Source organism: Paenibacillus andongensis (assembly GCF_025369935.1).
Classification (GTDB): domain Bacteria; phylum Bacillota; class Bacilli; order Paenibacillales; family NBRC-103111; genus Paenibacillus_E; species Paenibacillus_E andongensis.
In genome coordinates this window covers 2,879,115-3,109,800 of the sequence record NZ_CP104467.1, presented here as the reverse complement: position 1 = coordinate 3,109,800, position 230,686 = coordinate 2,879,115, and the positions used below count along the sequence as shown (strand labels likewise).

The window sequence follows — 230,686 nt, the reverse complement described above, 5'->3', positions numbered from 1 at the left end:
ATAATTACTGACATATGAACATATACATGAAAAAGCATCCGAATGGCATGGCATTTAAAACGAGCCCCGTTCAATAAACTATGAAAGAAAGTGACTGATTTATTCGGGAGGGATTACTGGATGAAAGCAGGATTCATCGGTACTGGGAGTATGGGAAGTATTCTGATTGAAGCGTTCATTCATTCTGGAGCATTCAATCCGGAGCAAATTATTGCGGGAAATCGAACGATACGTAAAGTTGAGCTGCTTGCGGAGACATATCCTGGACTACATGTTGCCGGGTCGAATAGAGAAGTCGTACTGGGGAGCGATCTCATCTTTCTATGTGTGAAGCCGTCTGAATTCAAGAAGGTTATTGATGAAATCAAAGAGGACGTGCTTCCCTCTCAATTCATCGTATCCATTACTAGTCCTGTCCTGCTCAAACATTTGGAAGGTCTTCTGCCTGCGAAAATCAGCAAAATTATCCCAAGTATCACGAACTACGTGTTAAGTGGTGCTACACTATGTATTCATGGAAATCGAATGCAGCCCGAGGACAAAGAATGGCTTGAGAATCTATTTGCGCATATTTCCTCACCAATTCGTGTTTCCGAAAATTTTACGCGGATCTCTTCGGACATATCCAGCTGCGGTCCCGCATTTCTTGCCAAATTTCTGCAATCTTTTATTGATGCAGCTGTTGAGGCAACTGGTATTTCGGTTGAGGAAGCTACCTTACTTGCCAGTGAAATGACGCTAGGCACAGGAAAGCTGCTGACGACCGGAGGATTCAACCCTGCTACTCTACAAAAACGTGTATCTGTCCCCGGTGGAGTTACAGAGGAAGGTTTACGGATTTTGGACGACGAGCTTGCGGGGATATTCTCAAGTGTCATCTCTGCTACACATGCCAAATATGAAGAAGACGTTGAGAAGGCTGAGCTGCTCTTTAATTTGTAGCAGCAGCCTTCCCAAATTGCCAACTTCCCTTGCTATCCTACAACAATATTAACTAATTTGCCTTTTACAACAATCAATTTGCGAACGGCCTTTCCGGCGGTCGCTTCTTTAACTTTATCGAGTTCAAATGCGATTTTCTCCATCGCTGCTTCATCTGTATCTTTGGAAATTAGCACACGATCAACAATTTTACCATTAACCTGTACAACAATCTCTATTTCATTATCGACAGTCCACGCTTCGTCATAGGTTGGCCAAGGCTGATAGGTAATTGATTCTGTGCCGCCAAGCTTCTCCCAAAGTTCTTCAGCCAAATGAGGAGCAATTGGAGATAACATCTGCACGAAATTTTTCATTGCTTCAAGCGGTAAACGTTCTGTTTTATAGGCTTCGTTAACGAAAATCATCATTTGACTGATCGCCGTATTAAACCTAAGAGCTTCGAAGTCCTCGGTTATTTTTTTGATCGACCGGTGCCAAGTACGTTTGAACGTATCACTGCCCAATGTTTCGTCGGCGCTGATTTTAGCGTTAATTTGACCATTCTCGTCAATGAACAGCCTCCAGACACGATTCAAGTAACGATGAATACCATCCACACCTGTTGTATTCCATGGTTTTGTAGCTTCAAGCGGTCCCATGAACATTTCATAAATACGCAGCGTATCAGCCCCTTGATCGCTGACGATATCGTCCGGATTGACAACGTTACCGCGAGATTTACTCATTTTCTCCATGTTTTCACCAAGAATCATCCCTTGGTTTACGAGCTTATGGAAAGGCTCTTTGGTATGAACAAAACCAAGATCATAAAGTACCTTATGCCAGAAACGCGCATACAGCAAGTGAAGTACAGCATGTTCCGCTCCGCCGATGTAAAGATCTACAGGCAGCCACTGCTGCTGAAGCTCATGCGAGCAAAACTCTTTATCATTACGCGGATCGATAAAACGCAGATAGTACCAGCAGCTGCCGGCCCATTGCGGCATGGTATTCGTTTCACGGCGAGCTTTCATGCCGGTTTCCGGATCAATCGTGTTTACCCATTCGGATACGTTCGCAAGCGGTGATTCTCCTGTACCAGATGGTTTAATTTCATCGACTTGCGGAAGTAAGAGCGGCAGTTGATCCACGGGAACAGGCTTCATTGTGCCATCTTCAAGATGAAGAATTGGAATCGGTTCTCCCCAATATCTTTGACGGCTGAAGAGCCAATCTCTCAAACGATAGGTTACTTTGCCGCGGCCTTTGTCGTTTTGCTCTAACCAACTGATCATATGGCTGATCCCTTGTTCGATGTTCATACCATTAATCGGACCGGAATTGACGTGTTCACCATCCCCCGCATAAGCTTCCTTCTCAACATTTCCGCCTTGAACGACTTCGATAATCGGCAAATCAAACTGTTTCGCGAACTCCCAGTCACGTTGATCGTGTCCAGGAACAGCCATGATTGCCCCCGTACCGTAGCCGCCAAGCACGTAATCAGCAATCCAAATTGGCACTTTCGCGCCATTTACCGGATTAACAGCATACGCCCCTGTGAAAACACCTGTTTTGTCTTTGGCCAAATCCGTACGCTCAAGATCGCTTTTACGTGACGCCTTCTCTTGGTATTCCTTAATGGCAGCGGCTTGATCATCTGTAGTAATTTGCGCAACAAGCTCATGCTCAGGTGCCAGAACACAATACGTAGCGCCAAACAATGTATCTGGACGAGTTGTAAACACGGTCAGACTCTTCTCATCGTGTCCATCAATTGCAAATTGAACTTCTGCGCCTGTTGATTTACCAATCCAGTTGCGCTGCATATCTTTAATACTTTCGGACCAATCCAGCTCCTCAAGATCTTCAAGAAGACGTTCAGCGTACTCAGTAATCTTCAGAATCCATTGACGCATTGGCTTACGAATAACGGGATGGTTACCGCGCTCGCTCAGACCGTCAATCACTTCTTCATTTGCAAGAACAGTCCCCAACGCAGGACACCAGTTTACGGGTACTTCATCCACATAAGCGAGTCCTTTATTGTACAACTGGATGAAAATCCATTGTGTCCATTTGTAATACTCAGGATCTGTTGTACTAATTTCACGATCCCAATCGTACGAGAAGCCTAGTGACTTAATTTGACGACGGAATGTATCAATGTTCTTCTTGGTGAATTCTCGCGGATCATTTCCCGTATCCAGTGCGTACTGTTCAGCAGGAAGTCCAAAAGCGTCCCATCCCATTGGATGAAGGACGTTAAAGCCTCTCATCCGTTTGAAACGTGAAACGATATCTGTTGCTGTGTAGCCTTCTGGATGTCCTACATGCAGACCAGCTCCAGATGGGTAAGGGAACATATCCAGCGCATAAAACTTCGGTTTATCCGAATTTTCAAGCACTTTAAATGTTTTCTTCGCATCCCAATAAGCTTGCCATTTCGGCTCAATAGCTTGTGGATTATAGCCTTGCTGCTCTTTTGTTTCTCTGGTTTCTTTCGTTTCCTGTGTCATGTGTAAAATCCTCCCTGTGTACAGCTATCCTATCCATGGTTCTAAGCGCTGTAAGCGCCAAAAAACCCCTCATCGCTAGCGGATATCGCTAGGGACGAGAGGTTAGATTCCCGTGGTACCACCCTAGTTAACACAAGGCATTCTTTGCCCGTGTTCACTCTTCCCCTTAACGCGGGTGAGACGATCCGGCTAGCACTATTTATAGGGATCTTTAAGTGTAACTCAAAGTCTCTCCGCTTTAAATGGCGATTCACCTTCTAGCTCCAAGGCGAGTTCACAAGACTGACATCTACCGGCTTCCACCCTACATCCGGCTCTCTGAGAGATGCTGTACAAGTTACTAATCCTCTTCTAAGCTTTAACAATCTAATTAGCTTTGATTATATGTAAAATAATGCCGCACTGTCAAGCCGCAATGGACTTCATTGACGTTATTTCTTTGCAATAAAGAAAGCTCGCTCTGTCATAGAGGTAGGTTCATCCCAAGTAAAATCAGAAGCCATATGCACCTCTGTGAAACCGACAGTAAGCAGCGTGTCCTTAAGCCATTGCAAAGAATAAGCTCGCTGCTGATGAGTTTCATCGATGCGTCGGAACGTATTCAAGCCGCTATCTTTGACAAATATGGTCAACTCGTGCTCAATCTGCACTCTTTCTTCATTCAACTCGCTTGTCCATATGTAGGCAACATCGTCTTCATTCAAGAAAAAGGGCTGAGAGTCTGCATAAGCGAACAACTGCTCAGGTGTATGCACATCAAAAAGGAAAAGACCGCCTGGCTTAAGCCCCTCAAAGGTTTGACGGAAAGCGTCCACGATATCTTCTTCTTCTAACAAATAGTTGAGACTATCACAGATCGAAAGCGCGACATCCACTTGTTCACCGAGGTCCCACTCACGTAGATCCTGTTGTACCCAATGAATGGCTCCACCGCGCAGTTGACTTTTGTACTCTCCCGTTTTTTGCTCGGCAACTGCCAGCATATCTTCAGATAAATCAATACCTGTCAGCTGGTACCCTTCCTTGGCTAAAGGAATCGTCAAATTCCCGGTACCACAGCCCAGATCAACAATCGTAGATGGTTGCATACCAAATCGTTCGAAGCTTTCTTTCACGAAACGAAGCCAATCTTCATATGGCATGCTATTCATCAAGCGATCATAGGTGTACGCGAATTTTTCGTAACTCATGTTAACCTTGCGTCTCCTCTTGCTTCAGATAGGTCCAATCATCCTCTTGATAAATGAGCCCGTCCTTCATAAGCTTGCCTAATGCGCGTTTGAAAGCCGCTTTACTGAGGCCAAATCGATCTTTGATAATATCAGCCGACGTTTTATCCGAAAATGGCATCGCATTCCCCGGCCGTTCTTGGAGGACACTCAAAATGCGCTCCGAATCTTCATCGATCCCTTTTTCTTTCCGGAGTCGCATCGATAGATTGACCCGTCCATCCTCTTCACGCACGAATGCGACCCGTACTTCAACCAACTCACCTACACGCAGCAAGCGTGTCCGTTCAGGAGCAGCAATAAGTCCAATAACACCATAGCCAAGGACTCCGGCTTCGCAAATGACAAAGGTACCAATTTGCAGCGGTCTGTACACACGTGCTTTGACCCACTGATTACTCCAACTCGAGGGTGCACGAACGCAAAGAGGAGCCAGGTCCTCCTCCAGAGCCAGCTTAGCAATTAAACGTCCTTGCCGATCGTGAGCTAATATGGCAAATACCTTATCCCCTACTTGAGGACGCAGTTCCTCAAGCTCCGGTACATGTCGGTAGGGAAGCAATAGGTTGCGACCCAGGCCCATTTCCAGGAAATATCCAAATCTAGGATGAATATCTACGACTTCCAGGAGTCCTACTTCGCCCATGAGAAGAAGAGGACGTTTCATCGTAGCCATCAATCGGTCCTGCGTATCGTGGAACAAGAAGGCTTCAACACGTTCACCGGGCGCAATCTTGCCTACGATTTCCGCATAAGGCAGAAGTACATCCTGCTGGCCGTCAGTTAAGAAATAACCGTTAGGAGGAACTTCCCTCGCTACTTCTAGGGTAACAAGGGATCCTGCTTCCATTCTCATACGCGCTCCACAACTTTGGCATCGGACCAAAGTCTTTCGATATTATAGTATTCACGATCATCGCGGTGGAAAACATGTAGAACAACGTCCCCTAGATCAAGCAGAACCCATCTTGCTGTATCAATACCTTCGTAGCCTCTGATAGTAACGCCGTGCTCATGCGCTTTCTTTCTAGCTTCGCCGGCAATCGCTTGCACTTGTGTTTCGGAATTCCCGTGACAAATAACGAAATAATCGGCGATTAAAGATACGCCTTTCAAGTTCAGGGTTACCACATCTGCCGCTTTTTTATCTTCAGCAGCCTCAACAACAAAAGCCAAAATTTCTTCTGGGTTTTTACTCATTCAATCATCCTCCAAGATTTAAGTGTTTATTTGTGTAATCAAATCGTTTCGAGTCAAAATAGTAAGTGGATAAATCCGTTTTCCTTTGGCAATTAAAAAGCTAATTGTAGAATCAAAACCGGCGACCAGCGCCTTCTCTAGGCTTCGCTCAGCGAGTTCGCGAATGAGATCAACACCCGGAAAATCACGTCCAGGCTCCATATAATCCGCTAAGCATACGATTTTGTCCATTAAAGTCATCTGAACACGGCCGGAGGTGTGATATCGGATGGCATCTAGGATCTCCTCATCCTGGATGCCAAATTGCTCCTTAGCGATATAAGCTCCAGCATGCGAATGCCACAGCTCCTTCTCATAGTCCAGTAAGTCCTGGGGCAATCCGTTATCGCGGATAATCTTAGCTTGCTCCTGAACGGGCCAATACTTGCAATAATCGTGCAAAATAGCCGCAAGGTCGGCTTTGATCGGGTCTCCACCAAAGCGCTTCGCCAAAATGACGCTAGTTTCCATGACACCGAGTGTATGCAGCCAGCGGCGTTCAGGCATTTGTTCCTTTACCGCCGTTATCAGTTCTTCACGATTCATACAACCGGTTCACCTCCATATAACGATTCACCGAGTCTGGGACAAGGTAACGGACAGAACCTTTCATTAGCCGTTCCTTTCGAATAGCTGTTGACGAAATTTCAACAAGCGGCATCGGTACAATTGTTACACGATTACGAATATTAATAGGCATTTGAGACAAATCAAGTTCATAACCAGGTCTAGCTAATCCGATAAAGCGAATATGCCGCACGATGTCATCAATGCGATGCCACTGCGGCAAATATTGAACCATATCCGCACCTATAATATAAGCAAATTCCGTACCTGGATATTCTTTGCAGAGCAGCTCAATCGTATCGATACTATAAGATACGCCGCCTTTGCTGATTTCGATATCAACTGGACGAAAAAAAGGGTTGCCTTCCGCAGCAAGGCAAACCATCTCCCATCGCTGCTTCGTCGTTGCTTTCGGTGCATTTGGCTTATGCGGCGGCACATTTGCCGGCATCAACCACACTTCCGCGAGATCTGCTTCCACCCTCGCTCTTTCCGCCGCGATCAGATGACCGCTGTGAATAGGATCGAAGGTGCCACCCATTATTCCGACAAGCATACTTCCACCTCTTTAGCGCGGCAGTTCAATCTTCTTCTTGTCACGCGATTCTTTGTAAAGCACGACGATTTTACCAATAACCTGCACGAGCTCTGCACCAGACTTTTCGGATAATTCAGTACCGACCTCGTCGCGGTCTTCTCCACTGTTGTTGAGCACAGTAATTTTAATTAATTCACGAACTTCCAAAGCTTCTTGAATATGACGGATTAAATGATCGTTTACGCCGCCTTTTCCTACTTGGAAAATCGGATCTAAATGGTGCGCCATTGAGCGCAAATAACGTTTCTGTTTGCCTGTTAACATGGATGTCCCTCTATTCATTCTTATTCAGCTAACGACTGTTCTACCACCTGTCTCATCGCCGCAACGGGCGCAGGGGTGCCAGTCCAATATTCAAAGGCAAAAGCACCTTGATAAATAAACATACCGAGTCCGCCATGTATGCGGGCTCCTCTTGCTTCCGCTTCACGAAGAAATCTTGTAATTCGCGGATTATAAATGAGATCGCTGACCAGATGATGCGAACGTAGAAGTTCAATCGGTAATGGCACTTCATCTACATGAGGATGCATACCGGCCGAAGTAGTATTCAGAACGAATTGGACCTCATCTACAACAGGTCCTAACTCGTCCATGCCAAGTCCAATCGCCTCCGTGTAAGCATTGATTGTGTTGGCAAGCTCCAAGGCGCGTTCTTTGGTACGATTCGCGATGTAGATACGGCGAGCTCCTTCTTTGGCAAGCGCATAGGCAACGCCTCTGGCAGCTCCACCAGCCCCAAGGAGAAGAACGCTTTTCCCTTTCAGTTCAATACCTGTCTCTTCCTTGAGTGATCGCACATAGCCAATACCGTCCGTATTGTAACCGATGAGCTTGCCAGCTTCATGAACGATGGTATTCACCGCCCCAACGATCCTAGCCCCTTCATCGATTTCATCCAAGTACTGCATAACCTCCACTTTATGCGGAATCGTTACGTTGATACCTCGATATCCCAATGCCCTTATCCCGCGAACTGCATCCCCAAGTTCTTCAGGACGAACGTGGAAAGCAGCATAAACTGCGTTAATACCTGCTTCCTGAAAAGCCCGATTCAACATAATCGGGGAACGGGAATGCCGTATTGGATCTCCGAAAACCCCAAATAGAATGGTATGACTGTCGATGCTCGTCACCAGTTTCTCCATGTTCTCCTCTTGTCCCCCTAAATCAACGACTCACGCGTGATAACCTTAATCCCCTTCGGCGCATGAACGGCAAGCTGAGCTCCAGCTAAGCTGTTCACTTTAATCCAGCCTAAACCAGAGATCAGCACATCCATCTGCTTCCCCTTCGGAATATGCAGCGGATGCTTCACAAGCTTAGGCAGCTCGTCCAAGTCCGCAAGATTAGGTGGCACAAGCATGACACCTCTATGTTCTTCATATAAATCATCAGCCTTTTCCAGCTTTGTACGATGAATTTGAATGGCATTAGACGTGTAGCAAGTGAATGATTGATGTTCTCCGCTAATAAAATCAAATCGAGCTAGGGCGCCAAAAAATAACGTTTGCGCTGCATTTAATTGAAACACCATCGGCTTCAGCGGTTTGTCCGGCATGATTCTAGCTAAATCACGCTTTTTCACAACTTCAGTTAAACGATGCGTGTGCACGATTCCTGGTGTATCCACAATAAACCGACCATCATCCAGCGGGATTTTGACCAGATCCAGCGTTGTACCAGGGTATTGTGATGTCGTAAGCTCCGACTCCAGATCACTATAATCACTGATTAACCGATTAATGAGCGTTGATTTACCGACATTCGTTGCACCAACTACATAAACATCCATGTTGCCGCGATATTCCTGTACAGCTGTAATAACACGATCGAAGCCGATGTTTTTCTTCGCGCTGCAAAGGACGATATCAACAACCTTGAGGTTCTCCTCTTTGGCTCTGCGCTGTACCCAGTTAATGATCTTGTTTGCGTTCGTCACTTTAGGCAACAAATCAATCTTGTTTACGACTAACAGAACAGGATTCGTACCCACAAAGCGTGCAAGACCGCTAATCATACTGCCTTCAAAGTCAAAAATATCTACGATTTTCACAACTAGCGCTTTTGTTTGACCGACATGCCCTAGTAATTTAAGGAAGTCGTCCTGCTGCAGTGTGATACTCGAAGATTCATTATAATGCTTAATGCGATAGCAGCGTTGACAAATAATCGGTTCCTTCTGCATCGCTTCAGCCGGGATATAGCCCAGCTTGCCCTTTTTTTCCGTTTGCAGCAATACGCCGCATCCCGCACAATGATTAATCGTTTCTGTACTCATGAATCCTCCTATTTCTTCATCCTTGCTAAAGCCCATTTCTCAATACGGCGATTGATCTTCGTGAAAAAACCCTCATCCTTAATTGAAATGGGTTGAACAAGGATCGTGTATAGCCCCATCCGATTGCCTCCGAGAACGTCTGTTAACATTTGATCACCAATGACAGCTGTTTGTCTAGCATTCGTACCAAGCAGCTTCATGGCTCTATGGAATGAAACGTTCGTTGGTTTCTTGGCTCGGTGAATGAAAGGAATACCAAGCGGCTCAGCAAAGGCTGAAACCCGTCCATGATTATTATTGGACACGATGACGACCTTGAACCCCATTTTTTGCAAACGATTCAACCACTCTATTAACTCTGGAGTCGCATGAGGATCTCGTGCGCCTACGAGTGTATTATCGAGATCTGTTATAATACCACGAACACCAAATCCCCATAGGTGATTGGCATCAATATCATAGATCGTATGTACAGACTGTCTGGGCACTAGCTTTTTCAGCAAACAAATTACCTCCAACTGCTTCCTCGCAAAGTGGAGAGACCTAGAACTACGAGCTACGTTCAAAGATCCCTATATTATATACGTGACTATACCATAGTGATCCACTTGTTGCAAAAAGAAAAGAACATATTTTCCCACTAGGAACGGGCTGGAAGCGGCAGCCAATTCAATACGTTTTGAATTTTACGATCCCAATAGCCCCACTCATGTTCGCCTGGCTCTTCTTCGTAGGTCAGATCCAAGCCCAATTCGCGGCAGTAATCTCGGAAACGAATATTATCTTCATAAAGGAAGTCTTCCGTACCGCAGCATTGATAGAGCCTAGGGGAATGTTTAGTCGCGCCTGACATCTGCTCTGCCAAATAAAACAAATCATTCTCGCTGCCTTTAATCTTGGACACATCTTCATAAATCAGTTTGAAATCGTCAGGGAAATTCGTTGCCCGATACGATATATCTAATGCCCCAGATAAGCTTGCCGCTGCTGCAAACCGATCCGGATGTGAAAGTGCAAGTTTCATTGCGCCATAGCCACCCATGGACAAGCCTGCCACATAATTCATTTCTCTTTCCTCAGCTAGCGGGAAAAATGATCTTGCTAAAGCAGGCAATTCTTCACTAATAAACGTCCAGTATTTCGGCCCGAACGCCATATCGGTATAAAAGCTGCGATTGACGGCAGGCATGACTACTGCTATCCCCAACTGCGAAGCATACCGTTCAATCGAGGTTCTTCGCATCCAAATGGTATGATCATCAGATAAGCCATGCAGCAGATATAGCGTAGGATGCTTACTCCCATAAACCGCAGATGCCAACCCGATTTGATTTTGAGCCGCTTGCGGCAAAATGACATACGTAGATGCTGAAACACCAAGGGAATCTGAATAAAAATGACAGTCGATAAAAGCCATAAAATAATAATCTCCTCTCATAGGAAAACCACCACCTCGAAAGGTGAGTGGCTTCTTTGTCCTATTTCATTTGTTCTTTTAATCGAATAATAGATTGACTAACAGTCTGATAGTCGACTTCAGTGGAATTCTGCTGACTGTACTTCGCGCGCTCAAACAGTTCGAGTACTGTTTCCAGCTCTTTTTTCATCCACTTGCTTTGGTTCGACCACCTTGTCGTCGCTTCTCGCACGGTTTCGTGCTCATGTCTCGTGTAGCCCTTGCGACGGCTTAGCCGCAGCAGTTTTTCGAATTCAACGATGATTTTCTGATTAAAATTAACGGCTTGCTTTTTCTTCCTGTTTGTTCGCCATGCTCTCCAGTAGTCGCTTTTTAAAATAAAGAATAGTACGAATGCAACTAGCGCGGCAGCTACTATACCACTTAATGTCAACCACAACCAAGTAAAGCTCGGAGCTGCTTTCGTTTCGTCAGGCAAAGTAACAGGGTCACTTCCCGTTGATAGGTCAACAGGTGGCGGTGTTTGCTCCGGGAACACAGTCGGCAGTTTGAAGCCTGAGGTCGGTTCAAAGGGGATCCAGCCAAAGCCTTCAAAGTACACTTCAACCCAAGAATGCGCGTCCGAATTTCTAACTGTATAGGTACCTGCGCCATTCACATCGATTTCAGAACCCAATTGACTCAGAATCCCTAAATCCCTAATTTCCGCGGGAATCGGTGAGGTTCCCGATGAATAACCTTTCACCCAACGAGTTGGAAGCCCAATAGAACGAGCGAGTACAGCCATAGACGATGAGTAATAATCACAATACCCTTGCTTCACTTCAAATAAGAAGCGGTCTACGAAATCCTTGCTCTTGCCCTTGCTTTCATCTGGCGTATTCGTATACGGATAATGATCGGATAAATACTTCTCGATGGCTTTCGCTTTGTCATAAGGATTCGTCGCTGCCTTGGTAATTTCAACAGCTAGCTGCTTCACACGTTCAGGAAGGTCGGCAGGCACTTGTAGATACTCTGCCCACTCCAATTTATTCGTATAGTCTGATTTGACTTCTCGCAATAATGCTTCTTCCAGGATAGGTTCCTGGGTAACGATTGTGTAATCTTTAGGATAATTATTTCTTCCTACATAACGCAGTTCGGACTGTCGCGGAGACCATATCAAGCGTTGAAACGGATTCTCACCTTTATTCACTTCAACAATCTTCTGGATGGCGAATCCCCCAAATAAAACGGGAAATACTTCCTCTCTATCCATGACAATCGTTTGGGTCACTTCTTTGGTTTTCAAAAGTGACAAATCAAATCGCGGATCTAGCGGCAGCGGATTACCATTCACACGATTAACTGGCAATTTACGCTCCACGGGGCTAAGCTCCCAGCCTTTTCCGTTATATAGCGATCTCGTTTCGCCTCGGAAATAGGTCCTCTTACTCGTTTCAACGGTCATAACCGGCGTGTAATCATACCGAAAACCGCCGCCAAGCCGGCTGTCATCCCGACTATAGCCGGAAGAAGCATCGGCGTTCGAAGATGACGTGACGCTGATTCCTTTACCAAGTAGAGGAACAGCTTCACCACGGCTTACTTTCCAAGCCGTGTAAGGATCCGTTAATATGGGATTCACAGTTGGGGCTAATAGTCCAACTAGAAAAGTGATACCAACAATCAATAGAACGGGAACAACAAGGGTTGAAGGGTAATCCGTAATCGTTTCCCAAATGACCGGAGCACGCCTCTTCAGTTGACTAAAATGCTGCACCATCAATAGTGAGAATCCGCAAAATATGATCATAGCAACTTGCGGCCATAAAAAGATCACACTGAATGAATCACGAATAGCAAAAAATAAAATACTGACAAAAATAAGGACAAATACGCGCATTCTCGATTGGATAGACCACATCGCAAATAAATAAGTAATCCACGCAATTAAACTAAACCAAATGTACGGTTCCAGCTGCCCTGCATTCAGAGCAATCCATTTCACCGCATCTTGCCAAGCGGTCACTTTAACCGCCACAAAATGATAGTTCATGCCAATGCCGTGCAGCCATATAATCAAACCGAATTGAATCAAGGAACGCCAGCTGCGATGCAAGTGCGGTATGAGGTAAGTAATCGCTACAATTATGAGGGTTCCTGTCACAAAGGCGACCGTTTCAGGCAACCAAAGCCCATCCTCTTTCATGATCCAGATGACAAATTGATAGAGGTAAATACCAGTAAGCATTGCGGAGACACGCTGTGACCAATCTGTCAGTAAAATCCTTTTCCATAATACGTTAGGCATAACGTTTCGCCCCTCCCAACAGGTTAGGCAAGTCCGTCAACTGACTAACCTCATAACCCATATAACCTTGCGAGCGAATCGCCTTTATCCAATCATCATGATTGCCTTCCATGTCCGCTCCTTGCGGTTTGAATGTATGGTTTGACTTTGTATGAACCCAGATATGGCATGGATTCATCTGAAGATGTTCCAGGTGATGAATCACCTGTATCATCGCTGAGCCCTTTTGCGGAGAAATAAGTACAAAGAAGCAGCCTGCCGGCCATTCCCTTGAGCGTTCCTTGATGATTTGGTGAAGAGAGTGATAACCATCTGCCTCTACACCGACCAAATGCTGTATGATTTGCTTGTGATGATTCTGACTTTGCTTCGGCTCAAAGTAAGAGGATTCCTTCCCAATCGAGAGTAATCCAAGCGCCAAGTCACGACTTGCTCCATAGCGAAATAAGGAAGCCGCAACAGATACCGCCAATTCAAATTCCGCAGCGTCGCGATAAGCACGGGCATTCCGATCCAATAAAATAATCGTCTTGGGAAGGGATTCTCGCTCGAATTCTTTGGATTTCCATGTACCTGTCTTTGCCGTAGCATTCCAATGTATACGTGATAAGCGGTCCCCATAAATATATTCACGGACACCATTAATTTGCGTCGTTTCACGATGTGCTCGCGTCGTTGTAGAGTGATGCTGCATGCCTTTAAGCATTTGATGAAATTGTGCCCATTCCCGTATAGCTACCGTTTGTGGATACACAGTGATTGGCTGTTGAAGCTCTAATCGTCCTTTATGCTGAAAGAAGCCAAAAATATCCTCGGTTAGGCACTCCGTTGTCCCAAAGCGATAATACCCTCTTCTTAATGGAGGTGTACTGTAAAGCAATTCGCCTCTACGTTTCCAATCCGGAACTATGGAGCCTTCGAAAATCGTCTCTTCCCCATTCTGTCGAATAAGCTGATCTTTAATCATCATATAAGGAATAGGCCAGAATCCCGGAATCTGCACCCCAATACCGATCTGCAGCGATTGCCCAGCTTCTATTTGCGTTTCTTGCCCTACATTTGTAAGCTTGCGTGAACCTTGCGCACGTTTAATTCCACTCCAGTTGCCAGAAAGTAAATAGGCCGACAATAAAGTGATAATGATAAAAAGCATAGAGGCCAGCTTCCCACCTTGAAATAGCAGGAACAATAAACTAGCGGTGAAACAAGAAATAAGTAGCCATAAAGCTGCCGGAAACCGGGGAAGTTCCCCGAATCGTTTGAATACCGGTCGATTCATAGGCTCACTTCTCCAATCGTACCGGCACGCGTACTTGCTCGAAAATCGCGCCGAGAACTGAAGAAACCGTGGCTCCGTCCATACGGGCTTCGGAATGAAGAATCATTCGATGACCAAGAACATATGGAGCAAGGTATTTAATATCATCAGGAATCACATAGTCTCTTCCATGGAGGAATGCAAAGGATTTGGAAGCTAAAACCAAGGAAAGCGTTGCCCTAGGACTAGCTCCGAGGAATACGGCCTGATGATCACGTGTTTTTCTTGTTATGTTCACTAAATAATCGGCTACTGCTTCATCCAAGTGGACATGACGAACCTGTTCCTGGATGGCTAGCACCTGAGATGTATCCATGATCGCCTGCAGTGCCTCCATCGGATGCACTTTGCTTTGGGACGTAATCATCTGCTTCTCGGCGGCTTCACTTGGATAACCAAGACTAAGCTTCATCATGAATCGATCAAGCTGCGCTTCAGGCAAAATATATGTACCTTCGAAGTCAATCGGGTTCTGGGTTGCCAGCATCATAAATGGTGAAGGAAGCTCGTGTATATCACCATCGACGGTGATATGTTGTTCTTCCATTGCTTCCAGCAAAGCTGATTGTGTCTTGGTTGTTGCCCGATTAATTTCATCGACAAGCAAAATGTTCGTCATAATCGGTCCTGAACGGAACAGGAACTTCTCTTCTTTGGGATGATATATAGAAACACCTGTTATATCGGAAGGTAATAGATCCGGATTGCATTGAATGCGGCGAAATTGACCATCTATGGATCGAGCTAGCGCTTTAATCAACACAGTCTTGCCTGTACCCGGCACATCTTCAAGTAAAACATGCCCACCAGCCAGCATCGCAGTTAGCAGCAATTCAATCTCAGAGCTCTTGCCAAGAATGCATGATTCCAAATTCGCTTTCAATCTAGCTAGAACTTCTAAATGATGATGGGTGGCAGTTTCCATGTGTGATCCTCCTTAGAGTTTTCGTAAGAAAACTTACGCCGTAAGCATATGATAAGTTTCAGAAAGTTTACGACTTAAGCATTCGCTGCATTTTTCTTAACAAATTGCGTTTGCGTTGCCATTTATGATGAAAATACTTCCATAAGTCCGTATTCCTCAAAAATGATAGGAAAAGAGCGTAAATCTAGTTTACAGTAAAGTTTTTCGTCCGTATACTTGTAATTCCTCTAAATTTATTTGTTAAATTTAACCATCCAAAGTGCTATACGATGAAAATCAAAAAAAAGAGACCCGCAGCAGCCTGCTGTGGATCTCAAATTAATATATTCTATTGCTGCGTATTATATTGCAAAAGTCATAGTAATAATAACCAACAAAATAAAGAGAACCAATACTGCTGCTGAACTGCTACCGCCATATCCTGCTCCTGTTGCGTATCCCATATAGTCGTCACTCCTTTCAAGCAATTTCAGTCTCGGAACTACCAAAAGAAAAACGGAGACCTACGGAAGAAAAACGGGGACTCCTCAATAGCTAACAAATCAAAAAGTACAAGTGGAGTGACTGGGTTGAAGAATGGGCTGAACGGTATAAATGCACTTGTGCTTACGGAATTGGCATTTGAACGAAGATAGATTTTGTCACGCGTGCTCTTATCCAAAATTCCCTCTAAAACTTGCCCTTGGCGTGTCATAACATAAACATGTTTGCCCTTAAGGGATTTTAGCCGATTATTGTCAATGGACATTCCTATAACCTCCACTTATTACCGTTTCTTAAAAAGCTTGAGGTGTGTTATGAATTACCATACAAATGTACTGGTAATAATAACCAAAAGAATGAAAAGAACCAAGACAACAGCCGTACTAGTACCCAAACCACCGCTATAACAGCCCCCAGCAGCATAACCCATTCCACTTCACTCCCTTCTGCATTAAGATAGACTATTGTATTTCAATGACGTTTGAAATGCATGGACAAATGTCAGATAGTAGAAGCCTGTTTTAAGTTTTAGTGTAAATGTTGTTTCTATGGTCTATGCTTCTTCCGGCGGCAGAATGATCCTGACCAGTTGAAGAAACATTGTAATGCAACAGAAAAAAAGATGATCCCCCAACGAATACAGGAGCCATCTTTAAACTGCATAATCTAGGTTCATCTATAAAAACAGCGAATTAACGCCTCTACTTAGGTATAACTTCCTATATGTCTTTAAGACAACCCTTGATAAGCTTCATCTCATCCTTTGGGTTTGACAAATACGGCAGCTATGAAGGAGAAAATGATCGCTGCGGATATCCCCGCGCTGGTCACTTTAAAAATACCGGTGATAATCCCAATATAGCCGTCCTTATGAAGTTCTTCTAACGCCCCATGAACCAAGGCATTGCCGAAGCTGGTAATCGGAACCGTTGCACCTGCACCAGCAAATTCAATGAAAGGATCATACAAATTACAGCCGTCTGCAATAGCGCCCAGCACGACAAGTGTGCTCATGGTATGAGCGGGCGTCAGCTTGCCCACATCCATCAAAAGTTGGCCCAATACACAGATGGCTCCGCCTATCAGAAAAGCCCAAAAAAAGTTCATGCGTACAACCCTCCAGACTCAATTGAAACAGCATGTGCAATGCAAGGAATACTTTCCCCTTGTTGGAAAGTAAGCGGTGAAAGCAAAGCTCCAGTCGCCACGACTAAGATTCGCTTCAATTCGCCACTCTTTATGCGCTTAAGGAGATGAGCATAAGTGACGGTGGCCGAGCAGCCACAACCGCTCCCTCCAGATTGGACAGACTGCTTCTCGCGATCATAAATGATCAACCCGCAGTCATCATATGTCGTTTGATCAATTGGAAAATTGTGCTTATGAAATAATTCACGCGCAATGTTCACACCCACGGTTGCCAAATCACCGGTGACGATTAGGTCGTAGTAACTAGGCTCAATATTCAATTCTCGGAAGTGAGTTTGAATGGTGTCTACTGCTGCCGGCGCCATCGCAGCGCCCATATTAAACGGATCGGTGATGCCCATATCGACAATCCGTCCGATTGTGGCCGAGGTAACGACCGGACCCTCACCGGTCTTGCCAAGTACAGCGACCCCAGCGCCGGTGACTGTGTACTGAGCTGTCGGCGGCTTCTGCGATCCGTATTCCGTCGGATAACGGAACTGCTTCTCCGCCGTACAGTTATGGCTGCAGGTGCCGGCCATCACGTAGTTGGCGGCTCCCGAGTTCACCAGCTGCGCGGCTAGCGCGAGCCCTTCCATCGATGTGGAGCAAGCGCCGAATATGCCGAGAAACGGCATATTCAGCGTGCGCACAGCGAAGGTATTGGAGATAATCTGATTCATCAGATCGCCTCCAATATAGAACTGTATGCTGCCGCCAACCAGCCCAGCCTTATCAAGTGCTCGCTGTGCAGCTTCCTCTAGCAGCGCCTTTTCGGCTTTTTCCCACGTCTTTTGACCTACGGTCAAATCACCGTGGACGATATCGAAATCTTCACTAATAGGCCCTTGACCTTCATCAGGTCCTACCACAGTCCCCGTTGATAATATCACGGGCCGATTCTCAAAGACCCAGCTTTGATGTCCCTTCAGCATAAGGTCAACCCCCACCCGAAATGATAAGATGCACGATACCTACAAAAAAGGCTGCAACGGTTCCGAATACAATGACGGAGCCAGCTAACTTGAACATATTACCGCCTACCCCAAGCACGAGCCCTTCCGCCCGGTGCTCAATAGCTGCTGAGCAAAGCGAATTAGCGAATCCAGTTACAGGAACGGCGCTTCCCGCTCCGGCCCATTGGGCAATTTTATCGTACACACCAAAGCTCGTCAGGATGACGGAAATGATAATCATCACGGCAACTGTTGGATTGCCTGCCGTTTTTTCGGTAAAACCAAACCAATTAACGAACATCTCCATGAAACATTCACCGATTAAACAGATTGTCCCACCAACGAGAAAGGCTCGAAGGCAATTGATTAGAACGGGTCTTTTTGGTTCTTGCTTCTTCGCTAATTTCTGATATTCTTGCTGCGTCATTGTCAAATTCTTCTTCTTGTTGTTAGCCATGTTTTCCCTCCTGGTTCCTCAAACGCTCTAAGTTCTTAGAATCAAACGCAGATCCTGAATGACCTTGGTTAACTGCACTGAGCATGCCTCGAACATCTTCTTCGCTTGCGGATGACAAGTCGTCAGTGAAAATAGTTCAAGATCCGCCTCACACTTCTTCAATGTGGCTAATAATGCAGGCCTTTCACTCAGTTGAGGCACTTTTAATTTATCATCGTACAGATCGACCGTTAATTCGCCATGCGTGTCTACTTGTGCGAGGAACACATTCTCTTTCGTTACACCTAGCTTATCCAGTTCTTTATGTAGCCATCCTCTTCCTCGACCCGCCGCGGCCAATGGTTCATCTTGAATAACACCGTCCAAGATGACGGATTGCGTAGGCTTCTCAATATTCAGCTTCATACCCAAATGATTAGGTGTCAGAGGCTGGAGATCACTTTTGAGCAGAACACTTAAATCCCCACTAGCCTCAAGCATAGCGAATTCAACATCTGCCATACGAAAAACACTTTTGGTTCGCAGCTGCGCCAACAGCTCGTCACCCGTGTAACGTTCTTTTTTTAAATTGTCTTCAAGAATTTTGCCATCTTTTATCACAACCGTTCCTTCACCTTCAAACCAAAGCCGTAGCGTCTTACTTCTGAGCGTTAGAATTTCCAATGTCAAAGGGATGAGAACCCAGACGAGAATAGCAATGACCCCATGCCAGAATCTGAAATCCACATCTGTGGAAATAGTCCCAGCCAAGTCCCCAATCGTTATTCCGAGAACATATTCAAAAAAAGTAAGTTGAGATATTTGTTTTTTACCAAGAATTCGCGTCAGTACAAACAAAAAGACTAGTGCGAAAAACGATCTGATTACGATACTCACCCAATCTGCCACAAGCTTTCCCTCCGCTCCCTAAAGCTCGAAACAACCTCATTATGTGCTATTTAGGCAGCAAGTATGATCAGTCTTAATTGGATTAAATTGTTATATGTGCAGGTGAAAAGTTAGGGCATATTAAAGATCGCAATCAATTGAAAACGATCAATTTGTTTGCTATCCTACACAAATCTTAAAGAAGAGGTGCACAACATGACAGTAGCTTCTCAAGTAAAAACAACATTGGCCTCGCTTAAAAGTGCGCAAGCAAGCTTAGAAACATTTGCGCTAGGCACGCAGAATCAAGAAGCCAAACAGTTGTATGAAACGGCGGCCCTTACTACGCAAGACATCGTAAATCAAGTCGCCTCCCGTGTGCAGCAATTAGAAAATGAAGAACCTCAGTACAAAGGCTTCTAGTTAATAAAACAAAAAAGAGGTCGACTGCAGAACTTATGCAGCCGGCCTCTTCTTCAATTAGAATACGCAGATGAAAATCAGAGTAAGTAAAACAAACAGAATTAATATGAGCAGTATCAACTTTTCTTTTGGCATTTAAGCCGCCCTCGTTTCGGATGAGATTCCAATTTACTCCAATGGTTGACCGGATGATTTCCTTAGCTCGTTAGCCAATCGATGAAATTCTTCTCTTGCCTCTGCATCCTCGGTTGCCAAATAAGCGGCAGACAAGAACGCAATGATTTTATTTGCATCTTCCACACTTAACATAGATTCAGCACCTCCCTGATGTCGATTATTTACCGGTCCAATAATCAAACGTCATCACGTTGTTTTTGAAAAAGGAATAGGGCATGTAACAATAGCCATGATCTCCCCATGCTTTTCCCCATGAATTCCGCACGATGACTACTCCCTGACCCTTCTGCTTACCATCCTTATAACCGACGGCCAATAAGGCATGACCGCCTAACATTTGCTCTTTTTTTCGATTCGGGTAAGGAATCCTCCCTGTTTTTGCCACCAGTGGGCTTTCGAAGGATTGATACAACCAGATTCCGAAAACAACAGGCTGGCCATCCGCTAATGCCGCTTTGATCCCTGCCAAATCATGAATTCGATGATACCCTTCGATACGGTAGGCTCCTGCATTAGCTTCCGCCTCAGCATCAGGCTTTTGTTTAAATTTGGCTGTACGATAAGGCCATTCGGCTTCCGGACATACCCCTATTTTATGCAGCACCTTCATGCCATCACGTACAGTTGCTCCAGAGTCCCAATTCGTCGTACCTTCTAATTTACGCTCATGCCAATAATGAAAAAGGCGAGAAAGCCGTATCGTTGAATCTCTTTCTTGACGAAGCCAATACTCACGCAGCCCGCTTACTATGGCATTCGATGTGCAAGAGCCTAAATTTCCCTGATTCACGATAGGAGACAGCTCCTTGCGCAAATCAACTTTGCGGGGCAATTGCGATTCATTAATATAATTTATGCTTCGGTAAAAATAATCCCGAAAATCGCGTTGGTCCCGTTTAACCGTGTATTTACGCATCCCGTAGCCTCCCACGGTGTTAACAGAATTTGTAATGCAGTATATTCAACCATAGGCAACAGCGTGCAAAAAGCACGCATCCCTTTGGAATGCGTGCTGGTTGTTGCTGATTACTTTTTCATTACTTTTTGATATATTTTCAAGTATTTGGTTGTCATTCGGTACGTTGTAAATCTACGAATGACATAACGACGAAGTACGGCCGGAGGCGGATATTTTCCTGCTTTTACCTTAGCAACCATCTCATTAACAGAACGACAGACGAATTGCGGAAACCCCGCCATAACTTCAGGTACCGCGCCACGTTTCAGAGCGATTACAGGTGTGCCGCAGGCCATAGCCTCAATCATGACTAGACCGAAAGGCTCTTCCCACAGCGTCGGAAATAGCAAACAACTTGCATATTTGAGCAGCTTCTGTTTCTTTTTTCCTCCAATAGGACCTACAAAACGGATATTAGGATTTCTTTTGATACGAGGTGCTATTTCATTACGAAAAAATGCATGATTTTTTATCGGTCCAGCAATAATAAGTTTTTTTTTCGTTCTCTCCGCAATCTCAATGGCTTGGAGAACACCTTTCTCTCTCATAATACGTCCCATGAATAGCATGAAATTGCGCTTTTTATCACTAAATTCATACTCGCTTGGGTTAAGTCCGTTATAGACATAGTGCCCACGGTTTTTGCCCATCACCATTCTAGCTCGTTTGGAAACATACACAGGGTTCTTTACTCGCTGCTTTTCAGGGAGATGTACGGTACATACGATCGGAATACGGTGATTGAGCCTACCAAGTACAGATCTAAACGTATGATCATGAATAACATCAACATCTCGAGGCATCTTATTCAATACATACCTTGCTATTCCTTGGTTACGAAGACCCTTTGGGAACGGGACAAGCTTAGCTCTTGTTCGACTCCCTCTAGCTGCAAATAAGGTAACCCGATGACCTCTTCGCACGAGATTTTCCGTCAATTCATAGACAATCTTTTCTGTGCCTCCCTGATTCGTTGGCGGCAGCTTCTGTGCATTGGGGGAGTTAGAAATGACCTGCACAATGTTAAGACGCTTCATTTATCTATCACTCCGTTTCTCTTAACATTTTTTCTATGTGCTCGCGAAGCCATGGCCTTAGATGTGCTCTCTTGTTCGCTTCAGAAAGTATCGAAGTAATAAATCCTCTATGGTTTCCGATGTCATGCCATTGCCCCTTTATCTCACATGCAAAAATGGCTTCGATTTCGTTCAATGTAATCAGTGCGTCCGTCAATTGAATTTCTTTCCCTACGCCGGCCTTTTGAGTGGCTAATATATCGAAGATCTGAGGTGTCAAAATGTAACGACCCAGAATTGCCAAATTAGACGGCGACATGGGAAGAGCTGGTTTTTCTATTAGGTTTAATACACTATGAAAACCTTCCTGCAGGATTTTAGCCTCTATAATTCCGTAATTCGATACGAATTGATCCTCTACTTCCTGAACACCTATAATTGACCTCTGATATCGATCATAATATTGGATTAATTGTGCCAGTGCAGGCGTTTTTGCATCAAAAAATGTATCTCCTAATAACACGGCAAAGGGTTCATTTCCAACGAATGAACGAGCGCACCAAATAGCATGTCCTAGTCCGAGAGGCTCTTTCTGGCGAATGTAGTGAAGGTTTGCTAGCTGGGTTGGCTCCTGCACACGCCCAAGAAGATCAAACTTTTCACGCTCTTTAAGATAGCTCTCCAGTTCATAAGCGGTATCGAAATGATCTTCGATCGCTTTCTTCCCTTTCCCAGTCACAATGATGATATCTTCAATGCCTGAAGCTACCGCTTCTTCTACGATAAATTGAATGGTTGGTTTATCTATGATAGGCAGCATTTCCTTGGGTATAGCTTTGGTCACCGGTAGGAAACGCGTGCCCAGACCTGCAGCAGGTATGATCGCTTTTCGAATCTTCAAAAATATCACCATCTCTCAAGTAAAATCAATAGCTTTATGTTCAAAATATGCAAAACAGTTTGGAATGCCACGGACATGTATCTCTTTCTCTTAAAATATATTGGTTAAAACAGGTCATAGGCACTCAGATAACTTTCAGTTATGATGAAGGTGTGAACATGATCAACTGACAGAAAGGAACGACCACCATGACAATGACATCATTCACGAAAGTGTTGCTTGGTTGCGCCAGTCTCTTATTCATGCTGACCTTAGGGACTCAGACGACGGAAGCAAGGGAAAGTCAATTTACTAGAAATGGAACTGGGCCCCTCTATTGGAGCACTTATGAATATCAATACACACGGAATGCTCCAATGAACGAGGCAGAATGGAAGAAAAATATCGATTGGATTGCAAGCGATTACAAAACATCGGGCTATGACACGATAGCCTCCGACGGCTGGATTGAGGGTGCTCAACGCACAAATGAGAACGGTTACATTGTATCCCATAATGATAACTGGCAGCATGACTGGGCTTATTGGTCTTCCTACATTCAAAATAAAGGGATGAAACTCGGTGTTTACTATAACCCGTTGTGGGTAACGCGGAGCGCCGCGGCAGATCCTACGAAAACAATTGTCGGAACGAACTACAAAATTAGTGACATTGCCAGCTCCGCTGATAAATTTAATGATGATTTGTATTGGGTAGATGTTACGAAGCCCGGTGCGAAGGCGTATATTCAAGGGTATGTGAATTACTTCAAACAGCTAGGTGTTCATTACCTGCGAATTGATTTTCTGTCTTGGTATGAAACTGGAACAGATAAAGGTAAGACAATTGGGGTTAATCATGGATCCAAGAACTATCAGACGGCCTTAAAATGGATGCAGGAAGCCGCCGGCGATGAGATGGAATTAAGTCTCGTTATGCCTCATTTGAACAATCATGCAGCTGGCGAACTGCCGTATGGTGATATGGTCCGTATCAATGAGGATCTCGCCCGTGGCGGTTGGGAAAACTTAAGCGGTCAACGTCAACATTGGGTGAACGGCTGGTCGCAGTGGGCCAACCCTTTCCAAGGATTCACTGGATTTTCCGACATCGCTGGCCGCGGTTCTAATATGATTCTGGATGGGGATTTCATCCGTATGAATACTTTCAAAACGGATGAAGAGCGCAAAAGCATCATTCAATTATTCACCATGGCGGGTTCACCCATAGCAATCACGGATCAATATTCCACGATTGGCGATTCCGGCAGCTTTTACAAAAACAAGAACATGCTTGAGCTCCATAATCAAGGGTTCGTAGGCAAACCCTACTATAATAATGGGCATTCATTTAGCAGCGATCCAGGGGCAAGGAATTCAGAAAAATGGCTTGGACAATTACCAGATGGCAGCTGGGTTGTCGGGTTATTTAATCGATCCGATGGGAATGCTACTCGTTCGGTCAATTATCTGAAAGATTTGGGACTGACGGAATCAGCAAATACAACCGAGCTCTGGACAGGAAATAGCCTTGGCAAGTTAACTGCCTACAGCCCGAACCTTGTGAAACATGCATCAAAAGTTGTGAAAATTGAGCCTGAAGGCACGAAGGTGAATTATGCTGCTGAGGTTGCTACTTGGATTGGCGGTACGCATTTTAACAATAATTACGCGGGTTATCAGGGATTCGGTTTTGTGGATGGGTTGGATCGGACCGGGGCGAAAATCGTCTATGCCGTCCAAGCAGCTGAAGAAGGTGACTATGCGCTCTCCTATCGTTATGCGAATGCATCGGGAATAAGCAGCACTCTTCATGTAAGCGTAACCGATGATAAGGGTATTGCGGTTCAACCTTCGAGGAGCGTCACATTTGGTTCGACTTCAGCTTGGCAGTCATGGATGAACCAGAATGATCGCATTCATTTGAAAAAGGGTGTGAACCTAGTAACCATAGAGCGTACGGCATCAGATACGGGTGAGATTCACTTGGATAGTCTTGTGCTCGACAAGAATCGGTTAGCCGACATTGACGCTTCGCTCATACAAAATGGGGATTTTGAAAGCGGTGACATTCGAGGCTGGTCGGAGTGGCATCCAATAGGTCAAACAGCAAAGTACGGCGTTGATTCCTACGATGCGTATAAAGGTAACTACAAGCTCTATTTCTGGGACACCAAAGCCTATAAGCAAAGTATTCATCAGAAATTAACCGGAATTCCGAATGGATCTTATACTGTCAGCGCATGGGTCAAAGAGACGTTATATGGAAATAAGCCAACGACAGTCCGGATGGAGCTTAGTGATTATGGTGCAAAGACCCTATACAAGAACATTAGTCCAGCCAAAGGGTATCAACAAGTTCAAGCAACCGTTAGTGTAACGAATGGCAGCTTGGATATCGGATTTTATGTGGATTCACCGGGTTTAACTTCATTGCAAATCGATCAAGTTTCGATCAAGAAGTTAGACTGAAGAAGCAGAAAAAAAAGGAGCTCGCCAGCTGTACAACATGGCCTGAGCTCCTTTTTAATTTAGCATTTAGAAACATTCGTTTTATACGGGTTGTCCATGATAGGCTTTTACCTGTAAGGGAGCGATCAGGAAATTCCCAGCTTGACCAACAAAAGAAGTGAAATGATCACTAGCATTATGACTGGCAATTGCTGCTTGATCTTGCCAAACTTCAACCATGATAAACTTATTTTCTATTTCTGTATCTTTGAGCAAATCGTATGAAATATTGCCAACTTCAGCTCTCGACGCGGCTATTAATGGTTGAATCTCGTTTAGAAATGCTTCGTGTTTGCCTGGATCAACTTTGAATTCTGCATGAATAATAATCATTGTACGTTGGTCCTCCATTCTTCGATTAAGTAGTGACTAGCTCCATTGAGTGATGGTGTCGATTGGAAGACGTACAGATTTATGACCGCCATCAGCAGCTTTACCGATTGAAATAAGCATAACGGGAACATAACGATTTTTATCTAATCCAAAAGCTTCGGCAATTTTATCTTTTTCAAAACCACCGATTGGATTTGTATCATAACCATGCGCGCGTGCTACAAGCATCAGCTGCATAGATACAAGACCAGCATCAATAAGAACTGTTTCTTTATTTACAACCGGATCAAGAGCTGCGAAGTGTGGTTTTATTTTAGCTAGTGACATTTCTTTTACCTCTAAAGGCATATAGCCCAATTCGACCGCCTTGCCGAAAATTTCATCGGCGTAATCTGAATTGTTTAAATCACCAAATACAGCAATGACTGCGGATGATGTTTCGACTTGAACTTGGTTAAATTTAGCAAGCGGCGCGAGTGCTGCTTTACCTTCAGCGCTTTCGATAACAACGAATCGCCAAGGCTGCATATTTATGGAAGAAGGCGCGAGCGTTGCTTCTTTCAGGATGTCCGTCATCTCTTCACGACTAATTTTGACGGATGGGTCGTACTTTTTTATTGAACGTCGTCCTGTAATGATTTCTTTAAAATCGTTCGTTTTTGTGTAATTCATTTGTATTTTCCTCTCTGTATTGGCTAATATTCGTTAACATGCGTTGGAACATATCTGAGAGCCTATTGCGCTCTTCTTCGTTAAAATCTTTAAACATCTGAGCAATGAATTGTGCTTTTTCTTCCTTGAAAGAAATAATTTCTGTTCGTCCATGATCTGTAAGACGTACGAGAGTGACCCGATTATCGTCAGGATTCATACGCCGTGAAACTATTCCGCTTGCTTCCAGCTGTTTTAAATGACGCGTAACGGCTGCGCTGTCAATGTTAACCTCTTTTTGCAGCGTAGTTTGACTAATTTCATCAACCTGATAAAGCTGATGTAAGAGACGAAGCCGCGACGGACTAATGCCCGTACAACGTTCAAATTTAGTGCTTATTTGCTTATTGAGGCTCAGAAATTTATCAAATAAATCGGTTTCGTTGACATCGGAATGGGGCAAAATATACCTCCTTAAATCGTACCAGCAGCTTCTTGGGGGGATATCGACTATAGTGGGTATCAACGTTGTACTTTATACAACAATTTAGTCCAATTATTCCCGAAAAATTATTGATAAGTCAATTGTTGATTCATCAATCATTGATATATCAACTAATATAGAGGAACTTAGTTAAAACTTCAAGTGTTTCAAAAAATTAAGCCGTAGTAAATTATGGAATGCTGCACCACAACGACAAAAAGCCTACTCCGACAGTTGCAAACTGAACGGGATAGGCTTATATGAAGGTGGATCTTCTACCGATCTTATTTGAAATACAAACCCAAATGCTCCACTGCTTTAACGATACCTTCCTGCTCTTTCTCCAGTGTTCCCCAAAAGCGATGATCTTCAAGCTCAATGCTGACGGCGCCTTGATACCCCAGACGATCTAGTCTCACGGCGACCTTGCTCCATTCGACCGCACCGTGACCGGGAATCGTATACCGCCAAGATCCTTCGGAAAATCCGTATTTGGCGCCGAAGGTCGCCGGCAAGACGCCGCATTCATATAACTCGTCATGCAATATTTCGGTATCTTTGCCATGGCAATGGTTAATTCTTTCGCCGAATTCGGTCAATGCCCTCAAATAATCGATTCCAAGCCTTACCATATGGGACGGATCGTAATTGAGGCCGAAATGTTTGGATGGGATCGCCTCGAACATGGCGCGCCACATCTCCGGCGTACAGCCGATCGTCGGATAGTGAGGAGCCGGTCCCGGCCAGCCCTCAATAGCTATATAAACGCCTTGGCGCTCCGCGTGGCGAACAAGCTCCGGGAATGTGTCCTTCCAAATCGCGAAACTCTCATGACGCGGGATGGTATGATCCTCTGGCACAAGGCACATGAACATAATCTTCGCTCCAAGCGCAGCCATTTCCGTCATCTGCTGCTTGACCGCTCCCGCCGCGGCTTCCCGGCGGGCTTCATCTTTGCTTAACAGCGAGCTGGTCTGTACCGCATCCACGGAACCGATGCCGATTCCTGCCTTATCGCAGATTTGTTTGACTTCCCGATTCAATTGCGGAACGTCAAGTACGTCCAAGCCCGCTCCGGCAGCCCATACGGCAGCTCGCTCCAACCCTTCAGCGCCGATCTTGGGCGGAATGCGCATTCCAATTGGCATCTTCATGTTCGTCTCTCCCTCATATTTCCATTGGCTTAGTAAGGCTTATATCCGGACGCTTGATAGATCATCTCTGTAAACTTTACAACTTTCAAGGCAAAGGAACCCGGCACCTTCACTTCATGGCGCCCTAGGATGGCGTCAATAAAGCTCTTATCCTGATTCGTCTTTTCCTTCGGCAGCTCTGGCACGACAGGTTTCTGTCCGAGGCGGCGGATTGTAATATTGCCATTGTCGTAAAAAATGCCCCCATCTTCGCCGCAAAATACATAGGTTTCATGCCAGCAAGGGGCATAACCGACAATATTCAATCCGGCGACAGCGCCTTCAGCGAACCGGATCGATGTAAAGGAGTCGATCTCCACCGGCGCCCCCTGCAGATGCAGGCTTGGTTTAACTTCAACCGGCGTGAGGCCCGTAGTCCAGAGCAGCACATCGATGATATGGCTGCCGGAATCCATCAACATGCCGCCACCCGAAAGCTCCGGAACTTGTCTCCACAATCCAGTTGTTCCTTGTTTCCATTCCTGATACAAAGAAGCCGTAATCGACGTCAGCCTGCCGATTTCACCGTTTGCGATCGCGTTGCGAATGAATAGAAATTCCGGCTGAAAATGGCGTTGGTATGAGACCTGCATCACTTTACCCGCCTTCTCCGCAGTTGCGATCAATTGCTCTGCTTCCTCCGATGAGCAGGTCATCGGTTTCTCAATCAACACATGCAGCCCATTATTCAGCACATCGGTTGCTTGTTGAAAGTGCAGCGTATGAGGTGAGCAAATGACCACGGCATCCAATTCCGCCTGATTCAGCATCTCTCGATATTCAGTAAAATGCTGCACCTTGGCAAGGCCAAACTTGGCAGCAAACTTCTCCCGGTTCGCGGCACTCGTATCACAAAGCGCGGCAATTTCCACCTCCTCTAATTCCAACAGTTGACGTCCATGCAATTGAGAAATGCCGCCGGTTCCAATCATACCAATACGAATTTTGCTCATCGAATAACTAGCCTCCTCTTTCATTTAATACCTGAAAAAGTAATTCCGCGGATAAACGCTCTTTGCACGAGGAAGTACAACACAATAATCGGCAAAGTAATCATAACCAGCGTAGCCATCATCATCTGCCATTCCGCCCCGTGTTGAGACTTAAACGCCTGCATACCGAGCATCAGTGTATACTGGCTCTCATCCGACAAATAAATGAGCGGTCCCTGATAGTCCGTCCAACTGCCCATGAACTGGAATAGGGCAATTGTCAATAATGCGGGACGGCATAGCGGCAGCATAATTTGCCAATAAATCCGAGGCTCTGAAGCGCCGTCAATCCGAGCAGCGTCTTCCAGCTCCCTCGGTAATCCCATAAAAAACTGCCGGAGCAAGAAAATGAAAAAGGGTGCGCCGAAAAAGGCCGGCAGCCAAAGCGGGATATTAGTTCCTACCCAGCCGAAATTTTTGAATGCGATAAAAATAGGAATCATCGTTACTTGATAAGGCAGCATCATAACGATGAGCGTAATGGCAAAAAGCGGCTTCGCCCCCTTCCACGGAATTCTGGCCAAACTATAAGCGACCAGCGGGCAGGAAAATAAAACCGCAAAAGTCGATAGGCCTGCAATCGTAAGTGTGTTCGACAAATATTTAAAAAAGGGAATATAGTCTAGAGCGGCAGGATAATTGCTCCACGCCATAACGCTCGGAATCCACACTGGTGGCCACTGAAACAATTCATTGTTCGCTTTGAGCGAAGTGGAGACCATCCATAAAAACGGCGACAGAAAAAAGGCGCCAATCACAATTAATACGACGTGTGCGCATACTTTTTGAAAAGTTCCAAGTCCGGTGCTTCCCATGACAATCTCTCCCTTCCTATTCTTTTCCTTGATAATGGACCCAGCGCTTCTGAGAGACAAAGATTAGCGCTGTTAAAATGACCACGATTAAGAAAAGAATCCAGGCCATGGCAGAAGCATATCCCATCTTTAAATATCCGAAACCGTTCGTATATAAATACATCACGTAAAACATCATAGAATTGGCCGGTGTGCCCTGACCGTTCGTGAGCGTATAAGGCAGGACAAAATTTTGCAGAGCGCTGATCGTACCCATAATTAAATTGAAAAAAATGACGGGCGTTAACAGTGGCAGCGTAATCGTCTTCGTCCGCTGCCATGCACTGGCTCCGTCGACGTTGGCGGCATCGTAGTAATCTTGTGGGATGTCCTGCAGACCCGCCAGGTAAATAACAACCGCCTGCCCTGTTCCCCATAAACTCATCAGAATCAAAGATGGCTTAGACCAGGCCTCGCTACCAATCCATGGCGGGCCTTCGATGCCGAGTCTATCCAACCAATAGTTCACAAGCCCGAACTGCGGATTTAGCAGCCAAAGCCAAATAATCGTCGTCGCAACGGGCGGAACCAAACTAGGGATAAAAAATAGCGTTCTATATATCCCTTGACCACGTATTTTCAAATTCAGGAGGAGGGCTAGTCCTACGCCTACCGCCATGCTGAGCGGAACGAAAATGACCGTATAGTACAAGGTATTATACATACTAATCCAAAAGACCCTATCCTGAAAAAGAATTGCGTAATTATGGAATCCTACGAACTCTCCCGGCTCAAGGATGCTGTAGGTGGTTAGGCTGTAGTAAGCTGACATGACTAACGGGAAAGCGTGAAAGAGAAGCAGGCCGACAATCCAGGGCAGTGCGAAGATAAAGCCGAACATGGCAATCTTTTTTTCGAATCGCGTTTTCCTTTTTTTAACCAAATCTGTTGAAGCCATTATTTTCTTTTCGGAAGATTTTGTATCCATCACAGTCAATGCTATTCCCTCCTTTTCAACTAAAAAGATAGAGGGCAACGCTGTTCGCCCTGCCCTCTATCTTTAAAGCAACATTTAATTGCCCATCTTAGCCAATTCCCCATCTACATTCTTTTTCACTTCATCAAGGAGCGCTTGTGCGTCCCCTTTTCCATGAATCGCTAAATCCTGAACCCGCATCGCTTCGTTCCATAAGAAAGCGCCAACTGGTGTAACGGGTCTTGTGAAGGCTGTAGGCATTAAGTCCAGAAATACTTTCAGGTTCGCATTATCGGACAGTTTCAACTCCTCGTTAACGCTCGGCATAGCCGTAATATCATTACCGGCTTTCGGCCGTTTTGCCCAGAGCAATGTGCCTTCCTTATGCGCTACAAATTTTACGAATTCCCACGCTTCTTTCGGATGCTTGGAGCCTTTCGGAATGACATACGACCAACCGCCCGCCCATGTCACTGATTTATTGCCTTCAGCCGCCGGCATCGGAGCTACGCCCCAATCGAAGTTTAGCTTGTATTTTGCCAAATCGTTCAAAATCCAGTTTCCATCGAACTCAAATCCAACCTTTCCCGTCCAGAACGGGTTCATGCCCGTTTGTCCCATCGCGTCCGAGAAGCTGGTTAGGTTGCCGATATCATACTTTTTGGCGTAGTTGGCCATCCACGCAAGCGCCTTCACATTTTGCGGATCGTTCGGTGTCAAATTATGATTGCTATCCTCCCATTTACCTCCCCAGTTCCATGCTTGGGTATAGAGGAACCCTTGATTCATCCATGGAATGAAGCCAATTTGTGAGTATTTGTTGTTGCTGCCTTTTTTGAAAATTTTATCGGCCATTTGATCCAATTCTTGAATCGTTTGCGGCGGTTTATTCGGATCAAGTCCGGCTTCTTTCATTAACGTCTTGTTGTAAAACATACCTCGATTGTCAGTGCCCCAAGGCAAGGCATATACCTTATCTTTATAGACGGTTTCGGACCAAAGCCCTTTATAATAATCATTCGGAGAAATGCCGCTGCTCTTCACAAATTCCGATAAGTCCGTCAGAGAGCCTTTCGCCGCCCAGGAACCGATCAAGAATCGGTCGAACAGAGCGACGTCGGGCGGATTGCCGCCTGCGATGGCTGTAAGTAATTTATCGGAGGCCTGTGTTTGACCTGTCGTCTCGACGAATGTCATTTTCACTTTAATATCAGGATGCTGCTTTTCGAATACATCGACAACATTAGCTTTAAAATCCTTTTGATAGTCTCCGCCCCACGGAAACCAAAAATCGATCGTAACGGGTCCGCTCGAGCTTGCAGAAGCTTTAGGGCTGCTGCTTTCCGTACTTTTGACTTCTGTCCCTTTATTGTTTGGACTGCTGGATGTGGTGTTCGTCGAACTGCAACCAGCTATTGCCAAAGCCATCGTCATCGTTGCAGCCAAAGGCAGTGCAACTAACTTTTTGTTTTGCCAACCAATTCGTCCCTTTTCATTGTTCATATTTGTCCTCCTTTATGTTTGTCGCTCGCTTATGAGCTTATCCTTATTGTAGGCGCTTTCACTTCTTTCCTTTAACGAGGGGATTTTTGTTTTTAGTGTGTTATTTTTGTTTGTTATCGTAATGGGATGACTAAGGTGACTTTCGTGCCTACATTCGTTGTACTCTCAATGAAGAGCCCGAAGTCCTTGCCATAAGTTAATTTGATTTGCGAATTAATATTTCTCAGGGCAAAATTATGTTCTCCGACTACCTCTTCACTTGCCATCACTTCTGTTAGCTCCGCCATTTTATCAGGTTCGATCCCGATACCGTCGTCCTCAACTTCGAAATAAAGAATTTGGCCTTCCATTCTCCATCTGATGTCTAAGCGACCGCTTCCCCGCTTATTTTCTAAGCCGTGATAAATCGCGTTCTCCACTAGCGGTTGAAAGACGAATTTCAGGACCCGGTAGTGCAGTATCGACGGATCTATATTCATGCTCACCGTAAATTTGTCCTGATACCTCACCTTTTGTATCGACAAATAACTTTCTAGCAATTCGGAACTTTCCTTGACGGTGACAAAATCGTTCCCCTCGCTTAAACTGATCCTCAGATATTTGGACAAACCGAAGATCATCGTGCTGATCTCATCGACTTTATAAATACGGGAAATCCAATGAATGGAATCCAGCGTATTGTATACAAAATGAGCGTTAATTTGAGAGGCCATCATCTTCAATTGCGTTTCTTTTTTTAATAGTTTTTGAATATATACTTCATCGATTAAATCCTTGATTCTCGTAACCATCGTATTAAAACTATGAAATAACATGCCGAATTCGTCGCTTCGACCATTCGTAATTTGAACGTCGAAGTCGCCTTCTCTCGCCATGCGCATGGACCAGAGCAGCATCCTGACAGGCTTATGCATTTGCTTGGCGACTAAGAAAGCAAGCGCGATGGCCACAACGCTGAATCCAATGACCAGATACACCGTGTAGTAACCGATTTCTCTCGAATCGTTGACGAGATTTTGGATCGGCGCCATGCCGACAAGCTTCCAATCGGTTAGCTTCGATTGATCATAGACCACCATCACTTCCTTGTCATCGACCACCTCGGTTAAAAACCCACTGTCTTCATGCGGAAGCTTCAGCCCGGAAGGCCGCATAAGCCGGGAACCATCCGAATCAGCTACAACCGTGTCATTACCGTCGACGATAAACGTATGGCCTTGCGCCTGAAAATCAACCTCGGACAAAAATTGCTGGATGGGCTCAGGATCAAACTCCATGATCAGCACACCCAGAGATTGGTCGAGATTATCGAAGTTTTTGATGGATCTGCCGAGCACAAACACAGGTTTATTGTCTTCGTCGTTATTGGACTTAACAAGAGGCGAACGAATGCCATACCATACCACCTGACCGTTCGCAGCTCTGATTTGCTTGTACCAATCTTGTGTTTGTTCTTCACTACTCACCATTGGAATCTCGGCAAAGCCGTTGTTCGTAAACCGGTAGGAAGCGCTGCGTTCACCTAAAATATAAATGTTCAGCATATCGTTCTTTACGTTAACCAAATTGGACAAAAACTTGGCGATTTGCTGATTGTTGTAACTCTGATCATAGCTTTCCCGATATTCTCCGACGATGCCTTTCTGGATTTCCTTGTTAGCAAAAATGAGCAAAGACCGGTTATCATACTCGTTCATTAACAATTCGAGCCGCCTGTCGGCCTGCTGCACAGTTTGCCAAGCCACTTGTGACACTTTGGAACTAATGATATCGTTGGCTTTATGATAGGATAGATACCCCATCAACATGATGGAAACGGACATACTTGCAAAAAATAAAATGAATAATTTATAGCCTATCGAACGCCATTTTAAATGAGCATGAAGATTCAAACAGACTCCCCCTCAATCATCTTACTTGACGCCTAAATCCCGATACTGGGCAGGGGTCATCCCCTCTTGCTCTTTGAAAAGCTTTACAAAATGTCGAAAATCCTGATAACCTACCCGTTCGGCCACCTCATATATTTTAAGCGTCGAATCTTTGAGAAGGTCCTTTGCCTTGTCCATCCTTAGGCGAATTAGATATTTGCTGAACGTCTCGCCTGTATTCTCATGAAAAATTTTGCTGAAATAGGATGGATTTAGAAATAAATGTTCGGCTACCTGGTTCATCATGATCGCTTCCGTAAAATGCTGTTCCATATACTTGATAGCCATATCGATGAACCTTTTCCGATTTCCCAAGGTATTGTGGCCATATTGGAATTGGCGGACAACTGCGAGCAGCTCGTCTTTCATCTCCGGCAAAGCACAGTAAGGAATAATAAGTTTTTTTCTGACGGAGTGCTGCTCGGTGGAATAGCTTGACTCCAATTTCTTATCCATTTCACTGAACAACGTTGTTAAGCCGGTTCGCAATTGATACGGCGAATATTTCACCCGACTCATTTGTAAATGTGCAATCAGCTCATCAATCAATTCGCTGAGCGCGGCTTCATCGCCCAGTTTCACAGCATGCACGAACCGAATACCCCAACCATTTGGCCCTATATATGGCTGAACTTGTAGAGGTTTAAGCTGCTCTAACCGCTCTGTATCGTATACCTTTCCATAACCATCATAGAACGCATAAGCGCCAGCATACACAGCTGCTCGGAAAGATGCATGGATGTTAGTGTACTCGCATATTTGGCTGCTTCCAATATTGATCCCGATCCCCAAATACCGCCGGCATGCTTCAATGAGAGATTCCATAATGCTTCCGCTCCCTCGGTCATCTTCATTTATTGGAGACAGCAGAACGGCCAGATCCGTATCTTCATGATTATCCAAGGGGCATGTTATTATCTTCCCCCCCACTTTACCGATTTCTTTAGCGATATTGCCAATGGCATGTCGAAGTACATAATGCTCCTTCGGATTATTTTCATGCGGCCCCCAATCATACACTTTCACAATGCTCACCTTCAAACGATTGGGGTCCAAATGAATATTCAGCCGATCCCATAGCGTCCTCAGATATTGATTTGAAGCGCTTTCATTTATGAGAAGAGTTTCAAGGTAGCGCTGCCGGGCCAGAGGTAAGCTTTCACGAATACGTTCTGACATCTGGATAAATTCAAGATGATCTTCTTTCTCGCTCTTTATTTGACTAACACATTTGCGTACAACGTCCAGCATCTGCGTTTCCTCGATTGGTTTAAGCACGTAGTCAACTGCCCCGTATCGCATAGCCTTCTGGGCGTAACTGAAATCACTGTATCCGCTAATAATAATAATTTTCGAAGAGAGTTTGCGATTCTTGAGCGTTTCAATCAAAGCAAGACCGTCCATCCGCGGCATTTTGATATCCGTGATGATGATATCCGGTATCCGGCTTTGGATGATTCTTAACGCCTCTTCTCCGTCCTCCGCATCTCCAATCACTTCGACTCCTTCAGCTTGCCAATCAATGGTAGAACACAACCCTTGACGAACCCATCTTTCATCATCAACGATTAATAAAGAATACATAAGCAATCTCCTCACGTTTCATGGTAAGAGTAACATTCAATATGCATCACTTTATCTAGTTGTCTTTTCCCATACTTTACAATAATAAACGGATTATGAAAAGAATAACCCGCTTCTCATCGCCATCGGACAACTCGGTTATCACCAATACTTCAAAGGAAAAGAGCCCCTCTAATTTCACATTAGAAGGGGCCCTGGTATCTGTCACTTTCAGTTTCCGTACAAGTCAAACAAATAAACTTCACTGTGTGCTGACCAGTCCGACCAGCTAATCGAAGGTTTCATAGGTTATGCTTACATCCTTACTGCTCATTCAACCTTTGTACCTGGTCTATCCATTGCATAAACGATTGTACATAACGCTGCAGATACTTGCGGGTCGTTTCATCTGTGAGCTTGCGAGTATCTGAATCAATTTTATCCAAAACTTGAGATATATACATTTTTTGAGCCGGCAACACATAGGACTGGGTGGCATCCAACGTTTGCCTAATTTGCTGCTGCGACAGAATCGTTCCTTTTGCACCAGGCGTTCCACCTATCACACCTGCAGGTTTATGAATTAGGACGGCTGTTTTGGTTGGTGTCGATGCCCAGTCCAGTGCATTTTTCAGCACACCCGGAATTCCTGAGTTATACTCCGGGCTAACGATGATGATGCCATCTGTCTTTTGAATCGCTTCACGATACTGCATAACTGGGTCTGGCCCTTCTCCATGATCCAAATCCGCGTTATATAAGGGAAGATTCGCAATCGAGATGTATTCATATTCTGCTGAATCTACGAGTTCAGGAATCGTATTTGCAATCATTTGATTAAACGAATTTTCCCTTAAACTACCAACAATAATCCCTATTCTTTTCAACATCAGCCAACCTCCTGATAAATATTTAGAAACCATTCACTTTCAATCATATAATACTTTCCTCATTTTGTGTGGAATGGCTTTCGTTTATGGCATGATAAAAAGAAAAATGCCCGATTGCTCAGGCATTCTCTAACCGCTCATGATCAACCAATCTCCTCAAGCTCATACAGCGATGCTTCCCTGTTGCGTATGATTCGCCGCAGCAAGGATGCCATGTCACGCGTGATGTCTCCCCGCTCGAAAAACGCTTGTACAGCATCGCGCTCCGCTTGTATGGCGATCCAGTGGAGCTCGCGTCGGCAATCGTTGAACGACGCATCCTTGCGTCGCGAGCCGAAGGTGAACCTTCGTAGCCTATCCAGCATTTGCTGATAATAGTCCAGTACGCCTTCTGTTGCATCATCGCTTTGTAGGGCGCAGCGTTTGGAGAATTCATCGACGACGGCTTGGCTGCATTGCATTTTCAGCGTACGAATCGCAGTCATATCAGGTTCGATGTAACTAGTTACCAGTTTAGGCTGGGAGATGGACGTCATCAGCATTTTCAAGCGTCGCCAGATGTTCTTGACGATGACTTTGCCTAGATCCAGCTTATTGGCTAGAATGAGCTCTACTTGCTCCAGCATCTTCAAATAATAATTTGCCTGTTCGCGGCTAACTTGCCCGTTCACCAAACGCTCGTTCACATATTTGCGCTCTATATTCAGCGCCAGCAGGCGCATCCCTGCTTCTTCCTGCTGAAAACGCGGGTGTCGTTTCCATGTGCCATTCTTTTGTCCAAGCTGCTGCATCATGAGTTTATAGTCGCCAATCACAGTGTCTACAGCGACCTCGTTCTTCTCGGTACTCGTTTTCTGGAGTGTCCGCACAGCAGCAGTCATGACCTCGATTTGCCACTCGCGCTCCATCCGTTCCCTCTCAGCATCACCAGCTGTGCTTTTCTTCTTTGCAAGCAGCGGCAGAACGATACTCGCCGTCAACAGCGAGAATAAAATGACAGTCGCCGCAAGAAAAATAATGAGATCTCTCTGAGGAAAGGGAGCGCCATTTTGAAGGACAAGCGGAATGGAGAACGCACCGGCCAACGTCACCGCTCCACGCACACCTGAAATAGCTGTTAATGTCAGCATACGCAAGCTGGGCACCTCTTGATTCTTATTCCCAAACCAGCGCCCTCCTCTAGCGAACAGAAACGTCCACGCAAAACGCAGCAGTAACAACAGAACAAAAATGAGAATGGCATAACAGATGACTTTGACATTATCGAAATTCGGGTCGCTTAGAATCGTCCGGGATACGCCCGGGATTTGCAAACCCAGAAGGACAAAGACCAACCCATTTAAAACAAACAAAATGACAGACCATGTTGCATTAGATACATTTTGGAGAGTCGGCATCGTAAACGCCATACGTTCGTTCTCGATTGCATGCACCAGCCCCCCCGCGACAGCTGCCAAAATACCCGATACGCCAAGTTCCTCGGCAATCAAATAGAGCAGAAAAGGCGTCAAAATTTGCAGCAGCATGTGCATCGTCTCATCCTCAAGTCCTGCGCGACGCAGCAGCTGACGAATGCCAATAATAAGAAAAGCGACTAGAGCCCCGATCAGTAAGCCTCCTATGGAGATGACGAGAAAGCTTAGACTTGCCTTTGGTAGAGAAAAAACACCGGTGACCGCCGCGGCTATGGCGAACTTGAAGGCAACGAGACCCGATGCATCGTTCATCAAAGCTTCCCCTTCTAACAGCCGCTTCAAGCTTTTAGGCAAATGAATCCGCCCGGCTAAAGAGCTGACTGCTACGGCATCTGTTGGAGACAGGATAGCGGCTAACCCGAAAGCGGCAGCAAGAGGGATCGAAGGAATCAACCAGTGAACGACATATCCTACGACGCACACCGTTATGAAAACTAGGCCCACCGACAAAAGAAGAATCGGAGCGCGCAATTTCCAAAGCTCATCTCGCGGTGTATGCTTTCCATCGTTATACAACAACGGGGCAATAAACAAAAGGAAGAACAATTCCGGTTCCAGGTGCAAGTGAATGCCAAGAGGCATGATTACCAGTAAGGCGCCTAATGCAATCTGGATAAGGGGGACGGGAATGAACGGAACGAAGCGGTTTACGACATTCGATACACCAATCAGAACCAATAGGATGAGAATAATAATAAAAACGTTCAAGCGATTATCTCCTCCCCCGAATAGTTCAATAGATTTCTAAGGATCACTATGGACATATTTGCCATCCGACTACGACGTACTTTTGTAATATTTCAATATTTCCCAAAAGAATCCTTCCCCATCCATGCAAAAACGACAACCGATCATTAGACCGACTGCTGTTTTTTCGTATATTCGCTTATTAGTTTGTGGTCAGCATGACTGAATAGATATCGTCTCCCGTAAGTTGACTAGATATCTCCGGTCGGATTGATAAGGGCCAGGAGCTGATGATCCTCCCACACCCCGTTGATCTTCACGTTGCTTCGAGAGATACCTTCTTTGTGGAAGCCGGCATTCTCAAGCACGCGGATAGATCCGGGATTCCGGGGAGAGGCTTCCCCAACGATCCGGTGAAACTTCAGTTCCTCGAAAGCATAGCGTACCACCTGCTTCACTGCTTCCGTCATATAGCCCTTGCCGTTATATGCCTGGTCTAGGTTGTATCCGATCATGCAGCTCTGAAGCGGACCTCGTAACACAAAGGACAGTCCGATGTTGCCAATAATCCGGTCGTCCTCCTTGTGGCATATCACGAAGACATATTTTCGATCCTCCACCCTGTCGGCCTTACTCTTAATAATCGTTTGGAGCTGGTGCTCCTCCGTATAGTACTCTTCCGGGTTTCTTGGCGAAAACTTCTCAAAGAACTCCCGATTGCGCTTGTACATTGCTGTCATTTCTTCGGCGTCCGACTCCTCAGGGAACCGGACATACACTTGCTGCTCCGACATCTGCATCATCCCCGTAAACTAAGATATTGGATAATTATATCATAGGATGGAAGGTTCTGATATTGATAAGATGAGATGTTTATATGAGGTAATCTTAGCAAGAAAATAAATCGTTCCTTGTTCGACTAGCTTTAACATTTTTAAGTTGGGCTACGATGATGACGCTAATGATTACCAGAAGGAACCATGAGCTGATCTTACTGAAACTAACCATTTGCCAAGTTTGGTGCTGATCAGGGTATTTCCAAGCATCAAAAAATGTGGCTATATTTTCTGCCAACCAAATGAAAAAACCTACAATGAAAAAAGCGAGAGTTAAGGGCATTCGATAAATTATAGTCCGTACCCGATATATGATCTGTGTTTTCCTGAAGATAATAAACACAAGTGCCGTTAACCACCAACGAAAATCGGGAATAAAATGATGTGTGAAAAAGTTGAAATAGATGGCTCCTCCTAACAGGCCCGAAGACCTAAGACCAGGCCAGCCAGTCATGTCCATCCGCAGTCTCCACCACACCTGACACATAAAGCTTGCTACACTTGCATACATAAATCCGCTATAGAGTGGGACACCGAGCAACTTCGTATACCCAGGCTCAGGATATGACCATGATCCCATCCTCACCTTATATAACTCCAGCAACAATCCAATAAAATGAAATATACAGATTACTTTGATTTCATCAAGTGTCTCTAAACCGCTGCGGTACATGATGTATTGCACGCCAAGCAGTATAAGTAGAATGGCATCATAACGATGAATGAAAGGTACCGCTATTAGGCTAGAGAGAGCTAAAGTTCCAAAGATCGCAACAGGAAATATGCAGCTCATCATCTGATGATAGCCAAAATGCAGTAGTTGAATGATTGGTTTCAATTAATCTTATCTCCTCCCCATACCCATTTAATCGTACTGATGTGGAGCGCGGATTTGATATATTGGTTACTTATTATATTTCTTGCTCTTTTGTCTTAGATCAAGAATAAAGGCGAATTTCCTATAAAAAAAGAGAATTTTTTGGGTTTAATATTTCTTATTTTTGATTAATCCACATAGCCTAGAAATTTTTAAAAAAACGTTAGCAAAACAGGCCACCGATTTTATCGCTGGCAGCCTACTCGATCTTTGTTATGAAGCTGTCGAGGAGAACTATTATTCAAGCCCCACAATAACTGCGAAAGTGCAGGTATTTTATTAAAATCGCTGGAATAGAGAAAACGCCTGCTATTATGCAGGAATTTTTAGCTTTTCCATCCTGAAATAAAAAAAAACCGTAAAGCCTGCACGATTGCAGGCTTTTACGATTAGGAGCTATTCAAAGAAAAAAAAGCATGTAAAATTGCAGGCTTACCTCAACCGTAGTCACTTCTTCTCGTTAAGTTCGCTCCAACCCAAAACATCTATAAAAAAGGATGCTGGAATTAGTAACCAGACATCCTCTTCTGTTTATGAAATTAGGTACTCTTCAACGAAATCTAGCGTTTACTCCTCTTCAGTATCCGAACGCCGTAAGGCTGGAGCTGCAAGCTCGAACCGATCTTCACAGACAACGCTGAATCCGAGGCTAGCATGTCTGTATATGCCTGTTCATCTAGTGTAATGGCGTGTGTTTTACGGCTAAAATTCATGAGAAAGATGAACTCATTCACACCGTCCGTACGAATTTGAGCTGTTACCTCCGCAGGCAGGTCTGTTTGTAGAGCACCATCGATGCCCGCTTCTTTAAGGATCTGCTTATAGAAACTGCTCTGGAAAGTTTGATTCGTACGAGCAGCGATATAATAGGCTTTGCCTTTACCGACCGCATTGACTGTGAGCGCAGGTCGACCTGCGTAGAAGTCATCACCATAGACAGCAAGAGTCTGAGCACCTTCTGTATGAATCAGCTCGCACAGCTCACGAACCTCATATTCACCTGTGATTTGAAGCGCATTGCCCTCTGTGAAGAGAACACGATTCACTTCATGATCATGCAGTCCGTCGATCTCCTCAGACCAGATGCCCAGCGTTTTGCGAAGCGGTCCCGGGAAGCCACCTTGGAAGCAAAGGTCATTCTCATCCACGATTCCAGACCAGTAGGTAGTGACGAAGGTTCCCCCATTCGCGACAAACTGTTCGATCCGCTCACCGACGCCTGGACGTACCAAATATAGCATTGGCGCTACAATAAGCTTATATTTGCTGAAATCACAGTCCATATCGATAACATCGACAGGAACACCTTGTTCCCAAAAGGCACGATAGTGACTTAACACCGTTTGTTCGTATTTGATCCCCCTATTACGAGGACCTTGCGAATCCTTAACGGCCCAGCGATTTTCCCAGTCGAAAATAATGGCTGTTTGTGCGGGCACTCGTGTCCCGATGAGATCAGTCAGCTTCTCCAGAGCACCGCCAAGCTCAGCTACATCTTGAAATACACGCGTATGCTCATGACCCACGTGATCAATCACCGCTCCATGCAGCTTCTCGCTGGCTCCTCGGCTTTTGCGCCACTGGAAATACTGAACAGAGTCAGATCCATGTGCCACGGCTTGCAAAGAAGAAAGAAGATGCATGCCCGGCTTTTTCAGCTTAGAGACAGGCTGCCAATTCGTTAAGCTCGGTGTACTCTCCATTAGCAGGAAAGGCTTACCGCCCCCAAGCGAGCGAAACATATCATGATTGAGAGAGAACCATGCGGCTAGATTGCTCTGATCTGACGCATCATGCCAAGTTGGATAAGCATCCCAAGAGATGACATCCAGAACATTGGCGAACTTCCAATAATTAAGACCTTCGTAAGCGTCCATGAGATTCGTCGTTACGGGCAGCTCGGTATTAACTGCCTTCAGAGGCTCGATTTCATGACGGCAGAAATCAACCGTTTGATCCGTCACGAACCGTTTCCAATCCAAATTCATCGCATGGACCAAATTCTCGCCATGAGGTGCTGGAGATTCAATCTGAGACCAATTTGTATACGTATGGCTCCAAAATGAAGTCCACCACGCCATGTTCAGAGCATCCAGCGTTGCGTATTTACGCTTCAGCCATTCGCGGAAAGCTTCCTGACAATAGTCACAGTGGCATTCCCCTCCATATTCGTTGGAGATATGCCAACCCACTACGGCAGGATGCTGCGCATAGCGCTCAGCCAACAGCCTGTTCATGATCGAGACTTTCTCCCGATAGACCGGAGACGTATAGCAATGATTATGACGCGCACCGAATAAATTGCGCACCCGATTAGGACCTACCCGCAGCACTTCCGGGTATTGCTCCGCCATCCACGATGGTCTGGCGCCACTCGGGGTAGCCAACCACGCATAAATGCCGTTCGCTGCGAATGTGTCAAGCACTCGGTCAAGCCAATCGAAGGTGAACACACCTTCCTCCGGCTCAAGCGCTGACCAAGCAAAAATGCCGACAGCCATCACATTACATTTGGCCAGCTTCATCATGCGAATGTCTTCTTCCAACACATGCGGATCATGTTGCCACTGATCAGGATTATAATCGGCACCGTGCATGAAAACAGGTAATTTGGGGCTAATTGGCGGATATTTCTGTGACAAGCTGATCACCTCTAGGATAAATGTATGGACTCATATTACGTTCATTGCATCCAAGTTTAACAGGTTCACCAGCACAAAAATACCCGATAAATTATCGATTACCCGTTCATTCTATCGACCTAAATAAATACCCTCATAACCAATAATCGGAAACCGACTAAACTCAAAGAGCCTACCCGAAGGTAAGCTCCACATGAATTAAAACTTATTTATCTTCGTAAATCACGACGGACTTCGTTTCTTCTTCCCATTTAACCGTTGCTTTTAGAGCTTCGCTAATGAAACGAACCGGTACAACCGTGTTGCCTTCAACGATGGCCGCTGGAACTTCCAGTGTTACTTCTTTACCGTCTACAGTAGCTTTCGTGCTATCGATAAAGAGCTTCACTGTAATTCCGCCACGAGTAACTGTTACTGAACGCTCTTCCGCGTTCCATGTTACTTCAGCTTTTAGCGACTCAGAAATCGCACGGAATGGTACCAATGTGCTGCCGTCTTTAATGAAAGGGTTCACTTCCAAAGTAGGCTCCTCACCATTCACATACAAAAGCACGCCTTTTTTTCCTAGTTTTTCATAAAGTTTGCCCAGTTTCTTGTAGGAATTCAAGTTCTTTATGTTAACTTTTACGGCTTCTTTTTGAACATAAACCGCATCGGTTACACTTCCCTGCTCGTCCAAAACATCAGCAACAGCAGAAAGTGCAGCATCTCGGTCTTTAATCGCATCAAGCTCAGCCTTTAATTCGTCGCTAATGTGAGCACCGTAGTTCGTCAAAAGAAGATCGGCAATAACAGCTCCGGCCGGCTTATCTTTTACATTCTCAAGTGCATGAAGAAGGCCATGATAACCGTTCTTGCCTTGGTTACCAACATATGTATCGGAAGTTACGGTTGCATCCTTATCTACATTAACTTTCACATTCAGTTCTACTGCTGGTTTAGACGAATCCGCTTTATCAGCATTGTTGCCATTTTCGGATTTTGCAAAGGCAGATCCTGTCATAAGGCTAGTTACAACAATACATGTAGCTGTGATCATCCAGGGCTTGTTCATTTTCATAATAACGACTCCTCAGTTGTTGGGATTTATTAACTCCCCTAACATATTCGACATCTTTCCTATTTTTGGAGGGGTCGCTTTGAGTGAATTGAAAAAAACCGCCTCCTGACAACAGGAAGCGGACCTCTCTCCAACTTATTTTTTCGCAATCACCGGATTAGCTTGATTCTGCATTTCAGCAACAACTTTCTCAATGCCTGCTTGCTTCAGCTTATCATTAAAAACTTTCAGACCATGCTTATCATCGGTAGGATCAACCAAACCATAGAAGAGCGGTTTACCGTAAGTCTCCATCACGTTGCTTACAGCGGCAACTTCATTTTTCACTTTGGTATCATCAAACGTAAATGTCTCTAACGGATGGTTGACAGTCACTGTCTTTTTCCAGTTTTCTGTGAATTTTTGTGTTTCAGCAGCTACTGTGGAATCCAACCGTTCATGCAAGGAATTCCAACCCCATGGATCCGTACCGGATGGAGGGAAATCAGCAGAGGCAGGAAGGGGTTTGAACTGATCGTTACCTACAGGCTCGTAGTGTTTGCCTTTAATCCCATAATTCGTTAGGTCATGAATTTCAGGATCATAACGGAGTAAATCAATCGCCATTAAACCACGCTCGTAGTTTTTCGAACCAGCATGGATGGACATCCCATTATTGATGAACGGATTGGAGAGACGCTTTTTGTCTGGACTCAGATCATACAGCTCTACTTTCCAATCGGGATGTGTGGTTAGCATTTCGGATTTTGCACGCAATAATGTTCCTAAATTCCATTCCACGGAAGCTAGTTTACCGTCTTTGAACGCTTGTGTTTTGTCAACTTTATTGGCAATGGCATCTCGGGACCAAGCACCTGTTTTTTGGGTATCATTCATTTTCTTAGCAAAATCGGCGAACTCAGGTGTATCTACATAGTTAAATAATTTACCGGAACCATCCGTTACTTTATAAGCGACCGGCAGTTGAGGCACAACGAAGTTCCATTCATTCGGTTGAACCAATTCAATGGCATTAAACTCACTAACACCGATACTTGGTTTAAAATCCTTCTCTTTCTCCGCAACCGTTTTCAAATATGTCACATAGTCATCATACGTCTTCAGTTCCGGCAAATTGTATTTTTGACGCAAGTCTCCGCGGATACCGACCATATGGTAACTGTACTCGAAATTGTTTTGTGGAATCATATAAATTTTACCGTTGATTTTCGCTTGCTCCCATGCTACTTTTGGCTCTTCCGCCCATGTTTTCGGAGCAAACTTCTTAATCATATCTTCTGTCAATTCCATATAGCCGTTTTTCGTAGCTTGCTGTGCATAGTAGGACCATGTAGCGGAGAATACGAGATCGAAATCCTCGTTAGCTGCGAACATAAGCGGATATTTCTGTTGATACTCGCCCCAATCTAAGAAGCTAACATCAAGCGTCGCATTAATCTTTTCCTTCATGATTTTATTAACTTCACCATAAACCTCATCAAAAGCTTTTGGCTTGGAACCAAGCAGAACCATTTTCAGCTTTACTTCTTTACTTGTATCAATACCATTGCTAGAAGTTGCGGAAGCGCTTGCTTGAGGTGTCGCAGACGTACCAGGTGTCGGTGATGCATCCTTCGTGCCGCAAGCTGTCAATACAGTACCCATCACGAAAAGTGATGCTAGACTGAGCTTTGCTAATTTCTTGGTGTATGCCATTTTTTTCTCCCCTTATAAAAGATAGATAATTTATGATAACCGGGAATTTGAATTCCCGGGGTTACCCTTTTACAGCTCCAACGGTTAAGCCTTGCACGAAATAACGCTGTACGAACGGATATAAGAATATGATCGGTCCTGTAACCAGAATAGCGAGCGCCATTTTCAAACTTTCACCAGGCAACTCCGTAACCTGCATACCTGTAATGGCCATAACTTTGCGAATGCCCTCGAGATTGCCCAGCATTTTATAAAGTAAATATTGCAGGGTATACAGTTTCTCATTCTGTACAAACAGCAGCGAGTTAAACCAATCGTTCCAATAATTCAGTGCGGTGAACAGTCCAATCGTGGCCAGTCCCGGTTTGGCTAGCGGCAGAATTAATCGGATAAAAATCGTGAAATCCCCTGCTCCGTCAATCTTCGCAGATTCCGTAATAGCGTCCGGTATGCTCCGTAAAAACGTTCGTAAGATGATAATATAGAACACATTTAAAAGCGGCGGCAAGAGCAGCGACCAGAAGGTATTCTTCATGTGTAAGTAGTTAACCATTAAGATGTACCAAGGTACAAGTCCGCCATTAAATAGGGTTGTGAAGTAGAAAAAGAAGGAAAATCCGCCTCGCCACTCAAAATCCTGACGCTGCAGGACATACGCAGCCATCGCTGAGATGAACAGTCCTACAATCGTTCCCGTTACGGTTAATGCAATGGTCAGCAGGTAAGAACTAACAAATTGCTGTGGATGTTTGAGTGCAAAAGCATAGGCATCCCAAGAAAACTCCTTGGGCCATATTCGAAAGCCATCGCTCGTAATCGATGATTCGCTCGTTAACGAGCCGCTAATGATAAGTATAAAAGGAATTAAACAAGCCAAACTGATCAAACTGATCAACACATAGCCCATGACATCCAGTATCCGCTGATCGATATGACTCTTTTTAACACTCATCGTACTCATAGGTTCACCCCGCAAATTGCATTCTGTTTAAAATAAGGCATTCTCTTTATCCGATTTACGCACAAGGAAATTCGTTACCATAATGGTCGCAAAACAAAGGATGGATTGATAGAATCCAATTGCGGATGACATCCCGATTTCATTGTTGACCAATAGGGAACGATACACATACGTGTCAATGACATCCGTCGTTTGATACAGCAGACCATTGTTGCCCACAAGCTGATAAAATAGTCCGAAATCTCCTCTGAAAATACCGCCAATCGCTAGTAGAACAAGGATGGTTATGGTTGGACGCAAGGACGGAATTGTAATATATCGAATCCTTTGAAACACATTGGCGCCGTCAATTTCAGCAGCTTCATACGTTTCTCGATCAATACTCAGAATGGATGCCATGTAAAACACTGCCCCATAACCAACTGCTTTCCACGCTGAGAAAAAGACGAGAATATACTTCCAATATTCCGGAGTTGTATATATATCAAGCTCAGGAATTTGTAAGGAGCGAAGTAATGTATTCACAGTTCCATGCTCGTAATTGAATAGATTGTACGCTACAGCACCAACTACGACCCAGGATAAGAAATACGGTAGAAACATAAGGGTTTGCGCCGTTTTGCGAAACAGTTTCGAGCCGATTTCGGCCATCAGGATCGCCACCACAATTTGAAGCACATTATTAATAAGGATAAAAGCGGCATTGTAAAGCATCGTGTTCCGCGTGACTCTAAACGCATCACCCGTCATGAAGAAGAATTTGAAGTTATCAAATCCCACCCATGGTGAGTTCATAATGCCCAAATCATAGCGGTACTGCTTGAACGCAAGCACGATACCGGCCATCGGTACATAGCTGAAAAGCAAGAAGTAAAGGACTGCCGGTGCAATCATGAACAGCAGTGTTTTCTTCGACTTGAGTCGATACAGGAGTCCTGTTCTCATCTTTATTCGTTCCCCCATCCGGTTCTAGTTGTCTCTCCTGTTACTAAATTAACAGGTTCCAAGCAGCGTAGTAACCCGACAAAATATCGATTCCCTGTAACTTTTGCAGATAGCCCATAAGATAGTGGCTTTGCTTGCTAATATGCGCTAATCTTAACCTTACATCATAAGTTTCTTCAAAAATGCTTGGGGGCGATTTTAATTATGAAACTTCTTTTCGCAGAGGATGAAAAATTCACGAGAGAAGGTATTCGTAAATCGATTGCATGGGGAGAACTCGGGATTACCGAGCTTGTCGAAGCGGTCGATGGACTAGAAGCGGTTGCTATCGCTGAGCAATTTCAGCCCGATATTGTGCTGACGGATATTCGCATGCCGCGCATGGATGGTATTGAGCTGGCTACGCACCTTCGCCGGAAGTATCCTTTGTGTAAAATTGTTTTTATGAGCGGTTACGCGGATAAAGATTACTTAAAAGCAGCGATATCGTTGAAAGCGGTCAGCTATGTGGAGAAGCCGATTGATATCGAGGAGCTGGAAGAAGCGTTGCGAAGCGCAATAGCTATTTGCTTGGAAGAGCAGCGGCACTTGGCGAACGATGCGGTAGCCAGAGATAATAAGAGCTATATCAAGCAAGAAGCAGCTCTCCAGCTCATTCGCGGGGGATTTGACGAAAAATTGCTAGTTAAGCGACTGATGGCCGTTGGATTCGAGGCATCACTTCAGGCTCCTGCCGTTACGATCATGGCCAAGCTAATCACGCCGCAACCATCCAAAGAAATCATCAGTTCCACACTTGAATCAGCAATGACCACCTTCGAAAATCCCTACTTGTATGCGCTGAAAGATGACAATCATGTCATCCTTCATTTATTTTCGAGCGGCATAGAGCCTTTAGGAAGCAGTGGTTTGCATCACGTTTGTTACGAGCTCTCTTCTGCCTTAAAAAAGGAATTTCATTCCTTCTCCATTGCCGCAGGAAAAATAGTGCCAACGGTTAAACGGCTGCAGGAGTCGTACACAAGTGCTGTCCTTCGTCTTCAGGAATCATTTTTTCATAAACCATGTTCCGTCATTCTGCATGACAATTATGGCAGCGAAATGCATTCTGATCATTATCAAGTGCCGGCTGAGTTAGTCAACAGGTTTCAAGAAGCACTTATTGAGGAAAACTTTGAGGACATTTCCCGTATGTTGAGCACGGTCACCACAGACATTCACCAGCATCCTGGAACGCTAATCGTCAGCGTCAAAGAGCTTTATTATCGTTTTGCTTTGGAAATGGACAAATTTGCTCGCAGCCGAAATGTCATCCTGTTCGATGTCTCGGAAGAAAGTAATGTGCCGTGGAAGCTTATTCTGGAATGTCACTTCCTAGATGATATCCATCAGGTGATCACCCAGAAGCTGGATGAACTGAAGCAAGCCTTCAGGGAACGCGGGAACGGAAGCATGTCATCTGCCAGCTCGCGGATCATTCGTTACATTCATCAGCATTTTGCTGAGGATAACTTGTCTGTTCAAGATGTCAGTGATCATATGCAAATGACTGCCTCGCATCTCATCTCAATTTTCAAAGAAGCAACTGGCAAAACCATTAAGCAGTACGTCACCGAATACCGAATGGAAAAGGCGAAGGATTTGCTCCGAAATAATCGTTTGAAAGTGCTTGACGTCGCTTCACAGGTGGGGTTTAAAGACGGGGAGCATTTCGCGAAAATATTCCGCAAATCTACGGGGATGACACCTTCCGAGTACCGGGAGCGATGCCAATTATGATGTTTACTTTGATTCAAACGATACGCAAATGGCTGTACAACGCGAAATTGCGGCATAAAATCATGGTTACTTATTTGCTGCTGATCATGATTCCGCTTGGCTTCTATCAATTCATTGCTTCGGATAAAATGTCTGCCATCATCATTAATCATGTGACGTATTCGGCTAAGCAGGGCTTCGACCAAACGTATTCGTTCCTCAGTTACCGCGTACAGCGGATTGCCGAAACGACGAATATTCTGGTATCGAACACCACCATCTCTGATATCTTAATGGACACGAGTATCACGCAGAATATTAATCGTGAGCTGCAAGATTACAGTAATCTGAAGCAGCTCCTCCGATCCATGCAGGACAGTCTTGATATTTCACGGGTTATCCTCTATGTGCCGAAGGCGTTTATTTTCGCCAACGAATCGGAGAATTTCTTGCCTCTCGACCAGACGGTTGACAGCCCTTGCTTTGCTCGATTAAATGAACTGCATGCCAAATATTTATGGTGCTCGCCACCAGAGTTAGGTTCTCAAGCTACCCATGATAACTCTTCCCTCTATGTGGTTAGAAGCATTCTGGATCCAAATAATTATTCGGTGCCCATCGGTCAGCTGCGTGTGGATGTACAGGCGGAGACACTGCGCTCTATGCTTAAAAAAGCCAACGTGGTGAAGAAAAGCGCCACTTTCTTAGTCGACCAGAACCATCAGATCGTACTTGCATCTGAACCTATAACTCTTACCGACCTGGACTTTACCCTGCCGGATATTGCAAGCGACGCGGTCACGATGAATTGGCAAAGCAATAATAACTACTATTTATACCGGCAGCTCCCATCGAATTGGGGCATGGTGACGGTTATTCCACTAGATGAAGTCGTTCAACAGAGCCATGAGTTGCGCAATGACTTGCTTGTTATTTTGCTTATTGTAAGTGGAATTGCTTACCTGTTGGCCTATTTGTTCTCCTTCTCGGTCACACGGCGCATTTCACAATTAACAAGCCGTTTGCGAGATGTACAGAAAGGTAATTTAATCGCACTGGCTCAGACGCAAGGTAAAGATGAAATTGGAGAGCTGATTCAGACCTACAACTACATGATTGAACAAATTAGCTCTATGAATAAGGAGCATTATCGATTAGGACAAGAAGTGAAAAATGCGGAGCTGAAAGCACTTCAATCGCAAATCAATCCTCACTTCCTGTATAATACGCTCGATCTCATTAACTGGATGGCTGACAGCGGTCTTAACACGGACATCAAAAAGGTCGTCAAGGCCCTTGCCCGTTTCTACAAAGTAAGCTTAAGCAGCGGGAAAGATATTATTTCGCTCCGCGAGGAATTAAAGCATGTTTCTTTTTACGTACAGATTCAGAATATCCGATTTGAAAATAAGATCGATTTTCAGATCCATGTGCCTGAGGAGCTGTTAGATTGCGCGATTCCGAAGATTACGCTGCAGCCCATCGTAGAAAATGCGATCCTTCACGGTATTCTTGGCCGTACTCACCGTGAAGGTACGATTACGATTAGCGGCGCAAGGGTAAATGATAACATTCACCTTATTGTCAAAGACGACGGAGTCGGCATGCGCGCCACCCAGGTCGAGGACATTATGACGGGCACGAGCCGCAGCAAAATTAGCGGCAGCGGATACGGCGTCAAAAACGTTATCGAACGCATTCGCCACTATTTCGGCGAGCCTGCGAATTTAACGTATCGAAGCGTTCCCGGCGAGGGTACGGAAGTGGAAATTACGATTCCGGCAACATCGGGATCAGAGATACTTTGATAGATAGAAGAAGAGCCTTAGGAAGCAGCTGCTTCCTAAGGCTCTTCTTCTATCTATTTCAAATAAAACACTTCACGCATCGGTTGAATTGGCACTGCTTCACGGAAGTCGAAGGAACCAACGACCATCTTCGAAGTAATCGCATTCCATCGATTACAAACTTCGCTTTCTGCTAAATACACGAAAGCAGCTTCCACATCATCACACAAGAAGCAATAAAAAAATTGTGCGCCATTTTGAAAGATCGAGTAATCCCTAATCCCGGCTTTCGTGTGCTCTTCCATAATTTCCGGCCATGGAGCCAGATGCATAGTCACGTATTCCTCTAAATCTTCTTCACGAATGGTCCATGTCCATGCGAATTTCCCACTATTCGTCATATGGTCACCCTTCCCCCTTAACATGCAATTAATTGTACTTTACCGCGACAACTTCGTCCCGTCAATAAACTACATCGTCCAAGCTTATAAAACAGAAAAAGACGACAGCCAATAAGGGCCGCCGTCTCTTGCTTCATGGTGTTAATTATTCGATTTTACGGGATGCTCCAATGAACCAAACAAGAAAAGCATAACACAATAGCGCAATAAAACCATAGCCGCCGAATACGTCATATTTTGAGGCGAAGTAGCCGAAACCAAGACCTGCGAGAGTATGCACAAGATTCTCCCCTAACGATTGGAAAGAATCGATCGTTGCCCGCATAGAGGAATTAGTTCGGTGATGCAAGTAGCCAGAGGCGATTGGCTCCATCACCCCAGAGAACAAGCAAATGAAAAGCATCGCTGTTAGGCCGATGAAATCCTTGCTAATGGCAACATAAGTAAAGCCGACGGCGAATACAGCCATAATCATGAAAATCAGCGCTTTATAGCTGAACCAACGAATCAGCACGTGTGCCATCAGATTGCCAGGAAGCTGCAGCAGCATGATCGCGGCTGATAATACGCCGAAATATATAACCGGAATGCCCAGTCTGCTTACGTATAACTGCCAGAACTCATAAATATAGCCCAGCGCAGCGCCTGTCACCATGGCTGAAAGCAACACTATAGAGACACTAGGGTTTGTTCGAAAAAACCGCAGGGACATAGCCATATATGTCTTGAAAGGAATTGCTTCCTCGACAGAACTATCTTCTGAACCAGCAGCAGGCTCGATCAATAACAATGAGAGCGCAAAGGCGATTAGTGTGCTCCCGAGCGATATCCAGTAGTTCAGCTCGAGGCTGAATTTACTTGCAAGCAAGCTTCCGCACAGGGCGGCGAGTATGGCGGATGCGAAGTCGCAGGCATTCAATCTGCCCAGTTGTTTTTCGAACGTAGAAGCCTTCCCTTGCAGCTTTAAGGAATCGTAAAGCAAGGCATTTTCTGAGCCGCTGCTGGCCGATCTACTTACGCCCGCCAAGAAAACAACCAAGGCAAAGTGCCAGAATTCCGTCGCATAAAGTAGAATCAGAAACTCACTGCACCTTAGCATAGCGCTTAGTACTAGCATTCTTTTTCGGCCCCACTTGTCGGCCATAATGCCGGTCGGAATCTCCAGAAGGACGATGGTCAGGGCGTAAATAATTTCGGTAAACACGACCATCTGAATGGTCATACCCCGCTCCTCCCAGAATAGCCTCTCGATAACGTAGGCTGGGATAAGGCTGGAAAAGAAGCGGAGCGCAAATAGTTTGGTAAGATTGGCTGTGTAGTCCATGAAGGAGCTCCTCTCCTAAATCTGATTGGCTTATTGAGCTCAATCAAATCAGGGGGCGCTCGCGATGGACTAGCGGTTACGTCTTAGCAGGGAGGTCGTGCGAAAGCTATCATCGTGAGGTCTCTCCTTTCATTCAGATTATGGTTATCCCCATCATAAGTTGGGAAGCATGGCGCGTCAATGTGATTATTTGAGCTGATTTTCAATGCCTTTTTAACGGTTTATCATCATCAGTACGATGTCTATGATGAAACCAAGCAAGCATGCCCATTGAAATAATCGCTCCAATTAATCCAAGTCCCATATCTTTTTGAGTATCAAAGCAATCACCTTGCAGCCCGACATATGCTTCTCCCTTTTGACCAGCTACAAATGCAGCCACCATCTCTATGATTTCGAAGCAGGCACTGCAACTGAAAACGACTGCCGCGGGAATGGCATAAGACCAAAAACCACGCTGTGCGGCGGCCCGGGTTAGCAATTCACGGAATGGATACCCCCAGAACAAACCGAATGCGAAATGAACGACTCGATCGTAATAGCTTCTCTGGGTATGATACGAAGCTTTCAGCCACATGTCGAAAGGTGTGCCCTGGTACGTATAATGAGCCCCGTAGGTATGTAAGCAAAGAAAAATAAACATGAGTAAATAGGAAGTATTAGAGAACCGGAATACTTTATAAGTGAAAGCGAGAACAAACACGACGATAACAGGGAGTATGCTCTCCATGATCCATTGAATCCGATCAGTCGGTGAGATGGCCGTGAATCCCCAATACACAGCAAACACGACGATCATCAAGTGCAAAAGCCAGTTGCGGGAAAATGGTATGTTCGGGTTCGTCAGCATATTCGTCCATTTCTTAGAGATAGGATGCTAATCATGTAGTAGTCCACCTTTCCGCTTGTTTGTCTTTTATCTTTGATATAACAAAATCCCGTTAGCCATTTCGGCCAATGGGAGAATGAAATTTAACTTATTCGGTCTTAAGCTTAGTACTAATTGTCAAATCTATACCCCCAAAGAGATTTATGTTCTTTAGGCGAAGTTCCGATAGTTATTAGTCTTCAGGTGTACGATCCAAATATAATCGAGTCACTGAAGTCGCGTCGCCCTTTTCGATATCTTCTTCCGTTGCTTTTTTCTCAAGGGGATCATGCGTGTTCATACCCGGTGCAATTGTCGGCTCGTTATGGTTGGCTTGGGTCCTGTCTTTCAAATTGATCACCTCCATCAACCATAGTTTGGATAAATATGCCGATTCTATACTTGGACTATAAATTCTTTAAGTAATTACTAGACCTCCAATAAGCGGTTACGCGGAACGTCGATGCGTTATTTTGGGAAACCTGGAGCGACTCGTCTGGCGAGTAATCATGCATTTTCTACATCAAAATTAGGGGGCCGCAGTGAAAGCGAAGTTAACTTTACGAAGCAATCTCTGCCGTTTCACGGACGAGCGCGTCAAATAGGTCAATTGCCTTAGACAAATCAGAACGCTCAGCTGTTAAGATCTCCTTAGTTTTTAGTTAATTTTTCAAGAATCTTTTGCAGCGTAGTATTAATATTCAACAAGGCCATGAAAACGAATCCAAGCATAATAAACGTGATTATTTCTTGTGTGAACATCGATACTATCGCTAATATGACCGCATATATCCCATAAAAATTATTTTTTGAAAATATCAATTCAAACCTCTCCTCTTCTAATGAAATTCTCCCTATTATTTTACCATAATATGGTTGAAATTACGGGAGTCGCAGTTTCCCCAAATCGAGTTGCTTGATCTGATCTTCGGACAGATTTGTAATCTTATTTACACCTTTTACTCCACTTTTTGGAGGCTATAATAAAAAGCTTGGTGCGATGGCAAGTAGATAGAAATCTGGTCAGTTACTGATAAACAGCTGACCGAATCTATACTCTGTGGAGTGATTTCTAACATAAAAGCTGCTAATTTGAGGTTCACGGGGAACAAGAGGGCGCTATTTCGTTGATTATGCCGATGTAGGGCTGGCAAGCGGAACGAGGGTGCGCTATTTTGGTGTTTTACCTGCTTTTACACCCCAAAAGTGGGAAATAGAGGCTCCTCGTTCCGCAAAACCGTGATATACGCAGTTTTGAGCAAAATAAGGCTTCTACGTTCCGCAAACATCTGTTGATGCCAGGTGCGTGTCGAATTTGGGATATAGATAGAGGAACTAGGAGTACGGCTTGCCTAAGAGAGGCCATGATATTGACGTGCTCCGCTATTGCATGAGGGTATAGTAAAAAGTTGATGCGTGGGCAGGTAGATAATCAAGAATAGGTTCACAGGTTGGTGAACATTACATATTTGGCTACTTGGCAGAAGGAGCGGCTATACGGGAATCGACACGAAATGGACGGTTGAGCAGTTACTCACAATTCAATATTCCGCACTGGCAGGTCTTGCCGAGTATCTTCCTATGTATTTCGCCGCCTCTTTGATATTAGTTGTGCCTAGCTTGGCTAAGCGCGGTCTTATGTGGTCAAAAAAAGAGCCGCCGCGGCAGCTCCTTGATAATGTATAAACACAAATCCTTCATTACTACAAATGGTTTGACCAATACTGTCACAACTTTTGCAAGCTACAACCGCAAACTCGCCACGACTGGATAATGGTCTGACGGATAGCGACCGTTATACAGGCTTCGGTCTACGTTAATTGCATTCACTTCAATTTCAGGCGTCACGAAAATGTAATCTATCGGCTCTCCCGTATCGCCGCCGTTAAAGTCATGCCAGGTACGGCCTACATCTTTGTCCTCGCCAAATGCGTCACAAAGCCCCGCTTGTGTCAGAATTCCGATTACTTCGCTGCTCGGGCCGCAGTTAAAATCACCCGTCAACATTGCCGGAATCCCGTCTCGGCCGTTCATGGTGCGGATTCGTTCTACAATGAGTTGGATGCCGTTCGTTCTAGCTTCCTCACTCATATGATCCAAGTGAGTATTGAACACGAACAACTCCTGTCCGTCTTGCTGCTTCAGCCGTGCCCAGGTGCATATTCGCGGACAGCCGGCGTTCCAGCTCATGTACCCGAGCTGTTCAGGAAATTCGGATAGACCGAAGTTCCCGCACTCGACTGGGTTCAGCAGCCCACGATGATAGAAGATGGCGCAGTGCTCATCTTCATGCCCACCCTGACGGCCATCGCCTAGCCAGGCATAATCGGGAAGAAGCGCCTGCAGATCCAGCAGCATTGCGTGCGTTCCCTCCTGCGTACAAACAATCGCTGCCCCTGCTTTTTTGATCGCCTCAGCCGCTTCAGTGATCCGGTTCGGCCATGCATTGTCGCCATCCTGCTTGACATGAACCCGCAGGTTAAACGTCATCACGGTTATATCCATTGTTCTCCTCCAATAGTTACAAATAACCTGCCAACTTTTTAAGAATTCGCGCTTGTTCTAGCGTCATTTTTTTGCCGCTTTGGGCGTCCACTTCATTAAGGAAAGCGTGGAGCATGCCTTCCTTGGCCTTTAGATTTCCTCGCTTCTCCGCTTCCTGCGCATTCAAAAGCTTGCTGCAAAGACCATTTGCAATCCCCTGATCGTCCGCCATAAACTGACGAATGAGTTCACACATCCCGTCATAGGTCACGGAAACTTGGAACGTAAATGTCGCGTTAGTGGTGTTTCCTGCTAAATCTGTCGCTGACACCGAAATATCGTGGCTTCCAGGTTCAAACGTATAGGCAGGTTGCCCAACGAGTGAAGATGAACACGAATTCGTAACCAGTCCGGATAATGTGTCTGCAGCTGTGCAACCGATATAGACCGCTTGCTGTACAGTATACGAACGTTCGCCCGAGAATTCAATAACCGGCGCCGTTTTATCGATCCGGATGTCCATCGTTCGAGGAATCTCCTTGATACCCGAGAAATTCGTGGCGGCATACGTCACACTCGTAACCCCTTCCGCAGAAATCGGAAATTGAAGTGATGCTCCCTTTACGGTCGTTTGATTAATCGGCTGCGCCCCCGTTGCGGAATAGGTGATGGCGTAGGCACGGTTTGCTTCAATCGTTACAGCAGCATCCTTGTTAATCCAACCGCTCTCGTTCGGAGACGGGCTAATGCTTGCGACTGAGATCGGCGGGACGGAATCTTTGACGCTAATAAAAAAATCATCATAATATGCGGATGAAATATTATATCGGCTCGTCACAGCGATTAGACTAGCGTAGGCTGCATTGGCCGGCGCCTTTCCCTTGAGTGTCACCTTCTGCCATTGGGCCAATCTGGATTCGTCCAGATGGATTTCAAGTGTGGAGATCGTCGCGTTGTTCTTGTCAAAGAAGCGGAACATGAATCCCGGTTGACCTGATTCAATATACAGATTGACGCCCGCTTGGTATTCTTCACCAGGTTTGACCGGAATCTTATCGCTTTGTACGGCAACGGAAGCTGTTCGCAATTTATCCGTAACTTTCAGGCTTTTGGAGCCGGAGAAGCTGCGCTCGCCGCTGATTTCAAACCGATAATCGGTTCCTGTCGCGAACAAAGAAGTCCAGCCGGGAATGACGCCGTTATTCACATTATCTTCCAATCCGGCATTACGGACAGGAACGGGGATGCCCGGTGGCTCCTCCACGATTTCCCCATCTACTTTCATTCGGTATAAAATTGTATTAGTTGCCTGATCAGTTAAGTATAAGTTCCCATCCATTCCCAGATCAAATCTTGAAGTGTCCGCCAACGTGCGGAACTCTAATGTTTGCGGATCGATAACAGTCAGTTTGTTATTAAAAAGGACGTAGAGCAGTCCGTCCTCCGACCAGCGAAGCGGATGATGAGCCCATTGGCTGAAGCTCAGACTCGGATAGATTTTCTTGCTTTTTACAACGGTGTACGTATTCGGATCTATGGCAAAAATATATTCGTATGAGGCGCCCCAGATCAAGCCATCCGGTCCGACAGACAGATCGCCGATGAAGATCGGTTTCGTCAAGCCGGGAACCCGAAGTGGGAATTCAGCGATTTTTTGCTCCTTGTCGACATCCCAAACGAAGATTTTCGCTTCCTCTTCCGTCGGTTCCGAGCCAAGGCCATTTCTGATCGTGGTGGATCCGAATATTTTGCCGTTCAGGTAAGCTGAGCTGAGCACGCTTTGATTCTGGACAACGTTCCGGTGCACTTTCGTTTCCCCCGTAGCCGGATCATACACAGTTAATGATCCGCCTAGCGTCCCATAACCGGATATCGTGGAAATAAACAGTTTGCCTTGGCCGCCTGTGATATTTACAAGCCGCTCCTGATCATCCCCTAACACAGCTAAACGTTTCGGGTTTGAATCGCTCGGTTGGGCCGCCAAGTCGTATTCATACAGAGCGCCTTCCGGGTAAACCCCCATATATACTTTGTTTCCAACAGGGTATACACTATCAGCTTGACCGATGCTGAAGGGCTTGGCGGTGTTATCCGTCAGATTGACAAGCGATGATCGAGCCTGCGAACCAGTCGTGATCAGCTGTGTTTTCGTGACGCTCTGGAGTCGGTTCACAACCCCAGGCAGTCCAGGTATGACAGGCGGTTTGAGATAAACCTGTTTGGTCGCGATATTCATCAACGTTACGCCGCCGTCATAACGAACCGTCACCAAAGTTTTGCCGGGCAGCTCGGGGTTGTTCGGAATCTCCACCCAATCCGCCCCCCGCAAGCCTGAACCATACTCCATTCCTGTCAACGCGACTTCATGCGTCGCTAGATCGAAGGTCTTTAGCTTTTTATCGGACATATAGTACAGTTTTCCGTCCAGTGAGTCCGTGGCATGCAATCCCGTTACATTCTCCAATTGGACGTCCAGCCAAGCTTCAGTCTGCGTATCGTAGATGTAAGCTTCTCCAGGTACCCCGCTGCCGTCCGTATAACGGGCAAACAAATAACGATCGTCAATCGTGTCCAAGTCATACACCGTATCGTTCTTGACATTGAGGGAAGCGGCAATATTCGTTTTCGCCCCCGTGGCCAAATTCACCTTCACAATTTGTTTATGTGCGGTTCCCGCATAGACGTTCCCACCTTGGTACGCGATAGAACGTACATACTCTTGATCCAGTGCGCCGATGACACGGCCGTAATCCTTCGTCAACTTGGATGCAGGGTCATACTGATAAACCTTGCCGCCAGGATATGTCCCTACATAAACACGTCCCTGCTCATCCGTCGTAATACTATTCGGTACGGATTGCCCGTCGAATTGGGCTACCTGCGTTGGCGTATGCGTTACCGGCGAGTAGCTCCAAAGTCTAGCCCCTCCTCCATCAGCCGCAAGGTATAAAGTTCCGTCTGGGGCGACAGTATGCGCCCATGAACTTTCCGAAGGGCCGATTGGCATGCTTCGCAACAGCTTATAATCCTCCAGATCAATAACATTGAGATGTCCCGGTTTCCCTTTGCTCGTCGCGTAAAGCACATAATGCCCGTCTTCCCGGCCAACTGTGCCGTTGAATACCGCAACCGTATAATTATTCGGAATCAGAAGCTCCTCCGGAGTCCCGTAAGTTTTCTGTGAAAGCCGACTTCCCTCAGCCGAGGCTGACAAACCGCTCCAACTTGTCAAGGTTATCAAAATAATCATCATGAGCACGAAAACACGATACTTCCTGTTTAGCATTACAAAACCTCCTCAGAGTTTTCAGAGATAACTTCCCATTTTGAAATGTAAGCGTTTCCAATTTAACTCAATTCCCGAACATTTCTTCCTCCATCACAGTTTCAATGCTCCTCCAAGACCTTATTTTTCGTATTTCAAAAGCGTTCCCATCACACTGCCTGGCTGCTCATAATTTCGGTAAGCTTCTTCCGCCTGCTCCAAAGGAAAAATATCAGATATAAGCGGCTCTACTTTGATGCGATTCTCCGCCAGCAATCGAACATATTCGCCGATATTCCGGCCTTCAGTCCAGCGTACGAAGCCAATCGGATAATCGCGGTTTTCCAGCTCATATTGTGCATCGTAACGCCCGGGACCGCCAGCTCTGGAAATTAGAACTTCTGCTTCCTTGCCGAACATAAGCCCTCTAGAAAACTCAGTCGATAAATCTCCGACAATAACGATTTTACCTTTATCCCTGATCCATTTTAGAGAGCTGTTAATCAATGCTTCACCGGGTCCACTTGCACACAGGATCACGCTATCAGCCCCATGACCGCCAGTCAGTTGTCTCAGCTTATCTTCCAATTGTTCTTGATCGACAAATACGTGCCGGATCCCCTGCTGTCGAAGCAATTCAACACGACTGGCATTCAAATCTAGACCTGCTACTTGAAAACCCGCTGCGGAAGCAACTTGGGCGATCATCTGCCCCAATATCCCTAATCCAACGATAATCGCGGATTCCCCGAATCGTAGATCCGCTGTGCGCAGTGCATGGATGGCAATAGCGCCTAGCCCTGCAAATGCCGCATCTTCTGGGCGGACATGATCCGGCACAACAGCGGTTAAATTGGCAGGTACCGTTAACCAATCTGCATGTCGTACATAAGGGGCACCGTAGCATGCGACTCTCTGGCCCACTTGCAAACCGGTCACGTTGTCCCCGATATCTTCTATGACTCCGACGGCACTGTACCCAAGCAATCCCTGATGCTCGGAAGCGCGTTTGATATACGTCATTTCGGTTCCGGGACTAATCGCCGAGTACTCGGTCTGTATCCGCACATGACCTTCAGGAAGGACGCCAAGGTCAACGTCCGTAATCATAATCTTGCCTTTTACAGCTGCAACAGCCTTCATTCTGGTTCTCCTCTTCCCATCCGAACTCCTAGATTTAATCTACTGGTTTCTTGCGATATTCACTTGGAGAGATGCCGTAATATTTTTTGAAAGTGGTGGTAAACGTGGATGAATTCAGATACCCTGTCTTTTCCCCAATTTCCGCGATACTCAGTTCCGTATGTTTCAAATATTCACGTGCGTGCGACAATCTGACCTTATTGAAATATTCCACATAATTGACACCGAACGTTTTCTTAAAATAGTTCGAGAAATATTTGGGAGTCGTATTCAGCACCTCAGCCATATGATCAAGATACAAGTTCTCCATATAGTGCAGCTCAATATATTGGGAGATGAACTCTGGATTCAGTTTGCTCTTCTGTTCATGACTTCGTTTGTTGGCGATGAATCGGACCACCTCGATAAGCGCGCTCTGGATTTCGCCATAACCAAAAGCGTTATCCACTTTCCAGTAAAAGTCCGTTTCCAATTTGCAAAAATCCTTATTTCCGGAAGAGACATCCTCAATCTGCTTGGAAAGGTAGAAAAATATACACTTGGCAATATGCGCAAGCTGATGGTAATGGACATTCCGATCCTTATTTTCCTGAATAATCTCTTCAACAATTCGGATGCCTTCATCCACTTTTCCGCTTATCAACGTATGAGACAGCTTCTCGATCTTCTCGAAAGGAAAATATATATCCGAGACGTAGCGAATGGATTCCATATCGACAACTGTCCGAGGCATATTGACATTCCGGTAAAGCATGCCCTTCATAACGTCTTGATAGGCCTCATTACAATTGCTAACTTTAGAATCGTACAACTTGCTGACGCACCCCCAAACGGAGTAACCTTTCAGCTCTTCTTTCATAGCACGATTCACAATTGACTCCAGAGCATCCATAACCGTCTTCCGTTCCGAGGCCTGTTCGATTCCTATTAGAGCAAGAAACTGCCTACTGCCTGCATGAAATACAATAGCATGATCTACCTTGCTGCTCAATCCGCTGCTCAAGATATCTGTCATTTCCTCAATCTGCAGATGGGGTTGATCGTTCTCATCGTGACGCTTTACGTGCAGGGCAGCCATAACAAACTGACGCTTACGGAAAAAATCGGAATAATACTTTTGCATTTGTATGTCGTATTCCTGAGCGTGCGAAAAACCATCCAGCATTTGCAGAAAAATACCTCTGCGCATCTCAGAATCGACAAAGTCCATTTGTCTCTTGAGAGATTCATTTTCCGCCTGCACACTGACAATGCCGCTGTATATTTTCCGAAAATCATTCCCTTTTATATGCCCGCCACCAAGCAATTTGAGAATATCCTTGACCGGGCGGTACAAGTAGATGCTGAGAAAAGCGGAAAGCAGAACAGCACTGATGATCGCACTGATCATAATCATGTGATTAGCGGTTGCGACTGAATTAATATTTTGGAATTGATAAGGAACTTTATTGATATAAATGTAATCGTTATACTCCGACCTGTAGAAGTTATATTCGAAATTCTCGCGAGTTAAAGATCCTTCCTGAGACGGATTAAAATAAACATCGTTTAATACTTTATCCAGATTCCAATCTTTGTCCGTGCTGAAAATCATATTGCGGTTTGCATCGAGAACGATCAAGGAAGCTCCCGGAATCATCGCGCTGAGATCGATTTTCTTCAGCAGTTTGTCAGCATTCATCAGAACCATGACATTCTTATCGGACATTCGGACTTTATTGCCGTCCACAGCCACCATTAACCGTTGTTTTCTGTTCGTTAATCCGTCATTCGAAACAGAAAAGTCTTCCACCGGAAAAAACGTTAACGCATGCTTGGATTTGGTAAACGCCCGCCAATAATCATAATTCCAGCTCTCGTGTTTGTACTTTTTTTCGAAAAGAATCTTCAAATCACTGGTGCCTTTGGCGGTAACGGCCAACTCGAGATTATTGTAAAATACAATCACATCTTCGATATAATCCACGGAGGAAGCCAGCCTGGAGATGTTTTCCTGCATGGTGTAAGCCTTTGTCATATCAATGCGCTTATCTTCTGCCGATTCAAGATTGTCGTAGGGCAGTCCTTGGATGCTAAACATGAGATTGTTAACGTTCGTAAAGCTGCTGTCAAATGACTGAATAATATTCTTGATAGCTAACCGATTATTTTGCGTTACTTTCTCATAGATCCCGGAAATGGAATTTTTATAGACAACATAGTTGGATACAAACATGATCACAATGACTAGCAATAATGCGAAAAAGATTTGCAGCAAGCCTCTGTTAGCCATTAATCGGTTCATTGGTGTCACCTCATTACCTCTCACCTTTGTCTCCAACTAATATTCCACATTTGTCTATTTAACCCTTCTCGGAACCCAGCATCACCCCTTTCGCGAAATACTTTTGAGCAAATGGGTAGATCACTAAGACAGGAATCATGGACAATACAATCGTCGCGTTTTTCATCGCTTGCGGCGCCAATGCGGCCCGATCGACAAGAGCGGCATCATTTTCAGCATTGAAAATAAGCATATCCCTGAGTACAACCTGCAAGGGGTACATATCCTTATCGCTTAAATAAATCATCGGGAGGAAGAAGCTGTTCCAATGTCCCATAAAATAGAACAATCCGATGGAAGCAAGCGCTGGCTTGGATAGCGGAATGACAATACGGAACAAGATGCGGTATTCAGAAGCGCCGTCTATGACCGCAGCCTCCCGAATTTGGCTGGACATGTTCTCGTAAAAGCTTTTCAAAATAATCAATTCCATCGTCCATATCGCATTCGGCAGCACAATTGCCCATACTGAGTCCAAAAGTCCCAACTGCTGGACGACCATATAAGTAGGAATAATGCCAGCGTTAAAGAACATCGTCATCACAATGGCCAGCATAAAAAACTTTCGTCCAAAAAATGTTCGCTGCGAAAGCGGGTATGCGGCAACCGAAGTAAACAGCAAATTAATGAACGTCCCGAGCGCTGTATAATAAATCGAATTCAAATACGCTCTTGGAATTTTATCGTTTTTCAGCACTTCCATGTAGGCGCCTAGATTGATTCCCTTAGGAAGTAAAAAGACTTTTCCCTGTATAACAGAAGAGGTCTCACTTAAAGAGACTGCTATCATGTACAGAACAGGATACAGAGTCGCTATGGCCACACAGATCAAGAGGATCCCATTCACGATGCCGAAGACTGATAGTCTGCGTTGTCCTACCATAGACCGTTCCCCCCGATCCTTTTGCTCAAATAATTGGCTCCCAGCAGAATAATCATGGCTACCACCGCTTCGAACATACCAACCGCAGCCGCATAGCTGTAGTTGGATTCCAATAAACCTTTTCTGTATACATACGTGGAAAAAACATCGGCAACGTCATAGGTCATCGGATTGTATAAAAGCAATACTTTTTCATAACCGATTCGAATCATCGATCCCGTCTTCAAAATAAACATCACGAGTAAGGTCGGAAGCAGTCCAGGAATGGTAATATACCAGATCATGCCGAATCTGCTTGCTCCATCGACTCTCGCCGCCTCATACAGCGTCGGGCTTATACCTGCTATCGCCGCCAAATAGATGATCGCTTCATAGCCCATTGTGCCCCATATTTCAGATACGACATAGATAGGACGGAACCAATCGGGATCAATCAGAAAATACTTTTTTTCAAAGCCGACAGCGGACAATAGTTGATTGAATAACCCATTCGTAGGTGAGAGAAAATCGATGATCATGCTGCTGATAATGACGACGGATAAGAAAGCCGGAAGATAGCTTAACGTTTGAACCGATTTCTTGAACCACTGCAATCTGATTTCATTCAGCAAAATGGCTAATATAATTGGGAATGGGAAGCCGAATATCAACGTATAAAAGCCTAACAAAAGCGTGTTTCTGAACAGGATCCAGAAATCTTGATTGGTGAAAAATTGGATAAAATGCTTCAGCCCGACCCACTCGCTGCCTAGCACGCCAGAGAAGACGCTGTAATCCTTAAAAGCAATAATCAACCCGTATAAAGGTCCATAGCGGAATAAAACGTAGAAGATTATACATGGTATAAAGAGTATTAACAGTTGTCGATCCCGCCTCATATGCTTGAATGCGGCCGATATTCGGGATTGTGTCTTGGGGTGTTTTTTCGATGGTGCTGCTGAAGCATCTGCGATTGGTTGTTGCACGGTTCCATCCCCTCCTTTACCGATGAAGGACACCCAGAAACGACCTTCTGAGCGCCCGGCTCACCATCTCTAGGTGCTTGATCTCTTACTTGGCTGCATCATACCGTTTTTGGGCGTCGTTGTAGACTTTGATATACGCATCCAGTCCTTTTTTGACAATCGTCTTTTTCCATTCTTCCCACTGGCTATCCCCGTATTTTTTATCAAGGATGTACTTGGCGTTAAATTCTTCGGCTGCTTTTTGCAGCGTGGTTTGAAGTTGAGCAAGGGTCGATATTTCTTCATCTGTAAAGTTCAAAATAGGATCGACGGGCTCAAATTTTTTCCCTTTCAAAATTTTATCCTGAGCTTCGCGTTCTTTCTCAGAAAACTTGTAATAGACACTGCGTCGATCCGGCCGCAAGTAGGCTCCTTCCAGCCACATCGCATAACGGTCTTCCAACACGCTGATGTCAACCAGAGGCAAATCCTTCAGTTGCGGATAGACAGGGACACCCTCTTTGCCCCACTCAAAATTCACACCTTCAACACCAATCGTCATCAATTCGCCGCCGGACGGGCTCGTCAAGTAGTCAAGCAGTTTCAGAGCTGCTTCTTTGTTTTTATTGTTGGAGACTGTCACGCTAAAATCGGATACTTTAGGCAGTGTTCTTACATTGCCCGTCGGCCCGATCGGATTGGCATAACGCAGATTGTAGTCGGGATTTTTATCCTTAATCTGGTTATAAAATAAATCCAAACGACCAATCCAATCCCAAGTCACAAAAGATTTGCCGGTAGTCATCTTCGTCGTCCACGAATCTTGCGTATCCGTCAAAAACTCAGGGTCCATTAAGCCTTCGTTGTACAGCTTTTTCATGAAATCCAGCATATCCTTATGCTCGGGTTGAACGCTCGCATACTTCCAAGTTTTATCTTTCTCGTCATAATAGGAAGGATACGTATCTCCGTTGCCTAATCCCCAGCCGAACGACCAGTCTCTAAAAATATTGGCAAGACCTTTTGAGGCATATGGGTATGAGTCCGGATATGCTTCTTTCAGTTTTTTGAGCGCTTGATAAAACTCTTCCGTATTTGTCCATTCTTTTATGCCTAATTTATCAAAAACATCTTTTCTAAACATAAATCCGTGATTGACATCCCGATTCAGGTTGAATATTGGCCACGTGTACAGCTTACCGTTCTCATCGCCGTAAGATTTTATGACCCAATTATTTTCTTCTACATATAATTTTTTGAAATTTGGAAGCTGGTCCGTGTAATCATTGATGGCAACTACACCTTTTTGTTTACCGATTTTCTTTAATTCCGCCGGCTTAAGACCGCTGAAAATGTCTGGCAGCTTGCCTGATGCGACAACAACTTTTAGCTTATCTTGATAGGTTTGAGGCGAATATGTCTGGAACTCGACTTTAATGCCTGTGCGCTTTAAAATCTCCTGAACAACCAGCCGATCTTCTTTAATATTGGATGAATTGCTCGGCAGCATCCAAGTCAGCGTCGTTGGTTTGTCCACCAGGGGAAGCTTGAGTCCTCCGGTATCGCCGTAAGGATTGGCCGCAGCGCTTGGCGAGCTTACAGGTGTGCTCGTCGCATTGCCGACTGCACCTGCATCCTTGTTAACGTTTGCCTTCCCGCTGCAAGCAGCCAGAATCATAAGGGTGGTGGATAATACGGTAATGCTACGAATCAGCTTTCTTGTCATTTGCATTCCTCCCTTTTATTTGCGTTACGCTTTGAGTATTTATTTGTAAGCGTGTCAGCTTCCCTTTTTATATTAAAAGCGCTTCCAACATTCGTAAATAAAACGATTTCCACCAACTTGTTTTTTTCTCAGACTTACCTTGAAAAACAAAAAAAACCTTGTCATATCAAGGTTTTCCTGCGTGTAGAGAATGATAAAGAGGTAGAAATTCGTGAAGAATAAGGAATCGCAGCGCCTCTATCATCAGCCGATTGTGATCTTCCCCTCCGGGTAACGGTAGGGCTCTTTTTTCGGCAATGGCGACAAGGTGTAGGCCAATGTGACGGGACCAAGACGTCCGACAAACATTAAAATAATGATAAACACCTTACCGAATCCCGAGAGCTGCGACGTTAATCCAACTGACATTCCAGCGGTTGCATATGCCGAAGTAACCTCGAACAATATGCCTAAGAAATGGAAGTTCTCCGTGATAGAAAGGATCATTGTCGAAATTACGATTAAAATAAAAGAGAGCAATGCTAATGTAATAGCTTTATAAATCCGATCCTTTGAAATTCTACGATGGAATAATACAATTTCGTCCCTGCCTCGAACCATTGCATATACGGCTCCAACAAGAATTACGAAGGTAGTCACCTTAATACCTCCACCGGAGGAACCAGGTGCCGCACCTATAAACATCATGATAATGATAAAAAACTGCGTAGCCTGCCGCATCGAAGCGATATCGACCGTGTTTACACCCGCTGAACGTGATGACACGGATTGCAGCATCGCACTGAGCGTTTTGCCTATGGTGGACAAAGGCTGAAGTGTGAGGGAATTGGTGAACTCAAAAACAAAGACGACAAGTGTTCCTATCACTATCAGAGCGGCGGATGCAGTTAAGACAACCTTGCTGTGCAGCGTTAGTTTTCTATTCTTAGGGAATGTAAGCAAGTCAGAGATAACGATAAATCCGATTCCGCCTAAAATGATAAGTAACATCGAGACGATGTTAATGTACGGGTCCTCTACATAATGCATGAGACTTCCCATTCTATTAGGTATACCGCCAAACAGATCGAATCCCGCGTTGTTGAATATCGAGATGCTATGAAAAATGCCGAAGTACAACGCTTGACCGATTGGCATTTCAAATGACCAGCGAAGTGCGAATAACAGCGCACCTGCCAATTCAATATAAAGTGCATAGATCAACACCTTGCGAATAAGGCGAACTATACCTTCCGTTGAATCATGGTTCATCGCTTCCTGAAGGATGAGACGTTCCTGAAAAGAAATACGGCGGCGGAGCACAAGTGCAATTAGGGTGGACATCGTCATGAAGCCAAGACCGCCAATTTGGACTAGTAATATAAGAACAATCTCCCCAAAAGCCGATAAATGTGCTCCTGTATTGATCACAGATAGCCCAGTAACACAAGTAGCGGAGGTCGCCATAAATAAGGCATCAATAAATGTTAATCTGCCTATGCCAACGAAGGAGATAGGCAGCCATAATAATATCGCACCGACTAAGATCATCACGACGAATCCGATCGCCATTACTTGAGGCGGACCCCAGCGAAATTTCCCATTGAAATAATTTGACATGTGGAGGCTCCATAAGTATATGATTGTGCGATTATTGTATAATTTGACAGGTACAAAGTAAAGACAACCTAAACCAGATGACATGTTTACTTAAATAGTTTTATAGAATTTGTGAAAATTATTTCTTCTTTTCATTCGAAATATGGTAAGATATCGTACGATAAGTTGAAGAAGGGAGTTCCCACCGTGTCTCGTATAATTCAAGTAGATGAACGCCCCTCCATAGGCGAAAGTATTCCCCTTAGTTTGCAGCATTTATTTGCTATGTTTGGCTCCACCGTGCTGGTTCCTATCTTGTTTAAAGTCGATCCAGCTACTATTCTGTTGATGAACGGAATAGGCACCCTGCTTTATATTTTCATCACGAAAGGAAAGATCCCCGCTTTTTTGGGGTCAAGCTTCGCCTTCCTCTCCCCCGTGTTCGTCGTCCTCGCTTCCAAAGGATATAGTTCAGCATTAGGCGGATTTCTGGTCGTGGGATTGATTTTTACGATCATAGCGTTGTTGATTCGTGTCGTGGGGACACGCTGGATTGACGTCGTATTTCCACCTGCTGCGATGGGAGCGATCGTTGCCGTTATCGGTTTAGAGTTGGTGCCTACAGCCGCCAATATGGCAGGCCTTATTCCGCCCGCTAATTTAAAAGAAGCCTGGGTTCCAGATCCTATCGTTATCTCGGTCTCTATTTTTACACTTTTGGTAGGAGTAGTAGGCTCCATTGTCTTTCGCGGGCTTTTGAAGGTCATCCCGATTTTGGTAGCCATCGTTGTCGGTTACTTACTAGCAGCAATGCTTGGTTTGGTGCATATTGGAGAAACATTAGGAGCTGCACAGTGGTTCAGACTTCCTACATTCTACAGTCCTACATTCGATCTGGCGAGTATTCTAATCATCGCTCCTGCCGCTTTAGTTGTCATAGCCGAGCATATTGGCCACTTGATTGTTACCGGGAATATGGTTGGAAAAGATTTATCTAAAGACCCTGGACTTAGTAGATCCTTACTCGGAAATGGCATCTCTACCATGCTGTCATCCCTAGTAGGCTCAACACCCAATACAACTTACGGTGAAAACATCGGTGTCATGGCGATTAGCCGCGTATATTCGGTGTGGGTTATCGGAGGAGCCGCGATCCTAGCGATTGTGCTCTCCTTTGTCGGGAAAATCTCAGCGTTGATTCAAACCATTCCAACGCCTGTCATGGGCGGCGTCTCCTTGCTGCTGTTCGGTATCATCGCTGCTTCGGGGATCCGCATGCTGGTGGAAACGAAAGTCGATTATTCCAAACCGGTTAATCTGATTCTAACAACCGTTGTTCTTGTCATTGGACTTAGCGGAGCAACACTAAAATTGGGACATTTTGAACTAAAAGGGATGGCTCTGGCGACTATAGTTGCCATTCTGCTCAGCTTGTTCTTCAAGCTGCTGGAAGTTCTCAAGCTTTCTAACGACTAAAGCTCAAGTGCTAATAAAAAGGGCTCCCCTAAAGTCATAATGACCTGGGGTTGCCCTTTATTTATAAGTCTTCACTATCTCTGGTTCAAGCTCTTAAAAACATGAATAGCCTCAAAAAAAGGCTCGCTATACCTACCATCCTCTTGAACGGTCCAACAGGTTGCTAGAACAGAGTGTGCAAAACCCCACGATATCAATCTTTTTTTGTCTAAGTTCAACTCTTTTACAAAAATATCAATACGCTTCTCAATGACTTGAGTTGAATCTCCATTAGGCAATTTATTTAATAAATATTGAATGACATCGTATTCTCTGTCGCCAATCAACCCTTTAGGATCAATCGCTAACCAAGGTTCTCTAGCCGCCATCAAAATATTGTATTGATGTAAATCGCCGTGAAGTAAAAATGGCATATCCGGCATAGCGTTCATAGTTCTATAAGTGTCCACTGCTTCTTGCAGTATTTCCTTTGTTATAGGTCCGAGACCTTCTGTATTTCTCTTATAAATATTGATTAATTTCTCTTCCATATGCAATGTTGTTGGAATGCTAGATGAATTTGAATGTACAGGCATCCATAATTTCCTCATTACTTGCGAGGCTATATGTGCAGCTTCCTCCTCATTTTCTAATGAGGCAAGTGTTTGCCCAGGAATCAATCGTTCAAGAATAAGAATCCCTTTTGCGATATCTACATCAATGATTTTAACAATACCATTCCCATTAAAAAGTTTAAGGGCATCGACTTCAGATACAAATTCATCTCCTGGAATGACGAGTTTCACCACAACTTCAGTTCCGTCTTTCCGTTTGGCAGCAGCCACATAATTAAAAGATAAATCAAACGGAGACATCATTTTCATTTGCCAACGCTCTTCGCAATCATAAATAAGCCTGTCGAAATCTCTCAACCATCCATCGGCTTTGCCCTTATGTACGTCTCTTAATGTTTGAATGAATTGTTTTGGCAAGCTGCTCATTGTCTTTACCCCCACAATAGTCAGTACGATTGATCTAATTATAAGATATATCGTTCCGATTAGGTACTTATCTAACTATGAGAATGGTTTCATCTAATATAGGATTTGTTTTTACGTTCATTTTTTATTAAAATAAATAAATTCGCTAACCATTTTGCAAAGAAGGAACCCATATGCCTTTTCTCAGATTTAAAGGTTTTCAAAAGGATTTCATTTCTTCGATTTCAAGTACCGTCATTCAGCAATTTTCGAAGTTAACGGGCGTTGTGCAAGAAAAAATAAAAATTGAACTTCTTCTCGTGGAACAATTAAATAATTCTCCCCTATCCTTAGAAATATATATGTTCCCAAGGGATCAGGAATTGCATGATAGCATTGTTAAAGAACTTTATACGATTTTAAGTGAGCATGGCTTTCGCGATGTTCATATCTTTTTTATCCTGCTTTCTCCTCATCTGTATTATAAAGAAGGACAACCATTGGTATCCAATCATTCCGAACCATTCTTAATAACATGACGATATGGAGTGAAAAAAGAACATTAAAAACCGTCAGGGCCTCCTGACGTTTTTTTGTATTCTTACCCACGCCCCATTTGTAGTACTCTGGGTACATGGCTCCGCCACAACTTTCACCTGCGGGTTGCGGGGGAACTGTGGCATCCCCTGAATCCATTCGTTCGAATTCCCTCACAACATCAAGCGGTATCTTTTTCGGTTTCCGAACAAGTCAAACCAATAAACTTCACTTTCCGCTGACCAACCTGACCTGCCTCGACCTGCATCGACCTACCTCGACCTGCAAAAAGTACATCTTATTTTAAAGGCTTTGCCATTTCACGGTGCCTACCTGTAAAACCTGCATCTCATTTGCTCGAAAAGCGCCGACAGCGAATAAAGTGATCGATTTAGATGTATCTTTTGCAGGTCATCCTCTGTAATTCTACCTATTGTATGCTTTATCTTCTTAATTTGAACGCAACCATTGGATAATATCTCGTTGATTGTCCTCAGCTACTCCATGGTCTGTTGGATAGGTTCGGAACGTGAACAAAGGTGTAAGCTCCCGTATGTAGGCTGCTGTCTCATGTCCGATGCGAATGGGGAATACCGAATCGTATTCACCATGTGAAATAAACACCGATACGTCCTCAATACTTTGAAGCGAGTACTCTGTCTTGACAAAGTCGGGAATATAACCGTTTAATGCGACGATTCCCTTCAATTTATTACCCATCGTCAATGCAAGTGTCATGGAGATGATTGCCCCCTGGCTGAAGCCGAGTAAATAAAGTTGCTCCTCGTCGATAGGATATTTCTCTGTTGCGAATTGGATGAAGTCCTGAAGCTTCCGGATTGCCTCGTCAAACGACTCCCGAAGAGGCACGCCCAAGCTCTTTAGCTCGTAATATTGGAAACCCGCCCCTAATCGAAGATCGCCGCGGATACCGATCACAATAAACTTGTCTGCCGGAGGCTCAATTAAATCAAACATATTCTGCTCATTAGAGCCTCGGCCGTGCAGCGTGAAAATAACAGGATATTTCTTGCTTGGATCAAGATCAGCAGGTAAATGAACGGCAAAATCGTAAGGCGATTTATTCATGATCTTCCTCCTTCAGATAGTTAAGCAGCAGCTTTACCCTTGCCGAAAAGAACCTTGTCAATCGAAAACGAGCCTGGGCCGGCAAAAATGAAGTAAATCGTCAGCATGAGGTAAGCCAAATCCAGCTCATAGCCTGCCATTTGCCCGTTTCCAAGCAAACCGAGCGGAAGCTTCATCATTACGATCGCTCCAAGAAGCATAACTGTGAAGAGCATCGAAACATATCTTGTGAAAAGTCCAAGAATCAGCAGTATCCCGCCAATCAATTCAAGCCATCCTGCGATATAAGCCAGGAACCCCGGCGTTCCGGCACTTGCGAACCAAGCTGCCACATTGCCGAGTCCCATTTGGAACTTGCTGATTCCGTGCGCTAACAATAAAATACCTAAAACTACCCGCATAAGAGTAGCTACCCAAGATGTTTTGACCATAATGATTCATCCTCCAATAATATTAGTAATAAAGATAAAATATTTGTATTAATAATTTATAACATGCCCACTAGCTTGTCAACGGAAAAATTGATAATATTAAATTAAGTTCTGTATTAGTAATATTTTGAGAGGGGGAGATTATATGGACATCGGTTCCAACATCCGGATGATTCGCAAACGGAAAAATATCACAATCGCCCAAATCTGTGAAGAAACAGGCTTGTCTCAGGGATTTATGAGTCAAATCGAAACGAATAAGACGTCTCCCTCAATCACTACTTTGGAAAGTATCGCGGAAGCGCTGAAAGTTCCCCTTGCTTATTTGCTATTGAAAAAAGATGAACGCATGAGTGTGGTCCGAAAAGAGGAGCGGAATATTACAACCAGCGGTAGCGAGCAGCTAAAAGTAGAGCATCTGAGCGCTACAAAGAACATGAGGATGATGATTGTTCAGCTGCCTCCCGGAGCTTCCACTGGGCCAATACCGCATGCGCATGAAGGTGAGGAGGTACATGTCGTGCTCAAAGGAACGATTTATGCCGCACAGGGGGAAGATTCTTTCGAACTTCATGAAGGTGACTCTTTTAGTTGGAATGCTTGTACGCCTCACCTAGTGAAGAATAGTAGCGACGAGCCTGCCATTATTCTAATTTCCGTATATAGGGAGACGGATAAGGAAGGTCATTTTTTTTAAAGAACAAATAAGCGCGAAAACCGCGCTTACAGTGAGAGCTCTGCGAGCCATCAGATTCTAAGAAGCCGATAGAGTCTAAGAAGCCGAAAATTGAAGTTATGCATAATTTCCTATACTACAAAAAAATGAAGTCCAATTAGCAGCCGCTAATTGGACTTCATTCAAGTTCCATGAATCCGTTAAGATTCGAGCGAGCGTGGGCTCTTTGCATTTTGCATTCCGAATTAGAATTATTTATTCATCTTTAAACTCCATATGCTTTTTCTCCTGTTTGTAATAACTTAATCTATCCTCTAGAGTACCTGTATGAAATTCGAACTTATGACCATCTGGGTCGGTGAAGTAAATTGATCTCTTATCTTTCTCTTCCCTTGGACGACCTGGCAGGATGTTAACCTGCAATTTCTTAAGTTTCTCATACAGATCATCAAAGTCAGTTTCTTCTATTGAAAAAGCAATGTGCGTGTAGGAAAGGTTTATTTCATTACGTGGAATATCTTGTTCTACATTCAGGGCAATCCACATGCCATTCAGATCAAAATAGGCCGTACTTCTACCTTTAACTAACAGCTTTGCATCAAAAACCTGTTGATAAAACGAAATCGAATTCTCTAAATTCGAAACGGAAAATAATAAATGATTCAAACCTTTAATAGACACCCGATCACCTCGGAATTTATTTATTTTTTACTTACTATTACTAACTCTTTAATCATCTCTGCCAATTGCATAATCCCCCGTTCAAGCTCATGAAGCTTGGCATAGGCATAGGAAATACGCAAGTAACTTCCTGCATTTCTATCATAAATCGAACCAGGGTTCAGCAAAATCCCTGCTTTCACAGCACGCTCAAAAAGCATTTGCATAGATACATCCACAGTGAGGCGAACCCATATGTAAAACCCGCCTGCCGGTACTGACCATGAGGCAATCTCCGTAAAATTGCTCTTCAACAACTGAACGGTGAAATCCCGTCTTTTCTTAAGTTGTTCTCTAACATAGAGAAGATGCTCTTGATATAAGCCTCTTCCAAGCCATTCGGCTGCTGCCCACTGGGACACCGAGCTCGAGCCGTAATCGTTCTGCATTTTGATATCAGCTAACCGTTCAATAACAGGTTCCGGGGCGACCACCCAACCAATTCTTAGGCCTGGACTTAAGCTCTTCGACAAACTCCCCAGATAGAGGACCAATGCATTGGGATCCCTTGCCTTTAACGGCAGAGGCGGCGGACTTTCAAACCAAAGCTCCCTATAGGCATCGTCCTCAATAATTGGAAGTCCCTCATCCGCGCAAATTCTCATCAGCTCTTGACGTCTTGGCTCTGACATTAGCGTGCTTGTAGGATTATGAAAAGTAGGGATGGTATAAAGCAGCGAAGCGTTGTAGCCTTCTTTGTAACGGCTAATCTGATTCGTCTGAATACCCTCTTCATCCATGGGCAGCCCAACCAGCTTAATTGCACTAGATTGAAACACATGGACAGAATACAGATAGGATGGCTTTTCCAGAAGGATAGATGAGCCTCGCTGCAGCAACCCGATGGATATGAGCTGTAACGCTTGGAGCGAGCCAGATACGATCAGGATGTTAGAGGGCGAAGTTTGAACGCCAATTTCATGCAAATAAGCAGCTATTTGTTCCCGCAAGTACTGATTTCCCTTAGGTTCTTCATAGCCCATTGAAAAAGGATTCAATGAACTTTTTTCAAAAATCTGTTTCATTTGTTCAGAAGGAAGAAGCTCTGGAGAAAGCTCTCCAGTCCCCAAACGAATAATGCCATCTTGAAATTCGGCACGATTAATGTGCTGTATGGCAGGCTGGTTTGGATAATAAGTGCCGGCTTGTATATAAGAACTCCAGTCTGGGGGAGGCGAAGCAGCTAAAAGGTTCCAAGAGTTATTGACGACTCTAGTCCCCCCTTTGGTATTGCCCTCCAACAACCCCTCGGCAATCAAATCGCTCAGTGCGGTCACAATCGTACTTCGATTGACGTCAAAGCGTTCAGCCAGCGCACGCTGTGAAGGAATTTTGGTCCCAACCGCCCATTCGCCTAGCGATATTTTATTTTTAATAAAATCTTTAATCTGAATATATAGTGGGGTTTCCGACGATAAGTCCGGTTTCCAGTCCATGTTTTAATCCTCTCCTAACCCGTTCAAATATAACATTTGGTTGGGTGATTTGCCATCCATTTGGTGGGAGACAAAAGATAGGATTGTTCTATACTTGAGAGGAATTAGACATCGAGATGGGAGAGATTGTATTGCTAGAAACTGTTCTTCATGGGCTTATTTTGGGTTTTGGGCTCATACTGCCTGTAGGGGTACAAAATGTTTTCGTATTCAACCAAGGTGCCCGCGGCACATCTTACCTTAAAGCACTGCCTGTCATCCTCACGGCATCGGTTTGTGACACGATCCTTATTTTATTAGCAGTCTTAGGCGTTTCTTTCGTCGTATTAACCTTCGCTTGGCTTCAAGCAGCGCTCTATGGATTTGGATTCTTTTTCCTGTTATATATGGGATGGGTACTCTGGAAAAGTAAACCTGATTCGGTGACCTCACAACAGCAAAATGAACCAAAAAAACAAATCCTGTTTGCAGCATCCGTCTCGTTAATGAACCCCCACGCTATACTGGATACAATTGGTGTAATAGGCACAAATTCCTTACATTATGTTGGCGGAGAAAAATGGGTGTTCGCTGTCACCGTTATTCTTGTTTCCTGGCTCTGGTTCTTCGGTTTGGCGTTCGCAGGACGCCTTGTGGGTAAGCGTGATCCTAGGGGCCAATTTATTGCCAAATTAAACAAGGTTTCTGCTTGTATGATATGGGCTGTAGCTGTTTATATGGGTATGCAATTCTTATTAGAAGGAATGTAATTACAGAAACTATAGACCTTCATTCATCCCAACCAGTTCAACATAGAGGTGTCTTACATCGGAATCCATCGACATCTTTGCTGTCCTGGGTTGCAAGATGGGTGAGTCTCTATTATCGGTGGTGTGATGTTGCAGAAAGTGCAACAATTCTGCCTAAAACCCGCTTCACTCCCGTCATTGTTGCAGAATGTACAACAATTTAGCCCGATATAGGCAATTTCGCAGCAAATGGGCTCGAAATTTTGTACGAACTGCAACTTCAAGCTGAAAAATAGCCTTCGGCGTGCGAATTGTTGTACAAATTACAACATCGGTAACCACTTTAGCCCACTACCTTACAAAGCAGCTGAACGACTCTGAAATTAAAATATTGGAGTCAAACATCTAAAAAAACCACAAAAAAAACTAAAAACAATGGCATACCTGCCGCAAGAAAGGAGCGCTATACTTAAGGCACACAAATGAAAGCACTTACAAAGTTAGAGAGAGGAGGTCCGCTTTACGATGAGAATCCTTCGAAAAATTGCTCTCGGTATTGATACATGTATCGAGTCTGCCGCCCTCATCGGTTTGCTCAGTATGATCATCATCGTCACCGTACAGGTCATGACCCGCAAGTTGTTTGACTTCGTATTCTTTTGGTCGGAGGAAGTGACCATGCTTCTTCTTATCTGGTTTTCCTTCATGGGAATTGCGATTGGTTTTCGCGAGAAGCTGCATTTGGGCATCGATTCCTTCACCCACAAGCTTCCAGCCCCCATCAATAAAGCTCTTGATAAAATCATCGAGCTTGTCATTCTCGCCTTCGGTGCCTATCTCGTTTATTTCGGTTGGGATTTCACCGTCATAATGAACGAATCAGAATTACCGGCGACGGGCCTGCCTAACAGCACGCTGTATGTCATCATGCCGATAACCGGCGTCATGACTTGTGCCTATGCGCTCTTGCAGTTGTTTGGTATCGAAACGAAGCGGCATCAACACATCAAAGAAGGAGGCCCGGAATAATGGATCCGACCATCGCTATTCTCATACTTTGTATCACCTTTGTTGGTCTGATCGTCCTCCGCTTTCCGATCTCATTGGCTTTAGCAGGCTCTTCACTGCTCACCTTGCTTTACTTGAAAGTCCCGCTGGCCACTGTGGGCCAAACGATGATTCAGGGAATGAACTCTTACTCCCTCCTGACCATACCGTTCTTTATTCTTGCCGGGCAAATCATGAGTGAAGGCCAGATGGCACTTCGCCTCATCAATCTCGCTCAAGTTCTTGTCGGAGGCATACGCGGAGGCTTAGCCATGGTCAACTGTGTCGCCTGTATGTTCTTCGGTAACATCTCCGGCTCCGCCATTGCTGACGTCTCCTCCATCGGCTCTGTCATGATTCCGATGATGAAGAAAAAGGGTTATGATACCGATTACGCAGTTGGCGTTACGGTCTCAGCCGCTATTCAAGGCGTTGTTGTGCCGCCAAGCCACAACCTCGTCCTTTATTCCCTAGCGGCTGGCGGTGGAATCTCCATCGCATCGCTTTTCCTAGCGGGCATCGTCCCGGGCTTGATTCTATGTGTCTCGCTGATGATCACGAGTTATATCATCGCTATCAAGCGCGGCTATACGAAGAGTGAGGCAGTGCCAATGCGAGAAATTCCAAAGATTGTACGAGATGGTCTGCTATCCCTTCTGACAGCCGTCATCATTCTAGGCGGTATATTCACAGGCTGGTTTACGGCTACAGAAAGCGGCGCATTAGCTTGTTTATACGCCTTTATTCTCACTTTTCTAGTGTATCGAGATATTCCCATAAGCCGGATGTGGATCATTCTCCAACGTACATTTCGAACCGTAGCTATGGTGCTCTTCCTGATAGCTGCCTCTGCTACCTTCAGTTGGGTATTAGCCTTTCTCAAAGTTCCCGGCATGTTAACGGATTGGATGCTGGGCATCACAGACAGCCCCATTGTCATTTTGCTGATCATCAACGTCTTGCTGCTCTTACTGGGTGCTCCGATGGATATGGCTCCACTCATTTTAATCATGACGCCTATTTTACTTCCGGTCGTGACGGCCCTTGGCATGGATCCTGTTCACTTCGGCATCATTATGATGTTAAACTTAGGCATTGGACTGCTAACACCGCCTGTCGGAACCGTCCTCTTCGTAGGCTCTGCGATTGGAAATATTTCGATTTCGGAAGGCACCAAAGCCATGATGCCATTCTTTTATGTCATGTGCGTCGTGCTCATGATCCTTACCTATATCCCTGGGCTGGTCATGTGGCTTCCTAACTTAATGAAATAAGGAAACAACTCAATTATTACGATAAAAAGGGGAATATTCGATATGAAAATGAAAAGAAAATACATCACGGCTCTAAGTACAGTGATTGGTACTAGTCTTTTACTCGCTGCTTGCGGTGGCGGCAGTACACCGACGAATAGCGGTTCAACAACGACTCCTGGAGCCGCAAGCCCTGCAGCAGCAACGAAGAAAGCCGATGGTCCTAAATTAAATTTCCGTCTGGCTGAGACACACCCTGCTGACTACCCAACGACACTAGGCGATAAGAAATTCGCCGAACTCGTCAATCAAGCATCGGATGGACGCATCAAAATCGATGTATTCCCTGCCTCCCAACTCGGAGAGGAGAAAGCTGTAATCGAGCAAGTGCAGCTTGGCGCTATTGAATTCACTCGTGTTAGTACAGGAGCACTTGGCGGGTTCAACAAGCAGTATGAGGTGTTCAGTTTGCCCTACATTTTCGATAATGATAATCATCAATGGAAATTCTTAGAAAGCGAGCAAGGAACGAAGCTGCTCGATAGCTTAGAGTCTTCACGTATGAAAGGACTGGCGTATTACAGCTCAGGGGCTCGTCATTTCTATTCAAAGAAGCCGATTAAAAGCATCGCCGATCTGAAAGGACTCAAAATACGCGTTATCCAAAATAAGGTCAACATTGACCTCATGAACGCGCTTGGCGCGAATGCAACCCCAATGCCTTATGGAGACGTCTTCAATGCGTTGCAAACAGGTGTCATCGATGCCGCTGAGAATAACTATCCGAGCTACTTCTCATCCAACCATTTTCAACAAGCCAAAAATCTCATTCTTGACCAGCACCAACGAGTACCTGAAGTCCTTTTGATCTCTAAAGTAGCTTGGGATAAGCTGTCGGCCGACGATAAAGCACTTATTAAAAAGGCTGCTCTTGAATCCGTCAAAACGCAAAAAGCAGAATGGGATAAATTCGAGAAGGATTCCGAAGCCAAAGTGAAAGCGGCGGGAGTTACAATTACGGATGTATCCGACCTTAAGCCATGGCAAGATGCTGTAAAGCCTGTAATCGAGAAGTACCGCAACGACTATAAAGAAACGTTAGAAGCGATCGAGAAAGCTAGAAAATAGCCATTCAAAACAAAGCAAAAAAAAGGACATTCTAAGGGGTGCAATCTCCCCCTCAGGTGTCCTTTTCATTTGGCTTCATCCAGCCTCCCGCCACATTTCCTATATTCCAAAGGGGAGCAGCCTATCAGTTTTTTGAACGTACTGCTGAAGTAAGAAATATCCCCATAACCAAGCCGTTCCGAGATCTCAGAAACACGTAAAGACGTTTTTATAAGCAGCTTCTTCGCTTCCTCCATGCGCATTTCAATGACATAATCGACGAACTTGCCTCCCGTTTGCTGCTTAAAAAGTTGGCTCAAGTAGCTGGGATTCAAATGTACCAAAGCTGCGGCATCGGTTAAGCTAATATCTCTGGATAAGTTCGAGCTGATAAACTGCTGCACTTGTTCAATGGCTGACAGTTCGTCCGTACCGATTAGCGGGGAATCCGCCAACCGCCTCGCTGTATTCGTTGTCCTGTCTTGCATCCATCGGCCCAAACAGTCCGCCATCGCCTCCATTTCCACGGGTTTCAGTAAGTAATCTTTTACGCCATAACGTATCGCTTTCTGAGCTAACTGAAAATCGTCATACCCGCTCACTAGGATTAAATTAGCTGATACTTGCGTCATCTGTTCCGCCAAAGCAATGCCGTCCATGATCGGCATCTTTACATCCGAGATAACTAAATCGGCGCTATGCTCTAACAATGCATCCATAGCTTCCAAACCGTTCGCGCATTCCTGTACGATTTTGAAAGGCAGCCTTGTTTGTTCCACGGCTTTGCGAAGTACGACACGAACCCATCTTTCATCGTCCACGAGAATGACTTTGTACATGTTCTCCTACCTCCCTTCCTCTCCGTGAGTCTTCAGCGGCAGCTTGATTCTCACCAAAGTTCCTGCATTTGCGCCACTATCAAGCTCCAGACCATAAGCGTCACCAAACAGATAAGAGATACGCCGGTGTACGTTGACGATGCCGATCTGAGATACCGCCGTAATCATGTCCTTCTGCAGCAAATCGAGCTGTAAGGCGCGGAGTTTCGCAGCCGGAATTCCAACACCGCTATCCTGAATCTCAACAACGAATTGGTGGTCATTTATTTGAGTAGCTGAAATGACAATATGAACAGGTTGTGCACTCGTTTCAATGCCATGAACGACACAGTTTTCAACCAAGGGCTGTAAAGCGAACTTCGCGATGATTTGTCCTTCTGCCCATTCAGGGATTTGGAATTCATAGGTGAGTTTATCGTCAAACCGATATTTCTGAATCCGTAAATACATGTCGCATATCTGAATTTCCTGCTGCAAGGAGATCGTTGCCCCAGCATGATTCAAATTGTAACGCAGTAGACGAGCAAGGGAAGCAACTAGCACTGAGATATCGGTCATATCCTTTTCCAATGCCATCCCGCGCACCGTTTCCAAAGCGTTCATGAGAAAGTGTGGATTAACCTGCGATTGCAGCACTTTCAGCTCTGTCTCTTTTTGGCGCAGTTGAAGATCCTTCTCTCGGAGCTGAGAGTAGTAAATTTCATCGAGCAGCACCTGAAGCTTTTCGACCATTTTATTAAAATCGTTCGTTAACTGCCCAATCTCATCTTTGGATTCGATATCCACACGAGCCAGAAAGTCGCCCTCTTTCACTCTTTTCATGAAAAATTGCAGCGCCCTTACAGGTCGAACGATACTCGTAGCAAAACCAATCCCAATCAAATAGGCCATCATTAATGTGGCAAGGACCGTCCACCAAATCGTTCGCCGAATATACGCCGTTCCACGTGTCAATTCTTTTTCAGGGATCGTCGTCACCAACCGCCAATTTAAATAGGAGGACAGGCTGAAGGTGTAAAAAGGCTTATCGCCCGTTTGCGCTTGGTAAGATCCGCTTTCCTGCTGTAAAATCCATTCTAACTGATCCCAATTCGCCAAATGACCGATTTCCGTGTACTCCGGTGAATAAATATAACGCCCGTTGGGATCAAGAATAGATAAATACCCCGTACGTCCAATTGTAACCCGTTCAGCAATCTCTTGAATCCGTTTGAAGTTGACTTCCATAATTAACGTAGCAACGGGCTCTAAAGTGAGAGGACTCACTAAACGTTTCACGATGGAGAGAACAGGCACATATTCCAGCTCGTAACGCTGAGAAGGCGGTCGGATGATCAACATAATATCACTGTTAGAGGGTACACTGGTAAACCATGGCTCCTGTATAAATTGCAGCGCCGGGGTCACATTTTTGTTCATGCTTGTATCCAAGACCGTTTGATTTTCCATAACCAACATGATCCTAGAAATATCTGATCGGGAGTAAGCCGTGTCATTCAAAAGCTGCATCATGGGCTCGCGGATGCCTGAATTCTTCACTTCCTCTTCGCTTGTCATCCTTAGAAACTGCTGCATCGAAGGATGATTCTGCATGCGAATCGAGTCGATCTCAAAATCTCGAATATAGTATTCGATATGCAGCTTGACTTGCTCAATGATTTGCTTATTACTCAAATTGGCTTCCTCGCGCAGCACTTCGGATGATTTCTGATAAGAAATCATCCCAACCACAAGCAGCGGAATGACAACCAGCATACCCGAATAGACGAGCAGTTTAACTGTCAGTGGACGATCACGCAAAAACAAGTTTCTGTAGAACCAAATCCAAGCTCTACGACCTCTTCTACTCATATTCAGCCTCCTTTCCGTTGAGATTGCAAGCGCATTCAAAGTTTGGGAAAGAAAAACCAGCTGCAAGCGCAACTGGTTACCGTTTTACAAGATCTTCGCGAATCGGTGTGAAGACATCTAACAACGCGGATTCTTCTAATGCCGTAACACCATGCTTGGCATTACTTGGTATGTATATCGTCTGACCTTGCTCGATAACGGTCACCACACCATCTATGGTAAACTCAATTTTCCCTTTTAAGCAATAGGACATTTGTTCATGAACATGGCTGTGTTGGTAACCGATGGCTCCTGGCTCGAAATGAACCTCCATCATCATTAAGCCAACCTCAGCTTTCAGAATGCAGCGCTGAACGCCTGGCTCGGCTGCTTCCCATACGCCAATATTAGACATCTGGCTTTCCCCTTTCATAATGAAACGCTCTAATGAAAAAATAAAAGGACCGCAAGCGGTCCTTCACTTACTTTTTAATTATATCTGAAAAGCACCTAAATGAACACACTTGAATCCAAACGAACATTACGAGTTAACCGCTGCGCGATCCTTCCCTTTGTCCGCTTCACCTGCATTTTTATTCGCAGCTTCACGATCCTGCTGCATTTCTTCCACCGTCTTCACCTTCAAGCGTGCTGCACCTTCATAGCTGCGCGTTGGAACAAGGTTTCCAGCTGCGAGACGTTGCTTTGCTTCTGTAATCGCCGCGCCATACTGAGGCAGCCATGCCTCCTGTGCGACCAACATTTCATCAACCATCTGCCATATTTCTTTGGGATTGCAGACAGCTCCTACGAGTGGATCCATCATAAATGCTTGACGAAGCAGTTTATCATCACCATGCACGGCCGCTTCCACAGCAAGCCGCTGCACGGAAATACTCACATTGCATACCGCTGCGGGTCCGATCGGCAGGTCTCCAACATGCGGCATCGAGATGCCGTTGCGATCTACGTAGCCTGGTGCTTCGATAATCGCATCATCTGGCAAATTCGAGATAACGCCGTTATTGACTAAGTTGAAATGTCCGCGGTACACGCGTCCGGTTTCAAGACCTTCAATAATATAGGAGCCATGCTCTTCACTGCGTTTCTCCGCCGTGTAAACAATTGCTTTATCCTTCATCCAGTTCGGGAAATCCGTCTCGAACCAATTGCGTCCCTCCGTGCAAACACGCAGATAGCCGCCTGTTTCTCCATTAATCCAGCTGCCCATGTCGATCCAATCTTGGATTTCGCTAGCACGCTTTCGGTACCAAGGCACATACTCGCTAAGATGTCCGTTGGATTCTGTACTGTAGTAACCAAAGCGGCGCAGCATGTCGATACGCACTTTCTCCGTACGCGTGAACTCCGGATGATTCTCGAAGGCTTCAAGCAGACCGCCAGTCAAATCCTGACCGTTGTGACGAATCTGCACATACCAAGTTTGGTGATTGATGCCTGCGCAAATAATATCTACTTCCTTTTTCTCCAAGCCGTACACTTCCGCGATTTGTTGATGCCCATGCTGAACACCGTGACAGAGACCAATCGTCCGCACACCGCCGTACTTGTTGCAAGCCCAAGTCAGCATGGCCATCGGATTCGCATAATTCAACAGCAGCACATCAGGCGCCGCCACTTCACGAATATCTTGGCAAATGCGAAGCATTTCCGAGATGCCGCGCTGACCATACATAATACCGCCTGCACATAGCGTGTCGCCTACACATTGGTCAACACCGTATTTTAGGGGAATATCCACATCGGTGGCAAAAGCCTCCAGACCTCCCACACGAATCGTACATAAGACATACTTCGCATCTTTCAAAGCTTCTCTACGATCTGTACTAGCTTGAATCTCAATATTCAACCCATTTTCTCGAATATCCCTTTGACATAGCTCGGTGACCATCTCTAAATTATGTTGATTGATGTCCGTAAAAGCGACTTGAATATCGTGAAATTCAGGTACCGCTAACAAATCTCGTAGTAGTCCGCGTGTAAATCCAATACTCCCTGCTCCAATAAAAGCTACCTTAAATGACATATTTATCGTCCTCTCTATCGTTTATCTACAATTCACATTGTATCAAGAGCGAAAGAGAAAACGTTATCAAATTCCTAACTTCATCGTAGCAGTTTTGTCAAAAATCCTAACTTTTTTCTGGGTATTCCCTCTTCTCAGTTTCCATTGATTTACGATATTCCGTAGGGGTTAAGTCGGTATAGTCTTTGAAAAGCATATGAAAATACTGTCGGCTTCCAACCCCGATATAATCGCATATTTCTGAAATCGGTACATCTGTTTCCAGCAGCAGCATTTTGGCTTTTTCCATTCGAATCACGGTTAAATACGCCATTAGGGTTTGCCCTGTTAACGATTTGAAAATCCGCTGCAAATACCCGGGGTGTAAATTTACGGCTCCAGCAATATCCTTCACTTGAATGTCGCGGTCATAGTTCTGATGCAAAAAATCCATGCTTTGTTTCACATACCACTCAGTTTGCGCCAGCCCGCTGCTTGCTGCTTCTTGTCTAAGTCGCGCAATTCGTATGAGCAGCTGAGCGATGAGCAATTGCACCATCGTTTCACTTTTGGCGTCTGCTTTATCCAGTTCAAGCACCAAGCTTTTCATAATATGATAAACCTCATCGGGGTCGCGCAGTACCAAATAAGGAGATTTGACCTCAAGGAAAGAAGCCAATAGCTTGTCTTCTGCAGCCAGTTGATGAATAGATGGAAACACACCCTTTTGCTGGGTAAAACGGAACTCTACATTTAGCATTCTACAGGGGGCAGCCTCGTCAACGATCAATCGATGAGAGACATTGGCGTCCATAATAATGAACTCTCCCTTTTTGAGACTAACTCTCCCGGTTTGTGTAGGGAAAGTCTGGATTTCAACGTCGCAGTAACCTTGGATGGTATACATGATTTCTACCGCATCATGACGATGAAAGGGCATATTGAAGCCTTGCCATTGTTTATAATAATACGCCATCACTTGTGGATGGCAGTGATACTCAGTCAAGAATGAGGTGAAAAGGCTACCGCTTTTCTGCATGGGAATCTCCTTTCTTCCAAGAGGAAGTCCTTATCTCTGAAGGAGTTTTACCTGTTTGCTGCTTCACCAATCGCGCGAAGTGGTAACTGGTTTGGAACCCGCTTCGATGAGCGATTTCCGATATCGATAAACCTGTATGGGCTAGTAACTCCATAGCGCGCAGTACACGATAGTGCCACACATATTTAATCGGCGTCGTTTGCTCGTATTTACGGAAAAGCCGGACCAAGTGCTCATCCGAAACTCCCGCATGAGCAGCTATTAAGGGCAGACTCAAGTTTTCTTTAAATGTTTGATGAATGTATGATTTGGCAAGTAAAACAGAAGGATGGATGTCTTGCTGCAGCTGCGCTTTGGACAACTCGGATAGAAACAATTGAATCGCTGTGTGACCGAGACTTCTCATGACTGTTCCTGTATCTGCATGCTCGGATCGGATCGATAGCATAAGGTCAGTTATTCGATTCAAGTGTTCAGAAATCGGGAGGCTAAACGGAACCTGCTCTAACGCTTTCATTTCATCTTCTGATAACGGTTGGACGCTAATGGCCACCCAACGATGCCAACTGTCCTGCTCATTCGCAAATGTGAAATACTCGATGTGCCCAGGCTTCAGAAATGCCACATTGCCGGGCTCCAATCGGAAGAGATCGCCATCAATGGTCACTTCCATAGAACCCGTATGTAAGAGAACGAGCTGAATATCTTGTTGGATGCGAGGACCATACCGGCCACCCGGTGGATATACAATCGTACCGACTGTCGCGGAATCGATATGATGAAAACTAAAATGTTCCAATGGATTCGCCATATGCTTCATCTCCAGAAGAGCTGTGTCATTATTAAGCAATTGTAACCGCCTGCAGGTAAAAAGAAAATCCCTTCGATGGGAAGGGATTTTGTAATGGAAGGGATTCGGCACCATAATTATCGTTTAAACAAAACCGGAAAATACTCATTTGCAAAAGCCTGACCATGATAAGGGCGCGGTCCTAGCAAACGGGAATTGTCATGACGCTGCACGCCTGCGCGGTAGCTCGTGCCGCCTGGCATCAGATGCGCGACGACTGACATACGAGGCTCATTCGTCTTATTAGCTCCGGACCCGTGGAATGTAAGAGCGTGATGAAAGCTTGCCTGACCAGCCTTCAAAATGCAGGGCTCCTCGACCCATTCGCGACCAGCCGCATACTTGTTCCTTAGCTCCTCCATGTTCGGATCGAAGAACGTGTTGCTATCAGGTATTAGCCCCCACTTGTGGGAGCCGAGAATGGTCATCATCCCGCCGTTGGTTAGATCTGTATCCTGAAGCGCGATCCATACGGTGATCATATTCGGATTGCTAGAGCACTGCCAGTAGCCATAATCTTGGTGCCAGCCAACGTTGCCAGACTGTGTCTCCTTGTTGCCAACACCTGGTTTATAAATAACCTGATCGTGCCACAGTCGAACTTCATCCGTCTCCAGCAAATCAGCTGCAAGCTCACCGATAAACGGATCCGTAACGGTGCTTCGGATCTCGTCATTGATCCACCATCCATTATCTAGCTTGCGTAAGGAATCAGGATTCGAGTTCGCACGGTAATGGTTCATCGGAAGCCCATCGCCATCGTAATCGCTAGTCCAAACCCGTTCATGCGCATGTCGCAACCGCGCGATTTGATCGTCGTCCAGCAGTTTCGGAGATATCCAGTAACCGTCGCGATTGAATGTATCCTTATCCTGAGCCGTAATTTTGTACGTTCTCTCTACTTGCAAAGTCATCGTAAATTCCTCCTTATACGTCTTGCTTTCATCATACTTAATCCCAGGTTGATTGACGTTCATACAGCTACAAAGTAGTATGAGAAACATATCAGACAAATAAGAACATTCGAACATAGAGGAGGCCCTCCCCTTGCCTGCGAAACAAAGTCCACGCTGGACTTACGACATCCATACGGAAGATCGCATACCAGGCGTTCCGGAATTGCTCCTTTTCGGCTTCGATGAGATTAGATCGGCATTACCCCTCTCCTATCATAAGCATGCCGGGTATGAATTTGTTCTGGTCGAACGGGGTAAAGCCAGCTGGGAGCTGGACGGGCACGTCTATGAGACCAAAGCAGGCGACGTGTTTCACACAAGTCCAGGCGAGATTCACCGCGGCGGCTTCAACGTGATTGAGCCCAGCCGTTTCTGGTGGTTCATCGTTACACCACCGCATTCGGAAGACTGGTTGCGCTTGCCGCAAGACGAGCGTGAGTGCTTCAGACATGCACTAGAGGCATTACCGAGAGTTAGCCATTCTGGACTGCAGGCCGTTGACGACATTAGAAAGTTGCGAAGTGCGCTAAATTCCAACGGTCCATTACGAACCTCCTCTACCCGCCAAGCGCTGCTTGGGTTGCTGCTTCGCATTCTTCAGCCTAGTCAACAAATGGTCTCTCTCGCTGACGATCTATTACGTCAATTGGAAACACTGATAGGCCGGATCGAGAAAAAGCCGCAATGGCGCCCTACCATTGAAGAGATGGCTAATTTTGTCCGGATCAGTCCCTCCCATTTCTTCCGTACTTTTCAGGAATATACAGGGCTCCCGCCAATGGTATTTATTGAACGTGCACGAATTAAGAGAGCTTGCGGACTGCTGATTGATGGCTCGGATACTGTCACAGAGATCGCGAATGAATTGGATTACGCGTCCAGTCAACATTTTGCCACCGTGTTTAAACGCATTACAGGCATGACTCCGATCCAATGGAGAATGAATCAAACTGGCCGGAATGATGCACAACAAACAAAACGCTAGGAAAACATATATGACAAAAGGACCTTGTTATCTACACATGTAGACAATAAGGTCCTTTTTAGCACTCTCTCATCTTCAGGAGAAGCTACTCCACTTCCTAATCTCGATCATCAGGTTCACTGGTCGAGAACACTTTTTTCACATTATCCATGATTTCCTCGACTGCCTCACTGAGCATATCTGTCGGTGTTGTGGACTCTTCCTCAGGCAGAGTGGGAATCGTGTCGTTACATACGTGATCGAAATAATGACTTTTATCCATGCGCTAACCTCCTAGTTGTAACATAATCTCGTTTGCTTGTTGTTTACTTATTCCGTATCCTTTATTCACCTTTAGTGAAACTTTTGAAACATAGGTCCAAAAACCCTTGCCTAAACCCCATTAATGGAGTAAATTAAACCTATATGAACGTATATCAACATAAATAAACCAATTTTAAGGAGAGATTAACCGATGGATATCCGCTACGCATCACACCCGAATGAAGTTAAGCAATTTGACACGGAACGCCTGCAAGCTGAATTTCAAATTAACGCTTTGTTCTCACCTAACGAAATTAAATTAGTGTACTCCCATGTTGACCGTTTCATCATTGGCGGCGTGCTTCCTATTACAGGCGCACTTCAATTACAAGCTGACAAGAAAGAAATGGCTGCTGATTATTTCTTAGAGCGCCGCGAGATCGGTATTATTAATGTTGGCGGCAGAGGCACGATCACTGTTGATGGTACGATTTACAACATGGATTCCAAAGATTGCATTTATATTGGTCTTGGCGCGAAGGATATTACGTTTGCTAGTGATAACGCTGCCGAGCCTGCGAAATTCTACTTTAATTCAACACCTGCTCACCAAACCTATCCAACAGTGAAAGTGGCCATTAGCGAAGCTACTCCTACTCACTTAGGCAGCATCAATACTTCGAATGAGCGTACGATTTACAAATACATCCACACTGGCGGCGTAAAAAGCTGTCAACTCGTAATGGGGATGACACTTCTGAAACCAGGCAACATGTGGAACACTATGCCTTCTCATACACACAATCGCCGTTCCGAAGTTTATTTCTACTTTGACATGCCGGAAGATGCTGTTGTCTTCCACATGATGGGTGAGCCGCAGCAAACACGTCACGTCGTTATGCGCAATGAGCAAGCTGTCATCTCCCCAAGCTGGTCCATTCATAGCGGTGTTGGCACGAACAACTACACCTTCATTTGGGGCATGGCTGGCGAAAATCAAATGTTTGATGATATGGACGCCGTGGCCATGAAAGATTTAAAATAGTCGGTAACCTCTATTTAGAAACGGATGACAACCGATGAACCCTTTACGCAGATATGAAACTATTATGGAAATACTTCTGGCGCAGAAAGAAGTAACCGTGAACGAGCTTAGCGAACGGCTGGACGTTACAGGCAAAACGATTCGCGAAGATTTGGCCAAACTTGAAGAAAAAGGGCTGCTTGTCCGCATTCATGGCGGAGCGGTGCTCGCTCAAAGTGATCAGCTTGGCATCCTTTCAACAAAAGAGCCGATCATTAAGCATGCCGATCAGAAATCCGAAATCGCGACGATTGCTTTGCGATACATTCAACCACGGGATATTATTGCCCTCGATGGGGGCAGTACAACACTTGAAATTGCTAGGCGGCTGGATAATCAGCCGCTTACTGTTGTAACAAACGATTTATTTATTATCTCCGAGCTCTTGCATAAGGAAGAAATTCGGTTGGTTGTTCCAGGCGGCTACCGTCTGCGCAACACCCTCGCAGGTCCCGAAGCCGTGGAATATGTGAGTAAGCTCAACATTCAGAAATCGTTCATTTCTGCCACTGGTATTCATTTGCAGCATGGCTTTACCATCTACACAAGTGATCATGCCGATTATAAACGGGCATTGATTAGATCCAGCGCAACGGTTTACGGCGTTGCCGATCATTACAAATTCGGCCAATGTGCCTTACGAACGTTCGCTTCCTTGTCCGAAGTGGCCATGATCTTAACTGACAGTGCCCTTCCCGCTGATATTGCCAAGCAGTACCGTGATGCTGGTATCCAGATTGTAACTCAATAGTGAAAAGGAGTATCCTTCATGACACTTTTTAATTTAACAGGCAAAACAGCCTTCGTTACCGGCGCTTCCGGCGGTCTTGGTCAAGCGATGGCCATTGGCCTTGCTGAAGCAGGCGCAAACGTCATTGCTGTATCCTCTTCCGAAAGCGTTCAAACGGTGGAAGCCATCCGAGCATTAGGCGGCAAAGCCGAACTGATCGCAGCCGATCTTAGCAACGAAGACATCCTTGAGGATGTGGTAAACAAAGCCATCGGCATCTACGGCGGCGTCGATATTCTCGTGAATAATGCCGGAATCATCCGTCGTACACCGGCAGTCGACCATGCACGTCAAGATTGGCACGATGTCATTGACCTGAACTTGAACTCTGCGTTCTTCCTATGCCAACTGATTGGCCGCCATATGATTGAGCGCGGCAGCGGCAAAATCGTGAACATCGCTTCCATGTTGACCTACCAAGGTGGCATTAATGTTCCTGGCTACACAGCGAGTAAACATGCTATCGCTGGTGTTACCAAAGCATTAGCGAACGAGTGGGCTGGGAAAGGCATCCAGATCAATGCCATTGCTCCTGGATACATGACGACCAATAATACAGCTCCTATCCTCAAGGATGAGAAACGCACACAATCCATTACAGATCGAATTCCGGCAGGCCGTTGGGGCTCACCTGAGGATTTGAAAGGTCCCGTTGTTTTCTTATCATCACATGCATCAGATTATATGAACGGACACGTGCTGTGCGTGGACGGCGGATGGATGGCTAGATAGATGGGAATCGGAACGTTAGCCCATACTACTGGACATCTTCCATTGAAGGAATTAACAGAGAAGCTTAGCGGACGAGGCATTGACTTCGTTCAATTGGCACTCGGTAAAGCGATTAGTGATATTGACACCAGTCTCGGCAGACTCAGCCCTGCTCTGGCCAACCACATTGGTGAGCAATTCCACCGTGCTGGCATCCGGATTGGTGTTCTTGGCTGTTATATCAACCCAATTCATCCTGATCCGCAGCAGCGGCGTCATGAAATCAACCGGTTCAAGGAACATCTGCGTTTCGCCAGAGATTTTGGCACCTCAATCGTTGCGACGGAAACGGCTGACCTAACGACGTACTTTTCGCAAGATTCCGAGCGTTATGAGGCCATTGGTTGGGAGACCCTTAAGCAAACTATTGAAGAATTGGCAGAGGAAGCGGAACGTTGGGGTGTCTTCATCGGACTCGAGCCTGTAGTCACTCACACGTTATCTAACATTGATAAAATGGTTCGGATTTTGGATGAGGTTCCATCCAGTAATTTGGGGGTTGTGTTTGATCCAGTGAATCTACTGCCACCCGCTTCTGTTGAGTCACAAGAAGTATTTCTGGATCAGGCTTTTGCCGCTTTCGGTGACCGTATCGTCCTTGCCCATCTTAAGGATGTCGTCGTGCAAAACGGCAAGCTGGATCAAGTGCGATCCGGCAAGGGTATTTTCCAAACAAAAACATTCTTGGAGAAGCTGCATCGAGTAAAACCGGGGATCGATATCTCGTTAGAACAGCTAACGGATGATACGATTGACGAAACCGTTCAATATGTAAGAAGCCTTTTGAATTAACACACAGGCCCCCGTTCTCTCTTTCATTGGAGGGACTGGGGCTTTCGTATTTGAAATGGGCCTATTTCTTTATATCAGGCTCTGTCATGACATCATATATGTTACCCAAATAAGACTGCAGCGCCTTTAACGCCGCAACCCCCACCGCAATGTCATCATCACCATTCCCCCCACTTACACCCACTCCTTCAATGACACTCCCGTTCACCACAATTGGAAGCCCCCCGACGAAAATAGCAAATTTGCCAGGCATCATGGCATGAATCCCAAATGCCTCACCATGAATGGTCGCTGGACCACCGGGCTGATTAAACAAATGCGTAGAACGCCTGTGACCGCTAGCTGTAAAAGCTTTAGCTATGGCGATTTCCGGGCTCGTATTGCGAGCGCCATTCATTCTTTCTAACGCAATGAGATACCCGCCATCGTCTACGATACATATCGTTTCAGCTGCTTTCGCTTCATTTGCCGCTTGTATGCCTGCTGCGATCATGACTCTTGCTTCCTCTAATTCAAGCTTAAATACCGATTTCATGAGTAATTCCCTCCTTTTTTGTCAGCCATACTGACGTGCGCTACGAGCACCTCTTCCATTCATATGGGGACGCGAAAGGTTTAAGTCATAGTTGTCACTTGAAAAAAGATATTGAATTTCGGCGAGGGAAATTGTAAGATTATAGAAATTAACCGATGTGTGACTGGCGTAAACATGGATAACCATGAGGGAGCACATCGCAAACAGCCGTACGCCTGGGCAAAGTATTTGATCCATGATCAAATGCTTTTTTGTGCTTTTAAGACAATTGAAAGGTCAGGTGGCTGTTATGAAAATGGCATTCATATTATTCGATGGAATGACCACGCTAGACTTCGCCGGTTTCTATGAAGCCATCACATGGATGGGCATTTTGGGAGCTAAAGAGAACGTTACTTGGGATTTCTGCTCCAATAAATTTTCACCTGTACCTAGGCGAATGGATAGAAATTGTTGTACGCTGTACAACAATTTCCTCCCCTCTTTATTCCCCCACAAACCCACACTCTCACTCGAGCCGAGTCCTGTACCTCCCTCTTCCGAGCAATGCGTTAGCTCCACTCCAGCTTGACCGGAACGCATAAATAAGCCTACTCAGCACACATAAAGTGTCTGGATAGGCTAACCCGCACTACTTTTTAGGTTGTTCACGGTTAACACGAACGGGTCTCTCGACCCAATTCTCACGATTCATGCGTTGAACCTGATTTATCGGATTCTTAAGATCGATAACTTCGACAGACTTCCCCTCCGCTTGCATGGCGGCCGCGAGCTTTTCCTTATAACCCGTTCCAGGCGCTGGTCCGCCACCCCCGTTGCGTTTACCCTTATTCCAAACTCTGCCTTTACTCATTTCACCACTCCGTTTTTGTTTTAAGTGTAAAGGCATGAGTTGAAAAACGCAAATTTTTGCTGCCAATCTTTATCAACTTGATGTCAAAAAGGTGGTTACCCGCTCCAAACCAGTCACTTCACGGGCCCCATGCTTCCTATGATCACCTTAACGGAAACGTGAATATCTGCCTGCGACAGCGCTTCTCCCCAATGATCCTCCACTTTCTTGTATTGACTATATTCGTGGGCTCGTGCGAAGAGTCCAAGTCCGATCGGATCGATTTGATGCTTCTGTATGTTTTTTATGAGGTTCTCGAATTGCTTTTGCATATGTTCAGAAATCATTTTCTCTAACTCTTTTCCATTCTTTCGTACATCAAAAGGAAATAAGCGTTCTGTAAGACCGGCTGGCATTTTAATGTTGATATCGAACTGAAACTTGTTCTGCTTGTACGAGGTTTTTATTTTCGTTTTGATGCCTTGAACCGATATACTTAAATGGTCTGTTTGGAAAGGGCCGCTCTTCTTTTCACCAGGAATCGGAAGTGTAAAGCTAACAGGTTTCTTAGCATTTTTATTCAATATCTGAAGTAAACCAGTTTCCTCTATGTTCAGAGAGGTCTTATATTTCCCTTTATGATCCAGCAGCGATACGCCTGTCAGCCTGATCTGTTTGGCCTTGTCCAACTGAATTTCGGAAATATAAGGTGTCACCCCCTTCTCATACATTTGCCAATGCAGCTTCTGCAGCGTTGTTTTTGCCGTTTCCGATCTAGCACTCTTCGTATCGACCATCCCACGCAGAAATAAAGATAACATCGGCTGATCTTTCGGATGTAGGTTGACAATGTCGGAAATAGATCCATCGACAGCGATGATTCTGGGTGTTAATGGATTTTTCATATCACGAAAAAAGACGTCAAGTATCCGGAACCAGTCCTCATGTTCCAAGATACGTTTTCCGATAAGCATGACCTGAACCTTTCTGCCTGTAATAACTCCTGGCGCAAATTCATCTTGTTGCTCTCTCGATTGACGAATCGTGTGCGATTTCACTTCGACTTCTAGTGTTTTCTTCTTGATACCTCTGCCGTATGAGGGGCTATTCATGTATACAAGCAAGTTGTCTTCACTATCGAGATCCAAGCCAAGAGTGAGGTTGTTAGTGGAATCTTCCATATCCAAACGGTCACTGCACCCCGGAATGATAACGAAAATCATGATAATAATCAAAACGTACAGCGGCCGCTTGTTCATAAGTGCTTCCTCCACCCCAAACGATCATGTATCCATACATACAGGAGTAAACAACCGGGCACCAAGTACTCGACAATAAAACCGATCTGACCAAGAAACGTATTCATCTTTTCACTCTGAAAAAAAGTAGGCATAAAGAAATATGTGCCCACAGCGATGAATAGCCAAAGCAGCCGCAAATGATTACGGTGGTCCTGCTTTCCGATTAGCCAAGTTGTGCAAAAAACACTCATGTACATCGTGGGTACCCACGACAATGAAAAGATAAGTAAATAAAACGCGATAAATAGCACTTCGATTCGTGATATAATTTTAAACTCGATAGCTTTCAATACATTGATCGTCGGTTCGTTGTACGTGATAATTTCATCTTGACTGAAATAGACGAAACAGGTAATGGTAATGAACAAATACATGAGTAACGTAAGTGTATACGAGATAACGATTCCTGCTGAGGCCATCCGCTTGTTTTTGAGAAACGGATACAAAATAAACGTGGTTGAAAAACCTACATGATAATATAGAGTGCTAGGTAACGTTGCAAAAACAGGCTTCCATCCTTCTTTAAGAACAGGAAATAGACGGAGCCAATGAGCGTCCTTAAGCGGAATCAAATACACAAAGGGGATCCAAAGGGATAGAAATATAACCACTTCCACATATCTGCCAACTATGCGTGGGCCATTCCTCACAATAACATAAGTGGGTATGAGCAGCAGAAGCATAATGATATAAGCTGGAGTTTGCTGCAAAAGATATTGTTTTGTAATCAATACCGTATATACAAGACCTGTGTACCCGTAGTAAATGAGATAGAGGGCAAATAGGACGGCTCCCGCTTTGCCTGCCCATTTGCCCACATACACCGTCAATAGATCTAACAAAGTACCGTCTGGGTACCTCTTCATCACTTGTATAACGATCAGACTCGCCACTATGGAGAGAACCCAAACGATGATGAGCGCAATCCAACCAGCTGTGCCTGCCTGCTCGGCTAATACTCGCGGCAGCGACAAAAATCCGATGCTCACAACCATACCAAAGTTGAGAAAGATATACTGCATGAAAGTAATTTCATTCAAGGCATATTTTTTCACTTGTTGTCCCCCTAGAAGGCTGTTACTTCACTGACTTCACTGTTCCCATGGCTCCTATGATTGTTTTCACGGAAACATGAATGTCCGCATTGGCCAGCGTTTCACCCCAATGATCTTCCGCTTTTTTGAAATGGCTATATTCATGCGCCTGCGCATAGAGACCGAGCCCTATCGGATCGATTTTGTCCGTTTGTATTTTCTTTATAAGGTTTTCAAACAGCATTTGCACTTGTTCGGTAATCTTATTCTCCAACTCTTTTCCATGACTGCGTACGTCATATGGGAATAAGAGCTCCGATAATCCAACGCGCATGGTAATGTGCATATCGAACTGAAATTTTTCCTTGAGGAAAGCGGTCTTTATTTTCACCTTTATATCATCCACGTTTAAACTGACTTTATCTGTATGGAATGGTCCAATCTTCATTTCGCCGGCAATGGGAATTGTTAAGCTGACGCTCTTTTTTGTATTTTTTTGCATTATGCGCAGTAGAATAGTTTCCTGCATATTCAGAGAATCAGCATATTTCCCTTTATGATCCAACAATGTAGTTCCAGTCATCGCAATCTGCTTATCTTTTATTCGAACTTCAGAGATGATAGGAGTGACCCCCTTTTCACGTAATTGTTGGTTTAGCCCCTGTAAAGTCGTCTTTACCGTTTCCGATCGGGCATTCTTCGTTTCTACCATTTCCCGCAGCAATAAAGGCATCATCGGTTGATCTTTCGGGTTCAGATATATGATTTCTGAGAGAGGTCCATCGAAAGCAATGACCCTTGGCGTTAATGGATTTTTCGGATCGCGAAACCAAACATCCGTTAATCGGAACCAATTTTCTTGCTGCAATATCCGTTTAGAAACTAGTAGGACTTGAATACTTCTTCCTTGGAAAACACCCTGTGTATAGCTATCTTGTTTTTCTCTTGATTGACGATTCGTCTGTGATTTCACTTTAAGTTCGCGCGTTTTTTTCGCAACATTTTTGCTGAAAACTGAAGTTGTGCTATATAGAATAAACTCGTTTTCTTTATCAAGATCAAAACCTATTAATAAGGCATGAGCAGCGTCTTCCATATCTAACCTGTCACTGCAGCCCAGAGGGATGACGACAACAATGGCGATGAGTAGAACATGAAGGAGCCGCTTGCTCATAAGCGCTTCCCCCACTGAAAACGGTCATGCAGCCATAAATATACGAGTAAGCAACTGGGAAAAACATATTCGACTGCAATTCCAACCTGATTGAGTAAATCATTCATTCGATCGCTCTGATTAAAAGTTGGTAAGAAGAAAAACGAGCTAATCGCTGTAAAGAACCACAGTACCCGCAAATGATTGCGGTGATCCTGTTTTCCGAGGAGCCAGTTAGTGCAAAATACGCCCATGTATATAGCCGGTATCCACGCTAATGAAAAAATAAGCAAAAAAAACGCGATAAACAGCACTTCCATCCGTTCTACAAAATTAAATTCAATGGCTTCTAAGATATTAACCATAGGTTCGTTGTACTTCTGAATTTCGTTAGGGCTGTAATAGACAAAACAGATAACCGTAATGAACAAATATCCAAGCATCGTCAGTGTATTGGAGATCATGATAGCGCTAGAAGCCTTTTGTTTGTTCTTCAAAAACGGATACAAAATAAACGTGGTAGCAAATCCGATATATGAAAAGAAGGTTGTAGGTACCGCCGAAAATACAGGCTTCCATCCTTCCTTTAATAAGGGGACTAAATTTAGCCAATGGGCGTCCTTGAGCGGAAATAAATATACAAGAGGTATCCACATAGAGATAATAAAAACAAGTTCCGCGTATCTGCCCAAGACGCGAAGTCCATTACGTGCAATCACATAAGTGGGAATGAGCAATAGTAGCATGACGGTAGATGCCGAAGTTTGCGGCAATAACCATGCCTTCGTGAGCAAAACCGCCTCAATCAGCCCCGTATAAGCGTAGTAAAAGAGATAAAGGGCAAAAAAGATGACAACCACCCTGCCTGCCCATTTGCCCAAATATCGTTCGATTAGATCAAACAATGTTCCTTCGGGGTGCTTTTTCATCACCAGAATAACAATCAAGCTTGCTGCAACCGTAATAGCCCAGCCGATGATGAGTGCGATCCAGCCATCTGTGCCTGCCTTCTCAGCTAATTTTCGCGGCATAGCCAAAAAGAACACACTCACTTGAATACCGCTATTCAGAAAAATATATTGCATAGAGGTGATCTCATTGTAAGTATATTTCTTCATTTCCCATCACCTTTTGGACGATTTGTTCCTTGCCTCTTTGATTGGGTCGCTCTAGTGCCTAGAGGTCGCTTGCTCATTGTCCACAACGGTAAACGAAGGAACGTATCTTTCCAATCAGCCAATCGAACCGGCGCGAAAGGAGTACCGTACGGCGTTCCAAGCGATTCGAGCGCTATCAAATGCCCGATCATCGTCATCAAACCAATAATGATGCCAACTATGCCGAACATGGATGCCGCTATCATCATGCCGAAGCGGATAAGTCGGACGGCTGCGACCATATCATAATTGGGCAGGATGAACGATGCAATAGCCGTAGAAGCAACAACAATCACCATGATATTGCTGATGAGTCCTGCCTGAACGATGGCTTGTCCAATAACAATGCCCCCGACAATGCCAACGGTTTGCCCGACTGGTGCTGGGAGACGCACACCAGCCTCCCGCATCATTTCAAGAGTTACCTCCATGAAGATCGCTTCCACAAACGGCGGGAACGGCACTCGACCTCTGAACTCACCAATCGTGAGCAGTAATTTCACGGGTATGATCTCAAAGTTATAGGAAATGACAGCAATGTAGAAAGCCGGTAGAAAGATAGCGATGAAAAAAGCGAATATTCGCAGCAGTCGTATAAAAGTAGCGATCGACCAGCGCGTGCTATAGTCGTCGATGTTTTGAAAAAACGACATAAAGGCCACTGGTGCGATTAATACACTTGGTGAACGGTCTACGACAACAGCGAATCTTCCTTGCAAAATTTGTGAAGCCGCTGCATCCGGTCTTTCCGTCGTAATAAATTGCGGGAATGGGGAGTACGGATTATCCTCAATTAACTCTGCCAACTCACCTGTGTTAAGGATGACATCGATATCAAGCTGCTGAATCCGGTCTTCCAGTTCTATCAGCACCTCTGGATGTGCAACATCAGCTAAATATAAGATAGAAATTAAGGTGTTTCCTCTTCGCCCAACCACTAGTTCCTTAATTTTCAATTCACGGTTTTGAATGTAGCGACGGATTAAGGCAATATTCTGACTGCCTGTCTCAACAAAGCCTTGATGCGCTCCTTTCAAAGATGCCTCAATCTGTGGATCTTCAATCGCCCGCTGCGGCCACCCTTGCGTTCCTAAGGCATAAGCTTCCGTCCGACTGCCAACTAAAAGAACACTACTGCCTTGCAAAATAGCATTCTCGATTTGTGGCCAAGAAATCAACGGATTAATTTGGCCTACATTTATCGAAAAACCATAACTCGAATCGCTGCTTCCCGTTTCAAATTGAAGTGGGCGAAGTACATTGTTATTAATCGCACTTTTATCTACTAGTCCATATAGATAAACAAGTGCTGCTTGTTCCCCAGATTGCTTGATAATAAAATGCCGCACATTCAAATCAGGAGTTTGGCTGAACTGACTTTGCAAATAAGTTATATTTTGTGCCAACGACGCACTGATCGAGTCGCTAGGCGGCTGATTAATTTGTGCTGGAACCGAACGATACTTCTTCCTTCCGAACCAGTTTGAAAATAGCAACGAACTTCACCACCCTCCCCCTTATACTTTCTTTTATTATCCAAAATTATGTATGGATGACAAAGGCTGTACGCCAATGAATATGGCATGAGGCTGCACGAGGAATGAACAAACAAGCGCAAAAAACGCGCTTACAGTGAGGGCTCTGCGAGCCGAAGCCCGCCAACAGAGTCTGAGAAGCCGAAAATCGACTTCTCAGCAGACCATCCTGCGCGTTCGTTATTCACAGATCGGCATCTCGCATAATTTCCTTTACAAAGAAAAAAGCAGCCACCCCTAATCGGTGTGCTGCTTCTGATTTACAAGATTGAGCCCTATTTCCATACGGTCATACATTACACTAACATTATCCTTGCAGCTCAAACGCCTTGGCTAACAAACGATAAGAATGAATGCGCGCGTCCACTTCATGAATCGGCGAAACGACCATAAACTCGTCCGCTTGATACGCTTCGTTCAGTTTGAGAATCTCCGCTTTGACTTGCTGAGGCGTACCCACAATACGCTTGTGTTGGCGACCACGTATTAGGGCCAAATCAGCTTCTGTATACGGATAGTTCATTGCCGTTTCAACGGAAGGGAATGAAGGCAGCAGCGCGCCGCGGCCAAGGGAGAGGAAGAACAAATCCGTACTCGTTGCCAATCGCTTCGCCTCTTCTTCCGTATCGGCGCAAATAACTAAAACCGCTGCAAGCGAATGGGGCTTATCATTCAAAATAGACGGTTTGAATTCATCACGGTAAATCTGCAGCGCTTGTTCACAATCCGCATTGCCAAAAAACTGCGCAAAACCAAATGCAGCCCCTTGTTTAGCGGCAATACTGGCACTGTCGTAGGAAGAACCGAGCAGCCAAATTTCTGGTGCCGTTGGAATGATTGGAGACGCGTGCAGCGAAGCAAAGCGATGATTCGCAGGCAGCAAATCATATAAATACCCCGTCAAGTCAGCAACTTGCTGCGGGTATTGATCTACGCTCGTGTATTTCCCCTCTTGCAGCGCTCGCGTCGAGATGGGCATGCCGCCAGGCGCGCGGCCAAGACCAACATCAATCCTTCCCGGATGCAGCGCCTCCAACAAACGGAAATTCTCTGCTACTTTGTATGCACTGTAATGCGGCATCATGATACCGCCTGATCCTAAGCGGATCCGATTTGTTTTTGCAGCTAAATGAGCAATAAGTACTTCTGGGCTTGAGTGAGCAAGCGCCTGTGAAGCATGATGTTCCGATACCCAGTAACGCGTATAACCAAGTTTATCAGCCTCTTGCGCCAGCTCGGTCGTTTCAACCAGCGTTTGCGCGGCGTTGCGACCTTCTCCTATTTGTGATTGGTCCAAAATCCCCAATTTTAACATGCTCGATCACCTCCTTTTAACTGTAACATATTCAAGCACAGAATAGCAAAAAACAGCCAGATTAGCTCCCGACTGTTTTTACGCATCTATTTATTGGGCAAGTTGAACTTGATCGAATAATTTGCTCTAGTCGAGAACCTGGATAAAGCAAAGGGAGAGATATCTTGTTCGGTTGTGCCTTCGCTTGAAAGGTCTGATAATATTTCTCCCACTACACTCGCGAACTTAAAGCCATGGCCTGAGAAACCACAAGCCACTAGGACATGAGCATGTTCCGGATGGCGATCTATAATAAAATGTTCATCAGGAGTTAATTCATATTTACAAACGGCTCCCCGAAGCACTTGACCCGCAGCTTGTGGCAGAAAGGCTTCTAAAGCTTGCCGTAGATCCTTCTCATCTTCGGCGTAATGACCGAACGGTTCGAAGGGCTGCCCTGGCTTCCATAGCTGACCGGCATCATGCCGACCAATCTTGACGCCGGAACCGTCGATGCTAGGGAAGCCATAGAAACCGCCATTTTCCGCCCCAAATGTAAACCCTGGAAACCTTGCCGAATCGTACAAAGATTCATCTGATTTGAACCAAGCGACAGCTTTACGAATGGAACGAATTGGCAGCTCAATAATGGCATTTAACCTACTAAACCATGCCCCGGCAGATAAGATTAACTGATCTGCGTGATAGGCCCCATCTAGTGTTTGTACGGTAACACCGCTTTTACCAATTTTGATGCTTGTCACTGGTGTGTTGACCAGTAGTCTTGCACCTTCAGCTATGGCCTGTTGGCGATAGGCGCGTACGCAAGCTTCGCTGTACAGAAAACCTGCATCTTCTTCATACAAGCCTATGTAGGCATCTGGCGGATTTACACCAGGCCAACGTTTACGAATTTCATCCGCGTCCAGCTGATCAACCTTCAGTCCAAAGGCAGCTGTAGACTTTAATTTACTCCCCAAATTAAGGGACTCGGCAACTCCCATGTTCAGAACACCGCTGCGCACAAGCAGCCGCTGTCCGCTTGATTCCTCAAGCTCCTTCCACAGATGGTCCGCTCTAAGCGCCATTGCCGTGTAGGTGGAACTGCCCGCGTATGCATGACGGATAAGGCGAGTCTCTCCATGATGACTGCCTGCCGCATGAGGTGGATCAAATTTATCCATTAATAAAACTTTCACTTTGTTTTTGGCTAAGTGATATCCAGCGCTCATGCCCATCGAGCCGGCACCTATGACAATGACATCATATGAGGTTGACATAAGTCACATTCCTTTCTCAACGACTAGGAACTATGCGAATAGGCCTTCTGTACACAGTGATCCGCGCTTTGAAAGTACCCAGACACTTTTTCAAATGCTTCCTGAGCATCGACGCCATCTAATTGCAAGATAATAACCGACTGATTGCCGAGTGATAGGCTAAGAGAAACTATGCCTAGTAAACCCTTTGCATTCAACATTTTCCCGCTTACGCCAACATAAATATTGCACGAATACCGATTAGCTATGGTCACAAAATCCAATACAAGATCAATCGTCCAAGGTTTGTTCATTGCAAAAGTCCATTCGATTTTCATATCTATTCCTCCTGGATAGTGTTATAGAATAACTTGCATCGTAAGCATTTAGCATTTGGGGATTATGAATGAAAAAAGGAGACACATTCATCCCTTTGGGACGAAGTATCTCCAGCTGTCTGGTTGATTCATTTAATTCCGATAAAATCACTCGTATTTAGATTATAGTTAATCCAACCAGATTTTGTCAACGTTTTAAAAGAAGCAATTAACTATATTTACATGCCATTAGTCAAGAATAGACAATTTCTATCAATTTACACCTCTACCAAAATTGCTCGTTTGATGATAGTTTAAGATATACATCCAAGCGAGGGAGAGATCAGAATGAGAACTATTTATGAGAGTTACCGAGGCTTTAAAATTAGCAAACAAGAAAGCACCTATAATGCTATTTCTTCAGATCATGTTGTTTTTAGCCGCTGGCAGCTAAGCCAGGTTCTAGATACCGTCGATCATTATGTGGAAATTACGGATAATAACTCGAGTGTGGACGCTGAATCCGGTATGCCGCAAAACTAATCGTATAAATGTTACATGTACAAAATGGGAATTAATCTAATTTCTCCGATTGCCGGTGAGTGGACCCTTAGAGGAACGTGGATGCGCTATTTACTGAAATCAACCCGATTACATAAGAAAGAGGAACGACGATCGTTTATTTCGCCATTCTTCCCGCAGAGAGCATAGATTTCACCCAAATAGCGTTCTCCCGTTCCGTTCAATCAAATTTTAAGCCAATTTCCCCAATGTAGAGGATTGACGTTCCGTGTTCATTCGGAAGAAAAGGCAGCGCCCCAGATGATGGAGCTATTTCAATTCATTCTCGTCAAGTACTGCCGGGAGCTCAATCCAAGCTCGTACGCCTTGACCTTTTCTAAGACTATAATGTAAGCCGTATTTTTCGCCAAAATGCAGCTGAATCCGCTTCTGAACATTAATAATTCCGAAGCCTCGATTACTTTCCTTCCCCTGCAGGATACCATTCAGCATCTCGATATCCGCCTGCCGATAGCCATTATCTTCTACACTGATGATGACTTTATCATCGGCGCTTTTCACTGAAATCCACAATTCCCCATCCTGGCTCATGTTCTTAATACCGTGCAGAATCGCATTCTCAATAATCGGCTGAAGAACGACCTTCGGCACGACAAACCGCTTTGCTCCTTCTTCAATATCCCAATGGACTTGAAAGGCATATTCATAGCGGAATAGCTGCAAGCGAACATAAGCCTCCGCATGATTAATTTCCTCCATAACCGGAATTAACAGCTTCCCTTTGCTCAGCCCAATTCGCATAATAAGCGATAAATCCTTGATCATTTCAGCAGACTCCGCCGCCCCTTCCATTAACGTATGCCAATACACAGATTCCAAGGTGTTATAAAGTAAATGCGGATTAATTTGTGTATGAAGAATGGATAATTCAATTTCCTTATGTCTCAGTTCGAGTTCATATTGATCATAAATCGTTTGATTCAAACGATCGGTCATACGGATAAATTGATTATTGAGTAAAACAATCTCATTTTTGCTATCCGAGTGTAAGGAAATAGCCAAGGGTCTACCTGGATGATAGGAATTCGTGATGCGGGCTAACCGAGAGATTGGCTTCAAGATCGACTGAATAAAGTACATACTCGCCAAAATCAAGATACAGAAATAAATAACCATGATCCAATCAACCAACCGCTGCACACTAATATGATCGATAATAATCGACTGAACAGGAACTCGCATGAGCAATTTTGTTTTCGAATATTCACTTGTGTGAAGAACGCACATGAACTCAAGACCAGCCTCTTTCAGCTTATAAACACCCTCAACTTGATTAGCGGGAACATGTACCGAGGATCCGATCTGAAAATTGGACGTATTCGTCGCAAGCACCGTATTCTCTTGGTTTAACAGCATTAATTCCGCATCCGCATACTTATCAAAAGGTGAAAAATCCAGCTGCAGAGGTGTCTCGATGCCAGACACTACCAAATATCCAATCACACTTTCCCCGTTATAAATACTATTTAATTGGCGCATATACGCAACGGTTTGCAAATTATTAGGGTTGTATCCGAATTTATCAATAACCCGAATAACCCCTTTCCCTTTGGCCTGGCTTACTTCTTTATACCAAGAGAGCGCATTCAAATCTGTTGAATAAAAAATACCATTGTTCAGTATGTCCGAATTGGGAACGAATGAATACTGCTTATCTGTATCGGAAAAAAACAGCGAATATCGCACCGCATTCGTCGAATAATTGTTCAAATATTTATCCAGGGCTTTAAAGATTTCAAAACGTTCGTATTCCGACGAGGAAGGGATGCTTGCCAGCTGTTGTATTTCCTGAGAGATCATGATTTTCTCTGTCTTTTCCTCGAAATCACTGCTCTCTCTGTCTATTGTCAAATGACTTCCTCGCACTAACTGGAGCAGCGCGTTCCCCACTTGCTCTTCCGTAATGGACTCCAGCTTCTTAGCTACAAATAAATCCAATACCAATATCGGGATGACGACGAATAAGATGAGGAGTACGATCAACTTTTTCATCAAATTCATATTACGCAGCATTTTTCGCATGCCGACATTCCTTCCTTTCAAGCCGTATCCTCGGAGATGACTTCTCCTAACCGTCTCATGCACACTTAGCTTCGCTATAACGGCCGCATTCTCCTTTAAGCAAAAGAAAACGCCTTCAGAATAAGCATTCTGAGGGGCGCTCTTTGACCTAACCTTTGACACTGGAAACGGTTAACCCACGTATGATAAATTTTTGGAAAATGAGAAAAAACACAACCGGCGGCAGCATCGCCATCGTCAAGATAGCAAACCGCACACTCCATGGAATCACCGATGTTGAGTACACGACATACCGATAAATCCCTGTGGCCAGCGGATACATCTCCTTTTCGGTCAGCACAATACTAGGCCAGTAGAAATCGTTCCAAGTTGTTGAGAAGGATAGAATCAGCAGGGTCCCAATAATGGGTGTAGAGAGTGGAACAGCAATTTTAATGAAGGAATTGAACTCACTCGCTCCATCAATTCTCGCTGCTTCCAGAATTTCTTTGTGGATGCCATCGAAGAAGTTCTTGAGCAGAAGCATGAAATATGCATTCGCTGCAGCCGGCAGCCAGAAGGCCCAGTACGTATTAATCATGCCCAAGCTTTTCAGGTTCATAAAGTTAGGAACGATGTAAGTGGCAGGAGGTATCAACAGAGTAGCCAAGAAGAAGAGCGTCACCCATTTCTTGAACGGTACCCTCAAATGTGACAGCGCGTAGGCCGCTAAACCAATTAGCAGCAGCGAACACACGACATTGCCCATGTAGATGAATAGCGTATTCTTCAAGAACGTCAGTAAGGGCAAATCGAACCCGTTCCACGCATCATTGTAGTTGGTCCAAATCCAGCTTTTCGGAAAAAAGGTCGGTGGAAAGGAAAAGAATTCCTCCCGTGTTTTGAGTGAACCAAAAAAAGTATTGAAAAACGGATATAACGTCGTAATGCCAATGACGATCAGCAGCAGCACCATGAAGGTGTAACCGGCTTTCACAGTGCCTTTTTGCATATCATAGGGCGAAATAATGCCACGTTCATCTCGCTTCATGCCTTCTCACCTCTACGCTGCAACAGATGGTATAGTACGGACAGTAAAATTAAAACGAAAAACATTAAGCTGCCCATTGCACTCGCTTTCCCAAAATCAAGATCACGGAACGCCGTATGATTCATCCACAGCAGGTACGTAAGCGTCGCATTATTCGGTCCCCCGTCTGTCATCGATAATTGCGCTTGAAAGCCCTGTGAAGTCGTGATCAGCTGCAAGAGAAGCAGCAGCATCATCAATGTCTTGATACTTGGCAAGGTGATATGGCGAATGCGCTGCCACACACTGGCGCCATCGATCTCAGCCGCTTCGTAAATGTCCCTCGGAATACCCACGACGGCTGCGATATAGATGAGAGTGGCTGCGCCGAAGCTTTGCCACGTTTCAAGCAGAACGATCGAGGCCATGGCCATCTTCGGACTGAAGAATTCAACTTTGGGGATACCAAGTGTTTGTAATAGGCTGTTAATGGGGCCCACGGCATCAAAAAACCACTGCCACATCCCATAGAGAACGATGGCTGGAACGGCACTTGGCAAATAGCCAATAATTCGGGCTGCCCCTTGAAACCATTTCAATTCGGAGACAACGATTGCGATAAGCGGGGGTACCCAGAAACCAAGTAGGACGCCCAAGCCCATATAGTACAACGTATTTTTAATCGAAGTGAGCAGCAGTCCATCTTGAAAAATACTTACATAGTTAGCCAAGCCAATGAAATGATTGCCATCAACAAAATCAATATTGTAAAAGCTGTAGAAAATTCCTTTGAAAATCGGTACCCATAAAAAAATGATAAATAACACGATTTCCGGAAGAACAAACAGCGTCCCCCACAAATACCAGTTGATTTTCTTCTTCACCGTACTACTCGCTACGACAGGTCGAACACTCAGTTCTACATCCATGTTGAACACTCCTTAAAGCTTTCGTTATAACACTTACTTCGAAAGAAAAAACTATAAAATCGGACCTAAACCGTTTAACGGCTTAGATCCGATGTTCCGGAGCTATTCGACTTTCACTTTGTCAAATACTTCCGTTTGCACTTTATTCGATGCATCCGCCAACGTCTTTTTCAAATCAACATCTTTGGTTGTGAACACTTTTTGGATCACATTAGCCATCTCGGTATAATATTTCTGTGCTTCATACTGCGCTTCAGGCTTACCGTCCCATAGGCTCAGCAATTGTGGGTCGTATTTAAAAACGTTGTCATATTTGGCCAGTAAATCGGTATACTTTTTGCCGAAATCAGAGGAATCCTTCCAATAGTTAATCGGTTGTGGGATGTAGACTCGGTTTTTCCCTTTACGGTCTTCGATTTCTTTTTTCGTGGAATTAAGGAAGTCGTCTGTGAAGTACTCGTCCGTAATCCATTTGAAAGCAAGTTGCTGTTGTTCCTTGTCACTCTTCGGATTGATAACGCGATAGTTGCCGCCAAGAACGCCCGTATGCTTGCCTCCTTTCGTGATCGAAGGCATTGGATATACGACCATGTCCTCCTTGCTAATGCCGCCCTCATTGATCGCAGCATCCGCCGCATTGCCGCTTCCGCACATCACCATCGCGCCGCGTCCTTGGGAGAAAGCACTCAATGCATCGCCATAACCTAAGGCCCAGTTCTGAGGAATTAAATTCTCGTCTTTTAGCTTTTTATAAAACTCAAGCGCCTTCACACCAGCATCAGAATTGAACACGCTTACTACTTTACCGTTATCGAGTTTCTGCACATCGCCGCCAGCTGCATAAAGGAAATTCGTCCAGTTCCAGCCTGCTTCCGGTCCCTTCCCCATTGGAATAAAGCCTGCAATGCCTTTCGCTGGGTCATTTATTTTTCTCGCCGCCGTTAACAGATCGTCCCACGTCCAATCCATGGGTGGCAGCTCGACGCCTTTTTCTTTGAAAAGCTTTTTGTTCAGCGTAATAGTCATCACATAACCGTCAATGGGTACTCCATACGTTTTTCCGTTAACCACAAACGGTTTAGAAAGGAGATCATTCATATCCTTGGCATGCTCCCAAGCATTGATCGAATCGGTAATGTCAGCAACCCATTTCTTGTCGACGAGCACTTTGCCTTCTGTTGCATACGTCGTATATTCGGTTGGCGCACTATTGGAAGCCATCTTAACCCCGATTTCAAGCGGGCTGTACTGCCAGTCGTCTTTCTTGAAATCAACGTTCGGGAACTTCGCCTTAAAGCGGCTGATCCGCTGGTCAAGCTGATCATTCTTTTCCTTCTGGTCAGGCTTGAAGCCTTGGGCTGTAATTGTCACTTTTTTGGCTGCAGGCGTCGCGGTTGAAGCAGTCGCTGCTGTTTCTTTTGCTGGGGCGGGACTGCTTGTTGTTCCAGTCGTGGCGCTGTTCGTACCACATCCTGCGAGTAAAACGGTTAGTGCGATCGCACTGATGGCTGAAGCCTTTTTAGCTTTCATGTTTGGTTCCCCTTTCGAATCGTTTCGTCAAATGTTTGTTTCTACAATTTCGATTATAAAGGGAACAATCGCAAGCGACGATGTGTCCTATTACGCTAATCATGTCGCATGTTACGGACCCATATGTTTTAATTCCGAAATATTCAACCCGAAATGTTTTTTAAATATTTTACTGAAATGCTCCGGGGATTCGTTACCGATTTCTTCCGAAATTTCATACCTGCGTTTGTCCGTGGTCAGAATCAACTGCTTCCCTTTTTCCATACGAAGCTTGGTCACATAGTCCCAAATGTTGATGCCCATCACTTTTTTAAACAAATAGCTCAAATAATTAGGGCTTAAATGCACAGCATCTGCGATATCTTGCAGCTTCAGGCCTTTATCACAGAAGTGTCCTTCAATGTAAGTTTTCGTCTCATAAACAATGCGGTTATTAGCCTCGTCAACCTGCGTGTTTGTTAATTTTTGCTCGTTCGTTGTTTTACCGATATCCTCAATGTAGAACATGTGATGCCCTTTGTGTGTTTCACTCCAAGCCAAGCTCTCCAGAGCTTCTTGATAGATAACTGGCAGCTGTGTGATACCCTCCCGAATGCGGCTAATCCCGATCTGACATTTGACATTGACGTATTTTTGCAAATTCGTATGAATCATCTGCGCCACCATCAACAATTGATTAATGCTCTGAGAACCCCTGATCTCCTCTTCAGGAATTTGCAGCAGCAAGGAGAAGGTCGAATTATGCGTATTAAAAACGAGATGACACCACTGATTCGCGGTCTCCTCAATAATATTCAAAGCGGCGTACTTCAGAAGACTACGGTCCTTCAGTGTCGCTATTTCCTGATCATGAATACCGCCTCGATCTAGGGATAATTTGATCACTAACATGCTGTAATGTGTACCTTTCATTCGGGTTCCCAGCTTCTCCATAATGGCAGGTACCTCGGACTCATGAACCGTTCCTGTGACAAGCTCATTCAGGTAATAGTTCATCTCGAGCGACGTATGCTCCGACAGGGTTCGACTGCTCTCCCAATTCGAGAAATGCCGCTGCTTCTCTTCCTTCTCTCCCAGTAACTTAGCTGCTACCGAAATAAGATGAGGCGGCGTTATCGGCTTGACCAAATATTCTTTGGCTCCGAAACGGATCGCTTTCTGGGCGTACTCAAACTCGCCATGGGCGGATAAAATGACGATTGGAATCGTAGGATCTTCCATGAATATATTTTCAATCAATTCAATCCCATTCATCTTTTCCATCTGAATATCCGTAAAAACAAGATCGATTTTCTCCAAATGTATAAAATCCAATGCTTCAAAACCGTTATATGCGATAAACACCTCAGCGATGTCCAGGTCCGACTGTTTCAAAATGGCAGCCACGCCTTTACAAATCATCGGCTCGTCATCAACAACCAAAATATTAACCATGCGGCCACCTCGCTATCCTTATATGCATCAATTCCATTTTATTGTACAATAATTGGCTTTAACATGTGTTGTATTACGTTTATTGTGTCTTATGTTCCGAATATGAGGAGTAGCGGCTATGTACCTAAACCTTTCTAGCACCTGGGTGCGCGCATTGTTTGTATTTCATACAACAAAAAAAAGCCCCCATCGATTGCGATGAGAACGGTATGGGATTAATAGGAATTACGCCTTCAAACGGGTATGACTTAGAGTTATCGATAATCCAAACTACTCACTAATGACACCTTTTTTCAAAATAACATTCGCATATAAAGCTTTTTCACTCGTTGCCACGATCGCATAGGCTTTCTTCGCTCGCTCATAAAAAGCGAATCGTTCCACATACTCAATTTGTGGCGGCATTTGGGTACGAATGATATCTTCGTAAGTTGCCCAAATGGGTGTTTCCACGGTATCCCCTGGTACTTTGGCCATTAAAGCTACAGGTTGTTCACTGTAAGTATCCAGCGGGAATAACGATAAAACCGCTTCCAACAATTCCGGTACACCATGGCCGTCGCTGCGCAGCAAACGATTCGTATGACTGGCAGCAGGGAAATTACCATCTGCTAGAATAATTTCATCCCCATGCCCCATTTCCATCAGTACCTTCAAAAGCTCAGGCGACAGGATGGAAGGAATCCCTTTAAGCATATTCAAGACCTCCTCAAAAAATCAAGTGTTATCGATAACTCAAAATTATCAATTCTTAGCCTTGCTGTCAATCCTTAATTTCTATACAATAGACGAATAGGACGAGATGAAAAGGTGAATCAACGTGATTACAATTTATGATATCGCTGAAAAAGCCGGTGTTTCGGCAATGACCGTTTCACGGGTCATCAATAATACAGGTCGTATCAGCGAGGCAACGCGCAAACGGGTAAGGAAAGTCATGGAAGATCTTCACTATATTCCGAACTCGATGGCACGCAGTCTGGTACTTCAGAAGACGAAAATTCTTTCCCTGCTCATTACGGATATTACCAATCCGTTCTATACTACGCTTGCACGCGGCGCAGAGGATGCAGCTAAACGAGCTGGGTATCGGCTGCTTTTTGCGAATAGTGACGAGGATTACGCGAAAGAGAAAGACTACGTTGATATGATTTTATCAACCCGTGTGGATGGCGTTCTATTCGCCCCGACGGGCGATCATTCTGCCCAGAATCTCGGGCAACTGCAAAAGCACAATATCCCCTTCGTTGTTCTTGACCGTGAAATTCCGGGAATCGAGGCGGATGTGGTACTTGGGGACAGCAAGGAAGGCGCGCGGAAGCTTGTTGAGCATTTAATTGGCTTGGGGCACCGCCGTATCGCGATGATTAACGGTTCACAGGATGTTTCTACAGCCCGCTTGCGCTATAAGGGGTATTGCGAAGCGCATTTGCTTAGCGGATTATCTGTAGATGAATCGCTGGTTGCACATCTAAACTACCGTGATTTCCACGATGAATCCGCGTTAGATGCACTGCTCAATCTTGAAGATCCACCGACAGCCATCTTCGCGGCTAATAACATGCTCGCCGTTGGCGTCATACAATCATTGAGACAACGCGGCTTGCAGGTGCCAGATGATCTGTCCGTCGTCTGTTTTGACGATTTCGGCCACGCAGGTGCGATTAACCCGTTTCTAACCCTGGCTTCACAGCCTGCCTATCAATTCGGCTTATTAGGCATGCAGCTGTTGATCGAACGCATTGAAGGTGAAGCCGTTCATGAGAATCGGAAGATCATCCTGCCTTCGGAGATGATTATCCGAGCTTCAACGCAGGCGTTGAAGTGATGGTTGATTACACATGGAGTTGGCATTTCTACTCCACACTATTACCCGAGACGATGTTTTTCATAGTTAAATGCTGAGAAACGCGGGAGATTGCCATTTTAGCGATGTAAAACATGCTTAAGGTTCAGGAAGATGACCATTCTACCTTCACCTTATGCTTTTAGGAGATTACTAATGAACCCAAACGTAGAGCAAGCTTTACAAACCACACTAAAAAACTGGAATGCCATGTCGGCATCTGGCGATGAACAGGAAGCTGTTGCCGATCAATTCCAATCATCTTTCTATTTATTTATCGATGCTGTCCGTGAATGGGTTGATGAGTTAGAACCGCGGCCTCAAACCATCGATGTGTTATTAGAGATGGAGATGATGCAGGAAATCTTCGATGCACTGCCAGCACCTCTTCATTTGAACTTCGAGACGGAAGTTGAGCTCATCATGGATAATGTGGTTAGAATCGACGACGATAAATATGATTAAAATGTCCCATAGTTACAATTTATCGCCTCTCTAACTTAAAAGTCTAATCTTAGTTGGCTCATCATGCCCAAACAGCAAAAAAGCCCGATATCGAATCGGGCTTTTTCATCATATATGAACTTCAATGTCGCGCTAGTTGCACCTAAACCGTTTTATCCACAAACGTAATATGGTTTTGTTCAGCAAATTTTTTCAATCTAGCAGCCATAGCCGCAACGTCGAATCGATTTAGAGATTTGTTGTACACCCAACGGGGTGACTTCCCATTTAGGTCAATGACCACCTGACCCGGAGAGTATACGATTTCTTTAATTTTATCGGCATTTAGAATAAGCTCTCTGGCGAATCCTCTCTTCGAAAGACTCGTCTTACTAACCTTCAAGTACGGACGGCGAATAAAATAAACGAACAGTCCAACCGCCATGTAACTGAGTGTCGTATACCAGTACATCTTGTCCCCATCTGTTTTGGTCAAAGTAAACAATAAAAGAATAGAGATTAGAACAAAAAATAAAGCTAACATAATGCTTCTACCCTTAAATACTTCCGATCGATCCGGATCCGAAGAAATCGGCGCAATCCCTTGTTTAGAGCGATTCTTGTTTACTGTTTTCGTATTCTTACTTACCATTCTTTCCCACTTACGAGACATTCATTTCACTCCTTGGTTTATTCGTACTTATACAAGTACATCCCTCTTCATTTCAATAATCGATTCAAAACGCCTTCATACCATCTCCATGGCAAAAGACTTCTCGCCCACAGCCCCGCCCTTATACCGCGTCCCATTGGATAACGGAGCTTTGGCCGCGGGTTGTCTACAACTCGCACAATTTGGTTTGCTACTTCCTGCGGATCGGGTGCTGTCGCTGAGGCTTTCCTTGAGTAGTCAAGCATTTTGCTAAGCCGCTTCCAATAAGGAGACGCTTCCGCGGTATGGATTGCCTCGAACCCTTTTCGCCATATCTCTGTCTTATAGGCACCTGGCTCTACGAGCACGACACGCACACCTAAGGGCATCATCTCTAAACGAAGCGATTCACTGAAGCCCTCAATGGCAAACTTCGAAGTGCTGTATGGGGCATAGCCAGGAAAAGCGGATAGCCCGCTAACACTGCTAACATTAACGATACATCCAGATTGCTTAGCGCGCATGTGCGGCAGTACAGCCCTCGTTGTCGCAATGACGCCGAATACATTCGTTTCCAGCTGAGATCTCCACGCTTCCATCGGTACATCTTCCACATACCCCCCGACAGCAAAGCCGGCATTGTTAATGAGAACATCGATTCTGCCATACTTGTCCATCATATCAGAAACGACTTGTTCAATCGAGTCATGAATCGTTACGTCTAGAGTCATGGTTACGATGGCATTGGTTACACCAGCTTGTTCGGCATGCGCGAGCAAAGCTCCTCTTTTACCAAGGTCACGCATAGTTGCGATAACATGATATCCCTTTCGGGCCAAAGCTATTGACGTTAATAAGCCAAATCCGCTGGATGCTCCAGTCACCAATGCTGTCGGCTTTGTGAAACTCATCCAGGCTGCCCCCTATGTTCCAACTCACATTCCTACATAATCCCACACAAAAGGCATAATGTCGATATGTAAAAGAGGAGATTTGCTTCGCGCAGATGCTAACCTCCTAGTGAATGCCCATTTACGGCTGATTTTATCCTATCACACGTAAAAAACCTGAGGCTATGCCTCAGGTCGATCATATCGATTAGCCTTCTTTTGCGGCTCGATTTATAGTGATTTAGGTGAAAGAGTTCTTTCCTAACATCCACACTTGTACTTAATTTCAACGGCTATCCCTCCATATGAATTGTTTGGCAGCTACATTCGTAGCACAATTTACCACACCCTTTCTTGAAATGTTTGTGTAAATCCAAGGGTTTCCGGTGTTTTTTGCAGTTGTCATTTGTACAACAATTGGCTAGCGAATCAGCGTATCAACTTCCCAGATTCGCTGACCAAGTTCACGCAGTGGCAAGCTACATCTCCCCCAACCTCAAGCACAAAAAAAACCTGTATCCAGATGCTCTTTTCTTAAGAGAACAATCACAGATACAGGCTTTCGAACGTTCGTCTATACTTTCGCCTTCTCGAGCTGCTTATCAGCTGGCTCTACATGCTCGGGAACCTCTTTGCCCTCGGAAACGAGTTCCCGCGCAGAGTTTTTGAACTCGTGCAGGGTGCGCCCCACTGCGCGACCAAGCTCTGGAAGCTTGGATGGACCAAACAAGACTAAGACAACAACTAAGATTAACATGAGACCAGGAAAGCCAATATTTTGCAGCATAGGATCAACAACTCCATTTCATTAGTTTTGATTATGATGCTTCGGATATACCGCTACAGCTTCGATCTCTATAAGCCAATCGGAGCTTACGAGTCCTGCCACACCTACCGTAGAGCGTGCAGGCTTAACCGGATTCCCTTCATTACCAAAAAATTGCGAGTAAGCATCAAACCAGCCTTGATAGTCAAATTTGCCTTCTTTCGCCGCATCTGCTGTAAGATAGACGCGGAGATAAGTGACGTCAGCCAAAGTCAATCCCTTATCCTTCAATTGCTTCTCTATCTCTTTAAGAATTCCGGTGCCTTGCGTTTTGGTATCGCCATAACGCTCATAAATCGTTTTTCCCTCTTTATTTATAACAGGTGGTACCGTACCGCTTGTGAATAAGTAGGAGGAGCCAGCAGGTACGGACACTCCGGCAGAGATCGAGGAAGCTGGGTTTCCATAGAATTCCACTTCATTAATTGGCTCTGATGGGTATTTACTAGTTTTTTCCGTTCCGGCTGCATAGGCGCTGACACATATGAGGCATGAACCTAATGTGACGGCTGCCATGGTTTTCACTTTCTTCGTTATCATCATCGTTCATCGCTCCTCATCATCTACTCTTTCATTACACGCTCATGAATTTCAGTAACTACTTTCCTCGCAGATTCAATCGCCCCTGCCTGCCAAGCGGTAATATAGCTGATATGTTCCCCAGCCAAATAAATGCGACCGTCCGGCTTACACAAGGTAGGGTAATATGTTTTGCGGTCATCAGCCGTATACGAAGCCCATCCGCCTTGATTATATTTGATCTTCTTCCAATCTACAGAGAAAGAGGCCTCGAACTCTTTATAATATTGCGGATGAATTTTCGCCCCTTGGCTTAATGCGTAATCTTCCCTTTGTTCAGGTGTCATTTTACCAATCTTGTCAGCGTTACCCCCGAAGGCATAATAGCCTAAGAGAAGTCCCTTTTTGGCAAAATAATCAGTCGGCGGGTAATAAATACTAGAAATGTCCATATTAGTCAGCGAGCTACCGCCAAAAATAAACTCATCTTCTTCCCAGAATCTACGTTTAAACTGGAGCCCAATTTTACCTGCGGATGCGTAGTTAATTTTAGAAATAGCCGTCGACATGTCAGCGGAGAAATCAGCCTTAATATCCTTGAGGACAGACAAAGGAATCGTACAGATACAAAAGTCTCCTGCAGCCTCCTTGCTGGCGCCGCTATTCAAGTCCTTATACAGGATACGAACACCATCGGAGGATTGCTTAATTTCCTGAACCTCTGCATGGAATTCGATTCGGTCGCCCACACGCTTCTCAAACGCTTTAGCAATTTGGTCCATCCCGCCTACCGGATGAAACATCATCATTTGTTGATCATAACTGTATTCGCTGCTAAAGAATTGCCCAAAACCGGAATTTATGATCGCTTTTAAACTAAATGGATCTCTACGTACGCCCGCGTCGAATTTACCGCCTGGTTCCTCGTTATACCCCGCTCTCTCTGAACCTTTATAGAACAGATCTGCGTTCAAATCCCCTTCGGTTTTCAAATAAGTGACAAGCTTAGCTTTTTCTTCTGTTGTAAGAGGAAGATCCAGTGCTTTCTGATTCACCGCTTTAGCTAGCATTTCGGCGACATAGCCCCTAACATCTGCCTTCGCTTGGCGCTTCGGAATTTTCACACCCGACAATTCGCCCACATTTTCGTTATAATAGTAACCGCTCTCGTTCACATTGTTGAACGGTTCGATCGCGACACCAAATTTGCGCGCATATTCCAATGTCACATGAAACTGGGGAATCCGCATCGGTCCCGCATTCAAATACATCCCATTATCAAAGCGCGCAACCTGCTTGGTGCCTCCTAATTCCGTAACCGTCGTACCTCTGCGAACCGTCCAAGCTCTACCGCCGGAACGAGCTCTCGCTTCTAAAATTGTACACTGATATCCGGCCATTCCCAGCTCGTAGGCAGCCGTCATACCGGCTATCCCTGCGCCTAGAATGATCACCTTTTTCCCGTTGCGGTTCGTAGAAGTGAGATCCCTGCCTGAAGGCGGCGTGTAATCTGCCGCTTTCATCGTTTCTGGGGATAAGAGCCCCAGAGTCCCCATAACACTAAAGAGTGCGGCTGACCCTCCTATTTTGCCGACTGTAGTCAAAAATTGTCTACGTGTAATTTGATCTTCTTTGATCGGTGTCTTCTCCATGCTCCCATCTCCTCGTTCATGTTTGGATAAACCGCACAATAAACGTACCAGTAGATCAGGGTTCCGTCACTATTTTGTGTAAGATTACATTACATAAATATTGCTTATATCGGGATAAAAATAGGTTATTTGATCGGAAATGAGCATGGTGATAGAGTTAACTTGTAAATAATGTCATGTAAACGTTAATTTATCTAACACTTAAAGGAGGATGGATGATGTCGATGACGAAGAAGAAAGTAATTCAAATTGGAGTGGTAAGCGAATTAACCGGGTTAACAGAAAGGCAGATTCGTTATTACGAAGATCGCAAGCTTATTTTCCCGGAAAGAAGTAAAGGAGGCGTTCGTAAATATTCATTTGAGGATATTCAGACCATCATGGAGATCCACACGAAGCTGATGGACGGCTTCCACACCGTTGAGCTTAAGCGCATGCTAGCGGGATCTTAAGTCAATGACGATCATACATAGCTTTGGAGGTGTTTTCCATGCCAATAAAAGAAACGATGTCTCTCGTTGAACATCTTTCCGAACTGCGAACACGTATTATTCGAGTTCTAATCGTCATTGTCCTTACGATGATTGCCGGCTTTCTTGCCGCCCAGAAGCTCCTCCTGTACTTGAAGCAAACACCCCCGGCATCCGACATGACATGGCATGTATTTTCCCCCATGGATAGTATTCGCCTCTATATGATGATTGCTTTCGCGATATCCCTAACGGTCACTTTGCCTTTTATCCTCTATCAGATCTGGGGATTCGTTAAACAAGGCCTAACGAAGGAGGAGCAGTCAGCCACACTTCGTTATATTCCTTATACCGTCCTGTGTTTTATCATCGGTTTAACCTTTGCCTACTTCGTTGTTTTCCCCATGTGCATGGCATTCACTACCCAAATTTCCGATAACCTTGGATTAACCCCGACGTACGGTGTTGCCCAATATTTTAGTTTCATGCTGAACATCGTGCTGCCTTTGTCGATTGCCTTCGAACTCCCTATCGTCGTCATGTTTCTAACTAGACTAAAACTGCTGAATCCAAAACTCCTGAACAAATTTCGCAGATACGCTTATATCGTGCTAGTTATATTAGCTAGCCTAATTTCACCGCCTGATCTCATCTCACATCTGATGGTGGCCATCCCCTTATTCGCATTATATGAAATCAGCGTCGTGCTATCACGTTTCGTCTTCAACGGACAAATGAAGGAGCTAAGCAAACTGAATGTTGAGTACGGAGCCTCTTAAAATAGGGCTTCCCTATCATTGCCTATCGTCCGCTTTTGGGATATATTTACGACATAAATCGCTTCCCAAAAAAGGAGAACTATGCGGATTGAACAACTCCTCTATATTATTGAAATCAATCAAACCGGTTCGATCTCCCTAGCTGCCGAAAAGCTTCACGTCTCCCAACCGAATATCAGTCAGGCTATCGTGAGTCTGGAGGAAGAGCTTGGGGTGAAGCTATTTAAGCGTTCGCGCTTCGGAGCCGTTCCTACGGAAGACGGGAAATTAATTATAAGCAAAGCGGAAGAGATTATAAAAAAAGTAGAGGAACTTCGAGAGACGGCAGAATGTCAGTCCAATCAGCTCTCAGGGTTCCTTTCCATCGCTTCTGTGCCTAGCCTATGCTTGAGTGTTTTACCCTCAACCTTGGCGATTTTCAAAGCAAAACATGCTGGCGTAGAGCTCGAAATGGTGGAGCTTGATTATCCGCAGATTAAACAAGAAGTCCAAAGCGGTAATGTAGATATTGGTCTAATCGCCGTATCCCGGAATTATGAAGAGCCGAATAAACAATTGATCACCGAGACGTTAATGGACAGTAGAGTGATGGCATGTGTGGGGAAAAACTCCCCACTGGCTCATCGAAAAAGCATTTCCTTAGAAGAACTTGTCCATCAACCGATTCTCCTGAATTCTGAGTATCTTATTGGTAAATTAAAAAAATATGGAGAGCCGAATATTCTATTTAAGTTAGGGAATTCAGAGGCTGCCAAACGTGTAATTGCGGAAGGTATTGCCGTTGGATTTTATACGGAAATCGGCCTGAAATACGACCCTTATGTCCAAACAGGCAGCATTGTTGCCTTAGAAATCACTGGAGAGGATATGGATATTTCCTTCTGTTCCTTGCGTCTAAAGAATCGTCATCAGTCCCTGCCCTGCAAAGAGTTTACCAAAGAACTGAAAATGATTATTGCAACAATTTGATATCGCGACTATTGCTTGCAGCAGCGTTTGAAGCCTGTTTATTTATTCGGCGTTTGCCGACAATCTGCACATAAACGATAGATGCTGCGACAAGCACTATGTTGCCTACAATTAAAGGAGCCGACAATCGGCTGAGTAGTAAATAGCCTTGAAAGGCGAGTAAACCAACGGCTATGACGACAATGGTGTAAAGTAGACTTGGCTTCATAGTGAAAGGTGCATTGCGATAAAGCTCAGGGTATTTGCGTGGAAGCTGCACGGCAGAAAGTACGGGGAAAATGCTCGAAATGAGTAAAATGCCAACCCCTAGCTGTGAAATCGTGGTCAACGACACTCCTGTCACAATGGGCATGACACCAAGGAGATAGTAAAACGTGAGCAGCCAATGCGGTGTACCATACCTTCGATTAACGGCACCGAATGATGAAGGGAGCCAACCATCGCGACATGCCACCAGCATCCCCCTTGTCACCCAGGAAAACGTCACATTAAGTGTAGAAGCCAGTGCAAACATAGCCCCGCCTATGATAAAAAATAGGAACAATGGATTGGGCAATATCGTCCTCGCCACATCTGAAAGCGACTCTCCCGCAACTTCCGAAATCGGCAGAACGCCTGTTGCCACAATGCCAATGCCTATATAAAGTAAGGCAACTATGCCACTACTGATGAAAATGGTTAGCGGAATATCCCTTTGCGGCCGCTTCATTTCGCCTCCGAGCTCAACTACAGCATAAGCGCCACCAGATGCAAAGGACGTGATGCCAACTGCCGTAAGAAAGCTACCTATGCCCTGAGGAAAAATCTCTGCGGGATGAAACACCGAATAGTCGACCTCCGAAATTCCCCATACAATAAACACAAGAAGTGACAGCAGCTTAATCGCTACGAGCACCTTTCCTAATGATGACATAAACTTGATGCCAAACAGATTAATGAGATAGAAGAAAGTCAGCACTGTGAAGGCTACAAGCATGATCGGCGTATCCGGCATGATTCCCTGTAAATATTGTGCGAAGGAAATGGCATATACAGCGATGGTTAAATGACCGAATGTAAATAGGATTAAATAGACAAACCCTGCGTTCGGAGAAAGTAACCGACTCGTATATTTATACATGCCTCCAGTTGCAGGAAGAACTGAACCTAATACAGCAAGTGGAATCGTGATGATGAGCATAAAAACAGAGGAAAGCACGAAAGCAAGCGGTACTCCAGACCCCGTTAAGGCAATGGCGATGCCAGTGATTGACATGATTCCCGCTCCAATAATTTGACCGAGGGCGATACCAATCGAATCCCGTAAGCCTAACACCTTCTTTAATTTTCCTTCTTCATTCACCATATTCAGTAGCCCCTCCCTCTCAACTCCACCCTTACATATCTACACTCATTTTCTGCATAAACTAAGTATTCCCTTCTTCTTCATGAAAATAGAGGTATTTTTTTTATTGTAAATAGTCATAATCGATCAACATCCCACATAGAGTATATAGTTGCTTATTACTGAAAGCCGAATGAAAGTTTACTGAAATCCAATTTACACACTTGAAGGGATGCTGATTTCGTATTATTACATTAGAACAAATTCATTTTATCGAGACTCGCTGTATCAATCCGCAAGATGCCATCATCGTTCGTTTACTCACAGAGGGTATTGCCTCTCACGAAATTGTTTATTTGAAAAAGAACTCCTTAGATGCCAAAAATCAAATGCTTACTGTCACTGATGCTTTGGGAGCAAAGAGGCAAGTACAAATTTCACGAACATGTGCTGAACTCTATCTAAGTGCTCTTGCTCAAACGAAGTACATAGTCAACTACGGAGACCTTCCCAATAAACAACTGATAACCGATCTTCGAGATAGCGAGTATCTCATCAAGGTGAGCATGCGTGACTTTATTGCAAATCGCAGTATGATCACGGAGATGGATTCCGTTATTTTGCGAACGATATATATGAGACTTCGGCGATTAGCTGACTATTTCTCAACACCGGAACTCACGTATTTGACAACAGGAAAACTTGAACTGAAACAATTAGCACATGCCTAACAATTAAATTTGAATTGAAAAGAGACTGTCCCTCCGGTAATCACTACCCTACCGTTGGTGACAGCCTCTTCCTATGTATTACTCCAACAACTCGTCAAAGATCCCTCTGAACTGATCCGCTACAGCGGAAGAACCTTCCTCCAGCTCTTCACAGCTGAAAAAGTAGCGATGATGAGACTCATCCGTATCCAACATATCCGATAGAAATCCTCTGAAACCACGCGTTTTGCGATCGAACTCTAGGATGATCTCTACGCCGTCTTCATCTGGGTAGAAGATGAGTTCAAGTTCGTCCACTGAGCTGTGGTACTCACCATTTTTGTTGGGGACAAATTCAAACTTTTGAATAAAAGGTAAATGATAATTTCGTTGTAAATAAAACTCATTCTCCGCTTGATGCAAATGAAAACCGAGTTCTTCCAAAGCTTCAAAAACAACCACAGTATGCGGGTGTGCCTGAACTTCAATATCATCGCGATCCGAGGGATCAACTGCATTATCAATGTCTAAGCCTGTGCGCACCCAGATCGGGCTGACACCGATGGAGATTGGCGTCTCATGCGGCAAAATGAATTCAAAAGGAATTTCAATCGTTTCCCCCGGCTCAATAATGAGGCTTTCACCAAGCAAAATGTTGGCTATAACGATGGTTTCATTCTCCATACGAATTTCAGTGCGTCCATCGCGATTCGCATCTGTCTCTACAGGCTTCTTATATTCCGTCATGATTTGAAAGTAGATTTTATCCACCTTCTGCTCCACTTTTCCGCCTTTGGCAATAACGACGCCCTCAACCAGCTCTCCCGGAATAAAATCCTCCGTATGAAACTGTGTGTCGATATCGATGTTCCCAATCCCAACACTCGCTAACATTTTCTTGAAAAATGCCATTTTTGCTTCCCCCAGTTGATTAGTTGTTAATTGTCTATACGCGATCAGAACCGAGATTCCCGGTATGTTAATTCCCGTTGAATCCAATCAACAATGATTTGTCTCCCCCTATTCTCACTACTAGTACCATTAATAATAAGATCGGCATACCATTTTGTTGGTTCCACGTACTTATCATGACTGTGTCTAACAAGGTCCAAGTATTCAGCAACGATTTCATTTAAGTTACTTCCATCCTTCGAATCTCGCGCAATCCTTCTAACTAATCTCTCGTCAGATTCACAGTCGATATAAAACTTGTACGCTAGACGTTCTCTTACAACTTCAAAATGAAATATCAGAAATCCCTCAACGATTAATAGATTTAATTCGTTATTAAAAATTGCAGCATCAATATCGCCTATTAATCTTTCAACATCTACAGACTCCGGTTGATTAAAATCATCGTACTCTTTATTAGAGAAAGGTGCTCTAGTAACGGGCCTCATTTTCTTAAAGTATCTATCACTGTGTATGATTCGGACTTTGTAATGACTAAAATGTTCTAACAAGTACTGACTCCACGTCGTTTTTCCACTTCCTGAGCCTCCAGAGATACCTATGACAAGAGGTTTTTTCATGCTTGTTGTCCTTCACGATTTTTCTTGATGGATATTATACACCCGAGCATCCCTGAAAGAGCAATCCCAAAAACAAAACTGTATACATTGAAATAAATGGTGTTCGTATACTGATTGAACCATCCCCATCTATAAATAATTGAATTCGGATTGTTAGGTCCACCATTCAGTGTATCAAGATGCCATTTGACTTCGTTGATCTCTCCTAAAATACAAAAAATGAGGAGCAAGCTTATAAAAAAGATGATCAAACCTTTTTTTATCCTAGTTACTTTCTTAACGTTATAAAAAAACATCGAAATCATACCTAGTAACATCGCATATACGGGAATTGCAATAAACATGATGATGATCGCGGGATTACCATTCCCTGAAATTACGCCATTTGGCCTTGGTTCAAATGTCATTAGGTCTATTAAATAAAAACTTGAAGCACTAATGAACAACAAAATAAAAGCACCAATAATTCGAATTTTGATTACATCCACTCCCTTGAGACTTTACATAATATGGGTTGTCATCTTTAACTGTACACGATTAATAGCCATATCTCTACGAATTTATGCAATTTTAATGTTTGCAAAAATACAAAAGCTACCCCGCGTAGATTCATCTACATTGGGATAGCTTTTCTCTTAGACTAAAGATCGAATCAAAATATCTCTAACGGTTTCCCGCGTCATCATTTTGTATTGTCCCACTTTGTCCTTCATGAATGATTTATGGACTAATTCCTCAATTCTGGAATCATCAATCCCATAATCCCCTAATCGATTCGGCGCACCAAGGGAATTCCAGAAATTTCGCAGGGCCTCAATCCCTTCGAGTGCAATTTCATGATCTGTTTTATCCGATGGATCGATACCGAAAACAGCAATCGCCAGCTTCTTCATCCGCGAAGGATCTTCCTCCGCACAATGCTTCATCCAATTTGGGAAGACAATCCCAAGCCCTCCGCCATGCGGAATATCATAAACAGCGGACAGGCCATGTTCGATCTGATGAGATGCCCAGTCTCCGCCATCTGTGCCGCTGGACAGAAGCCCGTTAAAAGCTGTCGTTCCTGCATACATGATCGTTGCTCTATGCTCATAGCTGGTAAGATCTGCAAGCAGCTTCGGTGCAGCTTCAATGACTGTCAAAAGGACTGACTCCATGAAACGATCAATCATAGGTGTGTTCTCCGTCCGATGGAAGTACTGCTCCAGCACGTGCGACATCATATCCACGATGCCATAAACCGTCTGATCCTTAGGTACAGAGTACGTGTACGCAGGGTCTAAAATAGAGAAAGCCGGATAAGAAAAAGGGCTGCTCCAACCACGTTTTTCATTTTTCTCCCAATGGGTGATGACGGAAATATTATTCATCTCAGAACCTGTAGCCGCAAGTGTTAAAACCGTTCCGAAAGGAAGCGCTTTGTGAGGCACAGCTTTCCGAGTAATGATGTCCCAAACATCCCCGTCATAATATACCCCCACGGAAATCGCTTTGGCACAATCAATCACACTGCCCCCGCCAACGGCCAAAATGAGCTCGATTTGCTTATCGCGGCAAATTTCTATCCCTTTCCGTACAGTGCCCAGCCGCGGATTAGGCTCCACTCCAGACATTTCAAACACTTCTGCTTGCATATGTGTAAGCTGTTCCATAACAGCATCGTATACGCCATTTTTCTTAATGCTTCCTCCGCCATACACAAGCAATACTCGCTTGCCCGTCGTACCAAGTTCCTGCTGCAGCTGCTCTATTTGACCTTGGCCAAACCATAATTTTGTTGGATTAAACTGTAGAAATGTTTGCATGACTGTTTCTCCTTCAGTGACTGATATCTACAGCAGTATATCACAAGTAATTTCATTATCGAAATCGTTACAATTTACATAGAATAGCTTGAGGTGACAATCCTATGCCCAATTACCGAATTATTGTTGATCTTTCTGACTTTCAATTATATCTTTTGGATGCAAACATCGTTGTACGTGGATTCCCAGTTGGTATTGGTAAAATGCTAACCAACACACCGACGGGTGAATTTTTTATTATCAATAAGCAGCCAAATCCAGGCGGCCCTTTCGGCGTATTCTGGATGGGTTTAAGTAAACCACATTATGGTATCCATGGCACGAATGATCCTTCCTCCGTAGGCAAGAGAACATCTCACGGCTGTATTCGCATGTATAACGATGATGTGCTTGAGTTAGCTGCACTTGTGCCGATTCACACCAGAGTGACCATTCGACCTTAACCCAAAAAACCGTACACTGCACACAGAATCATGTGAAGTATACGGTTCTCGGTTCTAAATCCGATGCACAGGTAACGAGAACGAGATGCTGCAGCCTTTGCCAAGGCGGCTTTCCGCCCAAATTTGCCCGCCGTGATACTGCACGATCTCCTTAGCAATCGCGAGTCCCAGGCCGCTGCCGCCCGACGTGCTGCGGGATTTGGACACTTTGTAGAACCGTTCAAAGATATGCGGAAGATCCTCTTCGCTAATCCCCACGCCGGTATCGGTAACCCGAATCACTAACTCGCTCGGCTCATCCTTGATTTCCACGTGAACATCAATGAATCCGCCTCTAGTGGAAAACTTAATGGCATTGTACAAAATATTCGCATACACCTGTTCAATACGATCTGTATCTACCGTTAAGAGCAGTTCCTCGCCTTCTGAATGTGCCATGTTTAGCGTATAGGTAATTCCAGCATTCGCTGCATCCAGCTCATACTTCGCAAAAAGCTGGCGAACCATCGTTCCGCATGAGGTTGGGGCTAGCTGGAAATGGAACTGTTTAGTCTCAAGACGACTTAACTGATACAGATCCGTAATGAGCCGCTGAATGCCGACAATCCGCATGTGAACGACCGAAAGGTACTTTCTCTGTTCCTCAGGCTCTTGAATAACCCCATCTAGAATAGCCTCAACATAACCCTGAATGGACGTAAGCGGCGTGCCCAAATCATGGGAAATATTAGACAGCAGGTCGCGACGCGACGTCTCCATCAAGATCAATTCGTTCGTCCGTTCTTTGACTTTGGACTCCAAATCATTATAGAGTCTTGCATTCTCGATCGAAATTGCCGCCTGAGCAGACAACAGCTTGATAATATCAAGTCGGTCTGAAGTAAAGGCATTACGAATCAAATTATTTTCAAGATAAAAGACACCGACTAGATTGCCCTGATGCAGGATCGGCTCACAGAAGATCGATTTACTCTCCGTTGCCCGAATATATGGATCATGTGTAAAGAATCCCTTATTCTCGGCATCATCGAGTACAACGCCTTCCTTGGTTCTTGCCACGAATTGAATCACAGCCGTCGGGAGATCTTCTCTTGTTTCTAGTAGAACAGAGCTTACGGTACAGGAATCCTTGCCGTCAATGGCATGCATCTCAGCCTCCACGAATAAGCTGTCGCGCTCCTTCAAGACAAGGATGCTTCTCTCCGCGCCAGACGAATAGGTCACAATTTCCATTAACCGCTTGATCAATTGCTCCAAGTTCACTTCACTCGACAATGACCTAGACGTGTTCATAATCGTCATAAAATCAAGCGCCTGCAGTGAATAATCACTTATTTTGGTCGTGCCCCAATCCTTTGACTCCTTGAGTGATGTTAAATAGGCTGGATAACGCAGCATTAACTCCTCCGCCTTAGCCTTCGCACCCCAGCTTAGATAACCGTAATAAGCATCGACGAAATAGGTTTTGGCAATCTTTTCACGGCCAGCTTCCTTATACATCTTCCCTGCTAGCTCACAGGCAATCGCCTCATGTTGGATGAAACCCTGCTCCCTTGCTTGCCGGATTGACGTTTCGTATTCTTGCTCCGCTTTGTGAAAATGGCCTGTTACCCGGTTCCACTCCGCATGCATTAATAGGCTAATATGCAAAAAGTTTTCCGGACAATGGGCAGCCCATTTATCCATCTTGCGAAGCATCTTTTTCATCTGTTTGGCCATCATCTTCTGCTCTAACATTGCAGCCTCTTTATATTTTGCAGCTATAGACAAGGCATAGTAGAAATAGTTCTCAGGAATATGAAACAGCCCGAAAGAAACAGACTGCATAGGTTCCGCATCTTTACCAAACTTTAAAGCTTCCTCATATTGGCCAAATAAATAATACAGCATCATTTTTTTAACGGTATACTCATGAAAAATGACTTGGTTCGGGTGGATCTCCAGCTTTCGGACAAATTGATCTTCATCTTCCTCATCCTTGCCGACAATTAAGGGATTCTCAGACTTCCCTTCCAAATTATGAATGACCTTACCGAGCATTTCTAACATAAGAAGGGTGTCATGATGATTGGTCTGTTCCAATATCCGATAATTTTTAGCTAGATCTTCTTGCACTTCCGAAAGTACAACACCTTGAAAATCCTTCATCAAAACCTGATAAGTGAGGGCATATCCTGCGAAAACCAAGTCCCCATCTTCGATCCCGCTTCGGAACGACTCCTTTAAATGCTCCAAACAGAGCTGCAGAGGTTTAACCCAAGGTGTGACGAACAAACCAAAAGAGAAATGGCTTTTGCTGCGGAATTGATGGGATTGAAATCTGGCATTCATGCGATCACCAAGCTGCCCATATTGGTAGCCCAGCTGATAATCCCCGAAGCCTGAGCCCAGAATCAAGCCATAAGATCCATATACATATGCCATCATGGGCGTATTGCCATACTTCAAAGCATGCTTCGTCATGATGAACATGAACAAAACAAACAAATTCGTATTCACGAAATAGGCGGAAATGGCAATACTCATCATTAAATTCATCAGTTTGGTTCTGTATTCATCTTCCATTATCGGTAAATCGTACAGCTGCAGCGTATTCTTCCGTCCAATCATTGCTTTTAGCTTCATATATTCGAGAAAAATGTTCACGCCAGTAGGTTCTTTAGATATGCGGATACCTTGTTCAGCTAAGGCTTTCAATCCGACTTCCACACTTTTATGCTGCTTTCCGACGTTCGTGTACAGAATCACTTGTAAGTTATATATTTCTAACTTAAGTTCGTTCGTACGGGCATCTACAAGCAGTTCTTCATACGATATCTCGGCTTCATCCGCCTGACCATTCAGATAAAGCACTTCTGACTTCTCCAGTCGAATGGAAAAGCTAAGGTCATTTAACTCCGCACCCTCTACCAACTTCAGCAAGGCTAATGCTTTATTGTAATACTGCAATGCTGAACGATAGGCATTCGAGGATTTAGCTTTGCGGCCTGCAGCAAAATTAAATTCTAGAAGCTGGATAAGCTCCTTCCGCTCCGTTAGTAAGTTAGATCCAATATTCATATGGTTGACGATATCGAATAACCGGGGCTCGGCCTGATCTTCAGTTAAATGCTCCAACAGCTGATGTGCGATGTTCAAGTGCATCTCTGGCAGCATGGATTCCTCAATAGAACCATAGACGGCTTCTTGAATGGAATCATGCACAAACATAAAACGTATGTCCCGTGCAGTGGAGTTCCCTTGGATCTCGATAAAAAACTTATAATCCGTACCAACTGGTATCATCAAACCGTTTTGAATAGCTATTTCCAACTCGTGCAGAACATCAGTAAAGGACATCTTAGCAATAATACCAAGCGCTTCCAGGTCAAAAGAGGCCCCCAAACAAGCAGCTAGCCGCATTAAGTATTGCGTTCTTGGCGGCATGCGCTGCAGCTTCTCAGCGAGTAGGAACATAAGATTATCGGTAATTCTAAGCTTCTGAATTTCAACTATATCCCATATCCAACGATTAACTTCATAATTAAAGGTAAGTAAATTTTGTTCGTGTAAGGCTGTTAAAAATTGTTTGACGAAAAAAGGATTCCCTCCGGTTTTTTGCAGAACAAGCTGAGCCAGCTCAACTACCTGCTGCTCTTCCGTTTTCAACGACTCCGCAATCAACTGCTTGACATCCGCAATTTCCAGTGGCTGCAAAATAATCCGTTCCGTAACAAGGCGCTCTGGGAGCTTATCCAGCAATTGAACACGGGTAGACGATAACCAATTAGTGTCATACTCGCTTCGATAGGACCCTATGAAAAGGAAATACTTCATTTGTGAATCGTTCAATAGCAGGTCAAGAAAGTGCAAGGAGGCCGCATCTGCCCACTGCAAATCATCGAGAAACAACACGATGGGCCGGTCCTTCACACAGAAGATTAGCAGAAATTGCTGCAATAAGAAGTGCAATCGATTCTGTGTTTCTTGTGGGGGAAGCTGCTTCGCAATGGGCTGCTCACCGATTAGGAGCTCAAGGTCCGGAACGAGATCCGTCAGTACTTTGCCGCTCGTTCCCAGTACTTTCAGCAAACGTCCGCGATACTCTTCGATTTGATGATCTTTCTCCGTCAGAAGCTGACGGACTAACTGACGCAATGCCCTAGACAACGCATGATACGAGACATGTTGTTTGTTAGGCTCGAATCGGCCTGATAAGAACCATGCGTTGTCCTTCATGATCGTCTTCATCGTCTCGGCGATGAGAAACGATTTGCCATAACCAGATTCCCCCGTTACCCAAACGGCCTCCAGCGATCCATGCACCGCACGTCCATAAACATGCAGCAGATTTTCGATTTCTTGTGCTCGTCCGTACAGCCCTTGGGGTATCTGGAACATGTCCGTCATGTCATAGAGACCTACAGTAAAATCCGTCATTTCTTCCCCGGAATTGCTAAGCATCAAGACGTGCTCGAGATCCTGAATAATGCCGTAGGCGCTTTGGTATCGCTCTTCCGCATTTTTGGCCAGAAGCTTCATAACAATATCGGATAGCGGCTTCGGTATGCCCATCCGTAAGTTTTCGGGAGGAGTCGGTGTCACGGCAAAATGGCTATGAATCAGCTCCACCGGATCTTCCGTTTGAAATGGAAGACGTCCAGTGAGCATTTCATAGAATGTGACCCCTAAGGAATAATAGTCCGTTCGGTAATCGATAATACGATTCATACGACCTGTCTGCTCAGGCGACATATAGCTTAGCGTTCCTTCTAGCATTAACGGGTCCAGCATTTCTTGACGCTCTCTCGTAAAAGAGGAAATGCTGAAATCTGCCAGTTTCATGATCTGCTTATCGGGATTAATAATAATGTTGCTAGGCTTAATATCCTTATGTATGACGTACCGTTGATGAATATCCCCAACAATTTTGACCAATTGAATTGCAGCTACGAGAAAGGCTTGAATAGACTGACGAAACATAGGGAAATAAGCCGATAAGGTCTCACCGTCAAAGTCTTCCAAAATGAGAGCTAAGCTGTTTTGATACTTGGGTAGCGCGAGTGGCTTAACAATGCCGGGAAAGTCTAGCATGATGCCAATCTCATACTCACGTTTCAATCTCGCGATATCTGCTGATACTGGAAAGTCAGATCGCAAGGTTTTGATAATTACTTTTTCCATAGATGGCTTATGAACAGCACGATAAAGTACAGTCCGTTCGCCTTGATAGATTTGTCTGATCAACTCGTATTCAGGCAAAATTAGCATAAAATCCTCCTAGTAAAACTAGCTGCTAGGTATTCCTAAAAAAGCTTTCCATCCCAAGGAAGCCCCTTTTCAAACCGTCGCTTGTCATGATGATGAAAAGGTTTCAATAAATCAATATGCCCCAGCTCAAATGTGTACATCTCCCATATTTCGCAAGGCTCTTCCGCAGAATCATCTTGTTGTAGTATGGCATTAACTGCGCGTCTCGCCGCTTCATTAGCGCCTTCCATCGTCGCAAGGTTCGTATTCGTACGTACGTAATCAGCAGCAAGGAACAGATTCGGTATTGCGGTATACGCTTCAGGACGGTCATCCCAAGTACCCACACGATTAATAAGGAGGGGTTCCATATTCGTGCATGCATGTTCGGGATTCTCAAATTGAATATCCGTATCCAAGAACCAAGAATGCAGAACATCGTCTTCTAAGATAACGGCGCCATCCACGTTCAAACTTAATTTCATCTGTGCCCATACTTCGGCTTTGATCTCTTCAGCCGTGCAATGTGTAGCCGATTTACCGAATAATATCCCAGGAGAATCCCAGTCCGAAATATCGACGGATAAAACGCCCTTCACTGTGCCATCACCATACTGGCTAAGGTCGACGTCCGGCCAAAATTGCTTCTGGGATACCGAAGTCAGCGACCAAGGTGCATCTAAGTATATAACATGTCCATGTGTGATAGGCAGTTCTTCCTTCAAATAAAACTGAATGCCATTCATCCATGCGACGGAATCAACAAGCTTCTGCACACCTACAAGTGTAGGATCGGCTTGCACCATAGCGTCCGTAATGAATTTACCCATCACTTCAACGGGGAATGCAGCTATGTAATAATCAGCTTCTACATGGAAGGTCTTACCGTTCTCTGTCACCTTCGCACTGCGAATAACGCCATCCACACAATCGATGCTTTCAACTTTTGCCTCTAGATGGTAATCAACTCCCTGTTCTCGTAAAAATGTGAGCCAAGGGTTCACCCATTTGTCATTCGTAGGACCGTTCAAGAGACGAACGAAGCTCGTACCTGGTGTTGTGATGTCTAGTGTCATTTGAACAGCTACAGGGCCTACAGTTTGCGTATTTGCAATTTTGGATTGACAGGCAACGAGGGTTTTGGTGAATCCAGCGAATATTTTTTGAAATGCAGGGGATTGTTGATCCGCTTCAATGAAATTCCACCAATCGATGAGGTTATATTCCTCGCGAATGCGTTCATCACAGCTCGTCATAACTTGCCATAGCTTACGTCCGTATTGCTCCAGATCATCCATACTTAGACCTAAACCATTATCGAATAAATCTCTGATGACCACCATAAAATTGTCTAAGCTAAATTCAATTTTGGCGAGCAGCGGCAATAGCGGTGCAGTATAGGTGGCAATATCTAACCGAGTCACTTCTGTTAAGTTATCATATACGGTGCCATTCTCATAGGGAATTCGTTTCAAAGTATCGATGACATGTCTGTAAAAGCGAGGAAATAACCGGAAACCGTGTTCACCTGGTAGGTCCTTCCTCCCGCCAGTTCCGCTGCCTATGAAAGGCATACTTCTCGCTTTCCCGCCTGGAATACTTTTAAATTCGTAGACAGACACATCGTAGCCTCTTACAATCAATTCATGCGCGGCACTCATTCCGGCAACACCGCCGCCCAAAATAACGACTTTTTTCAACACAGTTCCCCCTCATATTGGATCAAATTGTAAAAATTTCTGTAAAACTATCATATCATCTAGGTCATTTGAATCATAGACTTTTAGCTATACCTTTCAACTCAATTTTCTCAAGCTTGTTCCAAAAAGGAGGAAAAAGGTGTACAGTAAATACCTAAATTCCTATATCCCGCCGAATCATATATAATAAAGGCAACTCCTAATGATGCCATCAAGAGAGAGGATGGATATTCCATGCATAAAAAGATGGGTACACGATATGTGCCAGATACACAGATCGTCGCATTACCTCATGGCACTCTGCGTTACGGCGATGATTTATTTCTAACTCGAAAGGTTCTCCTTTATCAAATAGAGCTTCAACCTGGACAGATCGGTGAAGATTACATTCGAACCCTTCATCATAAAGCAGCTTTCATACATGACGGATTTCAACATATCCTGGATACATCTGTAGAAGAAGATTCGGTTACGATCATTCTGCAAGCCAAGCCAGGCTCACTATTCTCCAACCATGTTAATAAGAAAAATATGTCTTTCCACACCATCATAGCCATGATTGCTGATCTAGGGGTTTCCTTGCTTGACGCGATGGAGGAACGTATAACAGGATTTTCAGTAGGCGCTGAAAACTTATGGTTAGATGATCACGGCAAACTTTCCGTCATTAACTATTGGGACAAATGCGATCCGCAGGCACAAGGTGCCATCGGGCTTTGTCGGTTGATGATTCAGCTCTTTACCGGCGCTGAGACGATTACCGGCGCTTTTGATGTGATGCATACACATCTGGAGCGCGCGCCTATTCCATCTGCGACATATGAGCAGAAATTAGCTTTAATTAAGCTGATTAAGCTCGTCTGCCAAGGTCACGCATCACTTTCTTCGTTGATTTTTGGATTGCGGAGTTTACCATCTTCCGGTCAAAAACAGGACGTGGGGCCTAGCCACAAACAAATTCATTACCAAAACCCGAGTAACATTCAAAACCACGGGGTGGATGAGGTTGATGTTGAGGATGAGGTAGAGGAAGTTGCACCCGCAGCTAAAAAGCGACATCAATCAATGAGCGCTTTAAGTAAGGCAGGGATAGGAGCAATTGCTATTTTGGTCGTCGTCTTGGTCACGGTTTGGGCACTTTGGCCATCTTCCAAAACAAAGACCGTAGTTGTGGTACCTATACCAACCTCCACACCTGTTGCGCCTACAAATACACCAGCCCCCTCTACCACGAAGCCACTCGGAGATTCCAACAAACAAACCGAGGAAGTCGCAATACCGAACTTGGTTGGTCTATCTCAAGCTGATGCCGAGGCGCAAGCTTTGGCTGCAGGTCTGCATTACAATTTTTTGATTGAAGCAAATGATAAGCCAAAGGGAACCGTCATTAAACAAGATCCAAAGTCAGGTACGAAAGGCTTGCAGGGCGACAATGTTACGTTTTGGGTTAGCAAAGGGAGTCAGTGATATGATTTTGGCGGTCGTGTTTTTCGCGATTGAGCCGTTTCTATATGTAGTGGGCTGTCCCAAAAGTCATATTTGGAATATTTCAGCTCCCTCATCGCGAATTTAGATGCCTCAATACGACTTCCATTGGAGTTAATCCAGTGAAAGTCGGAATTTGTCTGCGTGGAAGTCAATTCCATTGGATTTATTCCAATAAAATTACGAATTTCGAAGCCTTAGAGTCGATTCCATTGGAAAATTCCAATGGAAGTTTCGTGCTGAATACCATTTCGAGTGTCCCAAAAGGTCAAAAACGTTAAAGGGCTGTCCTCAAGTAGATTCATTACCTACTTTTGGGACAGCCCCATTCATTTTTACCTTTTAAAGATCAACTTAACAACTCTGCAATACGCAGCAGTCCTACCCTTTCACAGCAGAACCTACGGTTAACGCTTTCTCCACTTGCTCACTAAAAAGTACATACACAAGCACAGTTGGCAAGCTCGCAATCGTCATCGCCGCGCCCATCGCCCCCCAGTTGGTGGTGAACTGACCTTGGAAGAAGAGCAGTCCGAGCGGCAATGTTTTCAAGGATTCTTTGGTAATCAAAATTAATGCCATCGTAAATTCATTCCATGCCGACAAGAAGATGAAGATCACCATCGTTGCAATTGCTGGTTTAATAATCGGCAATATGATCGTATAGAAGGTCCGGTAAATACTGGCCCCATCCATACAAGCGGATTCTTCCAGCTCAACCGGAATACTGCGGAAAAAGCCGTAGAAAACCATGCTGGAGAATGAAATATTGAAGGCAATATAAGGCACGATCAGCGCCCAATACGTGTTCGCCAAATGGAATTCCCGTACAAGTATCGCTAGTGGAATCATAATAACTTGCACAGGGATGAACATCCCGATCACGACATAAATGCGAGCGGCTTCCTTCCAGCGCCACTGCATTCTGGCAACGGCATAGGAGAACGTAACAGAAAGTACAATCGTGCCTACAACGGTCGCCGCTGCTACAAGCAAGCTGTTGCTGAAGTAGACGGGAACATTAAACCTTGACCAAGCATCCACATAGTTCTCGAAACGTAGATGTGTCGGAAAACCGAATGGATTCGATACGAAGATTTCATTGTTATTTTTAAGCGAATAAAAGACCATCCACAGCAGTGGATACACCGACAACCCCGCATATACCCATAAGAAGATGCCCAGGAGCGGATTCTTTTTACGCAATTTGAGTATTCCGTTCATCTGTCATCCCCCTTAAAATGTAATCCGTTCTCTGGCGATCAGTCGGTTTATAGCCAAAGTCACAATTAAGCATTCGATGACCAAGAAAGCAGCCGCGGCGCTTCCATAGCCGAATTCACCAACGCGGAACGCCGAGCGGTACATGAGATAGGTCAATGTGTACGTGGAATTCCCTGGGCCCCCGCCCGTCATAATGAACATATTGGCGAAAGCATTCAACCCGCCTGTAATCGCCAGAACCAAACAAAACTTATATGTTTCAGCCAGCATTGGTATCGTAATCGCCATGTGTGCTTTGAACTTCGATGCTCCATCAATACGCGCAGCCTCTAGATATTGCTCCGGAACGGACTTTACTGCCGCCAGCAGCAACGCGAATTGGTAACCCATGTACTGCCAAGCATTCACGAAGGCAATGGCGAAAATCGCTGTTTTGTTGTTCGTCAGCCAATCCTGACGATACGAGATCCCGAGAGCTTCAAATATTTTATTAATCAAGCCGTACTCACTGTTATACATAGCTAACCACAGCTGACATACCACCGTAATAGAAAGAACCACAGGAATGAAGTAGCTAATTCTTAGAAACTTGCTTCCTCTGAACCCTTCTGCGACGGCAAAAGCAAGCACGGTGCCGATCCCGATTTGCACGATAGCCAAAATACCGGCAAAAACGAAACCATTGTAAAGCGAAGTGTAGAAAATACTGTCTTGAAACAAACGAATGTAGTTATCCAGAAAAATAAAAGTGCCTTCGCTTAACCCATCCCACTCGAATGTACTGCGATAGAAAGTTTGCAAAATCGGATAAAACACAATAACTGTATACAAAAGGAGTGCCGGCAGTGTGAAAAGCATAATAGCTGCCTTATTTCCCATGAATTTGCGCATGTCATCACTTCCCTTTTTTAGTAGAAAACTCACACCGGCTCAGAGCGATCCAGTGTGAGTCTCCTTTTCCATAGAAACTTCGTTTATTTCGCTGTTACTGCCGCTTTATTCAAATCTTTCACGAATTGATCCGCTGTATAATTACCAGTCATCAGGTTTTGCGTAGCATCTTCAAGCGCTGCTTTGAACTTCGGATTGGACAATCCCCAAGAGAACGCTGTTGTGCTTGTGATTTTCGGAATATCTTTGGAAAGCTGATCCATCATCGGTGGGAATGGCTTCACAATCGGTTTATCTACTTTTGTTGCTACAATTGGATTACTGCGGTTCGTGAATTTGTACTCCGCATATTTCAAGGAGAGGAAGGATGCCACTTTCGCTGCAAGCTCTTTATCCTTGGTGTTGGCAGATACCGCATATCCACCAGGACCGCCGCTGCCGCTGAATGCTGTTTTGCCTTTTTCATAAGCGGCTGCATCTGCAGCTGGAAGGTACATGTAGCCAGCCTTGTCACCAAGCGCTTTCGTCGCCGCTTCGATTTCCCACTGACCGTTAATGAACATCGCTGCTTTGCCTTCATGATAGAGCGCTGCTGCTTGATCGTAGTTCAAGTTCGTAGCGCCTTTTGGCAGCATGCCTGCTTTAACCAGCTCGATAAGTTTCTCAGCAGCTGTTTTGTAAGCTGTATCATCTGCTTTGGCAAGACCTTTATCAAGCTTCGTCACACCAGCGGGTTCAGCGCGTGAAACGAACATGTCATAAAGGGCTACGCAGGGCCATTTTTCTTTCGCAAAAATGGATAGTGGCGTAATGCCTTTCGCATTGAACGCTTTAACAGCCGTCATCATTTCATCATAAGTAGTCGGCACTTTCACACCATTTTGTTGGAACAAATCTTTGTTGTAGTAAAGAAGAGCTACTTCGTTACCAGCATAAGGGAAAGCATAAGTATGTCCATCATCTGTAACGAGCGTGTTCATTGCGCTTGGCTGCATTTTGTCTTTGAAGCCAAATTTCGTCACGTATTCATCCAGAACTAAAATATTATTGGATTTTTTAAACGTATCAATAATGTCTAGTCCTGCTTGGAAAATGTCAGGTAGATTGCCTGTTGCTGCATAAGTCTTCAGCTTTTGGCCATCATCTTGCGCTTGAATATCAAGTTCCAGCTCAACATTCGGCATTTCCTTCTTCAATTCCGCAACCGCATAGTCATAAGGTGTTTTCGTATCTTCATCGGCGTACTGGGCATAAATTCTAAGTTTGACCGGCTTTGCATCCGACTTCACGGGTGCTGCTGTTGCTGCAGCCGTTGGCGCGCTTGTTGCACCTGCATCTTTGGTTGTGTTTGTAGTTCCGCAAGCTGCAAGGCTAGTAGCCGCGAGCAAGCTTACGAGAGTGACTGCCATTTTTTTCATTTGTTGGACCTCCCAGGCATCATATGCTTTTCTCTTCTTTACAACCTGAGTATAAAAGGAAAAACCCCTTATGATAATGGAATAATCGAGGGGTTCTTGTAAAATCCGCACATTTAGGAAATTTCATTATAAGCGGTTATTTTCATACTCACTAGGGGAATAACCAAAAAATTTCTTGAAACTTTTACTAAAGTAACTAGGATCGTTAAAGCCGATTTGTTCAGCAATATCCGCAAGGCGTATGTTTCCTTTACCCAGTAAATCCTTCGCTTTATGCATACGAACATGCGTGACATAATCGGTCACCGTCATGCCGATTTCCTTCTTGAAAACAGCCCGCAGATAGCTGGGATTGATAAACACCTGCTGCGCAATTTGATCCAATTGCAGTTCGGGATCTCCATAATACAGCTCGATATATTCTTTGGCGGATTGGGCAATTTTCGACGATCGGGTCTTTCGGTGTTTACCCGTATAAAGGATCGCTTGATTGAACAATTCCTTGATCCATAGGGATGTAGCATCAATAGATTCCAACCGTTTGATTTCACTATAGGGAAAAAAGGCTTCTCCGAAGCAGTCTTCAATCGGGTGCCCCGTTTCCGTTACATAAGACAAACAAACAGAAATAAGTCCCATGCTAATGACATAGGTGTAATCTAAAGATAGCCGCTGATCACGAATCGATTGGAAAATTTCTTCCAACTTAGCATCTACCTTATCCCCGTTTTGCATACGTAATTGAACGAGCAGCTCTTCATTCACTTCTGTGGGATAAAAGGCTTGCGTCCCTGACTCCAAGGCTCCTGACCCGTAGGCAATAACACGATCATTCCCCAGCACAAACTTATTTTGCAACGCTTCAAGCGCCTCCAAATAGGAAGTACGGATCCCCCGATAACCGGATTGACTACGACCAACACCGACCGTAATCGTAAATTTCAAATATTTCTTGATCAGGAAACACAATTTTTCATAACCGCCTAACGCAGGAGTTTCATGCTCACCATTCCCTTGGTGCTCCACCAAACAAATAATGCGCCCCTCTGGCCCATTAAATATCAAATGATTCTCCGTTTCCTCCAGCGCCTCGTTCAGAATGTTCGTCACCGCATATTTCCAAAGCAATCGTTCACTCACTTTGTTCCATTTGAGATCCATGTTATCAATTTCTATACAAGCCACCACAAAACGGAGGGAGTCGAAGGATTCCCCAAATTGCTGAAGTCTTGAACTTGTTTCCTCATCGGAATGGTTGTAATCACTGCTTAACAAATAATTAAGAAAACTCTCCTTCATCAACAGCTGATTTTCCTTCAACGTGGACTTCTCTTCCTGAGCCCGCTGATGCTCCTTCTGAAGCTTAAGTAGCGTCAGCACCAATTCATCCTTCGAAAATGGCTTCAGAATGTAATCTTCAACACCAAGCTTAAGTGCCTTTCGAGCGTAATCAAATTCGTTATGGCCCGTAATCAGCACCACGCTTGTAGCTGGATATTGCTGCTTCAAGTGCTCGGTCAGCGTAAGTCCATCCATAAACGGCATGGTAATATCCACAAGGGCAATATCTGGACGATGCAAGTCGACTTGCTCCAACGCCTCGACCCCATTTTTGGCTTCCGCACATATTTCAAACCCATAAGCTTCCCAATCTAATGCCGTACGCAAGTATTCGCGGAAAATGGATTCATCATCAACAATTAATATTTTCTGCATATCTTAACCTTCCTCACTTTGAAAAGGGAGCCATAGTGTTACTTCTGTGCCCTGCCCCGGTTGACTTTCAATCTGTAGGCCATACTCATCGCCAAAATAAAGCTGTATACGATCATTCACGTTCCTTAACCCATAGCCGACAGCTTGCTCCGGAGATTCCGGCCTCTTCACAAGAGCCTCAAGCCGTTCCGGCATCATCCCAACCCCGTCATCGCTAACAACAATCTTGATTTTCCCCTCCACAATTTCACCTGTTACTCTAAGAAGACCCATGCTGCCCTTTGTTTTAAGTCCATGGTAGATCGCATTTTCAACAAGCGGTTGAATGGTTAATTTCGGTATAAGACCGCCGAGTACCTCGCCCCGGATATCAAATTCAAAGGTAAATACATCGGAATATCGGATACGCTGAATGGATAAATAATCCTTCACGTTGCGAACTTCTTCCTCAATCGTGATCGTCTCTCTACCTTTACTCAGAGCTGCGCGATAGAAATCGGCCAACGCTTTGGTTGTTCGCTGAACATCCCTTGCTCGTCCCATTTCTGACAAGGTATAAATAACATCCAAGGTGTTATACAGAAAGTGCGGCTTAATTTGCGCCTGAATAAGCGCCAGCTCGTATTCACGCTTCTTTTTTTGCTCAAAATTAATGTTCGTCAGCAGCTCTTGAACTCGCCTTATCATCGCATTAAAGCCTGAGGCCAATAAACCAATCTCATCCTCTGAATTTACCTGGAATTCGATGTCCAAACTGCCTTCTTTGACCTTCTTCATATGTTTGGTTAGCCCCATAATCGGTTTGGCGATTAACTGCGAAAGCATACCCGCTCCAAGCAAAGCAAAAAATAAACAGATCAACCCAATAAGCACAATAAGGACAGTGATTTTACGCGTATCCGCGGTTAAAGATTCCAGTGGAGCCATCGAGATAAGTTTCCACCCAAAGCTAGGAACATCGGAGCTTACTACTAGCGTTTTCTGATGTTGAAAAGAGGTTAGATCCGACGTATCCCTATTAGAAGTAATCCAGTTTTTCAGTGTTGGATCTGTTACTTCATGAAGCAAATCCTCCGAATGCTGCGATGAAATAACGACGCCTCCCTCATTCACGATAAAATAGCTGCCATCCTGGATGGAGCCGATTTTCTGATAAATCGCAGATAAGGAGCTTTCTTTGATATTCAGTACGAGCATACCGAGCTTTTGCCCTGTATAAATATTCACAATCCGCTTACCCAGCGTCATGACAATTTCTTGCGAATCAGGGGTCAAGTAATTACGCTGCTGCATGGGAAACCAAATATTATTGCCACTGGTGGCGTCAATCTGTTTCAGCATTTCACTGCTCGCGGTCAACTCCTGATTCCGTTCCATTAGGAGATTAGATCCAAATACCCGACCATTCGTATCTATATACGCAGCCGATTGGACATCGGGAAATACAAGCATGGCAAAGCTCAACTGATTCGTAATCTGCGTGTACATCTGTAGGCTCGTTTCCGATGCCCCCTGGGATTGCGGGTCTTCCACGATCAATTTGTTGAGATTGATCGTCAGCATATTGGCGCAGCTTTCTACATTCGTTAACATGCCCGTGATGCGCGTAATAATGAGGGACGAGTTATCCGAAACATTTTTTACCGTCTTTTTGACAATCGCATTCGTATATACTTGATTCGAGACAAAACCTAATACAAATAAAGGCACGAAGATGAGCGGAAAATAAATCATGATGATTTTATAACGAATGCGTTGATTACGAAACCAAGGCATGGTTGTATATTTTTGTAGAAACTGCATGGTCTGCCCCCTACTTATCAATAACTGAAAAAACCCTATACAATCTACCTCCAGGCAAGCCCTGTCGGTTATATTGTATAGGATTCGTCTACTCATTGAAACAAGTCGAATTTATATCCATTTTTATACATTAATTCGTTGAATCGACAATCGCATTTCATCCGTTAATCCGCTCAATGCCGTTGCTGAATCCGCTATTTCTTGAGCAATCTTAAGTTGATCCTGTGTGAGCCTGTGAATATCCAGCGTTCCGTCTGATGAAGCCTTGGCAATATTCGCTATGTCTATAACAGATGCTGTCACCTCTTCAGCTCCTGCTGTCATCTGCTCTGTTGCTGATGAGATATCATGAATTTGCTCCGACACATAACGGAACTGTTCCACGATATGGCTAAAGAACGCTTCCGCTTTCATCGTGAGGTCAGCCCCGGTCCGGATCTCCTTCATCCCCGATTCCATGGCCTCACCCATAAGCTGTGATTCCTTCTGAATATTTTGCAGCAATCCAGCAATTAAATGAGCTGATCCTGTCGCATTGTCCGCAAGTTTGCGCACTTCACCCGCTACTACAGCGAAGCCTGCACCGTGCTCACCCGCTCGCGCTGCCTCAATAGAGGCATTAAGCGCAAGCAGTTTCGTTTGTTCTGCGATATCCGAAATAGCCGATAAGGCTACCCCAATTTCCTGTGAGTGGCCGCGCAGCAAGGCAGCTCGATTAAGCGCTTCTTCTGTTGCGGAAGTAATGGTGATGAATTGACCGTTCATATTCTTTACGATCGTTTGTCCGGATTCCGCACTCTCCAGCGCATTCATCGATGCGTCAGATGCTGTTAAAGAAGCTTCCGAAATACGTTGGATGGCCGTGGCCATCTCCTCCATCGAATGTGCACTCTCATTGGTGCTTGACTGTTGCGTAGTAGCTCCTTCAGCGAGCATTTGTATCGATACGTTTACTTTTGTATTCATTTCCAGCAAATGATGAGCTTCCGTGTTGAACTTTTCCGTCGTCGCTACAAATTGATCCGAGGTGTGCGATACATTCGATACAATCGTTTTTAAAATGTCATTGATGTTGCCTGACATCTTGTTCATCGCCTGATACACGGCACCAATTTCATCTATCGAATGAACTGGATTTGCAGCTAATTGCTGCTGTGCAAGGAGAAGGTCTCCCTTTGCAATGCTTTCCGCACCTGCAACAATCCGTTGTAACGGACGCAGTGAACGGGAAATAAGCAGCATAACCGCGCCAAGTCCAAGTAAGGTGAGGAAGAGCATCAGCAGATAGACAGAGATGTTCCCTATGATCAAGCTGTTGGAAATACGTTCGATGACGCCCGCTTCCGTATCGATACCTAGGACTCCGATGGTTTTACCATCAGCGCTTTTCAAAGGTGCATAAGTCGAGACATATTTACCGTATTGCGGGTTTACGATCAAGGGTGAACTCGCCGAATTCCCTTTAAGCAATGCCTGAACAGCTTCTTCTGGAATATCTGTTACTTCATTGATTGGTGAAGCCGAACTTTCTCCTTTTGGTTGTCCGTCGATCATAAGGAGAGGCTGATTTTTCTCATCAATTCGAACAAGATACACATATAGCGCTCCTATTTGCGTACGGTATTGGTCTAGTTCCTGCCTGATATTCCAATACAACTCGTTCTCCTTAGGATCTTTTAAGAATTGTTCCCATTTTTTTGCATCGATGCCTTGGACGTAGCTCTCCGCTAATCGAATGCCATAGCTGGATATTGCCTCCATCCCTGCTTTCTTGGCATTTCTGATTTCAATGAAAATATTGCCTGCGGATAATGCCAAAATGACTATCATCACGGCCGCAATGATGCGCACGACCAATCGTTTTCTCATCCACATTACGAAACGAAACATCAAATTCCCTCTCTTCATTCAACATGATTCGATTATTTTCGACATGAAATTGGGAATTCCTTCTTCTAAAAAGAACTTATTTTGTTTTAAGGAAATCTTCAGATTGCTGTGATAGGTTACTAGATAAGGTTACACAATTTGAAGAAAAGTCAGGTGACATGATTGACAACGGCCGGTTTATTCGACTCCTTCCCCCTACTAACAACAGACCGTTTATGTTTGCGTCAAATGAACACGGAGGATGCGGAGGATCTTTACCTCTTCTATTCCGACTCTAAGGTCACCCAATATCTAGACTGGCATGGTCCTGTATCAGTACAAGATTCCAGAGACCTAATTCACTCATGGAATCAATATTTTCAAGATAAAAGGTTATTCCCTTGGGGGATATCCATGAAGTCCGATCCCACCTTAATTGGCACTGTCATGTTCATGCCGATTCGAGATACATTTGAAAAAAAGCCCCTTCTTCCTCTCAACGTAGGCTTCGAATTAAACCGACATTATTGGAATAAGGGCATCATGTCTGAAGCTCTGGAAGCAGTTCTTGCCTTTAGTCGGGAACATATTGGAGCACATCGCATTCAAGCGGAAGTATTCCCTGAGAATAAAGCCTCTTTGAAGGTTTTGGAGAAGCTGGGTTTTAAGCAAGAAGGACTGATGCATCAATATGTAATGCATGAAGTGACGCGAACATTTCTGGATGTGATCATGCTTGCTTTTATTAATAATACATAAATTCCGTCCCCAACTTCCTCATTATGTACTTTGCCTAACCATGAGCTTAGGTTCCAGAACCGTCAGTTTCTTTACCTTTTCCTTCTGAATAAGTCTCGATAAAATGGCTATCGCAAGGCTGCCGAGCTGTTCACTGTGCTGTGAAACGGTTGTGAGCTCGGGATTCATCGCATAGGACAATTGCGTGTCATCAAATCCTGCAATCGCGATGTCTTCGGGAATCCGCAGCCCGCGTGAAATAACAGCTTTCATAGCACCAATGGCCACGTAATCGTTAATACACAGAAAGGCCGTTGGACAATTCGGCAGGGTAAGGAACTGATCCATCAGCTTGTGTCCGCATTCCATAGAAAAATCTCCCAAGCGTACGATTTGTTTGCGAAAAGAAAGATCATTCGCTCCTAAAGTACTTTTGTAGGCTTGAAGCTTTTCCATTGTTGTTGTCGTATCAGCGCTTCCTCCCAAGAAGCCGATGCTTCGATGCCCGCGGTCAATGAGGTGCTGCATAATGAGCTGGGTGCCGAGATATTCGTCCGTTTTCACCCGATGACAGGGATGACCCGGAAGGCTGCCATTGATCAAGACAATTGGAATTTTCTTCTGAATATCCACGACTTCCTGGACGAGCTGTTCGGGACAATGACGCGAATTAATGCGTCCCCCCATGAAGATAAGTCCTTCCACCTGCCTTTCGCAAAGTAAATTCAGATATTCGGATTCTCTGCTGAAATTGCTGAATGTATTACATAGAAAGAGTGTAAACCCAAGCTTCTGCGCAGCTCTCTCTGCCCCTCCGAACACCTCAGGGAAAAACATGTTACTGCTATCTGGGAATAATACGCCAATCATGCCCGTTTTCTTATTCACTAGACTGCGTGCCAACGCATTGGGCTGAAACTTATGCTTTTCAATAATCGCCATAATTTTCTGCCTAGTCGAGGTTCGAACGGGTGCGGTATCATTGAGAACACGGGAAACTGTCGCGACGGAGACGTTCGCTTCTCGGGCAATATCATAGACGGTTATTGATTCCAAGTATACACTCTCCGTTACGTCAAAATGTAAAGATCGAAGGCCTGTTCAGAGACAGACCTTCGATAGCTTTATCCTTATTTGCTGCTTTCTACCGTGGTTTTGAAGGCATCCAATTGTTTTTGGACCTCAGCCATCAGCTTATCAAAACCTGCTGTTTTCAGCTTCGCGCGGAAATCATCAACCGCTTTAACCGGGTCTCCCGCTTTGCCATAAAGGATCGCAGGTCCCATTTGTCCAACAACTTGGGTAACCGCTGTCAACTCATTTGACACAGGTGCTTTATCGAAAACGAATCGGCCATATGGAAATGGCTTTTTGATTTTGTCATAGGACGCATAAAGCGCGCCTTTGCCTGACCAATCATTACCATCTGGGATTTCATTCTTATCGATGCGTCCCCCCCAGAAGTTGGAATAGAATTCGTCTCTTTGTACATCATAGCCATCTGGACGGTAACGTTTGCCATCTTTGATGACGTACTGTACGCCTTCCAAACCATAGTTCATCAAATGGTATACTTCCGGATCTTGGCGAATTAGCTCATAAACCATCAGGGCACGCTCTGGGTGCTTGCTTTTCGCACCAATGGAAGTACCGCCGTGTGTGATCGACATGGATACGAGATTGTTGCGTGTAGCCGAGAATGGGAAGAACTGAAGATCTGAGCCCGGCTGCAGCTTATCCATTTTGATACGCTCACCAAGGAAGGTTTGCGTGTGATGCTGATCAATGCTTGACTTACCAGCCTCAAGCTCAGAGCGGTTATCGCCCTTATAGTTCAGCACATCATCCCGCCAGAAGCCTTTGTCGCCCCAATCCTTCATGAGTTTGGCAAAATTCACGAAGGTATCATCGAGAACGGGGCTGTAGGCTTTATACTTCTCATCATAGGATTTACCGTAGATTAGTCCGAAGAGACCTGTGCTGATCGGAAGTTCAATCGCATCTGTGTAGGAATTGATGTACCCGCCAATATTACCAGCAGCTGTACCATTTGCATCCCAAGGAACGACGCCTGGCTTCTTATCCTTAACACCTTGGAGATAAGTCTCCATCGACTTCCAATCTGTAATCGGCGCCGTGATCCCAAACTCTTTGGCCCAATCACCACGATACAAGAAGCCGTGATTAACCCACTGCGTATAATGATCCTCAGGAATGAGCATGATTTGATTCTTGTACTTCGTCTCCGCCCAGTTTTCTGGCGGTACTTCCTTCCAAGTTAACGGCGCATACACAGGAAGCAGCTTATCCAGAGGCTGGAAAGCACCTTTTTGGGCATTCTGCCACGTATCCAACCAATCTGTTGCAACCGTGATTAAGTCAACAGGTTCTCCTGAAGCTAGCAATAGATTATATTTGGTTTGCCAATCGGCCCATTCCACCCATTTAATTTCCAGTTTCGCATTTGCTTTTTGTTTCAAAATAGCGTTGACCTTCTCCATCACCTTTTCAAATTGACCATTCTTCGGTTTATCCCCCAACATCACGTACGAAATCGTTTGGAACTCCGAAGTGTCAATTTTGCCGGCAGGTGCCGCTGTCCCTGTTGCTGCTGCAGTTGCTGTCCCTTTATCCGTTGAGCTAGTTCCTGTACTGCTAGGTGTAGAGCACGCCGTCAAGCTTACAGCTAGCGTCGCTGCCAGAGCTACACTAAGCGCTTTCTTTTTTCTCTTGAACATACGGATTTGCCTCCCCATAATTGTTTTGGTATATGTTTTTGCGTCAGCCTTTTACAGCACCAACGGTAATACCCTGGATGAAATATTTCTGCACCATCGGATAAAAGAGAATGACCGGTCCTGTTGCGACGACAGCGGTAGCCATTTTCATGGACTCCAGCGGCATATCCCTTGGCTGTACATTGGAGGAGACCGATGAGTTTTTGATAAAATCGGCACTTGTGACGACGTTATACAGAAACAATTGCAGCGGCCTATATTTTAAATCAGGTGATAGGAACAACATCGCATTGTACCATTCGTTCCAATACCCCAAAGCAATAAACAATCCAATGGTGGCCAGCGCCGGTGTTGTCATTGGCAAGATAAGTTTGGTGAAAATCTTGAAATCACCCGCCCCATCCATTTTGGCTGATTCCGTAATCGCATGAGGAATGGAGGTTACGAAGCTTTTCATCATAATAATGAGAAAAGGGCTCATCAGTCCGGGCAGCAGGACAGCCAAATAGTTATCCTTCAGATGCATCCACTGCGTCATGATTAAGTAAAAGGGGACAACTCCACCCTGAAACAATGTTGTAAAGTAAATGAAGAAGGATATCCGATTCCGATATGGAAAATCAGGACGCTGCAAGGAATAACCCGTCATGGCTACGATAAACAGCCCAATGGTAGTTCCAACTATCGTAATACCAAGCGTGACCCCATAAGAGCCGAGAATGACTCCCGGATTCTCAAACACAATTTTATAGGCAAAAGTACTGAACTCTTTGGGCCACAAATTGTAGCCGTGCAACGTGATCGATTTCTCTGCTGTGAACGACGTCCCAAGGACAAGAAGAAAGGGCAGTAAACAAAACAGAGCGAAAAGACCAATAAAGAAGTAGCCGAATGCCCGAATGGCCACGGAGGAGAAATCAGTTCCTCTTTGACGTGCGATGACTTGCTCCACTGGATGTCCCTCCTAACCGATTTAAAGTGGCGAACACTTGCCTGTTGATTTAGAACAGCGTATTTTCAGGCGAAACTTTCTTAACCAGCCAATTGGCTGTGATGACAATAAAGAAGCCAAACACGGACTGATAGAGACTGACAGCGCTTCCTAGAGAAAAGTTAAAGTTGTTCATCAAAGAGCGGAAGACGAACGTTTCAATAATATCTGTCGCGTCAAAAAGGGCTGTATTGTTGGCTCCGACCAAGTTATAGAACAATCCAAAGTTCCCTCGGAGAATACCGCCTAATGAAAAAAGCAGCAAAATAATGAACGTCGGCTTTAGCCATGGAAGCACGATATAGCGAATTCGCTGCAGGGCATTCGCCCCATCAATTTCTGCGGCTTCTACGATCTCCGAGTCCAATCCCATTATCGCAGCGAAATAGACGATGGAGCCGTACCCTGTCGACTGCCAAAGAAACGTAATAACGATGATAAATGGCCAGATCGTTGGATTCGAGTACGTCTTAACCGGCTCCCAACCGATCGATTTGAAAATCCCATTGAGCAGTCCAAAGTCATAACTGAGAATGTTATAAGCAATAAGGCCAACAAGCACGAAGGAGATGAAAAAGGGCAGGAACATCAGGGATTGTGAAAGCTTCTTAAACCACTTTTTACGAAGCTCGTTCAGCAAAATAGCAATTCCAATCTGTAAGATATTTCCAAATAAAATAAAAGCTAAATTGTAAGCAATCGTATTAAACGTTAATTTCCAAAGTGCCCCGGAGGTCACTAGAAATTTGAAGTTGTCAAACCCAACGAACTCACTGCCGAAGATCCCCGCCGTATAGTTATAATTAATGAATGCGAGATAAAGCCCTGGCATTGGAAGGTAAGACATGACTAAGAAAAATAAAATCGCAGGAACACACATAAGGACTAATGTTCGATACGTCCAAAATCTGCGAAGTGGGGTTGATCGCTTTTTGACAGCAATAGGCGCCCCTTCTAATGAGCTTGCTGAGATGGCAGCTTTCATACGTACTCTCCTTCCAAATTAAACTGCGGCTACGGGTATGAAGCGAAGAGGCTCTAACAAGGCATCTTCAGTGGCCGATACCGCCTCTAATAAGATGGCTATTTCATTGCTCAATTCGCCACCCTGAAACCATGGCCCCGGTAAATTAAAGGATTCATCGCTGCCGCCACGGAATATCGGTCTGTTGGTACCGCCTTGCGTCCACAGACGGCCAACGAGGTGCCCGTTGAAGAACACGGTCAACTTCATGTTGCTGCCTTTGACATAAACCCTCCAGCCTAATCCTTGGTTATCATCACGAAGGTCACCGTACAGCCATGACAGGGTACCCGGCATCAAGGAGACAGCTCCTTCTACGGGGAGAGCCCCTTCGCTTGATGCTTTGGCATGCTGCAGTAAGCCATTCTCTTGACAAGAGGATAATGTCCACTGTTTAGCTGCGGTTCCTTCGTAGAGATGAATACTGCCGCTTAGGGAACCATATGTTTTATCCAGAAATAGCGTAAACGTTGCCGTGTCTCCTGCCTTTACGTAGGGCGTGAGATTAAGATAAGGATTGAGCGGATTCAATTGTCCGAGTGCGTGCCCGTTCACGTAAGCATAGGCGTACGAGAAATTACCCGGCGTGTGGAGAATCCACGTATCCGCTTCTTTCGACAGCTTTACTTGTTTGCGGTAGCATTGATGGGCGGGCTGTTCAGCAGAGAGCCACCCTCCAACACTCACAATCGGCCATTGTCGATCGTCATAATCGGAAGCTGCGTAATTGTCCTTGTCTTCACCATATTGCATAAGCTTGAATCGCCAGTTTTGGTTTATTTCTCTAACCGACGTTACGCCAACTATGCCCGTTAGCCCTTTCAGAGCATTTAAGTGAAGGCCTGGCAAATTCGTATCGTGGAAATTGGTATGTCCCCAAATCTCGACACGAGCAACCAGATTTGACTCTACGCGCGAGCCAGATGGAATCGGAAGGAAGTGACTTCCTCCACCCGGTGCTGCTGTACCTAGGTACGTTTCACCGGTATAGACGGAAACGACATCACTTGCCTGCTGAACGAGAAGGCCTAAACAGCTGCTCTCCAGCGGTAGTGATAATTGCGAGGTGTACCAAGCGAAACCTCGATAAACACCATGCTTCTCCAGATAATCGGCAGTATCACCGATCGATAAGCTTTCATCCGCAAGGGTATCCAAGGGATTCACTATGCTTTGTGACCAGCTGAGTTCAACTTCGCGGCTTTCCGTATCTCGTTCTACGAAGTCACCAACATGCAGCACGCCATCATCATCCATATTTTCTAACAGCAAAGCACGTGAACGACTCATTCCGATTAATTCGATAACGTGACCGCTTAGTAAGCGAATCCGTGCTGATCTCTCTTGCTCGCCCGATTGAAAGGATACCGTTACCTGATCTTCTGCTTCGGCATCGTGTACCTTCATTGTGCCAGCCTCCGTCTGCACCTCCGTGTTAAAGATGAGACGAATTTCGCCTTCACCCTCCGTATGAAACACGAACAGCGTGCGCTGCTCAAGCTGCTTAACCAGCAGCAATTCTGCAGTTGCGTAGGCGAGCGTCCCCTCAGCGATCCCCCATGTCTGCAAAGGCACCTGCAAGGGAAGAATCGGACATCGGCTTGCTTTAGCCACAAGTGTGGTGTAACGGGGGACGATCTCTTCTGCTAAATGAAAGTAAGCGTCTTCATCTTGTTCGTTTACATTACATAAGAAGAGCAGCTCACCGCCTTGCTTTAAAGCTAACCGATAAGGGGATGAAGCATTACTCGTGAGCTCAGGCTTCGCCTCAGCCAAGGAAGAGCCATACGTGTGAATCACACGATGCAGCATTTTCCCTTCATAAGCTTCTTCTCGAATGTGTCCTTCCGGTGATATCATTCCACCGAAATCATAGTCCGAGGTAAGAAATGAAAGTGGATTTCCCCAATTGTTAGCCGCATTGGTGAAGCCAAAATTCGTCCCTGAAGCCTGCAAGTAGGGACCGAGCAGCTTCGCACCTGCCGATAACAATCTGCGAAGCAAGAAGTGCGAGCGATTCGTCTCCGTGACGAGTAAGGGCAGCCCGCGATGAGCCAACTCCTCTCTGTAGAAGAGCACCTTTTCTTCGAAAGCAGGGTCTTGGTCATTTGGATAGAAGTTGCATGTAGGCACCACGTCTTCAGCAAAACCAGAAGCCTCATACAAACCGCCTTGTCCGGCGCAAGCAATGAGCGGGACAGATATCCCATGCTGCAAAGCTAAATCCCTTAACGCCGAGATATACCCTTTGGGATCCGAACAAGGGTAGAAATCAAACTCATTGTCTAATTGGACAGCAATGATGGTGCCACCCCGACCCGTTTCATATTTCCTCAGTATGGGTAGAATCTGTTCGTACCACCTGGACACATGCCGCAAGAAGGCAGGATCGTTATCTCTTATGCGAAGATCTTCTTTCACGAAAAGATAAGCAGGAAGTGCTCCCCCATCCCATTCGGAGCAAATATACGGCCCTGGTCGTGCAATCACCCACAGTCCTGCATCTGCGGCATCCTGTAGAAACTGTGCGGCATCCTTCTCTCCAGTAAAATCCCAAGTTCCTTCCACGGTCTCATGATGATTCCAAGGAAAGTACACATCAATCGCGTTATATCCAAAAGCTTTAACTTTATTTAGTCTCTCTTTCCATAACCCGCGTGGTAATCGAAAATAAAATAAGGAAGCACAAAGTATAATTTCTGATTTTCCATTTATCCGCAGTGCATCTGACGATAACTGAATCACTGCTTCTTCACTTTTTGATAAATACAATGGCTAACCCCCTCGATCTGCTCTCATTTATTTATGAAACCCGTTTCATCCGCTAGGGATATTTAGCTTGCTGTTCTTTATGAAGTTAGTATAAGTTGTTTTAAAAGCGCTTACATTGAAAGAAACATCAAGTTATATAACAAAACTACGAAGATACAGCCTCACGTAAAACAAAAAAAGCTGCGAATTTTATCCAAATTCGCAGCCGCTTGCATTCTATATAACACTGATTTTTTATATAATTCACAGAATTTACGATTATTCATCTTGAATAATTAGCCATTGCGCCTAAATTCCTTGACCGTTTTCCCTTCCAACTCTTTAAATACCTTGCAAAAGTAGGATGTTTCTTGAAACCCTGTTTTTTCAGCGACTTCGTATACTTTCCATGCAGGGTCTTGAAGCAGCTGCTTCGCTTTCTGAATCCGGTATCGATTCATATATTCGACGATCCTCATCCCCGTCTCGCTTTTAAATAGATTGGACAGGTAATTCGCACTCAAATGGAGAACTTCTGCCAGCCTTGCCACCGTGATGTCTTCAGCGTAGTGCTCTTCCATATAGGCGATTGCTCCCTGGATTTCCTTGCGCATCAACGTGTGCTCAGCCTTATTCCCAGCGATTTGCTTATTCAAATTTAGAAATAACGGCTTCACTTGCTGCAGAGGCTGAAGGACTTCTATCGCTTGGCTTACTTGTTTGTACTCCTGCTCAAACGGATCTGTGAACTTATTCATCTCCATAGCCAACGTTTTCAGCTGCATGATTAACTCTGTCAGCAGGTTACGCAGATCTGATATTGGCGGCTTTCTTAGCATAAGGCTTTGAAACAAAAGCTCAGTTTGCGTCTCAATAGCAGTGAATAGACCGCTTTTCATCGCTGCAACCAGAGGCTGAATCGTGATGCCTGCCAGGGTTTCAGCCTTATCATTGATCTGAAGGGATGTATAGGCATAGAGTTGACCCGTTCCTTCATACACATATTGATCTAAGGCTGTTTCAGCTTGCTTATAAAGCACGGCCCAATCCTTCAATCCATAGCCGATCGAGCTAATTCCCATTGTTACTGAGCTTACTTTTTTCATTCGGGTGTATAGCTGCGATGCTTGTCTGCGTGTTTCCTCCAAACATTTGTGTTCACTCTTCTCATTCGGAAAATAGATAATGACTGCCGTTCTCTGCTCCGAAATCGGTATAATCATGCTGGAGTCCGCTGACTGATCTTCTTTAGAATCATCCGCAAGGACTTTATAGTTTGCATCAATCACTACAACTGCTGTAGGACCTCCATGAATTGGAAAATGTACAGCGTTCGCTTGTTCTTCGATGTCCTCTGCTCGCTTCAACTCGCCTAAGAGAAGCTTCCGCCCCAATAGGAAGCGAACCTCTTGAAAGCTGGCATCACGAATACTCGCTTGTTTTCTTCGCTTATGATCTTCCATAATCTTGCCGTTCATTTGTTGTAATAGCTGCTGTAACGCGTTAGGTTCGAGGTCATGTTTTAACAAATAATCCTCTGCCCCGAGTTTCAGGGCTTCCTTCACGAACCGAAAATCATCGAAGGAGCTGAGTGCCACAATTTTAATGGATTCATCCTTTTGCTTGACCTGCTGGATCAGATCAATGCCGTTCATTTCGGGCATCGAAATGTCCGTTACAATAAGATCAACCTGTTGTTGCTGCAGAAGATCAAGTGCATGCACACCATTAAGTGCTTCACATACAATTTGGAAACCATAATCTTCCCAACGAATGATCGTTTTAATCGCATACCGATATATCGCATTATCTTCAACGATCATGGCGTTCAACATGCTCATTCCCCCTTTGACGGTGCGTTCTATGCGGAATCCGAACAATAGCTTTCGTACCTAATCCGGGTGCACTTTCGTAGCTAAGCCCATATTTCTCCCCATAATACAGCTGAATGCGTTCATTCACATTATGAATACCGATACTCGTCACTCCTGGAACCGATTCTTTACGTGCTGCTGTGTTCAATAGATTAAGCGCTTGTTCAGCTTCCATACCTATTCCATTATCTTCGACAATGAGTATGAGCTGCTTCTCTTCTATGCGGGCATAAAGGGCAATACGTCCACTCCCCTTGGACATTTCGATGCCATGAAGAATTGCATTTTCGACCAGCGGCTGAAGAATGAAATACGGAACCTCGCTTTCCAGCAAGCGTTCATCCACTTCATAGTCCATGCGAAAGGCATCGCCATAACCAATTTTTTGAATATAAATATAGTTTTTCAATTGGTTAATCTCTTGCTCCAAGCTGTGAAATTCCCCAACACGCCGAACCGAAGATTTCAATAATTCAATAACAGAAGTGACCATTCGCTCAATCTCGGCTTGATGGTTCATGCGGGCGTACCATTTCACCGTACCTAGCGTGTTATAGAGGAAATGTGGATTAATCTGACTCATAAGGACGGTAAATTCGGCCTGTTGTTTGGCAATTTGCTCTTTATACACCGTGTTTATTAAATCGTTAATCCGTGACAGCATAAAATTGAACCGTATAGACAAACTCCCAATCTCATCTCGCCCAAGAGGAATAATACGAACATCGAAATTGCCATCTTCAACTCGGCGCATCGTTTGCTCCAAAATTTTGATATTTCGCGTCGTAGAATTCGAAAGTAATACGGCAATGCCGGTAGATATCAGTACGGCAAGCAGTGAAACGAGAGCAATCACAAGAACTAATACGCGTGTACTGGACAAAAGATCAGACATCGGAATAAAACAAAGCACCCGCCAGCCCAGCGTTGATGTTCGTTCTTGGACGAATAAATGACTGCCTCCCTCAGCATTATCGACAATGGCCATGGAGGTATCATTCTCGTTAAACGAATAACTTAAGCTTCTTGAGATGAGATTGTCCATACCAGGCGTTCCGCCACCCGCTAACAGTTCGTTCGAAGGGTTGAGAATCGCAACATTGTTTTGCTTAATGATCGAGCTATTGCTCCCAAGGGATAAGAAATAATCCGAGTCGATACTGATAACAATCGTGCCAAGACTACGATCTACTTGACTCAAATCAACGAAATCTCTGATCAGGAACACTTCTTTATGCTTTCTCAGAGAAGGCGACCAGCTCATGCTTAGTTCATGACTTTTCAAATAATCAGAAGATTTGCTTGTCATCATGGTGACATCTTCCTGATTTAGTGTATGACCCAAGCCTTTTTTATTTTCCCACCAGTACACCTGTCCCTTATTTGTTTGAATCATAATGGCATTCATATAAGGATTTCCATTCCCGTACTGAGCGAGCAAGAACTCCATGCGGCTGCGGAAAGCCGGATAGTTGTCAGCTGTAACTTGTTCACCTTGTTCAGCAGCAATTTGCCGAATATTACTGTCACTAAGGACGTAAACGGAGGAAGTGAATGCTTCCTTCGCCCTAATTTCAATATTGTCGGAAACTTGATGAATGACCTGCATCGAGAGGTCTCTCGTATTCGATTCAATGAATTTCGTAGAGGCGTAGATGGCAACTCCGCCAATCGCCGATGAAATGAACAATATAAGAATCATATTAGATAGAAATATTTTCGTTCGGATGCGAAAGTCCTTTACCCGATTTAAGTTCCACGGGGTGGCTGTCATACGCAGATCTCCTTGCTGTCATTTGGATGGTTTGCGAATCCGATCGAATGCTTGATCTAATTCTTGAATACAGATATCCACATTGTGGTTGCGATCAATAACGAATTTCGTGAGGGCATTTACAAACACTTTTTGCAGATCCTGATTCATAAAATCTGTCGGCAAACGCGACCAATCATACGTTTTGCCTGTTTGGATATACGTTTCATCCAGTTCCACATAAGTGGGATCAAAGTCATTCGGCAAGCCTTTAATCACAGACAATGCCTTCTTTTTCGTCTGAAAAATCGTTCCCATTTCCTTCGAAGCAAACAGTTCTAGTGTTTGAAGCGCCGCTTCCTTATGAGGTGATTGGGGATTGATCACAATCCCTCCTGTTGATTTTAGTCCAAACTTAGCATCTTGTGGATTATTCGAATAAGGGAAAGCGAACAATCCTAGATTGCTCGCAGGATTCTTGGATTTAACACCGTCAACCGTCCACGTGCCATTAATAATCATCCCGGCTTTCCCCTCAGCAAGGAGCTCTTGGGCTTGGTTCCAATCGGTTTCGAACGGCTTGTTGTTCACATAATTCAAGCGTTCTCCATATCGTTTCAAGATGTCTTTGAAGTGAATTTGATCCTCAGCGAACGACGTTCGACCAGCTTCTATATCCGCCATCCAGTTACGGCCGGCGGCATACTGATTAGCCAGAAGATCCGCTGCAATGTCCCAAGTCAGGGTCCAACTATCCTTGTAGCCTACTGCAATAGGAATAATGCCTGCCTCCTGCAGCGCCTCGCATGCAGCTAAGAACTGCGGCCATGTTGTTGGCGGACTTTGAATGCCTGCTTGGGCGAAAGCCACTTTATTATAAATGACTCCCGCCCCATTCACGTCAATCGGAAGCGCCCATATTTTCCCATCGGATGTCTTCACACCATTCAGAAACCTTTCGTCGATTTGCGATAAAAAGGGTTGACCCGTTAAGTCCATCGCATATCCTTTGTGTATCAGATCCTGAGCGGACTCCATATTATCCAGCATATAGATATCAGGCATGTTATTAGAAATCACACGCGTGCGAAGCAAGCTCATATAATTGCCACCATCTACGCCCGTCAGCGTAAATGCATAAGATGGATGCTGTTTCGTAAATAGCTGTGTCCCCGCCTCCAGCCATTTCCGTGCCCCCTCCTCATCAAAGTGATGTATCCACGAAAGCGTCTGCTCCTGAAGCTGCTGTTTAGGCACGACCGTTACTGTCTGGGGTTGACAAGCGGTAAGCATCAGAGTTACAGTCATGCCAATAGCTAATAACCGAGTCTTCATCGATCCCCCTCATTCCATGATAACGTTTACAATCAGTATAACGGACATGGCCGATTAAAAAAACAGCCTATTTCCTCTTCAGAGAAAATAGACTGTTGTCTGTTGTATATACAAGCGAAATATCGCTTATTGAATGCTAGTTATCCCTATCCTTCATTCGATGAATTCCAACGATCATTGGCTTCAATGAAATCCATCATTTTCTTCATCGAAAGCTGAATCTGTTCAGCGGAGGGCAAGGTTACGTTGCAGTACGTTTGCTTCACAACATCCGTTAACACAGAATCGAACATGCTATCAAATTGCTCCGTTTTCATTATGAATCCCCTCCTTATTTTCTTAATTTTGGAAAATCACCTATACTTATCATATATAGAAACGCTAACGATAACAGCGCAATATTTTCTTTCGCAAATCCACATTTTTTTCCAGAAACACGCAAATTTATTTGCGTTAACGAAAAAAGACGCAAAAATAGATAAATAAAATCTAATTTGCAATCTTTTTGTGAAATTTGGTAAAATCAAGGAATGACGATAACCAGCGACGTTGAACTCAACATTCGGATCCCCCTACCAAATCAGGAAGGAAGTATCATATGATTAAGAAATCGAAGATTCTGATCGTAGATGATCACCCCTTAATGGCGGAAGCGACATCGAATACGCTGCAGCAAATCGAGGGTATACAGATAATAGGGATAGCTGGTACTGGCAAACAGTGCTTGGAACTCGTAGATTTGCATGTACCGGATATTGTTTTTTTGGATTATAATCTTCCGGATCAATACGGCGATGAGATTGCCAAAATCATAAAAGGGAAATATCCCGGCATCCACCTTGTTATTTTTTCGGGCATCGAATTATCACATCTTTACAATTATTTGATCGGACTTAAGGTTAGTGCTGTAATATCTAAGGAATCTAGCGGTACGCTTATTAAAAGCTTAGCTACTCTTTTGATAGAGAATTTCACGGTAATCCCTGTTCCTGTTTTTCACAAAATGAAAGTGGACAGCGGTAATTTGCATCAGACGGATTCATTGGATGACGATGAAGTGCACATGATGACCATGATTGTCCAAGGCTTAACCAATGAGCAAATGGCCGAGGAAGTGCATATGAGTAAACGAACCGTAGATAATTATATACGCAAAATTTATGAGAAATTAGGCGTGAAATCAAGGGCGCAAGCCGTAGATAAATTTAATCAGTTCAAGCATATTTATGAAATTAACCGGCGGCCATAGATGGTCGATGTGATAAATGATGAAAAAAAGACTAGCCACTTCGTGATGAAGAGACCAGTCTTTTTAATTGCAGTTCTTATGGTTAGGATTCTTCTCGGTGATGCTGATGATGTTCCACAATATTAGCCGCTTCCATTAATTCTCGCATAACATCGGACTGCAGCTGTGGATTGATATATAAACCTTTCACAAATAACTGTCCTTTTTCACTGGAAGTATATCGCGGAGGGATTTTATTTAAAACCAAAGCAAGCACGTCTTCTCTGCAAGTAGTGCAATCGCATTTCATTTCATAGTTTTTTTGAAACTCATCAAATAAATTCATCACTATCGTTTCCATTGCATTGAAGACTGCCATTGTAAGGTACCCCTTCTTTGTTCAACTATATCTCTATTATAACTCATATCCTCCTAATGAAAAAGTTATCAAAAAGGACCTCCCCCTATTGGCGGAAGTCCTCATGAATACGTTTCTTCAAGGCAGATTCCCCTCCAGGTCTATAACCCTTTGGGACAGCCTCATCTAATATCCTCATTTCTCAACAAATAATGGTGTAAGTGCCCGATCCAAGTTCTAACCGCAGCTCTCCATCACATTCCTCTGCTGATAGAACTCCTGATGCTGCCTGGGCTGCTTGATCATTAACAGATGACATTGCTAATTTCGCCCCTCTCAAGGTTGCAAGGCCTGTCGTATTTGGAGGCAGCTCTAGCTCATAAACTATTTTGCCATCAGCCTCTTTCTTCCACTCACTACGTATCTTACCGTAGATAGATTGGAGCGATGCTTTCGCGTAGTCAAGGCCGGAATCTGGTCGCGGACGGAATTGAATCCTTTTGTATCCAGGCTGCTGATCATCGGAATCGAGCCCCGCCACTACGCGGTACAGCCAATCCCCGATGGATCCATACGCATAATGGTTATAGGAGTTCATATCATCACTCCAAAACGATCCATCCGGCTTGATGCCATCCCAGTGCTCCCAGATGGTCGTGGCTCCCTTGTGAATCGGGTACAGCCATGATGGGTAATCTTCCTGTTGAACTAACTGAACAGCCAGATCATGGTAGCCATTCTCGGACAATACATGGCACAGATAAGGCGTACCTACGAAACCGGTCGTTAGGTGATTCTTCTGCTCGCCTACATAATCTGCTAACGTCTTCGCTAATCGATCACGCGTACTTCCTTTCACGAGTCCAAACATCAGCGGGAGCACGTGTGCTGTTTGTGTATGCACGGCCAAACGCCCGCTTGCTGTAAGGAATTCTTGCGTGAAAGCTTCAACAATGCGCTCATAAAGCTCACTGTACGTAGCCACATCCTCGCTGCGTTCCAGCACTTCCGCAGCTTTCACGAAAAGTGACGTCGAATAAGCATAGAAGCATGTCGCGATTAAGTCTCTAGGGGTCGCTCCTACATAGCTGCCTTCTTTGGCATCAAGCCCCAGCCAATCACCAAAATGAAAGCCCGTATTCCAAAGATACTCATTCTCTCCTTGGCTTCGCATGTACGTAATCCACGCTTTCATGCTGTCATATTGCTGTTCCAGAATGCGCTTATCGCTGTATACCTGATATAACGTCCACGGGCATATGACTGCTGCATCCCCCCATGCAGAGGAAGAGTGGTCATTCGGACCAAGCACGTCCGGAATGACGAATGGAACGCCGCCATTCTCATGCTGATCCGCTTTTAAGTCGCGCAGCCATTTGGTGAAAAACAAAGCCACATCATAATTAAATGCTGCCGTGCGAATAAATACTTGCGCATCTCCTGTCCAACCGAGTCGCTCATCCCGCTGCGGGCAATCCGTCGGTACGTCCAGGAAGTTGCCTCTTTGTCCCCACACAATATTTTGCTGAAGTTTATTCAGTAACGGATGGGAACATTCAAAAGTACCGCTAGCTGCCATATCCGTATGAATGACATGTCCCGTGAAGCGCTCTGCCTCGAATGCTGCATCCTTGGGCCATCCTATTACTTTGACATATCGAAAGCCTTGGAATGAGAAATGGGGTTCATAATGTTCTTCCCCGCCACCTTTGCATATATAAGTAACTGTCTGCTTTGCGTTACGCAAGTTCCCTATATAGAAGTTCCCTTCTTGATCCAACACTTCTGCATGCAGCAGCTGAAGTCGAGTTCCGACCGGCAGCTCCAATCGCATGTGCACTTTTCCGACCATATTTTGCCCAAAATCAAGAACCGTTTCACCAGAAGGTGTTTCAATAACAGCTATCGGCTTCAAATGCTGGGTAACGCGCGATGGCTCATTCTCTTGCATGACTAGGATGTCTTTGGAATGATCAAGAACCGTTACCGAGTGCCATTTATCGTCCTGATACGCCGGCATGCTCCACCCGCTAAGCTCCAGGTTAGCATCGTAGGTTTCACCATGGTACAGCTCAGACATCCGAACCGGCCCTAATGAAGCACGCCAAGAATCATCACTAACAGTTATTTCTGAGCTTCCATCTAGGTATTCGATATGTAATTGGAGGAAAAGAGCTCTAACGTCCCCAAATATATTTCGTTGATTCTTCCAAGCCAAATTGCCTTTGTACCAACCGTTTGCCAGCACTGCGCCAAGGGTATGGTTTTCACCTTGCTGCAGCAGGCTCGTAACCTCATACGTCTGAACCTGCAGTCGGTGGCGGTAGCTGGTCCAGCCAGGTGTGAGCTCCCAATCTCCCACACGAGCTCCGTTGAGCTCAAGCTCATAAATGCCTAGACTCGTTGCATAAATAGTCGCTTTACGAATTCCCTTACGTGCTGTGAATGTCTTCCTCAAATAGAAAGCTTCTTCTGCGTCAGGATCAATGGAGGCTGCATCGGGTGTAATCCACATGGCAGACCAGTCATCTGGACTAAGCTGTCCCATTTCCCAGAAAGCGATTTCACTCCAAGGCGATGACAAGCCAGTATAATCCCATACTTTTACACGGTAAAAATAACGCATTCGCGGCAGCAGCTCTTGACCCTCATAAACGACATGCACCGATTGTTCCGATTGTACGTGACCGGAATCCCAGACCAATCGACTCGGTTCGAATGAATTTTCATCCATACTAACCTGGATCTGATAAGCTGATTGCATGGTATAATGATTGTCCGAAGCAAGCTGCCAAGTAAAGCGAGGCAAAGTCGTATCCAGTCCAATCGGGTTGACGCGGTATTCGCATGTTAAATTAGAAATATTGAGTGTCGTCATTCAAAAACGCCTCCTTCTATTATCAAAAATATCTGTGTCCTGTTCTTCAAGTAAGCATCCATACGACCTATTGTAGAGCATCAGATGATGTGATATGAAGGTGGATTCAGACAATCTTATAGGTGGAATACGACACGGCATATTTAATTTTGGGCCTTCCCCTCAATTCAGGATCCGCATGCGAATAGTATACAGTTAAAGTTAAATCACGTAAGGGTAGGAGTTTAAGATGTTACAAAAAACACACAGTATTGCCGGATTCATTTCCGCGGAAATCGTTCTCACGTATCAAGATATTAGTTTCTTCACCTGGGATGCCGCTGGGGCTCTTTTACTTGGATGTTTGGCAGGCACGTTAGCGGATGTCGACAAGCCAGGCTCTACCATGGCGAAGGTTCTCTTCCCTTTATCTGCTCTGCTGCGGCTGCTGAAGGTAAAGCATAGAACGGTTACTCATTCCCTGCTTTTTCTACTTCTCTTAGTCGTCATTGTAATGCCCTTATCCCCTTTATATTTCTGGGTATTCATCCTGTCTTACGCGTCGCACTCATTTATCGATTTATTCAATGATAGAGGAGTTCAACTCTTCTGGCCTATTCCCTTCAAGATTCGTTTACTCCCTAAATGGATAGCCATTGACACGGGTTCAGTGAGCGAGACCGTCTTCCGCTCTCTACTTCTGGTTTTGAGTCTAATCATCCCTTTTTGGACTTATGTACTTCCGCAAATCTTGAGTCATACCGCTATGTTTTAATGTGTTGCAACAATATAATCCCCATTGCTATTTAGCAGAAATTGCGCATGATAAGCTCCTTGAGCATCGGGCTCAGCTAAGCTCTGCACGATCTCGCCAACAGCAGGAACTCCTAAGAAGTCGTTCAATTCCTTCTTCATCGTCGATTGGAAAAGGATCTCGACTTCTTTTCCCTGATTTCTCGGAAAAATAACAGGATGGCTCAAATCAATCGGATTATTCTCATCTAATAATTCAGAGTGGTTCAGCAGTTGGCTCGGAACTTCCAAATTATCAGGAACGGAGACCAATAAAACCGTTTCCGTATCATTGGTTTTTACTTGCATGACCGTTCCTGCCACGTAAGCCGGACCCGATTGAATTTCTTCCATCGACATCATACTTTTTTCTGGAGAAATGAAAGCAAACAACGCAAACAGAGGAAATAAATGAAAGAGACTTTTCTTGAACTCTTCCTTGTAGCGGCATTTTGACATGTTCATTCTATGCTCCCCCTTAGCGATTAAATCACGATTCATAACATTCGTTAGTTATCCTTACCCCGTTTATAAGTTTTTGAAAACTAAAAGTAACAATTTTATCCTGACGGAACGACGAATCGTTATTTGGACGAAAAACACCGAAATCAAGAGGAAGCGGAACGTTAGAAGCGTTATTTCGCGGTTTATGCCTTTGGATCGCTCTTTTTTGCTCAATTAACGTCCTCTGGTTCCTCTCATTCGATTTCAAGCGCAAATTCCCCAAAATAACGAATCGACGTTCCGCTTACCTAGTGGCTGGGTGGTATTCATCGGCAAAGAAACAAAAAAAATGAGAAGGGGCTGTCTCAAAAGCCAATTTATTATTTTCGAGCCCCCACTAAGAGTCTAATTTTATAAACTAAAGAACCTCCATCTCCCACTGTGCTAGTGGAATGGAGGTTTTTTAGTAATATTTGGGACGTTCTCTATCATGCGAACATTTTGAGACAGTCCCATTTTCCGTACTCGGGAGTGAATCCATCCCCCCCAATTCTGTGCTTGGGGACCCGTTTAATGCGTTCGATATGGAAAATAGGGCAACCGAAGCTGCTTATTTGTTCGAATAGCTCTTGTTATGGATACTTAAGCAAGCTATGTTTGCTTATTGATTACTAATGCGCCCAGAAAGTCATGTATTTGTAGAACATAAGCACAATCTGTGGTCTTATCTCATGAGTTACCATGATAGTTAGAAGGAATTAGCACATCTAGCTTGCCTATTCATTCCCGATCACAATGTAAATATTTTAATGACCAAGACGCAGGCTGGGTTTGTATGCGAGATAGATATTGATATGTTTCACAAGCCAAATCGGCTATGAAGAACCTCCATCTCCCACTATGCTAGTGGAATTGGAGGTTCTTTTGCGTAAAATTCGGGGCGTTCTCAATCATGCGAATACTTTTGAGGCAGCCCCATCTCATTTTTTTCTGTCCCTCTGAGGGCTCCCCCTTTATTAGTTACCCCTGAAAGTCAATCTCAAATATCGTATCAACGACAAGAGGAAGATGATCTCGTAATGAATTAGCCCCTAGAACCGATCGAGCATGGGCCCCCATTTCGCCGAATACCTCCTGCATAAGATCAGAGAACCCATTTAAAACCAAATGATGCTCGTTGAAATTAGGATCTGCATGGACGAAGCCTTGTACCTTTACAACCTGCGTAATCCTATCCAAGCTGCCAAGTGCATGTTTGGCTGCAGCAAGCACTTCAAGACCTGCCAACCGTGCCAGTTGGTAGCCATCTTCTGTTCTGTAATCCATCCCAAGCTTCCCTTTGGGGTTCCCGGTTGGCCCTTTTCCCGAAATAAACAACAATTGACCGGTAACAACATAATTAACATAGTTTGCAGCAGGGCCGCTGTGCTCAGGCAGGACAATACCTAATTGGTTTAGCTTAGTCTCAATCGATTCTGTCACTATACTTCACCTCTGACTTTATTGATCATTGCTTATCCTAGAGTCTATACTATAATTGACCCTCCGATTAGGTTCAGTTTCCTACAAAAAATAGGGGTCAGATTCGAGGTTTTCTATGTTCGATATTTTGCTTACCAGCGATGAACAAGGTCCGCTTTATATACAGTTATATCGGCATATCCGAGGTCTTATCCAGCGCGGCGCTATTCCAGACGGTACGAAATTACCTTCCATTCGCGCGCTAAGCCAGCAGATTCATTTCAGTAAAAACACAATTGAAACTGCCTACCAAATGCTTATTGAAGAAGGATATGTGATTAGTAAACCGCGTTCTGGCCTTTATGTGGTCGCTCCTTTATTGCTCCAAACGAACACTAACCAACATGCGTTCAATCTATCTCAGAACACCAACGAGAAAGCTCTGCAATCTCCATATGCTCCTATTGATTTTAGTCTATTAGAAACAGACAGTGAGTCTTTCCCGCTTCAAGCGTGGAAGGCCTGCTTAAACGAATCCTTTAACTACAACAGCTGCCGTATTCACCAATATGGCGACTACAAAGGCGAATACGCGCTGCGACTCCAAATTGCTCATTATTTAAAGCAATCCAGGGGTGTTACCTGCTCCCCGGAGCAAATCCTTGTTGGAACGGGAATGTCTAACAGCCTGCATCTCCTCTCGAAGCTAATCGGACAATCCGCACGAGTTGCTTTTGAAAAGAATGCCATAGCTCAGGTCGGTGATCTATTTTCACAGAACGGATACACGGTGGTCTCTTTTCCGCTAAATGAAAATCTTTCTATTACGGAGATCATGCCTGGAAATATAGACGCGGTATACGTTACTCCTTCCCACCGTCCTTCAGGAAACCATTTATCCTATGCGATTAGGCAGGAGCTGATTCACTGGGCCTATCATAATCAAAGCCATATTATTGAAGATGATTACGATGGGGAGTTTCGCCATGCCGGCAAAACCATTCCATCCCTTCAAGGCCTTGATCCGCATGGTGTGGTCATTTATATCGGAACATTTTCCAAAGCTTTCACGCCTGCATTACGTATGAATTATATGGTGCTGCCTCCTCAACTTTTGCCTAAACTTCAATCGATGGAACGTACACTATCAAGCCCTTCACGTTTGGATCAACTTGCCATGGCTCTGTTCATGGAACGTGGACATTGGTACCGACATATCAGGAAAATGCGCAATACGTATCGGAAAAAGCATGAGAGAATGCTCCAGCTCATACACACTCATCTAGGCTCTCATGTTCAAATAGAAAGTGGAGGCGCAGGCCTGCACATTGAATTGACGGTCAATCGTACATGTTCAGCAGAAGAGTTAAAAGAACTTGCCCATGCTAAAGGAGTTCGTGTTTACAGCTCACAACAGCCGGAGCTAGTACCCAATAACAAAAAGCCCAAGATTTACTTGGGCTTTGGTGGAATAACTATTAAGGATATGGAGCGCGGGATTCCATTATTAAAAGAAGCTTGGATACGATGATTATTGCATCGGAACCGATATTTGGAAACAGATGCAGCCGTCTGCGACAGACACTTCGATGGTCCCTTTGTAATGCTCGATTCGTTCCTTCACAACCGATAGACCAAGCCCCTGGTGCTCACCGTCACCTTTGGTGCTGTAGCCAATCGTGAACATTTTGTTATAATCATCAAGATGGAAATCCGGATGAACCGGGTTAGTTACTGATATGGTTAAATGGTTCGACTCCGACCATCCGTTAACCATCACTTCACGTTCATCAGGCGGAAACTTATTGACTTCATCAAACGCATTATCAATCAAGTTCCCAATAATTTTCACGATATCAACGGATTTCACACCTAATGACAAGCCTTCTAGTCCGGTAAAATGGTAATTGAAATCGATTTTGGTTCTCATGGCAAGCGCAATCTTGGCTTGAATAAGAGCTGCAATAGCCGGATGCCCGATTCGAATGATATCGTTCACTTCGTTGATTTCTTCAATTAATTCCTTCATATATTTCATTTGGTCTTCTTTTTTCCCATTAGACAGCAGAGCATACATGGTTTGTACATGGTTTAGAAAGTCATGCCGTTGACTGCGTATTGTAGCAAACATGTGATCCACGTTTTGAATGTACATTTCTTGTGTGGTCTGGACAGCTGTTTCTCGGCTTTTCGTAATAAATCGGAATACAAAATAGATAAACACACAACTAAAAATCGTAAACAAAAGGATAACAATAGTAAGCTGAACGAGCTGTTTATTCAAAGTGCGTTGAATCGTTTGATAATCCGAGACGATCGTAATGACATAAGGAATTTCCCTCTGAACTTCGGTCAATTTATTCTTAACAGGAACAAACATAAACGTTTTCAGAATGGGCTTCCCATTCCAATTCTCCACTAAGCTAACTGGTTTATTTTTTAGTATGGACGCCTTATAATTTTCCAAATCTTTCGTACTCGTGATGTTATATGTACCAAATATAACCGGGCGGTCATAGACCGATATGAATGGAACCCCATTACTGTCTTTATACTCAATCGGCTTTGTACCAAAAGTTGTCCCGTTCAGTCCCGATATTTCCAAAATATCTGGATTCGAAGCGAGCGTTTTCTTCACGATCGTATCCGCGCCTACGATTTGCTTGAACTTCTGAATTTTATCCGCATTGACAAACACACAGATTAAATAATTCGTGCTTCCATCATAAAAGTACCCAAACTTACTAACATTGCTTGAGCCTGAAGCCGGAACTTCATAAATACCCGACCAGAAATTAGGCAGCTTTTGTCCTTCAGCAATCGTAACTTGATGGTTATCAAGAAGCTGGCTAAACGCCGTAAACCAATAACCGAATGATTTTGTACTTGTTATCTGAAGTTCCTTGGGCTCGGATGACTTGCCAACCATGATATCATCACCATTTCGCTTCATTAACGAGAAGCCATCGACACCTGCTTGCCTAGCAAGATCAATTAATTGTTCATTCGTAACTTTATTAATATCCGGATCTAACTGACTCTTGGCGAAAAGAGCGACTGAACGAAGATTCTCACCAATCAAATCTTCTACAAAAAATGAACCTTCCTCTGATTGTTCAATGGATGTGCGAATTTGACTCGCTGTCGATTCCATGCGTTCGGATAACGCTTGCGTTAGGAGTGATTTCGTGATCCAGTAGTAAGATGTGTTATTCGTTACCAGCAATAAAATAACAATTGCAAAGGTGACATAAATGACTTTGGTGTTGATTCTCATGAAGTTTCACACTTTCCTTTTTATGTAAACTCAATATTACAACGTAGACGTGAGATAATTTTCGACACGATTCGAGAAAATATCCCTCTTTCTGTAGTATAGTTGGATACGAAAGCATTGTCTATCTATTAATATACACGCATCAAACCGTTTGGTAATATAGGGAAGAAACCAATAGAATTAGGATCGTGGGGGACGCGTCCTCCCTAGGAAGACCATTGTCAAATTGTTTGGCTCTGCCATAAGGAAATCGATGACAGCCCAATAAACCATGCAGTCCATTCTCCTTTTGGAATTGGGCTTCATTTTTTTCATCATGTGTATACTTGATTTTCCCGAGAACGAATGTTTGCTATAATGATTTCAACCCATAGCAATTCCGGAATAACGATGTTTCAAAAGGAAGGATTTCAGGTAATGAGTTTTCAGTTAACAGATGGAGTCATTAAGTCATTGTGCGGCCGGTTTTCTTATGAAAAAGGAGAAGCTTACTACCGTGAACGACAAGTAACTTTCCTAAATCAAGATCCTGAAACACCGCTCTATGAAGCCACGGTCGAAGGATACAAAGGCACTTACCTAGTGACCGTTGAAGACGATACAAACGGGGATGTTATTGCCCATTGCACATGTCCTGCGTATGATCCGGACGATACGTACTGCGAGCATATCGCTGCCGTGCTGCTGAATATTCATGCTATTCAGCATGAATCTCGAGTTGTCGGAACAACAGCCCGACATTTTGGAACGCTAGATGGAGATCATAGATTGACGAGCCATATACTGGATTTGTTCGGGAACAAACCGCAGCGTCCAAGCCGTTCACAGCCTCTTTTCGATACTAGAGCTGTTCTAGAGCTGGAATTTACTTGCAAACCGTTCCAATACGGCTATCGGAAGTTCATGTTCGGGATTGAGATGAAGGTCGGTCCTAAACGTCTGTATATTGTCCAACGATTAAGAGATTTTCTTGATCATATTGAGCGGAAAGAAGCCTATATATTTTCAAAGCATTTCACCTACGACCCTAAGCTCCATAGTTTTCAAAAAGAAGATGATGCGGTCATTCGGCAGCTCATCGAAATCTATCGCAATGAGCAGATGTACCATGAGACTTCAACTAAGTTCTCCGCTCATGCGAATCATTTGAGTGGTGATCGGATGCTGCTGATCCCTCCTTTCTCATGGACAACTTTTCTTCCTGCGCTTACCGAGGCTTCGACTGTTAAACTTGAGCAGGATAACCGCATATTCGATGGAATTCGTGTATCCGATGAACCGATCCCGCTTCACTTTGAGTTTGACCAAACGGAAGCCGAAGGCTTCCAATTGGATGTCCAAGGTCTGGATAAGATCACGGTTATGGAATCGTATGGCGTTGTCCTTTCCGAAGGAAAGCTGCTGCACCTCCAAGCTGAACCGTGCAAGCGTCTTTCGGAGCTCAAGCAAATGCTCGAAAACTCCAGCAAGCACCAAATTCAGATTCCACTTGCGCAAATGGAACCTTTTATGGAAAAAGTGATTCCTGGCCTGATGAAGCTAGGCAGTGTCCATATCGCTGGGGCCATTTCCGACCGCATTATGCGAACGCCGTTAAAGGCTAAGTTGTATTTGGACCGAGTGAAAGATCGATTGCTTGCCGGTCTGGAGTTTCAATATGGCGATATTGTCATTAACCCGCTGGAAGGTAATGAACAGCGGCGCGGAACCGACCGCATTCTCATGCGAGACGGAGATCAGGAGCGACGAATTCTGGAGCTTATGGAGCAAAGTCCCTTCGCTAAGACGGAGGGGGGATATTTCATGGATAGCGAAGACGAGGAATACGAATTTCTGTACCACGTCGTTCCGCAATTGGAGAAGCTGGTAACTGTTTATGCCACGTCTGCCGTGAAAACAAGACTTCTCACCGGACATGTCCCGAATGTCAAAGTTGATGTTGATGAACGAACAGATTGGCTTGAATTCAAGTTCGATATAGATGGCATTCCTGAATCGGAAATCCGCAAGCTGTTGAAATCCCTAGGGGAGAAACGCAAATACCACCGGCTGCCAGATGGTGCGCTGCTGCCGCTCGAAAGCGCGGAGTTTCAAGAAATTGTTCGCGTCATGAACGAAATGGGCATTACCAAGGAGGACGTCAAAGCAGCCGAGATCCGCCTCCCATTAATCCGCGGGCTCATCTTAATGGATTCCGAGAGGCAAGGAAATTCGGTTACGCTGGGCAGATCATTCCGCCAGTTACTAGAAAACATGCGGAATCCGGATAATCTGGATTTCACTGTGCCGGCCAGTCTGGAATCTGTTCTTCGGGATTACCAGAAGTATGGCTTCCAATGGCTGAAGACGATGGCCCACTACAATTTCGGCGGCATCTTGGCAGACGATATGGGCCTTGGTAAAACCATTCAAAGCATTTCTTTTATTGTTTCTGTCCTGCCCGAGATCAGAAAGCAGGCGCTGCCGGCGATCATCGTTGCTCCCGCTTCTCTCATTTACAATTGGCTCAATGAGCTGAAGAAATTCGCGCCTGAGATTCGGGCCGTCATTGCCGATGGAAGCAGAGAAGAACGCAGCAAGATTATGAAACATGCGTCACAAGTGGATGTCATTATAACCTCTTACCCGCTTCTGCGCAGAGATATCGACCTGTATACGAAGCAATCCTATCATACGCTCATTCTGGATGAGGCGCAGGTGTTCAAGAACCACACCACACAGACGGCCCAAGCGGTGAAGGAAATTCAGGCTGAGTACCGTTTTGCTCTTACAGGAACTCCAGTAGAGAATAGACTTGAAGAACTTTGGTCCATCTTTGACGCGGTGTTCCCTCAGTTATTCCCAGGGAGAAGGGCATTCAATGACTTATCCAGTGAAAGTGTTGCCAAGCGGGTACGTCCGTTTCTGCTGCGCAGGTTGAAGACCGACGTTCTGAAGGAACTGCCGGAGAAAATCGAGTCGCTGCAAACTTCCGAGCTGCTGCCGGAGCAGAAGAAGCTGTATGTCGCCTACTTGGCTGAACTACAACAGGAAACACTGAAGCATCTGAACAAAGACAGCTTTAATAAACATCGGATCAAAATTCTGGCTGGCTTGACCCGACTTCGCCAGCTTTGCTGCCATCCATCTCTGTTCGTTGAAGATTATGCAGGAAGCTCAGCCAAATTCGAGCAGCTCATGCAGATTATCGAAGAATGCAGAAGTGCCGGCAAGCGGGTGCTGATATTCTCGCAATTTACAGCGATGCTGGGAATGATCGGGCGAGACCTTGGTTATCAGGGAGTGCCGTTTTTCTACTTGGACGGTAAAACCCCAACTGCCGAGCGTGTAGAGCTGTGCAATAAATTTAATGAAGGCGAGCGAGACCTGTTCCTCATCTCATTAAAAGCCGGCGGTACTGGACTTAACCTTACCGGAGCCGACACCGTTATTCTCTACGACCTATGGTGGAACCCTGCAGTGGAACAGCAAGCAGCCGACCGTGCTCATCGTATTGGGCAGAAGAAGGTTGTGCAGGTGATCCGCCTTGTTGCACAAGGCACCGTAGAAGATAAAATGTACGAACTCCAACAGAAAAAGAAGAACCTGATTGATGAAGTGATCCAGCCGGGACAGGAAGCATTGTCCGCCTTGACCGAGCAGGAGATTCGGGAGATTTTGATGATCGGATAATGAAATGGGAAAAAGAAGGGCTTCCTCCAAGATCATTGTAAAATGATAAAGGTAGCCCTTCTTTCGTTGGGTTACTTAACTACGATTTCAACGTTATGCTTCCAAATGATCCTTTCCCCGATACGAATGACGACACTAACTTGGTGTGTTCCGTTCGAAAGCGGTCGGGAAGCCTTTAAACTAAACAACGTGACTGGCGCAACACTAGCATCAGGATTGTTAACGATCCCATTGATTTGGGTAAGATGTCCTTCTCCGCCATGGTCTCCGTTCTCCTCAATGAACATCTGAAGCGGCATCTGATTAGACTTATAATCTTCTCGACTGGTCCAATCATCAACAAAAGCTTGTAACTCTAGTCGGCCCTTTGCCGCACTGGTTGGGAGCTCCCCTAACCTTACTTGATACATTTTCTCGAACAGGCTGTATTCGTTCCCAGCAACTACCTGCGTTAATCCAAAAAGGGCCTGAACGTCTTTCAAATTCAGATACCAGCTATCGCGGGTATGACGCGGCATCTCTGCTAATTGAACACTTTTATCCTTAGTACCGTGCCAATTCAATGTCGCATTGCCCAAATCAGCCTGCAGCACAAAGGAATATTCGCCCTTACTCAATGAGATTGCATTCGTATTCGGTACCTTTTCAACTTTGTACTGAAAATATTCGGCAAGCTGGATGACATCCAAATAAGATTGATTATTTTCCGTATACCCGATTCGCTGACCATTGGAAAGCTGTAATCCACCATTCGCGGCAGGTGCAATTCCTAAACTATTCATGTTCATTCTTGAAATATGAAATATCGTATTCGCATCTTCATCCCATATGTTGTCCTGACTATAATTCCAGAAGGGAATCCATCCGGATCGACTATCGACCTGAACTTTCAACCACAACCCACCGTTTGGTCCATTCCATGCCTCTGTAGCCTCCACGGTCTGATCACGCAGCAATAATGTCGACGTGCTGAACGGTATTTCCGGGTAGCGAAACAGCTCCTTTTGATCATTAACCTTTACTTTCCAATGAACGGGTAGCGATGATTCCGGCTCTCCGAACAGTTTGTTTATCCATCCCGTACCTTTCGATGAACGAACATGGTACCAAGTGCTGTTGTTCCAAATCGAATAAGGACCTCTACCGCTCTCCAATCGCTCATCGATCTTCTCAAAAGCGGTTACCGTCTCACCTTTTATCACAGCATCTTCTTTCTTGTAACCATCCCAAACATCATGAATAAGCGGCGTTTCACGCGCAATCGCAACCGTTTCATTCGCACTCAGAATAGTGACTCCCTTTTCGCGTGTCCATGTGGTCCCTTGATCCGTTTGAACTTCGAATGCACGATCATAGATAGTTGTGAACTCCCTTGTGATCGTGTAATCGCCTGCCTTGGAGTTTGACCAATCTTGCTGCTGCTCGCCAACCCCCATGGCAGTACCGAGATCACTATTGGCAGGTAGTCCGTAATAATGTGCTTTTCGCTGCACCTTTTGTACAGTCCCTATTTGATTGACGGGTATATGTGCCCAAAGATCACCTAACCAGGTGGTGTGCACCTTAATCCAGGCTTTACTGCTGGGATCGTTCGTATAGAACCACTGTTTTTCGGCCGCAACAACCTCAACCTCTTGTGCAGATAAGGAAGCCACAGATCCGCCTTTGGTGCTTTGACTGCGATATAGCGGAGTTTCTTCCAAAAGTGTAATTCGCTTGGGCGGCTCCATGCCGATTTCCCATGGATTTGGTCTGATCCAACGCGGCCCGAACATTGTCTCAATCTTCCAGGTAGCTTTACCTATCGACCAAGAGCTTTCAACCGTGAGGACATTTACCTCCTGTGGTGCAAAAGTACCTTCCGGCTCATCATCGGGCTGATTAGGATCTGAATAATAAGGTGTGTCAGCCAAAAGCTCGATCGTGGCAGGGAACCTAATCCCTTCTGGCGCGTAGGAGCCGCCATAGATGGTTTCAGCTTTCGTCCGATGCGCCAAACTGCCCAATCCTAGTCCTGCAGCTAGGATCGTGATAGCGAAAATCTTCCTTTTAATCATCTGGAACAATCACATCCTGACTTAAATGAATTAGGGAAATCTTACCATTTATTAGACGCCTGCCATAGCCATAAAGTTGCTTACACCTACACCAGCTTATGAAAAAAGCACAAACTAGACAGTTCCCTTGTCTTACTTACTTTACTTGCCTCCGTTACTTTAGTAGTATAACTAGTATCGAATACATGAGGAGCTGCAAAAAATATGTCCAATGATGAAATTATTCTAACTCCAGAAGGATTACGCAGTTTAGAATTAGAGCTTGAAGATCTCAAAACCGTCAAACGCAAAGAGCTAGCCAGCCGTATTAAAACAGCGATTAGCTATGGTGATCTCAAGGAGAACAGTGAATATCATTCTGCCAAAGAAGAACAGGGTTTTATGGAAACCAGAATTTTGACGATCGAAAGAATGCTGAAGGTGGCTAAAGTTGTTAAGAATATCGGCACATCCACAGTTCAAGTTGGCTCTACTGTTGTCCTCAATGATGTCGAGTTCGCTGAGAAAATCGAGTATAAAATCGTCGGTACGCAAGAAGCCAATGTAAATGAAAATAAAATCTCCTACGAAAGTCCACTTGGCGTTTCCCTCATGGGTAAGTCGGTTGGTGATTTGATTAGTGTGAATGCTCCTATGGGTGTCATTAACTATGAACTGCTTGAAATCAGAGCGTAACTCTGACAGCCCTAAAACAAAAAGAATGAGGTGGCAAGGTTATCCTTTCCATCTCATTCTTTTATTTTCTGTCGATGATAAGTGCGGACATTCCCTCAGCAAATTCTAATGACCTCGAATGATCTCCAAGGCCTTTTCCATCTTCTGCATGTAGGCTTTATCCTCGTTAGAACACATGAATTTGACGTCAGACTGCCCCACGCCTGGCAATTCGTTTCGTTCACTAAGCAGCTGTATCAACCGGTTCACTGTGCCCGCGCTTCCATCAACAATTTGGATATGACTTGGTAATATTTTTCTTAGAACGCCCCTATAAAAAGGGTAATGCGTACATCCTAGAACAACCGTCCCATACATCCTCAAGTCGAAGGGCTCCAGCTTGGCATGAAAATAATCAGTGACTTGTTGACTCTCCACATTCAATTGTTCACAGAATTCAACCAATTCCGGCAGCGGCACCGAATCCACCATACCCATATCATCCATACGAGAGACTAACTCTCTATATTTCGATTGCTTGAGTGTTAATGGCGTAGCGAAAACGAGCACTCTTTTACCAGATGAACGATTCATTTCGAGGGCTGGCTTTACCGCGGGTTCCATGCCAATAATCGGTATCTCATAGGTTTTTCTTAACTCCGTAATGGCTATACTGGTTGCTGTGTTGCAAGCAATGACGAGGGCTTTAACCTCTTCTTTGATAATCATGTCTACGGATTTTTTGACAAAAGCAAGAACCTCGTCCTTCGATTTCGTCCCGTAGGGAACATGAAGGGTATCCGCAAAATATAGAAAATCTTCATGAGGCAATTGCTTCATGGCTTCGTGTAAAACAGTAATTCCGCCAATCCCTGAATCAAAAAAAGCTATTCTCATTTTCTTCACCCTGTATGTATTGTTTCTTTTCTATAGCAATCCTGCAGTAATAAGTCCGTTTCGAATGCCATCTTCATCCACATGTGTCGTTACATGATCGGCATAAGGAAGTAAGTCTTTGTGCGAGTTCCCCATTGCGATACCAAATCCAACATACGAAAGCATCTCCATATCATTTAACCCATCTCCGAAAGCGACAGCATCTTCCGGCTTCAATCCAACAAGCTCCAAAAGCGCGGCAATTCCTTGTGCTTTCGAACCACCAGCAGGTAATACGTCTATCGCATGCTGGTGCCAGCGAATCAGCTTAAATTCCGATTGCAGTTCCTCGTACAAATGCTCATCTGTGTCTTCAATATGCAGGAAAATTTGATAAATGTCGTTTGTTTTCCAGAAATCCGGGTCATACGCCGGCAAATCAACCTTCAATGAGGAAACCGATCCAACAACAAAAGGATGGTCTTCGGTATCCGTGAAGAAGTTGTGCTCCCCTTCAAATACGAGGGAATGCTTATGCTTAGCCGCCAATTTGACTAATGCTTCTATGCTGCTCTTTGCGATAATCCGCCTGTAGAGCGGTTCACCACGGTAAACGGCATAACCGCCGTTCAAGCAAACATAGGAATCAATTCCAAGCTGTTCAGCCAAAGGTTTGATGAAGTAAGGAGCTCTTCCTGTTGCAATGACCGGTTCGATCCCTTGCTGCTTTAATTGTTGAATAGCTATGATCGTACTGGCAGGAACTTGTTTTTCTTCGTTAACTAATGTGCCGTCAATATCAAAAAATACAATTTTGTACACGGTATGGATCTCCTTTTCGTTAGGGGGCAGCACGGCTGCTCCTCATCTCTCTATCTTTCAATTAAACACCAAAAGCAGAGAAAAAACAAAGAAAAAGAGAATCCCTCAGGCTTCTCTCCGCCATGTTTATACAATTTCATCAATAATCCCAAATGATAAGGCCTCATCTGGACTCAGATACCAATTTCGTTGATTCTCCTGAACATGATGCAGCTCGTCTGTATGCAGCTTCGTTTTCGATAAGATATACTCATCATAAATGTTTTGCAGCCTTTGTGTTTCATCCACACGATTCTTCAAGTGTTCCAAATGACCGTCGATATGTGTTGATACCGAGTGATACATGAATGTACTGAGTCGGCCAGCGTACCTCTTGTGACCACTAACGGCGATTAGTAAGCTCATGCTGGCAGCAAGTCCATACACGTGTGTATGCACCGGCGTTTTACTGTTTTCAATCACATTAATCAATCCTAGACCATCATAGACACTCCCCCCATTACTATTAATAATTAAGTCGATGGGCAGACGCTTGAAGTCTTTTTCTTTCTTATCCTTGTCATCATCATATTGATTAATTCTCATGATTTGCTCGATTATGATTTTCACAGAGCTTTTATTAATGCCATCGAATAGATATAAGGTCCTGTCATTCATAGCATGCCTCCTGTCCAAATGGCCTACTGATACGTTAGTCTATTCTCGTTTTATAGACTTTGTAACTCTTTTCCCTTCTTTTTCTGGATTTTTGGGCAAAAAACAAAGGCCAACCCGTTTCTGGTTGACCTCTCTGCATCTATGCCAAGCTTTTATAAAAAATTAACGAGTTTTGAATCTAGCAAGCGATTCTTGCAGTTCTTGCGCCATATTGCTTAAATCTTCTGCTGAGGCAGATATCTCCTCCATGGTCGCGTGCTGCTTCTTCGACCCTTCAGAAATACCTTGTCCGTGGTCACAAGAAGCTTTGGTCATGTGCACAATTTCGCTCATGGACGCCGTTACTTCCTGAGTTCCTGCCGACATTTCCTGAGAGGCTGCCGAGACTTCCTGAATTTGGTCAGAAATTTCTTGGAATGTCGCGGTAACGCGATTAAAGACCTGCCCTGCTGCATCAATTAGCTCGGACCCTTTCTCTACGTCCAGCACTCCTTTATTCATTGCTTGTACGGCTCTTGACGTCGAGGACTGTACTTCCCGAATCAAACTCGAAATATCTGCTGCAGAGGATGACGACTGTTCAGCCAGCTTCTTGACTTCGTTCGCTACCACTGCAAAACCGCGTCCTTGTTCGCCGGCGCGTGCAGCCTCAATAGAAGCGTTGAGGGAAAGCAGCTGGGTTTGGCTTGTAATTTCAGTAATAACAGATACAATTTCACCGATTTTTTGTGAGTACGATTCAAGTGCTCTCATATCATCCGCCGATTTCCCGACGGATTCATTTATGAACTTCATCTGTTCGACAGCCTGATTGATTGCAACGCGTCCTTGTTGAACTTCCAACAGCGAAGCATGAGATGCTTCTGTCACGACCGACGAAGATTCAGCAATCCTTTGTACCCCAATAGCCATTTCCCCCATCGCGGTAGATGTCTGCTCCGCTCCTTGCAGTTGGCCTTTACTTGCATTGAACACTTCTTGAATCGATTCGGATATCGTAGTAGCAACGTCGACCGATTCCGCAGCGCAAGCCGTAAGCTCCTCTGACGAAGCGCCTAACTGTTCCGCGGTGTATCTAGCTTTTCCAACAATGTCTGAGAAAGAATCGAGCATAAGATTCATGTTATCAGCAAGTTGTCCGAGCTCATCACTTCGCTTGATAGCAAGACGTGGAGTTAAGTCGCCATCAGCCATCTTTTTCACGGCTTCCGTAATAGCAATAACTGGTTTCGTTGTTTTCGTCGAGACAACCAGTGCGAAAGCCGCTACTACGATAGTCGTGATCACAGTCAGCCAGATCGATACTTGATTGGCTGTTTTTACCGAGCTATAGACTTCCGCATTGACTAAATTCGTAACCAAGCGCCAACCCGTAGAAGGAATTGTATCATAGCTAATTTCTATAGCGACCCCATCATCGCTTGTAAATTGAAATGTTCCTTTCTCTTCTTTCAAAACAGTCTCTTTAATCTTAGCTGCTTCCGACGGCGTAAATACATCGTCCATTTTTTTGCCTACTTTACCCGCGTCAGGATGGGTTAAGAGCATTCCGGTAGGAGATATTAAATATCCGTAGCCTGTCTGGCCCATTTTTATCGTCTTTGTGTAGACGGAGAGATTATCCGTTGTTAGTGGACAGAACAACCCGCCGATATAGTTTTGCTTATCATCCAGCAGCGGGACAAAGACAATGATGACATTTTTACCTGAAGCTTTACTAACGAGCAAATCACTACTCACAGGCAGCTTCGTCTGCTTGGCTTGCTTAACGTAATCGCGTTCGCCTATAGGAATCTTTTGCCCTGCTGAAGTAAGCGCAATATCGTCTTTATTTGCATAAACATACTGTTCAACTTCTTTGTTGGCTTGTTCAAATTTCTTAAGTGTCTTCATAATTTCTTGTTCATTGCCACTTTTGATCTCATCAAACTTTTGCATTTCTTTCAAAATCGCTATGTGACGCTGGATAGAATAATCAATGGCTGTTACATTGGCTTTAACGACACTCTCTTCCTTAGAGTGAACTTCACCTGTCACGACTTTATTCAAATAATAAGAAGAAAAAATAATACTAAACAGCATCGGAACAAGTGCGATAACGAGAAGCATGGCCGTCATTCTTGCTTTAAACGACTTAAATGATACCTTTCTTACCCATCCTTTTACATGTACAGTTTTCTGTGGCTTCATTCCTTATTACTCCTCCTTTGTCAGACAAGTCCCCCACTTGTACAGCCGTGGAATCTTACCTTTCTGTTGAAAAAACTGACTAGTAATTAACATTTGATCATTAATCTTTTCTGTGAATTCGATGAATTTTGACAAATCCCTCTATAATTCGACATTAACGATATCAGATTAAACGAAAAAACATGCCCATCCGCAAGCTTTTCGCGGTTTGAACATGTTTTTCACCCGACTATTCGGCATCAATTTCAACTAACTGAACAATAAAGATGGAGCCTTTGCCCAGCTCCGTATCAACAACCACTTTCCCATGATGGGCTTCAATGATCTCCTTGACTATAGATAACCCTAGACCCGTACCTCCGATTTTCCTGCGATCCGAATTATCAACACGATAAAACCTCGTAAATAGTTTGTCCAAAGCCTCGGCTGGAATGCCCAGACCGTAATCTTGGATCTTAATTAACACTTTTCCGTTATCGGTTTCCACATAAATATCAATTTTCGTCGCACCCGGCGAATACTTAATCGCATTGGAGATCAAATTATGGAAAACTTGCTTTAAACGATCTTCATCCCCTTGGATAAAAATACGCTCGGTTGCTGCATGCAGTTCAGCTTCATGATTGTCTTTCCCCTGCCACTGCTCAACGATTTCGCGGAGTAAGAGGACAGCGTCCAAAGATTGGAAATGAAACTCTTGCCTGCCCGAATCCAACCGCTGCAAATCAAGAAAATCGTTAATCAAATTCGATAGCCGCAAGGATTCCTTATGAATCGTTTCGATATATTTGGCGCGCTTCTCTTCCGTGACTGCACGTGTTGCCAGGATTTCAATAAAGCCAACAATCGAGGATAGCGGAGTCCGAATTTCATGAGAAATAATGCTGACAAACTCATTTTTCAACTCATCAATTCGCTCTTCTTCCGTACGATCTCTGAATCCGACCAGATGTCCCCTGAACGTCCCTTCCATTTCACCTGAAATGGGGTTGACATAGCATTCATAGTGCCTTGTTTCACCTATCGACGTCAATCTAGCTATTCGCTTACGAAAAGGCGGGATCGTTTGACCGAAATAAGCATCGATAATCTCCCCAAAAGCAGTGTCTGAGGTTTTCATTCCAAGACAATAGCTAGACAACCGTTCTCCGCTTTCAAGTGGACGTTCAAAAAAATGTTCCACGCGGCGATTCGTAAAGATGACCCGTCCTTCTGTATCACACATGATAATTGCTTCATGGCTGGATTCAAGCATCCGCTCAATAATATCGCTTTGTTCTGAAATCTTTCTCTCCGCCTGCTGGCTTTCACCAAGCAGCACCTTATATTTATTTTTACTCTCCTTCACCTGCTGGAAGAGCTCTGTCATACTCAGATACATTTTGGTAAACTCATAAATCATCCCCGCAAGCACTATATTTGCACATACAAAGCTGTTCCACCTTGCCACATACCATCCCACACTAAAGCGCCCGCCGCCACAAAGAATAATCGCCACATCAAGCATGGAAGCCAGTATGGCTACGCATAGCCAGGTCGAAGTGACCGTACTCGCTTTGGTTCTTTTGTAATAGACAATTAGTGTAAGTAAAGTAATGAAGACTATGGGCAGCCCAAGACCATATATAAACAAAGGAGTTAGCTTACCTTGATACAGCACGATCGGCAGTTGATTTTTGAAATGCGTGGTGATGTAAGTCAATCCTGTGATTAGTAAAACGACACCTATCAGGGTGTACAGACCTAATCTCTTAGCCTTGAGAGCACTATAATGAACATTCACAAATTTCGATTCCATCATCATATAGAGGGCAATCGCTAGAGGAAAACCTGCGTGCAAGAACACGTATAGCCAAACCGAAGTTTGCGTTCCAGCATGGAACAAGCCACTTTCGGTGAAAACACGAGGAAACGTGAGGATATAAACCAAATTCATACCGCCGGAGAACAGATACGCTGCAAACAGGACGAGTACCGCCGGTGATCGATTGATTTTGAATTGACTATAAATCACGTAGGCTGTAATTAGTTCAAAACAAATTATGGTAGAAAAAATAGCCGGCTGATAGGCCTGCAGCTCAACCAACTGTATCCTTACAAACGGCACAGAAAGCAGTGAAATCAACGTAACAATAGCTCCAATCATAAAAGCAAACCGCCGCTGTGAAGGATTTGACTGCATCGTTACTAAATTATATATCGCTCCTGGTAAAGCTTGCTCTTGATTCATAGAAACCTCCGCGAATTGATCTTTCATTTACCCTGATTCGACAAAGTTTAGCACACTTCCTCCTTGCAAAAAAGCCTCACTTCCAGTTGCAAGAAGTGAGGCTTCCTATGTACATTCATGCATCTTCTTGCATTTGATACTGATAGTGCTCAAGGGAAATATACCGCTGATCCGTAATAATGACACCTTCAGCTTGCAGCAAAAAACTTTGCATATGAGATCCTTCGTCATCCATGATCGCTATCTCTCCCTTTGCGTTAATGACTCTGTGCCAAGGAAGACGATGTTTCTTGCTCATTGCATGCAAAATTCGTACGACTTGACGAGCCGCTCTCGGGCTTCCAGCATGCCTGGCAATCTGACCATAGGTCATGACTTTGCCCTCGGGGATACACCGAATAATGTGAATAACTCGCTCCGTGAAATGTGTCATTCTACATTAGCAAACTTGATGCAAACAGGTTTAGACACATTTAGCACACTTCCGGTTGGAATGAGCTTCCCCGATTGAGTGTCCCGAGAGAATGATACAATATGATCCGAATCTTTGTTAGCTACTAGCACAAATTGTCCATCCGGCGATATCGCAAAATTACGCGGGTGCTTCCCTAACGTAGGCGCGTGTTCCACGACTGTTAACTTACCAGTTGCTGCATCGATGGCATACACAACTATACTATCGTGTCCGCGGTTAGATCCATATAGAAACTTTCCATCAGGTGAAACATGAATATCCGCGCAGGCATTTTCCCCATCATAAGACAACGGGAGTGTGGAAATCGTCTGGATTTCCGTCAGCTCTCCTCGTTCTTCCTCATAGCTGAATGCCGTAACGGTGGAGCCAAGTTCATTAATAACATAGCCAAAGGCATAGGACGGGTGGAAAGCAAAATGCCGCGGACCTGAACCAGGAGTTACTTGCACTTCATTGTGAGGAATAAACCTTTTAGCAGGGATATCCAGCTTGTACATAATGATCTTATCCAAACCTAGATCACAGACTCCCGCATAACGGTTTGCTCGATCTAAGAAAACGGAATGAGCACGAGGTCTATCCTGAACCGATAGGACGCTTGCACCCTGATGCTGCTGAATATCAGCCGTTGTACCCAAACGGCCATCCGCTAGCACAGGAGACAAGCCTACCATACCCCTGTGATAACTAGCTACCATCACTACTTGGTTTGTATGATCTAATGTAATGTGGCACGTCGTTGCTGGCAGCGTGATCTCGTTGTTCAGAAACGTTAATTCTCCTGCAGCTGTATCAACATCATAAGAAGATGCCGCTCCGCACCGCTGCTGATTCTCGTCAAGCCCCTCTGATAAAGCATATAGTTTCCAATTCGTCGCATCCACTGTCAAGAACGTTGGGTTTTGCAAACCATCTACTTGATGGGTGACTTCCAAGCTTCCATTCTCTTCATTGTATCGGCAGGAGTATACCCCAGGATTATTCGAATCCGCATAAGAACCTATAAAAGCTAACGTTTTTTTCTTCTTTTCCAAAAATGTCACACTCCCATTCTTCTGCTATTCCTATCAGCATTATCTCAAATCAACTTCTATGGAGCAACAAAACTTAAACTTATGTAGGAACCTTCGGTTGAGGCGTGCTGGCGATCCCATAGAAAAACAAATGCACCATTTCCTCGATCAACGTGTCCAAATCCCCATGCTTTTCGGCATAATCCAACATCGTGTCCGCCTGGCTCGTCAACATTTGCATATACATCATGATGGTGGAAGTAGAAAGCGCCGCGGTGATTTCCCCATTTTTCTTGCCGTCTTCAATGAGCTGAATGACAAGTGGAACACCTTTGGCCATATATTCCTCTTTGAGAAAGCGCGTCATTTCCGGATCGTCGTGCCATATCTGCTTCATGACCTCCAGACTGAACGTTCTGGACGATTTCTTCTTCTGGAAAACGATGTACTCGATTTTCTCCTTCAGTGAGTGATCGCCGGAGAGAAACTCCCCAAATTCTTTCAACGCCGTCCGTGCGTAATCTTTGAACACTTCCACCACTAAAGCTTCCTTGCTGCCGAAATAATTGTAGATGGTTACCTGCGATACGCCAGCCGCTTCAGCGATGTCGGTGATCCGCAGTTTTCTAGGATCGGACGTTTTCAGCATTTTCAAGGTTGCGTGCATGATTTTTTCTTTTTTTTGCTGGGCTCTTTTTTCGTAGCCGTTCATTCGGATCACCCGTTTTTTGGAATAATGAAATTATAGCACAAATATATTTCAAAAGTATTGACGACGTGAACATTCAGGAGTAACATAAGTTTTGAAATTAACATCAATAAATATTTCATAACTTTCATATTTGGAGGTGGCCGCGCATGTTGACTGTTCAGCAGCTGACCAAAACATTCCCGAACGGGAAAGGGATATTTGACGTATCGTTTTCGGTCAAAAAAGGAGAGGTGTTCGGATTTCTGGGTCCGAACGGAGCCGGCAAATCCACAACAATTCGGCATATCATGGGATTCATGAAACCGGAAAAAGGCTCGGTTAAGGTTGGCGGACTGGATACCTGGGCTAAACAGGGGACCGTCCAGCGGTATATCGGTTATTTACCCGGAGAGATCGCATTTATTGAGGGTATGACCGGGCGAACGTTTCTGGATTTTATGGCGGAAATGCAAGGGTCGAAACATTCGGCGCGACGTGAGGAGCTGATCGACCGCTTCCAGTTCGATGTCAGAACCCCTATCCGCAAAATGTCCAAAGGAATGAAGCAGAAGGTTGGCATCGTCGCCGCTTTCATGCATCAGCCGGAGGTGATCATCCTGGATGAACCGACTTCGGGACTGGATCCTCTCATGCAGAAGGTGTTTATCGATCTGGTGCTGGAGGAGAAAGCCAGGGGCACAACGTTCCTGATGTCGTCCCACAGCTTTCCCGAGATTGAGCGGACATGCGACCGCGCGGCAATTATTAAGGACGGAGTCATCCTTACCGTCAAAGATATCCACGAGCTGCAGTCGATGCAGCGAAAGTTATTTGAAGTGACATTCGAACGTACGGAGGATGCGGAAGCATTCGTACGGACTTCCGGCGTAACCGTCGAATCGCGCGAAGGCAATCGAGTGCGGGTGGCTGTGCAGGGTGAGTACGCTCGATTCCTCTCGGAGACGTCTAAATACCTTGTCCGAAACCTGGATGTATTCACGCAAAGTCTCGAAGACGTGTTCATGAACTATTACGACCGGAAGGGGACCTTACAATGAATTCCGCTCTCTATAAACACATGATGAAGATTCATATCAAAGGGATGATGAACTATGCGTTCGGATCTGCCTTCTATATCCTGCTCATGTTCTGGCTGTTCCCGAGCTTCGCAGGAAATAATGCGGCCCTAGACGAGTTGATCAAGTCCTTGCCGCCCGGCATGACCAATGCGTTCAACTTGGGCAGCGGCTTCGGCACCGTGGAGGCATTCATCTCTGGCGAATATTACGGACTTCTGCTCGTACTGATCGTATCGATTTTTTGCATCATGTTCTCCACGCAGCTGATGGCGAAGCTGGTTGACCAAGGCTCAATGGCGTATTTGCTGGCGACTCCCACCACTCGCGGAAAAGTGGCGATGACGCAGGCAGCTGTTTTTGTAACTGGGCTTTTGTCCATCATGGCGGTTACGACATTATGCGGGTTTGCGGGATATGCCTTGTTTATCGGTGATTTGAGCGACTTTCACGGAGCGGCATACCTTCGTATGAACCTGGCGGCATTACTGTTGTTCTTCGCGGTTGGCGGAATCGCCTTTCTCGTCTCTTCTTTAGCCAACGACGAGAAAAAGGCTCTCGGAATATCGGCTGTGCTTACCTTCGGGTTTTTCAGTCTGGATTTTATCGGCAAACTAAGCGAAAAGATCAACTGGATGCGCAACCTGTCTTACTTCTCGTTATATGATCCGAGCGGCATTATCGGTGGACAGACGGAAACCGGGCTTGCCTGGTCGGTATTGATTGTGATTGGGCTCGTGACCTTTGCGGCGGGAATTGCGTTGTTTCGTAAGCGTGATTTGCCTTTGTAAGCAGAAAAACCTCACTTCTGCGATCTTCTTCCATGACGTGACGCCTCTCAACTTCCCCCCTCCAAGGTGGAGTGGCACGATGTTATCATTTTCCACTATACTAGAGATATTCAAACAAGCTGGTCGTGAAGCACACGCCGCTTTCATCTATGTTCGTAAGGAGTCATCTCCTCGTGAACTTTGGTGAAAGCGGCGTTTTGTTTTAGCCAACAATCGCAAAGAAAGTAGGACTAATGATGATGAAATTTGAGCAAGCATTCGAAAATTTGGGAACCGCACCTAAATGAGACGCTCCATATACAAAAAAAGAAGGCTAGACTCTTCGTCCGCCCTCTTTCTGCCAACCATTATATTTTGCGAGATGTCAGCTTCGCTTGTGTGAGAAGCATGAGGTAGTCGTAACCGCCTGCTTTGGAATCCGTTCCCGACATATTGAAGCCGCCAAAAGGATGTACGCCCACTAATGCGCCTGTGCATTTGCGATTAATGTACAAGTTACCGCAGTGAACAGTGTCTAATGCCTCAGAAATCCGCTCCTCATTCGTGGAGAAGTATGACCCCGTCAAACCAAATTCCGTATCATTGTACATCGCGATGGCTTCTTTCCAATCCTTCGCTTTAGCGATAGCCAAGACAGGTCCGAAAATCTCTTCCTGCATAACACGCGCTTTGCCGCTTACATCACCGAACACAGTCGGTTGAATGTAATAGCCGTTTCCATCGGCCTTACCGCCACCCGCGAGCAGCGTTCCTTCTTTTTTACCAATTTCAATGTAATCTAAAATTCTGTCATAAGAAGTTTTATCAATAACCGGCCCTGCTGCGAAATTGTGCTCGGGCAGGCCGCTTTGCAGTTGGTTCGTCAGAGCAACTACTTTGTCTACAACTACGTCGTAAACAGATTCAACAATGATAGCACGTGAACCCGCCGAGCACTTCTGGCCTTGGAAGCCGAAAGCAGAAGCCACAATAGCAGCGGCAGCCGCGGCCAGATCCGCTGTTTCGTCCACGACTATACCATCTTTGCCGCCCATTTCAGCAATCACACGCTTGATCCAAATTTGACCAGGCGCCACGTCAGCGGCCAACTTGTTGATGCGCAAACCGATCTCTTTGGAGCCGGTAAAGCTAATGAATCGAGTCTTAGGATGAGTCGTCAAGTAGTCTCCTACTTCCGCACCGCTTCCTGGAATGAAATTAATTACACCAGCGGGAAGTCCAACTTCCTCCATAAGAGCTACGAATTTGTGAGCAATAACAGGCGTTGTTGAAGCTGGTTTCAATAACACGGTATTACCAGAAACAACCGCTGCAATCGTCATACCTACACAAATCGCTAGTGGAAAATTCCATGGCGGGATGATAACACCGACACCTAGTGGGATATAGCTAATTTGGTTGTTTTCACCGGGAATTTTGGCTAATGGCTGCGTCTCGTTGATTTGGCTCAAACGAATCATTTCGCGTGCATAGAACTCGATGAAATCAATCGCTTCTGCGGTATCTACATCCGCTTCTACGTAATTTTTGCCAGACTCCAAAATCATCAACGCTGAGAATTCATGCTTACGATCACGCATTAACGCAGCAGCTTTAAATAAATACTCCGCACGCTCTCTTGCCGGAACCTTCTTCCAAACTTCGAAAGTTTCAAGGGCAACATTCATCGCTTTTTCAGCAAGCTTCTGGTCTGCTTTGCTTACATATCCAATGATTTCATCTACATTCCCCGGGTTAATCGATGTGATTTTAGCCTCTGTTACTACTTTCTCAGTACCGATATATAACGGATATTCGCGCCCTAGCTCACTTTTCACTTTGGCAATAGCAGCCTGCATCGCCTTCACATTTTCCTCTAAACCAAAATTAGTAAAAGGTTCATTTGCAAAAGGACTAACTTTCGTAAATGTATTCATAGTATTGCTCCTCTCCGAATGGGAAACTTGGGTGTTATTTAAACATATTTTTCAGAACAAACCAGACATTCGCTGGGCGCTCTGCTAACCTTCTCATGAAATATCCGAACCAATCTACACCGTAAGGGACATAGATACGAACCCGATATCCTTCTTTCACTAATTGCTTTTGCAAATCTTCACAAATCCCATAAAGCATCTGGAATTCAAACTGATCGATAGAAATAAGATTTGACCTTGTAAATTCTTTCGTAAAATGAATGATCGCCTCATCATGGCTCGCAATAGCTGTATAATGACCGTTCAACAGATGTTTTCGAATGATTTTTTTATAATTTTCATCAACTGCGCTTTTTTCTGGAAAAGCAACTTCCGGAGATTCCTTATAAGCACCTTTCACAAGGCGCAGATTGGCTCCGATTGCATGTAAATCATCCATATCCTGCATGGTGCGGAACAAATAAGCTTGAATGACGATTCCTACGTTGTCATACTCTTGTCGAAGCTCTCTGTAGATATCAAGGGAGATTTGACAATGCGCATAGTCCTCCATATCAATTCGCACGAAATTTCCATGCTGGCGCGCACAATCAAGAATACGTTTCATGTTGTTAACACAAAGCTCTCTGCTGATATCTAGCCCCAGTGAAGTCATTTTAAGCGAAAGATTGGATTTGACGCCTGAACTGGCAATCGCATCTAGCGTTTGAATACACATGTCTGCTGACTCCAACGCTTCTTCTTCACTAAAGACGAACTCACCCAAATGGTCCAGGGTCGCTACGCGGCCATCTTGGTTGAGTCCGCGCACAGCTTCGATGGATTGCTGGATGGTTTCTCCTGCTACGAAACGCGCTGCACCAAAGCGTAAACCATACTTTTTGGCTAATCGATTCGCTGTGCGGCTTTTACCTAAAGATTGAAACATATTTTTCAGGATGAGTTCCATTTGTTATTCCTCCAAAGGAATTATACAATAGTGTTTAAATTAATAAATATATTATACACTTCATTTTAAAATTTGAACACTATTTGTTTATGTGTGTATTTTCCATTACTTTGAACAGGTATTAGTCCTTTACCTTTATCATACTCACTATCTTGGCTTCCTGTGTTGAATCTCCCTTGCTTTCATGGTAAATTTAAAGCAAATAAATGGTACAAACGAGGTTAATTATGTTCATTAATGAACACTTTCCGTTGAACAACCCTATGATCACACTCCCTGTTGAAACAACACTCGAAGAGCTATCTTCCTATCTAAACAAAGGAACGGCGGTTATCGCTCATTGGCAAGACGAAATATGTTTATTTACACCGGAAGATGCAAGCCTTATGACGGCCTTTTCCGCTAGAAACATCCAAGAATTAGCAGAAAGCAGCACATACTTTGTATCCGCGATTATTTCTGTAGACGACAACACTCCTTTGTCACGTGTGCATCAACGAACAAATCGACCGGTCCTTTTCAAAGCTAAGGATGGGGCCATCAAGGGATACTCCGTTTTATCCACGTATCTCAATTTCGCCATTTCCGAGCTGCAAAAGTGGTCTGCCTATTTCAATGCACTCGCAGATACCGTCACCGATGCTGTCACAGTCGTCGATCGAGCCGGCGCTGTGATTTGTTGGAATACCGTCGCTGAGGAACTCTATCATCTTCCGGCCGCAGATATTTTAGGCAAACGCATTGGCGAACATTTTGATATCGAAACATTGATGGTCTTGAAAATTTTGGACGAAGGCCGGATGATTCGGAATACCTACCACCGTCCACGGCCGGACACCCACGTCCTTATTAATGCGTCACCGATCAGAGATGCTCAGGGGCATATCATCGGAGGCATTGCAACCGAGCAGGATATCACGCAATTGGTACGATTGAATGAACAATTAACAACCGTCGATTCCTTCGGACTCCCACATAAAGACCAGGCTGAAGATCTCTTTACCTTAATCAAAGGAAAAGGACCTGCGATCGGTAAAGTCATCCAATGGGCCAAGAAGGTGGCAGCAACAGAAACACCCGTCCTCCTGATTGGAGAATCGGGTGTTGGCAAAGAACAGCTTGCTCATATTATCCATCAGTCGAGTTCGAGATCCGAGCAGCCTTTCTTGACCATCAATTGCGGCATCGTTCCCGCAGGTTTATTGGAGGCCGAATTATTTGGCTATCAAGGTGGCGCCTTCACCGGAAGTGATAGTGGACAAGCTGGTAAGTTGGAGCTAGCCAAAGATGGCACTTTGTTTATTAATGAAATCGAGAAGCTTCCATTAGAGCTTCAAGCAAAGCTTTACCTTTACATTACACAGCAAACGATCGTTCGCTCTGGGGGAAGTCAACCGATCAGCGTGCGTACCCGAATCATTATCGCAACTACACAAGATTTAGCCAGCAAGCTAGCCAATCAAGAATTCCGCTCGGATCTGTACTATGCGCTCAATGTGATTTCCATTCGAATTCCGCCTTTACGGGATAGAACCGAAGACATTCCAGCGATGGTCCACATGTATCTCAAGCAGTTTTCACTGCAATACCAGAAGCCGGTTCCTGCACTTTCTCCAGAGGTCATATTGGCTTTGTCCAACTATTCATGGCCTGGGAACATCCAAGAATTGAAAAATGTCATCGAGCGGTGCATTATTCTTAGTGATGAAGACCTGATCAGTCTAGAGCATTTGCCAGCCGCTTTACAGGAGCAGCAACCCAGTCTGGCTTCTTCAGAAGCAGATGCCGCGATTTTGTTAAAAGCGAAGGTATCCGATGAGGAAGAAATCCATCTGATCGAAGACGCTTTGGCCAAAACAGCAGGCAATAAAAGCGCGGCAGCCAAACTGCTCGGCATCTCCCGCGGTACCCTGTACAACAAGATGAAGGAATATCAGCTGGAGTGAGAAAAGGATCATGATTTCTACACAAGTAGAGTTCATGATCCTTTTATATGTGCAAGGAGTAATCGGATGGTCCGCATTACTGTTTTATTTGTGTTAATCGGTAGAATCGCGTTGCAATTTCCGATACACTTAAATGATTAAGATGTTCATCAAACGTTATTGGGGAGGAAATAGGTTGGACACCGCTGCAAAACCACAGCAAAGTAAACGAAGAGCATTGCTTGAAGTATTCCTCGTATCCACAAAATTAGGATTAACATCCTTCGGTGGGCCCATTGCCCATCTAGGCTACTTTCACAACGAGTATATCCAGAAACGTAAATGGATGGATGAGAAAAGTTACGCCGATCTCGTTGCGCTATGCCAGTTTCTCCCTGGCCCCGCCAGCAGCCAAGTAGGTGTTGGTATCGGTACAATCCGGGCCGGATTGTTGGGAGGCGCAGCTGCTTGGCTAGGATTTACGTTACCTTCTATTATCCTCTTACTCCTCTTTTCCCTGCTGATGAAATCCATGGATGTCAGCAGCACAGGCTGGATTCACGGCCTCAAAATCGTCGCCGTTGCCATCGTCGCACAAGCCGTTCTCAGCATGGGAAAAAAGTTAGCATCCGATAAAAGCACGGCCTCCTTAGCTATTGCGGCAGCTTCAGTAACCTTGCTATGGCAAACGGTCTATAGCCAAGTTGTTATTATAGCACTCGCCGGACTCATCGGACTATTTGCCTTCAAAAGCTTTTCGAACCCAGAAAACAGTTCTATTCAAGTGCATGTTCATCGTTCTGTTGCGATTTTTTGCTTGGTCTTGTATGCGCTTCTGCTCTTGCTGCTTCCAATTATCAGCGGTTTATGGCACTCGCAGCTTTTCTCCCTTTTCGACTCGTTTTATCGGGTAGGTTCCTTGGTATTCGGCGGCGGCCATGTCATTCTCCCTCTTTTGGAACGAGAAGTTGTCCCGCAAGGTTGGGTAAGTAAAGAGGCCTTCCTAGCTGGCTATGGGGCTACGCAGGCAGTTCCTGGTCCGCTTTTTACATTTGGCACGTATTTGGGCGCTATGTTTGCCGGATTCAGAGGGGCTCTAGTGGGAACATTAGCTATCTTCCTGCCTGCTTATCTCCTGATAATTGGCGCATTACCTTTTTGGAATTCATTACGAACAAATGTCAAAATTCAGAGTGCCTTCGTAGGCATTAATGCGGCCGTTGTCGGAATCCTGCTCGCGGCACTTTATAACCCGTTATGGACAACCGCTATTATTCGTCCTTATGATTTTGCATTGGTTATCGTGTTATTTGGCCTGCTGGTGTTCTGGAAATTACCACCGTGGTGCATCGTCCTCTTAGGGGCTGTTGCGGGTGAGGTTTTTTTATAAGTAATGAAATGGTCCTCTGAAAATGTTTAGTGGAGACGATGAATTTCATCGTTACAGTTTGTGGAGCTCGTAATTGCGACTCCGTAGCGATGAAAAACATCTTTATAGTCAGAGTCTAGGCCTGAAACCTCAATTCTCCGATTATTTCTCCTTTGACTTTTGGTAGGCTCAATAACTCTCCCCTCGTAGCCAAACCTTCACTACCTCACATATACAAGCGTCTCACCCGGTTGAAAAATATGAAATTTCTGTCCAGGATGCTTCTGAAATAAACGATCCACGAAGGGAGCGATCCCTTCACTATTGTTGGCATACATATCGAAGTGCACGGGCACAACGATGTCGAACTTCAGGTGAGCCGCTAAGTCTGCCGCTTCAAGAGCGTTCATGTTGCCAACGACTCCGAGGCGATTACGGAAAATGTCCCTTCCGTTAATCGGCAGAAAACCTACATCAACGGTGAAGCCGGACAGCGCCTCGACTAACTCCTCCGTCAGTAGCGTATCCCCTGCATGATAAATGCACAAGTCATCCCATTGTAAAACGTAGCCTAAGTAGTGATCCCAGCCTTCACTATCTCGTACCCGCTCCTCGTGCCAAGCCGGAATAGGGTGAATCATCAGATCAGCGCCGTATGTAAACGCCTCCTGGGTCCCAAGTGCATGCAGCCGCTCTGCCGAGATGCCGATCGCCATAAGCCCAGGCAAACACGACTTCGGAGCGCCAAACTGACAGTTGGGAGATGCCACAGCGATGGCCCGCAGCGTATCTGGATCCATGTGGTCCATATGCTCATGCGTACAAAGCACGAGATCCAAATCCGTTAGTGTTTCTGGCTTCATAGGAGGCGCATACCTCCGCATCCAAAAACCCTCAGGAAACCCAGAAAGCTGATCAACGGAATCCGTCAAATAAGGATCGATCGCGATAGCGGTACCGTTTTTACGCAGAATAACGCCGACCTGACCGATATACTGAATCGTTAAATTACTGTTCTCTACTGACATAGACCCTACCCTTTCCGTTCCTCATGCTGTACTCCGAATGAATGCGTCTTCGTGCCTTTTACACCTGGCTTTACCGCAAAAATCCCTCCAGCATGCGGCTGATCCCCCACTTGATCTTCTTGAACACCCTTGCGGGCTGTCGTAACGTACAAGGTGTCTAGTTCGTCTCCTCCGAAAATACAGGAGGTTACTTTAGCTGCGGGAATGGCAATGCTGTCTATCTTTTGACCTGTTTTAGGATTCCAACGAGAAACCTGCCAGCCATCCCAATGGGCGATCCACAGATTGCCTTCTTCATCGATCGTCATCCCGTCAGGGAACCCTTGTTCATTCCGAAAATCGATCAATATTCTCGGATTGCTAATTTCCCCTTTATCCGCCTCATGATCAAAAGCGAGCACTAACTTTTTCATAGAATCGATATAGTACATTTCTTTCTCATCTAAGCTCCAAGCGATCCCATTGGAAACGCCTACTCCCTCGTAAACCTTGCGATAACTGTGGTCGGTTTCTAGCACATAGAGTGATCCTGTTGCCTCTTTTTCGATAATCTCCATGGTGCCCGCCCAGAATCGTCCCTTAGCATCACATTTCCCATCGTTAAACCGATTTTCAGGTAAATGAGATTCTGGATCAACAAGAGGCGTAAGCTTATTCTGCTGCATCTGGTACATTTGGAAGCCAGATTGTGTCGCTAACACAACCTCATTTTCACCGGCGCAGACCACTGCACCGACATATTCTCCAATGGGAAAATCTTCGTTTAGCCCTGTTTCAGGATCAAACCTGCCAAATTTCTTTCCTATAATATCAACCCAATACAACAAACGCTGTTCCGCATTCCAGCACGGGCCTTCAGCCAGTGTGGCTTTGGCATCAAGAACCAGTCGTACGATTGGTGATCCCATTATGCATCAACTCCTCTCTCTAATTGTAAACCGTCCTCGCAGAGATTGGAAGTTTCTACCGTCTCTGAAAAATTCGCCTTATTTACTTTGGATTCTTTACCATGACATGTTAGAATGTAGTTTTACAGCATCATTGTACTAATTTATCTGGGAAGGTTAAGGTCATCATGAATTCTTCAAATTTATTGCGTTCGTTTAACTTTTTGTATTTTGCACTTCTGGCCATGTTTGTTTCATTCCTTCCCGTCTATTTAGATGCGCAAGGGCTTCTAGCTACGAAGATTGGTCTCATCATAGGAACGGGAGGCTTCATTGCCATCTTCTCGCAACCTTTATGGGGGATGATCAGTGATCGAACGAAGACCATTAAGAAAGTTATGTTACTCCTCTTAGGATGTTCAACCATTGTGGGGTACTTGTTATACGCCTCATCCAGCTTTATTGTGCTTCTTCTTTTTACGATGCTTATGTACTTTTTCTTAATGCCTCTTGATCCCCTGACAGAAAGTCTAAATTTCCAAACAGCGGAGGTTAACGGGGTAAGCTACGGTTCCATCCGAACCTTCGGAGCTGTTGGTTATGCGGTCATGTCCTTGGCCGTTGGTTATACCACTCAATATTTCGGAATCAATAGTTTGGCGTTCTTGTTCGCTGCAATAGGCATTATTAGCATTCTAATCTGCTTGCCATTGCCGGATGCGCCGGTAACTGGGAAACCGATCTCTTTAAAAACTCTGCGACAATTCCTAGGAAATAGGGAAACCATTTGGTTTATGTTACTTATCTTTATTGTTGCCGTGCCGCAGCGGATCAACGATACTTTTCTTGGCGTCTATATTCGAAAATTAGGCGGAACCCCCGACATGGTCGGATTAGCCTGGTTTCTAGCAGCAGGAAGCGAAATTCTCGTATTCGCACTAAGCTTTTGGTGGCTTCGCAAAGGAAAAGAATTAGCAATCATTTCTTTTGCTGCAGTGTTTTATTTCATCCGCTTTTTTCTATCCGCGTGGGTGACGGATCCTCATATTCTCGTTTATCTTCAGCTGCTGCAAACCTTCACGTTCCCCATATTTTATTCAGCTGCTATCCAATATTTATACCGTATTGTTCCTGAAGAATGGCGTGCAACGGGACAGACTGTGCTTGCAATCCTTTTCTTTGGCGTATCGGGTATTGTCGCTTCCTATTTGGGTGGCTGGTTCTACGAAAGCTTTGGCGGGAAACAATTATATCTATGGATTTCAGGAATGTCCTTTGCAGGTTTACTGTTTAGTTTCGTTCTAAATGCAGTCTATGGAAAACGGAAGCTGGTATCCTAGGCATTTTCTGATAGAATGGAAACACAGAGACGGAAGCGGGGGCTACATCATGGATTACATTATTTTGGACATTGAATTCAACGGTCGCAAGTTTGCGAGTGATTTACCTATGGAGGTTATTGAGATTGGAGCCGTCCGACTAGATTCTTCCCTCCAAGCTATTGATGAGTTTTCATCTTTAGTCAAACCTGTTTATTTTTCCAAATTAAATGGGTTTATCAAGAAAAAAACGGGCATTCCTCAAGAAGATATCGATCAAGCCGACGGCTTTCGTAAAGTCATTACGGATTTCATGGACTGGCTGAATAAAAGTGAAGATCTCCTGCTAGTCACCTGGGGTGGCGAGGATTTGAAACGCATCGTGTTTGATACGCGGATGCATAAGTTGGATGATGCTTATTGGATGGCGGCCAGCTATTTCGATCTGTTGAAAGGCTTTATCCGCTATAAAAATGTGTCGAATGATGTCAGTGTCGAGGCTGCTCTGATCGATCTTAACATTGCTGCTGAAGGCTCTGCCCACAGAGCATTGGACGACGCACGTATGACAGCTGAGGTATTTCGAGCTATTTTTACGGAGTTAGATTTCGAACGTAAACAGCAGTACATCGACGTATACACTAATGCCAAGGAACGAAGGCTGGTTAAGACCGCTATTCGAGCCATGACGGCTCAAAAGGTAACCCCTACGTGGGAACTGCTCGTTGAGCATTATTTCGCTGACAAAGTGACACTTACGGATCCCAGAAAAATCACAGAACTACAGACTCTTTTTGCCGCGGAAGTCACGAAAGAAAAACAAGTCTCAAACAAGACACCTATACAATAAAGCGGAAAACAAGGGAAACATAACTAAAAAGCCAATCCATTAGCTAACATGCAGGACATGTTTCTTGGATTGGCTTTTCTTTTATACGCCCCATTAAAACTGATCAACACCTAAGCGGTTATGATAGTAGGACGGAAATACATCACGCTCGCCGCGTTTCGTGCCATTTTGTTGAATGGCGAATAATTTCGCTGACAACTCATTGAACCATTGCTCATCTCGTGTTGTTAGCGCCACATCGATCAAGCTCTTTACTTGATCTTCTATATCAAACTCACTTACCGGTAATTTCTTAACGTCTTGACTGCTTACTTCCAATATTTTTCCGATGGCAGTTTCACGATCCGATGCAATAACGTGCACCCGAGCAATGCCGTGCAGCATATCTATAGACTCAATATAACCATGCAGCATTTCATCTTCATTTGTAGTTGCCACAACCCAATCACTGATTACAAAGTTCATGATTATCACCGCCATTAGCTAATTTTTTGTAAGGACTTTATACTGTAATTATAAATATTACAGTATGGTTTGTCAAGACCCACAAATCCTTCTTTCGAAGGCCAATGGCCGTGATTGCAAAAGCGAATATAGATGTATCCACCTATCATGCTAACGAATAAATACCTTATAAAAGAAGCATATTAGCTTATACAATTGAAAGGGTGAGAAGCATAGATAAATCAACTAATCACAAAGACACAAAATTTGAATCTACGGCCATTGCTGAGAGTAATTTGAATAATTCAGATGAAGACGGGCCAGATGATACGATTATTAGAAACTCCGAGCCTACTACTCCTGAAACATGTCGAGCAGGTATTGACGATTAATCGTTAAGAAATTAAATAAGCGCATGTTGGTTTCTGGAGATTCCCCAGAGTCAACATACGCTTTTCCCTATTTTATTAGTGATTATTCATCATTTTTCTTGTGTTCTTTTTCTACATCTTCAATTGTATATTTCAATCCTCCACTACGAGCATGATCCAAGACGACATTGACCTCCTTGGATTGTCCGCTTTTCGGATCGAATGAAGTGACCGTTTCTTTTTGCTCATCCATGGTTTCTTTCACCTCCGAATATAGACTGCTCATTTCCTTGAAAAATCATCCGCATCCCTCACCCACCAACTAGTGGTTTTTCAAGCTATCGTTAAAGCAGCGATTCAGCGCCTTCAATGAACAACTCCGTGCCGGTGATATGATTCGAAGCTTCCGAGGCAAGGAATGCTACCAGATTAGCCACCTGCTCTGGTTGTCCTGGCGCGTGTTCCAACGGTTGGCTGCCTTGCGGATATTTGACTGGGATTTTGATTTTCTCGAGCTCCGGTGTGTGCTGCGTATTTTCTCCAATGTTGGTCTTGATTGACCCTGGACAGATAGCGTTGACGCGTATTTTGTAGCGGGCCAGCTCTAATGCGGCCATCTTGGCGAATGCTACTTGTCCCGCCTTAGAAGTGCTGTAGGCCGTCATCCCAAATCCAGAGAAAGAACGGCTGCCGTTAATGGAGCTTGTGATAACGATGCTGCCGCCGTTCTCTTTCATATGCGGAATTGCATGTTTGACGCACAGGAATGTGCCCTTCAGATTGACGGACAGCGTACGATCCCAATCCTCTGGTTTCATATCTTCGATCGGCGCCAAAACCCCGTTGATGCCTGCATTAGCAAAGACGACGTCTAGGCGTCCCCAGGTATTTACCGTCTGTTCGAACGCCTGGGCAACACGGTCCGGATCAGAGACGTCGACATCAACCGTGATCGCCTGACCGCCTGCTGCCACAATTTCCTGCTTCGTCTGTTCTAGCCGTTCGTCCTTCAAATCCACAAGGCATACCTTCATCCCTTGCTGCGCAAGCATCTCGGCGGCAGCCTGACCAATTCCTGATCCCGCTCCGGTAATCAATGCGACCTTATCCTTCAAATCCGGCAGTCCCATGCGCGGTTTTTGGCTCGTTTGCACGCTAATGAGCTATCACCCCTAACCAGCTAAATGCGAATTGAAAAACAATCCATGCTTGGTTTGCCCGATAGGGGTGAAAAATATGTAGAAGTTGAAAAGTGTGCACCTCTTTTAGGGGGGCTTATTGAGATGTTGTATTTTTTACAACAATTGGATCGTTTATTGGGGATATCCCAGCAATTGTTGTAAAAAATGCAACGTTTTCTCCCAAAAAGAGCCTAAGTGGTTGAAACAAGGCTAAATTGTTGTACCACATACAACACCTTCAGCAAAATGAGAAGAAACCTCTGAATATTGTTGTACGAAATACAACATACCCTCACAACTCTATCATCAGATTAAATTTGCCTTAAGTTACTTTGCAAACCAATCGGGGTGGTCGTCCTTCGTTAGGACAGCATCCAATGGAAATATCATTTCGATAAACTCACCCGTATACGCATTTACATAAATACCAACACCATCGATGGACACAGACCATGTTCTGTTGCCTGTAGCAATATTCCAAAAAGTATCTTTATTGACATAGCTGTACTCCATATTGTTTATTTTGAAAGGAGTTCCTTTTTTTACCTTATCCTACTCCTAAGTCCCTACTACCCACTTACTCGCCGTGTTCAAGAATTTTATTCTAGTGATCTTTCTAGGTAACCGTCACTGCATGACGCACATCTCCCGAAAAGAATTGCTTAACTAGAAAATTCCTGTGCAATGATTTTAATGTTTTCTTCGTGGCATTCTTCTGTAAAAGAAGATTTAAAGGCATGCTCATCACCAAGAGCCGCGATAGCACTCTCATCTTTTGCAATGACCGCCTTAATAAGCCGTTCCAGATGATCAGAAGACATGTCCAAACGCCTTTTCATCTCCAAGGTATCGGTGGTAACTTGTCCATGCCCAGGAACTAGCAGTTCAATGCTGTGTTGATCTAAAATACGATATGCCGTATTCAACGTTTCCTTATATGCTTTGGCACTATGATAAATAAACGGCAATTCGAAATCCGATAAATAGTCTCCTGCAATCCAAATACCTAACGGTTCAATGATTGTAAACAATCCATCCGGTGTATGTCCCGGGGATTTATAAAAAGTCAATAATGTATCCCCTAACCTTAGTTCCTCGGCATCTTCCGAAATGACGATATCAAGAACCGGAAATTCAACGGGGTAATTCCGATTGACATAATGTTCCCTATCAAATTCTTCTATCAAAGAAATCTTATAGTCTTTCTTCGGGTGACAGCTTAGTGCGTAACTCCCAATTGTTTTAGCGCCGGGAAATGCTTTGTACCCAATAATGTGATCAAAATCACCATGCGTAAATAACAGGTATAAGTCCCGATCGCCTCTTACCGAATTGACATAGTTTCGTATGTCATCAATTTCATTTGGAAGCCAGTTAGGATCAACAATTAATACCATATCCTTCGTTAGCACAACGGTTGATGTCGTTTGAAATAATGCGCTTTGAAAAACGGTTGTATGTTCATTTTGATATAGAATCATGAGTTGGCTCCCTTATTCGTCTATTTATATGGGTGTAATCCTTTAATGATACCTCTTACCAATATAACATTTTCCAGGTTGCGGTTTATAGTTTCCTTCCACAAAATGGTATAATGAATTTATAAATACAACAGAAATAACGCCTGTTCATCCTAATCATGTAGGAGGAAATGTTAATGAAAAAGTTCTTTGTTTTTCTATTAGCTTTATCGCTTGTGATAACGACTGGCTGTACACCGAACAAGCAGGTTAATGTACCATCCCCAGAGCAGACTTCAACTACACAATTGGATATTCCCTATAAAATAGAAACAGTCGCCGAAGGACTTAACGTCCCTTGGGAGATGGATATCGCAAAGGATGGCCGGATTTTTTTCACAGAAAGACCAGGTACACTGCGTGTGATTGAGAAGGGTCGTCTGAACCCAAAGCCACTAATCACTTTCGAGGCCCCCTTCATCAGCGAAGGCGAGGGAGGACTTTTAGGGCTTGCGCTTGATCCCTCTTTTATGGAAAACCATTATATCTATGTCTATCACACCTATCGCGCGAAGGATCAAGTCAACAATCGAGTGTTGAGGCTTATCGAAAAAAATAACAAAGCGCAGCTGGATAAAGTATTAATTGCCGGATTACCAGGAGCGGAAAACCATAACGGCGGAAGAATTAAAATTGGAGCCGATAAGCTGCTCTATATCACCTCCGGCGATCGGTATGATCCTCCTTTAGCACAGGATCCAACTAGCTTGGGTGGCAAAATATTACGAATTGCCCTAGACGGGTCTATTCCTGCCTCAAATCCTTTTAAGAATTCACCCATCTACAGCATGGGACACCGTAACCCTCAAGGGCTCGCTTGGCATCCAGAAACAGGGCAATTGTACAGCTCCGAGCATGGACAAACTGCACATGATGAGATTAACCTTATTGAGCCTGGTGGCAATTATGGTTGGCCATTAATTGAAGGTGAAACATCCTCGAGTCCAGTAAAAGCTAATCTGAAAACGCCAATCCTCCAAAGCGGAAAAGAAACGTGGGCACCATCAGGTGCAACATTCGTAAGCAAAGGACCTTGGAAAGGCAGCCTCCTAGTGGCAGGATTGCGGGGAGAAAAGCTTTTAAAAGTAAACCTGAAAGGGCCAAAATACGATACAGTCGCGAGCGTGGAACATTTATTTCAAGGGAAATTCGGCAGGCTTCGCAATGTCTATGAAGGACCCGACGGATCGCTATATCTCATGACGAACAACCGTGACGGTCGCGGCAAGCCAAACAAAGGCGATGATAAGCTCATTCGTTTGAAGCCAAACTTTTGACAGTACGACAATAGCGTTGAATTTAATGTGCCTCCTTCTTTGAAAATCACGCATCGTTGTTATATTAAGAACTGCAGAGATCTTCTTCCCATGGATCATGCTTTTAGCATGTGTTCCACTTTCGTGATTACAAAATGCTTTGTTTTCCAATAGGACTGATTATTACGGTCTTATCGCTTGTTGTGAATCCAAATACAGCATTTGAAGCTAAATGGAATAACTTAACCTACATTCCCTTTGCTCTCCTTATTGGAATTGTCTATCCTCTCTTGATCGTACTGATAGGTTGGATGCGACAATCATCCATTCCTGGTAATTCCCATGACTAAATGCGCTTATCGCGATGCAGCCAATACTTGTCTACACAAAAAGCCAGTGTTATCCCTATGACATATCTAAATAAATCAACTGTTACATATCCTTTTCCAAGAATGAGGGCTCCAAGGACCGTATTTCTTATTTCAATTAGCCATTCAGCTTGATATAGCTGACTAAATTCAATAGCAAAGCTAAATACGATACTGATTCCTACTGCCCATGTTAACTTTCTTTTTACGAAAAAAAATCGAAACCCAAAATAAACCATACTTGCCCAGAGCACATCCCCTGCATGTTTAACAATAAAAAGAGGGATTAGGCCGGAGAACCTTCTTGAGCTTAAGCCTAAAACTACGGTAGTTATTACCGCTAATCCATATTTTATCCGAATATTCATATAGAATCATCCTTCCTGTTAAATGGACTCAATTTACATTATCAGCTTCACTATTTATACTAAAAGATGGTTTTGATAATTGAAAGTGGAAAAAAAGGAGCTATTCGATGAGTTCTCCCATTTTAAACGATGACCAATGGTTGAAGCTGCTGGAGTACGTAGCCGAAGCTTTTAATGACGTTACCCTTAGTCGAGGGTTTACTTACTTTAAACAACAACGGGTAGCTTCCCTGAGCATATCTGAGACTCGAGTCGTTCAGGCAAGAGTGGCAGAGGAAGAATCAGGAGAATATCGAGTCATTCTGAACTTAGACAAGCCCGGCTCCAGTCAATGTAGTTGTCCAGTACCAGCCGCTTGCAAGCATATGGCAGCAGTCTGGATGGAGCTTGGGGATCGTCTGGGTTACCCCGCTTCCCAAATTATGAATGCCAAAATGCATCTCAAGCGGGTTACGTCAACTACCTCCTTGGAGTCTACGCTCCTACAATTGCCCAAAATGGATGTATCCGGCTGGCATAAGTTTCTGAACCAATTTACGTCCCTCATTAAGGCGACATATGATCTAGGAAATTACGTAGACATGCTGAGGCAGCACTTACTGAACATCAAGAAGATCACTATTCCTTTTTCTGATATGGATCAGATTTTTTTTGACATGCATCAGGAATTATTTATCCTTAGAAAACTAAAAGAGCAGAATGCACAAAATGGCGTAAGTTACTACACATCTTCCACCCTTTACCGGGTTTACGATGAGATTCATACTTGGCTGAAGCAAAAATCGCCCCTCCTTGACTTCTCGGTTTCTGGAGAGCGCCTTGAGCAGACGTTAAGTTATATCAGACAGCAAATGGCTGAAGAATCAGGTCATAGTTATCAAGATTATGGCGTCTATACCGTGCTTTGGAAACACTGGGTTGCCCCAGATCCCAAGGCAAGTCATTATATAACTAAGGAAATTGAAGCTCTTGAGACGATTGATTTGGATAGCCAATCACCTTCTCTCTCTGCCGCAAAGGCTTTCTTGTACTTGCAGCAATCCAGGAGTAAAGAAGCCTGGAGGGCTTTAAAAGAGAATGATAGTTTCAAAGAGGCCCCTGCCAAACTATTCATTCCGTTCCTAGACCATCTATATAACACCCAGAACTGGGAAGATTTAGTGAATTGGTTGCGCAGATCAGCTTCTTTTTTTAATAAGAAACGGACCAAAGAGCTTGATGTTTACGCTGATTTTTGGACAAAAGCCATCGTGCATCTCCCTCAAGCGGAAGAGTACATGTGGAGCGTTCTAGAAGAGCTCTTGCCTTATTCGTTCCGGATTATTGAGGACATGTTATACGAACAAAGAAAATGGAAGCCTTGGTTAGAAATGCAGATCCTACAGGGCCATGACCCTCTCTACCATCGCGTCAATGTCCTGCAGCCAATTGAAAAGGATACACCAAAGCTCCTCCTACCCTATTATCATCAAGCAATAGATTACTATGTCAGTCTAAAAAACCGGCATGATTACAAATTAGCGGTAAGGCTCCTCAAGCGGCTCGATAAAGTGTACAAAAAAATGAAACAAACGGAGCGATGGGAACATTTCTTTTCTGGTTTCGTGGAACGGCACAGCAGGCTGAGGGCGCTGCAGGAGGAACTTCGGAAAGGAAAGCTACTCGGATGAGCACTAAATTGCATGATATGACATTGAACGTCACCTTAACGGACAGTGGAGACGCCTTACTCTGGGGGCTGCAGGACGGACGCGATGTGCCCGGAGATAAATTTCGTAAGCTGCTGTTTGCGTGGCACGAGCCATCTTACTACGGCACCATTCTGGACCAACTGTTAGCGGGGGAGTTGACACTAACGGTACTACCTGTCGAGATGGTACTCCCCTTCTTCGCAGAACCCTACTTCATGGACGTCCTCCGATGGGAAGGGGGAAACGAAACCACGAAGGGATTGCTGGAAGTGGCACCGGTTCTATACCGGGAAGCTAAAGCAGGTCATTACGTACCCAGTTACAGCGCATTCCGGGATGGGAATCTGGCTTGGACTTGGGATGTTGAGGCGGAGTCTTTGAAGGAATTGGATTGGAAAGTGCTAAAAAGCTTAGATGGCTTAGGTGAGGGAATGTCCGGCTTGCGCGCAGCCTTCTCCGCCGTGGTTTCGGCTGAACACTATCCCAATGAAGCTGCCCTTGCTGATCTTCGACGAGACTATCCAGCCCTTTTCCGAGCACAGAAATCGGCATCTGCCTCTGCAGATGCTTTCACGGACGAAGAATGGCTTGCATCTCTGGGCTGGAGACCTGACACCGCTCCCTTCCGCCCTGCCCTGCAGCTGTTGGAACCGGATGAGAACGATGACACTTGGCGTCTCCGCTTGGTACTTCAAGATAAAAATGAAGGATCTGTGTTGACGCCAATTCGCCTTTATGCGGATGGACGTGCTTCAGGCACATGGGCGAGTGATTGGAGCCCTTATATCCTGGAGCGTTCTCTTGGCTGGGCTACAAGATTAACTGAAGCATTGCCTAGGCGGAATATCGGCGGCGAGCTATTTGCTGAGCCATTAAGCGACGAAGCGGCATGGACGTTTCTGACAACGGACAGCCGCCTTTTGTTGGAAGATGGCTGGAACGTCATGCTCCCTGGTTGGTGGGAGGCTGCCTCGAAACGGAAGCCTCGGCTGCGTGCAAAGGTTTCCTCGGAAGCTGGTGGCAGAGGCGAGTCGCTGTTCGGACTGAACTCTCTGGTCAACTTCGATTGGCGAATTGCCATAGGCAATACTGAACTGAGCGAAGCTGAATTCGCCAGTCTGCTTAGCCGCAATGAACGGCTTATCCGCTTCCGTGGTCAATGGGTGTACTTAGACCCTGCCCTGCTGGAGCAAATCAAGAGACTCATGGAAAGCGTGAATCCAGAAGAAGGACTGTCCCTGCAGGATATCTTTCAGCTTCACCTGTTAAGTGAATCGGAAAAGGAAAAACACCAGAAGGAAACTCTTACAGCGGAGGAAGAAGCGGATCATGAAGAACGGCTGAAGCTGGAAGTTGAGCTGAATACCCACCTCTTGGCGCTGCTGCGTCAGCTTGGAGAGCCTTCGGAATTGAAAGAAATCGCTGTGCCAGAGGGATTGCGCGCTGAGCTTCGCGGGTATCAACGCGAAGGCTTCACATGGCTGAGCTTTCTTAGGAAGTTTGGGCTTGGTGCCTGCTTGGCCGATGATATGGGGCTTGGTAAAACCATACAATTCATTACCTATTTACTGCATCATAAAGCAGAATCGGAGCACCCTGCCCTGCTTATCTGCCCCACCTCCGTGCTTGGCAACTGGCAGAAGGAGCTAGTCCGCTTTGCTCCGGATTTAAAGGTTTTTCTTCATTATGGGAAGGGACGTCTAAGTGGTGAGGCACTTTCTGCGGTTTTGAAAGAAACGGACGTCGTACTGACTTCATATACGACAGCGCTAATGGATCAAGAGACACTGCAGGAGACCACGTGGAGTTCCCTTTGCTTGGATGAAGCTCAGAATATCAAGAATGCCCACAATAAACAATCCGCAGCGATCCGTACGCTTAAAGCTAAGCACCGGATTGCACTGACAGGAACACCTATTGAAAATCGACTGTCCGAACTGTGGTCGATCTACGATTTTCTTATTCCGGGTTACCTCGGAAACCAACGCGAGTTTCAGCATCGATTTGCGAATCCGATCGAGAAGCACCACGACGAGGAGCGAACTGCACAGCTGCAGAAGCTCGTCAAGCCTTTCATGCTGCGCCGCAAAAAGAAAGATCCTGCGATCCAGCTCGATTTGCCTGATAAGCTTGAAATGAAAGTATATATCAATCTAACAGCTGAGCAAGGAGCACTCTATGAACGATCCGTCAAGGATCTCATGGAACGTATGCAGAAGCTGGAAGGCATGGAGCGCAAAGGAGCAATCCTAGCGGCCTTAACGCAGCTTAAGCAGTTATGCGACCACCCTGTACTGCTCACGAAGGAAGATATTCTTTCGGAGGAATCTCATCTTTCCGAGGAGAGCCGCGAAGCCTTCGTGATGCGATCCGCGAAGCTTGAGCGGCTGGTTGCCATGGTCGGTGAGCTTCGGGACGAAGGCGACTCCTGCCTGATTTTCACCCAGTATGTAGGCATGGGAAAAATATTGGCAGACGTGCTGCGGGCACAGCGCAATGAACCGGTATTGTATCTGAACGGAAGCACGCCTAAGCTAGAGCGCGATAAGATGATTGATACGTTCCAAGCCGCAGATGGTACTGGGCCGGGTATCTTCGTTCTATCGCTAAAAGCTGGCGGAGTCGGACTCAATTTGACCGCAGCGAACCATGTGTTCCACTTCGACCGTTGGTGGAACCCTGCCGTAGAGAATCAAGCTACGGATCGTGCCTTTCGGATGGGACAGACGCGCAATGTACAAGTTCACAAGTTCATCTCCCTCGGGACCTTGGAGGAACGAATCGACGAGATGCTCGAGAGTAAGATGAGTCTGAGCGAGAACGTAATCTCCACTTCTGAAGGCTGGATTACGGAACTCTCAAATGATGAATTGAGAGATTTGTTTGCACTTCGTAAGGAGTGGTGATTAAAGAAAGATAGCCTTCTCAGGACGCAACATGGCGCCCGAATTCACTGGTAAGAGGAACGTCGATTCGCTAATTCAATGTTTAAGCAAGAAACCTACACCGTTTATTAAATAAGGGCTAAGCTTCGCATCCCACCTTCACTCAAAAATCTTATAGACAAATAAAAACCGGTACTCGTTCCAAATGAACGAATACCGGTTTTTAAATTACGCTAGATACTTCTTAAGCGGTTCCCAATAGTTCGTATGCCAGCCTGGAGCCAAGTGAGCTTCCTGACCTTCAGGAAAGCCTGTATGGCTAAAGACTAGGCGAGTTCCCTCGCCTTGCTCTTCCAATTCGAACTTCACAAGGGAATATACGCCTTCTTCCCAATTCGCGACACGCCATGCTTGAACGATTCGCTTGTTTGGCTCCAGCTCAATATTTTTCCCTACAATCATCCCACCGAAGCAGGAAAAAGAACCGCCAGCCTCCGGAGTTATTTCTGTAGGAGCTCCTCCTGAGACTTTGCTAAACTGCGCAGCATCAGTCAGTGCTTCATAAATGCGGTTCGGGCTTGCTGCGAACACAACCTCCTGATGAATGGCTGAAGAATCGCCTAATTGCTTGTCTTTTCCCATCAACCATTGTGCAAGCTGCTCTACTGACATGCTTTTCAACATATCGGCATGATCGTGAATGGCATGATGCCACATCTTTGCCTCTACTTCGTACCGATTTTCCTCTTCTACTTTGAACCCACAATCGCAAGATAAAGTCGTCATTGTCTTCCATCTCCCCATAAGCTTCTTAATGAAACGTAATTTTTAATGCATAGCCTTAACAGACCACGGATCTATACCAGGATCTCCGCCCTCAGCCAACGTTTGGAGGCGAGTTGTATAGTGCATCCAACCCTCTGTGTGGGCGGCGACTTCTTCGAGCGGCAAATCGTAGTGAGTTAATAGCAGAACAGTTCCTTTATCTTTCGCTGTGAATTTAAATTCGAGCGTGCTTGAACCAGGTGGAACCACCTTGGACTTCTCCCAGCCCCACGACATAACGATTTTCTCGTTAGGAATAATCTCTTTATACTCCCCCATCGCAATATCCGATCCATTCACATCAATCCGATATTTCCCTCCGATACTTGGCTCGAGCAGAATATGCCTGCCCATCCAACGAACCATCTTCTCAGGGTCTGTAAAAAAGGAGAATAAAATCTCCGGACGGCAATCGATAAACATCTCTTTCCTAATCGTATCACTGGTCTGATTCATTTGATTCACGGTTACGCTGTCTCCTCTCTTCTTCTTCTGCGGCTTCCTTCAATAGCAGTAGACTATCATCCCAGAAACGGTCAATGTACGCTTTCAGATCAGCAAAACCTTCCCTCCTCATTCGATAATACCGCTTGGTTCCCTCTCTCCGAACCACTAGTAGTCCGGATTCCTCAAGAACCTTAAGATGTTGTGATACTGCTGGTGCCGAAATGTCAAAATGGGACGCGATGGAGCTAGATGTAAGCTCTCCATCACGTACGAGATATAAGATATCTCTGCGTCTTGGCTCTACGATGGCTTGGATCACTTTTTCGATCATGACGTTAATTTAGCATACACTTAATTAAGTGTCAACTTAACTTATAAAACTATTTAAGTTGACACTTACATAAGTGATTGCTAAAATACGAGTGTCAACCATGACTTTTATTGACGAATTACGATAAGAAATAAGGAGATTATAGATATGGGAATTGATGTTTCGGCCAAGTTGGTGATTGCTCAAAGCCGCAAAGAGGTTGCTCGGTATGCGATGGAGCCCACCAACGATCCCAATTGGACCAAAGGCATTAAAGAGGCTGAACTCCTCACTGAACGCCCTATTGGCTTGGGAACTCAGGTAAGACGAATGGCCAAATTTCTGGGTAAGGAAATTCACTATGTACTTAAAGTAGTTGACTATGTACCCGAGAAGTTGATGGTGATGCAATCAATTAAAGGTCCGTTTCCGATGAAAGTCACCTATCAATTTGATGATGCAAAGGAAGGAACATTGGCACAAATACGTGTTGAAGGTACCTCAGAAGGTTTCTATAAGTTAACAGATCTTATTATGTCTCCCCAGGTCAGAAGTAGCATTCGAGGTGACTTGAAACGACTTAAGACGATTATGGAAGTTTAACATACACATCGAAAGGGAGTTTTCTATATGTCCATGCCTCGTCCTGATGAGGAGATGAAACAATTTTTCGCAGCTGTTATGCCCAGCAATCCTCATATTCATATTCGTCCCGTGTTCGGCAATCTGGCCGGTTTTATTAATGGCAACATGTTCGTAGGACTTTATGGACAGCAAATCTTCATCCGCCTGCCGGAAGAGGAGCGTTCTCGTCTTGTCGAACAAGAAGGTGCCTCGTTATTTTCTCCCATGCCAGGCAAACCGATGAAGGAATATGTTACCTTACCGGAGCAGTGGCGGGAAACACCTGATACTGTTACAGCGTGGATCGAGCAGTCCTTACAATGGGTCGCAGCAATGCCGGAGAAAACACCTGCGAAGAAAAAACCAAGCACGAAAAAGAGTAAAGACGTATAGTTGTACTAACCTGACATACCAAAGACCATCCAGTACAATGGATGGTTTTTTTATTGGCATATCCCAAAGTTGATCAAACTATACGGTTTATAAGGATAGTAGAGCATTACGTTCGACCGCACCGGGCATCTTTTCCATCCAATTATTCTTTATCGCGAGTTCTGCTCCATCGTCTGCATAGGTACCAATTTCACTTGTAAGCCGCAAGTATACCGTTGTCAAATCCCTCCTCATGCTTGCTGAAATAGCTGCTCCATAGTTCCCAATTCCTACTGCTGAAAGAAAGATCGTATGGTAGAGCATTAGCTTATCGGAAAATGGAGACTCCTTAGAATTTGAAACTTCTGTTTCCCAAGTCGCAGGTGCCGGCATCTGGTCATCACGTAATAAAGCACTGAATATTTCGACATGCTTCGTGGAAATATCTCTGCCGCGCACGATATATTCAATGACTTCTTTGTTTTTAGCAACTTGAGAAAAACCTATCATCAATGCTTTACCTATACTGTTTTTCATAATATTCAAATAAATGTTTGAGATTTCTGCTGCATTTAAGGGTCTACGATCGCCCAGCAGTCCATTTAACCAACTTTCTTTGTGTACATACTCAACTGAATCCGGATACGGTATGAAAGGGCTCCTTGTGAGTATTCCTTTTGATTGCAATAAAGCCGTAGCTTTCTCTAGCAACTCAGCTGCAGTCTTCTGATTTTGAATAAAGAATGCACGTATATCCTGTCTTGAACTGCTTGCTAATGCCATAGCATAAGAAACTGTGCCGGCAATACCCATATGTCTTAGATAGAGTAACATAAAGCCATCTGAAAATAATCTTGGGGCATTTAAGTTGACATCCTTCTCTGTAAAGGCAAGAGGGATAGGGAACTTTTCGTCATTAAATAACTTCGCACTAAATTCCATATGTTCTATTGTTAAACCAAGAGCAAATTCAATGACTGGTTTTACTTCAACATCCTCAACTGTATGTAAGAAATGTTGAAGCACGCCTTTGACCATGCTGTCACTTAAATAACCTGCCCATAAAGGCGCAATATCACCAGAAGTTAGTTGAATATGATGCGAATCCTTTTCCAGTTTCCTTTCATCTTGACTCATCACTAATACCCCCTAAAATGAAGTTTTGCGCTATTATTTAGAATTCCATAATTACCAGCTTCTATGTACACAAAAAAAGCCTACCGATTATTCGGTAAGCTTCCTGTATGATTGTTCTAATCTAGTGCAATCCTTCTAACGCGACTTCTTGTTTCACAACCTCATTAGGCTGTGTCTTGTCACGGCGAAGGAACAAGCCTAAAAATATCCCACAGATCGCAATAATGAGCATTACGTGGAAAGTCTGACCGAACGCTTCGGGTGCTACAGCAAGCATAGCCTTTTGCTTATCAGCAGGACTGTTTATTAGAATGTTCTTAGCAGTAATGGACGAATTTACGTGCGAAGAGAGAATGGTCACCAAGGTAGCAACTGCGAATGAGTTGATAACCTGCTGCATCGCACTAGTTAAAGAAGTAACTCGACTCACTAAATCATGCGGAGCTTTCTTAATTAGATGTGAATTAAGCGGCATCATCATAAGCCCCATACCCGAACCAGCCATAATCAACGGTAAAATTAAGTCATGCCCCTCTGTCGTTAGACTGACATGCGAATATTGAAAGATCGCACCGGAAACAAGACTGAGCCCAACGACTACCAACCAGCGTACACCGATTTTATCAAATAAGTAACCGCCAATCGGCATCATGACTGCCGAAGCTAACGCTTGCGGGAACAGCGTCATCCCTGTGTCGAAAGCACCGTACCCGCGGGCTTGCTGAAGAAATTGCGGAAGCAGGAAAATCGCCCCGAACAAACAGAATTGCAGTACCCACTGTACGAAAATACCGAAGGAAAAATCAATAGATCGGAATACTCTCAACTCGAGCAGAGGGAGTTTGGATTTAAGTTCAACTATGATAAAGGCGATCAATGCGACAGCTCCCATTATGATGCCCCACAGCGTTTTATCGGAAGTCCAGCTCTCAGCACCTTGTGTGATCCCATACGATAAGGATGCAAAAGCAACGGGCCCTAGAATCATACCTGGTAAATCAAATCCAGCTACCTTCTTACGTGCGACAGCCGGCAGCTTCCATATTCCAAAGACAAGGCTGAAAATACCGACGGGAAGATTAATTAAGAAAATCCAATGCCAGGAATGGTACTCAACCAGCCATCCGGAAACGATAGGCCCAATTGCAGGCGCGAGCAAAATGGGTACACCCAGCATCCCCATCACTTGACCGATTTTGTTCGGTGGACTTAGCCGGAATACGTATGCCATTGATACAGGCATGACGAATCCTCCACCTAAACCTTGAAGGATACGGAAAACAATCAACCACTCCGCGTTGTTAGGTGTAGCACATAAAACCGATGCTACAGTGAAAAGAACAACAGAGGTGAGGAATACGTTCTTCGCCCCAAATCGATCGGATAGCCATCCCGCTAGTGGAATGACGGCCGCGGTCGCCAGCATATAGCCCGTTACGGTCCATTGAATCGTAGGTAAATCTGTTTTAAAATCGATGACCAGCTTCGACAATGCCACATTCATCGCAGTCGTGTCGAGGATAACCATAAATATCCCCGAAATGATGGCGATGAGAGGTACCAGAATACTCGAAATCTTAAACTCTGGTTCCGCTGCGCCAGATGTTATTGGTTGACTCATGCCCATGTTCCTCCTTCACAATATCTATTCCATCGTGGTACAATAGTTACGGACAATTGTCCGCAACATCATATTACGGACAATTGTCCGTAATGTCAATTATTTCTTTTGTTAAGATTGTTCTTATAGGAGGACCATGTATGAAACATCCAGATACCAATGAGAATTCATTATATAGCCAAGATATCAAAGCCATTCCACCTTGCGGTCGACGTGAAGAACGTGATTCGGAGTATCGCCAGCGAATTCTTACATCTGCTAGAAGCCTGTTCGAAACCAATCAAATTGAATCCGTTACCATGCACCAGATTGCCAAAGAATCGGGTGTCGGACAAGGTACTCTATACCGCCGTTACGCCCATATTGGCGAGGTTTGCAGCGATCTGCTTCGTTCAACAACAGCCCAGTTTCTTGCTTCTCTTGAAGAGGGTCTCGCGGATCCCGGTCCCGGGGTAACAGCCATGAACCAATTGTCGGACACGATCGTTCGAATTATTGATTTTGTGGACGAGAAAGCCTCCTTGCTTTCTATCATCAACACCACGTATACCGAAAAACGAAGCTTTTATTTTCACAAAAAACCTATTTACATCCGACTTCACAGCATTGTCGTTCCTTTAATCACTCGTGCCGTTCAACAAGGGGAGATTGAGCAGATTGATGTCAATTTGACGGTTAACACCATACTTGCCTCTTTAACACCAGAACAATACTTGTATCATAGAGAAATTCTGGGCTATAGCAAGCAGCAATTTGTTGAGGGCATTTGCCGACTCTTCGTGAAAGGAATATGAGCTCATGAGAATAGATATGAATCCTAGCCAGCTCACCTTCTGGAAGAAATATATAGCGAAAGCGAAGCTTGATTTATCCTATGCGGCTTACACCAAGGTATCGAGATTGTGGAGAGATGAGAACGCTTCTTGTTCGTTTAATCGCTTGTATTTTATTATCGAAGGAGAAGGTTTTGTCAAAATTGGGGATCAGACCTATTATCCGAAACCAGGTGAACTTTATTTGCTCCCAGCGGGGAGTGATCAAGCTTATGGAACCATAAGTGATCACACTTTCGGGAAATACTGGTGTCACTTCACGGCCAAAATCGGGGATTTGGATCTGTTTCAGATTTTGCAAACATCCGCTTACATTACGATTAAAGATCCGGAAGCTTTTCAAAAAAAATTCGAACAACTGATAGAATATACTAAAAGTGAAGGATTAACTGCCGGTTTTAGAGTCAATGCGATTATAAGTGAATTCATTGCCGATTTCATTGAACAAAGTGAAACAGGCAAGCTTAATCTGGCTTCTACCCCTACTTTTGAGAAAATGAATAGTGTACTGACCTATATGGAACAGCATATTGCTGACAACGTATCCGTAGATACATTATCCCAAATAGCACATTATCACCCTAACTATTTTATTAATGCCTTTAAACAATTTACGGGCTATTCACCGATTCAATATATGAACCATTTGCGTTCGGAAAAAGCCAAGGATTTACTCATGATGACGGAATTAAATGTTTCGCAAATCGCCGATTCGCTGGGTATGGAATTATCGTATTTCTCCCGCATGTTCCGAGAACAAACCGGTTTTACACCGACTTCTTTCCGCGATTTGAAACCGAAAATGACCGATTACAACGAAACCATGATGAAATGAAATATGGAAACAGCGCAAAGAGGGCAAAAGTTAATTTGCCCTCTTTCTCATGCTATCTTGCACGTTTACGGGTAGAATGCGTTTTTCTTTGTCGTTGTCGGGCACCAGCGTGAATTAAGCAGAAACTTAATGAGTGTATTCTTAGCGCGTTCCGTACCGATATAATGCAGAGATTCCGCAGCATGCGCACGAACATATCTGTTCTCATCATCCAATGCGATTTCCAACTGCGGAACAGCTGCTTCCGCCTGAGAGCCTAATCGTGACAAGGATAAACTTGCCATGAAGCGAACTTGCGCGTTCTCATCTTGTAAGCATTTACCTAAACTTGACACGATGTCATCCAGCGGTGTGTTCATGAATCCAAGTGCATCCACTACGGCGCAGCGGACACGATCAGCTGGATGATCGAGCAGCTTGATGAAGGTAGGAACGGCTCCTGCCGCTAACTCTCTTAATTCACCAAGAGCAAAGACCGCATGCGAAACGATTTCAATATTCTCATGATCCAGAGCTGCAACTAGCCCGTTAACGGCAGCGCTTCCTGCAACGGATAATCCATAAGCGGAAATTCGCGATACTTGGCTGTTCTCGCTTTTTAATCCTTCGAGCAAAGCATCCACACCCTGCTGCCCTCTTCGTGCCAGATCATAGGCCGCATTGATGGCTAGCGGTTCAAAACCATCCAACTTAGCAGCTAACTCTTTAATCTGATCCGGATCTGATGCAGCTGTTCCTGCCAGACTGCCAACTTTTCCAGACAGCCAGTTCCAAGTTTCTTCCCACATCAAATCATGCTCAGCTATTGGCAAATGTAAGTTGGCTGGCTTCCTCCATGCTGCCTCTTGATTATTCCAACTAGGTGCTTGCGGAAGCTCAGTACGCATGAATTCAAATTTCAGCATGTAGCGCGGCTGTCCTAATACATTAGGCGTGGAACGATGCCAGATATCATAATGGATCAGTGCAAAGGTACCCGCCTCGCCGCTTGCTAAAACTTCCCCTTCTTGTTCACTCGATTCAAAAGTCCGAGTCTGGTAATTTTGCGTGCCCGGCATAACTCCTGTTGGTCCTAATTCCACTGGCGTATCCTGCGGGAAATACATAATCATGGCCCAATTGGGGTGATGATTGCGCATTCTATCGTAGCCCCAATAACTGTCCTTATGCCAGCCTCCAGCCGTCGCTGAAGCATTGAAATGCCCATGTCTATGTGCGTGCATCATATAGTTCTGCCCTAATACGCTTGTTAAAGCACCTGTCACAACAGGGTGATCGAATACTTTTTGCAGTTCACGAATGCGGGGCAGTAAATTATTGCCAGGGTTCCCCTCTTCCGCATAAACCGTGTTTAATTGTTCTAAAAGATTACTGTGAAACTCGTTGGAAAAATCGGTTTTGAGTATTAAACATCCGTTTGTAATAAATTCTCTCATTTGCTCATCTGTCAATAATAAAGGTGTATTTTCCTGCATGGCCGTTAGCCTCCTTGGCTTTGAATGAATGCGGTAACAATGACCTTATTATAAGAAAGATGTCTCTCACTAAAAATAGACGATCTTAATCAGAGCTAGCACAAAACTAAGATGAACTGAAATCGATTCATTAAACAGGGTTTGGAATGTAATCTCCGCCACGGCAGCGTTTTAAATAGTTCAAAGCATGCACCTGACCCGTCATCTCGAGCTCATCACGATAGACGGGATCATGCCAGCCTTCAATGTCGATTGTACCTAGGTAGCCTGCCTGACGCAGAATCGTAATGATATCGGACCAATTCGTGTCCCCAAAGCCAGGTGTACGGTGCCAAACGAACTCTTGGCTCCCATGAACCCCATATTCCCGAATAATATCCCACGCAATTGTCGCATCTTTGCCGTGGACGTGGAACACTTTATCGACCCATTTACGTAACTGCGGAATCGGATCAATCAGACTGACCATCTGATGACAGGGCTCCCACTCCAGGCCAAGGTTATCAGCCGGTACGGCATCAAACATCAGATTCCAGGCAGTTGGGTTATGGGCAATGTTCCAATCCCCTGTCTTCCACGTTCCGCCCATATCACAATTCTCGAAAGCAAGTCGCACACCGCGATCAGCGGCTCTGCGAGAAAGCTCACCAAACACTTCCTTGAATTTCGGTATTGACTCATCAATTGGACAATCCGGAATACGGCCGGTGAAACCGTTTACGATATCGGTACCAAAGAGATGTGCATGATCAATAAGCCGCTCCCAGCTAGCGAGTGTATCCTTATTATCTCCTGTTCCCGTGAGTGGATTTCCGAATATACCTATCGTAGATATGATGGCGTCATGCTCCGCAACAATGTCGGCTACCCGCTTTGCCGTTTCTTTGAGATCGATATTCCCCGTTGTTTGCCAAAAGCTTAAGCTGTAGGATTCAAATCCGTGCTTGGCAATTTGGGGGATGATGCGAACAGCGTCACCGCCACCAACTATAGTACCCACTCTAAGCTTCTTATTCATGATTGTTTATCACTCCTATATTGTTATAAAATAAATGAATATGATCATTATAACTAGGATTATTGGCAATTTCTCTATCCTATCTTGCTCCAAATAGGTCTTATCTTGTTACTTAGGAAAGTGAGGCAGCTCATGACGTACCCTCAAGATTTAATGGAAAAGACACCACCCTGGGACAGCAGCTATCCCATCCGTTTTTACCGAAACCGACCTCGGACGACCGCTAAAGACGATAACATTCTGTATCTTCATTGGCATGAACATTTCGAAATCATTGATATGCAGGTTGGCAAAGCGATATTTCATATAGATAGCCGTCCTTATGAGGCCAACGCTGGCGACCTGCTATTCGTGCCCGCCGGAGCTTTGCATGTTGGCTATAACGCAGCGGATGAAGCCATGGAGTATGTCGCTGTCGTTTTTAATGCTTCCTTGCTGCGATTGGTGCATCCAGATCCCGTGCATGAACGGTATATCCTCCCTTTTCTAGACGGACGAGTTCCAATGCCTGCCCAATTGTTTGCTGAGGATGAAAGTACTGCTCCTTATCGACGACTCATTCGTGAATCTACAGCTGAATTCGAGAATCAAAATGCCGCTTACGAGCTCGTCATCAAACATAACTTCCAGCTGCTTTTCGCTCTATTATCTAGGCAATTTTTACCAGAAAAGTTCAAAGATAAACCAGCTCCTGCCCGGCATTCGGAATCTTTCAAGCCGTTAATCCAGCATATCGAATCCCATATTGCCGAGCCTTTGTCGGTTGAGCAGGCCGCGCAAATGGTGAATCTAAACCCGTACCATTTTTGCAAAACATTCAAGAAGCTAACAGGGCGTACCTTCGTAGATTATATGAACTGGCTGCGAATCAACGAAGCTGATCGTTTACTTCGTGATAGCGAATGGACCGTAACCGAAATCGCCGAACGAATTGGCTGTGGCAACGCTAACTATTTTACGAAGCTATACAAGAAATATAAGAGTTTCCCGCCTTCTGACGTTCGTCGAAGACGGTAGTCCGCTATGGAGATAGTGCCGTTAAATATGGAGATGTCATTGGTAGAGCTACCCAAGCTCCCTACAAAACGGCAGGCATCACATAAGCATAAACAGCAATAAAGTGGCAGCTGCTTCCAGCAAGCACAAACAAATGCCAAATCATATGGTGATATCTTAACCTTTTCCAAAGAAAGAACGGCACGCCAATGCAGTAAAAAGCGACTCCGAACATTAACCAAGCTAGAGCCACGGAAGGAAGAAGTTCACTAAGCGGGCCGATTAATGAAACCATGAAGCCACCCATCAACAAATACATAAGAAGGCCCCAAGGCATAAACCGCCTAATGATCAAATGAACATAGCGGACGCCTCCCAAAGCTAGAACCCAAATCATCAGCAGCAAAGTGTACCCTAGGGTTCCTTGCAAGGTGATCAGAAGGAATGGTGTATACGAACCCGCAATGGCAATAAAAATAGCTGCATGGTCCATGATTTCAAAGCGTTCGCACCACTTCTTCGAACGAGAGCAATGCAGAAGGGTCGAGGATAGATACAGTAGGCAAAAAGATACCCCATAAATCGCATTACTAATGATATAGGCAAGATCTTCGAACAAAACGGAACGTTGTAAAAGTAAAAAAAGTCCGAAAGCACTTAGCGCCGCGCCCAAGCCGTGGCTTAATGCGTTTAGCCGTTCTTCCCTCAGAGCTATTCTATCTTCCATATGTAGGCTCACTCCTTTCTGCTTAGCCCCTAGTTTTTCCTAATGTAAAGCCTAGTATGTAATCACGTCGCCTTGTTAATAACAAAAAAATGGATCCCGGCAACAAGGCCGAGATCCATCCTATTTGTTTTTTCATCACCTTTTTATATAAACAGCAAGCTCATTTCGATGGGTATAAGCAAGCAGTAGAAAATTCCCTAACCATACCCAAAGGATCGCACTCGCGTAACCCCTCAAATACAAATAGATACCTAATAACAGAAAACCCACTACGACCTGCATCCCGTCTGCCTCAGTCGATGTAATTTTTCCTCTGTTGATCACCTTGATTGCACTCAGTAAAATAGCCAAAACTACGGCAAAAGCAAGAGAAGCTTCAAAGTTGGATAAAGCACTCCATACGCCGAAGGTCACAGCGATTGCTTTGCCTCCCTTCCCCTTAAGGAATGGAGAAAAGGCATGCCCGATAATCGGAGCCAGTGCGATGGAAATGATGGCGTACCCTTGAACTTTTTCATTCCCCAATACAAAAAGAAGGATAAGGTATCCTTTTAAGAAATCGAGAACAATACCAACGAAACCAAGCTTATAACCAGCTGCCTTCCACAGATTTAGAGCCCCCGGATTCCCGTCACCAACCGTCTTCAAGTTTTTTTTGGCGATAAGGCCAAGCCAGTAAGAAAACATGAAAGATCCTGATAAAAAGGCACAAACCGTCCAAACGATGGTCATTGCCCCCTCCTGCTTCCTACCTTGACTTGCCGTCCTTTCCATGACACATGTCCAAGGAATACGACTTGATAAACGGAATACAGCATGACGAAGATGAAGAATAACGTTGAGAGGACATGCAAGACAGGCATGATAATTCCAAACACGCCCACATGTTTAATCAAATAAAACAACTGAATCATGTATAAGAGATATCCGATGAAAAGTGGCAGCGCCCACGAAGTATGGATAAAGAAGAAGAAAGTTTCGGAAGCAATTAGCCCGACAACCCAAATGGCAGCAAGAAGGATCGTGCCTGGGCTTAACGTTGACGTACTTAGGACTGCTCCTTTACCGAAGCCTTGAACCTCGGTTTCGATCCCTTGTGGATACATACGAAAAGAAACCAGGCCACGCCCGATAAAGTTCGTCACTGGAATCCCGGCTTTCCTATAAGTGGCCCCAAGGTTCAAATCATCCAACATCTCCGACTTGATGCTTTGATGTCCTTTGATTTTTTCATAGTCTTCTCTAGTCGTTAAGATGCAGGAGCCATACAGACCTTTTTTCGGATTTTTCTTTTCAAAAGGGGACGTAAATGCGAATACACCAAGCACATTAAAGATCAGCGCCAGTCTTTCAACAAACCTCTCCGTATAATGGAAGGGAACGACAGAAACGACGCCTCCCGCTTTATTTCTCGCCTTAACCAATGCTTCCAGCGCACGTGGAGCTAAGCGAATATCCGCATCAAGAAAGGCAATTAGATCACCCGAAGCATGCAAATACCCGTTCCATACAGCCCAGTTTTTACCCGTCCATCCCTGCGGGAGACTTGTGTTGCTAATGATAGTAACCCCGTAACTTTCAGCAATTTCCTTCGTGTCGTCATCCGAAAAGTCATCAACAACGATGATTTCAAAGGGTTCCAGCGTTTGGACCTTCAGTGCATGGAGGAGATGAGGCAAATTGCATGCTTCATTCCTGGCAGGGATTATTATGGACAGCTTCACATCTTTCGGAACTTGTTCCTGACTGGCTGTGATCACATTTTTTCTAAATAACAAGAACCCACATAGACATCCGATGACAAATAAGACGATTATCGCCACCCTCAAACCTCCTCCTTCGATTCCCTCATAACGGATGGATGAAAGTGCTGCCTTTACAATATGGAGAACAGGTTGTATTCATCTATATGAACTTGGGGGTGATTTTAAGCCAACTTCACAGGCAACTACATGCAAAAAGTGAAGAAGAGCGTTTGTACAAAATTCGGCAAAATTTAAACAAAAAAAATTGCCTTTGATTCACCCAAAGGGGTGAATCAAAGGCAATCTTTGTGATTATTTAAATAACATAGCAAAGGCTATTACGCCTAATAGAAAAGCCCAATATTGCATAGGGATGAAAAATAAAGAGTGCGGTGTACCCATTTTAAATTGTTGATTCGTCTGTTGATCTACGAGAACACGTCCTGCACTTTTATTCAATGCTTTCCCACTAAACCAAATGCCAACAGCGGCTGCAATCAATGTTAACGTATATGGCCAACCATGTAATACGTTTTTGCTTGATCCATAGATCAAACTTTCAATCAGAATTCCTACGATAAACCCGGCACCTGCCATGAGCACCGCTAAAATGCCCCAACCCTTCCAAATAACCAATCGTCTTTCCCCCTTGAAAATTATAGAGTTATGTAAATTGCAATTGGTATAATTCGACAGGATTATACATATTCCTATCCAAATATAATAAAGATTTGATAAAGATTCGATCCTATAGTCCGCAGGTTCTTTGCAATTCCTCCCGTTCTCTGCTCGTCAAGCGAACATTTCCGCAATTGTGTTATAATGTTCAATATCAAATTATTGGAGGCACAATGGCATATGAAAATATATGTTATCCTCTCCTTCGATGGCGAAGGAATGGAAAATGTTTATGTTGGCGCAGATGAGGAGAAAGCACTTGCTCTAAAGCCGACTGAGTTTGAAAACTGCGAGGCCCTTTTCGTAGAGATTTGGGAAGACGGAGAGAAAACTGACGATTACCGCTTAGAATAACTAGCCATACATACTTCTAACAAATATTAGAAAGGCGGAGATATCATGGTCCATGCGTTTGCCATACAGCCCCCTACGTATAACACATTCGAAGACGAGACCGAGCAGCTCGAACAATGTAAAGAATGGGGCTTGCTTTCGGAGAAAGCAGCGAAAACAAAGTCATTCTTCTACAAAGGGAATGGCATGAATTTGCCATGTGGCATTGTTGGTTTTGTGGATAAAATGACCGCTGTCATTGAATTCGACAATAAACAGCTGCACTGCATCCATCCCTCTTACCTGAAGGAAATGCAAGCTGCCAACTACAGCCAAAGAGGTGCAGGAACCGCTGACTCTACAGAGACGGAAGGTTTAGATCTTGAGGCTTCGCAAGAAGATGTTCCAGCTTCCGTAGAAGCTAATGTGGAAGCTACTGCAGAAGCTAGTGTTGAAGAAGTTAAAAAGGCCCCCAAAGAGCCGAAAAAAGAGAAGGCCAAAAAAGAAAAAGCTCCAAAGCTTCAACTACCCGAAGATAAGGTGAAAATGATCGCTACAGTAAAGGAATTTACAACTGTTCCGAACAATTTCTCTGATACGGAAGATGAAGTCGTTATCTACGAAGCTGTTTCCATGACAGAACCTGAAATGGAGATCGGCGAAGCCTGGTCCAGTCACAGTGCCACACTTAAGAAATTGGAGCTAGAAATCGGGGACAAGCTTTCGTTCGAGTGTAAAATTGTAGCAAAAAAGCTTTCGAAACATCCGGTACCTTACAAAATCAATAATCCTGCTAAATTACAAAAGGTAACATCCTAAATTGATTATGAAACATATCGTTAACAAGCATCTTTATGGCTCTGAGACGTCCTTTCGGGACTTCTCAGAGCCATTTTGCTACTTTTTCGACGGTGAGAAGTCCATTTCGGCTCTCTCAGCTTACATTTGTCGGATCACAGACATCCTTCTGACTCTGAGACGTCCTTTTCGGACTTCTCAGCAACACTTTGCTACTTTTCCGGCAGTGAGAAGTCCTTTTCGGCTCTCTCAGCATACATTTGTCGGTTAACAAGCATCCTTCTGGTTCTGAGACGTCCTTTTTGGACTTCTCAGCAACACTTTGCTACTTTTCCGGCAGTGAGAAGTCCTTTTCGGCTCTCTCAGCATACATTTGTCGGTTAACAAGCATCCTTCCGTTGCTGAGAAGTCCTTTTTGGACTTCTCAGCAACACTTTGCTACTTTTCCGGCGTTGAGAAGTCCATTTCGGCTCTCTCAGCATACATTTGTCGGTTCACGAGCATCCTTCTGGCTACGAGAAGCATAATTAAGCAGCCAAAAACTCCAAATTCTTAAAGATTTTGTGCTGCAATGAGCATAAATTACGAACATGCCTGTTTGTATTTCGCTCATTTCCCACATAGCTCGTACACTTTTCCGTACGCTTGCAGACCATTCTCAATTTACAAGGGAAAGTTCGAATCACCAGTGAGAAAGACTTTGGAACAGAGTTTTTAATCTATTTGCCTATGATTTAATGCTTCATCTTTCTTCTTGTTTCTAGCTCCTTTTTCAACGCATGTTCAACGGATTCTGCTAGGATATCGAATTTCTCTGCAACGGTGTACGTCAGGATTTTCCCACAATGGATGCAGCGCTGCATTTGAAGTTCTGTGACTTTTGAACAATGGGTGCATTTAATCATCGTATGTAGACCACCTTTGAAAATATCATAAATCTATTATACACATATACTCCAAAAAGCCACCTATTTACCTACCCAAGTGAACACCCCCAGTTGACACCAATACTAACCAGATACTTACGGAAAACGATGCTCATACGATCGCTCTTTAAATGTGACCTAGATATAACACAAAAACATGGACATCCAGTGAGCATAAGCTAGACCGGTGTCCATGTTAGGAAAACAATATCCCTTATAAGCGCAATCCTTTATTAGTCAATATACCTACATGAAACAATTGAGCGAATTGAAACTAATTCATTTATAATGGATGTATATCCATACAAAATGTCAACTTTAGGCAGGTGAAAAGCAGTGTCCTACATGGATATACCCTATAGCTTGGGAGAAAAGTCAGCTGTTCCCCTGTGCAAGTTTATTTCTATTTGGAAAGTACAGGCCAACGTCACCTATCAAGTATCTAAAAATGCTGGATTTGTTACCCCCGGGCTTTTTATTACGTATGAAGGAAATGGTGTCCTATCCCTAACAGGTGACCGATATGACTTGTACCCGGGCTCCTTTTTTTTCGTAAAAGAAGCAGTGCCTTGTACATACAAATGCCAGAATAATAATTGGAAATTTTACTTTATCGATTTCAGCAGCTTGGACATGGCGCACTTTCTCCACCTTCCTGTTGGACAAATCTTATCCACTGCGAAGTTGACCGAAGCCCTTCAATTATGCGAAAAAATCATTGAAACCCTGATCGCACAACCTGCTGGTTACGCTTATTCAGCCAACATTCTTCTGCAGGAAGTGCTGCTCCTTTTCGCTAGGGAACAGTCGTTTTTAGCTGCGCCCAACCATACCGAAATGGACAGAATCCTCTATTTCATACACAAAAACTTGAACAAACCTATCCAAATCGATGAGCTTGTGCAAAAAAGCGGGATGTCACGCACCTACTTCTTCGCCCATTTTCGTTCCATAACCGGACATTCTCCAACCAACTATATACTGAAGCTAAAATTAGAGTCAGCCAAAGTTTCGCTTGAAACGACTAACTTGTCCGTCAAGGAAATAGCAGCAGCTCTGCATTTCTATGATGAGTTTCACTTCTCGAAGCTTTTTAAGAAGCAATATGGCATGCCGCCTAGCGTTTTTCGCCGTCAATAAGCATGATCATATCTTCATTTATCGTGACCTCGCGGCTTTTTACCGCTCCACCTCTCATCAACCTTCTCATTGGCCGATTGGTATCTCGCATCTACACTGATCCGATATTGGTTCGTCGTATTTTCAAGCGAACAATGAAGTAAATACATACCGAAGATGAGAACATCGCCTGCTTCAAACGTTGTTGTCGCCCATTTCCCGCCAAATTTTTCAGTAATGACCAGCGGATCGTCGGTATAGTGCCCGATGTCGTCACGATCTGAATCTTTCGTCCCGTATGATTGTTTCAATTCTAATCGATGTGATCCTAAGCAAATCGCCAATCCTCCCATTTCATACGATACATCACCAAGGGGCGACCAAACCGTATAAACTTTCTCTGTTCCTCTTCCCATGTAAACAATGTCATAATGGGCCCCTGTAAAATCGCCCTTGCCTACCGCCCGGAGCCATTTGTAATGATACGTAAGTGATGGCTCTCCAAGGAGTTCATCAAAAAACTGCATGATAGGATCCCCGTTTAAAACAGTAAGCAAAGCCGGCAGATCCTCATTCGTCCCTCCCATAAAGATGCTTTTACTGCCATCAGCCATTCTGCCTTCTTCCAACAGGGTATCGCGATCGAGCTTCCCCATCTGTACCATTTTCTTTAAAATACTCGTGCGAGCATGAAGTACCTTCACCCGGTCATGAAATCCGCGGATGAGTAGATAGCCATCTTCCTCCATCCGTTCGCGAAGCGCAGCCACATCGTGAACAATCTCGTTTGAACTCTTCAACTCCGTCAAATGGGGACCACCCATCTCCAACTCGCGACTTCCTACCTTCACCATCATTCCTATACACTCCTCTGCGTTATTGTTTTATGGTTTAAGTGTAGGTGAAATGCAGTCGTTGAGCCATGGATGATCGCTTTTTATGCATGTATAATCGTACAAATCTCCTTCATACTCCACTCCTGAGTAAAAAAGAGCAAATTCTTCGTTTAATAACCGAATTAAGGAGCATTACCATAATTCACCACAATCCAACCAACACTTGTTTTTTTCAAGTAATAAATATGTGGAATACTATTTGTAAATTTTCCATCCAATTCTCTTATAAAATAGCGGTAACTTCCGTCTTTATCGATATAGTGATCGTTATTTACGATATATTTTGTTTTTAATTTCCCTATTTTTTTCTGGATGGCTTGATCTGGCGTTCTAGAAAAGATGAAGACAAATAGAAGCATATAAACAATAGAAACTAGAATCACAAAAATGAGAACAAATTTCAAAAGAAATTTAATTGGACTTACCAAACAAATAGAAGGTTCAATAAAAATGGAAAATATAGATTGATAAAATGGCCTACGGCTCCAAAAATATGTACCAATCAGTGGGCTGCCTCAGCAGTTGTCTTGAGGGCAGCGAGCCAAGCAGTGAGCGAAGACGTGAGTGCCGCACGCATGCCGTCGGGGTCGGCTGCCACAGGCGGGCCGTCCCAGGACTCGGTGGTGTGCACGACGACTCCGTTGGGGGTCGTTGTGAATGTCCACACGTGGACGCCGTCGATGCCGAGTGCTGGGCCGCCCCAGACTATGCGTCGCATAGGGTCAACCTCGCGGATGGTGGAGATGACGGGTAGCCCGTGGGTCTCCCAGTTAAAGGAGCTGCCAGCTGCGATCGGACCGGACAGCTGCGCTTGAGTGATGTCTTTCTGCCAGGTGGGCCACTGGTCGATCCCGGTCTGTAATCGCCATACGGTCTGCAGCGGAGCGTTGATGACGATGGAAATGTCGACAATAACCTGGGCGTTGCGGTCGACATCGATGTTGGTCTGATTTGCTTCATCAAAAGGACTATTTGCCGTAGTTGCTCTATAAATGACCCCGCCAATCAAAATTGAAAGCAATAGAAGAAAACTTATCATAAATGCGGTTAACTTAAACGATCTTTTCAACTCTTTCATCTCCTTATTAATTAATATTCTTTGCCACTGACATTTGTTGAGCTTTGGAATTCATCATACATCAATCCTCTTTTTCGTTATTGATTGATTACTTACATTCAATTAAATAAAGTTCGTATACGGCTTTTCTTTCGTTTCCGAAGGCTCGCGCATCATTTCCGAAAGCTGAGCGAGCCAAGCCTTCCTATCCTCGGTGGTCGAAGCATGCATCGAGTCGAATACGAGATGACGAAACACTTCGAAGCCGCAATACGCGAGTATCCCTTCATCTATCGTAAGACGAAGCGCATTCCCCACGCCGCTTGCTTCATATGCTTCTTGGGACTTATCCTGCGTATGGATGAGCGTCGCCTTTTTGCCCGCTAGCAACCCGGATTGAACTCCATTGTCATATTTGTAGGCGAATCCGTACGAAAATACACGATCAATATACCCTTTCAGCATCGCAGGCAATCCCGTCCACCATAACGGATAGATGAATACAACATGATCCGCCCACGATACATAGGCTTGCTCTCGGACGATATCCTCTCCCACCCCGCCGAGCATTTCACTTGAGCCAAGTGCCGGTTGGAAACCCATACCGTATAAATCCCGAACGATAACCCCATCCCCCACTTGCAGGTAACTTTCCGTCACCGCGTCCAGAATCGCGTGATTGAAGCTGCTTTTTCTTGGATGTGTATAAATGATTAAATGGTTCATGGACTATTCCCCCAAAAATTTATTAGTGATTGATTACTTACTGTCAGCTGCAATAGAAGAACCATTTCTTCTCTGCAACGCGTGAACTGTAGCCGTGATTCCCTTTTCGAAGGCGGTCGCTCGTACCGGTCCGATCAACCGCTCGTATTTGTCCCCGCTTAATACAAGCGGCTCTTCGGTCAAATAAAGCATCTCCACGACTTCCTTCATAACTGGAACAGCCATACCGAGCAAAGACAAACCGACTCTTCCGAGCGGAATAACCGATTTGGCGCTTCCGCTAGCCTGCTGTGCTATTTGAACGATCTCCTTACCTGAGATCAAACCCGCACCAGGTATATGCCAGTTCTGCCCATAAGCATCGTCCTTGCTGGCGAGCTCCGCGATCATGAACGCCGCATCCGGTAAGTAGACGAACTCGCGGGGCACGCGCATATTGCCTATAAAAAATGCCATCTTGCCAGCCGCAATCGCTTCAAGTGTAGAGCCCAGATAAGAAGCCTCATTCGCCGTTGGGCCATAATAATCCGGCAAGCGGACGATCATAACCCTAGAATGACTCCACCGCCCATCGAACAGCATCTTCTCATAAGCGAGCCTGGTATTGCCCTTCTTCGTATGCGGCTGCTTGGGATGCTCCTCTGTCACCCGAGCCATCTGCCTTCTTCCGTAGGGATAGATGCCGTCGATCGCGACTACTTTTATGCCCAGCCGGTCTGCCGCCTCCATCACCGATTCGCCAAGTGGAATCAGTTTGCTTACCATCTCGTGATAGGGTACGTTCGCACAATGGAACAGGACATCTGCACCTTCCGAAGCGGAAATAATGTCATCCGGACGAAAAGCATCACCTATGGCAATCGTCAGATTCTCAGGATGGCCCAGCCTAGCTCTAAGATCTTCTAGCTTTTGACGAGATCGCCCGAAGGCCACCGTCTGAATTCCTCGCTTAACCAACTCTTCCGCAACTGAAGCACCCGTTCCTCCCGTTGCTCCTACTACAATCGCTTTTTCCAAAGGAATCACCTCATCATTTATTTTGTGATTGATCAATTACTAACCTGAATTCAATATAACATGCAGTTATTGATTGGTCAATCACTATTTTTAAAAAACTTGTCATCCTTCTCATACTCCCTTCAATTCAGGCATTGCCAGTACGATCACAGCCGAAATGATATCCGATTTGCGATTAACCATGATCATTTCGATTTTATAAATTGAGAAGCCCTTACTCTTCCCAAAAGGAAAAGAAAGGGCTCCGCTTTATGGATGGCGAATAAGTACTTTACCAAATTTCGAAGCGTCCTTGTAGTAGCCGAACGCCTCCTTGGCTTCGTCGAAAGAAAATACACGATCAATGACAGGCTTCATCCGGTGGGCCGCAATGGCGCGGTTCATCGCGTTGAATTGAGCACGGCTGCCAACGGCTATCCCCCGGAGGGTAAAGACGTTATACGCAATAGCTGAGAGATCAATCGTCGCGCCTTCTTGTGTGAGCCATCCGACCTGACTGATTTGACCTTCAAAGGCGATTGATTTAATCGATTTCTCAAGGGTGCTCGTTCCACCAACCTCTACAACACGGTCGACACCTCGGCCTCCGGTCAGCTCACGCACTGCGATATGCCAATCCGGCACTGTGGTGTAGTTAATGACCTCATCCGCCCCGAGGGCCTTCAACCGGTCTGCCTTTTCATCGCTCGAAGTGGTTGCGATGACTCGGGCACCGCACAGCTTGGCGAGCTGCAGGGCGAATAGAGAGACACCACCTGATCCGAGCGTGAGTACGGTATGTCCGGCTTGCAGCGACTGCCCGCTAGTGAGGGCATTCCATGCGGTAACGGCGGCGCACGGCAAGGTTGCAGCTTCCTCGAAAGATAGATGATCGGGAATATGGACAACAGCCTCTTGGCTCAGGACCGCATATTCAGTAAGCATCCCGTCAAGAGATCCGCCGAGCTGCGCTGAATACTCCCAGCTGAACGGACCGTCAATCCACTGTGGAAAGATGGAGGCCATTACTCGTTCCCCCGGTTTGACCCGGGTGACACCTTCACCTACCTCTACAATTTCGCCAGCCCCGTCAGAAACTGGAATAAAGTCCGGCCGGACCGGCAGAGGATACCTGCCATGAAATAGAATTGATATTTCCCGATAATTAAGAGAACAGGCCCTAACCCGAATTAGCACTTCTCCTGGACCCGGAACCGGTATGTCGTGTTCCTTAATCGAAAGGCCGGCAAGGCCCTCTCCCAAATTTCCATGATAACTTCTCACATGATCTCCTCCTCAAGGTTGGAATGATGGTGCAGCTTGCCCGAATGATCAGATAACTCGCTCGAATCAGGATGCTGGCAGCACATCGGTGAACTGGTAGTCGAAACGAATCCGACCATCATCGTCAAGCAGCATGAAGACGGTTCCGGCAGCCACGGCCAAGTCGCTATCCCGGGGTAACATCGCCCAGCCGTACCTCACGGATTTGTGATGCTCATCTGCGACCCCTGTGCTTTTGAATACGTACCCTCCCGTTACTACGAACTTTTCGTACGCGTTGCGGACCCGGTCCTCGATGGCTTCGTGTCCATGTGCTTCAAGCGAATCCGTGTAATGGGTCGCGTCTTCCGACCACAGCTCTGCGATGATTTCTCTGCGCCTCCCCGCGTCAGCTTCGTTCCAAACGGAGTTGTAAAGTTTTACGAAAGTAGCCATATCTTTCATAGCCTAATCACCATTCCTTCGTTGTTAAGTTGTTTACAAATATGACTATACCACTCAAACAAGACAGATCCTGTCTTGTTTAAATGGTATAATTAAAAAAATGAGAGGAGGAGTGCTATGTTAAAATCACAGCGACTGATCCAGCTCATCATGATCGTCAACGCCAGGAAATCCTTTACCGTTCAGGAGCTCGCCGATGAATTAGGCTTGTCCAAGCGCACGATAACCCGCGATCTGCAGGAATTGAGTGAACTGGGTACCCCTATTTATTCCGTCCAGGGGCGTGGAGGAGGCTACAGGCTGCTGCAGGAAAGGTTGCTCCCGCCGATTACATTCTCGGAAAGCGAAGCGGTTGCTATGTTTTTCGCCTGCCAATCGCTGCAGTATTTCGGTTCCTTGCCTTTTGACGAAGGGGCCTCCTCGGCGCTTCATAAGTTCTACCACTACCTTCCTCCCGATATCAAAGAACAAATCGATCGGCTGAAGAACAAAGTGGTGATCTGGAACCCGCTGCGGTCCATGTCCGCTAAGTGCCTTCGCACCTTGATGCAGGCCATCATGGTCCGAAGTGTAGTGACCATCGAGTATGACACGGGCAAGGGAGCCGAGCGTAGAGACATTCAGCCTATCGGTCTTTACGCTAGTCAGGGCTATTGGTATTGTCCAGCCTACTGCTTCGAGCGCAGAGGATATCGCCTCTTCCGCGCGGATCGAGTACGCTCCGCCAGCTTGAACGATGTGCTCGCCTGTTTGGATGAGGTTGACAAGAAATCCATCTTCGATTGGAATGCCGACGAGCTGAATGCATCGGAGAAAAAGGAACTGATCCTCACTCTGACACCCATTGGGGTGCGGACCCTCAAGGAGAACGGTTGGTTTAATGAGTTCATTGAACAATATGAGGATGGAAGTGGTGCGATCCATATGATGATCCCCGTGAACAAGGTGTCGTTTTATGCGGAAATGATTTGGGGAGTTGGAGAAGCGGCCAAGATTATCGAACCGCCAGAGGCGATAACTTATATCGAACAAAAGTTGGTGATGATGAGGCAGCAGTACGGGCTTGAATAGATTGGCAAGCGCACAGCAATTATTTATTCGATATACACCGAGATTCACAGAAGCGTATAGAAATAGGGGCTGACCCATAAGTAGATAAATCTACTTGTGGACAGCCCCATCAATTCCTACGGTACTTTTACAACAAAGGGTACGGTAAATACTTTACCATTTTGCTGGAATTGTCCCCAAATCTTATATACGCCGCTATGCGGGAATGTCGTCATAAATTTGGCATCCGGTCCCGACGCCTTTTCATCTGTCGGATGTACGTGCAGATAATTTTCAGCATCTTGGGTTAAGATCACGACGTGCCCTACTGCTCCAAGGTAAGGTTGCAGGTCTTTTACAGGCTGCTTCGACTTAGCGTCTTTTATATTGAAGTTCAAGTTCAGTTCCATGCCCGCCATAAGGTGATCGATCGATAGCGTTACTTCTTTACCGTCCACCACTTTAGTTAATGTTGCATCAGGTTCTATTGATTTTTGTGAAGGCAATTCTCCTTGAACCGTAATCCATTGGCTCTTACTCATTGCACCCATACCCGTTGGAGTAATATCGGCAATCACTTTAAACTCACCGGCTGTTGGAAATTGTGTAGTAACGGTAAACTCACCATTTCCTTTATAATCAGGGTGAATATGATTAAAGAAGGACAAATCCTTGCTTACAATGATAAAGTGCATCTGTTTTTCGTGTACGGTATCAAATTTAGCAATCGATTTGCCGTCTTTATCCTGAATTTTAATCGTAATCGTTGTATCTTGGTTCGGCATTGTCTTATCATTGGGAAGCTTAAACTTGGCTTGGACATTTCCTGCTTGCGTGGAACCTGCCTCTTCTGCCATACCGCTATGATCCATTCCCGCCATTTCGCCTTGCGCTGTATTATTCGTTGTTCCAGACGTCCCACTATGCGAAGTATGGTCCATCGAACTCCCTGATTTTCCGCAGGCTGTTAAGAGCACAGCCGTAAGTAAAATCGAAATTACTGCTTTTTTCATGTCATCATTTCCTCCTAAAGTTCATTTGGGGCTCCCCAAAATAGTTGGAATATACTCCAGAGCTTTGCTCAAAGTCTCTTCCTCTTTTTATCACCTTATTATAAAAGGTACTTGTGTAGATCTTGTGTAGATAGCACTAAATCTTAGGGAAATGTATCTCTACAGATGTTCCTTCACCGACCCGACTTTCCATTCGAATGGTTCCTCCATGAGCTTCCACCAATTTTTTTACAATCGTTAATCCGATCCCACTCCCTCCTGATTTACGATCGCGGGATTTTTCTACCCGATAAAAACGTTCAAATACAAAGCGCAGATCATCTTCGTTCATACCAATCCCAGTATCCGATATATGAATAACCACCGCTTGTTCTTCTTCCTTCACTTCGACAGATACTTTTCCCCCTTGAGGCGTAAACTTTAGCGCATTCGTTAAAAGGTTCACCATAATTTGACTCAAACGCTGCCTATCTAAGGTAGATTCAACGTTCGTTAATCCTTCAAAAAAAAGCTTAACTCCCTTTTGATCAAAAGAATCCCTGCTCGCTTCGATATTCCGATGAACAATGGCAGAAACATTTTCTTTATGCAGCTTCAGCTTGAAATGTGGGGACTCCATTTCCGTTAACTTCTCTAAATCACCAACAAGGAACCGCAAACGTTCTATCTCTTCATGGCAAGACTCTAGGCGATGGGGAGTTGGCGCCCATACACCGTCAATCATCGCTTCCATATGGCTTTTAAGTGTTGCAAGCGGCGTTCTTAACTCATGAGCCACATCAGCAGTCATTGTTTTACGTAACTGCTCCTGGTGCATGAGCTGTTCAGCGAGATGATTAAGGGAACCGCCTAGATCGGCGATCTCGTCATTGCCTTTGACTGTCGCTCTTGCTCCAAGTTCTCCGCCTGCCATTCGCTCTGCGACCTTCTTCATGTGTATCAGCGGGGCTGTAAGCCTTCTAGCAACAAACAGACTTAACAGAACTGAGAGCAAGATACCCAAGATGGCAGACCAGAGAACAGACTGTACTAATGCCTGCTCAAAATGGGTATCAAATGCAGGAGCGTTCATATCCATAGCTTGGTGCTGATACAAGGAGAAGTGGTAGTGTGTCTCTAAAATAAACGCTATGGTTGCGATGAGCAAAACACCGGAGGCTACGCCAATAAATGCGATGACGATACGAGCGTATAATCCTTTCATGTTGCTTCGCCTCCCGTAAATCGGTAACCTACGGAAAAGACGGTACCGATGTATTGAGGCTTTTTGGGATCAGATTCTATTTTTTGACGGAGGTTTTTGACATGCTGATCGATTGAGCGTGTGTCACCTTCAAAATCAAAACCGAGTACTTTTTCAATTAATTCCTCCCGTGTAAACGTTCGATTTGGATAATGTGCCAGATTCAGCAGCAATTTATATTCATTTGGAGTCAGACTTATCAGATTCCCAGATTTATAAACTTCATGTTTCATCGGTCGAATGACAAGATCGTCATTCTGAAACGAGATGATTTCAGCAAGAAGCGTATCATCTTGCGTACGGCGTAAAATAGCTTTTACTCTTGCTGTTAATTCACGTGGGCTGAATGGCTTCATGACATAATCATCGGCACCAAGTGTTAATCCTTGGACGCGGTCATCTTCAGAAACTTTCGCTGTTAGCATGATGACAGGAACAGGAGAAAACTGTCGTATCACTCTGCATACATGTTCCCCGGACATGTCCGGCAGCATCAGATCCAAAATAAGAAGATCAACATTTCCGCCGCGAATGAGTTCAAGCGCTTTACTGCCAGTTCCAGCCTCAACAGTTTGATATCCTTCGGATTGCAAATAGGATACAACAACTTCACGAATCTTTTCTTCATCATCAACGATTAAAATTGTCTTCATTTATGAAGCAAACCTCCGTTACCCTTGCTCTGCAATGGCCTCACGCAATGCATCGATTGTTACCCGATTGATAAATTTAGAAAACTTTTCTTTCGCTTTGCCGTGAGCCTGAAAATGATGGATGAGTCTTTGAACCAATGGAATTAGTTTATTGGCATGAACATCGCTTACTAGCAAGACTGCAAACGCAGGTTTTAACGATTTGGGCTCACCGCCGATATAAATATCAAACGTATCTCTCATTTTGACCACACCGATATCTTTCAAAAGCGGTTCGCTCGTTCCGAGCGCACAACCCGCATAGCCGATTTTTAAAGGTGTCGGCGTTTCGATCCCTGAGATCGCTTTGTTTAACGCCTCAGCCATTTCAAGCCCTGCATCTTGAGCCCCACGGCAAAAGTTACACGTAATAAGGCTTTTGGTCACTAAGCCTATAGGATATATTTCTAAGCCGATTCTGGATAACTCTAGCTTCACTTCATCAACTCGATCTTCTTGCATTTCAACATATAATTGTTTAAATGTCGTTAACTCTATTTTAGCTTCCTCACCGACGATCGATCCAAGAACAGCCAATTGTTCTGGTTTAAATAAGGTTCCCCCCGTTTGAAACCCTGGGGTAACGGCAAATTTCATCATCTGCGTGTCTTCCCCTCCCATGCCCGATTATAATTTCATTCGTTGCAAGCGTAAGGCATTTAACACAACGGATACCGAGCTTAGCGCCATTGCAGCACCAGCTACCCAGGGAGCCAAAAGTCCAAGAGCCGCAATCGGAATCCCAAGTGTATTGTAACCGAGTGCCCAGAACAGGTTCTGTTTAATGTTCGTCATCGTTTTACGGCTCATATAAATGGCATCTGTAATGCTTGTGAGTTCTCCGCGCATTAGTGTCACGTCCGCTGCTTCCATCGCAATGTCAGTGCCGGTACCAATAGCAATGCCGACGTCTGCAGTAGCAAGAGCAGGAGCATCGTTGATACCATCACCCACCATTGCGACTATCTTTCCTTGTGCTTGCCGTTTCTTCACTTCTTCGGCTTTGCCTTCCGGAAGAACTTCTGCGAGAACATGATCGATGCCAACTTGCTGCGCTATGGCATGTGCTGTTCGCTGGTTATCACCTGTCATCATGATGACTTCGATGCCCATTTGTTTTAAACGAGCGACAGCTTCTCTCGACGTATCTTTGATCGTATCCGCTACGGCTACCATGCCTGTGTACTTGTTATCTACTGCTACGAGCATAGTCGTTTTACCATTGGATTCGAGCCTTTCCATTTCTGTAACTGCTTTACCGAAGTCAATGGCTTCTCGCTGCAGAAGCTTACGGGTTCCAACCAGTACTTCCTTGCCTTCTACGAAGGCTC

General features: G+C 44.8%; 212 protein-coding genes, 1 pseudogene, 1 riboswitch and 1 other annotated feature (1 of these 215 running past the window's edge). Of the genes and pseudogenes, 51 read left to right on the top strand and 162 right to left on the bottom strand.

Annotation, left to right across the window (positions count from 1 at the left end; translation table 11 throughout):
- The first annotated feature begins 120 nt into the window (after nucleotides 1-120).
- Complete coding sequence (comER, locus tag NYR53_RS13605) at nucleotides 121-942, top strand: late competence protein ComER (RefSeq protein WP_261305668.1); 822 nt, start codon at nucleotides 121-123, stop codon at nucleotides 940-942.
- Between the two features lie 32 nt (nucleotides 943-974).
- Here the strand turns inward: comER and leuS are convergent, their stop codons facing one another.
- From leuS to NYR53_RS13505, 20 genes are all read right to left on the bottom strand, one after another.
- Nucleotides 975-3,443 carry a leucine--tRNA ligase gene (gene leuS / locus NYR53_RS13600; protein ID WP_261305667.1) on the bottom strand — a complete coding sequence of 823 codons (2,469 nt, stop codon included), beginning with the start codon at nucleotides 3,441-3,443 and terminating at the stop codon, nucleotides 975-977.
- 87 nt (nucleotides 3,444-3,530) lie between these two features.
- Nucleotides 3,531-3,806: a binding site (T-box leader), on the bottom strand.
- A gap of 68 nt (nucleotides 3,807-3,874) precedes the next feature.
- A complete protein-coding gene (locus NYR53_RS13595; RefSeq protein ID WP_261305666.1) occupies nucleotides 3,875-4,633 on the bottom strand; it encodes a class I SAM-dependent DNA methyltransferase in 759 nt (252 codons plus the stop codon).
- Nucleotide 4,634: 1 nt separating this feature from the next.
- Nucleotides 4,635-5,528, bottom strand: a complete 894-nt coding sequence (locus NYR53_RS13590) for a CvfB family protein (protein ID WP_261305665.1) — start codon at nucleotides 5,526-5,528, stop codon at nucleotides 4,635-4,637.
- Nucleotides 5,525-5,872: a ribosome silencing factor gene (gene rsfS / locus NYR53_RS13585; RefSeq protein ID WP_261305664.1), complete on the bottom strand. Its 348-nt coding sequence runs from the start codon at nucleotides 5,870-5,872 to the stop codon at nucleotides 5,525-5,527. The genes NYR53_RS13590 and rsfS overlap by 4 nt, the downstream gene beginning before the upstream one ends.
- Nucleotides 5,873-5,890: 18 nt before the next feature.
- A complete protein-coding gene (gene yqeK, locus NYR53_RS13580) occupies nucleotides 5,891-6,457 on the bottom strand; it encodes a bis(5'-nucleosyl)-tetraphosphatase (symmetrical) YqeK (protein WP_261305663.1) in 567 nt (188 codons plus the stop codon).
- Nucleotides 6,447-7,034 carry a nicotinate-nucleotide adenylyltransferase gene (locus tag NYR53_RS13575; RefSeq protein ID WP_261305662.1) on the bottom strand — a complete coding sequence of 196 codons (588 nt, stop codon included), beginning with the start codon at nucleotides 7,032-7,034 and terminating at the stop codon, nucleotides 6,447-6,449. Before NYR53_RS13575 ends, yqeK begins: the two co-directional genes overlap by 11 nt.
- Nucleotides 7,035-7,046: 12 nt before the next feature.
- Nucleotides 7,047-7,340 (bottom strand): ribosome assembly RNA-binding protein YhbY, encoded by a 294-nt coding sequence (yhbY, locus tag NYR53_RS13570; RefSeq protein ID WP_029193567.1) that lies wholly within the window; start codon nucleotides 7,338-7,340, stop codon nucleotides 7,047-7,049.
- 20 nt (nucleotides 7,341-7,360) lie between these two features.
- Nucleotides 7,361-8,224 (bottom strand): shikimate dehydrogenase, encoded by an 864-nt coding sequence (aroE, locus tag NYR53_RS13565; RefSeq protein ID WP_261305661.1) that lies wholly within the window; start codon nucleotides 8,222-8,224, stop codon nucleotides 7,361-7,363.
- 17 nt (nucleotides 8,225-8,241) lie between these two features.
- Nucleotides 8,242-9,357, bottom strand: coding sequence for a ribosome biogenesis GTPase YqeH (gene yqeH, locus NYR53_RS13560; protein WP_261305660.1), 1,116 nt, complete (start codon nucleotides 9,355-9,357; stop codon nucleotides 8,242-8,244).
- A gap of 8 nt (nucleotides 9,358-9,365) precedes the next feature.
- Entirely contained in the window at nucleotides 9,366-9,860 is a 495-nt protein-coding gene (locus NYR53_RS13555) for a YqeG family HAD IIIA-type phosphatase (RefSeq protein ID WP_171643686.1), read from the bottom strand.
- A 137-nt stretch (nucleotides 9,861-9,997) separates the two neighbouring features.
- Nucleotides 9,998-10,774, bottom strand: a complete 777-nt coding sequence (locus tag NYR53_RS13550) for an alpha/beta hydrolase (protein ID WP_261306360.1) — start codon at nucleotides 10,772-10,774, stop codon at nucleotides 9,998-10,000.
- A gap of 61 nt (nucleotides 10,775-10,835) precedes the next feature.
- Complete coding sequence (locus tag NYR53_RS13545; protein WP_261305659.1) at nucleotides 10,836-13,070, bottom strand: transglutaminase TgpA family protein; 2,235 nt, start codon at nucleotides 13,068-13,070, stop codon at nucleotides 10,836-10,838.
- Nucleotides 13,063-14,349: a DUF58 domain-containing protein gene (locus tag NYR53_RS13540; protein WP_261305658.1), complete on the bottom strand. Its 1,287-nt coding sequence runs from the start codon at nucleotides 14,347-14,349 to the stop codon at nucleotides 13,063-13,065. The genes NYR53_RS13545 and NYR53_RS13540 overlap by 8 nt, the downstream gene beginning before the upstream one ends.
- 4 nt (nucleotides 14,350-14,353) lie before the next feature.
- Nucleotides 14,354-15,313: an AAA family ATPase gene (locus tag NYR53_RS13535; protein ID WP_261305657.1), complete on the bottom strand. Its 960-nt coding sequence runs from the start codon at nucleotides 15,311-15,313 to the stop codon at nucleotides 14,354-14,356.
- 341 nt (nucleotides 15,314-15,654) lie between these two features.
- On the bottom strand, nucleotides 15,655-15,756 hold the full coding sequence (locus tag NYR53_RS13530) for a YjcZ family sporulation protein (protein WP_261305656.1): 102 nt from the start codon (nucleotides 15,754-15,756) through the stop codon (nucleotides 15,655-15,657).
- A 359-nt stretch (nucleotides 15,757-16,115) separates the two neighbouring features.
- On the bottom strand, nucleotides 16,116-16,226 hold the full coding sequence (locus NYR53_RS13525) for a sporulation protein YjcZ (protein WP_205516540.1): 111 nt from the start codon (nucleotides 16,224-16,226) through the stop codon (nucleotides 16,116-16,118).
- 326 nt (nucleotides 16,227-16,552) lie between these two features.
- Complete coding sequence (spoVAE, locus tag NYR53_RS13520) at nucleotides 16,553-16,903, bottom strand: stage V sporulation protein AE (RefSeq protein WP_029193575.1); 351 nt, start codon at nucleotides 16,901-16,903, stop codon at nucleotides 16,553-16,555.
- Nucleotides 16,900-17,919: a stage V sporulation protein AD gene (gene spoVAD / locus NYR53_RS13515; protein WP_261305655.1), complete on the bottom strand. Its 1,020-nt coding sequence runs from the start codon at nucleotides 17,917-17,919 to the stop codon at nucleotides 16,900-16,902. Before spoVAD ends, spoVAE begins: the two co-directional genes overlap by 4 nt.
- 4 nt (nucleotides 17,920-17,923) lie before the next feature.
- Nucleotides 17,924-18,397: a stage V sporulation protein AC gene (spoVAC, locus tag NYR53_RS13510; protein ID WP_261305654.1), complete on the bottom strand. Its 474-nt coding sequence runs from the start codon at nucleotides 18,395-18,397 to the stop codon at nucleotides 17,924-17,926.
- 27 nt (nucleotides 18,398-18,424) lie between these two features.
- Nucleotides 18,425-19,285 (bottom strand): DUF421 domain-containing protein, encoded by an 861-nt coding sequence (locus tag NYR53_RS13505; protein ID WP_261305653.1) that lies wholly within the window; start codon nucleotides 19,283-19,285, stop codon nucleotides 18,425-18,427.
- 195 nt (nucleotides 19,286-19,480) lie between these two features.
- Here NYR53_RS13505 and NYR53_RS13500 point away from each other — a divergent pair, with 195 nt between their 5' ends.
- Nucleotides 19,481-19,687, top strand: coding sequence for a DUF1657 domain-containing protein (locus tag NYR53_RS13500; protein ID WP_029193580.1), 207 nt, complete (start codon nucleotides 19,481-19,483; stop codon nucleotides 19,685-19,687).
- A gap of 168 nt (nucleotides 19,688-19,855) precedes the next feature.
- On the opposite strand, the gene NYR53_RS13495 is transcribed toward NYR53_RS13500, so the two are convergent.
- The 4 genes from NYR53_RS13495 to galU form a co-directional block, all read right to left on the bottom strand.
- Nucleotides 19,856-19,996 carry a hypothetical protein gene (locus NYR53_RS13495; RefSeq protein ID WP_047672235.1) on the bottom strand — a complete coding sequence of 47 codons (141 nt, stop codon included), beginning with the start codon at nucleotides 19,994-19,996 and terminating at the stop codon, nucleotides 19,856-19,858.
- Between the two features lie 25 nt (nucleotides 19,997-20,021).
- On the bottom strand, nucleotides 20,022-20,780 hold the full coding sequence (locus NYR53_RS13490; RefSeq protein ID WP_261305652.1) for a C1 family peptidase: 759 nt from the start codon (nucleotides 20,778-20,780) through the stop codon (nucleotides 20,022-20,024).
- A 110-nt stretch (nucleotides 20,781-20,890) separates the two neighbouring features.
- Complete coding sequence (locus NYR53_RS13485) at nucleotides 20,891-21,859, bottom strand: glycosyltransferase (RefSeq protein ID WP_261305651.1); 969 nt, start codon at nucleotides 21,857-21,859, stop codon at nucleotides 20,891-20,893.
- Between the two features lie 7 nt (nucleotides 21,860-21,866).
- The gene (gene galU, locus NYR53_RS13480; RefSeq protein WP_290429009.1) at nucleotides 21,867-22,739 is read right to left on the bottom strand and encodes a UTP--glucose-1-phosphate uridylyltransferase GalU; all 873 of its coding nucleotides are present in this window, start codon (nucleotides 22,737-22,739) and stop codon (nucleotides 21,867-21,869) included.
- Between the two features lie 188 nt (nucleotides 22,740-22,927).
- On the opposite strand from galU, the gene NYR53_RS13475 reads away from it, so the two are divergent.
- The gene (locus tag NYR53_RS13475) at nucleotides 22,928-25,189 is read left to right on the top strand and encodes a carbohydrate-binding protein (RefSeq protein WP_261305649.1); all 2,262 of its coding nucleotides are present in this window, start codon (nucleotides 22,928-22,930) and stop codon (nucleotides 25,187-25,189) included.
- 81 nt (nucleotides 25,190-25,270) lie between these two features.
- Here NYR53_RS13475 and NYR53_RS13470 read toward each other — a convergent pair whose 3' ends face one another.
- From NYR53_RS13470 to NYR53_RS13380, 19 genes are all read right to left on the bottom strand, one after another.
- Nucleotides 25,271-25,561, bottom strand: coding sequence for a putative quinol monooxygenase (locus NYR53_RS13470; RefSeq protein ID WP_261305648.1), 291 nt, complete (start codon nucleotides 25,559-25,561; stop codon nucleotides 25,271-25,273).
- A 36-nt stretch (nucleotides 25,562-25,597) separates the two neighbouring features.
- Nucleotides 25,598-26,233, bottom strand: coding sequence for a nitroreductase family protein (locus NYR53_RS13465; RefSeq protein WP_261305647.1), 636 nt, complete (start codon nucleotides 26,231-26,233; stop codon nucleotides 25,598-25,600).
- Nucleotides 26,205-26,675, bottom strand: coding sequence for a MarR family winged helix-turn-helix transcriptional regulator (locus NYR53_RS13460; RefSeq protein WP_261305646.1), 471 nt, complete (start codon nucleotides 26,673-26,675; stop codon nucleotides 26,205-26,207). The genes NYR53_RS13465 and NYR53_RS13460 overlap by 29 nt, the downstream gene beginning before the upstream one ends.
- A gap of 305 nt (nucleotides 26,676-26,980) precedes the next feature.
- Nucleotides 26,981-27,850 carry a sugar phosphate isomerase/epimerase family protein gene (locus NYR53_RS13455; RefSeq protein WP_261305645.1) on the bottom strand — a complete coding sequence of 290 codons (870 nt, stop codon included), beginning with the start codon at nucleotides 27,848-27,850 and terminating at the stop codon, nucleotides 26,981-26,983.
- Nucleotides 27,851-27,879: 29 nt separating this feature from the next.
- Nucleotides 27,880-28,842: a Gfo/Idh/MocA family protein gene (locus tag NYR53_RS13450; RefSeq protein WP_261305644.1), complete on the bottom strand. Its 963-nt coding sequence runs from the start codon at nucleotides 28,840-28,842 to the stop codon at nucleotides 27,880-27,882.
- Nucleotides 28,843-28,862: 20 nt separating this feature from the next.
- The gene (locus tag NYR53_RS13445) at nucleotides 28,863-29,696 is read right to left on the bottom strand and encodes a carbohydrate ABC transporter permease (protein WP_261305643.1); all 834 of its coding nucleotides are present in this window, start codon (nucleotides 29,694-29,696) and stop codon (nucleotides 28,863-28,865) included.
- A gap of 16 nt (nucleotides 29,697-29,712) precedes the next feature.
- Nucleotides 29,713-30,663, bottom strand: coding sequence for a carbohydrate ABC transporter permease (locus NYR53_RS13440; protein WP_261306359.1), 951 nt, complete (start codon nucleotides 30,661-30,663; stop codon nucleotides 29,713-29,715).
- Between the two features lie 84 nt (nucleotides 30,664-30,747).
- Nucleotides 30,748-32,154: an ABC transporter substrate-binding protein gene (locus NYR53_RS13435; RefSeq protein ID WP_261305642.1), complete on the bottom strand. Its 1,407-nt coding sequence runs from the start codon at nucleotides 32,152-32,154 to the stop codon at nucleotides 30,748-30,750.
- A 113-nt stretch (nucleotides 32,155-32,267) separates the two neighbouring features.
- Nucleotides 32,268-34,046 (bottom strand): cache domain-containing sensor histidine kinase, encoded by a 1,779-nt coding sequence (locus NYR53_RS13430; protein WP_261305641.1) that lies wholly within the window; start codon nucleotides 34,044-34,046, stop codon nucleotides 32,268-32,270.
- 21 nt (nucleotides 34,047-34,067) lie between these two features.
- Nucleotides 34,068-35,669: a response regulator transcription factor gene (locus NYR53_RS13425; RefSeq protein WP_261305640.1), complete on the bottom strand. Its 1,602-nt coding sequence runs from the start codon at nucleotides 35,667-35,669 to the stop codon at nucleotides 34,068-34,070.
- 302 nt (nucleotides 35,670-35,971) lie between these two features.
- The gene (locus NYR53_RS13420; protein WP_261305639.1) at nucleotides 35,972-36,538 is read right to left on the bottom strand and encodes an NADPH-dependent FMN reductase; all 567 of its coding nucleotides are present in this window, start codon (nucleotides 36,536-36,538) and stop codon (nucleotides 35,972-35,974) included.
- A 143-nt stretch (nucleotides 36,539-36,681) separates the two neighbouring features.
- Nucleotides 36,682-38,721 (bottom strand): Na+/H+ antiporter, encoded by a 2,040-nt coding sequence (locus NYR53_RS13415; RefSeq protein ID WP_261305638.1) that lies wholly within the window; start codon nucleotides 38,719-38,721, stop codon nucleotides 36,682-36,684.
- A gap of 230 nt (nucleotides 38,722-38,951) precedes the next feature.
- Nucleotides 38,952-39,494 carry a GNAT family N-acetyltransferase gene (locus NYR53_RS13410; RefSeq protein ID WP_261305637.1) on the bottom strand — a complete coding sequence of 181 codons (543 nt, stop codon included), beginning with the start codon at nucleotides 39,492-39,494 and terminating at the stop codon, nucleotides 38,952-38,954.
- Between the two features lie 94 nt (nucleotides 39,495-39,588).
- Nucleotides 39,589-40,374, bottom strand: a complete 786-nt coding sequence (locus tag NYR53_RS13405) for a DUF817 domain-containing protein (RefSeq protein ID WP_261305636.1) — start codon at nucleotides 40,372-40,374, stop codon at nucleotides 39,589-39,591.
- Between the two features lie 599 nt (nucleotides 40,375-40,973).
- On the bottom strand, nucleotides 40,974-43,010 hold the full coding sequence (locus tag NYR53_RS13400) for a beta-galactosidase (protein WP_261306358.1): 2,037 nt from the start codon (nucleotides 43,008-43,010) through the stop codon (nucleotides 40,974-40,976).
- Nucleotides 43,011-43,260: 250 nt separating this feature from the next.
- Nucleotides 43,261-44,115, bottom strand: coding sequence for a stalk domain-containing protein (locus tag NYR53_RS13395; RefSeq protein WP_261305635.1), 855 nt, complete (start codon nucleotides 44,113-44,115; stop codon nucleotides 43,261-43,263).
- A gap of 135 nt (nucleotides 44,116-44,250) precedes the next feature.
- The gene (locus NYR53_RS13390; protein WP_261305634.1) at nucleotides 44,251-45,810 is read right to left on the bottom strand and encodes an ABC transporter substrate-binding protein; all 1,560 of its coding nucleotides are present in this window, start codon (nucleotides 45,808-45,810) and stop codon (nucleotides 44,251-44,253) included.
- Between the two features lie 61 nt (nucleotides 45,811-45,871).
- On the bottom strand, nucleotides 45,872-46,771 hold the full coding sequence (locus tag NYR53_RS13385) for a carbohydrate ABC transporter permease (RefSeq protein WP_261305633.1): 900 nt from the start codon (nucleotides 46,769-46,771) through the stop codon (nucleotides 45,872-45,874).
- Between the two features lie 27 nt (nucleotides 46,772-46,798).
- Entirely contained in the window at nucleotides 46,799-47,716 is a 918-nt protein-coding gene (locus NYR53_RS13380) for an ABC transporter permease (protein WP_261305632.1), read from the bottom strand.
- Nucleotides 47,717-47,920: 204 nt separating this feature from the next.
- On the opposite strand from NYR53_RS13380, the gene NYR53_RS13375 reads away from it, so the two are divergent.
- Entirely contained in the window at nucleotides 47,921-49,495 is a 1,575-nt protein-coding gene (locus NYR53_RS13375; protein ID WP_261305631.1) for a response regulator, read from the top strand.
- Nucleotides 49,492-51,282, top strand: coding sequence for a cache domain-containing sensor histidine kinase (locus NYR53_RS13370; RefSeq protein WP_261305630.1), 1,791 nt, complete (start codon nucleotides 49,492-49,494; stop codon nucleotides 51,280-51,282). The genes NYR53_RS13375 and NYR53_RS13370 overlap by 4 nt, the downstream gene beginning before the upstream one ends.
- A 53-nt stretch (nucleotides 51,283-51,335) precedes the next feature.
- On the opposite strand, the gene NYR53_RS13365 is transcribed toward NYR53_RS13370, so the two are convergent.
- The 12 genes from NYR53_RS13365 to NYR53_RS13310 form a co-directional block, all read right to left on the bottom strand.
- Complete coding sequence (locus tag NYR53_RS13365; RefSeq protein WP_261305629.1) at nucleotides 51,336-51,662, bottom strand: L-rhamnose mutarotase; 327 nt, start codon at nucleotides 51,660-51,662, stop codon at nucleotides 51,336-51,338.
- A gap of 145 nt (nucleotides 51,663-51,807) precedes the next feature.
- Entirely contained in the window at nucleotides 51,808-52,986 is a 1,179-nt protein-coding gene (locus NYR53_RS13360) for an MFS transporter (RefSeq protein WP_261305628.1), read from the bottom strand.
- Between the two features lie 202 nt (nucleotides 52,987-53,188).
- Complete coding sequence (locus NYR53_RS13355; protein WP_261305627.1) at nucleotides 53,189-53,836, bottom strand: DUF2238 domain-containing protein; 648 nt, start codon at nucleotides 53,834-53,836, stop codon at nucleotides 53,189-53,191.
- A gap of 211 nt (nucleotides 53,837-54,047) precedes the next feature.
- On the bottom strand, nucleotides 54,048-54,206 hold the full coding sequence (locus NYR53_RS13350; RefSeq protein ID WP_261305626.1) for a hypothetical protein: 159 nt from the start codon (nucleotides 54,204-54,206) through the stop codon (nucleotides 54,048-54,050).
- A gap of 1,391 nt (nucleotides 54,207-55,597) precedes the next feature.
- On the bottom strand, nucleotides 55,598-56,359 hold the full coding sequence (locus NYR53_RS13345) for an endonuclease/exonuclease/phosphatase family protein (protein ID WP_261305625.1): 762 nt from the start codon (nucleotides 56,357-56,359) through the stop codon (nucleotides 55,598-55,600).
- A gap of 16 nt (nucleotides 56,360-56,375) precedes the next feature.
- Entirely contained in the window at nucleotides 56,376-59,624 is a 3,249-nt protein-coding gene (locus NYR53_RS13340; protein WP_261305624.1) for a PQQ-binding-like beta-propeller repeat protein, read from the bottom strand.
- Between the two features lie 120 nt (nucleotides 59,625-59,744).
- Entirely contained in the window at nucleotides 59,745-60,746 is a 1,002-nt protein-coding gene (locus NYR53_RS13335; protein ID WP_261305623.1) for a zinc-dependent alcohol dehydrogenase, read from the bottom strand.
- Nucleotides 60,747-60,780: 34 nt separating this feature from the next.
- On the bottom strand, nucleotides 60,781-63,030 hold the full coding sequence (locus NYR53_RS13330; protein ID WP_261305622.1) for a helix-turn-helix domain-containing protein: 2,250 nt from the start codon (nucleotides 63,028-63,030) through the stop codon (nucleotides 60,781-60,783).
- A gap of 58 nt (nucleotides 63,031-63,088) precedes the next feature.
- Nucleotides 63,089-63,952 (bottom strand): carbohydrate ABC transporter permease, encoded by an 864-nt coding sequence (locus tag NYR53_RS13325; RefSeq protein ID WP_261305621.1) that lies wholly within the window; start codon nucleotides 63,950-63,952, stop codon nucleotides 63,089-63,091.
- Nucleotides 63,946-64,830 carry an ABC transporter permease gene (locus NYR53_RS13320; protein WP_261306357.1) on the bottom strand — a complete coding sequence of 295 codons (885 nt, stop codon included), beginning with the start codon at nucleotides 64,828-64,830 and terminating at the stop codon, nucleotides 63,946-63,948. Before NYR53_RS13320 ends, NYR53_RS13325 begins: the two co-directional genes overlap by 7 nt.
- Before the next feature lie 172 nt (nucleotides 64,831-65,002).
- Nucleotides 65,003-66,622, bottom strand: coding sequence for an extracellular solute-binding protein (locus tag NYR53_RS13315; protein ID WP_261305620.1), 1,620 nt, complete (start codon nucleotides 66,620-66,622; stop codon nucleotides 65,003-65,005).
- Nucleotides 66,623-66,865: 243 nt separating this feature from the next.
- A complete protein-coding gene (locus NYR53_RS13310; protein ID WP_261305619.1) occupies nucleotides 66,866-68,221 on the bottom strand; it encodes a TrkH family potassium uptake protein in 1,356 nt (451 codons plus the stop codon).
- Nucleotides 68,222-68,407: 186 nt separating this feature from the next.
- On the opposite strand from NYR53_RS13310, the gene uraA reads away from it, so the two are divergent.
- The gene (gene uraA / locus NYR53_RS13305) at nucleotides 68,408-69,676 is read left to right on the top strand and encodes a uracil permease (RefSeq protein WP_261305618.1); all 1,269 of its coding nucleotides are present in this window, start codon (nucleotides 68,408-68,410) and stop codon (nucleotides 69,674-69,676) included.
- A gap of 74 nt (nucleotides 69,677-69,750) precedes the next feature.
- On the opposite strand, the gene NYR53_RS13300 is transcribed toward uraA, so the two are convergent.
- Complete coding sequence (locus NYR53_RS13300) at nucleotides 69,751-70,656, bottom strand: aminoglycoside phosphotransferase family protein (protein ID WP_261305617.1); 906 nt, start codon at nucleotides 70,654-70,656, stop codon at nucleotides 69,751-69,753.
- Nucleotides 70,657-70,829: 173 nt separating this feature from the next.
- On the opposite strand from NYR53_RS13300, the gene NYR53_RS13295 reads away from it, so the two are divergent.
- Nucleotides 70,830-71,174 carry a DUF1904 family protein gene (locus NYR53_RS13295; protein WP_261305616.1) on the top strand — a complete coding sequence of 115 codons (345 nt, stop codon included), beginning with the start codon at nucleotides 70,830-70,832 and terminating at the stop codon, nucleotides 71,172-71,174.
- Here the strand turns inward: NYR53_RS13295 and NYR53_RS13290 are convergent.
- The 3 genes from NYR53_RS13290 to NYR53_RS13280 all read right to left on the bottom strand — a co-directional run bounded on the left by NYR53_RS13290 (nucleotide 71,092) and on the right by NYR53_RS13280 (nucleotide 72,692).
- The gene (locus tag NYR53_RS13290; RefSeq protein ID WP_261306627.1) at nucleotides 71,092-71,331 is read right to left on the bottom strand and encodes a hypothetical protein; all 240 of its coding nucleotides are present in this window, start codon (nucleotides 71,329-71,331) and stop codon (nucleotides 71,092-71,094) included. The genes NYR53_RS13295 and NYR53_RS13290 overlap by 83 nt on opposite strands.
- 291 nt (nucleotides 71,332-71,622) lie before the next feature.
- A complete protein-coding gene (locus NYR53_RS13285) occupies nucleotides 71,623-72,261 on the bottom strand; it encodes an alpha/beta hydrolase (RefSeq protein WP_261305615.1) in 639 nt (212 codons plus the stop codon).
- A 20-nt stretch (nucleotides 72,262-72,281) separates the two neighbouring features.
- A complete protein-coding gene (locus tag NYR53_RS13280; protein ID WP_261305614.1) occupies nucleotides 72,282-72,692 on the bottom strand; it encodes a DoxX family protein in 411 nt (136 codons plus the stop codon).
- 145 nt (nucleotides 72,693-72,837) lie between these two features.
- Between NYR53_RS13280 and NYR53_RS13275 the strand changes: the two genes are divergently transcribed.
- Nucleotides 72,838-73,389 carry a helix-turn-helix domain-containing protein gene (locus NYR53_RS13275; protein ID WP_261305613.1) on the top strand — a complete coding sequence of 184 codons (552 nt, stop codon included), beginning with the start codon at nucleotides 72,838-72,840 and terminating at the stop codon, nucleotides 73,387-73,389.
- A gap of 234 nt (nucleotides 73,390-73,623) precedes the next feature.
- Here NYR53_RS13275 and fosM read toward each other — a convergent pair whose 3' ends face one another.
- A complete protein-coding gene (gene fosM / locus NYR53_RS13270; protein ID WP_261305612.1) occupies nucleotides 73,624-74,049 on the bottom strand; it encodes a FosM family fosfomycin resistance protein in 426 nt (141 codons plus the stop codon).
- A gap of 20 nt (nucleotides 74,050-74,069) precedes the next feature.
- Complete coding sequence (locus tag NYR53_RS13265; protein WP_261305611.1) at nucleotides 74,070-75,524, bottom strand: aminotransferase-like domain-containing protein; 1,455 nt, start codon at nucleotides 75,522-75,524, stop codon at nucleotides 74,070-74,072.
- Nucleotides 75,525-75,655: 131 nt separating this feature from the next.
- Between NYR53_RS13265 and NYR53_RS13260 the strand changes: the two genes are divergently transcribed.
- The 4 genes from NYR53_RS13260 (at nucleotide 75,656) to NYR53_RS13245 (ending at nucleotide 79,680) form a co-directional block, all read left to right on the top strand.
- Nucleotides 75,656-76,273 (top strand): LysE/ArgO family amino acid transporter, encoded by a 618-nt coding sequence (locus NYR53_RS13260; protein ID WP_261306356.1) that lies wholly within the window; start codon nucleotides 75,656-75,658, stop codon nucleotides 76,271-76,273.
- Nucleotides 76,274-76,777: 504 nt separating this feature from the next.
- The gene (locus tag NYR53_RS13255; protein WP_261305610.1) at nucleotides 76,778-77,281 is read left to right on the top strand and encodes a TRAP transporter small permease; all 504 of its coding nucleotides are present in this window, start codon (nucleotides 76,778-76,780) and stop codon (nucleotides 77,279-77,281) included.
- Nucleotides 77,281-78,573 (top strand): TRAP transporter large permease, encoded by a 1,293-nt coding sequence (locus NYR53_RS13250; protein WP_261305609.1) that lies wholly within the window; start codon nucleotides 77,281-77,283, stop codon nucleotides 78,571-78,573. The genes NYR53_RS13255 and NYR53_RS13250 overlap by 1 nt, the downstream gene beginning before the upstream one ends.
- Nucleotides 78,574-78,615: 42 nt before the next feature.
- Nucleotides 78,616-79,680 carry a TRAP transporter substrate-binding protein gene (locus tag NYR53_RS13245; protein ID WP_261305608.1) on the top strand — a complete coding sequence of 355 codons (1,065 nt, stop codon included), beginning with the start codon at nucleotides 78,616-78,618 and terminating at the stop codon, nucleotides 79,678-79,680.
- 65 nt (nucleotides 79,681-79,745) lie between these two features.
- Here the strand turns inward: NYR53_RS13245 and NYR53_RS13240 are convergent, their stop codons facing one another.
- The 7 genes from NYR53_RS13240 to NYR53_RS13210 all read right to left on the bottom strand — a co-directional run bounded on the left by NYR53_RS13240 (nucleotide 79,746) and on the right by NYR53_RS13210 (nucleotide 87,157).
- Nucleotides 79,746-80,498, bottom strand: coding sequence for a response regulator transcription factor (locus tag NYR53_RS13240; RefSeq protein ID WP_261305607.1), 753 nt, complete (start codon nucleotides 80,496-80,498; stop codon nucleotides 79,746-79,748).
- Nucleotides 80,499-80,504: 6 nt separating this feature from the next.
- On the bottom strand, nucleotides 80,505-82,349 hold the full coding sequence (locus NYR53_RS13235) for a sensor histidine kinase (RefSeq protein WP_261305606.1): 1,845 nt from the start codon (nucleotides 82,347-82,349) through the stop codon (nucleotides 80,505-80,507).
- A gap of 76 nt (nucleotides 82,350-82,425) precedes the next feature.
- A complete protein-coding gene (locus NYR53_RS13230; protein WP_261305605.1) occupies nucleotides 82,426-82,743 on the bottom strand; it encodes a cupin domain-containing protein in 318 nt (105 codons plus the stop codon).
- 126 nt (nucleotides 82,744-82,869) lie between these two features.
- Nucleotides 82,870-84,375: an alpha-glucosidase/alpha-galactosidase gene (locus tag NYR53_RS13225; RefSeq protein WP_261305604.1), complete on the bottom strand. Its 1,506-nt coding sequence runs from the start codon at nucleotides 84,373-84,375 to the stop codon at nucleotides 82,870-82,872.
- 106 nt (nucleotides 84,376-84,481) lie between these two features.
- Nucleotides 84,482-85,393: an AraC family transcriptional regulator gene (locus NYR53_RS13220; RefSeq protein WP_261305603.1), complete on the bottom strand. Its 912-nt coding sequence runs from the start codon at nucleotides 85,391-85,393 to the stop codon at nucleotides 84,482-84,484.
- Nucleotides 85,377-86,204 (bottom strand): helix-turn-helix domain-containing protein, encoded by an 828-nt coding sequence (locus NYR53_RS13215; RefSeq protein WP_261305602.1) that lies wholly within the window; start codon nucleotides 86,202-86,204, stop codon nucleotides 85,377-85,379. Before NYR53_RS13215 ends, NYR53_RS13220 begins: the two co-directional genes overlap by 17 nt.
- Nucleotides 86,205-86,320: 116 nt before the next feature.
- Nucleotides 86,321-87,157, bottom strand: a complete 837-nt coding sequence (locus tag NYR53_RS13210) for a phytanoyl-CoA dioxygenase family protein (protein ID WP_261305601.1) — start codon at nucleotides 87,155-87,157, stop codon at nucleotides 86,321-86,323.
- A gap of 133 nt (nucleotides 87,158-87,290) precedes the next feature.
- Here NYR53_RS13210 and NYR53_RS13205 point away from each other — a divergent pair, with 133 nt between their 5' ends.
- Nucleotides 87,291-88,184, top strand: coding sequence for an AraC family transcriptional regulator (locus NYR53_RS13205; protein WP_261305600.1), 894 nt, complete (start codon nucleotides 87,291-87,293; stop codon nucleotides 88,182-88,184).
- Between the two features lie 97 nt (nucleotides 88,185-88,281).
- Here NYR53_RS13205 and NYR53_RS13200 read toward each other — a convergent pair whose 3' ends face one another.
- Nucleotides 88,282-88,446: a hypothetical protein gene (locus tag NYR53_RS13200; RefSeq protein WP_261305599.1), complete on the bottom strand. Its 165-nt coding sequence runs from the start codon at nucleotides 88,444-88,446 to the stop codon at nucleotides 88,282-88,284.
- A 192-nt stretch (nucleotides 88,447-88,638) separates the two neighbouring features.
- Here NYR53_RS13200 and kduI point away from each other — a divergent pair, with 192 nt between their 5' ends.
- The 4 genes from kduI to NYR53_RS13180 are packed head-to-tail and all read left to right on the top strand — an operon-like array spanning nucleotide 88,639 to nucleotide 91,864.
- Nucleotides 88,639-89,472, top strand: coding sequence for a 5-dehydro-4-deoxy-D-glucuronate isomerase (gene kduI, locus NYR53_RS13195; RefSeq protein WP_261305598.1), 834 nt, complete (start codon nucleotides 88,639-88,641; stop codon nucleotides 89,470-89,472).
- Between the two features lie 34 nt (nucleotides 89,473-89,506).
- Nucleotides 89,507-90,262: a DeoR/GlpR family DNA-binding transcription regulator gene (locus tag NYR53_RS13190; protein ID WP_261305597.1), complete on the top strand. Its 756-nt coding sequence runs from the start codon at nucleotides 89,507-89,509 to the stop codon at nucleotides 90,260-90,262.
- Between the two features lie 18 nt (nucleotides 90,263-90,280).
- Complete coding sequence (gene kduD / locus NYR53_RS13185) at nucleotides 90,281-91,033, top strand: 2-dehydro-3-deoxy-D-gluconate 5-dehydrogenase KduD (RefSeq protein ID WP_261305596.1); 753 nt, start codon at nucleotides 90,281-90,283, stop codon at nucleotides 91,031-91,033.
- Complete coding sequence (locus tag NYR53_RS13180; protein ID WP_261305595.1) at nucleotides 91,034-91,864, top strand: sugar phosphate isomerase/epimerase family protein; 831 nt, start codon at nucleotides 91,034-91,036, stop codon at nucleotides 91,862-91,864.
- Nucleotides 91,865-91,925: 61 nt separating this feature from the next.
- On the opposite strand, the gene NYR53_RS13175 is transcribed toward NYR53_RS13180, so the two are convergent.
- The 11 genes from NYR53_RS13175 to NYR53_RS13125 form a co-directional block, all read right to left on the bottom strand.
- Entirely contained in the window at nucleotides 91,926-92,399 is a 474-nt protein-coding gene (locus NYR53_RS13175) for a GlcG/HbpS family heme-binding protein (protein WP_261305594.1), read from the bottom strand.
- Between the two features lie 149 nt (nucleotides 92,400-92,548).
- A riboswitch (ZMP/ZTP riboswitch) is annotated at nucleotides 92,549-92,627 on the top strand.
- A gap of 117 nt (nucleotides 92,628-92,744) precedes the next feature.
- A complete protein-coding gene (locus NYR53_RS13170; RefSeq protein ID WP_261305593.1) occupies nucleotides 92,745-92,981 on the bottom strand; it encodes a hypothetical protein in 237 nt (78 codons plus the stop codon).
- A gap of 49 nt (nucleotides 92,982-93,030) precedes the next feature.
- A complete protein-coding gene (locus NYR53_RS13165) occupies nucleotides 93,031-93,252 on the bottom strand; it encodes a hypothetical protein (protein WP_261305592.1) in 222 nt (73 codons plus the stop codon).
- A gap of 113 nt (nucleotides 93,253-93,365) precedes the next feature.
- Nucleotides 93,366-94,490, bottom strand: coding sequence for a Ger(x)C family spore germination protein (locus tag NYR53_RS13160; RefSeq protein ID WP_261305591.1), 1,125 nt, complete (start codon nucleotides 94,488-94,490; stop codon nucleotides 93,366-93,368).
- Complete coding sequence (locus NYR53_RS13155; RefSeq protein ID WP_261305590.1) at nucleotides 94,487-95,587, bottom strand: GerAB/ArcD/ProY family transporter; 1,101 nt, start codon at nucleotides 95,585-95,587, stop codon at nucleotides 94,487-94,489. The genes NYR53_RS13160 and NYR53_RS13155 overlap by 4 nt, the downstream gene beginning before the upstream one ends.
- A 22-nt stretch (nucleotides 95,588-95,609) precedes the next feature.
- Nucleotides 95,610-96,740, bottom strand: coding sequence for a Ger(x)C family spore germination protein (locus tag NYR53_RS13150; RefSeq protein ID WP_261305589.1), 1,131 nt, complete (start codon nucleotides 96,738-96,740; stop codon nucleotides 95,610-95,612).
- Nucleotides 96,737-97,837, bottom strand: a complete 1,101-nt coding sequence (locus NYR53_RS13145) for a GerAB/ArcD/ProY family transporter (protein WP_261305588.1) — start codon at nucleotides 97,835-97,837, stop codon at nucleotides 96,737-96,739. The genes NYR53_RS13150 and NYR53_RS13145 overlap by 4 nt, the downstream gene beginning before the upstream one ends.
- Complete coding sequence (locus tag NYR53_RS13140) at nucleotides 97,834-99,372, bottom strand: spore germination protein (RefSeq protein ID WP_437180148.1); 1,539 nt, start codon at nucleotides 99,370-99,372, stop codon at nucleotides 97,834-97,836. Before NYR53_RS13140 ends, NYR53_RS13145 begins: the two co-directional genes overlap by 4 nt.
- Nucleotides 99,373-99,718: 346 nt before the next feature.
- Entirely contained in the window at nucleotides 99,719-100,726 is a 1,008-nt protein-coding gene (locus NYR53_RS13135; protein ID WP_261305587.1) for an LLM class flavin-dependent oxidoreductase, read from the bottom strand.
- Between the two features lie 86 nt (nucleotides 100,727-100,812).
- On the bottom strand, nucleotides 100,813-101,985 hold the full coding sequence (gene solA, locus NYR53_RS13130; RefSeq protein WP_261305586.1) for an N-methyl-L-tryptophan oxidase: 1,173 nt from the start codon (nucleotides 101,983-101,985) through the stop codon (nucleotides 100,813-100,815).
- 23 nt (nucleotides 101,986-102,008) lie between these two features.
- Nucleotides 102,009-102,302, bottom strand: a complete 294-nt coding sequence (locus NYR53_RS13125) for an HPr family phosphocarrier protein (RefSeq protein ID WP_261305585.1) — start codon at nucleotides 102,300-102,302, stop codon at nucleotides 102,009-102,011.
- Nucleotides 102,303-102,629: 327 nt separating this feature from the next.
- On the opposite strand from NYR53_RS13125, the gene NYR53_RS13120 reads away from it, so the two are divergent.
- The gene (locus NYR53_RS13120; RefSeq protein WP_261305584.1) at nucleotides 102,630-102,824 is read left to right on the top strand and encodes a hypothetical protein; all 195 of its coding nucleotides are present in this window, start codon (nucleotides 102,630-102,632) and stop codon (nucleotides 102,822-102,824) included.
- A gap of 288 nt (nucleotides 102,825-103,112) precedes the next feature.
- Here the strand turns inward: NYR53_RS13120 and NYR53_RS13115 are convergent, their stop codons facing one another.
- The 6 genes from NYR53_RS13115 to fucU all read right to left on the bottom strand — a co-directional run bounded on the left by NYR53_RS13115 (nucleotide 103,113) and on the right by fucU (nucleotide 110,483).
- Complete coding sequence (locus tag NYR53_RS13115) at nucleotides 103,113-104,885, bottom strand: cache domain-containing sensor histidine kinase (protein ID WP_261305583.1); 1,773 nt, start codon at nucleotides 104,883-104,885, stop codon at nucleotides 103,113-103,115.
- 148 nt (nucleotides 104,886-105,033) lie between these two features.
- Nucleotides 105,034-105,915 (bottom strand): carbohydrate ABC transporter permease, encoded by an 882-nt coding sequence (locus NYR53_RS13110; protein ID WP_261305582.1) that lies wholly within the window; start codon nucleotides 105,913-105,915, stop codon nucleotides 105,034-105,036.
- Nucleotides 105,912-106,823, bottom strand: a complete 912-nt coding sequence (locus NYR53_RS13105) for a carbohydrate ABC transporter permease (protein WP_261305581.1) — start codon at nucleotides 106,821-106,823, stop codon at nucleotides 105,912-105,914. Before NYR53_RS13105 ends, NYR53_RS13110 begins: the two co-directional genes overlap by 4 nt.
- A gap of 102 nt (nucleotides 106,824-106,925) precedes the next feature.
- Nucleotides 106,926-108,353: an ABC transporter substrate-binding protein gene (locus tag NYR53_RS13100; RefSeq protein WP_261305580.1), complete on the bottom strand. Its 1,428-nt coding sequence runs from the start codon at nucleotides 108,351-108,353 to the stop codon at nucleotides 106,926-106,928.
- Nucleotides 108,354-108,464: 111 nt separating this feature from the next.
- Complete coding sequence (locus NYR53_RS13095; protein ID WP_261305579.1) at nucleotides 108,465-109,787, bottom strand: response regulator; 1,323 nt, start codon at nucleotides 109,785-109,787, stop codon at nucleotides 108,465-108,467.
- A 270-nt stretch (nucleotides 109,788-110,057) separates the two neighbouring features.
- The gene (fucU, locus tag NYR53_RS13090; protein WP_261305578.1) at nucleotides 110,058-110,483 is read right to left on the bottom strand and encodes an L-fucose mutarotase; all 426 of its coding nucleotides are present in this window, start codon (nucleotides 110,481-110,483) and stop codon (nucleotides 110,058-110,060) included.
- 124 nt (nucleotides 110,484-110,607) lie between these two features.
- On the opposite strand from fucU, the gene NYR53_RS13085 reads away from it, so the two are divergent.
- Nucleotides 110,608-111,615, top strand: coding sequence for a LacI family DNA-binding transcriptional regulator (locus tag NYR53_RS13085; RefSeq protein WP_261305577.1), 1,008 nt, complete (start codon nucleotides 110,608-110,610; stop codon nucleotides 111,613-111,615).
- 174 nt (nucleotides 111,616-111,789) lie between these two features.
- Nucleotides 111,790-112,098 (top strand): hypothetical protein, encoded by a 309-nt coding sequence (locus NYR53_RS13080; protein WP_261305576.1) that lies wholly within the window; start codon nucleotides 111,790-111,792, stop codon nucleotides 112,096-112,098.
- A gap of 142 nt (nucleotides 112,099-112,240) precedes the next feature.
- Here the strand turns inward: NYR53_RS13080 and NYR53_RS13075 are convergent, their stop codons facing one another.
- The 5 genes from NYR53_RS13075 to NYR53_RS13055 form a co-directional block, all read right to left on the bottom strand.
- Nucleotides 112,241-112,750 (bottom strand): hypothetical protein, encoded by a 510-nt coding sequence (locus NYR53_RS13075; RefSeq protein ID WP_261305575.1) that lies wholly within the window; start codon nucleotides 112,748-112,750, stop codon nucleotides 112,241-112,243.
- A gap of 47 nt (nucleotides 112,751-112,797) precedes the next feature.
- Nucleotides 112,798-113,640, bottom strand: a complete 843-nt coding sequence (locus NYR53_RS13070) for an SDR family oxidoreductase (RefSeq protein WP_261305574.1) — start codon at nucleotides 113,638-113,640, stop codon at nucleotides 112,798-112,800.
- 553 nt (nucleotides 113,641-114,193) lie between these two features.
- Nucleotides 114,194-114,406, bottom strand: coding sequence for a twin-arginine translocase TatA/TatE family subunit (tatA, locus tag NYR53_RS13065; RefSeq protein ID WP_261305573.1), 213 nt, complete (start codon nucleotides 114,404-114,406; stop codon nucleotides 114,194-114,196).
- A gap of 21 nt (nucleotides 114,407-114,427) precedes the next feature.
- A complete protein-coding gene (locus NYR53_RS13060) occupies nucleotides 114,428-114,988 on the bottom strand; it encodes a RidA family protein (protein WP_261305572.1) in 561 nt (186 codons plus the stop codon).
- 20 nt (nucleotides 114,989-115,008) lie between these two features.
- Nucleotides 115,009-116,616, bottom strand: a complete 1,608-nt coding sequence (locus tag NYR53_RS13055; protein WP_261305571.1) for a flavin monoamine oxidase family protein — start codon at nucleotides 116,614-116,616, stop codon at nucleotides 115,009-115,011.
- 218 nt (nucleotides 116,617-116,834) lie between these two features.
- On the opposite strand from NYR53_RS13055, the gene NYR53_RS13050 reads away from it, so the two are divergent.
- From NYR53_RS13050 to NYR53_RS13040, 3 genes are all read left to right on the top strand, one after another.
- On the top strand, nucleotides 116,835-117,068 hold the full coding sequence (locus tag NYR53_RS13050) for a MerR family transcriptional regulator (RefSeq protein WP_261306354.1): 234 nt from the start codon (nucleotides 116,835-116,837) through the stop codon (nucleotides 117,066-117,068).
- A gap of 38 nt (nucleotides 117,069-117,106) precedes the next feature.
- Nucleotides 117,107-117,865: a twin-arginine translocase subunit TatC gene (gene tatC / locus NYR53_RS13045; protein ID WP_261305570.1), complete on the top strand. Its 759-nt coding sequence runs from the start codon at nucleotides 117,107-117,109 to the stop codon at nucleotides 117,863-117,865.
- An 81-nt stretch (nucleotides 117,866-117,946) separates the two neighbouring features.
- The gene (locus tag NYR53_RS13040) at nucleotides 117,947-118,834 is read left to right on the top strand and encodes a LysR family transcriptional regulator (RefSeq protein ID WP_261305569.1); all 888 of its coding nucleotides are present in this window, start codon (nucleotides 117,947-117,949) and stop codon (nucleotides 118,832-118,834) included.
- Here the strand turns inward: NYR53_RS13040 and NYR53_RS13035 are convergent.
- Complete coding sequence (locus tag NYR53_RS13035; protein ID WP_261305568.1) at nucleotides 118,818-120,179, bottom strand: APC family permease; 1,362 nt, start codon at nucleotides 120,177-120,179, stop codon at nucleotides 118,818-118,820. The two genes, NYR53_RS13040 and NYR53_RS13035, sit on opposite strands and share 17 nt — an antisense overlap.
- 224 nt (nucleotides 120,180-120,403) lie before the next feature.
- Between NYR53_RS13035 and NYR53_RS13030 the strand changes: the two genes are divergently transcribed.
- A complete protein-coding gene (locus tag NYR53_RS13030) occupies nucleotides 120,404-120,889 on the top strand; it encodes a phage lytic cycle repressor MrpR family protein (protein ID WP_496198184.1) in 486 nt (161 codons plus the stop codon).
- A gap of 78 nt (nucleotides 120,890-120,967) precedes the next feature.
- Here the strand turns inward: NYR53_RS13030 and NYR53_RS13025 are convergent, their stop codons facing one another.
- The 4 genes from NYR53_RS13025 to NYR53_RS13010 form a co-directional block, all read right to left on the bottom strand.
- Complete coding sequence (locus tag NYR53_RS13025) at nucleotides 120,968-121,780, bottom strand: sporulation protein (protein WP_261305566.1); 813 nt, start codon at nucleotides 121,778-121,780, stop codon at nucleotides 120,968-120,970.
- Between the two features lie 44 nt (nucleotides 121,781-121,824).
- On the bottom strand, nucleotides 121,825-122,400 hold the full coding sequence (locus NYR53_RS13020) for a uridine kinase family protein (RefSeq protein ID WP_261305565.1): 576 nt from the start codon (nucleotides 122,398-122,400) through the stop codon (nucleotides 121,825-121,827).
- Nucleotides 122,397-122,888 (bottom strand): hypothetical protein, encoded by a 492-nt coding sequence (locus NYR53_RS13015; protein WP_261305564.1) that lies wholly within the window; start codon nucleotides 122,886-122,888, stop codon nucleotides 122,397-122,399. The genes NYR53_RS13020 and NYR53_RS13015 overlap by 4 nt, the downstream gene beginning before the upstream one ends.
- Nucleotides 122,889-123,035: 147 nt before the next feature.
- On the bottom strand, nucleotides 123,036-124,205 hold the full coding sequence (locus NYR53_RS13010; protein WP_261305563.1) for an iron-containing alcohol dehydrogenase: 1,170 nt from the start codon (nucleotides 124,203-124,205) through the stop codon (nucleotides 123,036-123,038).
- A gap of 104 nt (nucleotides 124,206-124,309) precedes the next feature.
- Here NYR53_RS13010 and NYR53_RS13005 point away from each other — a divergent pair, with 104 nt between their 5' ends.
- On the top strand, nucleotides 124,310-124,648 hold the full coding sequence (locus NYR53_RS13005) for a L,D-transpeptidase (RefSeq protein ID WP_261305562.1): 339 nt from the start codon (nucleotides 124,310-124,312) through the stop codon (nucleotides 124,646-124,648).
- Nucleotides 124,649-124,702: 54 nt separating this feature from the next.
- On the opposite strand, the gene NYR53_RS34645 is transcribed toward NYR53_RS13005, so the two are convergent.
- The 3 genes and pseudogenes from NYR53_RS34645 to NYR53_RS12995 form a co-directional block, all read right to left on the bottom strand.
- Entirely contained in the window at nucleotides 124,703-125,224 is a 522-nt protein-coding gene (locus NYR53_RS34645; RefSeq protein ID WP_437180181.1) for a sensor histidine kinase, read from the bottom strand.
- A pseudogene (locus tag NYR53_RS13000) lies at nucleotides 125,210-129,898 on the bottom strand (AAA family ATPase); the annotation flags it as partial. The pseudogene NYR53_RS13000 and the gene NYR53_RS34645, both read right to left, overlap by 15 nt.
- 35 nt (nucleotides 129,899-129,933) lie before the next feature.
- Nucleotides 129,934-131,580 (bottom strand): hydroxysqualene dehydroxylase, encoded by a 1,647-nt coding sequence (locus tag NYR53_RS12995; RefSeq protein WP_261305560.1) that lies wholly within the window; start codon nucleotides 131,578-131,580, stop codon nucleotides 129,934-129,936.
- Nucleotides 131,581-131,811: 231 nt separating this feature from the next.
- On the opposite strand from NYR53_RS12995, the gene NYR53_RS12990 reads away from it, so the two are divergent.
- Nucleotides 131,812-133,044, top strand: a complete 1,233-nt coding sequence (locus NYR53_RS12990; protein ID WP_261305559.1) for a PASTA domain-containing protein — start codon at nucleotides 131,812-131,814, stop codon at nucleotides 133,042-133,044.
- Nucleotides 133,045-133,443: 399 nt separating this feature from the next.
- Here the strand turns inward: NYR53_RS12990 and NYR53_RS12985 are convergent, their stop codons facing one another.
- From NYR53_RS12985 to NYR53_RS12960, 6 genes are all read right to left on the bottom strand, one after another.
- On the bottom strand, nucleotides 133,444-134,286 hold the full coding sequence (locus NYR53_RS12985; protein WP_261305558.1) for a carbohydrate ABC transporter permease: 843 nt from the start codon (nucleotides 134,284-134,286) through the stop codon (nucleotides 133,444-133,446).
- Nucleotides 134,287-134,298: 12 nt separating this feature from the next.
- Nucleotides 134,299-135,177, bottom strand: a complete 879-nt coding sequence (locus tag NYR53_RS12980; protein ID WP_261305557.1) for a carbohydrate ABC transporter permease — start codon at nucleotides 135,175-135,177, stop codon at nucleotides 134,299-134,301.
- Between the two features lie 83 nt (nucleotides 135,178-135,260).
- Nucleotides 135,261-136,595 carry an ABC transporter substrate-binding protein gene (locus tag NYR53_RS12975; RefSeq protein WP_261305556.1) on the bottom strand — a complete coding sequence of 445 codons (1,335 nt, stop codon included), beginning with the start codon at nucleotides 136,593-136,595 and terminating at the stop codon, nucleotides 135,261-135,263.
- 126 nt (nucleotides 136,596-136,721) lie between these two features.
- Nucleotides 136,722-138,311 (bottom strand): response regulator, encoded by a 1,590-nt coding sequence (locus NYR53_RS12970; RefSeq protein WP_261305555.1) that lies wholly within the window; start codon nucleotides 138,309-138,311, stop codon nucleotides 136,722-136,724.
- Nucleotides 138,312-138,314: 3 nt separating this feature from the next.
- Entirely contained in the window at nucleotides 138,315-140,114 is a 1,800-nt protein-coding gene (locus NYR53_RS12965; RefSeq protein ID WP_261305554.1) for a sensor histidine kinase, read from the bottom strand.
- A 123-nt stretch (nucleotides 140,115-140,237) separates the two neighbouring features.
- Nucleotides 140,238-141,983: a methyl-accepting chemotaxis protein gene (locus NYR53_RS12960; protein WP_261305553.1), complete on the bottom strand. Its 1,746-nt coding sequence runs from the start codon at nucleotides 141,981-141,983 to the stop codon at nucleotides 140,238-140,240.
- A gap of 183 nt (nucleotides 141,984-142,166) precedes the next feature.
- Between NYR53_RS12960 and NYR53_RS12955 the strand changes: the two genes are divergently transcribed.
- Nucleotides 142,167-142,742: a GNAT family N-acetyltransferase gene (locus tag NYR53_RS12955; protein ID WP_367618644.1), complete on the top strand. Its 576-nt coding sequence runs from the start codon at nucleotides 142,167-142,169 to the stop codon at nucleotides 142,740-142,742.
- 21 nt (nucleotides 142,743-142,763) lie between these two features.
- Here NYR53_RS12955 and NYR53_RS12950 read toward each other — a convergent pair whose 3' ends face one another.
- The 9 genes from NYR53_RS12950 to NYR53_RS12910 all read right to left on the bottom strand — a co-directional run bounded on the left by NYR53_RS12950 (nucleotide 142,764) and on the right by NYR53_RS12910 (nucleotide 155,504).
- Nucleotides 142,764-143,777, bottom strand: coding sequence for a LacI family DNA-binding transcriptional regulator (locus NYR53_RS12950; protein WP_261305552.1), 1,014 nt, complete (start codon nucleotides 143,775-143,777; stop codon nucleotides 142,764-142,766).
- A gap of 74 nt (nucleotides 143,778-143,851) precedes the next feature.
- The gene (locus tag NYR53_RS12945) at nucleotides 143,852-145,459 is read right to left on the bottom strand and encodes an ABC transporter substrate-binding protein (RefSeq protein WP_261305551.1); all 1,608 of its coding nucleotides are present in this window, start codon (nucleotides 145,457-145,459) and stop codon (nucleotides 143,852-143,854) included.
- Between the two features lie 43 nt (nucleotides 145,460-145,502).
- Entirely contained in the window at nucleotides 145,503-146,399 is an 897-nt protein-coding gene (locus tag NYR53_RS12940) for a carbohydrate ABC transporter permease (protein ID WP_437180180.1), read from the bottom strand.
- Nucleotides 146,400-146,460: 61 nt separating this feature from the next.
- Complete coding sequence (locus NYR53_RS12935; RefSeq protein ID WP_261306352.1) at nucleotides 146,461-147,330, bottom strand: ABC transporter permease; 870 nt, start codon at nucleotides 147,328-147,330, stop codon at nucleotides 146,461-146,463.
- A gap of 123 nt (nucleotides 147,331-147,453) precedes the next feature.
- Nucleotides 147,454-150,246, bottom strand: coding sequence for a beta-galactosidase (locus NYR53_RS12930; RefSeq protein ID WP_261305549.1), 2,793 nt, complete (start codon nucleotides 150,244-150,246; stop codon nucleotides 147,454-147,456).
- A 275-nt stretch (nucleotides 150,247-150,521) separates the two neighbouring features.
- Nucleotides 150,522-152,060: a response regulator gene (locus tag NYR53_RS12925; RefSeq protein WP_261305548.1), complete on the bottom strand. Its 1,539-nt coding sequence runs from the start codon at nucleotides 152,058-152,060 to the stop codon at nucleotides 150,522-150,524.
- The gene (locus NYR53_RS12920; RefSeq protein ID WP_261305547.1) at nucleotides 152,038-153,873 is read right to left on the bottom strand and encodes a sensor histidine kinase; all 1,836 of its coding nucleotides are present in this window, start codon (nucleotides 153,871-153,873) and stop codon (nucleotides 152,038-152,040) included. The genes NYR53_RS12925 and NYR53_RS12920 overlap by 23 nt, the downstream gene beginning before the upstream one ends.
- An 18-nt stretch (nucleotides 153,874-153,891) precedes the next feature.
- A complete protein-coding gene (locus NYR53_RS12915) occupies nucleotides 153,892-155,187 on the bottom strand; it encodes an ABC transporter substrate-binding protein (RefSeq protein WP_261305546.1) in 1,296 nt (431 codons plus the stop codon).
- Nucleotides 155,188-155,333: 146 nt separating this feature from the next.
- Complete coding sequence (locus NYR53_RS12910) at nucleotides 155,334-155,504, bottom strand: hypothetical protein (protein WP_261305545.1); 171 nt, start codon at nucleotides 155,502-155,504, stop codon at nucleotides 155,334-155,336.
- A gap of 281 nt (nucleotides 155,505-155,785) precedes the next feature.
- Between NYR53_RS12910 and NYR53_RS12905 the strand changes: the two genes are divergently transcribed.
- Nucleotides 155,786-156,436: a response regulator transcription factor gene (locus NYR53_RS12905; protein ID WP_261305544.1), complete on the top strand. Its 651-nt coding sequence runs from the start codon at nucleotides 155,786-155,788 to the stop codon at nucleotides 156,434-156,436.
- An 82-nt stretch (nucleotides 156,437-156,518) separates the two neighbouring features.
- Here NYR53_RS12905 and NYR53_RS12900 read toward each other — a convergent pair whose 3' ends face one another.
- Nucleotides 156,519-156,794 carry a late competence development ComFB family protein gene (locus NYR53_RS12900; RefSeq protein ID WP_261305543.1) on the bottom strand — a complete coding sequence of 92 codons (276 nt, stop codon included), beginning with the start codon at nucleotides 156,792-156,794 and terminating at the stop codon, nucleotides 156,519-156,521.
- Between the two features lie 181 nt (nucleotides 156,795-156,975).
- Nucleotides 156,976-159,651 carry an alpha-L-rhamnosidase gene (locus tag NYR53_RS12895; RefSeq protein ID WP_261305542.1) on the bottom strand — a complete coding sequence of 892 codons (2,676 nt, stop codon included), beginning with the start codon at nucleotides 159,649-159,651 and terminating at the stop codon, nucleotides 156,976-156,978.
- A 229-nt stretch (nucleotides 159,652-159,880) separates the two neighbouring features.
- Here NYR53_RS12895 and NYR53_RS12890 point away from each other — a divergent pair, with 229 nt between their 5' ends.
- Nucleotides 159,881-160,405, top strand: a complete 525-nt coding sequence (locus NYR53_RS12890; RefSeq protein WP_261305541.1) for a metal-dependent hydrolase — start codon at nucleotides 159,881-159,883, stop codon at nucleotides 160,403-160,405.
- Here NYR53_RS12890 and NYR53_RS12885 read toward each other — a convergent pair.
- Together NYR53_RS12885 and NYR53_RS12880 are read right to left on the bottom strand one after the other, a co-directional pair.
- Nucleotides 160,402-160,887 (bottom strand): hypothetical protein, encoded by a 486-nt coding sequence (locus tag NYR53_RS12885; protein ID WP_261305540.1) that lies wholly within the window; start codon nucleotides 160,885-160,887, stop codon nucleotides 160,402-160,404. The two genes, NYR53_RS12890 and NYR53_RS12885, sit on opposite strands and share 4 nt — an antisense overlap.
- 999 nt (nucleotides 160,888-161,886) lie before the next feature.
- Complete coding sequence (locus tag NYR53_RS12880) at nucleotides 161,887-162,348, bottom strand: RidA family protein (RefSeq protein ID WP_261305539.1); 462 nt, start codon at nucleotides 162,346-162,348, stop codon at nucleotides 161,887-161,889.
- Between the two features lie 115 nt (nucleotides 162,349-162,463).
- Here NYR53_RS12880 and pdxR point away from each other — a divergent pair, with 115 nt between their 5' ends.
- Nucleotides 162,464-163,858, top strand: coding sequence for a MocR-like pyridoxine biosynthesis transcription factor PdxR (gene pdxR / locus NYR53_RS12875; protein ID WP_261305538.1), 1,395 nt, complete (start codon nucleotides 162,464-162,466; stop codon nucleotides 163,856-163,858).
- On the opposite strand, the gene NYR53_RS12870 is transcribed toward pdxR, so the two are convergent.
- Nucleotides 163,859-165,604 (bottom strand): sensor histidine kinase, encoded by a 1,746-nt coding sequence (locus tag NYR53_RS12870; protein WP_261305537.1) that lies wholly within the window; start codon nucleotides 165,602-165,604, stop codon nucleotides 163,859-163,861.
- Between the two features lie 417 nt (nucleotides 165,605-166,021).
- Here NYR53_RS12870 and NYR53_RS12865 point away from each other — a divergent pair, with 417 nt between their 5' ends.
- Complete coding sequence (locus NYR53_RS12865) at nucleotides 166,022-169,276, top strand: DEAD/DEAH box helicase (RefSeq protein WP_261305536.1); 3,255 nt, start codon at nucleotides 166,022-166,024, stop codon at nucleotides 169,274-169,276.
- Between the two features lie 71 nt (nucleotides 169,277-169,347).
- Here the strand turns inward: NYR53_RS12865 and NYR53_RS12860 are convergent, their stop codons facing one another.
- Nucleotides 169,348-171,333, bottom strand: coding sequence for an SH3 domain-containing protein (locus NYR53_RS12860; protein ID WP_261305535.1), 1,986 nt, complete (start codon nucleotides 171,331-171,333; stop codon nucleotides 169,348-169,350).
- Nucleotides 171,334-171,537: 204 nt separating this feature from the next.
- Between NYR53_RS12860 and greA the strand changes: the two genes are divergently transcribed.
- Nucleotides 171,538-172,008 carry a transcription elongation factor GreA gene (greA, locus tag NYR53_RS12855; protein ID WP_261305534.1) on the top strand — a complete coding sequence of 157 codons (471 nt, stop codon included), beginning with the start codon at nucleotides 171,538-171,540 and terminating at the stop codon, nucleotides 172,006-172,008.
- Between the two features lie 105 nt (nucleotides 172,009-172,113).
- Here the strand turns inward: greA and murI are convergent, their stop codons facing one another.
- The 8 genes from murI to NYR53_RS12815 all read right to left on the bottom strand — a co-directional run bounded on the left by murI (nucleotide 172,114) and on the right by NYR53_RS12815 (nucleotide 180,962).
- Nucleotides 172,114-172,884 carry a glutamate racemase gene (gene murI / locus NYR53_RS12850; RefSeq protein WP_261305533.1) on the bottom strand — a complete coding sequence of 257 codons (771 nt, stop codon included), beginning with the start codon at nucleotides 172,882-172,884 and terminating at the stop codon, nucleotides 172,114-172,116.
- A 30-nt stretch (nucleotides 172,885-172,914) separates the two neighbouring features.
- Nucleotides 172,915-173,694, bottom strand: coding sequence for a Cof-type HAD-IIB family hydrolase (locus NYR53_RS12845; protein WP_261306351.1), 780 nt, complete (start codon nucleotides 173,692-173,694; stop codon nucleotides 172,915-172,917).
- A gap of 117 nt (nucleotides 173,695-173,811) precedes the next feature.
- Nucleotides 173,812-174,342, bottom strand: coding sequence for an ATP-dependent Clp protease proteolytic subunit (locus tag NYR53_RS12840; protein ID WP_261305532.1), 531 nt, complete (start codon nucleotides 174,340-174,342; stop codon nucleotides 173,812-173,814).
- 162 nt (nucleotides 174,343-174,504) lie between these two features.
- Complete coding sequence (locus NYR53_RS12835; RefSeq protein WP_261305531.1) at nucleotides 174,505-176,532, bottom strand: methyl-accepting chemotaxis protein; 2,028 nt, start codon at nucleotides 176,530-176,532, stop codon at nucleotides 174,505-174,507.
- A 229-nt stretch (nucleotides 176,533-176,761) separates the two neighbouring features.
- A complete protein-coding gene (locus NYR53_RS12830) occupies nucleotides 176,762-178,789 on the bottom strand; it encodes an MASE4 domain-containing protein (RefSeq protein WP_261305530.1) in 2,028 nt (675 codons plus the stop codon).
- A gap of 88 nt (nucleotides 178,790-178,877) precedes the next feature.
- Nucleotides 178,878-179,195 (bottom strand): MGMT family protein, encoded by a 318-nt coding sequence (locus tag NYR53_RS12825; protein WP_261305529.1) that lies wholly within the window; start codon nucleotides 179,193-179,195, stop codon nucleotides 178,878-178,880.
- Nucleotides 179,192-180,271, bottom strand: coding sequence for a lactonase family protein (locus NYR53_RS12820; protein ID WP_437180147.1), 1,080 nt, complete (start codon nucleotides 180,269-180,271; stop codon nucleotides 179,192-179,194). The genes NYR53_RS12825 and NYR53_RS12820 overlap by 4 nt, the downstream gene beginning before the upstream one ends.
- A 79-nt stretch (nucleotides 180,272-180,350) precedes the next feature.
- A complete protein-coding gene (locus tag NYR53_RS12815; RefSeq protein ID WP_261306350.1) occupies nucleotides 180,351-180,962 on the bottom strand; it encodes a TetR/AcrR family transcriptional regulator in 612 nt (203 codons plus the stop codon).
- A gap of 146 nt (nucleotides 180,963-181,108) precedes the next feature.
- On the opposite strand from NYR53_RS12815, the gene NYR53_RS12810 reads away from it, so the two are divergent.
- Nucleotides 181,109-181,999 (top strand): ABC transporter ATP-binding protein, encoded by an 891-nt coding sequence (locus NYR53_RS12810; RefSeq protein WP_261305527.1) that lies wholly within the window; start codon nucleotides 181,109-181,111, stop codon nucleotides 181,997-181,999.
- On the top strand, nucleotides 181,996-182,808 hold the full coding sequence (locus tag NYR53_RS12805; RefSeq protein ID WP_261305526.1) for an ABC transporter permease subunit: 813 nt from the start codon (nucleotides 181,996-181,998) through the stop codon (nucleotides 182,806-182,808). The genes NYR53_RS12810 and NYR53_RS12805 overlap by 4 nt, the downstream gene beginning before the upstream one ends.
- 347 nt (nucleotides 182,809-183,155) lie before the next feature.
- Here the strand turns inward: NYR53_RS12805 and pruA are convergent, their stop codons facing one another.
- Together pruA and NYR53_RS12795 are read right to left on the bottom strand one after the other, a co-directional pair.
- On the bottom strand, nucleotides 183,156-184,724 hold the full coding sequence (gene pruA, locus NYR53_RS12800) for an L-glutamate gamma-semialdehyde dehydrogenase (RefSeq protein ID WP_261305525.1): 1,569 nt from the start codon (nucleotides 184,722-184,724) through the stop codon (nucleotides 183,156-183,158).
- Between the two features lie 34 nt (nucleotides 184,725-184,758).
- Nucleotides 184,759-185,673 (bottom strand): proline dehydrogenase family protein, encoded by a 915-nt coding sequence (locus tag NYR53_RS12795; RefSeq protein WP_261305524.1) that lies wholly within the window; start codon nucleotides 185,671-185,673, stop codon nucleotides 184,759-184,761.
- A gap of 227 nt (nucleotides 185,674-185,900) precedes the next feature.
- Between NYR53_RS12795 and NYR53_RS12790 the strand changes: the two genes are divergently transcribed.
- Nucleotides 185,901-187,619 (top strand): sigma-54 interaction domain-containing protein, encoded by a 1,719-nt coding sequence (locus tag NYR53_RS12790; RefSeq protein WP_261305523.1) that lies wholly within the window; start codon nucleotides 185,901-185,903, stop codon nucleotides 187,617-187,619.
- A gap of 142 nt (nucleotides 187,620-187,761) precedes the next feature.
- Nucleotides 187,762-188,988, top strand: coding sequence for a chromate efflux transporter (gene chrA, locus NYR53_RS12785; RefSeq protein ID WP_437180179.1), 1,227 nt, complete (start codon nucleotides 187,762-187,764; stop codon nucleotides 188,986-188,988).
- A gap of 200 nt (nucleotides 188,989-189,188) precedes the next feature.
- On the opposite strand, the gene NYR53_RS12780 is transcribed toward chrA, so the two are convergent.
- The gene (locus NYR53_RS12780; protein WP_261305521.1) at nucleotides 189,189-189,995 is read right to left on the bottom strand and encodes an MBL fold metallo-hydrolase; all 807 of its coding nucleotides are present in this window, start codon (nucleotides 189,993-189,995) and stop codon (nucleotides 189,189-189,191) included.
- A 5-nt stretch (nucleotides 189,996-190,000) separates the two neighbouring features.
- Nucleotides 190,001-190,903, bottom strand: coding sequence for an SMP-30/gluconolactonase/LRE family protein (locus tag NYR53_RS12775; protein ID WP_261305520.1), 903 nt, complete (start codon nucleotides 190,901-190,903; stop codon nucleotides 190,001-190,003).
- A gap of 167 nt (nucleotides 190,904-191,070) precedes the next feature.
- On the opposite strand from NYR53_RS12775, the gene NYR53_RS12770 reads away from it, so the two are divergent.
- Both NYR53_RS12770 and NYR53_RS12765 read left to right on the top strand, forming a co-directional pair.
- Nucleotides 191,071-192,222, top strand: coding sequence for an MFS transporter (locus tag NYR53_RS12770; RefSeq protein ID WP_261305519.1), 1,152 nt, complete (start codon nucleotides 191,071-191,073; stop codon nucleotides 192,220-192,222).
- 49 nt (nucleotides 192,223-192,271) lie between these two features.
- Nucleotides 192,272-193,051, top strand: a complete 780-nt coding sequence (locus tag NYR53_RS12765) for a 3'-5' exonuclease (protein WP_261305518.1) — start codon at nucleotides 192,272-192,274, stop codon at nucleotides 193,049-193,051.
- A gap of 93 nt (nucleotides 193,052-193,144) precedes the next feature.
- Here the strand turns inward: NYR53_RS12765 and NYR53_RS12760 are convergent, their stop codons facing one another.
- From NYR53_RS12760 to NYR53_RS12750, 3 genes are all read right to left on the bottom strand, one after another.
- Nucleotides 193,145-193,516 carry an IDEAL domain-containing protein gene (locus tag NYR53_RS12760; RefSeq protein ID WP_261305517.1) on the bottom strand — a complete coding sequence of 124 codons (372 nt, stop codon included), beginning with the start codon at nucleotides 193,514-193,516 and terminating at the stop codon, nucleotides 193,145-193,147.
- A gap of 453 nt (nucleotides 193,517-193,969) precedes the next feature.
- Entirely contained in the window at nucleotides 193,970-194,152 is a 183-nt protein-coding gene (locus tag NYR53_RS12755) for a hypothetical protein (protein WP_261305516.1), read from the bottom strand.
- Between the two features lie 58 nt (nucleotides 194,153-194,210).
- Nucleotides 194,211-194,996 carry an SDR family oxidoreductase gene (locus NYR53_RS12750; protein WP_261306349.1) on the bottom strand — a complete coding sequence of 262 codons (786 nt, stop codon included), beginning with the start codon at nucleotides 194,994-194,996 and terminating at the stop codon, nucleotides 194,211-194,213.
- A 54-nt stretch (nucleotides 194,997-195,050) separates the two neighbouring features.
- Here NYR53_RS12750 and NYR53_RS12745 point away from each other — a divergent pair, with 54 nt between their 5' ends.
- The gene (locus NYR53_RS12745) at nucleotides 195,051-195,209 is read left to right on the top strand and encodes a hypothetical protein (protein ID WP_261305515.1); all 159 of its coding nucleotides are present in this window, start codon (nucleotides 195,051-195,053) and stop codon (nucleotides 195,207-195,209) included.
- Between the two features lie 165 nt (nucleotides 195,210-195,374).
- Here the strand turns inward: NYR53_RS12745 and NYR53_RS12740 are convergent, their stop codons facing one another.
- Complete coding sequence (locus NYR53_RS12740; RefSeq protein WP_261305514.1) at nucleotides 195,375-195,560, bottom strand: hypothetical protein; 186 nt, start codon at nucleotides 195,558-195,560, stop codon at nucleotides 195,375-195,377.
- Between the two features lie 149 nt (nucleotides 195,561-195,709).
- The gene (locus NYR53_RS12735; protein ID WP_261305513.1) at nucleotides 195,710-196,528 is read right to left on the bottom strand and encodes an MBL fold metallo-hydrolase; all 819 of its coding nucleotides are present in this window, start codon (nucleotides 196,526-196,528) and stop codon (nucleotides 195,710-195,712) included.
- Nucleotides 196,529-196,704: 176 nt separating this feature from the next.
- On the opposite strand from NYR53_RS12735, the gene NYR53_RS12730 reads away from it, so the two are divergent.
- On the top strand, nucleotides 196,705-197,844 hold the full coding sequence (locus NYR53_RS12730; protein WP_367618643.1) for a PQQ-dependent sugar dehydrogenase: 1,140 nt from the start codon (nucleotides 196,705-196,707) through the stop codon (nucleotides 197,842-197,844).
- A gap of 325 nt (nucleotides 197,845-198,169) precedes the next feature.
- Here the strand turns inward: NYR53_RS12730 and NYR53_RS12725 are convergent, their stop codons facing one another.
- A complete protein-coding gene (locus NYR53_RS12725; RefSeq protein ID WP_261305511.1) occupies nucleotides 198,170-198,559 on the bottom strand; it encodes a ribosomal maturation YjgA family protein in 390 nt (129 codons plus the stop codon).
- 107 nt (nucleotides 198,560-198,666) lie between these two features.
- On the opposite strand from NYR53_RS12725, the gene NYR53_RS12720 reads away from it, so the two are divergent.
- The gene (locus NYR53_RS12720) at nucleotides 198,667-200,229 is read left to right on the top strand and encodes an SWIM zinc finger family protein (RefSeq protein WP_261305510.1); all 1,563 of its coding nucleotides are present in this window, start codon (nucleotides 198,667-198,669) and stop codon (nucleotides 200,227-200,229) included.
- On the top strand, nucleotides 200,226-203,156 hold the full coding sequence (locus NYR53_RS12715) for a DEAD/DEAH box helicase (protein WP_261305509.1): 2,931 nt from the start codon (nucleotides 200,226-200,228) through the stop codon (nucleotides 203,154-203,156). The genes NYR53_RS12720 and NYR53_RS12715 overlap by 4 nt, the downstream gene beginning before the upstream one ends.
- A 207-nt stretch (nucleotides 203,157-203,363) precedes the next feature.
- Here NYR53_RS12715 and NYR53_RS12710 read toward each other — a convergent pair whose 3' ends face one another.
- Genes NYR53_RS12710 through NYR53_RS12700 form a run of 3 tightly spaced genes read right to left on the bottom strand, consistent with a single transcriptional unit; the run spans nucleotide 203,364 to nucleotide 204,738 of the window.
- On the bottom strand, nucleotides 203,364-203,921 hold the full coding sequence (locus NYR53_RS12710; RefSeq protein WP_261305508.1) for an SRPBCC family protein: 558 nt from the start codon (nucleotides 203,919-203,921) through the stop codon (nucleotides 203,364-203,366).
- Nucleotides 203,922-203,963: 42 nt separating this feature from the next.
- Complete coding sequence (locus NYR53_RS12705) at nucleotides 203,964-204,416, bottom strand: SRPBCC domain-containing protein (RefSeq protein WP_261306348.1); 453 nt, start codon at nucleotides 204,414-204,416, stop codon at nucleotides 203,964-203,966.
- Complete coding sequence (locus tag NYR53_RS12700) at nucleotides 204,400-204,738, bottom strand: ArsR/SmtB family transcription factor (RefSeq protein WP_063891997.1); 339 nt, start codon at nucleotides 204,736-204,738, stop codon at nucleotides 204,400-204,402. Before NYR53_RS12700 ends, NYR53_RS12705 begins: the two co-directional genes overlap by 17 nt.
- Nucleotides 204,739-204,885: 147 nt before the next feature.
- On the opposite strand from NYR53_RS12700, the gene NYR53_RS12695 reads away from it, so the two are divergent.
- Together NYR53_RS12695 and NYR53_RS12690 are read left to right on the top strand one after the other, a co-directional pair.
- Nucleotides 204,886-205,320: an SRPBCC family protein gene (locus NYR53_RS12695; RefSeq protein ID WP_261305507.1), complete on the top strand. Its 435-nt coding sequence runs from the start codon at nucleotides 204,886-204,888 to the stop codon at nucleotides 205,318-205,320.
- A gap of 27 nt (nucleotides 205,321-205,347) precedes the next feature.
- The gene (locus NYR53_RS12690) at nucleotides 205,348-205,734 is read left to right on the top strand and encodes a TfoX/Sxy family protein (RefSeq protein ID WP_261305506.1); all 387 of its coding nucleotides are present in this window, start codon (nucleotides 205,348-205,350) and stop codon (nucleotides 205,732-205,734) included.
- A gap of 87 nt (nucleotides 205,735-205,821) precedes the next feature.
- Here the strand turns inward: NYR53_RS12690 and NYR53_RS12685 are convergent, their stop codons facing one another.
- Together NYR53_RS12685 and NYR53_RS12680 are read right to left on the bottom strand one after the other, a co-directional pair.
- On the bottom strand, nucleotides 205,822-206,850 hold the full coding sequence (locus tag NYR53_RS12685) for a DUF3231 family protein (protein ID WP_261305505.1): 1,029 nt from the start codon (nucleotides 206,848-206,850) through the stop codon (nucleotides 205,822-205,824).
- Nucleotides 206,851-206,971: 121 nt separating this feature from the next.
- Entirely contained in the window at nucleotides 206,972-208,471 is a 1,500-nt protein-coding gene (locus NYR53_RS12680) for an MDR family MFS transporter (RefSeq protein ID WP_261305504.1), read from the bottom strand.
- Nucleotides 208,472-208,611: 140 nt separating this feature from the next.
- Between NYR53_RS12680 and NYR53_RS12675 the strand changes: the two genes are divergently transcribed.
- Nucleotides 208,612-209,265 (top strand): TetR/AcrR family transcriptional regulator, encoded by a 654-nt coding sequence (locus NYR53_RS12675; RefSeq protein WP_261305503.1) that lies wholly within the window; start codon nucleotides 208,612-208,614, stop codon nucleotides 209,263-209,265.
- A 4-nt stretch (nucleotides 209,266-209,269) separates the two neighbouring features.
- A complete protein-coding gene (locus tag NYR53_RS12670) occupies nucleotides 209,270-210,139 on the top strand; it encodes an AraC family transcriptional regulator (RefSeq protein WP_261305502.1) in 870 nt (289 codons plus the stop codon).
- A 65-nt stretch (nucleotides 210,140-210,204) separates the two neighbouring features.
- Here the strand turns inward: NYR53_RS12670 and NYR53_RS12665 are convergent, their stop codons facing one another.
- Together NYR53_RS12665 and NYR53_RS12660 are read right to left on the bottom strand one after the other, a co-directional pair.
- Nucleotides 210,205-211,614, bottom strand: coding sequence for a HEAT repeat domain-containing protein (locus NYR53_RS12665; RefSeq protein WP_261305501.1), 1,410 nt, complete (start codon nucleotides 211,612-211,614; stop codon nucleotides 210,205-210,207).
- Between the two features lie 130 nt (nucleotides 211,615-211,744).
- On the bottom strand, nucleotides 211,745-212,632 hold the full coding sequence (locus tag NYR53_RS12660; protein ID WP_261305500.1) for a sugar phosphate isomerase/epimerase family protein: 888 nt from the start codon (nucleotides 212,630-212,632) through the stop codon (nucleotides 211,745-211,747).
- Between the two features lie 153 nt (nucleotides 212,633-212,785).
- On the opposite strand from NYR53_RS12660, the gene NYR53_RS12655 reads away from it, so the two are divergent.
- Nucleotides 212,786-213,649, top strand: a complete 864-nt coding sequence (locus tag NYR53_RS12655) for a helix-turn-helix transcriptional regulator (RefSeq protein WP_261305499.1) — start codon at nucleotides 212,786-212,788, stop codon at nucleotides 213,647-213,649.
- Between the two features lie 61 nt (nucleotides 213,650-213,710).
- Here the strand turns inward: NYR53_RS12655 and trhA are convergent, their stop codons facing one another.
- From trhA to NYR53_RS12635, 4 genes are all read right to left on the bottom strand, one after another.
- Complete coding sequence (gene trhA, locus NYR53_RS12650; RefSeq protein WP_261305498.1) at nucleotides 213,711-214,355, bottom strand: PAQR family membrane homeostasis protein TrhA; 645 nt, start codon at nucleotides 214,353-214,355, stop codon at nucleotides 213,711-213,713.
- A gap of 135 nt (nucleotides 214,356-214,490) precedes the next feature.
- Nucleotides 214,491-215,087: a glycerol-3-phosphate acyltransferase gene (locus tag NYR53_RS12645; protein WP_261305497.1), complete on the bottom strand. Its 597-nt coding sequence runs from the start codon at nucleotides 215,085-215,087 to the stop codon at nucleotides 214,491-214,493.
- On the bottom strand, nucleotides 215,084-216,178 hold the full coding sequence (locus tag NYR53_RS12640) for a glycosyltransferase family 2 protein (protein WP_261305496.1): 1,095 nt from the start codon (nucleotides 216,176-216,178) through the stop codon (nucleotides 215,084-215,086). Before NYR53_RS12640 ends, NYR53_RS12645 begins: the two co-directional genes overlap by 4 nt.
- Nucleotides 216,179-216,412: 234 nt before the next feature.
- A complete protein-coding gene (locus tag NYR53_RS12635) occupies nucleotides 216,413-216,736 on the bottom strand; it encodes a hypothetical protein (RefSeq protein ID WP_261305495.1) in 324 nt (107 codons plus the stop codon).
- A 222-nt stretch (nucleotides 216,737-216,958) separates the two neighbouring features.
- On the opposite strand from NYR53_RS12635, the gene NYR53_RS12630 reads away from it, so the two are divergent.
- Both NYR53_RS12630 and NYR53_RS12625 read left to right on the top strand, forming a co-directional pair.
- On the top strand, nucleotides 216,959-217,132 hold the full coding sequence (locus tag NYR53_RS12630; RefSeq protein ID WP_261305494.1) for a hypothetical protein: 174 nt from the start codon (nucleotides 216,959-216,961) through the stop codon (nucleotides 217,130-217,132).
- Nucleotides 217,133-217,177: 45 nt separating this feature from the next.
- Nucleotides 217,178-217,930 carry a hypothetical protein gene (locus NYR53_RS12625; RefSeq protein WP_261305493.1) on the top strand — a complete coding sequence of 251 codons (753 nt, stop codon included), beginning with the start codon at nucleotides 217,178-217,180 and terminating at the stop codon, nucleotides 217,928-217,930.
- 713 nt (nucleotides 217,931-218,643) lie between these two features.
- Here NYR53_RS12625 and NYR53_RS12620 read toward each other — a convergent pair.
- On the bottom strand, nucleotides 218,644-218,814 hold the full coding sequence (locus NYR53_RS12620; protein WP_261305492.1) for a hypothetical protein: 171 nt from the start codon (nucleotides 218,812-218,814) through the stop codon (nucleotides 218,644-218,646).
- 366 nt (nucleotides 218,815-219,180) lie between these two features.
- Between NYR53_RS12620 and NYR53_RS12615 the strand changes: the two genes are divergently transcribed.
- Nucleotides 219,181-219,975: a helix-turn-helix domain-containing protein gene (locus tag NYR53_RS12615; protein ID WP_261305491.1), complete on the top strand. Its 795-nt coding sequence runs from the start codon at nucleotides 219,181-219,183 to the stop codon at nucleotides 219,973-219,975.
- 14 nt (nucleotides 219,976-219,989) lie between these two features.
- Here NYR53_RS12615 and NYR53_RS12610 read toward each other — a convergent pair whose 3' ends face one another.
- From NYR53_RS12610 to NYR53_RS12585, 7 genes are all read right to left on the bottom strand, one after another.
- Nucleotides 219,990-220,811, bottom strand: coding sequence for a phytanoyl-CoA dioxygenase family protein (locus NYR53_RS12610; protein WP_261305490.1), 822 nt, complete (start codon nucleotides 220,809-220,811; stop codon nucleotides 219,990-219,992).
- 161 nt (nucleotides 220,812-220,972) lie between these two features.
- Nucleotides 220,973-221,233: a YjcN family protein gene (locus NYR53_RS34715; protein ID WP_496198061.1), complete on the bottom strand. Its 261-nt coding sequence runs from the start codon at nucleotides 221,231-221,233 to the stop codon at nucleotides 220,973-220,975.
- A 119-nt stretch (nucleotides 221,234-221,352) separates the two neighbouring features.
- The gene (locus NYR53_RS12605; RefSeq protein ID WP_261305489.1) at nucleotides 221,353-221,919 is read right to left on the bottom strand and encodes an SRPBCC family protein; all 567 of its coding nucleotides are present in this window, start codon (nucleotides 221,917-221,919) and stop codon (nucleotides 221,353-221,355) included.
- 111 nt (nucleotides 221,920-222,030) lie between these two features.
- On the bottom strand, nucleotides 222,031-222,633 hold the full coding sequence (locus NYR53_RS12600; protein WP_261305488.1) for an NAD(P)H-dependent oxidoreductase: 603 nt from the start codon (nucleotides 222,631-222,633) through the stop codon (nucleotides 222,031-222,033).
- Between the two features lie 33 nt (nucleotides 222,634-222,666).
- Nucleotides 222,667-223,650, bottom strand: coding sequence for an NAD-dependent epimerase/dehydratase family protein (locus NYR53_RS12595; protein WP_261305487.1), 984 nt, complete (start codon nucleotides 223,648-223,650; stop codon nucleotides 222,667-222,669).
- Nucleotides 223,651-223,899: 249 nt separating this feature from the next.
- Nucleotides 223,900-224,913 (bottom strand): zinc-dependent alcohol dehydrogenase family protein, encoded by a 1,014-nt coding sequence (locus NYR53_RS12590; protein WP_261305486.1) that lies wholly within the window; start codon nucleotides 224,911-224,913, stop codon nucleotides 223,900-223,902.
- 66 nt (nucleotides 224,914-224,979) lie between these two features.
- Nucleotides 224,980-225,357, bottom strand: a complete 378-nt coding sequence (locus tag NYR53_RS12585) for a hypothetical protein (RefSeq protein WP_261305485.1) — start codon at nucleotides 225,355-225,357, stop codon at nucleotides 224,980-224,982.
- 117 nt (nucleotides 225,358-225,474) lie between these two features.
- Between NYR53_RS12585 and NYR53_RS12580 the strand changes: the two genes are divergently transcribed.
- A complete protein-coding gene (locus NYR53_RS12580) occupies nucleotides 225,475-226,428 on the top strand; it encodes a helix-turn-helix transcriptional regulator (RefSeq protein WP_261305484.1) in 954 nt (317 codons plus the stop codon).
- 116 nt (nucleotides 226,429-226,544) lie between these two features.
- Here the strand turns inward: NYR53_RS12580 and NYR53_RS12575 are convergent, their stop codons facing one another.
- From NYR53_RS12575 to NYR53_RS12555, 5 genes are all read right to left on the bottom strand, one after another.
- Nucleotides 226,545-227,420, bottom strand: coding sequence for a DUF8832 domain-containing protein (locus NYR53_RS12575; protein ID WP_261305483.1), 876 nt, complete (start codon nucleotides 227,418-227,420; stop codon nucleotides 226,545-226,547).
- A gap of 136 nt (nucleotides 227,421-227,556) precedes the next feature.
- Nucleotides 227,557-228,624 (bottom strand): sensor histidine kinase, encoded by a 1,068-nt coding sequence (locus NYR53_RS12570; protein WP_261305482.1) that lies wholly within the window; start codon nucleotides 228,622-228,624, stop codon nucleotides 227,557-227,559.
- Complete coding sequence (locus tag NYR53_RS12565) at nucleotides 228,621-229,316, bottom strand: response regulator (protein ID WP_261305481.1); 696 nt, start codon at nucleotides 229,314-229,316, stop codon at nucleotides 228,621-228,623. The genes NYR53_RS12570 and NYR53_RS12565 overlap by 4 nt, the downstream gene beginning before the upstream one ends.
- An 18-nt stretch (nucleotides 229,317-229,334) precedes the next feature.
- Nucleotides 229,335-229,955 (bottom strand): NAD(P)/FAD-dependent oxidoreductase, encoded by a 621-nt coding sequence (locus tag NYR53_RS12560; RefSeq protein WP_261305480.1) that lies wholly within the window; start codon nucleotides 229,953-229,955, stop codon nucleotides 229,335-229,337.
- Between the two features lie 27 nt (nucleotides 229,956-229,982).
- Nucleotides 229,983-230,686, bottom strand: partial view of a heavy metal translocating P-type ATPase gene (locus NYR53_RS12555; RefSeq protein ID WP_261305479.1) — the end only. The gene runs 1,723 nt beyond the window's last position; the window shows 704 of its 2,427 coding nt (coding positions 1,724-2,427); its start codon lies off the right edge, out of view; its stop codon occupies nucleotides 229,983-229,985.

Bases quoted from the DNA above. Each gene is read 5' to 3' on its own strand.
- NYR53_RS12895 (WP_261305542.1), bottom strand. From the start codon at position 159,651: ATGACGACACTCAATATTTCTAATTTAACATGCGAATACCGCGTCAAC.
- spoVAE (WP_029193575.1), bottom strand. From the start codon at position 16,903: ATGAACTTTTTTTGGGCTTTTCTGATAGGCGGAGCCATCTGTGTATTG.
- NYR53_RS12775 (WP_261305520.1), bottom strand. From the start codon at position 190,903: ATGGGATCACCAATCGTACGACTGGTTCTTGATGCCAAAGCCACACTG.
- NYR53_RS12615 (WP_261305491.1), top strand. From the start codon at position 219,181: ATGGATATACCCTATAGCTTGGGAGAAAAGTCAGCTGTTCCCCTGTGC.
- NYR53_RS13125 (WP_261305585.1), bottom strand. From the start codon at position 102,302: ATGAAAATCGAATGGACTTTTGCAATGAACAAACCTTGGACGATTGAT.
- NYR53_RS13375 (WP_261305631.1), top strand. From the start codon at position 47,921: ATGAAACTTCTTTTCGCAGAGGATGAAAAATTCACGAGAGAAGGTATT.
- NYR53_RS13245 (WP_261305608.1), top strand. From the start codon at position 78,616: ATGAAAATGAAAAGAAAATACATCACGGCTCTAAGTACAGTGATTGGT.
- NYR53_RS13095 (WP_261305579.1), bottom strand. From the start codon at position 109,787: ATGGTTAATATTTTGGTTGTTGATGACGAGCCGATGATTTGTAAAGGC.
- NYR53_RS13105 (WP_261305581.1), bottom strand. From the start codon at position 106,823: ATGGATGTAGAACTGAGTGTTCGACCTGTCGTAGCGAGTAGTACGGTG.
- NYR53_RS13160 (WP_261305591.1), bottom strand. From the start codon at position 94,490: ATGAACAAGCGGCCGCTGTACGTTTTGATTATTATCATGATTTTCGTT.
- NYR53_RS12665 (WP_261305501.1), bottom strand. From the start codon at position 211,614: ATGCAGGAAAATACACCTTTATTATTGACAGATGAGCAAATGAGAGAA.
- NYR53_RS12655 (WP_261305499.1), top strand. From the start codon at position 212,786: ATGGAAAAGACACCACCCTGGGACAGCAGCTATCCCATCCGTTTTTAC.
- NYR53_RS13025 (WP_261305566.1), bottom strand. From the start codon at position 121,780: ATGGCATTTTTCAAGAAAATGTTAGCGAGTGTTGGGATTGGGAACATC.
- NYR53_RS13070 (WP_261305574.1), bottom strand. From the start codon at position 113,640: ATGAGTTTCACAAAGCCGACAGCATTGGTGACTGGAGCATCCAGCGGA.
- NYR53_RS13215 (WP_261305602.1), bottom strand. From the start codon at position 86,204: ATGGCGAATCCATTGGAACATTTTAGTTTTCATCATATCGATTCCGCG.
- NYR53_RS12860 (WP_261305535.1), bottom strand. From the start codon at position 171,333: ATGATTAAAAGGAAGATTTTCGCTATCACGATCCTAGCTGCAGGACTA.
- NYR53_RS12975 (WP_261305556.1), bottom strand. From the start codon at position 136,595: ATGAAAAAAATGGCAGTCACTCTCGTAAGCTTGCTCGCGGCTACTAGC.
- yhbY (WP_029193567.1), bottom strand. From the start codon at position 7,340: ATGTTAACAGGCAAACAGAAACGTTATTTGCGCTCAATGGCGCACCAT.
- NYR53_RS13590 (WP_261305665.1), bottom strand. From the start codon at position 5,528: ATGAGAATGGAAGCAGGATCCCTTGTTACCCTAGAAGTAGCGAGGGAA.
- NYR53_RS13355 (WP_261305627.1), bottom strand. From the start codon at position 53,836: ATGCTGACGAACCCGAACATACCATTTTCCCGCAACTGGCTTTTGCAC.
- NYR53_RS13465 (WP_261305647.1), bottom strand. From the start codon at position 26,233: ATGAATTACACAAAAACGAACGATTTTAAAGAAATCATTACAGGACGA.
- NYR53_RS12645 (WP_261305497.1), bottom strand. From the start codon at position 215,087: ATGACCATCGTTTGGACGGTTTGTGCCTTTTTATCAGGATCTTTCATG.
- NYR53_RS12760 (WP_261305517.1), bottom strand. From the start codon at position 193,516: ATGAACTTTGTAATCAGTGATTGGGTTGTGGCAACTACAAATGAAGAT.
- NYR53_RS13250 (WP_261305609.1), top strand. From the start codon at position 77,281: ATGGATCCGACCATCGCTATTCTCATACTTTGTATCACCTTTGTTGGT.
- NYR53_RS12925 (WP_261305548.1), bottom strand. From the start codon at position 152,060: ATGTTGAACGCCATGATCGTTGAAGATAATGCGATATATCGGTATGCG.
- NYR53_RS13420 (WP_261305639.1), bottom strand. From the start codon at position 36,538: ATGTTGAAAAGAATAGGGATTATTGTTGGTAGTTTAAGGGAAAATTCG.
- pruA (WP_261305525.1), bottom strand. From the start codon at position 184,724: ATGAATACATTTACGAAAGTTAGTCCTTTTGCAAATGAACCTTTTACT.
- NYR53_RS13275 (WP_261305613.1), top strand. From the start codon at position 72,838: ATGGACATCGGTTCCAACATCCGGATGATTCGCAAACGGAAAAATATC.
- tatA (WP_261305573.1), bottom strand. From the start codon at position 114,406: ATGCTGCAAAATATTGGCTTTCCTGGTCTCATGTTAATCTTAGTTGTT.
- NYR53_RS13310 (WP_261305619.1), bottom strand. From the start codon at position 68,221: ATGTCAAATTATTTCAATGGGAAATTTCGCTGGGGTCCGCCTCAAGTA.
- NYR53_RS13055 (WP_261305571.1), bottom strand. From the start codon at position 116,616: ATGGAGAAGACACCGATCAAAGAAGATCAAATTACACGTAGACAATTT.
- NYR53_RS13265 (WP_261305611.1), bottom strand. From the start codon at position 75,524: ATGGACTGGAAACCGGACTTATCGTCGGAAACCCCACTATATATTCAG.
- NYR53_RS13475 (WP_261305649.1), top strand. From the start codon at position 22,928: ATGACAATGACATCATTCACGAAAGTGTTGCTTGGTTGCGCCAGTCTC.
- NYR53_RS12710 (WP_261305508.1), bottom strand. From the start codon at position 203,921: ATGACGACTTTATCTTGCGATTGTGGGTTCAAAGTAGAAGAGGAAAAT.
- NYR53_RS12960 (WP_261305553.1), bottom strand. From the start codon at position 141,983: ATGAGAAAACGATTGGTCGTGCGCATCATTGCGGCCGTGATGATAGTC.
- NYR53_RS12945 (WP_261305551.1), bottom strand. From the start codon at position 145,459: ATGTTCAAGAGAAAAAAGAAAGCGCTTAGTGTAGCTCTGGCAGCGACG.
- NYR53_RS12755 (WP_261305516.1), bottom strand. From the start codon at position 194,152: ATGAGCAGTCTATATTCGGAGGTGAAAGAAACCATGGATGAGCAAAAA.
- NYR53_RS13385 (WP_261305633.1), bottom strand. From the start codon at position 46,771: ATGAGTACGATGAGTGTTAAAAAGAGTCATATCGATCAGCGGATACTG.
- NYR53_RS12565 (WP_261305481.1), bottom strand. From the start codon at position 229,316: ATGAAGACAATTTTAATCGTTGATGATGAAGAAAAGATTCGTGAAGTT.
- NYR53_RS12790 (WP_261305523.1), top strand. From the start codon at position 185,901: ATGTTCATTAATGAACACTTTCCGTTGAACAACCCTATGATCACACTC.
- NYR53_RS13120 (WP_261305584.1), top strand. From the start codon at position 102,630: ATGAGAACTATTTATGAGAGTTACCGAGGCTTTAAAATTAGCAAACAA.
- NYR53_RS13490 (WP_261305652.1), bottom strand. From the start codon at position 20,780: ATGCGTAAATACACGGTTAAACGGGACCAACGCGATTTTCGGGATTAT.
- NYR53_RS13500 (WP_029193580.1), top strand. From the start codon at position 19,481: ATGACAGTAGCTTCTCAAGTAAAAACAACATTGGCCTCGCTTAAAAGT.
- NYR53_RS13335 (WP_261305623.1), bottom strand. From the start codon at position 60,746: ATGAAGGCTGTTGCAGCTGTAAAAGGCAAGATTATGATTACGGACGTT.
- NYR53_RS13235 (WP_261305606.1), bottom strand. From the start codon at position 82,349: ATGAGTAGAAGAGGTCGTAGAGCTTGGATTTGGTTCTACAGAAACTTG.
- comER (WP_261305668.1), top strand. From the start codon at position 121: ATGAAAGCAGGATTCATCGGTACTGGGAGTATGGGAAGTATTCTGATT.
- NYR53_RS12890 (WP_261305541.1), top strand. From the start codon at position 159,881: ATGTTACAAAAAACACACAGTATTGCCGGATTCATTTCCGCGGAAATC.
- NYR53_RS13540 (WP_261305658.1), bottom strand. From the start codon at position 14,349: ATGAATCGACCGGTATTCAAACGATTCGGGGAACTTCCCCGGTTTCCG.
- NYR53_RS12690 (WP_261305506.1), top strand. From the start codon at position 205,348: ATGTCCATGCCTCGTCCTGATGAGGAGATGAAACAATTTTTCGCAGCT.
- chrA (WP_437180179.1), top strand. From the start codon at position 187,762: ATGTTCATCAAACGTTATTGGGGAGGAAATAGGTTGGACACCGCTGCA.
- NYR53_RS13230 (WP_261305605.1), bottom strand. From the start codon at position 82,743: ATGTCTAATATTGGCGTATGGGAAGCAGCCGAGCCAGGCGTTCAGCGC.
- NYR53_RS12980 (WP_261305557.1), bottom strand. From the start codon at position 135,177: ATGCGCAAATTCATGGGAAATAAGGCAGCTATTATGCTTTTCACACTG.
- NYR53_RS13395 (WP_261305635.1), bottom strand. From the start codon at position 44,115: ATGAAAATGAACAAGCCCTGGATGATCACAGCTACATGTATTGTTGTA.
- NYR53_RS12965 (WP_261305554.1), bottom strand. From the start codon at position 140,114: ATGCAGTTTCTACAAAAATATACAACCATGCCTTGGTTTCGTAATCAA.
- NYR53_RS13300 (WP_261305617.1), bottom strand. From the start codon at position 70,656: ATGAGCAGCTTGCCAAAACAATTCATTCAAACATTAAGAGACGTACAT.
- NYR53_RS13450 (WP_261305644.1), bottom strand. From the start codon at position 28,842: ATGAGCAAAATTCGTATTGGTATGATTGGAACCGGCGGCATTTCTCAA.
- NYR53_RS12910 (WP_261305545.1), bottom strand. From the start codon at position 155,504: ATGAAAACGGAGCAATTTGATAGCATGTTCGATTCTGTGTTAACGGAT.
- NYR53_RS13165 (WP_261305592.1), bottom strand. From the start codon at position 93,252: ATGAGTAAAGGCAGAGTTTGGAATAAGGGTAAACGCAACGGGGGTGGC.
- solA (WP_261305586.1), bottom strand. From the start codon at position 101,985: ATGTCAACCTCATATGATGTCATTGTCATAGGTGCCGGCTCGATGGGC.
- greA (WP_261305534.1), top strand. From the start codon at position 171,538: ATGTCCAATGATGAAATTATTCTAACTCCAGAAGGATTACGCAGTTTA.
- rsfS (WP_261305664.1), bottom strand. From the start codon at position 5,872: ATGAGTAAAAACCCAGAAGAAATTTTGGCTTTTGTTGTTGAGGCTGCT.
- yqeK (WP_261305663.1), bottom strand. From the start codon at position 6,457: ATGAATCGTGAAGAACTGATAACGGCGGTAAAGGAACAAATGCCTGAA.
- NYR53_RS12695 (WP_261305507.1), top strand. From the start codon at position 204,886: ATGGGAATTGATGTTTCGGCCAAGTTGGTGATTGCTCAAAGCCGCAAA.
- NYR53_RS13115 (WP_261305583.1), bottom strand. From the start codon at position 104,885: ATGCGAAAAATGCTGCGTAATATGAATTTGATGAAAAAGTTGATCGTA.
- NYR53_RS13005 (WP_261305562.1), top strand. From the start codon at position 124,310: ATGCCCAATTACCGAATTATTGTTGATCTTTCTGACTTTCAATTATAT.
- NYR53_RS13135 (WP_261305587.1), bottom strand. From the start codon at position 100,726: ATGTTAAAATTGGGGATTTTGGACCAATCACAAATAGGAGAAGGTCGC.
- NYR53_RS12675 (WP_261305503.1), top strand. From the start codon at position 208,612: ATGAAACATCCAGATACCAATGAGAATTCATTATATAGCCAAGATATC.
- NYR53_RS13150 (WP_261305589.1), bottom strand. From the start codon at position 96,740: ATGAGCAAGCGGCTCCTTCATGTTCTACTCATCGCCATTGTTGTCGTC.
- aroE (WP_261305661.1), bottom strand. From the start codon at position 8,224: ATGGAGAAACTGGTGACGAGCATCGACAGTCATACCATTCTATTTGGG.
- NYR53_RS12985 (WP_261305558.1), bottom strand. From the start codon at position 134,286: ATGAACGGAATACTCAAATTGCGTAAAAAGAATCCGCTCCTGGGCATC.
- NYR53_RS12570 (WP_261305482.1), bottom strand. From the start codon at position 228,624: ATGAAAGGATTATACGCTCGTATCGTCATCGCATTTATTGGCGTAGCC.
- NYR53_RS13410 (WP_261305637.1), bottom strand. From the start codon at position 39,494: ATGTCGGAGCAGCAAGTGTATGTCCGGTTCCCTGAGGAGTCGGACGCC.
- NYR53_RS12625 (WP_261305493.1), top strand. From the start codon at position 217,178: ATGGTCCATGCGTTTGCCATACAGCCCCCTACGTATAACACATTCGAA.
- NYR53_RS12585 (WP_261305485.1), bottom strand. From the start codon at position 225,357: ATGAAAGATATGGCTACTTTCGTAAAACTTTACAACTCCGTTTGGAAC.
- NYR53_RS13360 (WP_261305628.1), bottom strand. From the start codon at position 52,986: ATGGACTACACAGCCAATCTTACCAAACTATTTGCGCTCCGCTTCTTT.
- NYR53_RS12825 (WP_261305529.1), bottom strand. From the start codon at position 179,195: ATGACACATTTCACGGAGCGAGTTATTCACATTATTCGGTGTATCCCC.
- NYR53_RS13075 (WP_261305575.1), bottom strand. From the start codon at position 112,750: ATGTCTCGTAAGTGGGAAAGAATGGTAAGTAAGAATACGAAAACAGTA.
- NYR53_RS13035 (WP_261305568.1), bottom strand. From the start codon at position 120,179: ATGGTGAATGAAGAAGGAAAATTAAAGAAGGTGTTAGGCTTACGGGAT.
- NYR53_RS12935 (WP_261306352.1), bottom strand. From the start codon at position 147,330: ATGTGTGTTCCTGCGATTTTATTTTTCTTAGTCATGTCTTACCTTCCA.
- NYR53_RS12720 (WP_261305510.1), top strand. From the start codon at position 198,667: ATGAGTTCTCCCATTTTAAACGATGACCAATGGTTGAAGCTGCTGGAG.
- NYR53_RS13495 (WP_047672235.1), bottom strand. From the start codon at position 19,996: ATGTTAAGTGTGGAAGATGCAAATAAAATCATTGCGTTCTTGTCTGCC.
- NYR53_RS13050 (WP_261306354.1), top strand. From the start codon at position 116,835: ATGTCGATGACGAAGAAGAAAGTAATTCAAATTGGAGTGGTAAGCGAA.
- NYR53_RS13190 (WP_261305597.1), top strand. From the start codon at position 89,507: ATGAACCCTTTACGCAGATATGAAACTATTATGGAAATACTTCTGGCG.
- NYR53_RS12870 (WP_261305537.1), bottom strand. From the start codon at position 165,604: ATGAGAATCAACACCAAAGTCATTTATGTCACCTTTGCAATTGTTATT.
- NYR53_RS12885 (WP_261305540.1), bottom strand. From the start codon at position 160,887: ATGAACATGTCAAAATGCCGCTACAAGGAAGAGTTCAAGAAAAGTCTC.
- NYR53_RS13340 (WP_261305624.1), bottom strand. From the start codon at position 59,624: ATGCTAAACAGGAAGTATCGTGTTTTCGTGCTCATGATGATTATTTTG.
- NYR53_RS13040 (WP_261305569.1), top strand. From the start codon at position 117,947: ATGCGGATTGAACAACTCCTCTATATTATTGAAATCAATCAAACCGGT.
- NYR53_RS12620 (WP_261305492.1), bottom strand. From the start codon at position 218,814: ATGATTAAATGCACCCATTGTTCAAAAGTCACAGAACTTCAAATGCAG.
- NYR53_RS12900 (WP_261305543.1), bottom strand. From the start codon at position 156,794: ATGGCAGTCTTCAATGCAATGGAAACGATAGTGATGAATTTATTTGAT.
- pdxR (WP_261305538.1), top strand. From the start codon at position 162,464: ATGTTCGATATTTTGCTTACCAGCGATGAACAAGGTCCGCTTTATATA.
- NYR53_RS13345 (WP_261305625.1), bottom strand. From the start codon at position 56,359: ATGGATATAACCGTGATGACGTTTAACCTGCGGGTTCATGTCAAGCAG.
- NYR53_RS13100 (WP_261305580.1), bottom strand. From the start codon at position 108,353: ATGAAAGCTAAAAAGGCTTCAGCCATCAGTGCGATCGCACTAACCGTT.
- NYR53_RS13390 (WP_261305634.1), bottom strand. From the start codon at position 45,810: ATGGCATACACCAAGAAATTAGCAAAGCTCAGTCTAGCATCACTTTTC.
- NYR53_RS12670 (WP_261305502.1), top strand. From the start codon at position 209,270: ATGAGAATAGATATGAATCCTAGCCAGCTCACCTTCTGGAAGAAATAT.
- NYR53_RS13595 (WP_261305666.1), bottom strand. From the start codon at position 4,633: ATGAGTTACGAAAAATTCGCGTACACCTATGATCGCTTGATGAATAGC.
- NYR53_RS13400 (WP_261306358.1), bottom strand. From the start codon at position 43,010: ATGCACGGTGCCGATTATAATCCTGATCAGTGGCAACATGATCCGCAT.
- NYR53_RS12795 (WP_261305524.1), bottom strand. From the start codon at position 185,673: ATGGAACTCATCCTGAAAAATATGTTTCAATCTTTAGGTAAAAGCCGC.
- NYR53_RS13060 (WP_261305572.1), bottom strand. From the start codon at position 114,988: ATGATGATAACGAAGAAAGTGAAAACCATGGCAGCCGTCACATTAGGT.
- NYR53_RS12915 (WP_261305546.1), bottom strand. From the start codon at position 155,187: ATGAAGACTCGGTTATTAGCTATTGGCATGACTGTAACTCTGATGCTT.
- murI (WP_261305533.1), bottom strand. From the start codon at position 172,884: ATGAGAATAGCTTTTTTTGATTCAGGGATTGGCGGAATTACTGTTTTA.
- NYR53_RS13535 (WP_261305657.1), bottom strand. From the start codon at position 15,313: ATGGAAACTGCCACCCATCATCATTTAGAAGTTCTAGCTAGATTGAAA.
- NYR53_RS12970 (WP_261305555.1), bottom strand. From the start codon at position 138,311: ATGCAGAAAATATTAATTGTTGATGATGAATCCATTTTCCGCGAATAC.
- NYR53_RS13290 (WP_261306627.1), bottom strand. From the start codon at position 71,331: ATGGATTCAGGGGATGCCACAGTTCCCCCGCAACCCGCAGGTGAAAGT.
- NYR53_RS12745 (WP_261305515.1), top strand. From the start codon at position 195,051: ATGCGAATTGAAAAACAATCCATGCTTGGTTTGCCCGATAGGGGTGAA.
- kduD (WP_261305596.1), top strand. From the start codon at position 90,281: ATGACACTTTTTAATTTAACAGGCAAAACAGCCTTCGTTACCGGCGCT.
- NYR53_RS13330 (WP_261305622.1), bottom strand. From the start codon at position 63,030: ATGAACCGATTAATGGCTAACAGAGGCTTGCTGCAAATCTTTTTCGCA.
- NYR53_RS12630 (WP_261305494.1), top strand. From the start codon at position 216,959: ATGAAAATATATGTTATCCTCTCCTTCGATGGCGAAGGAATGGAAAAT.
- NYR53_RS12920 (WP_261305547.1), bottom strand. From the start codon at position 153,873: ATGACAGCCACCCCGTGGAACTTAAATCGGGTAAAGGACTTTCGCATC.
- NYR53_RS12660 (WP_261305500.1), bottom strand. From the start codon at position 212,632: ATGAATAAGAAGCTTAGAGTGGGTACTATAGTTGGTGGCGGTGACGCT.
- spoVAD (WP_261305655.1), bottom strand. From the start codon at position 17,919: ATGCTGAAGGGACATCAAAGCTGGGTCTTTGAGAATCGGCCCGTGATA.
- NYR53_RS12865 (WP_261305536.1), top strand. From the start codon at position 166,022: ATGAGTTTTCAGTTAACAGATGGAGTCATTAAGTCATTGTGCGGCCGG.
- NYR53_RS12705 (WP_261306348.1), bottom strand. From the start codon at position 204,416: ATGAATCAGACCAGTGATACGATTAGGAAAGAGATGTTTATCGATTGC.
- NYR53_RS13225 (WP_261305604.1), bottom strand. From the start codon at position 84,375: ATGTCATTTAAGGTAGCTTTTATTGGAGCAGGGAGTATTGGATTTACA.
- NYR53_RS12805 (WP_261305526.1), top strand. From the start codon at position 181,996: ATGAATTCCGCTCTCTATAAACACATGATGAAGATTCATATCAAAGGG.
- NYR53_RS13295 (WP_261305616.1), top strand. From the start codon at position 70,830: ATGCCTTTTCTCAGATTTAAAGGTTTTCAAAAGGATTTCATTTCTTCG.
- NYR53_RS13365 (WP_261305629.1), bottom strand. From the start codon at position 51,662: ATGACGAATAGTGGGAAATTCGCATGGACATGGACCATTCGTGAAGAA.
- NYR53_RS12740 (WP_261305514.1), bottom strand. From the start codon at position 195,560: ATGGAGTACAGCTATGTCAATAAAGATACTTTTTGGAATATTGCTACA.
- NYR53_RS12990 (WP_261305559.1), top strand. From the start codon at position 131,812: ATGCATAAAAAGATGGGTACACGATATGTGCCAGATACACAGATCGTC.
- NYR53_RS13325 (WP_261305621.1), bottom strand. From the start codon at position 63,952: ATGGTAGGACAACGCAGACTATCAGTCTTCGGCATCGTGAATGGGATC.
- NYR53_RS12725 (WP_261305511.1), bottom strand. From the start codon at position 198,559: ATGAATATTCGGATAAAATATGGATTAGCGGTAATAACTACCGTAGTT.
- NYR53_RS13575 (WP_261305662.1), bottom strand. From the start codon at position 7,034: ATGCTTGTCGGAATAATGGGTGGCACCTTCGATCCTATTCACAGCGGT.
- NYR53_RS13550 (WP_261306360.1), bottom strand. From the start codon at position 10,774: ATGGCTTTTATCGACTGTCATTTTTATTCAGATTCCCTTGGTGTTTCA.
- NYR53_RS12685 (WP_261305505.1), bottom strand. From the start codon at position 206,850: ATGAGTCAAGATGAAAGGAAACTGGAAAAGGATTCGCATCATATTCAA.
- NYR53_RS12840 (WP_261305532.1), bottom strand. From the start codon at position 174,342: ATGAATGACAGGACCTTATATCTATTCGATGGCATTAATAAAAGCTCT.
- NYR53_RS13440 (WP_261306359.1), bottom strand. From the start codon at position 30,663: ATGGATACAAAATCTTCCGAAAAGAAAATAATGGCTTCAACAGATTTG.
- NYR53_RS13210 (WP_261305601.1), bottom strand. From the start codon at position 87,157: ATGACTTTGCAAGTAGAGAGAACGTACAAAATTACGGCTCAGGATAAG.
- NYR53_RS13175 (WP_261305594.1), bottom strand. From the start codon at position 92,399: ATGAAATCGGTATTTAAGCTTGAATTAGAGGAAGCAAGAGTCATGATC.
- NYR53_RS13455 (WP_261305645.1), bottom strand. From the start codon at position 27,850: ATGAAGATGCCAATTGGAATGCGCATTCCGCCCAAGATCGGCGCTGAA.
- yqeH (WP_261305660.1), bottom strand. From the start codon at position 9,357: ATGAGTACAGAAACGATTAATCATTGTGCGGGATGCGGCGTATTGCTG.
- NYR53_RS13445 (WP_261305643.1), bottom strand. From the start codon at position 29,696: ATGGGAAGCACCGGACTTGGAACTTTTCAAAAAGTATGCGCACACGTC.
- NYR53_RS13315 (WP_261305620.1), bottom strand. From the start codon at position 66,622: ATGACAAGAAAGCTGATTCGTAGCATTACCGTATTATCCACCACCCTT.
- NYR53_RS13200 (WP_261305599.1), bottom strand. From the start codon at position 88,446: ATGGATAAAAGTCATTATTTCGATCACGTATGTAACGACACGATTCCC.
- NYR53_RS12750 (WP_261306349.1), bottom strand. From the start codon at position 194,996: ATGGGACTGCCGGATTTGAAGGATAAGGTCGCATTGATTACCGGAGCG.
- NYR53_RS12905 (WP_261305544.1), top strand. From the start codon at position 155,786: ATGATTAAGAAATCGAAGATTCTGATCGTAGATGATCACCCCTTAATG.
- NYR53_RS13145 (WP_261305588.1), bottom strand. From the start codon at position 97,837: ATGAAGAAATATACTTACAATGAGATCACCTCTATGCAATATATTTTT.
- NYR53_RS12765 (WP_261305518.1), top strand. From the start codon at position 192,272: ATGGATTACATTATTTTGGACATTGAATTCAACGGTCGCAAGTTTGCG.
- spoVAC (WP_261305654.1), bottom strand. From the start codon at position 18,397: ATGGCTAACAACAAGAAGAAGAATTTGACAATGACGCAGCAAGAATAT.
- NYR53_RS12735 (WP_261305513.1), bottom strand. From the start codon at position 196,528: ATGATTCTATATCAAAATGAACATACAACCGTTTTTCAAAGCGCATTA.
- NYR53_RS13525 (WP_205516540.1), bottom strand. From the start codon at position 16,226: ATGGGTTATGCTGCTGGGGGCTGTTATAGCGGTGGTTTGGGTACTAGT.
- NYR53_RS12575 (WP_261305483.1), bottom strand. From the start codon at position 227,420: ATGAAAAAAGCAGTAATTTCGATTTTACTTACGGCTGTGCTCTTAACA.
- NYR53_RS12810 (WP_261305527.1), top strand. From the start codon at position 181,109: ATGTTGACTGTTCAGCAGCTGACCAAAACATTCCCGAACGGGAAAGGG.
- NYR53_RS13545 (WP_261305659.1), bottom strand. From the start codon at position 13,070: ATGCCTAACGTATTATGGAAAAGGATTTTACTGACAGATTGGTCACAG.
- NYR53_RS12830 (WP_261305530.1), bottom strand. From the start codon at position 178,789: ATGAAAGATCAATTCGCGGAGGTTTCTATGAATCAAGAGCAAGCTTTA.
- NYR53_RS12730 (WP_367618643.1), top strand. From the start codon at position 196,705: ATGAAAAAGTTCTTTGTTTTTCTATTAGCTTTATCGCTTGTGATAACG.
- NYR53_RS13020 (WP_261305565.1), bottom strand. From the start codon at position 122,400: ATGAAAAAACCTCTTGTCATAGGTATCTCTGGAGGCTCAGGAAGTGGA.
- NYR53_RS13285 (WP_261305615.1), bottom strand. From the start codon at position 72,261: ATGAATAAATCGCCTTACGATTTTGCCGTTCATTTACCTGCTGATCTT.
- NYR53_RS13485 (WP_261305651.1), bottom strand. From the start codon at position 21,859: ATGAAGCGTCTTAACATTGTGCAGGTCATTTCTAACTCCCCCAATGCA.
- NYR53_RS13220 (WP_261305603.1), bottom strand. From the start codon at position 85,393: ATGCAGAAAAGCGGTAGCCTTTTCACCTCATTCTTGACTGAGTATCAC.
- NYR53_RS12815 (WP_261306350.1), bottom strand. From the start codon at position 180,962: ATGAACGGCTACGAAAAAAGAGCCCAGCAAAAAAAAGAAAAAATCATG.
- NYR53_RS13530 (WP_261305656.1), bottom strand. From the start codon at position 15,756: ATGGGATACGCAACAGGAGCAGGATATGGCGGTAGCAGTTCAGCAGCA.
- NYR53_RS13470 (WP_261305648.1), bottom strand. From the start codon at position 25,561: ATGATTATTATTCATGCAGAATTCAAAGTTGATCCAGGCAAACACGAA.
- NYR53_RS12700 (WP_063891997.1), bottom strand. From the start codon at position 204,738: ATGATCGAAAAAGTGATCCAAGCCATCGTAGAGCCAAGACGCAGAGAT.
- kduI (WP_261305598.1), top strand. From the start codon at position 88,639: ATGGATATCCGCTACGCATCACACCCGAATGAAGTTAAGCAATTTGAC.
- trhA (WP_261305498.1), bottom strand. From the start codon at position 214,355: ATGGAAGATAGAATAGCTCTGAGGGAAGAACGGCTAAACGCATTAAGC.
- NYR53_RS12610 (WP_261305490.1), bottom strand. From the start codon at position 220,811: ATGATGGTGAAGGTAGGAAGTCGCGAGTTGGAGATGGGTGGTCCCCAT.
- NYR53_RS12600 (WP_261305488.1), bottom strand. From the start codon at position 222,633: ATGAACCATTTAATCATTTATACACATCCAAGAAAAAGCAGCTTCAAT.
- NYR53_RS13080 (WP_261305576.1), top strand. From the start codon at position 111,790: ATGAACCCAAACGTAGAGCAAGCTTTACAAACCACACTAAAAAACTGG.
- NYR53_RS12715 (WP_261305509.1), top strand. From the start codon at position 200,226: ATGAGCACTAAATTGCATGATATGACATTGAACGTCACCTTAACGGAC.
- NYR53_RS13010 (WP_261305563.1), bottom strand. From the start codon at position 124,205: ATGCAAACATTTCTACAGTTTAATCCAACAAAATTATGGTTTGGCCAA.
- NYR53_RS12835 (WP_261305531.1), bottom strand. From the start codon at position 176,532: ATGAAGCCACAGAAAACTGTACATGTAAAAGGATGGGTAAGAAAGGTA.
- NYR53_RS12580 (WP_261305484.1), top strand. From the start codon at position 225,475: ATGTTAAAATCACAGCGACTGATCCAGCTCATCATGATCGTCAACGCC.
- tatC (WP_261305570.1), top strand. From the start codon at position 117,107: ATGCCAATAAAAGAAACGATGTCTCTCGTTGAACATCTTTCCGAACTG.
- NYR53_RS12680 (WP_261305504.1), bottom strand. From the start codon at position 208,471: ATGAGTCAACCAATAACATCTGGCGCAGCGGAACCAGAGTTTAAGATT.
- NYR53_RS13280 (WP_261305614.1), bottom strand. From the start codon at position 72,692: ATGGTCAAAACATCTTGGGTAGCTACTCTTATGCGGGTAGTTTTAGGT.
- NYR53_RS13240 (WP_261305607.1), bottom strand. From the start codon at position 80,498: ATGTACAAAGTCATTCTCGTGGACGATGAAAGATGGGTTCGTGTCGTA.
- NYR53_RS12770 (WP_261305519.1), top strand. From the start codon at position 191,071: ATGAATTCTTCAAATTTATTGCGTTCGTTTAACTTTTTGTATTTTGCA.
- NYR53_RS13425 (WP_261305640.1), bottom strand. From the start codon at position 35,669: ATGTATTCTTTATTAATCGTTGATGATGAAAGATGGGTTCGTCAAGGG.
- NYR53_RS13380 (WP_261305632.1), bottom strand. From the start codon at position 47,716: ATGAGAACAGGACTCCTGTATCGACTCAAGTCGAAGAAAACACTGCTG.
- NYR53_RS13170 (WP_261305593.1), bottom strand. From the start codon at position 92,981: ATGCGTTCCGGTCAAGCTGGAGTGGAGCTAACGCATTGCTCGGAAGAG.
- NYR53_RS12560 (WP_261305480.1), bottom strand. From the start codon at position 229,955: ATGATGAAATTTGCCGTTACCCCAGGGTTTCAAACGGGGGGAACCTTA.
- NYR53_RS13370 (WP_261305630.1), top strand. From the start codon at position 49,492: ATGATGTTTACTTTGATTCAAACGATACGCAAATGGCTGTACAACGCG.
- NYR53_RS13110 (WP_261305582.1), bottom strand. From the start codon at position 105,915: ATGAAGCGAGATGAACGTGGCATTATTTCGCCCTATGATATGCAAAAA.
- fucU (WP_261305578.1), bottom strand. From the start codon at position 110,483: ATGCTTAAAGGGATTCCTTCCATCCTGTCGCCTGAGCTTTTGAAGGTA.
- leuS (WP_261305667.1), bottom strand. From the start codon at position 3,443: ATGACACAGGAAACGAAAGAAACCAGAGAAACAAAAGAGCAGCAAGGC.
- NYR53_RS13180 (WP_261305595.1), top strand. From the start codon at position 91,034: ATGGGAATCGGAACGTTAGCCCATACTACTGGACATCTTCCATTGAAG.
- NYR53_RS13320 (WP_261306357.1), bottom strand. From the start codon at position 64,830: ATGAGGCGGGATCGACAACTGTTAATACTCTTTATACCATGTATAATC.
- NYR53_RS13435 (WP_261305642.1), bottom strand. From the start codon at position 32,154: ATGAACAATGAAAAGGGACGAATTGGTTGGCAAAACAAAAAGTTAGTT.
- NYR53_RS13255 (WP_261305610.1), top strand. From the start codon at position 76,778: ATGAGAATCCTTCGAAAAATTGCTCTCGGTATTGATACATGTATCGAG.
- NYR53_RS12780 (WP_261305521.1), bottom strand. From the start codon at position 189,995: ATGTCAGTAGAGAACAGTAATTTAACGATTCAGTATATCGGTCAGGTC.